This is a genomic window from Streptomyces sp. NPDC052721, assembly GCF_040678315.1.
GTDB lineage: Bacteria > Actinomycetota > Actinomycetes > Streptomycetales > Streptomycetaceae > Streptomyces.
The window spans coordinates 1-168,488 of record NZ_JBFATL010000013.1 but is presented as its reverse complement, the minus strand read 5'-3'; the positions used below and the strand labels follow the sequence as shown (position 1 = coordinate 168,488).

The window sequence follows — 168,488 nt, the reverse complement described above, 5'->3', positions numbered from 1 at the left end:
CCTCGTACTGGATGTACTTGGGTCGGGGCCCGGTGCGGCGAGAGTGCGTGCATGGCGTCGCGCGGCAGACGGGAGTTTGACGACAGGGCCTAGGGGCCCATCGTGTCCGCGAAGGCAACGGCCGGGGCCGCCACCCCCCACAGGAGAGGCCCCGGCCGTCGCGCGGACGGGCCGCGCGCGGCCCGTACTCTCTTCAGCGCCGTGGGTGCGGTTTGTGTCACACCCCGCCACACCGCGGGCACATCGCGACCCCGGCCCGACCTCACGCTGCGCACATCCGAACCCGGTCACGAGTTAGTTGCATCTTCTACAGACATGGACGAGCAGAGGTTTCACGCCGTAACGTGCCTTTCGCGCCGACCGAAGACAGGCGTAAAGGGAGTACGGTGCTGGGGGACGACGCGGAGCTGACCGCCGCGGTGCGTGCGGCACAGGACGGGGACGAGACCGCGTTCCGTACGGTGTACCGCGCGGTGCACCCGCGCCTGCTCGGATACGTGCGCACGCTGGTCGGCGACCTGGACGCAGAGGACGTCGCGTCCGAGGCCTGGCTGCAGATCGCCCGCGACCTGGACCGCTTCAGCGGTGACGCCGACCGGTTCCGCGGCTGGGCCGCCCGGATCGCCCGCAACCGCGCCCTGGACCACATACGCATGCGGGGCCGCCGCCCCGCCATAGGCGGCGACGAGACGGAGCTGACCGGCCGCGCCGCCGAGTCCGACACGGCCGGCGAGGCCATCGAGGCCCTGGCCACCGACAGCACCCTGTCCCTGATCGCCCGGCTCCCGCAGGACCAGGCCGAGGCGGTCGTCCTGCGCGTGGTCGTGGGCCTGGACGCCAAGACCGCCGCCGAGACCCTCGGCAAACGCGCGGGCGCCGTCCGTACCGCCGCGCACCGCGGTCTGAAGCGCCTCGCGGAGCTGATCGGCGACGATCCGGAATCGGCGGGCGGACTCGACGCGCTCCCGCCGCAGAGAGAACCGCGCCGCGGCGCGGTGACGTCCGCAACTGTGACGCATACACGTGCGCGGACGCAGAAGGACATGTGATGGCCGACGAGCAGTACAAGTGGCTGAACCGTGAGACGGCGGAACGCCTGCTGCGCGGTGAGTCACTGGAAGCCGTCGACCCCTCCGCCCGTGACCAGGCCGAACGTCTCTCCCGGACGCTCGGCGCGCTGTCCGCGGAGGCGGCTCCCGCCTCCGGTGAACTCCCCGGTGAGCAGGCCGCCCTGGCCGCGTTCCGCAAGGTCCGCGAGGCCGCCGAGGCGGAGCGCACCGCCGCGGCGCACGCCCCCGCCACCACCCGCACCCCGGCACGCGGCGCCGACGCCGGCCTGGTCCGCATCGGCGCCCAGGCCCGTACCGGAATCCGCACCCGGCGCCCGCGCTGGGCCCGCCCGGTGCGCCTGGCCCTCGCCGCCGCGGTGGCCGCGGGCACGCTCGGCGGGGTCGCCGTGGCCGCCGGCAGCGGAGTGCTGCCCACGCCGTTCGGCGACGAGCACCCCCGCCCTTCCACCTCGGTCTCCCCCGACACGACCACCGGACAGCCGCTCGGTTCACCCTCCGCACCGGGCGACGGGACGGGCACGGGCACGCCGGACGGCGGTACCCGAGGGCGCGGCGGCACCGATGACGAGGCCGCCGGGACGGGCGACGGCGCCGGCCGGCACGCCGTACCCGGCTCCAAAGCCCCCTCCGCGACGTCGGGCACCGGGTGGCTCGGTGCCACCGCGGCCTGTCGTGCGCTGCGGGACGGCAAGGACCTGGACGCCGGCCGCAAGCGCGCGCTGGAACACCTGGCGGGCGGCCCCGGCCGCGTGACCACGTACTGCAAGGTGCTGCTGGGGCCCGGCGACTCCGCCTCCGGAGGCACGGGCGGCGCGAAGAGCGGCGGCAGTGGCGAGAACACCGGCCAGGGCTCGGAGAACGGCAAGGGCGAGGGCGGCGGCGGCAAGGACGGCGGCGGCAAGGGCAAGGGCGACGACGGTCCCGCCGGCCCGGGCGGCGGGAAGGGTGGCGGCAAAGACGGTGGTAAGGGCGGCGGCAAGGGGGACGGCAAGGGCGGCGGCCGGCACGGCGGTGGCGCCGCCCCCGCTCCCTCGGCCTTCGCGCCCGCGCACCCCGGCGCACCCGGCAACGGCTCCACGACCCCGTCACCGACTCCGACGTACACCGCGCTCTGATCGACGTCACCCCGCCTGACCTGCGCTTTTGCAGGCATCGAAAATTTTTCGGCGGGAGGTGTGACGTTTCTGGAGCCTGTGACGCAGTAATGAGTGAGCCGACTGGTCATCGGCCGTCGCACGGAGCCGGGGTTCCCCCCGTACCCGCGGCTCGTGCACCTGGCGCGGGCGGGACACGTTCCCCCGGTCCCGCCCGCGCCCCGCAACGCACACGCTCAGCAGGGCGCCTCACCAGGACACGACGACCTTGTCGCCGATCCTCACCTGCGCGAAGAGCCGGGCGATCGCCGTCTCGTCCCGGACGTTGACGCATCCGTGCGAACCGCCCGCGTAGCCGCGCGCCGCGAAGTCGTACGAGTAGTGGACCGCCTGGCCACCGCTGAAGAACATCGCGTACGGCATCGGTGAGTCATAGAGGGTCGACACATGGTGCCGTGACTTCCAGTAGACGGTGAACACACCTTCGCGGGTCGGGGTGTACTGCGTGCCGAACCGCACCGCCATCGTGGACAGGGTCCGTCCGTCGACCATCCAGCGCAGGGTCCGGCTGGTCTTGCTGATGCACAGCACCCGCCCGGTCAGACAGCGCGGGTCCGGTGCGGCGGCCGGCTGACCGCCCCTCGGATACAGCTCCCACCTGCCCGGCGGACGCGTCATCGCCACCAGCCGCTGCCAGGTGACGGCGTCCGTCGCGCCGGTCCGGGGCAGCCCGCGCTTGCCCTGGAAGCCCTTGACGGCCTGCTCGGTCGGGCCGTCGTACGACCCGGTCGGCCCCACGGCCAGCCAGGCCACCTGGCGCAGCCGCGCCTGGAGTTCCCGCACGGCAGGCCCGTTGTCCCCGCGCGACCACAGCACCCGCGGCGCGGGCACGGTGGGCGTGGCGGCCGGCGTGGCGCTCGGCGTGGCCGTCGGCGGAGCGGCCGGTGCCGTCCGGACGGTGCCGGGCCCCGGGCTGCTCCGGGCGGTGCCGGCACCTGGACTGCCCGGCGGTTCCACACGCACCGGCAGGCCTCGTTTCCCATCGGCGCCCGCCGGCTGCACGGTGCACCCGCAGAGCGCGGCGAGCACGGCGGCCGAGGCGAGCAGAGCGGCAGATCTCCCCGGGATCCTCATGCCCGGGATGCTTCCCCGCGTGACCGCCGCCGAACTACGGGGCATGGTGAGGAGTACCCGTCCTACCGCGCGGAGGCAGCGATGGCACAGCAGTCGGCACGTCAGTCGGAGTCGGGCCTGCCGATCGAGCCGGTCTACGGGCCGGCCGACCTGACCGGCTGGGACCCGGCCCGGAAACTGGGCGAACCGGGCGCGTACCCGTTCACCCGCGGGGTCTACCCGACCATGTACACCGGCCGGCCCTGGACCATGCGCCAGTACGCGGGCTTCGGTACGGCGGCGGAGTCCAACGCCCGCTACCGGCAGCTGATCGCCCACGGCACCACCGGCCTGTCCGTCGCCTTCGACCTGCCCACCCAGATGGGCCACGATTCCGACGCGCCGCTCGCGCACGGCGAGGTCGGCAAGGTGGGCGTGGCGATCGACTCCATCGAGGACATGCGAGCGCTCTTCGACGGCATCCCGCTGGACCAGGTCTCGACGTCCATGACGATCAACGCGCCCGCCGCGCTGCTCCTGCTCCTGTACCAGCTGGTGGCGGAGGAACAGGGGGTGGCCGCGGACCGGCTGACGGGCACGATCCAGAACGACGTCCTGAAGGAGTACATCGCCCGGGGCACGTACATCTTCCCGCCGAAGCCGTCCCTGCGGCTGACCGCGGACATCTTCCGGTACTGCACCGCCGAGATCCCGAAGTGGAACACGATCTCGATCTCCGGCTACCACATGGCCGAGGCGGGCGCGTCCCCGGTGCAGGAGATCGCGTTCACCCTCGCGGACGGCATCGAGTACGTCCGTACGGCGGTGGCGGCGGGCATGGACGTGGACGACTTCGCCCCGCGCCTGTCGTTCTTCTTCGTGGCCCGTACGACGCTGCTGGAGGAGGTCGCCAAGTTCCGGGCGGCGCGCAGGATCTGGGCGCGGGTGATGAGGGAGGAGTTCGGGGCGCGCGATCCCAAGTCGCTGATGCTGCGCTTCCACACCCAGACGGCGGGCGTGCAGCTGACGGCCCAGCAGCCGGAGGTGAACCTGGTACGGGTCGCCGTCCAGGCCCTGGCGGCGGTCCTCGGCGGCACGCAGTCCCTGCACACCAACTCCTTCGACGAGGCCATCGCGCTGCCGACGGACAAGAGCGCGCGGCTGGCCCTGCGGACGCAGCAGGTGCTGGCGCACGAGACGGACGTACCGGCGACGGTGGACCCGTTCGCCGGTTCCTACGCGGTCGAGCGGATGACGGACGACGTGGAGGAGGCGGCCGTCGACCTGATGCGCAGGGTGGAGGACCTGGGCGGGGCGGTCGCCGCGATCGAGCGGGGTTTCCAGAAGGCCGAGATCGAGAAGAACGCGTACCGCATCGCGCGGGAGACCGACTCCGGTGAACGGGTGGTGGTCGGGGTCAACCGGTTCCGGCTGGACGAGGAGGAACCGTACGAGCCGTTGCGGGTGGACCCGGCGATCGAGACGCGCCAGGCCGAGCGCCTGGCCAGGCTGCGGGCGGAACGCGACCACGCCGCGGTGACCGCGGCACTGGACGCGCTGCGGAAGGCCGCGGAGGGCGAGGACAACGTCCTGTACCCGATGAAGGAGGCGCTGCGGGCGCGGGCGACGGTGGGGGAGGTCTGCGGGGCGCTCCGCGACGTCTGGGGGAGCCACGTACCGAGTGACACCTTCTGATCCCCCGGGCGCCCTTCTGGACGGGGAGGACCGAGTGTCGTACCCCCGTGCGACACTCCCTCCATGTTCGGCGTCATCGACCTCCCCACCTATCTCGCGGGCCTGCTCCTGATCGTGCTGCTGCCCGGCCCCAACTCCCTCTACGTCCTGTCCGTGGCCGCTCGCCGCGGTGTGCGGGCCGGTTACACGGCCGCCGCCGGTGTGTGGTGCGGCGATACCGTGCTGATGACGCTGTCCGCCGCCGGGGTCGCCTCGCTGCTCCAGGGGAACGCGCTGCTGTTCGGGATCGTGAAGTACGCCGGTGCCGGATATCTGAGCTGGCTGGCGATCGGGATGCTGCGGGCCGCCCGGCAGATGTGGCGGACCCGGCGGGAGCGGGCCGCCGAGGAGGCCCCGCGCGCCCAGGGCACGGACGAGCGGCCCTTCCGCCGCGCCCTCGTCGTCAGCCTCCTCAACCCCAAGGCGATCCTCTTCTTCATCGCCTTCTTCGTGCAGTTCGTCGACCCGGGCTACGCCTACCCGGCCCTCTCCTTCGTCGTTCTCGGCGCCTTCGCCCAGCTGGCCAGCGGGCTCTATCTCAGCGCCCTGATATTCGGCGGCACACGGCTGGCCGCGGCGTTCCGCCGGCGCAAGTGGCTGTCCGCTACCGCTACGTCGGCGGCGGGGGCGCTGTTCCTGGGGTTCGCGGTGAAGCTTTCGCTCGCCTGATCGCCTCGCCGGACCGGGCGGACATGGGTGCGTTCTTCGGGTGCGGGTTCGTGGGGGCTGGTCGCGCAGTTCCCCGCGCCCCTGGCGGTGTTGCGCCCAGGAGGCCGTCGTGTCCCACCGCAACGCCCCGCTGACGCCGGCCGGCGGGCTGCGTCCGGCCCGGCGTGGCGTAGAGGACGACCGGCAGTTCGAGGAGGGGCCGGCGCTGGCCGTCACCGGCATCGGGGCGCGGTACGGAATCAGCTGAGGGCGGTCGGGGCAGGCGTACGGGCCTTCTTCAGCGCCCGCTTCAGCCGGGGGCCGAACGGTTTCTCCACGAACCGGTGGATCAGCCACGCCAGCGTCAGCATGCCGAGCACGGTCACGGCGAGCGTCGGCCACGGCGGCAGCCCGAGCCCCCGGTGCAGCACCCGGATGACGAACCAGCCCAGGTGCTCGTGGACCAGATAGAACGGGTACGTCAGCGCCCCGGCCGTGACCAGCCAGCGCCAGGAGGCCCACCGCGTCCAGCCCACCGCCACCGCGGCCACGGCCGCGAAGGCGAGGGTGACGACGGCGATGATGACGTACGGGCTGCGGTGGAAGTCGCCCTGCGCGCCCGGGTGCCACAGGCCCTGGGTGGCGGTGCTCTGCCCCAGCAGCCAGGACACCGCGACGATGCCCCACAGCAGCAGGTCGCCGCCGAAGCGGTGGATCAGGTACAGGGCCAGTCCGCCGACGAAGAAGGGGGCGTACTCGGGCATGACCAGCTGGTCGGTGAGCGCGTCGCCGGAGGTGCGGCACACCACCGCCGCCAGGGTCCACACACAGCAGAAGAGCACCACCCGGCGGTAGGTGACACCCCGTAGGACGACGAACAGCGCGAACAGGGCGTAGAAGCGGACCTCCACCCAGAGTGTCCAGCACACGCCGAGGACGCGGGTGGCGCCCATCGGCTGTTGCAGCATCGTCAGGTTGACCAGGAACTCGTCCGGCCGGACCGGGTGGACGACCACGGGCAGGGCCACGGCCGCCGCGGTGACCAGCACCAGGGCGACCCAGTAGGCGGGGTAGAGGCGGGCGACCCGGGAGCGGAAGAAGTCACCGAGGGTGCGGCCCCAACTGCTCATGCAGATCACGAAACCGCTGATGACGAAGAAGAACTGCACGCCCAGACAGCCGTAGGCGGCCATCTGGGACAGGGTCGGGAAGACATGGGCCGGGCTCTGGTGCCAGGACGCGGAGACCGGGCCGCCGCGTCCGGCGTAGTGGTAGAGGCAGACCATCAGCGCGGCCAGCAGTCGCAGTCCGTCCAAGGCGTGCAGACGGCTCTGGCGTTCATGGGCCGTTCCGCGGGCCGGGGGAGCGGGTACGGCGGCGAGGACGGAGGAGGAAGCAGGCATGGTTCTCGGCACCCAACCCGACCGGCGTTAATCGTCTTCGTCTTTCCGGTGAAGATCTGCCTTCGGGAGCAATCGTTTCATCGGCCGTCGGCAACAAGGCCCTGGAAACGCGGCTACGACGACGAACCGCACCTCACCCTGCGGATCGGCGAGGGAAGCGCTCGGCGAGGAACGCGAGGCCGTCGCCGCCTGCGAGCGCTACCCGGAGCTGATCACCGAGGACGGATTGCGTGTCGCCGCCCGCGTCACCGGGCTGCGCCGGGCCGCCGAACGCGAACTGCTCGGCCTGCTGCGCCGCCGGTGCCCGCGCTCCGCCGACTTCGCCGCCGGGCCCGCCACCGCCGTCCGGGCCGAGGGCCCCTGTGGAAGGTCACCGAGGAGAACGCGGCCCGGATCCGCCGGATCCCCGGCCGACAGCAGACAGGGCGGGCCCGGTCCGGGCCCGCCCCGCCGCAAGGGCCGCTCAGCGCCGTACGGCCTGGCGCAGACTGCGCGCCTTGCGCGCCACCCGGCGGACCGTCGCGTTGCGCGGGAGGAACGACAGCTGGGACGGCACACCGCCCGGCAGGGCCAGCGAGGTCAGCCGCTTGCGCTTGAAGTAGCGCAGGGTCCGCTCGTTCAGGTTCTGCGCCAGCCAGCTCTCCGTCTCCGCGCGCAGCCTAGGCAGGATCTTCGGCTGCATCGCGAAGCCCACCGCGCGCACCAGCGCGCCCAGAGCCTCCACGTCCATGCCCGGCCGCTGCCCGGTGACGGCCGCCTCGTCGGTCAGCTCGGGCAGCAGCGCGTCGACGAGGGTGACCGGGACGCGGTTGCTGTTCTCGTACGGCGTCAGCCGCTCCAGCAGCAGGTCGGTGCCGACCCGGGCGACCGGGAGGCCGTACAGCGCGGACGCGGTGAGCAGGGCGGTGGAGAAGCAGCCGACGACCAGCGCGGGACGCATCCGCTGGTACAGCACCTCCGCGAGCACCGGAGTGTCCAGCACGGTCAGTTCCACCTTCAGCCGCTCCGCCTCCTGCTCCAGGGAGCGGGTGAAGCGGGCCGGGGCCGACGGGTGCGGCTTGAACACCACCGTGGTGTGGCCGAGCGCGGCCGCGCCCTTCAGCATCCGCACATGCAGGTTCTCCTCCTGCTCGGCGGTGAGGATGTCCAGCGCGGACAGGTACTGGCCGAGCAGCAGCGCGGGCTCCTGGACGTCCGGCAGCTCATCGCCGAGTGGCGCCAGTTCGGCGAGGACCTTGGTGAAGGCGGCCGTCGGCAGGACCTCGCCGGGCACCCCGAACTCGGTGAGCAGCAGCGGCGTCAGGCCCGGCACCAGGTCCAGGTGGAGGACCCGGTCCACGCGGGTGCCGACCAGCGGGTCGATCTTGTTGCGGGTGGGACCGTAGCTCATCAGGCCGTCGGCGTAGACGGTGACCGGGGCGCCGGTGAAGATCTGCGCGAGCGCCAGCGACGGGTTCACCTGGATCGACTCGACGGCCAGCTCGACGTCGTCGGTGCCGAGCCCCCACTCGTGGCGCAAGTACCGCTCCCACAGCGGCAGGTCGTCGCCGCGGGGCGCCCAGCCGCCGGGGTGGAACGGGAAGATCGCCTCGTTGTACGACACCACGTCGTCGAACCGGTCCCGCAGCCGCTCGAAGCCCGGCATCTCGTTCAGCGCCGGTGAGGTCTCGGGCGTGGCCGCGTTGTTGCAGACCAGCAGGATCCGCCGGTCGGCCGGGCGGAAGCAGCCGGAGTCCAGGGCGGCGGCGAGCGTGGCCGTGCCGTACAGCGTCGACGCCTGGAAGATCTGGGTGGTCACGCGGCGGCCCCCGCGGGGGCGGGACGGCGGCGCAGCCGGCGCAGCCGGGTGGCGCGCTGGAGGTCCATGGAGTCCAGCGCCTCGTCCAGCACGTCCTGTGGCATGCGCCGCAGGGCGGCGGCACTCAGGGATTTCAGTTTCTTCGCCACCGCCGGCTCGAACCTTTCGATGGATCCCAGGTGATGGGAAATGATCGCGCAATAGGTGCGGACGGCCTTCGGCAGCAGGACGTCGGCCTCCCGGTCTGCCGCCGTCTCCGCGATGACCTGGTCGAACGCCCGGATGAAGTCGAGCTGCCGCACATCGCCGATCTGCGTGAGCGACGAGGCGACGCCGCGCCGGTAGAACACGCCGAGCAGGCTCACCGCGGCGAAGGATTCCGCCTCCCGGTGCAGCTTCCAGATCCACGGCCGGTCCTCGGCCGTGCGCAGCCCGTCGGTGAAGTGCAGCAGCCCCTTGTCCACCAGCCGGCGGTGGTAGATGCCCGCCCACGCGTACGCGTAGTCCACCGAGGTGGACCGGTCGGCGGGCAGGATCGCCTCCCGCGGGCTGAGCACCGTGTTCCGCCGGCCCACCGGCACCCGGTGCACGCCGCGCGCCCGGGCGGTGCACTGCACATGGTCGGTGCGCAGGAAGTCGCAGCCCAGCTCCTCGACGGCGGCGAGCAGCTTCGGGTAGTAGCCGGGGGCGAGCCAGTCGTCGCCGTCCAGGAAGGTCAGGTACTCGCCGCGCGCCCGGTCGATCCCGGTGTTGCGCGCGGTCGCCAGCCCTCCGTTCTGCTCGTGCCGGACCAGGACCGCGCCCGGCAGCTCGCGCTCCGCACGCGCGAGAATCTCTGGTGTCCCGTCGCGGGAGCAGTCGTCGACGAGAATGAATTCGAAGTCCTCACGCGCATTCGACTTCAGACTCCTGAGCGTGTCTGGCGCGTATTGCTGCACGTTGTAGAACGGCACGATGACGGAGAGCTTGACCACGTCAGGGACGTTAGGGCGCGGCCCGTCATTCGTCTTGACGGTCTGTTTGATGCCGGGTGAACGGCACGTGGCGAAGCTGTGAACCGGGCTGTTCTGCGCGGCTGTCGCGGCCCGATTCGCCATTCGGCGATGTGCTGTTAACCGTTTGTTGCATTCGGGTTGGGCGGAACCTCGGAATCGCTTCCTAGCGTCTTCGGCGTGCCAGCAAGTGCAACGAAATCCCTGCGGGTCGCCGTCCTCGCGGACTCCGACACCCGGTGGAAGTGGGGCGCGCTCACCGCGCGGCGCCTGACTCCCGCGGCTGCCGAGGTCCGGCTCGACGGCTACCTCCTGCGGGGACGCGCCACCCCCACCGCCCGCCAGCTGAAGGAAGTCGGCGTCCAGGCCGACTCCCTGCGCGAGGTCACCGGCGTCGAGTTCCTGCGCGCGATGAGCGAGGACCCCGGCAACCGGTACGACGTCCTCGTGCTCGCCCTCGTCGGCGGCGGTGTGCAGGCGACGCTGCACGGACTGCGCGCCGCCTGGGGCTCCGGGAAGCGTCCCGTGGTCGTCACCGGCTATGTCGGCGTCGTCTACGAGAAGCTCACCGACGGGCTGCTGCTGCGGCACGGCGCGGACCTCGTCCTCGCCAACTCCCGCCACGACGCCGACCGGTTCCGGGCCGTGTACGAGGGCGTGGGCGCCGACGCCTCCTCGGTCACCGAGGTCGCACTGCCGTTCCTCGGCGGCGAGCCGTACACCGGCGAACACGAGCCGTACACCGTGGTGTTCGCCGCCCAGCCGTCCGTGCCGGACAACCGCCGGGACCGCGCCTACCTGCTGAACCGTCTCATCGAGCACGCCCGGAAGCACCCCGGGCGGGAGGTGCTGCTCAAGCTGCGCTCCCAGCCCGGCGAGCACACCACCCACATCGAGGAGCTGCCGTACCAGAAGCTGGCCCAGGGCCAGGACCTGCCGGCCAACTTCCGCCTGGTGTACGGGCACATGGGCGAGGTGCTGGACCGCACCGACCTGCTGGTCACGGTCAGCTCCACCGCCGCCCTGGAGGCCCTGCACCGCCGTATCCCGACGGCCGTCCTCACCGACCTCGGGGTCCGTGAGGCGCTCGGCAACCACCACTTCACCGGCTCCGGCTGCCTCGCCTCCTGGGACCAGCTCGACGCCGGGCACCGGCCGGTGCCCAACGAGGAGTGGGTGGCCCGGCAGGGCGTGGGCGCCGACGGGACCTACGCCACCGCGTTCGACAGCGCCCGCGAACGCATCGCCCAGCTGCTGGACCGGCCGGACGGGCTGCCGCCCCTCACGCCCTACTACACCCCCGAGACCGCCCCCGGCTATCTGCCCGGCATCCTCGCCCGCCACCACCTCGGCCCCGACGGCGTCCCGCTGCCCGGAGCGCCCGCCGCCGACAAGACGCCCGGCCCCGTCCGGCAGATCGTGCGCCGGGCCGCGCGCGGCGCCTACCGGCACGGCGTCCAGCGGGTCGCCCCCGTGATCCGGCGGATGGGCGAGCTGTGACCTCACCCCAAGGAGTAGACCCCATGTCCAACCCGGCAGCGGGCCCAGGCGCTTCGATCCGTCGGGTGCTCGCGGTGATCCCCGCGCGCGGCGGCTCCAAGGGCGTGCCCGCGAAGAACCTCGCCCCGGTGGGCGGTGTCCCGCTGGTGGCCCGCGCGGTGCGCGAGTGCCGGGCGAGCCGGCTGGTGACCGACGTCGTCGTCTCCACCGACGACCAGGCCATCGCCGCCGCCGCCCGGGAGGCCGGCGCCGAGGTCGTGCTGCGGCCCGCCGCCATCGCCGGGGACACCGCCACCTCCGAGGCCGCGGTCCTGCACGCCATGGACACCCACGAGACGCTGCACGGCGCCCCCGTCGACGTGGTCCTGCTCGTGCAGTGCACCAGCCCCTTCCTCGTCCGCGAGGACATCGACGGGGTCGCCGCCGCGGTCGCCGAGAACGGCGCCGACACCGCCGTCACCGTGGCCCCCTTCCACGGCTTCGTCTGGCGGGAGGCCGACGAGCCCACCGAGGGCGGTCGTGGGGTCAACCACGACAAGTCCTACCGCCCGCGCCGCCAGGACCGCCCCCAGGACTTCCTGGAGACCGGCGCCGCCTACGCGATGGACGCGGCCGGCTTCCGCGAGCACCACCACCGCTTCTTCGGCCACACCGAGCTGGTCCGCACCGACCCGGCCCGGGTGCTGGAGATCGACGACCCGCACGACCTGGCCCGCGCCCGCGCCCTCGCACCCCTCTTCGACGCGGACCGCCCCGGCGCGCTGCCGACCGCCGACGACGTGGACGCGGTCGTACTCGACTTCGACGGCACCCAGACCGACGACCGGGTGCTGATCGACTCCGACGGACGGGAGTTCGTCGCCGTGCACCGCGGCGACGGCCTCGGCATCGCGGCCCTCCGCAGGAGCGGCCTGAAGCTGCTGATCCTGTCCACGGAACAGAACCCGGTCGTCGCCGCCCGCGCACGGAAGCTGCGGATCCCCGTGCTGCACGGCATCGACCGGAAAGACCTCGCGCTGAAGCAGTGGTGCGAGGAGCAGGGCATCGCGCCGGAGCGCGTGCTCTACGTCGGCAACGACGTCAACGACCTGCCGTGCTTCGCCCTCGTGGGCTGGCCCGTGGCGGTCGCGAGCGCTCACGACGTCGTACGCGGCGCCGCACGCGCGGTCACCACCGTCCCCGGCGGTGACGGCGCGATCCGGGAGATCGCCAGCTGGATCCTCGGCCCCTCTCTCGATTCCCTCCCCAAGTAAGGACACCCCCTGATGAGCACCAACTCCCGTCTGCGCACCTTCGGTACGCGCGAGGTCGGCCCCGGCAAGCCCGTGTACATCTGCGGCGAGATCGGCATCAACCACAACGGTGAGCTGGAGAACGCCTTCAAGCTGATCGACGTGGCCGCCGAGGCCGGCTGCGACGCCGTGAAGTTCCAGAAGCGCACCCCCGAGATCTGCACCCCGCGCGACCAGTGGGACATCGAGCGCGACACCCCCTGGGGCCGGATGACCTACATCGACTACCGCCACCGGGTGGAGTTCGGCGAGGACGAGTACCGCCAGATCGACGCGTACTGCAAGGAGAAGGGGATCGCCTGGTTCGCCTCCCCGTGGGACACCGAGGCCGTCGCCTTCCTGGAGAAGTTCGACGTGCCCGCCCACAAGGTGGCCTCCGCCTCCCTGACGGACGACGAGCTGCTGCGCGCCCTGCGCGCCACGGGCCGCTCCGTCATCCTCTCGACGGGCATGTCCACCCCGCGCCAGATCCGCCACGCCGTGGAGGTCCTGGGCTCGGACAACATCCTCCTCTGCCACGCCACCTCCACCTACCCGGCCAAGGCCGAGGAGCTGAACCTCCGCGTGATCAACACGCTGGAGAAGGAGTACCCGAACGTCCCGATCGGCTACTCCGGCCACGAGACGGGCCTGCAGACCACGCTGGCGGCGGTCGCGCTGGGCGCAACCTTCGTCGAGCGCCACATCACCCTGGACCGCGCGATGTGGGGCTCCGACCAGGCCGCCTCGGTCGAGCCGCAGGGCCTCACGCGGCTCGTCCGGGACATCCGCACCATCGAGGCCTCCCTCGGCGACGGCGTCAAGAAGGTCTACGACTCCGAACTCGGCCCGATGAAGAAGCTGCGCCGCGTCACCGGCGTCGTCGCCGAGGCGGAGATCGCCGCGGCGGCGGGCGAGCCGGTCTCGGTGTGAATCCAGGTCACTTACGACGGGACGGTCGTACGCCGATGAGCCCCCGCGCCGGCCAGGCCGGCCACCCCGCCCGCACGCTCGCCTTCGTGGAGAGCCCGGTACAGCTGCTGAACGTACTGGAGTGGGCACACCTGCACGGCCTGCACGACACCGCGCCTTCCGGCCCGTCCGTGCCGTCGCCCCCGCCCGGCCGAGGCCCGGCCACCCCGCCGGCCGGGACCGGCCCGCAACGCCCCACGCAGCCGGGCTTCGGCGGCGCGGGGCCGGATGCACCGCGGGACTCTGGTGACGCCGGGCCGGACGCGCCGCCCGGCGGGGGCGGCTCGGGGTCGGGTGTGCTGTCCGGTCCTGGCGGCGCGGGGCCGGATGTGCCGTCCGGTCCTGGCGGCGCGGGGCCGGCCACGGCCTCTGTGTCGGCGCCGGCCCTGCCCACGCAGCCAGGGTCACCGCAGGTCGGCCCGGCGTACGCCGGCCCCGCGTACGCCGGGCCGGCGTCGGCTGCGCCCGCGCACACCGTGCCCGCGCAGGCCCGGCGGTTGCCGGCCGGGGCGGTGCCGGCCGGGGCGGTGGCGGGCGGTGCGGTGACGGGCGGTGCGGAGCTCACCGTCGTCGTGCTGTCCCCGACCGACCCCATGACCCGGGGCCAGCTGCGCCGCATGGCGGACCTGGCCCGGGACGAGGGGTACCGGGTGCGCTGGGAAGAGGCGCGGGGCGGCACGACCGCGCCCTTCCACACCATCGGCGGCCTGGCCGGTTCCCTGCGCCGGGCCGACCGGATCGTCATGGGAGACCCCTTCTCCCGCTACGTACAGCTGCTGCTGACCATCACCCGCGCCCGCGACCTCGTGGTCGTGGACGACGGCACGGCGACGATGGAGTTCGTCGCCCAGCTGGCCCGCGGTGAACGCCTGGTCCGCTGGCACCGCAAGGGCGGCCGGCCCGGCGCCCGAGACCTGCTCTTCGCACCGGTCTCCTCCTCCGCCCGGCGCCGCCTCACCCCGAGCGACCGCCGGCGCGTCGAGGTCTTCTCCTCCATGCCGGTGACCGAGGTCCCGGACGGCGTGACCGTGACCGCCAACGACTTCGCCTGGACCCGCGCCCGCTTCGGCCCGCCGCGCATCACGCAGAGCGCCGACCTGGTCGGCACCTCCCTGGTGGAGACCGGGGTCGTGGACGGCGACCGCTATCTGGAGGCCGTCCGGAACCTGGCCGAGGCCCACGGCGCCACCCGCTACTTCGCCCACCGCCGCGAGAGCGCCGGGAAACTGCGCCGTCTGGCCGCCGGGACGGGCCTGGAGATAGTCCGCCCGGACCTCCCGCTGGAACTGATCGCCCGCCGCGGCCCGATCGGCCGGACGGTCCTCAGCTTCCCCTCCACCGTCGTCCACACCCTGCCGCTGGCCCTGGCCGGCACGGGCGTGCGCGTGGCGGTCTGCGACATCGACCCGAGCTGGCTCACCGACACCGCCTCCCCCCGCGCCCAGGGCTTCCTCTCCGGCGTGACCGGCACGGCCCGGGACGTCCACCGGCTGGCGGCGGTGAGCCCGGCGTAGCCGTCCGCAGCGTCGGCACCGCAGTATGAGTACGCATACTCAGGCGCCCGGTCATCACATCTCGGTAGGCTCCTTCACCTCGTGCACGGGACCTGCATGAGACGGCGGAAGCCTGCTGGAATCGGGGAAACGGGGAGAACATCACGCATGGCGTGGGACGAGTGGGAGCGACTGAAGGCGGATGCCGCGGCCCGCGGCTCCACGGGGATGCAGCTGAACCACGTTCCGATGGATCCGGGCGGTAGCGGGACCGGTGATCTGAAGTCGGACAGGAAGGCCTGGACGAAGGCCGGCGCGGACACCAAGGGCCTGCAGGACGACATCGGCCAGGCCCTGGGCAAGCTGGACGACGGGCAGTCGGGGCTGGGGGACACGTCGGGCGTGCAGTCGGCGGCGGCGCAGCAGGAGCTGTACGCGTCCTGGAAGAAGTACGTCGGTGACGTGAAGGGCCGCTGCGGTGAACTGGGCGGACTGCTGGAGCGCTCCGGGCACGACCTCGCGATGTCGGACGCCGATGTGAAGGCCGAGCTGGACAAGATCAGCGCCAAGTACCACGACACCGAGGCCGTCGGCGGCCAGGCGAAGGGCCGGTGACGGGGGCTCATGGACATCGCGACGTTAAAGGCCCTGAAGCCCTCCGAGTACGAGGAGGCGGCCGACGGATACCGGGCCACGAGCGAGATGGCGAGCACCGCCAAGGACACGGTCGAGAACCAGATCTCCGCCGGTATCCGCAACCAGCTGAAGGGCGAGACGGCCGACGCGGCCCTGCGTGAGCTCAAGGAGCTGGGCGAGAACTTCCACTACGTCCAGACCGAGTGCGCCCTGGTCAGTACGGCGCTGAACGGGTTCGCGTACGACATGGCGGCGGCCAAGCGCAAGCTGGAGGCGGCCCTGGCGGATGCCGAGGCAGCCGGGTGCACGGTGGGCGCGGACGGCTCCGTCACCTTCCCGGCCGGCGGCACGGAGGTCGACGGCAAGGTGCCCGAGGGCGGCACCGTGTCGCCCTCGACCAGCTTGACGGATCCGACGGCCAACGCGATCGAGCAGCAGGCCATCCACCAGCACCCGAACCCGAACTTCGGCAAGGCCATCGGCTTCGCGAACCGCATCGGGGACGCGCTGAAGGAGGCCACGGACGCGGACGCCAAGTGGGCGCCGAAGCTGCGCGCGCTGAAGGCCGACGACGACCTGGTGGTGTCCGACCGGGACTGGTCCGACGCCAGGTCCGACCAGGACGGGGTGAACGAGGCCGGCAAGAAGTACCTCGACTCCCTGCCCCAGCCGCCCCAGGACGGCAGCCCGAAGGACAACGCGGCCTGGTGGAAGAACCTCAGCGACGAGGAGCGCGCGGCCTGGCTCTCCCTCCGCCCGGACGCCGTGGGCAAGCTCGACGGACTTCCCTCGACGGTCCGCGACGAGGCCAACCGCATCGTCCTGGACGAAACCCGGGCCCGCTACCAGCTGGAACTCAACTCCATCCCGAAGCCGCCGGTCAACGAGTGGACGTACATCGCCGGCTACGGCGGCTGGGCGTCCAAGGTCCACACCGACGAATGGATGGACTGGTACAAGCAGTACGGCGAGCGCTACGACCACCTCACCAAGTCGCTCAAGGGCATGCAGAGCATTCAGGACCGCTTCGACGCCACCGGCAAGGCCACTGACAAGGACCACAAGGGCCTGCCTGAGGCGTACCTGCTGGGGTTCAGCGCGGAGGGCAACGGGCGGGCGATCATCGCCAACGGCGACCCGGACACGGCCCGGCACCAGGCGGTCTACGTGCCGGGCACGACGTCCAACCTCAGCAACATCAGCGGCAACATCGACCGGATGACCGCCACCTGGCGTGTGGCCACCGACGAGGCCGACGGGCAGCCAGTCTCCACGATCACCTGGCTCGGCTACGACGCCCCGCAGGACATCGTGAAGGACTCGCCGTTCCGGCACTACGCGGACGACGGCGCGCCGGCCTTCAACCGCTTCCTCGACGGACTGGAGACCTCGCACACCGGTGAGGCCCCGCCACACCGCACCGTGATCGGACACTCGTACGGCACCACCCTCGTCGGCTCGGCCGCCGACCACGGCACGCTGAACGCGGACGACGTGGTCACCGCGGGCAGCCCCGGCGTCACGGTGCCCAAGGCGGAGCAGCTCGACGTGCCCAAGGGCCACGTCTGGAACGAGGAGGCCGACGGGGACGTTGTACCCGACATCGGCCGCTTCGGCCACGGCGGCACTGACTGGGACGGTCCCTGGACCGTGCCCAGTGACGAGCGGTTCGGGGCGAATCAGATGACCACGGACACCAAGGGTCACAGCGGGTACTGGGACGAGGGCTCCGACAGCCTGCTCAACCAGGCGCTGGTCGTCGCGGGGCACACGGAGGACGTGAAGCTGAAGGAACCGACTCCCACCTGGAAGTACACCCGTTAGGCAGAGCGAGGCCCGTCGATCTTGATGAAGCGTATGAGCGCAGTCGCGCTCCTCCTGTCCACCGCCCTCACCACTCTCACCGGATGCAGCATGAGCTCCAGCACGGAATCCGGCGACGTCCCGTCCGCCGGTACCAGCACGTCACGGGACGCCGCCGAGCGGATCCAGCAGGTGTCCAGCCAGCTGTACGACCTGATCAAAGTCAAGGGGAAGGCCTCCGACGGTGGCCCCGGCGTCCAGGAGTGCGCGGGCAAGGACCGGGACACGTACTTCCGGATCTTCCACAAGTGGAGCTTCTATCCCACGTTGCCGGCCGATCTCGACGCCGCGATGGAGCACCTCAAGGAAGGGCTGCCCCAGCACGGCTGGAAGATCGTCCAGTACGGCCCCGACACCAGCCAGAACAAGAACCTGATTCTGATCGCCGACAACGACGAGCAGAAGGCCGGCGTGCACATCACCCAGATGAAGAAGAGGAACCCGCCCAAGCTGAGCCTGATGGTGGTCTCCGGCTGCTACCAGGTCCCCGACGGCCAGGAGGTCGAGCACTTCTAGGCCCCGCCCCGCCCCGCCGCCCCCCGCCTCACCCCCGGCGCGCCAGCACGAACCCCCGCGCCCGGGTCTCCTCCCCGGCCGGCTCCCGGAGTACCGTCGCCACCAGTTCCAGACCGGCACCCGTCAGTGCCTCGGCGACCTGCTCCGGCGTGCGCCAGTAGTAGTCGAGGTCGATGTCGTGGCCGAACCGCTCGGCCAGGTGGAGCCGGCCGGGCTCGGGGCCGGACTGGAAGCCGAGCAGGGCGTGCCCGCCGGGGGCCAGGGTGCGGTGGAACTCCGCGAAGGCCGTCGGCAGCTCCTCGTCGGGCAAGTGGATGGTCGAGTACAGGGCGAGGACGCCGCCCAGCGTGGCGTCGGGCAGGTCCAGCGCGGTCATCGAACCGACGTGGAAGCGCAGGGCGGGGTACGCCTCGCGGGCCAGGGTCACCATCGCGGGGGAGAGGTCCACCCCGAACACCGGCACCCCCTGCTCGTGCAGCAGCGCGGTGATGTGCCCGGGCCCGCTGCCCAGGTCGGCGACGGGGGCGGAGCCGTTCGCCGTGACCAGCTCGGCGAAGGTCCTGATCAGGGCGCGGTCCAGCGGGTGGATCTCCCCGGGAGGGAAGCGGGCGCTGTAGTCCCTGGCGATCGTGTCGTAGGAGGTACGGGTCGTCCGGAGGAAGTCCGCGGTCGGGTCGCTCACGTCGGCGGACCCTACCGGGAGGGGGACCGCGGCGGGGTCCGGTTCGTGGACACGGCGCGCGTGACCCCCGCGAGGCGTGGTATCCGTGGAGGAGGAAACAGAGTTTCTACCCACCAGAGTTCACCGTCATGCGTCCGCCGGTCAGATTTTATTCCCCTAACGGGCTGAACTTTTGTTGATCGAGGGGTAGTTGACCAGCCGGGCGTCCTACCCTTCAGAGGGTGAAGCAATTGATGTCCCTAGAGTCCGAGGCCGGCCTCCCGGGGGATGTGCTCCCCGGCGTGCTGAGCGAGTCCCTGCACGCCGAACTCGTCGCCTTCCGTCGCGACCTGCACATGCACCCCGAGCTGGGCAACCAGGAGTTCCGTACGACCGCCGCGATCAAGGAGCGGCTGGAGCAGGCCGGGCTGAAGCCCCGCGTCCTGAGCACGGGAACGGGACTCGTCTGTGACATCGGTCTCGCGGAGGGCGAGCACCCGTCCGTCCCCCTGCTGGCCCTGCGCGCCGACATCGACGCCCTGCCCATCCCGGACACCAAGAGCGACTGCCCGTACCGGTCGACCGTGCCGGACCGGGCGCACGCGTGCGGTCACGACGTGCACACCACCGTCGTCCTCGGCACCGGACTGGTCCTCGCCGACCTGCACGCCAAGGGCCTGCTGCCCCGCCCGGTGCGGCTGCTCTTCCAGCCCGCCGAGGAGGTGCTGCCCGGCGGCGCCCTGGACGCCATCGAGGACGGCGCGCTGACCGGCGTGGGCCGCATCCTCGCGGTGCACTGCGACCCCAAGGTGGAGGCCGGGAAGGTCGGGCTGCGGCACGGGCCGATCACCAGCGCCTGCGACCGCCTGGAGATCGCGCTCGACGGCCCCGGCGGGCACACCGCCCGCCCCCACCTGACCACCGACCTGGTCACCGCCGCGGCCCGGGTCGCCGTGGACGTCCCCGCGCTGATCGCCCGCCGGCTCGACACCCGCGCCGGTCTCGCCCTCACCTGGGGCCGCATCGAGTCCGGCCACGCCCCGAACGTGATCCCGCAGCACGCGGAGCTGTCCGGGACCGTGCGCCTGCTGGACCTGGAGGCCTGGCGGCAGGCCCCCGACATCGTGCACGCGGCGATCGACGAGGTCGCCACGCTGCACCGGGCCAAGTCCGAGATCACCTATGTGCGCGGGGTGCCGCCGGTCGTCAACGACCGGGAGTCGACCGAGCTGCTGCGCCGGGCCATGGTCGCCCGGCGCGGCATGAAGTCCGTGGAGAGCACCGAGCAGAGCCTCGGCGGCGAGGACTTCTCCTGGTACCTGGAGCACGTCCCGGGCGCCATGGCCCGGCTCGGGGTGCGCCGGCCCGGTGAGCGCACGGTGCGCGATCTCCACCAGGGCGATTTCGACGCCGACGAGCATGCGATCACGGTGGGTGTGGAGATGTTCACCGCCGCCGCGTTCCTGGACGTCAACGGGTCGCAGAGCTGAGCGGACGGCCCCCTGTGAGCCCCTTCCCGGGGCTCCGGGGGCCGCTGTCCGGTCCGGCGCAACACGGATGCAAGCCAATCGTGCACTGTCCGCAACAGCTGTGTGAGAGGACCAAGACACCGAGTTCAGGCAGTGTTTGCCTCGAATCGATAACGGCTTCCCGAGAGGGTTTTTTGCGACATCTACGCGCGTTACGATGCCGCGAAGCCGACGCCGCCGGGGCGTCTCGGCTGGAGCACTGGCATGGTGCTCACATCAAGCGCCGCCAAGGCGCTCAGGTCAGGTGAAGGAGCCTTCCCGTGCGCCGGGTAGCCAAGCTTTCCGCTGCGTGTCTCGCGTCCGCAGCACTCGCACTGACTGCCACTGCCTGTGGCAGCACCTCCTCCGATAACGAGTCCGGCTCGTCCGCCTCGTCCGCCTCGGGCGGCGGCAAGGGCGTCAAGGTCGGTCTCGCCTTCGACGTCGGCGGCCGTGGCGACCGCTCGTTCAACGACTCCGCCGCGCGCGGTGTCGACAAGGCCGAGAAGGAGTTCGGCGGCGACGTCAAGGAGCTGACCGCGAAGACCTCGGACACCGAGGCCGACCGCGAGCAGCGCCTGTCCGACCTGGCCGACGCCGGCTACAACCCCGTCATCGGTGTCGGCTACGCCTACGCCGCCTCGATGACCAAGGTCGCCGCGAAGTATCCGAAGACCACCTTCGGCATCGTCGACTCGGTGGTGAACGGCAAGAACGTCGACAGCATCACCTTCACCGAGGAGCAGGGCTCCTACCTGGCCGGTGTCGCCGCCGCGCTGAAGACCAAGACGAAGCACGTCGGCTTCATCGGTGGTGTCGACGTCCCGCTGATCAAGAAGTTCGAGGCGGGTTACGTCCAGGGCGTCAAGGACACCAACCCGAAGATCAAGGTCGACACGCAGTACCTGTCCCACGGCTCGGACACCTCCGGCTTCGCCAGCCCCGACAAGGGCAAGGAGGCCGCGCAGGGCATGCTCGACAACGGCGCGGACGTCGTCTACACGGCGGCCGGCTCCTCCGGCAACGGCGCCATCGAGGCCGTGGCCGGCAAGAAGGGCGCCTGGGCCATCGGCGTGGACTCGGACCAGTACAGCATCCCGGGTCTGGCCAAGTACAAGAACTCGATCCTGACCTCGGTCGTCAAGAACGTCGACGTCGGTGTCTACGACCTGGTCAAGTCGGTCCACGACGGCAAGCCGCTGAACGGCACCAACACCTACTCGCTCGCCAAGGACGGCGTCTCGCTGGCCACCAGCGGTGGCTTCATCGACGACATCAAGGCCAAGCTGGACGCGGCGCAGAAGAAGATCGTCGACGGCTCGATCAAGGTCAAGACCACCCCGTGACCTGATGGGTCCCGTCGGACCCCGGCTCGGCGGGGGCTCCCTTCGCAGCCCCCGCCGAGCCATAACAATGTGTCAACTCTACGCGTGTAGCACGGAGTTGCCGCGCTAGCGTCGCCGACGCCTGCCCCCTCCCCGCAGCCCCTTTCCCCGAGGAGAGTGCGCCATCAACGCGTCCAGCCCTCCCGCTGCCGTCGAACTGCGCGGCATCACCAAGCGTTTCCCCGGCGTCGTCGCCAACCGCGACATCGACATCACGGTCCGCACGGGCACCGTCCACGCCCTGTGCGGTGAGAACGGCGCCGGCAAGTCCACCCTGATGAAGATCCTCTACGGCATGCAGCAGCCGGACGAGGGCACCATCACCGTGGGTGGCGAACAGGTCGTCTTCCACAACCCCGGCGACGCCATCGCCCGCGGCATCGGCATGGTGCACCAGCACTTCATGCTCGCCGACAACCTCACCGTCCTGGAGAACGTCGTCCTCGGCGCGGAGAAGCTGCACGGCATCGGGGGCAAGGCACGCGCCCGGATCAAGGAGATCTCCGACGCCTACGGACTGGGCGTCCGGCCCGACGCCCTGGTCGAGGAACTCGGCGTCGCCGACCGCCAGCGCGTGGAGATCCTCAAGGTCCTCTACCGCGGCGCCAAGACCCTCATCCTGGACGAACCGACCGCCGTCCTCGTGCCGCAGGAGGTCGACGCCCTCTTCGACAACCTGCGCGAACTCAAGGCCGAGGGCCTCACCGTCATCTTCATCTCGCACAAGCTGGGCGAGGTGCTCTCCGTCGCCGACGAGATCACCGTCATCCGGCGCGGCACCACCGTCGGCACCGTCGACCCGCGCGGCACCACCCCCAAGCAGCTCGCCGAGCTGATGGTCGGCAGCGAGCTGCCCACCCCGGAGACCCAGGAGTCCACGGTCACGGACGTCCCGATGCTCACGGTGGAGGGCCTGCACCTCGCGCAGACCGACCTCGACGGCATCGAGCGGATCATCCTGGACGAGATCTCCTTCACCATCCACAAGGGCGAGGTCCTCGGCATCGCCGGCGTGGAGGGCAACGGCCAGTCCGAACTGGTCGAGGCGATCATGGGCATGCGCCGGCCCGACGCCGGCGTCGTCACCCTCGACGGCACCGACATCTCCCACGCCCCGACCCGCGACCGCCGCGAGTCCGGCATCGGCTACATCCCCGAGGACCGCCACCGCCACGGCCTGCTGCTGGAAGCCCCGCTGTGGGAGAACCGCATCCTCGGGCACGTCACCGAGAGGCCCAACTCGCGCGGCGGACTGCTCGACCTCAAGGCCGCCCGCGCCGACACCCAGCGCATCGTCGAGGCCTACGACGTCCGCACTCCCGGCATCGACGTCACCGCCGCCTCCCTGTCCGGCGGCAACCAGCAGAAGCTGATCGTCGGCCGGGAGATGAGCCACCACCCCAAGCTGCTCATCGCCGCCCACCCCACCCGCGGTGTGGACGTCGGCGCGCAGGCCGCCATCTGGGACTACATCCGCGAGGCCCGCCGCGAGGGACTGGCCGTGCTGCTGATCTCCGCGGACCTGGACGAGCTGATCGGGCTCTCCGACACCCTGCGGGTGATGTACCGCGGCCGTCTGGTCGCCGACGCCGACCCCGCCACGATCACCCCCGAAGAGCTGGGCTCCGCCATGACGGGTGCGGCCACCGGCCACCTGGAGCACACAGAGGACGACGAGCGATGAACAAGCTGACCTCACGGATCGACAAGGAGCGGCTGCTCCTCGGCGTGGCCGCGCCCCTGCTGGCGGTCGTCGCCGCGCTCGTCGTCACCACCGTGGTGATCCTCGCGACCGGCAAGAACCCCGGCGACGCCTTCAGCGACATGGTGACCTACGGCTTCGCCAGCGACAGCCAGGTCTACATCCTGAACAAGGCGACGACGTACTACCTCGCGGGTGTCGCGGTGGCCATCGGCTTCCGCATGAACCTGTTCAACATCGGTGTCGACGGCCAGTACCGGCTCGCCGCGTTCATCGCCGCGGTCCTCGGCGGGGCGCTCACCGTGCCCGGCTGGCTCGCCGTCCCGCTGATCATCATCTGTGCCATGGCGACCGGCGCCCTGTGGGCGGCCATTGCCGGCGTCCTCAAGGTGACCCGGGGCGTCAGCGAGGTCATCTCGACCATCATGCTGAACTCCATCGCCACCGCGGTCATCGCCTACCTGCTCCAGCCCGGCAAGCTCGGCCAGCTGGACCAGGCCGGCACCCTCGTCTCCACCAAGCCGCTGCCGTCGTCCTCCTACTTCTTCAGCTTCGACACCGGCCCGGCCGGCGAGCTGTGGGGCTTCATCGTCGTCGCCGTGCTCGTCGGCGTCGCGTACTGGTTCGTGCTCGGCCGCACCCGGTTCGGCTTCGACCTGCGCACCGTCGGCCAGTCCGAGACCGCCGCCGCCGCGAGCGGCGTCGGGGTGAAGAAGATGGTCGCCACCAGCATGATCATCTCGGGTGCGGTGGCCGGCCTGATCGGCATGCCGACCCTGCTGAACGACAGCCACCAGTTCAGCAACGACTTCCCGGCCGGCATCGGCTTCACCGGCATCGCCATCGCCCTGCTCGGCCGCAACCACCCGGTCGGCATCGCGCTCGGCGCGCTGCTCTGGGGCTTCCTGGAGCGCACCACCAACCACCTGGAATTCCAGGGCTACGACAAGGAAATCCTCGGCGTCATCCAGGGCGTCATCGTGCTGTGCGTCGTCATCGCCTACGAGGTCGTACGCCGCTACGGCATGAAGCGCCAGCAGCAGCGCGTCGGCGCCGAACTCGCCGCCCAGGCCGCCGCCCCGACGAAGAAGCAGGAGGTGGCGTGATGACTGCCACGATGACCGACGCGCCGCCGCCGGCGGCTCCCAAGGCGGCGGACGCGCCGCAGCGCTCCGGCCGCTCCCTCGGCCTCGTCCTCATGATCGTCGCGGGTGCGCTGCTGCTCGTCGCCGCCGTCCGCGTGATCACCGGAGCCAACCAGCTCGACTCCGCGGGCCAGGTCGCCGCCGCCCTCGGCCTCGCCGTACCGATCGGACTCGCCGGACTCGCGGGCCTGTGGTCGGAGCGGGCCGGCGTGGTCAACATCGGCCTCGAAGGCATGATGATCCTCGGCACCTTCGGCGCCGGCTGGATCGGCTGGCAGACCAGCCCCTGGCTCGGCCTGGTGTGCGGCATCGCCTTCGGCGTCCTCGGCGGCCTGGTGCACGCCGTCGCCACCGTCACCTTCGGCGTCGACCACATCGTCTCCGGTGTCGCCGTCAACCTGCTCGCGCTCGGTGCCACCCAGTACCTGGCCAAGCTGTTCTTCGCCGACGGCAAGGCCGCAGAGGCGGGCGGCAACCCCAAGCAGTCCCCGCCCGCGGACACACTGCCCCACGTCACCGTCCCCGGCCTCTCGGACAGCCTCGCGTCGATCGAGAAGCACCACTGGTTCCTGGTCTCCGACCTCGCCGGCATCATCGGCGGCCTGATCACCAACCTGTCGGTGGTGACGATCATCGCCGTGCTGCTGTTCGTCGGCAGCTGGTGGCTGCTGTGGCGCACCCCGTTCGGGCTGCGGCTGCGCTCCTGCGGTGAGAACCCGGTCGCCGCCGAGTCCCTCGGCGTCAACGTCTACCAGTACAAGTACGCGGCCGTGGCCGTCTCCGGCGGCCTCGCCGGCCTCGGCGGCGCCTTCCTCGCGCTGGTCACCTCGCACACCTACCTGGAGGGCCAGACCGGCGGCCGCGGCTACATCGGTCTCGCCGCCATGATCTTCGGCAACTGGCGCCCCGGCGGCCTCGCCATGGGCGCCGGCCTGTTCGGCTACTCGGACGCGCTCCAGCTGCGCAACGGCGGCGTGACCGTCCACGCCCTGCTCCTGCTGCTGGTCGTCCTGCTCGCGCTGCTGGCCGGCTGGAAGCTCTACAAGAAGGCCCTGGTGCAGGGCGTGGTCAGCGCCGTCATGGCCGCGCTGGTCCTGGTCTGGTACCTGCTCACCGACGAGGTCCCCAGCGACTTCGTCGGTGCCACCCCGTACGTCGTCACGCTGCTGGTGCTGTCGCTGTCCGCGCAGCGCCTGCGGATGCCGAAGGCGGACGGCATGCGCTACCGGAAGGGCCAGGGCAAGTGACCGGGCGAGCCGCCGACTTCGACTGGGAGGCCCTGCGCGCCGAGGCACGGGAGGCCATGACCCACGCCTACGCCCCCTACTCCGGCTACCCGGTCGGCGTGGCCGCCCTGGTCGACGACGGCCGCACGGTCACCGGCTGCAACGTCGAGAACGCCTCCTACGGCCTCGGCCTGTGCGCCGAGTGCGGCCTCGTCTCCCAGCTCCAGCGCACGGGCGGCGGCCGGCTGACGCACTTCACCTGCGTCGACGGCACCGGCGCCCTGCTGGTCCCGTGCGGCCGGTGCCGCCAGCTGCTCTACGAGTTCGGCGGCCCGGACCTGTTGCTGGACACCCCGGCGGGCGTCCTCCCGCTCTCCGAGATGCTGCCCCAGGCCTTCGGCCCGGACCATCTCACCCCGTAATGCCGTACGGCCCCCCTGCCCCGCTCGCAGGGGGGCCGCGCACTTCGCACTTCCCGGAAGGAACCACACCCGCCATGGCCATGGACGCCATCTCCGTCATCCGCACCAAGCGGGACCGCGGTGAGCTGACCGACGAGCAGATCGACTGGGTCATCGACGCGTACACCCGGGGCGAGGTCGCCGACGAGCAGATGTCCGCGCTCGCCATGGCGATCCTGCTGAACGGCATGAACCGCCGTGAGATCGCCCGCTGGACCGCGGCCATGATCGCCTCCGGTGAGCGCATGGACTTCTCCTCGCTGTCCCGCCCGACGGCCGACAAGCACTCCACGGGCGGCGTCGGCGACAAGATCACCCTCCCGCTGGCCCCGCTCGTCGCCGCCTGCGGCGCGGCCGTCCCCCAGCTCTCCGGCCGGGGCCTCGGCCACACCGGCGGCACCCTGGACAAGCTGGAGTCGATCCCCGGCTGGCGCGCGCTGCTCTCCAACGAGGAGATGCTGAACGTCCTGGACACCACGGGCGCGGTGATCTGTGCGGCGGGCGACGGACTGGCCCCCGCCGACAAGAAGCTCTACGCCCTGCGCGACGTCACCGGCACGGTCGAGGCGATCCCCCTGATCGCCTCCTCGATCATGTCGAAGAAGATCGCCGAGGGCACCGGCTCCCTGGTCCTGGACGTGAAGGTGGGCACGGGCGCCTTCATGAAGACGATCGAGGACGCCCGCGAGCTGGCCTCCACGATGGTCGGCCTCGGCACCGACCACGGCGTGAAGACGGTCGCGCTCCTGACGGACATGTCCACCCCGCTCGGCCTCACGGCGGGCAACGCCCTGGAGGTCCGCGAGTCGGTCGAGGTCCTGGCCGGCGGCGGCCCCGCGGACGTCGTGGAACTGACCATCGCCCTGGCCCGCGAGATGCTCGACGCGGCCGGGGTGAAGGACGCCGACCCGGCGAAGGCCCTCGCCGACGGCTCGGCGATGGACGTCTGGCGCCGGATGATCGCGGCGCAGGGCGGCGACCCGGACGCCCCGCTGCCCACGGCGAAGGAGCAGCACGTCGTCAAGGCCCCGTCCTCCGGTGTCCTGACCCGTCTGGACGCGTACGACATCGGGGTCGGCGCCTGGCGGCTCGGCGCCGGCCGAGCCCGCAAGGAGGACCCGGTGCAGGCGGGCGCGGGCATCGAGCTGCACGCCAAGCCGGGCGACACGGTGACCAAGGGCCAGCCCCTGCTGACCCTGCACACCGACACCCCGGAGCGCTTCGACTACGCGCTCCAGGCGGTGGCGGGCTCCTACGACATCGCGGCCCCGGGCACGGCCTTCACGGCGTCGCCCGTGGTGCGGGAACGTATCGCCTGACCTGGGCTTTCCTCACTCGGGTGAACGGGATCGGTGGACCGCCGCCGGTCCCGTTCGGCATGCTGGGATCGGTGACGCACCGATAGGAGACCGCCGTGAGCGCACTCACCGTCAGCCAGGACCCCGACCAGAACTGGGACGACCTCGTCCGGTACTGGGAGGAGATGGAATGGCCGGAGGGCAGCAAGGTGGAGATCATCGAGGGGATCATCACCGTGTCACCTGCTCCCGCGTTTCGTCACAACGTGATCGCGGCCCGCATCCAGCGTCGCCTCTACTCCGTGATCCCCGAGGACTGGGAAATCTTCCAGACACTGGCCATCGCCGTGCCGTCACGGCTGGGCATGCTCATCCCTGACCTGGTGGTTGCGCCGGTGCCGGAGCATCCCGAGTCGGACTCCCACCTCCCCGCCGCCCTCGCCGAACTCGTCGTCGAGGTCACCTCCAAGTCCAACGCCGGCCACGATCGCGTCAGCAAGCCCGCCGCCTACGCCACCGCCGGTATCCCGTTGTACCTCCTGATCGACCGCTGGGCCCCCGGAGGCCCCACCGCGACGCTCTACGGCGAGCCGAAGGGCGACGTCTACCGGGTCCTCAAGGCGGTCAAGTTCGGCGATCTCATCGAGCTGCCGGAACCGTTCGGCCTCACCATCGACACCGGCGAGTTCCCCGTCGACTGACCCGGCGTCAGCCCAACACCGCCGCCACCCCCACCAGCACCGGCAGTCCGGCGCCGCCCGAGCACATAGCCCACCCCGATGACGACCGCGATCACCGCGAACCCGCTCAGCACCCCCGCCACAGGGCCAACCCTGCGGGGCGGACCGGAAACCGGTCAATGTGATCTCCGCCGGCCGGACCGGCACCGCAGCCCGCCACCGCCCCCGATGAGTTCCGTCCGCCCCGCCGGTCTACCGCACGTGGATGCCGAGACCCCCGCCGTGCTGGTGCTGCCCGGGCACGTGCGTCGGGACGATGTGCCGGGGCTGTGTGCCGATGTGCGGGCGCTGCTGGAGGCCGGCGGGACCGGGGTGGTCGTCTGTGACGTGGGCGGGCTCGGGCCGCCGGGACTGGCGGCCGTCGACCTGCTGGCCCGGCTGGAGCTGACCGCCCGCCGGGCCGGCGGGCGGATACGGCTGCGGGACCCCGACCCCGCGCTACACGCCCTTCTCGACCTCGTCGGACTCCGCTTCCAGGTGGAGGGGCAGGCCGAAGAGCGGGAACCAGCGCTGGGTGTCGAGGAAGCAGTGGAATCCGGTGATCCGGCCGTCTGAGATCTCCAGCACCTGCACCGCCCACGGAGTGAACCCGCCGTTCTCCGGGTCCGGCTTGTAGTGCGCGAAGCCCGGCAGGCCGTTGGCCTGGACCGGCAGCAGCCGGGAACCGGCGCAGGAGGCGCCCAGGGTGGTCATGAAGCCGGTGATGTCCGCGGTGCCGCGCAGCCACAGGTCGAACGGCGGCATCGTCATGACGGCGTCCTCGTGCAGCAGCGCCGTCAGCGCCGTCATGTCATAGCCCTCGAACGCCTTGACGTAACGCTCCAGCAGCTTCTGCTGCTCCTCGTCCAGCGGATCGGACACCGCCCCCTCGGCGCCCGTGTCCCCGCGCTCGGCGAGCGTGGCCCGCGCCCGCTGCAAGGCGCTGTTCACCGAGGCGACCGTGGTGTCCAGCAGCTCGGCCACCTCGCTCGCCTTCCAGGCCAGCACCTCCCGCAGGATCAGCACCGCCCGCTGCTTGGGCGGCAGCTGCTGCAGGGTCGCCATGAAGGCGAGCCGGACCGACTCCTTGGCGACCGCCGCCTCCGCCGGGTCCTCCACGGTCGGCAGCACGCGCGCGTCCGGCATCGGCTCCAGCCAGGTGTTGTCCGGGCGCGGGGAGAGCGCCGCCTGCGCGAGCGGGGTCGCCTCCGACAGGTCCATCGGCCGGGCCCGCTTGCTGCCCGCCGCCAGCATGTCCAGGCACACGTTCGTCGCGATCCGGTACAGCCACGAGCGCAGGCTGGAACGGCCCTCGAACTTGTCGTAGCTCCGCCAGGCCCGCACCAGGGTGTCCTGCACCGCGTCCTCGGCCTCGAAGGAAGAGCCGAGCATCCGGTAGCAGTACCCGGTCAGCTCGGTCCGGTGCTTCTCCAGTGCGACGTCCAGATCGGCCGTCGCCGTGCTGTTGCCCATCGTCCACCCACCCCTGTGGCCGTCCTGTAGCGCGCCTTCGCGCCCCAGCACTTGGGAAGCTACCGCAGCCCACTGACAATGGCCCCCGGAGTGGGGAAAAGCCCAGCTCAGAACGGTTGCTTGCGGAAGCCGAGCGGCGTGCGCCGGCTCAGTGCGCGCCCACCGGCTCCCGCCGGGCCGCCACCCGGGCCGCCCGCGAGCCGAGGACGGTGATCGTGACGACACCGAGGACCGCGAGGAGGCCGACGCCGACCGTGCCCGTCCAGCCGTTCGCGTGGAAGGCCAGCGCGCCGACCGTACTGCCGACGCTGGAGCCGACGTAGTACGCGGACTGGTACAGCGCCGACGCCTGGGCCCGGCCGTGCGTGGCCGTCTTGCTGACCGCGGAGGAAGCCACCGCGTGCCCGGCGAAGAAGCCCGCCGTGATCAGCACCAGGCCCGCCAGGACCAGCACCAGGGAGGCGGTCAGGGACAGCAGCAGTCCCGCCGCCGTCGTACCGCCCGCCAGATACAGGGCGCCCCGGCGGCCGAACCGGCCCACCAGCCGGCCCGCGGCCGACGCGGAGACCGTACCCACCAGGTAGACCAGGAAGATCGAACCCACGATGCCCTGCGGCAGCCCGAACGGCGCCGCCGTCAGCCGGTAGCCGATCACCGTGTAGACACCGCCGAACACCGTCATGAACAGCGCGCCGATCGCGTACAGGCGGCGCAGCAGCGGGTCGGAGAGGTGCCCGCGGACGGTGCCGAGCAGGACCCGCGGGCGCAGCGAACCCGCCGTGAAGTGCTTCGGGGCCGGCAACAGCAGCCGGAACGCGACCGCGCAGGCCACCGCGAGCGCGCCGATCACCCCGACCGACACCCGCCAGCCCCACTCCTGCGCGACCCAGCCGGTGATCACCCGGCCGCTCATGCCGCCCACGCTGTTGCCCGCCACGAACAGCCCGATCGCCGTGACCAGCGCCTTCGGCCGCACCTCCTCCGCCAGGTACGCCTGCGCCGAGGCCGGCAGCCCGGCCAGCGCCGCGCCCTGCACCGCCCGCAGCACCACCAGCGTGCCGAGCGAGGGCGCGAAGGGCACCAGCATGCCGACCGTGACGGCGACCGCGAGCGAGGCGGTCATCACCGTACGGCGCCCGAACCGCTCGGACAGCGCGCTCATCGGCAGGACGAACAGCGCCAGCCCGCCGGTCGCGGCGGCCACGGTCCAGCTCGCCTCGCTCGCCGCGACCCCGAACTCCCCGGAGATCAGCGGCAGCAGGGCCTGGGTGGAGTAGAGGAGGGCGAAGGTCGCGACTCCGGCGAGGAACAGGGCGAGGCTCATCCGGCGGTAGCCGGGGCCGCCCGGGGTCAGCCGGGAGTCGGAATCGGAGGTACGGACGGGCGGAACGGCGCCCACGCTGGTGGACGCCCCGGTACTGGCGGGAGACATGCCTCGACCGTAGGACGGCCCCTCTCATGCGTCCAATGCATGGAATCGTCATAATCGTTCCCATGGCGCATCAGCACAGCTCACAGGCGCGACTGTCACCGTCCAGTGACGCAGAAGACATGGCGCTGTTGCTCGCGCCCCGCCTCGCGTACTTCGCCGGCGTGGCCCGCACCGAGCACGTCACCCGGGCCGCGCAGGAGCTGAACGTCCCGCAGTCCACCCTGTCGCGGGCGATGGTCCGCCTGGAGCGGGACCTGGGCGTCGACCTCTTCGCCCGCCACGGCCGCACGGTCTCCCTGACCACCGCCGGCCGCACCTTCCTCGCCTCCGTCGAGCGTGCCCTCGCCGAGATCGAGCGCGCCGCCGAGGAGGTCCGGGCGGACGCCGACCCGGCCACCGGCAAGGTCGCCTTCGGCTTCCTGCACACCATGGGCGCCGAAACCGTACCCGGCCTGCTGCACGCCTTCCGCGCCGACCATCCGCGCGTGCGCTTCAGCCTCGTCCAGAACTACGGCGAGGCCATGCTGGAGGGACTGCGCGCCGGCGAGCTGGACCTCTGCCTCACCTCACCCGTCCCCGACGCCCCCGACCTGGTCGCCCGCCGCCTGGACGAGCAGAAACTCCGCCTGGTCGTCCCCGCGGACCACCGGCTGGCGGCCCGCCGGCGCATCCGCCTGGCAGAAGCGGCCGAGGAAACCTTCGTCACCCTGGAACCGGGCTACGGCCTGCGCCGCATCACGGACGACCTCTGCCGCGAGGCCGGCTTCAAGCCCCGCATCGCCTTCGAGGGCGAGGAGGCGGAGACGCTGCGGGGCCTGGTGGCGGCGGGCCTGGGTGTCGCCCTCCTGCCGCCGCCGACGGTCCCGCGCCCGGGCGTGGTGGAACTGACGGTCACGGCCCCGAGGGCGGTGAGGGAGATCGGCGTGGCCTGGCCTGCCGACCGCCCGGACACCCCGCCGGTGGCCGCGTTCAAGAAGTTCCTGCTCTCAAGGAGGGGCAACTTGCTGCCTGCCTAGGCCCTGTCGTCAAACTCCCGTCTGCCGCGCGACGCCATGCACGCACTCTCGCCGCACCGGGCCCCGACCCAAGTACATCCAGTACGAGGGCCGGGGCCCGGCACGCCGAGAGCACGCACCTGACGCCGCGTGGCCCGCCCTCCGGGCGGACGACGGGAGTTTGACGACAGGACCTAGCAGGGGCACTACCGCACCCGCACCCCGGTCACAGCCGAACCGCCCAGCCCTACCGCTTCAACGACTTGCCGAACCCCGCGGCCAGCGGCATCCTCAAGCCGATCGGCGGCGGCGCGGCCAACGCGTCCTCCACAGGGCGGGACAGGGAGTGCCCGAACAGCGCGCCCATCACGAAATCCACCGTCAGACACAGCACTTCGTCCCGGTACCCGTGCAACCCGTGTCCGTCGCAGTGCACTTCGAACCGGCACACGTCCCGGTTCGCCTTCTTCGCCCGCGCCGCGAACCGGAACGACAGCTCGGGATCGGTCCGTTCGTCGTTCGTGCCGTGGGCGATCAGTACCCGCCGCCCGACCAGCTGTTTCACCGGCTCGGCCGGCGCGGCGACGTCCTCCTCGGGCAGCCATGGGGCCAGCGCCACCACGGAGTCGACCGCCTCGTGCCCGCCGGCCCGGAGCGCCGCGCGTCCGCCCATGTCCACGCCGACCAGGCACACGGGAACGTCCCCGTACCGTCGTACGACCTCGTCGGCGGCCCACTCGGCATCCGCCGCCAGGTGGGCCTCGGTGCCGTTCCAGCCGCGGTAGCGGTACCGCACGGGATGGACGGCCAGCCCCTCGCTCCGGCCCGCGCGGGCGAGCGCGCGGCCCAGGGAGCGGACGAGGGTCATCGCCCGGACAGGGGACGGCCGGCGGACGGAGACCTCCTCCCCGCCGGGGAGCAGCAGCACCGCTCCGCTCACCGACGTCGGCTCCGCACCGACTGCCTTCCCCAGCCCGGCCGTTCGGACCGGCGTCGCTTGCTGTCCCATGACAGAACAGTGTCAGAAGGCGCGGTGTACGAAACCCGTACGGGCGGTCACCGTTGCGTATCGACGGAAAAGTGCCGACCGCTGTCGCGCGCACCGGGCGCTCTACGCGCGTAGGAGTTAGAGTGCGGCAATGACGAGCCAGACCGCACCGACCGGGAACGCCCCCACCGCGGACCAGATCCGCCGGGCGCCCAAGGTACTGCTGCACGATCATCTCGACGGCGGGCTCCGCCCGGGCACCGTCGTAGACCTCGCCCGGGAGACCGGGTACGCCGGCCTTCCCGAGACCGACCCGGACAAGCTGGGCATCTGGTTCCAGGAGGCCGCCGACTCCGGCTCGCTGGAACGGTACCTGGAGACCTTCCGGCACACCGTCGGCGTGCTCCAGACCAAGGAGGCCCTGGTCCGGGTCGCCCGGGAGTGCGCCGAGGACCTCGCCGAGGACGGGGTCGTCTATGCCGAGGTGCGGTACGCGCCCGAGCAGCACCTGGACCGGGGGCTGTCCCTGGAGGAGGTCGTCGAAGCCGTCAACGAGGGGTTCCGGCAGGGGGAGCGGCTCGCCCGGGAGAACGGCCACCGCATCCGGGTCGGCGCCCTGCTGACCGCGATGCGGCACGCCGCCCGCTCCCTGGAGATCGCCGAACTCGCCAACCGCTACCGGGACTCGGGCGTGGTCGGCTTCGACATCGCCGGTGCCGAGGCCGGCTACCCGCCCACCCGGCACCTGGACGCCTTCGAATACCTCAAGCGCGAGAACAATCATTTCACCATCCACGCCGGCGAGGCCTTCGGGCTGCCGTCCATCTGGCAGGCGCTCCAGTGGTGCGGCGCCGACCGGCTCGGACACGGAGTGCGGATCATCGACGACATCGAGGTCCGCCAGGACGGCTCGGTGAAGCTCGGCCGGCTCGCCTCCTACGTGCGGGACAAGCGGATCCCGTTGGAGCTGTGCCCCAGCTCCAACCTCCAGACCGGGGCCGCGCCCTCCTACGCCGAGCACCCCATCGGGCTGCTGCGCCGGCTGCACTTCCGGGCCACCGTGAACACCGACAACCGGCTGATGTCGCACACCAGCATGAGCCGGGAGTTCGAGCACCTCGTCGAGGCGTTCGGTTACACGCTCGACGATCTGCAGTGGTTCTCCGTCAATGCGATGAAATCGGCGTTCATTCCTTTCGACGAACGACTCGCGATGATCAATGACGTGATCAAGCCGGGATATGCCGAGCTGAAATCCGAATGGCTGTTCCGGCAGACCGTGTCCCGCAGCGGTTCCGGCGGTTCCGGCGGTCCTGAGGCGTAGCTGAAGCCCGTGGCCGGGCCCGGCTGCCGCCGCACCTCGGGCCCGCGCCCGGGCTCACCAGGCGGTGCGGGCCTTGTCCTCGGAGGGCAGCAGCAGCCACAGCGCTATGTAGAGCAGGAACTGCGGGCCCGGCAGCAGGCAGGACACCAGGAAGATCACCCGCATCGTCGTCGCGGAGGTGCCGAAGCGCCGGGCCAGTCCGGCGCAGACTCCGCCGATCACGCGGCCGTGGGTGGGGCGGGCAAGGGCGGTCATGTCGGCTCCTCCGTGGTCGTCGGCTCGCTCGCGAGCCGGTGGCGGGCCCCGGTGGCGGGACCCCTCAACTGCCTTCAACGGTACGGAGACGAAGGGGGCGAAGCATCACTCTAAGGGGCGATCCCGACCCTGGGAATCGTCGGGGTACGTCCCTGAGACAGCTCCTCCTGGACGGTGACCGCCGGCTCGGGCCCGCCGGTTTCCCACGCGTCCCGGCGTCGCAGCCAGGCGCGGGCCGCCGGTACGACGGCCAGGTGGGCCAGGACGACTCCCGCCGTGTTCAGCAGCAGCGAGTCGACGTCCACGACCCTGCCCGGCACGCCGGTCTGCAACAGGGCGATGCCGAGGGAGACGAGGGCGCCGGCCGCGGCCGTACGGATCAGGGAGGCGACCGGGGAGACGGTGAGCCTGCCGTGCGCCGTCGGCAGCAGCACGCCCAGCGGGGCGAGCAGCGCGAGTCCCTCGCCGAGGGGTCTGACCGCCTGGGGCCAGCCCAGCGCCAGGTCGGCCCGGATGCCGGCCAGTGGGCGCAGATTCGGGGGCATCACCCAGGGGACGTCCAGGGGGCGCAGCATCAGCCAGGCGACGAGGGCGAGATGCGCGACGAGGAGGACACCTCCCGTCACACGGATGCGGATCGCGGCGCTGCCGCCGATGGAGCCTTGACGCTGCACGACCCCCTAGACGCGGGGGTGGGGCCGATTGGTTCCGCCGTGGAAACGTTTTGGCTTGTGTGCCGTGCGCGGTGGCCGGCCGGGGGTGGGTCCGCTGGCGCAGCCCCGCTGCTCGGGCGCTGCCCGAAAGGGCGCGGGAACCGCGCGAGCGGCCACGACGGACCCGCGGTCGGGCGGCGGGCCGACGCCCCGCGGCGGGAATCCGCTGAGCCGCCCCGGCCGGGCGCAGCCGCTACGCGTCCGGAACCCCGCTGGACGGCGGCCGTGTGGTGCCCGGGTGGTCGCGGACCTCGTCCGTGCAGGCGTAGCGGCGGAGGGGGTCCGGGGCGGGGCCGGCCAGGATGACCGAGCCGTCGTCCTCCGTCGCCGCCGAGTCGGACAGGGTGCACACCAGCTGGGCCAGGGCGTAGGAGGTGAGCCGCGACGGGGCCGTGCTCAGCCGGAGCGTGTCCTCGGGGTCCTTCGGGCGGGGCCCGCTCACCCGGAGGCCGCCCGGCACGTGCGTCGTATAGCCCGCGGAGCGCTCCGGGGCGGACGGCGACGTGGCCAGCTGGTCCAGCAGCCCCTGCGCCACGATCACCCGCCGCCGGGCGTCCGGGGTGCCCTCCGGGACCCGCACGGTCCGGTCGACGGCCACCAGGGACGCCCCGCACAGCAGGAACACCTGCACCGGCACCCCGCGCGAGGACTGCGCGGACACATCGGGCCCGGCCAGGGAGCACGGCACCCGGGACGGCGCCGGCCCGAAGTCGGTCGGCACCTCCGTGGCCCGGATGCCGCAGCCGGTGAGCAGCGCGCCCAGGAGGGGCAGCGCCAGCAGGCGTCGTACGGTCATGACCCCTCCTTCCGTGATCTGTCCTGGCCGGTCTCGTCGTCCTTGGCGTCCTGGCCGTCCTCCTCGGTCAGCCGGGAGGCGTCCCGTGGCAGCCGGAGCGTGAACACCGCGCCGCCGTCCGGGGAGTTGGCCGCGGTGATCTCGCCGCCGTGGATGTGGGCGTTCTCCAGGGCGATGGACAGGCCGAGCCCGCTGCCCTCGGAGCGCGGCCGGGAGGCGCTCGCCTTGTAGAAGCGGTCGAAGACGTGCGGGAGGACGTCCTCCGGGATGCCGGGGCCGTGGTCGCGGACCCGGATCTCGACCGAGTCGTCCGCCTCCCGGACCGACACCCGCACCGGCGACCCGCCGTGCTTGAGCGCGTTGCCGATCAGGTTGGCGAGGATGACGTCCAGGCGGCGCGGGTCCAGCCGGGCGTGGATGCCGCGCTCGGCGTCCAGCTCGACCGCGTCCAGCCAGGCGCGGGCGTCGATGCACGCGGTGATCTGGTCGGCGATGTCGACGTCGTCCAGGACCAGCCGGGCGGTGCCCGCGTCGAAACGGGTGACCTCCATCAGGTTCTCGACGAGGTCGTTCAGCCGCCGGGTCTCGCTGACCACCAGCCGGACGGCGGGCTCGATCATCGGGTCCACGCTGCCGGTCTCCGCCTCCAGTTCCTCCTCCAGCACCTCCGTGACGGCGGTGATGGCGGTGAGCGGCGTCCGCAGCTCATGGCTCATGTCGGCCACGAAGCGCCGCGAGGCCTCGTCCCGGGCGGCCATCTCCGCGACCCGCTGCTCCAGCGCCTCGGCCGCGTTGTTGAACGTCCGGGACAGATCGGCGAGTTCGTCGGTGCCGGACACCCGCAGCCGGGTGTCCAGCCTGCCCTCGCCGAGCCGTCGCGCGGCCACGCCCAGCCGGTGCACCGGCTTCAGTACGGTCGTGGCGGCGGCCTGCGCGAGCAGCGCGGCGCCGATCAGCGCGAGCCCGGTGGCGATGCCCAGCGACCAGGCCAGCGAGTTGAGGTCCTTCGCCTCCGGCTCCAGGGACTTCGCCATGTAGCCGGTCGGACCGCCGCCGATCACGCGCGTGCCGGCCACCAGGTAGGGCGTGCCGTGGTCCACGACCCGCTGCCAGTACAGGTGGTACGGCTCCTTGTTGGAGTCGGTCACCTTCTGCCGCTCGGTCACGGCGGCCCGCAGCGACGGGGGCACGTCCTCCAGCGAGAAGCCGTTGATGCCGCCCGAGTTGCCGTACACGGTCTTGCCGTCGGCGTCCCGGGCGACCAGGAGCACGCTGAAGTGCTGGCTGCTGGCGGCCATCTGGCCGGCCGCGCGCTGCAACTGGTCCTGCGTCGGATGTTCCGGCAGCGCTCCCGCGCGGTTCTGCATCTCCTGCCGGAAGTCGCGCAGCACCGCGTCCTGGGCGCGGGTGAGCACGGCCTCCCGGTTGAGCCAGTAGGCGATGCCGGACGCCGACACGGCGGCGGTGAGCGCCACCAGTCCGAAGACGACGACCAGGCGCAGCCTGAGGCTGGTGAACCTGAGCCGCGACAGAGTTCCCTTGCGCCCCGCGGCCCAGCCGCGCAGCCCCCCTTGCGTATCGGTCACTGAGGGGCGTCCAGGCGGTAGCCGACACCACGGACGGTACGGATGAGCGTCGGTGACGACGGCACGTCCTCCACCTTCGCGCGCAGCCGCTGCACACACGCGTCGACCAGGCGCGAGTCACCGAGGTAGTCGTGTTCCCACACCAGCCGCAGCAGCTGCTGCCGGGACAGCGCCTGACCGGGCCGCCGGCTCAGCTCCAGCAGCAGCCGCAGCTCGGTCGGGGTCAGCTGGAGGTCCTCGCCGTTCTTCGTGACGGTCATCGCCGACCGGTCGATGACGAGGTTGCCGAAGGTCGCCGAGTCGCTGGACTCGCGCTCCCCCCGCCGCAGCACGGCCCGGATCCGGGCGTCCAGCACCCGCCCCTGCACCGGCTTGACGACATAGTCGTCGGCGCCGGACTCCAGTCCGACCACGACGTCGATGTCGTCGCTGCGCGCGGTCAGCAGGATGATCGGCAGCTGGTCCGTGCGCCGGATGCGCCGGCACACCTCGAACCCGTCGATGCCGGGCAGCATCACGTCCAGCACGACGAGGTCCGGCCGCTGCTCGCGCAGCAGCTTCAGACCGTCCTCGCCGCTGGCAGCGGTGGCCACCCGGTGTCCCTGGCGCGTCAGGGAGAGCTCCAGGGCCGTACGGATGGCGTCGTCGTCCTCGATCAGCAACAGGGAAGGCACGGGCTCATTCTGGCCCATGGAGGGGTCGCCGTACGACCTGCCGGGACCAGGCCATCCGTAACGCCACCACCTGTGCGCGGTGGGTGACCTGCCTGGGCGGGACCCCTGTGACAGGTCTGTGACAGTCGGCAGACATGGCCATGAAGTGACCCCGGCAGTCTTTTGGGCACGGGCAAGGCCGCCGGCCGGAACCAGCCCGGGCAGGACCGATTCACCGGAAGTCCACGACGGGGAGCGCGAGATGAACACGCTGCACAGCATGAGCACCAGCGCAGTGGTCACGCGTCTGCACGACGTGCACCGGGGATCAGAGAAGTCCGGTGCTGAGGGGGGTCCCTCCCGCGCGAGTGTGTTCGAGCGTGGGGGAGGGCGGGGGTGCGCTCGCGGCACCGGGCGTCAGCACACCGCGTACATGGCGGTGGTCGACACACGGGGGGAAGCTCACGGGGGAGCCGCGTACAGGGAGGACTCGGGGGAGCGTCGTTCGCTCACGGAGGCGGAGTTCACCGCCTACGTCCAGGAACGTCGCGCCTCCCTGTACGCCACCGCCTACCACCTGACCGGCGACCGCTTCGAAGCCGAGGACCTGCTGCAGAGCGCGCTGTTCTCGACGTACCGGGCGTGGGACCGGATCAGCGACAAGGCCGCGGTCGGCGGATACCTCCGCCGCACCATGACCAACCTGCACATCAGCGCCTGGCGGCGCCGCAAGCTCAACGAGTACCCGACCGAGGAACTGCCGGAGACGCCCGGTGAGACGGACGCGATGCGCGGCACCGAGCTGCGCGCGGTCCTGTGGCAGGCGCTCGCCCGGCTGCCCGAACTCCAGCGCACCATGCTGGTCCTGCGCTACTACGAGGGCCGCACGGACCCGGAGATCGCGGACATCCTCGGCATCAGTGTCGGCACGGTGAAGTCCAGCATCTGGCGCTCGCTGCGCCGGCTGCGCGAGGACGAGGTCCTCAGCTTCGGCCGTGACGAGGAGGACGCCTTCGGCGAACTGGTCGCCTGAGGTCCGGGGGGACAACGGGGGAAAGCGGGGGCCCACTGGGGGGTGGACCTTCGGGGGAACACGGGGGAAACGGGGGAGCGACGGGAACGGGGCTGGTGGGCCGGGGGGGCCTACCAGCCCCGTTCTCCGTCCGCACGGGGTTCGTACGAGCGTTACGCCGCCGTCCGCTGCCGTACCTGCCGGCCCGCCGCCGCTGCCGCGAGCCGGCCCAGCGCCTCGTCCCGGTCGCAGGGATGCGCGCCCAGCGACACCTGGCGGGCGACGATCGACCGCTCCGCGCGCATCAGCCGCCAGCCGCGGCGCAGCAGGAACGCGACCGACTTGCGGCCCTCCTTCAGATCGCGCACGAAGCGCCGCCGGAAGGTGGCGACCGGACCACGGGACAGGCACAGCGCGTCCGCGAGCAGGCCCAGTTCCCGGCAGCGTTCGACGATCTCCGCGGCGAAGATGCCCTCCGCGATGAACAGCGGGGTACGGCCGATGTCCAGCGTCTCCTCGCCGGTACGGGCGCTCAGCGCGATGTCGTACACCGGCACCGGCGTCGACCCCGTGGCGCACAGCCGGGCGATGGCCTCGACGGCGACGTCCGCGTCCCACGACTCCGGGTGGTCCCAGTCGATGTCCGAACTCCCCTCCACCAGGGGCAGAGTCGGATCGTCACCCTCCTTGTAGAAGTCGTCCAGGCGCAGCACGGGGAGCCCGGAACGGGCGGCGACGAGTGACTTGCCCGAGCCCGAGGGGCCGCACAGCAGCACGACACGGGCGGGGGACGGAGGATGAATGCTCACGGAACACCAGTTTGACGCATGCGGGGCGCCCTGCCGACCCCGCGGGTCGGCTTTCGAGCGTGAGTCTCGCCTCAACCACCCCCCACCGAGAGCGCCCCGAAAGGGGCGCGGGGAACCGCGCGACACGCCACCACGCACCCGCAGCCGGCCGGCGACCGCAGTTCCCCACCGGGGCCCCCGTCAGTAGGAAGACCCCGCCGCGCCCAGCGCCCCCGTCGGATGCCACACCGTCTTGGTCTCCAGGAAGGCCGTCATCCGCTCGGTCCCCGGCGTCTCGAAGTAATCCACAGCCTGTGGACGAAGCACCCGCTTCAGATTGCCGGCCGCCGCGATCTCCAGCTCCTTCGCCAGTTCCTCGTCCGCGCCCGCGAGGTCGATCGCGTTGACGTCCTGGTGCGCGGCCAGCGGCGCCGCGATCTCCGCCGTACGGCCGGACAGGACGTTGACGACACCGCCCGGGACGTCGGAGGTGGCCAGTACCTCGCCCAGGGACAGGGCCGGCAGCGGGGCCTTCTCGGAGGCGATCACGACCGCCGTGTTGCCGGTGGCGATCACCGGGGCCACGACCGACACCAGGCCGAGGAAGGACGACTCCTGCGGGGCCAGGACGGCGACCACGCCGGTCGGCTCCGGGGAGGAGAGGTTGAAGTACGGGCCCGCGACCGGGTTGGCGCCGCCGATCACCTGGGCGATCTTGTCGGTCCAGCCCGCGTACCAGACCCAGCGGTCGATCGTCGCGTCCACGACGGCCGCCGCCTTCGACTTCGACAGGCCCTCCGCGTCCGCGACCTCCCGGACGAACTGCTCCTTGCGGCCCTCCAGCATCTCCGCGACGCGGTAGAGGACCTGGCCGCGGTTGTAGGCGGTCGCGCCGGACCAGCCGCCGAACGCCTTGCGCGCGGCGACCACCGCGTCACGGGCGTCCTTGCGGGAGGACAGGGGAGCGTTGGCCAGCCAGTTGCCCTTCGAGTCCTGCACCTCGTACACCCGGCCGCTCTCGGAACGCGGGAACTTCCCGCCGACGTACAGCTTGTAGGTCTTGAACACACTGAGTCGGTCAGACATCGAGGTACGCCTCCAGGCCGTGGCGGCCGCCCTCGCGGCCGAAGCCCGACTCCTTGTAGCCGCCGAACGGCGAGGTCGGGTCGAACTTGTTGAACGTGTTGGACCAGACGACACCGGCGCGCAGCTTGTTCGCGACGGCCAGGATGCGTGAGCCCTTCTCGGTCCAGATGCCGGCCGAGAGGCCGTACTGGGTGTTGTTGGCCTTGGCGACGGCCTCGTCGGGCGTGCGGAAGGTGAGGACCGACAGCACCGGGCCGAAGATCTCGTCGCGGGCGATGGTGTGCGCCTGGGTGACGTTCGTGAACAGCGTCGGTGCGAACCAGTAGCCGGCGGAGGGGAGTTCGCAGGCCGGGGACCAGCGCTCGGCGCCCTCCGCCTCGCCCTGCTCGGCCAGTGCGGTGATCCGGGCCAGCTGCTCGGCGGAGTTGATCGCGCCGATGTCGGTGTTCTTGTCCAGCGGGTCGCCGAGGCGGAGTGTGGACAGGCGGCGCTTGAGGGAGTCCAGCAGCTCCTCCTGGACCGACTCCTGGACGAGGAGGCGGGAGCCCGCGCAGCAGACCTGGCCCTGGTTGAAGAAGATGCCGGTGACGATGCCCTCGACGGCCTGGTCGATCGGCGCGTCGTCGAAGACGATGTTGGCGCCCTTGCCGCCCAGTTCGAGGGTGAGCTTCTTGCGGGTGCCGGCGACCGTGCGGGCGATCTCCTTGCCGACGGCCGTGGAGCCGGTGAAGGCGACCTTGTTCACGTCGGGGTGCGCGACGAGCGCGGCGCCCGTGTCGCCGTAGCCCGGGAGGATGTTGACGACACCCTTGGGCAGGCCGGCCTGACGGCAGATGTCCGCGAAGAACAGGGCGGACAGCGGGGTCGTCTCGGCGGGTTTCAGGACGACCGTGTTGCCGGTCGCGAGAGCCGGGGCGATCTTCCACGCCAGCATCAGCAGCGGGAAGTTCCACGGGATGACCTGGCCCGCCACGCCCAGCGGCTTCGGGTCCGGGCCGAACCCGGCGTGGCCGAGCTTGTCGGCCCAGCCCGCGTAGTAGAAGAAGTGCGCGGCGACCAGCGGGAGGTCCGCGTCGCGGGTCTCCTTGATCGGCTTGCCGTTGTCCAGCGTCTCCAGGACCGCCAGCTCACGGCTGCGCTCCTGGATGATCCGGGCGATGCGGAACAGGTACTTGGCGCGCTCGGAGCCGGGCAGCGCGGACCACTTCTCGAACGCCTTGCGGGCGGCCTTGACGGCACGGTCGACGTCCTCGGAACCGGCCTGGGCGACCTCGGCGAGGACCTCCTCCGTCGACGGCGAGACCGTCTTGAAGACCTTGCCGTCGGCTGCCTCGGTGAACTCGCCGTCGATGAACAGGCCGTACGAGGCGGCGATGTCGACGACCGAGCGGGACTCGGGCGCGGGTGCGTACTCGAATGCGGATGCCATGGGGATCAGTCCACCGTCACGTAGTCGGGGCCGGAGTAGCGGCCGGTCGCCAGCTTCTGGCGCTGCATCAGCAGGTCGTTCAGGAGCGAGGAGGCGCCGAAGCGGAACCAGTGGTTGTCCAGCCAGTCCTCACCCACGGTCTCGTTGACCAGGACCAGGAACTTGATCGCGTCCTTGCTGGTGCGGATGCCGCCGGCCGGCTTCACGCCGACCTGGACGCCGGTCTGGGCCCGGAAGTCGCGGACCGCCTCCAGCATGAGGAGGGTGTTCGCGGGCGTGGCGTTGACGGCGACCTTGCCCGTCGACGTCTTGATGAAGTCGGCGCCGGCCAGCATGCCGAGCCAGGAGGCGCGGCGGATGTTGTCGTACGTCGACAGCTCGCCGGTCTCGAAGATGACCTTCAGGCGCGCGCTCGTCCCGCAGGCCTCCTTCACGGCGACGATCTCGTCGTACACCTTCAGGTACTTGCCGGCGAGGAACGCGCCCCGGTCGATGACCATGTCGATCTCGTCGGCGCCGGCGGCGACGGCGTCACGGACGTCGGCCAGCTTCACGTCGAGCGCGGCACGGCCGGCCGGGAAGGCGGTGGCCACCGAGGCGACCTTCACGCCCGAGCCGGCGACGGCCTCCTTGGCGACGGCCACCATGTCCGGGTAGACGCAGACCGCGGCCGTCGCCGGGGTCGTGCGGTCCGTGGGGTCGGGGTGGACCGCCTTGGCGCCGAGCGCCCGGACCTTGCCCGGGGTGTCCGCGCCTTCCAGCGTCGTCAGGTCGACCATCGAGATGGCGAGGTCGATGGCGTACGCCTTCGCGGTGGTCTTGATGGAACGGGTGCCGAGGGACGCGGCGCGCGCCTCCAGGCCGACCGCGTCGACGCCGGGCAGCCCGTGGAGGAAGCGGCGCAGCGTGCTGTCGGACGCGGTGACGTCGACGAGAGCGTGAGCTGTGGGTGCGGTAGTGGGCATGGTCACCAGACGAGCATATCTACGCGCGTAGCAGCTGTACACCCCCGCGCTCGTCCCCGAGGCCGAGATCACGGATGAGCGCCGGTTCACGGGCGCGTGCCCGCACCACGGACGGCGTCGTGCAGAATCGGGGCCATGACCACCCCGGACCACCCGTCACCCGCGTCACAGCCTCCGGTGCCCGCCGCCAAGGAACGCGTCTACCGCTCGCCCCTGGCGCTGGTGGGCGGCGCGCTGCTGCTCCTGGTCGTCCTCTGGCTGGGCTTCGACGCCCTGTTCAAGGGCCACGGCCGGACCCCGTGGCTGGCGCTGGCCGGGATGATCCTGATCGTGCCGCTGATCCTCGCCTTCACGCTCCGCCCGGCGGTGTTCGCGGGCGAGGACCGACTGCGCGTCCGCAACCCGTTCCGGGTGATCACCCTGCCCTGGGGTGAGATCGCCGGCCTGCGCTCCGGCTACTCCAACGAGGTCCTCGCCAAGTCCGGCGCCAAGTACCAGCTGTGGGCCGTCCCCGTCTCGCTGCGGGCCCGCAAGAAGGCGATCCGCCGGCAGCAGCGGGCGGCGGCGGACGCGGCCCGGGGCGGGGCGCGGGGCGGCGGGGGCGGGGCGCTCGTACCGAGCGGCTCCGGCCTCGGCGGGTTCAGCCTGGCCGGCCCGGACGCCGGGCCCACCCGGGCGCAGACCGACCAGATCATGGCCGACCTGGGGGACATGCTGGAGCGGCGCGGGGAGGCCGAGTCGGCGCAGGGCGAGATCACCGTCCGCTGGGCCTACGAGGTGGCCGCGCCCGCGGTCGCCGGAGCGGTGCTGCTGGCGATCCTCCTGGCCGTGGGCTGAGGGGACCAGCGGGGGCCGGGGACCGTCTGCGGTTGCTTCCGGGGACCAGGGCCAGGGCCGAAGCAGTTCGCGGCGCCGGGTCGGGTGCCTGCCAGGGAGTGACGGGGGCGGTCCGCAGCTGTGGCCGAGGGCGGGTCTCGGTGTTCTTCGTCCTCATGCTTCGGGTTGAGGGACGTACTCCCTGTGTGACCTGCCGGACCGGGTGGCTCGGCTCGTGCCACGGCGGCGCCCGGGCTGTTCACGGCCGGGAGCGGGACGCCGGGTGCGACCGTACCGGCAGCGGCCGGGCGTCGTGGTGGCCGGCAGCCGGGCCCCCAACCGTTCGCCGCTGTCGAGTGTCTGGAAAATCCATGAGCAAGTCCCCCGGACGGCCGCTGCCGCTGCCCGCCGCAGCCCTGCCCGCCGGCGCCCCCTCCTGGAGCGGTGATCACCCCCGCCGCTGGCTCGACGCGCTGCCGCCCCGCTGGGTGCCGTCGCCCTCCCGGACCGGGCACCTGATGACCGCGTCCGCCGCCGCAGCGGGGGTCACCGGGCTGCTGGCGCTGCCCGCCGGATGGCGCCCGTGGGCGGCGGCCCTGCTGGCGCTGCACGCGCTGTGGCTGTGCGCGCGCCCGGAGATCGTGCCGGTGTCGGCGCCCGTGCTGGCGGCGCTGCTGGTCGTGCTGCGGCCCGGGAAACTGTGGCCGGCCGCCGTGCTCCTCCTGGCGCCGGTCTGGGCGGTGGCCGTACTGCGGCTGGTGGCGCGGCGCCGGCAGCGGGAGCGGGCGCGGGACGCGGCCGGTGGGGTGACCGCGTCGCCGCCGGACGCGGACCGGCCCCTGCCGCGCGGCCGGTTCCTCATCGTCTGCGGCGGGGTGCTGCTCGCGCTCGGGCTCGGTGCCGTCGCCGTCCTTCCGGCCCACGGCCCGGACACCGGCGAGGCGGCGCGGGCGCTGCCGGCGCTCGCCTGGCTGGTGGCGGGCCAGGGGCTGACCGCGCTCGTCTCCGGGCTGCTGGGCCGGCGCCGGGCCGCCGCCCTGCGCGCGGCGGCGGCACCCGTGCTGCGGGTGCTCGTGCGGGAGGGCGCCGACGGCGACACCGAGGTCTTCGCCGCCGACGACACGGCTGGGGTGCGTCCCCTGTTCCGCGTCGCCGTCACGGAGGTCCAGGACGGCGCCCCCGACGACGAGGTGGACGAGGAGGAGCTGGAGGAGTTCCTGGAGCGCGTCGACCGGGAGGGGCCGGGGCCGCTGCGGGAGGCCGTGCTGTACGGCGTGCCCTGCGACGGCGCCGAGATCCTGCTGGTCACGGCCGCCGAGAAGGCGGACGCGCCGCCGGTGCCGGAACGGTCGTCGGGGCCCGTACGGCCGCTGTCCGAGGCGTCCGTACGGCGGCTGACGGCGGTGGACAAGCGCCGGCAGGCCCGGCAGACGGCGTACGCCGAGCTGCGCCGGTCGGCCGGGGAGGCGGTCCTGGGGGAGGCGGACGGCGCGGCCCCGGCGGGCATACGGCAGTGGCGGGCCGGGCTGCTGCACCGGCTGTGCGCGCTGGTGCTGGTGCTGTGGGGCAGCGGCCTCTTCTGGAGCGAGACCGGCGGGTGGCGTCACGCGCTCGGCGCCCTCGCCGGATTCGTCGGGGCGCTGTGCCTGCCCCACTGGCTCGCCTGGCGGATCACGGCCGACAGCGAGGGGCTGTGGTTCAACGGGCTGCGCGGCACCCGGCACATCCCGTGGGAGCAGATCAGGACCGTCGCCTGCACGGGCACCGAGCTGAAGGTGGACAGCCGGCGGGCCTCCTTCACCCCCTGGTCGGCGACCGCCCCCCGCTGGCCCTGGCTGGAGCGCCGGTTCGGGCTCCTGCACCCGCACGAGCGGACCGCGAGCGAGATCACCGCCCTGTGGCGCGACCCCTCGCTGCGCCCGTCCGTACCCGCCGACGCCGGCCGGCGGGGCCGGCCGCTGTGGCCCCTGGCGCTGGTGCTCGCGGCCGGCTGGACGGCGGCCCTGCTGTTCCTGTCGTGAGGACTGGTCGTGTCGTGAGGACTGGTCGTGTCGTGAGGACGGACAGCAGGGCCCACGGCCGTCAGATGCCGGCAGCCGCCGACAGGTCACGCTTGACGGCCGTCAGCAGCTCCGTCGCGCGGGCGCGGGCGGCCGGCAGGTCGGCGTGCGCCGCGACCGGTACGACGACCTCCAGGTAGCACTTCAGCTTCGGCTCGGTGCCACTGGGGCGGACGATGACCCGGGCGCCGCCGAGGGTGTAGCGCAGGCCGTCCGTGGGCGGCAGCTTCTCCGTGCCCCGGGTCAGGTCCTCGGCACGGGTGACGGGCAGGCCCGCCAGCTCGGTCGGCGGCTGCTCGCGCAGGCGGCGCATCGCGTCCGCGATGAGCGACAGGTCCTGGACGCGCACCGACAGCTGGTCGGTCGCGTGCAGGCCGTGCTCCACGGCGAGGTCGTCGAGCAGGTCGAGGAGGGTACGGCCCTCCTCCTTCAGCACGGACGCCAGCTCGGTGATCAGCAGCGCGGCGGTGATGCCGTCCTTGTCCCGCACGCCCTCCGGGTCCACGCAGTAGCCGAGGGCCTCCTCGTAGCCGTAGCGCAGGCCGTCGACGCGGGCGATCCACTTGAAGCCGGTCAGGGTCTCCTCGTACGGCAGCCCCGCCTTCCCGGCGATGCGGCCCAGCAGGGAGGAGGAGACGATCGACTCGGCGAAGGTGCCCTGCGCGCCACGGCGGACCAGATGGGCGGCGAGCAGGGCGCCGACCTCGTCGCCGCGCAGCATCCGCCAGTCGCCGCCGTCCTTCACGGCCACCGCGCAGCGGTCCGCGTCGGGGTCGTTGGCGATCACCAGGTCCGGGTCGGTGGCGCGGGCCCGCGCGAACGCCAGGTCCATCGCGCCCGGCTCCTCCGGGTTCGGGAAGGCGACCGTCGGGAAGTCCGGGTCCGGGTCGGCCTGCTCGGCGACCAGCACCGGCTCGGGGAAGCCGGCGCGGGCGAACGCGGCCAGCAGGACGTCCCGGCCGACGCCGTGCATCGCCGTGTAGACCGTGCGGGCGGTGCGGGGGGAGCCGGGGTCCAGTACGGCGTCCGTGCGGGCGAGGTAGGCGTCCAGGACCGACTCGTCCAGGGTCTCCCAGCCGCTCTCCGGACGGGGTACGTCGTGCAGGGAGGCGATCGCGTCGATCTCGGCGGCGATCTCCGCGTCGGTGGGCGGGACGATCTGGGAGCCGTCGCCGAGGTAGACCTTGTAGCCGTTGTCCCGGGGCGGGTTGTGGCTGGCGGTGACCTCCACGCCCGCGACCGCGCCCAGGTGCCTTATGGCGAAGGCCAGCACGGGGGTGGGCAGCGGGCGGGGGAGTACGGCCGCGCGCAGGCCGGCGCCGGTCATCACGGCGGCGGTGTCCCGGGCGAAGTCGGCGGACTTGTGGCGGGCGTCGTAGCCGATGACGACCAGTCCACCGCCGTGGCCGTTCTTCTTCAGGTACGCGGCGAGGCCGGCGGCGGCGCGGATGACGACGCTGCGGTTCATGCGCATCGGGCCGGCGCCCAGCTCGCCCCGCAGGCCGGCGGTGCCGAACTGGAGCGTGCCGGAGAAGCGGGCCGACAGCTCCTTGACGGCACCGGCGTCGATCAGCTCGGCCAGTTCGTCGCGGGTCTCCTGGTCCGGGTCCTCGGCGAGCCAGGCCTTGGCCCGGGCGATGAGATCGTCGTGCACCTTGGAATCAACCTCTCCTGTGTTTGCCTGGTCCAACCGGGGGCTCCGCCCCCGGACCCCCGTCCTTCGCCCACCCCCCACCCGACTCGGTCGGCCGGAAGGCGGACGAACGGCCTGCCGCCGACGCCCCCACCGGGGCCGACCGCGGCATGGAAGGGAGCTTGCCGCATCGCGCGCTGCCCGTGGCCGCGCACCGCGCAGGGCCGCCGGCAGTGCCGCGCCGCTGTGAACCGCTGGTGGCCGCTCGCAGTACCCCGCCCGCACCGGGTCGCCGGCAGCACGGCGAGCCGCCGGCAGCCGGGCGCGCACCCCTGAGAACCGAGCGCAGCACTGCCGCCGCTCACAGCCACGCCGCAGTACCGCCCGCCTCAAAGCTGCCCGCGGCACCGCTCCGGCTCGGAGCCGAGCGCAGCGCTCCCGCTCAGAACCGAGCGCAGCGCTCCGTTCGAACCCGAGCGCAGCGCCCCGCGCTGGCCGAAGCCGAGCCCGGCGCCTCGCCCGAAGCCGGCCGCGGCACCGCTCCCGTTCAGAGCCGAACCGGTACCCGCCCGAAGCCGCGCCCTGCCCGAAGTCGAGCCCGGGGCCCTGCCCGAAGCCGAGCCCGGCGCCCTGCCCGAAGCCGGGCGCGGCACCGCCCCTGCTCAGAGCCGAGCGCTCCGCCCCGCCCGAAGCGAGCCGGCGCCCTGCCCGAAGCCGAGCCCGGCGCCTCGCCCGAAGCCGGCCGCGGCACCGCTCCCGTTCAGAGCCGAACCGGTACCCCGGCCGAAGCCGGTCACGGCGCCGCTCCCGTTCAGAGCCGAGCGCTCCGCCCCGCCCGAAGCGAGCCGGCGCCTCGCCCGAAGCCGAGCCGGCGCCTCGCCCGAAGCCGAGCCCGGCACCCCGCCCAAAGCCAGCTGCCGTACCGCTCCCGCCCAGAACCGAGCCGGACACCCCGCTCCGCCCCAAACCAACCGCGACACAGCCCCCGCTCAAAGCCGAGCGCAGCGCCCCGCCCAGCCCAGCGTCCTTCTCAGATCCTGCCCAGTACCCGCGCCAGCAGTTCGCCCATGCGGGCTGCCGAGTCGCGGCCGGCCTGGAGGACCTCCTCGTGGTTGAGGGGTTCGCCGGTCATGCCCGCGGCCAGGTTGGTGACCAGGGAGATGCCGAGCACCTCGGCGCCGGCCTCGCGGGCGGCGATGGCCTCAAGGACCGTGGACATGCCGACCAGGTCCGCGCCGATGACGCGGGCCATGCGGATCTCGGCCGGGGTCTCGTAGTGCGGGCCGGGGAACTGGGCGTAGACGCCCTCCTCCAGCGTGGGGTCGATCTCCTTGCACAGGGCGCGCAGGCGCGGCGAGTACAGGTCCGTCAGGTCGACGAAGTTCGCGCCGACGATCGGGGACGTCGCCGTCAGGTTGATGTGGTCGCTGATCAGCACCGGCTGGCCGGGCCGCATGCCCTCGCGCAGACCGCCGCAGCCGTTGGTCAGCACGATGGTCTTGCAGCCCGCCGCGACGGCCGTACGGACGCCGTGCGCCACCGCGGCCACGCCACGGCCCTCGTAGTAGTGGGTGCGGCCCAGGAAGACCAGGGCGCGCTTGTCACCGAAGGAGTACGAGCGGATCTTGCCGCCGTGGCCCTCGACGGCCGGCGGCGGGAAGCCGGGCAGCTCGGTGACCTGGAACTCGGCGTCGGGTGCCCCCAGGGCGTCGACGGCCGGAGCCCAGCCGGAGCCCATCACGAGGGCGACGTCGTGGGTCTCGGCGCCCGTGAGGGCGCGCAGGCGCGCGGCGGCGGCGTCGGCGGCGGCGTAGGGGTCGCCCTGGATGTCGTCCGGAAGAAGAAATGCGTTCACGCCGATGAGGGTAACCGGTCTTCGCCTACGCGCGTAGATGACAGAGCCAACGGGTTTGCCTTCGTTGTCTTGCCGTTTTCCACAAACGGCCGGAAAAACAGGAGGAAACGCGGCGCGGAGGATCAGCAGGGGCGCTTGCGGAGTTCCATCACATAGTCGTGCGGAGCCCCCGCCGACTCCGCCGCGTCGGCGATCTCGCCCAGGTAGCGCGCCGACGGCAGCCCGCCCTCGTACGCGTTGAGGACGTACGCCCAGGCCGGCTCCTCACCGTCCAGGGTGTGCACGCGCACGCGTACCCGGCGGTAGATGTCGAGGCCCACGCCCTCCCACCGGTCGAGCGACTCCTCGTCCATGGGTGCGATGTCGTACAGGCCGACGAAGACCTGGGCCAGCGGGTCCTCGACGATCGTCGCCAGCGCGCCCTCCCAGCCCAGCTGCTCGCCGCCGAAGGTCAGCCGCCAGCTGTTCAGCCAGCCGGTGGCGCGCAGCGGGGAGTGCGGGGCGCGGCGGGACATGAGGCGCGCGTCGAGGTTGCCGGCGTACGCGGCATAGAGCGACATGGGGAGAGGGTACGGCAGACGCACCGCGCGCCCCGGGTGTCCCGTTAGCGACCCGGTGGCGCCCCCCGGGCAGTGGCACCTTGAAGCGTGCGGGACAATGGAGTACGTGACTCGGATCGTGATCATCGGTGGCGGACCCGGCGGATACGAAGCGGCGCTGGTGGCCGCTCAGCTCGGCGCGGAGGTGACCGTCGTCGACTGCGACGGTCTGGGCGGAGCGTCGGTGCTGACCGACTGCGTGCCGTCGAAGACCCTTATCGCTACGGCCGAGGTCATGACGACCTTCGATTCGTCGTACGAAGAGCTCGGCATCATCGTCGCCGACGACACCCCGCCGCTGGAGCAGGCGGCCCGGGTGGTCGGCGTGGACCTCGGGAAGGTCAACCGCCGGGTGAAGCGGCTGGCCCTCGCCCAGTCCCACGACATCACCGCCTCGGTCACCCGTGCCGGCGCCCGGGTCATGCGCGGACGCGGCCGGCTGGAGGGCATGCAGGCCCTGGACGGGTCCCGGAAGGTCGTCGTCACCGCCGCCGACGGCACCGAGGAGACCCTCACCGCCGACGCCGTCCTCATCGCCACCGGCGGTCATCCGCGTGAGCTGCCCGACGCCCGGCCCGACGGCGAGCGCATCCTCAACTGGACCCAGGTCTACGACCTCACCGAGCTGCCGGAAGAGCTGATCGTGGTCGGGTCGGGTGTGACCGGTGCCGAGTTCGCCGGCGCGTACCAGGCCCTGGGCTCGAAGGTCACGCTGGTGTCGTCCCGCGACCGTGTGCTGCCGGGTGAGGACCCGGACGCGGCCGTCGTCCTGGAGGACGTCTTCCGGCGCCGTGGCATGAACGTCATGGCCCGTTCCCGCGCGCAGTCCGCCAAGCGCGTCGGCGACCGGGTCGAGGTGACGCTGGCCGACGGCCGGGTCATCAGCGGCACCCACTGCCTGATGGCCGTCGGTGCCATCCCGAACAGCGCGGGCCTCGGTCTGGAGGAGGCCGGCGTCAAGCTGCGCGAGTCGGGTCACATCTGGACGGACAAGGTGTCCCGGACGACCGCTCCCGGCGTCTACGCGGCCGGTGACGTGACCGGAGTCTTCGCTCTCGCGTCCGTCGCCGCCATGCAGGGACGTATCGCCATGTACCACTTCCTGGGCGACGCGGTGGCCCCGCTGAACCTGAAGACGGTGTCGTCCAACGTCTTCACCGACCCCGAGATCGCCACCGTCGGCTACACCCAGGCGGACGTGGACGCGGGGAAGATCGACGCGAGGGTCGTCAAGCTCCCGCTGCTGCGCAACCCGCGCGCCAAGATGCAGGGCATCCGGGACGGCTTCGTGAAGATCTTCTGCCGGCCGGGTACCGGGATCGTCGTCGGCGGTGTGGTGGTGGCGCCCCGCGCCTCGGAACTGATCCACCCCATCTCGATCGCCGTCGACAACAATCTGACGGTCGAACAGATCGCGAACGCGTTCACGGTGTACCCCTCCCTTTCGGGGTCGATCGCTGAGGTCGCCCGGCAGCTGCACACCCGCAAGGCGAGCGCGGAGGCCTGACGGCCCGGCGGACTTCCCCCTGGTCACAGGGAGTTGTGGCGTGTGCGGTCGGCATAGTCGGGTCGGGCGGGTTCTATACCACTTCCCGCCCTGCCATGCGAACAACTTCTGTTATTCGGCGCAAACTGCTGAAAGCAGACGGTCGCTGGGGTTACTGTCAGTTTCGTGTTCGCTGCTGAACGTCGCCAATTGATCCTTGAAATGGTGCGAGCGAACGGTGCCGTGTCGCTCCGTGAGCTCGCCCGCGTCGTCCAGACCTCCGAAGTGACCGTACGGCGGGACGTGCGGGCACTGGAGGCAGAAGGACTCCTCGACCGCCGGCACGGCGGTGCGGTACTGCCGGGCGGGTTCACGCGAGAATCCGGCTTTCCGCAGAAATCCCACCTCGCGACCGCCGAGAAGACGGCCATCGCCGACCTCGCCGCGAGCCTCGTCGAAGAAGGCGAGGCGATCGTGGTCGGGGCCGGTACGACCACGCAGGAGCTGGCCCGCCGGCTCGCGCGCGTGCCGGGCCTGACGGTCGTCACCAACTCCCTCTTGGTGGCCCAGGCGCTGGCCCACGCCAACCGGGTGGAGGTCGTGATGACCGGAGGCACCCTGCGCGGCTCCAACTACGCCCTCGTCGGCTCCGGTGCGGAACAGTCCCTCCAGGGCCTGCGCGTGTCGAAGGCCTTCCTCTCCGGAAGCGGTCTGACGGCCGAGCGCGGCCTGTCCACGTCCAACATGCTCTCGGCATCCGTCGACCGGGCCCTCGTCCAGGCCGCCGCGGAGGTCGTGGTCCTCGCCGACCACACCAAGCTCGGCACGGACACCATGTTCCAGACCGTGCCGACGGACCTCATCACCCGGCTGGTCACCGACGAGCCCCCGTCCCACGACGACCGCGCCGCCACGGAGTTGCAGGCGCTCGCGGACCAGGGCGTGCAGATCGCCGTGGCCGGGGCGAGTGGAAGCCCGGGGGGTGAACAGGTCCCGGCAACCCGCCGCGCCCCACTGCCGGGGCCGCGCAGGGGGCACGTGGCGCTTCGCTCGGGGGCGGGGCTGGGGGAGTCCGCGGGGGCCGAGCGGGGGCGCGTCGCCGATCTGCGCAGGCGCTGAGGCGCTGGATGCCGTGCGGGGGCGGATCGTCGGGCGGCTGCGGGCCCGGGGTGGCCGTTCGCGCCCCACGTGGCGCTTCGCTCGGGGGCGGGGCTGGGGGAGTCCGCGGGGGCCGAGCGGGGGCGCGTCGCCGATCTGCGGAGGCGCTGAGGCGCTGGATGTGGTGCGGGCCCGGGGTGGCCGTTCGCGCCCCACGGGGCTGGGGGAGTCCGCGGGGGCCGAGCGGGGGCGCGTCGCCGATCTGCGCAGGCGCTGAGGCGTTGGATGCGGTGCGGGGGCGGGTCGTCGGGCGGCTGCGGGCCCGGGGTGGCCGTTCGCGCCCCACGTGGCGCTTCGCTCGGGGGCGGGGCTGGGGGAGTCCGCGGGGGCGCGTCGCCGATCTGCGCAGGCGCTGAGGCGCTGGATGCGGTGCGGGGGCGGGTGGGCGGGCGGCTGCGGGTCCGCGATGGCCGTGCGCCCGCGTGGCGGCCAGGCCCGCTGTCCCCCGGCCGGCCGGGCAGGAGGCGGTAGGGGGCGAAGGCTGTGACGGCTGCCGGAGGGGGTATCGGCGGCGGGACATCCGGGTCACCGTTGCCACAGGGTGCGCCCCTGCTCCCAGCCCGCCCGGCAGGGCCAGGCCGAGTGCCTCGGCGAGCGTCTCGCGGCCGAGGCCAACCAGGGCGCGCACCCGCGGCCCGCTCTCCGGCGGCGGCCACGGCCGCGTGGTACCAGCCCGGGACCAGGACGAGCAGTACGACGCCCGTGACGACCGGCACCGGGCGATCGCCTCGTCCGGAGCTGGGTGTGATGACGGGGAAGGCGAAGCCCACGCGACCGGCTCCGGGCGGAAAAGGGGTCGGCCCCCGGTGGGTACCGGGGGCCGACTCAGTCTGCTGCGGCCGGACTTCAGTCCTTGATCTCGCAGATCGCCGCGCCCGACGTGATGGACGCGCCGACCTCGGCGGTCAGGCCCTTGATGGTGCCCGCCTTGTGGGCGTTCAGGGGCTGTTCCATCTTCATGGCCTCCAGGACGACGACCAGGTCGCCCTCCTTGACCTCCTGGCCCTCCTCGACGGCGATCTTCACGATCGTGCCCTGCATCGGCGAGGCGAGGGTGTCGCCGGAGGCGACCGGGCCGGACTTCTTCGCCGCGCGGCGCTTCGGCTTGGCGCCGGCCGCGAGGCCCGTGCGGGCCAGGCTCATGCCCAGCGACGAGGGCAGCGAGACCTCGAGGCGCTTGCCGCCGACCTCGACGACGACCGTCTCGCGGCCCAGCTCCTCCTCCGCCTCGGTGTCGGCGGGCGCGGCGAACGGCTTGATGTCGTTGACGAACTCGGTCTCGATCCAGCGCGTGTGGACCGTGAAGGGCTCCGTGGAGCCGGTCAGCTCGGGAGCGAACGCCGGGTCCCGCACCACCGCGCGGTGGAAGGGGATCGCCGTCGCCATGCCCTCGACCTGGAACTCGTCCAGCGCGCGGGCGGCCCGCTCCAGGGCCTCCTTGCGGGTACGGCCGGTCACGACCAGCTTGGCGAGCAGCGAGTCCCAGGCCGGGCCGATGACCGAGCCGGACTCCACGCCCGCGTCCAGGCGGACGCCGGGGCCGGACGGCGGGTCGAACCGGGTGACCGTACCGGGGGCCGGGAGGAAGTTGCGGCCCGGGTCCTCGCCGTTGATGCGGAACTCGAACGAGTGACCGCGCAGCACCGGGTCGTCGTAACCCAGCTCCTCGCCGTCGGCGATGCGGAACATCTCGCGGACCAGGTCGATGCCCGCGACCTCCTCGGTCACCGGGTGCTCCACCTGGAGGCGGGTGTTCACCTCCAGGAAGGAGATCGTCCCGTCCTGGCCGACCAGGAACTCGCAGGTGCCGGCGCCCTCGTAGCCGGCCTCCTTCAGGATGGCCTTCGACGCGCGGTACAGCTCGGCGACCTGCTCTTCGGACAGGAACGGCGCCGGAGCCTCCTCGACCAGCTTCTGGTGGCGGCGCTGGAGGGAGCAGTCACGGGTGGAGACGACGACCACGTTGCCGTGCTTGTCGGCCAGGCACTGGGTCTCCACGTGGCGCGGACGGTCCAGGTAGCGCTCGACGAAGCACTCGCCGCGGCCGAAGGCGGCGACCGCCTCGCGCACCGCGGACTCGTACAGCTCGGGGACCTCTTCGAGGGTGCGGGCCACCTTCAGACCGCGGCCACCGCCACCGAAGGCGGCCTTGATGGCGATCGGCAGGCCGTGCTCCCGGGCGAAGGCCACGACCTCCTCGGCACCGCTCACCGGATCGGGCGTACCGGCGACCAGCGGGGCGCCGGCGCGCTGGGCGATGTGCCGGGCGGCGACCTTGTCACCCAGGTCGCGGATCGCCTGCGGCGGCGGGCCGATCCAGATCAGGCCGGCGTCCAGGACGGCCTGCGCGAACTCGGCGTTCTCCGACAGGAAGCCGTACCCCGGATGGACGGCGTCCGCGCCGGACTCACGCGCCGCGTTCAAGATCTTGTCGATGACCAGGTAGCTGGTGGCCGGGGTGTCACCGCCCAGAGCGAACGCCTCATCCGCGGCGCGGACATGCAGAGCGTCCCGGTCCGGGTCGGCGTAGACGGCCACGCTCGCGATCCCGGCGTCCCGGCAGGCCCGGGCCACGCGGACAGCGATTTCGCCACGGTTGGCGATGAGCACCTTGCGCACGATTGAGGCTCCCTCCTTGAAACAAGCCGAGTTTAGGGACTGCCGACACGGCACTTCGACCCGTCCCCCGTGGTGAGCTTGCCCACACGGAGCGTGATACGAGGCCCGCTCGACCCGCGAAAGCCCATGTCGCACCTCGGTACGCAGGACTCCTGCGGAAAACCCTAGCCCTGCCATGTGGCCAAGGTCTCTGTGAGAGCGTGCTGCGGCCCACTCGGATTCTTTGTCGAGTCCCTACGAATGGCCCAATGATTCTTTGCTGCCGCCCGAACCCTTGTCCCTGGGTTTACCCGTTAGTAGCGTTCGCGCTGTCTCGAACGAACCCGAGGTAACAGGCTGTCGGTGTGAGAGTGGGTGGGGCCCGGTGGTGCGCAGACCGGTGGCAGGGGTCGTGGCGGTCGTCCTCCTGGCGGAGGCAGTCTTCATCGCCGCGCTGAACTGGTTCCTCGGAGTGGTCGTCGACCGGCAGGACATGTCACTGGCCGGCCTCGACCCGGACGTCATGTCGATGTCCTCGAAGATCGGCGGAGTCGTCTTCGGCCTCTACTTCGCGCTGTGCGCGCTGGTGGCCGTACTGGTCGCGATACGCGACCGCGCCCCGGCGGGTCTCGGCCGCGTCCTGCTGATCAGCGCGGCCGTGGTGCACGGCCTGCTCGGCGCCTTCGCCTGGGGCCTGGTCGGCTGGACGGCGTTCCTGTTCATGGTGGTCGTACTCGGGCTGATCGTGCTGCTCCTGATGACGTACGACCGTGCGGGCGGCCCGGAGAGCGCGGCACCCGGCGGCGCGCCGGGAGAGGGCGCCGGTCCCACCGCGCGGGCGGAGCCGGGCGCCGCCCCCGCCGGGGCGGGCGCGCCGGTGAGCCGTACGGACGAGCCGCAGGACGGGGACGACGAGCCACAGGACTCCGTCCCCGCCCGGATCACCGCTCCGGTACCCACAACTCCGTGATACCCACGCCCAGTTCGGCGAGGAGCTTGCGGACCAGGGGCAGGCTGATGCCGATCACATTGCCGTGGTCGCCGTCGATGCCCTCGATGAACGGCGCCGAACGGCCGTCCAGGGTGAACGCGCCGGCGACGTGCAGCGGCTCCCCCGAGGCCACGTAGGCGGCGATCTCCTCGTCGCTGGGCTCGCCGAACCGGACGACGGTGGAGGCGGTCGCCGACACGTACCGCTTGGCCTCCGTGTCCCACACGCAGTGCCCCGTCTGGAGCACTCCGGCCCGCCCGCGCATGGTCTTCCAGCGGGCGGTGGCCTCCTCGGCGTCGGCCGGCTTGCCGAGCGCCTGCCCGTCCAGCTCCAGCACCGAGTCGCAGCCGATCACCAGGGCGCCCTGCACCTCCGGCTTCGCCGCCACGACGCTCGCCTTGGCCTCGGCGAGGGCGAGTGCCAGCTCCGCCGGGGTCGGCGCGGTGACGGCGTCCTCGTCGACGCCGCTCACGATCACCTCGGGGGCGAGTCCGGCCTGCCGGAGCAGGGCCAGCCGGGCGGGGGACTGGGAGGCGAGCACGAGTCGCCTGCGGCGTTTGGCAGTCATGCGGTCAGGTTAGTCAGGGTGCGCCGTCCGGCTCACCTCAGACCGTTGACGATCATGAACAGCACCATGGCCAGGGCCACGAGGAGACCGAGCCGCCGGAGCATGTTCTGCGCGTCGCGCAGTTCCTTCGGCGGTTCGTTCTCGGGGTCTGACCACAGCATTCCACCAGCGTGGGGCTTTGGCCGGGGAGGGCGCCTGAGTACCGGTACTCATTCGGAGCCCCGTGCTGTGCCGCTGTGCGCGGTTCCCCGCGCCCCTTCACGGAATCGTCCCTAGCCCGGCCAGTACGTGCGGGTCCAGGACGTCGGGCCGGGGCGGGGGACACGGTGGGCCGCGATCCTCGACGGGTCGGACCACGCGTCCCTCGGGGACTTTGCGCCGGACGGCGTCGCCGCTGCCGCCGCGGCGCGGGCGCGGACCACCGCCAGAGCGGCGGCCAGCTCCTCCGGGGTCGGGTTGCCTCGTACGACCTTGATGTTCATGACTGCTCCCAGGGGCAGCAGGGCTTGGCGGGGGACCTAGAGGGGGATGTTGCCGTGCTTCTTCGGAGGCAGGGATTCCCGCTTGGTGCGCAGCTGACGCAGCCCGCGGACGATGTGCGCGCGGGTGTCGGACGGCATGATCACCGCGTCGACGTAGCCGCGCTCGGCCGCGACGTAGGGGTTGAGGAGGGTGTCCTCGTACTCCTGGATCAGCCGGGCGCGCACCACCTCGACGTCCTCCCCGCTCGCCTCCGCCTCCGCGATCGTGCGGCGGTGCAGGATGTTGACCGCGCCCTGGGCGCCCATGACGGCGATCTGGGCGGTGGGCCAGGCCAGGTTGAGGTCGGCGCCCAGGTGCTTGGAGCCCATGACGTCGTAGGCGCCGCCGAAGGCCTTGCGGGTGATCACGGTGATCAGCGGGACGGTGGCCTCGGCGTAGGCGTAGATCAGCTTGGCGCCGCGCCGGATGATGCCGTCGTGCTCCTGGTCGACGCCCGGCAGGAAGCCCGGCACGTCCACGAAGGTCAGGACCGGGATGTTGAACGCGTCGCAGGTCCGTACGAAACGGGCCGCCTTCTCGCTCGCCGTGATGTCGAGGCAGCCGGCGAACTGCATCGGCTGGTTGGCGACGACACCGACCGGGTGGCCCTCGACCCGCCCGAACCCGGTGAGGATGTTCGGCGCGAACAGCGCCTGCGTCTCGAAGAACTCGGCGTCGTCCAGGACGTGCTCGATCACCGTGTGCATGTCGTACGGCTGGTTGGCGCTGTCCGGTACGACGGTGTCCAGCTCGCGGTCCTCGTCGCTGAGGGAGAGGTCCGCCTCCTCCGGGAAGGCCGGGGGCTCGGAGAGGTTGTTGGACGGCAGGTACGACAGCAGCTGCTTGACGTACTCGATGGCGTCCTTCTCGTCGCCGGCCATGTGGTGGGCCACACCGGAGGCGGTGTTGTGGGTGCGGGCGCCGCCCAGTTCCTCGAAGCCGACGTCCTCGCCGGTGACGGTCTTGATGACGTCCGGGCCGGTGATGAACATGTGCGAGGTCTGGTCGACCATGACCGTGAAGTCGGTGATGGCCGGGGAGTAGACCGCGCCGCCCGCGCAGGGCCCGACGACGAGCGAGATCTGCGGGATGACACCGCTGGCGTGGGTGTTGCGCCGGAAGATCTCGCCGTACGCCCCCAGGGAGGCGACACCCTCCTGGATGCGGGCGCCGCCGGAGTCGTTGATCCCGATGACCGGGCAGCCGGTCTTCAGGGCGAAGTCCATGACCTTGACGATCTTCTGGCCGTAGACCTCGCCGAGGGCGCCGCCGAAGACGGTGAAGTCCTGCGAGAAGACCGCGACCGGGCGGCCGTCGACCGTGCCGTAGCCGGTGACGACGCCGTCCCCGTACGGGCGGTTCTTCTCCAGCCCGAAGTTGGTCGACCGGTGCCGGGCGAACTCGTCCAGCTCGACGAACGACCCCTCGTCGAGCAGCAGTTCGATCCGCTCACGCGCCGTCAGCTTGCCCTTGGCGTGCTGCTTCTCGACGGCGCGCTCCGAGCCGGCGTGCGTCGCCTCGTGGATACGGCGCTGGAGATCCGCGAGCTTCCCCGCGGTCGTGTGGATGTCGGTCTCTTGGATCTCGTGACGCTCTTCCGGCTCGGACATCGGGATGCGGCTCCCTGCCTGCTCAAAAGGGGGGACGGTTACTCATCCGTAGAGTAGTGGCGGGCCCACGGATCAGCAGTGCGTCGTTTACCACACCTAGGGTGGCTTGCATGACGCCGCAGAATCCATCAGACGACAGCCGCTGGTCCGACCTGGACCGTCCGCCCCTGAACGCCGCGGCGCTGCGCCGCGGGCTGGTCAGGGAGAAGGGCCTGTACTGCGACATCGAGGTGGTGCAGCAGACCGGTTCCACCAACTCCGACCTGGCCGCCCTGGCCGCCGCCGGGGACGCCGACGAGGGCGCGGTCCTGGTCGCCGAGGAGCAGACGGCGGGCCGCGGCCGGCTGGACCGCCACTGGACGGCTCCGCCGCGGTCCGGCCTGTTCTTCTCCGTCCTGCTCAAGCCCACCGACGTGCCGGTGGCCCGCTGGGGGTGGCTGCCGCTGCTGACGGGCGTGGCGGTGGCGACCGGGCTGTCCCGGGCGGCGGGCGTCGACACGGCGCTCAAGTGGCCGAACGACCTGCTGGTGACCGTGGGCGGGGAGGAACGCAAGGCCGGGGGCATCCTCGCCGAGCGGGCCGGCGACGACGGCGTCGTCATCGGCGTCGGCATCAACGTCACGCTCAGGGCGGACGAGCTGCCGGTCCCGCAGGCGGGCTCCCTGGCCCTCGCCGGGGCGCTGGGCACGGACCGGGATCCGCTGCTGCGGGCGGTGCTGCGGTCGCTGGAGGACTGGTACGGGCGCTGGCGGGCAGCGGGGGGCGATCCCTCGGCGTGCGGACTCCAGGAGACCTACACCGCGGGCTGCGCGACCCTCGGGCGCGTGGTGCGGGCGGAACTGCCGGGCGACCGCTCGGTGGTGGGGGAGGCCGTGGCGCTGGACGGCGACGGGCGGCTGATCATCGCCACGGACAAGGGCGTGCAGGAGCCGGTGGGGGCCGGGGACATCGTCCACCTGCGGTTGGCGTGAGGCGCCCTCTGCCGGGGTCGGCCGGGGGTGGGTGTCGCTTGCCGGCGCTGGGAGGGTGCCGCGGCGGACCCGCGGCCGGGTACGGCGGATATGCCCCCGGACCTGCGCCGATCCGTCGCCTCGGCAGCGACGCCGGCCCGGGTTGCCCGGTGCCGGGAAGTGACCCGTCGGCCCCACCCGACGGAGTGAGCTGGCGCACACCTGCCGTAGAGTTGAGGCCGGTCGATACCTGACCGCGGCAGATCGGAAGGGCAGCAGGCGTGACCGTCGACGACACGGGCTCCGGCGCTGGCGGGGACGGCCGGGTGGACCCCCACGCCCCCGACACCGGCGATGACCCGCTGGCCCTGCGTCTGGAACAGCTCATCCTGGGCGCCGAGCGCCGCTACACCCCGTTCCAGGCCGCCCGCAGCGCAGGCGTCTCCATGGAGCTGGCGTCCCGGTTCTGGCGGGCGATGGGCTTCGCGGACATCGGCCAGGCCAAGGCCCTCACCGAGGCCGACGTCCTGGCCCTGCGCCGCCTCGCCGGCCTGGTGGAGGCGGGACTGCTGAGCGAGGCCATGGCGGTGCAGGTGGCCCGGTCCACCGGGCAGACCACCGCCCGGTTGGCCGAATGGCAGATCGACTCCTTCCTGGAGGGCCTGACCGAGCCCCCCGAGCCGGGGATGACCCGCACCGAGGTGACGTACCCGATCGTCGAGCTGCTCCTGCCCGAGCTGGAGGAGTTCCTCGTGTACGTCTGGCGGCGCCAGCTCGCCGCGTCGGCCGGCCGGGTCGTCCAGACCGCCGACGACGAGGAGATGGTCGACCGGCGGCTCGCCGTCGGCTTCGCCGACCTCGTCGGCTTCACCCGGCTCACCCGTCGCATGGAGGAGGAGGAGCTGGGCGAGCTGGTCGAGGCGTTCGAGACGACCGCCGCCGACCTGGTGGCGGCGCGTGGCGGCCGGCTCATCAAGACCCTCGGCGACGAGGTGCTGTACGCGGCGGACGACGCCGGTGTGGCCGCGGACATCGCGCTGCGGCTGGTGGAGACGCTGGCCAACGACGAGACGATGCCCGAGCTGCGGGTCGGCATGGCGTTCGGCACGGTGACCACCCGCATGGGCGATGTGTTCGGTACGACGGTGAACCTGGCCTCCCGGCTGACCTCGATAGCGCCGCGCGACGCCGTCCTCGTGGACAGCGCGTTCGCCGAGGAACTGATCCGCACCGGCGAGGCGCCCGCCTCGGAGGCGGAGGCGGCGGAGGCCGCTGCGGCGGCCGAGAAGGAGGGCGAGGACCCGCCGACGTACCGCTTCGCGCTCCAGCCGATGTGGCAGCGTCCGGTACGCGGGCTCGGCGTGGTCGAGCCGTGGCTGCTCACGCGCCGCGACGGCCAGTCGTAGCCGCCGGCCGCTGGGCCCTGTGGTGTGGATCAGGCCGGCTGCGAGGTGCGGTGCCTCCGAGCCGAGCCGAGGCAGCTGCGAGGCGGAGGAGGGCGCCGACGCGATGGGGGTCCCCCGCGTGAGCGCCAGCCGAGCATGGGGGAGCCGGCAACCGACGACAACGCGGCAGATGTGCGTGCCAGGCCCCGCGACGCCGGGATGATCCGAACGACAGGGCCTAGCCGTCCCGGTCGCCGAGTACGTCCACGCACAGCCCGATCACCGGGACGCACACCCCGCCCGGGCGGGGTTCCGCCGGGCTGCGGCTCGGGGTGGGAGTCGGGGTCGGTGTCGGGGTCGCCGGGGTTGGGCGCGGGGCGGACGCCATCGGCGCGGGCGGCCGGGGTGTCCCGCTCGGCGGGCCCGGGGTCCGGCCCGGCAGGGCGGTCGGTACGGCGGTGTCGCCGGGCGCTGTCGTGGCCGTGCCCGGGTCCGGTGCCGTGCGGACCGGGGAGCCGCTGGGCGTCGGCGCGGGGCTCCTGCCGCCCATGGCGGAGGTCGCCGAGGGCAGTGCGGTGGGGGCGGCGGCGAAGGTGGCCGCGGTGTCGGCGGAGCGCTCCGCGGGCCCGCCGCCCGGGTCGAGCCGGGGCTCGGCCTGCGCCGTGCCGGGGGCGCCGACTCCCGAGTCCGGGGCGGCCCGGACCAGGCTGAGCACGCCCGCGGCCACGGCGAGGCCGCCCGCGGCGAGCAGCACCTTGCGCGGCCGGGGCTTGCGATGCCGGCCGCGCCGTACTCCCGGCGTACCCTCCGGCGCGGGTTGCTGCTCCGCGCCGGAGTGTGCAGGTATCGGTGTCATGGGTCCCGCACGCTATGCGTTCGTGTGGGCGGTGTGCGCGGAGAAGGCCGGGATGTCACTCGAACGGGTGTAGCCCCCTGGACTTCACGGGAGGGGGCACGGCTGCGATGATCGGGCCGACGGCAGTTAACCCGCGTTAACCGGAGGGTGTCATGAGCGAGGAGCGGTTCGGGGAGTTCGTGCTGGTGCGGCGGCACGGACACGTCGCGGAGCTGGTGCTGGACCGGCCCAAGGCGATGAACGCGGTCTCCACGGAGATGGCCCGCTCCCTCACGGGCGCGTGCGCCGCGCTCGCCGCCGACCGGGACGCCCGGGTGGTCGTCCTGACCTCGTCGCACGAACGGGCGTTCTGCGTGGGGGCGGACCTGAAGGAGCGGAACTCCTTCACGGACGCCGACCTGGTACGGCAGCGGCCGGTGGCGCGCGCGGCGTACACCGGGGTGCTGGAGCTGCCGATGCCGACGATCGCGGCGGTGCACGGCTTCGCGCTGGGCGGCGGTTTCGAGCTGGCGCTGTCCTGCGACCTGATCGTGGCGGACCGTACGGCCGTGGTGGGGCTGCCGGAGGTGTCCGTGGGCGTGATCCCGGGCGGCGGCGGCACCCAGCTGCTGCCCCGGCGGGTCGGTGCGGCGCGCGCGGCCGAGCTGATCTTCTCGGCGCGGCGGGTGGAGGCGGCGGAGGCGGCCGAACTGGGGCTGGTGGACCGGCTGGTGGAGCCCGGCCGGGACCGCGAGGAGGCGCTGGCGCTGGGCGAGCGGATCGCCGGGAACTCGCCGGTGGGCTTGCGGGCGGCGAAGCGGGCGCTGCGGTTGGGGCACGGGCTGGATCTGCGGGCCGGGCTGGAGGTGGAGGACGCGGCATGGCGCTCGGTGGCCTTCTCGGGCGACCGGGCGGAGGGGGTCGCGGCGTTCAACGAGAAGCGCGAGCCGCAGTGGCCGGGGGAGTGAGGCACCCCGTGCTGCGGCTGGGCGCTGCCCCGCAGGCCGCGGTGGCGGTCAGCGCCCCGAAGGGGCGCGGGGAACTGCGCGACCGGCCACAGCGCACCCGCACCCGGCAGCGGTCCGCCGTCCCGAGTCAGTAGCCGCACGCGACCGGCCACGGCGTACCCGCACGCGGCAGCGGTCCGTACGCGACCGGCCACGGCGTACCCGCACGCGGCAGCGGCCCGCCGTCCCGAGTCAGTAGCCGCACGCGACCGGCGACGGCGTACCCGCACGCGGCAGCGGTCCGCACGCGACCGGCCTCAGCGCACCCGCACCCGGCAGCGGTCCGTCGTCCCGAGTCAGTAGCCGCACGCGACCGGCGACGGCGTAGCACGCGGCAGCGGTCCGCACGCGACCGGCCACGGCGTAGCACGCGGCAGCGGTCCGCACGCGACCAGCCACAGCGCCCCCGCACCCGGCAGCGGTCCGCGGTCCCGGGTCGGTGGCCGCGTGTGGCCGGTCACCGCGCACCCGCAGCCGGCGAAGCACCGGAGTCCGCCACCTGATCGCCGCACCCATGCCCCCAAACCGCTCATTCCTCCCTAACCTGGAGTAATGGGTGAGGACAAGCGGCTGGCCGCAGTCGTGGCGCTGGCGCAGGGCATGGCGGCGGCGCACACCCCGCGGGAGTCCTGGCAGGCCGCCGCCCTCGGCGCCTGCCGCGCGCTGGACGGCAGCTTCGCCGCGCTGTCGGTGTGGGAACGCGAACTCGGCCGGCTCCGGGTACTCGTGAACGTGGGCGACCGCGCCGCGGACGAAGAGGAGTTCCCGGAGGCCGAGACCTACCCGGTGCACCAGTTCCCGGAGATCACCGAGTTCCTGCACGAGCGGTGGGCCGGCGGCGGCGGCCCCAACGCCTGGGTGGAGACGGCGGAGGGCACGGCGAAGGGCACCCCCGGGTACTTCCACCAGCGTGTCGCCGCCCTGCGCCGCCGCGGTCGCGGCTGCTGCGTGGTCGCCCCCGTCGTCCTGCACGGCCGGGCCTGGGGCGAGCTGTATGTGGCGCGGGCGGTCGGCGAGCCCCTCTTCGCGCGGGCCGACGCCGACTTCGCGACGGTCCTCGCCGCCGTCGTCGCCGCGGGCATCGCGCAGACCGAGCGGTTGGAGGAGGCCCGCCGGCTCGCCTACACCGACGCCCTCACCGGCCTGGCCAACCGCCGTGCCGTGGACGTACGCCTGGAGGAGGCCGTGGAGCGGCACCGCGCGGAGGGCGTGGTCGTCAGCCTGGTCGTCTGCGACCTCAACGGGCTCAAGCGGGTCAACGACACCCTCGGGCACGCCGTCGGCGACCGCCTCCTCGAACGCTTCGGCTCGGTGCTGTCGCTGTGCGGCGCGATGGTGCCGGGGGCGCTGGCCGCACGCCTCGGCGGGGACGAGTTCTGTCTGCTCGCGGTCGGGCCGCCCGGCGACGACGTGGTGAAGGCCGCCGACGAACTGTGCCGGCGGGCGGGGGAGCTGGAGCTGGGGGAGGGCGTCGCCTGCGGGGTCGCCTCGACCGAGGACGCGATCGGTGAGGTGCGGGACGCCCGCCGGCTGTTCCGGCTCGCGGACGCCGCCCAGTACCGGGCGAAGGCGCTGTGCCTGGACCGGCCGGTGGTGGCCGGGCGGGAGGGGCCGGACGATCCGGTCGTGCGGCTGGCCGACGCGCCGCCGCCCTCGCGGGCCGAGCGGCGCCGGTTCCGCGGGCGCCGGCCGTGAGGCGAAGCCCACACCGTGCGGTAAGGGTCGCTCCCGGTCCCCACTAGTGACACCAGGGCATTCAATGCGTACGCTCCTGAATATGGATATGCACACTGTGGTGGTGGGGACGTCCGGGGTCACGGCGTCCGACGTTCTCGCCGTGGCGCGCGGCGGTGCCCGCATCGAGCTGTCGGCGGAGGCGGTGGCGGCCCTCGCGGCGGCCCGGGAGATCGTGGACGCGCTCGCGGCCAAGCCCGACCCGGTCTACGGCGTCTCCACCGGCTTCGGCGCCCTGGCGACCCGGCACATCAGCCAGGAACTCCGCGCCCAGCTGCAGCGCAACATCGTCCGCTCGCACGCCGCCGGCATGGGCCCCCGGGTGGAGCGCGAGGTCGTACGGGCCCTGATGTTCCTGCGTCTGAAGACCGTCTGCTCCGGGCACACCGGTGTGCGGCCCGAAGTCGCGCAGACCATGGCCGACGTGCTGAACGCCGGGATCACCCCGGTCGTGCACGAGTACGGCTCCCTCGGCTGCTCCGGCGACCTGGCCCCGCTGTCCCACTGCGCCCTCACCCTCATGGGAGAAGGGGAGGCGGAGGGCCCCGACGGCACCGTCCGGCCCGCAGGCGAACTGCTCGCCGAGCACGGGATCGCCCCCGTCGAGCTGCGCGAGAAGGAGGGCCTCGCCCTCCTCAACGGCACCGACGGCATGCTCGGCATGCTGATCATGGCCCTCGCCGACCTCGACACCCTCTACAAGTCCGCCGACGTCACCGCCGCCCTCACCCTGGAGGCGCTGCTCGGCACGGACAAGGTGCTGGCCCCCGAGCTGCACGCCATCCGGCCCCATCCGGGTCAGGGCGCCTCGGCCGCCAACATGCTCGCCGTGCTCAAGGGCTCGCAGCTCACCGGGCACCACCAGGACGACGCACCGCGCGTCCAGGACGCCTACTCGGTGCGCTGCGCCCCGCAGGTCGCCGGCGCCGGCCGCGACACGCTCGCGCACGCCCGCCTGGTCGCCGAGCGGGAGCTGGCCTCCGCCGTCGACAACCCGGTCGTGCTGCCCGACGGCCGCGTGGAGTCCAACGGCAACTTCCACGGCGCTCCCGTGGCCTACGTGCTGGACTTCCTCGCCATCGCCGCCGCCGACCTCGGCTCCATCGCCGAGCGCCGCACCGACCGGCTGCTGGACAAGAACCGCAGCCACGGCCTGCCGCCGTTCCTCGCCGACGACGCCGGCGTGGACTCCGGCCTGATGATCGCCCAGTACACGCAGGCCGCGCTGGTCAGCGAGCTGAAGCGGCTCGCCGTACCGGCCTCCGCGGACTCCATCCCGTCCTCCGCCATGCAGGAGGACCACGTCTCCATGGGCTGGTCGGCCGCGCGCAAGCTGCGCACCGCCGTGGACAACCTCACCCGGGTCATCGCCGTCGAGCTGTACGCGGCCACCCGCGCCATCGAGCTGCGCGAGGGCCTCACCCCGGCGCCCGCCTCGCAGGCGGTCATCGAGGCCGTCCGGGCCGCGGGCGTGCAGGGTCCGGGTCCGGACCGGTTCCTGGCGCCCGACCTGGCCGCCGCCGACGCGTTCGTGCGCGGCGGTGACCTCGTGGCGGCCGTGGAGAAGGTCACCGGTCCGCTCCGGTGAACGCGCGGGGGCCCCGGCAGTTGCCGGGGCCCCGAACACTACGGCGGAAACGTCACTTCAGCTTGGCGGCCTGCGCCTTCACGACCGGAGCGGAGACCGTGTAGGCCTTCTTGCTCATCATCGCCCCGATGTTGATCGTGGTGTACGTGGCGAGGGTGTTCCCGTGCCGCACGACCTCGGCGTGCAGCGGCAGGGCGCCGTCCTTGCCCGCGTCGTTGGTCGCGGTGAAGGCCACCGACGCGTCACCCGTGCCGGAGGACTTCTCCTCGGCGACCTTGGTGAACTTGCCCTTCTCGCCGTCCTGCTCGCCGGAGAAGCCGCCCGCGCAGGCCTTGACCGCGTCGGAGACCGACTTCAGGGCCTGTTCGGCGCCGTCGCCGTCGTACGAGGCCAGGGTGACCACGGTGACGTCCAGGTCCATGGACTTGTTGATCGCGTCCTCGAACTTGCCGTCGGCCAGGTCGTCCAGGGACGTGGCGTCGTCCGTGGGGTCCTTCTTGTCCTCCGTGGCCATACGGCTGGTGTTCGCCGCCGGCTCACCGGGCGCGATGCCGGTGAACGCCTGGAGCACCGGCCGGCACTTGGCGTCGTCGGACGTGACCTTGCCGCGGTCGGGGATGCCGCCCTCGACGGGGCCCACCTCGTACCCGGGCACCTCGCCCTTGGCGATGATCAGCTTCTTCAGTTCGGCGGCGCTCAGCGCCTTCGCGGCCGGCTTCGCCGCGTCCGGGCCCTTGGCGTCCCCGGATTCCTTCGACCCCCCGTCGCCACAGCCCGTGACGAGGGCGAGCGACAGCGCGCTCACAGCCGCGGTGGCGCACAGCCGCACGCCCGATGATCTCTTCATGAGCGAACTATGGGCGGGCTGTCAAAGTTTCGTCAAGGACGATTAAAAGCCCAGGCGCTCCCGGCGCACCGAATACACGACGAATCCGGCACCCACGGCGAGGAAGAGGCTGCCGCCGACGACGTACGGCGTGGTGTCGAAGCTTCCCGTGTCGGCCAGTTCGGTCTCCGCCGCCGCCCGGTCCGCGCCCTCGGCGGTCGCCACCGTCACCGCTCTGGCCTGCGTGACCTGCGTCGGCGCGGACGTCCGCGCCGTCTGTCGCGCCGGGGCGTCCTGCGAGGCGTTCGCGGACGGGACGAACCACAGGGCACACAGCAGGGTGCCCGCGGCGGTGGCGGTCAGCAGCGGACGGCGAGCGGATGACACGGAATATCGATCCCCTTGTGACGCTGGCGAATTGGCCGTGTGGGGCGATGTTAGTGAAAGGCGCGGGTCACAGGAAAGTCACGGGAGGTTTCGGCCGTACGCTCCCGGCATGAGCGCAGAAGAGACATCACGTTTTGTGCGGCTTCGCGTGGAGCTGGTGCTGGAAGTACAGGACGACGACGAGGTGGCCAAGGCCGCGCTGCGCCGGATCGCCCAGGATCCGGAGCTGCCGGAGGGCGAGCGGGCCCAGGCCGAGGCCGCTGTGACGGAAGACACCGCGGAGGCCCTGGCGTATCTCGTGGATCCCTTCGACCTGGTCAGCGAGGTGCCCGGAGTGGAGCTCCAGCAGGCGTCCTGGTCCAGCGAGCGGGTCGACTACGACCCCGATTCGCCCGACTGGGACCTGGACGAGGATGATGGGGCGGACGACGAGGAAGAGGACGGCATCGGCTGAGCGTCGCGGGGCACCCAGGGCCCCGGACGGCAACCGCCGTCCGGGGTTTCGTCGTCCCAGGGGACGCACGGACCGACTCCCGCACCGACACCGCCGCGGACGCGACCGCGTTCAGCGGACGTGGGATGCCCCACAGGCCCATGGGCTGGGGAACGGGAGGAACCGGCCGTAGCGTTGAAGGTTCTTGGCGGGGACTCTCGGGGTTATCGCGACTCGGCAACGATGGAGAAGTTTGTGATGACGGACAGTAAGCGGCGCAGGCGCCTGACGGCCGCGTCCGCTCTGCTCGGTGGTGTGCTGGTGCTGACGGCGTGTTCCGGCAGCGACGCCGACGCCTCCTCCGGCGGCAATGACACCTCGCAGGCCAAGGTCGACGAGGCGGCGGCCAAGAAGTCGTCGGAGGCGCAGATCACGATCACGCCCAAGGACGGCTCCAACAACGCGTCGATCAACAACTCCGCGGCCGTCACCGTCCGCAAGGGCACGCTCACGACCGTCACGATGACCAGCCAGGACGGCAAGACCGTCGCCGGCCAGCTGTCCGCCGACAAGACGAGCTGGAAGCCCAGCGTCCAGCTGCAGCGCTCCACCACCTACAAGCTCGCCGCGGAGGCCAAGGACTCCGAGGGCCGCATAGCCCACGAGAACGCGTCCTTCACCACGGTCTCCCCGGCCAACAGCTTCATCGGCACCTTCACCCCGGACAACGGCGCCACGGTCGGCGTCGGCATGCCGGTGTCGATCAACTTCGACAAGGCGATCACCAACAAGGCGGCCGTGCAGAAGGGCATCACGGTCAGCTCCAGCAGCGGCCAGGAGGTCGCCTGCCACTGGTTCAACGCCAACCGCATGGACTGCCGGCCGGAGGAGTACTGGAAGGAAGGCTCCACCGTCACCCTGAAGCTCGCGCTCGACGGCGTCCAGGGCGCCGACGGCGTCTACGGCGTCCAGCAGAAGACGGTCACCTTCCACATCGGCCGCAACCAGGTCTCGTACGTCGACGCGCAGACCAAGCAGATGAAGATCACGCAGGACGGCAAGGTCGTCAAGACCATACCGATCTCCGCCGGATCGCCCGACAACAAGACGTACGAGGGCCAGATGGTGATCTCCGAGAAGTTCAAGGAGACCCGGATGAACGGCGCGACGGTCGGCTTCACCGACGACGACGGCAAGGGCGAGTACGACATCAAGGACGTGCCGCACGCCATGCGCCTGACCACCTCCGGCACCTTCATCCACGGCAACTACTGGGGCGCCCCCTCGGTGTTCGGCAACGTGAACACCAGCCACGGCTGTGTGGGCCTCCAGGACAAGAAGGGTGCCAACGACCCGAGCACGCCGGCGGCCTGGTTCTACAACCACACGCTGATCGGTGACGTCGTGGTCGTCCAGAACACCGGCGACAAGACCGTCTCGCCGGACAACGGCCTCAACGGCTGGAACATGGACTGGGCGCAGTGGAAGGCCGGCTCGGCCGTCTGACGCCCCCTCACCCGCTTCGCCGGTGCCGCCCCCAGGGGCGGCACCGGTATTTTCATGGGCGCTCACCCAGGGGTACCGAGGGCAGGTCGCAGCCTTCTCATCCTTCTCGGAAGGCTCCGCGCCTGGCCGCACTGCGCAAGGGGAAGATCAGCCTGCACGAGAACGCGGCCACCTGACGGCGCATAACACAGGCGGGCCGCAGCGGACTTCGCGGTTGTGTAACGGTGTCCCGGCCGCCGCGTAACAGTTTCCGGGCACGCTTTCTCACCGTCCTCTCATCTATTGAGCCCACTGATCATCCCCCTGCATACTGCGTGATCCGGGGGGTTGACGTGCATGCGTGCGAGTCCACCCCCGACCGGGTGAATCGGGAATTCGCCCGGTACTTCATCTCCAGGGGGAGAACTTGCGCAGACAAGTGAAAAGAGCGGCTGCGGCCACCGTGGCAACGGCCGCAGCGGTCGCCCTCGCAGCGGGTATGACCAGCCCGGCGTCGGCGAAGCCCGGACGCGCCTCGGTAGCTGCCACCGCCGCCTCCAAGGGCGCCGTCAAGCACCACGTCACCCTGATCACCGGTGACCGCGTCGCCCTCGACGCCAAGGGCCGCATCGTCGGCCTGCAGCGGGCCCAGGGGCGCGAGCACATACCCTTCCAGGTCCGCAAGGCCGCCGGACACACGCTGGTCATCCCCGCCGACGCGGCCCACCTGGTCGCCTCCGGCACGCTGGACCAGCGCCTGTTCGACATCACCGAGCTGAACAAGGCCGCCACCCGCAAGGCCCAGAAGAACGGCCTGAAGGTCATCGTCGGCTACCGCGGCTCCGCGACCGCCGCCAAGGCCGACGTCCGCGACGCGGGCACCCTGCGCCGCAGCCTGAAGGCGCTCAACGCCGACGCCGTGCAGACCCCGGTCAAGGACACCGCCGACCTGTGGGACGCCGTCACCAACGGCGACAGGACGGCCTCCGGCATCGCGCACGTCTGGCTCGACGGCGTCCGCAAGGCCGCCCTCGACAAGTCCGTGCCGCAGATCGGCGCCCCCACCGCGTGGGCCGCCGGCTACACCGGCAAGGGCGTGAAGGTCGCCGTCCTGGACACCGGCGTGGACACCACCCACCCGGACCTCAAGGACCAGGTGATCGAGTCCAAGAACTTCACCCCCGCCGCCGACGCCACCGACCACTTCGGGCACGGCACGCACGTCGCCTCCATCGTGGCCGGCACCGGCGCCAAGTCGGGCGGCAAGTACAAGGGTGTGGCCCCGGACGCCAAGCTCCTCAACGGCAAGGTCCTGGACGACAACGGCTCCGGTGACGACTCCGGCATCCTCGCCGGCATGGAGTGGGCGGCCTCCCAGGGCGCCGACGTCATCAACCTGAGCCTCGGCGGCTACGACACTCCCGAGGTCGACCCGCTCGAAGCCGAGGTCAACAAGCTCTCCGCCGAGAAGGGCGTCCTGTTCGCGATCGCCGCGGGCAACGAGGGCCCCCAGTCGATCGGTTCGCCGGGCAGCGCGGACGCCGCGCTCACCGTCGGCGCCGTCGACGACAAGGACAAGCTCGCCGGCTTCTCCTCCACCGGCCCGCGCGCCGGCGACGGAGCCATCAAGCCGGACGTCACCGCGCCGGGCGTGGACATCACCGCCGCAGCGGCCAAGGGCAGCGTCATCGACCAGGAGGTCGGCGAGAAGCCCGAGGGCTACCTGACCATCTCGGGCACCTCGATGGCCACCCCGCACGTCGCGGGCGCCGCCGCCATCCTGAAGCAGGAGCACCCCGACTGGGGCTACGCCGAGCTGAAGGGCGCCCTGACCGGCTCCACCAAGGGCGGCGCGTACACCCCGTTCCAGCAGGGATCGGGCCGCATCCAGGTCGACAAGGCCATCAAGCAGTCGATCGTCGCCGACCCGGTGTCGGTGAGCTTCGGTGTGCAGCAGTGGCCGCACACCGACGACAAGCCGGTCACCAAGAAGCTGACGTACCGCAACCTCGGCGACGAGGACGTCACGCTCACCCTGAGCAGCACCGCCACCAACCCCAAGGGCGCGGCGGCCCCGTCCGGCTTCTTCAAGCTCGGCGCGACGACGGTGACGGTCCCGGCGCACGGCACGGCCTCGGCCGACTTCACCGTCGACACCAGGCTGGGCGGCACCGTCGACGGCGCCTACTCGGCGTACGTCACGGCGACGGGCGGCGGCCAGACCGTCCGCACGGCCGCCGCGGTGCAGCGCGAGGTGGAGTCGTACGACCTCACCCTGAAGTTCATCGGCCGTGACGGCAAGCCGGCCCCGTACTACAGCGCCGACGTCAGCGGCGTGGCGGGCCTGGCCAACGGCGTCTGGCTGAACCCGTACGACAAGTCCGGCACGGTGAAGGTGCGCGCGCCCAAGGGCACGTACATCCTCAACACCTCCCTCTACGGCGACCCGCAGGACGCGTCCAAGGGCATCGACTGGATCGCGCAGCCGAAGCTGACCGTCGACAAGAAGCAGACGATCACCATCGACGCGCGCAAGGCCAAGCCGGTGGACATCACCGTCCCGGCCTCCGGCGCGAAGTCCGAGTTCGCCTCGCCGGAGTACGACGTCACCATCGGCAACGGCCAGTACGGCTACGGCTGGTTCCTGGACTCGTACAAGAACTTCCGCACCGCCCACCTGGGCCCGCAGCTGCCCGCCGGAACGCTGTGGCAGCAGTGGGACGGCCACTGGAGCAAGGGCGCGACCGAGGAGTACGACGTCACCTCCGGCGGTGCCGTCAAGCAGCTCGCCACCGGCTACACCAAGCACTACAAGGCGAGCGAACTCGCCACGGTGAAGGCCCGGCTGGGCGCTGCGGCGAGCGGCAAGAAGGGCTCGATCAACGCGGTGGGCTGGCTGCCCGGCAGCACCGGCGCCTCCTCCATCAGCATCCCGCAGAAGCTGCCCGGCACCCGCACCCTGCACCTGTCCGCCACGGGCGGCGTGCGGTGGCAGCTGGAGTTCGAGCAGGACGGCGGGGTCGACCAGGACGGCTTCCCGGTCCCCGAGGCGGGCTACGACCTCGGCCAGTTCACCTTCAAGGGCGGCCAGACCTACACCAAGACGGTCAACACCGCCGTCTTCGGCCCGCACGTCAGCAAGGACTTCGGCCTGTTCCGCGACGGCAACGAGATCTTCGGTGTGCTGCCGCTGTTCGCCGACTCCGCCAAGCACCCCGGGTCCTCGCAGTTCACCTCGGTGAACACCACGCTGTACCGCAACGGCACCAAGGTCGGTTCGAACACCGACCCGCTGTTCGGTGAGAAGACCTTCAAGGTGCCGGCCGGTGACGCGGCGTACAAGCTGACCACCTCGGTCAAGCGGTCCGCGAAGGTGTCGGAGGCCTCGACGCGCATCGACGCGGCCTGGACCTTCCGCTCCAAGAAGCCGGCGGACTTCGCCCAGCTGCCCGCCTCCGCGCTGCACTTCGGCGCCACGACCGGCCTGGACAGCCGGGTCACGGCCGGCAAGACGGTCACCTTCCCGGTCACCGTGGAGGGCGCCGCCGCCGGCGGCAACCTGAAGTCCCTCGCCGTCTACGTCTCCTACGACGGCAAGAACTTCAAGAAGGTCACCGTCAAGAACGGCAAGATCACCGTCAAGAACCCGGCGAAGAACAAGGCGATCTCGTTCCGCGCCAAGATCACCGACAAGAAGGGCAACACGTCGGCGATCACCCTCTACAACGCGTACTTCGGCAAGTAGGCCGTCGTGACGTGAGCCGTAGCGCTCTCTGACGAGGGGTGCACCGGAGGAAAGCCTCCGGTGCACCCCTCACCGCGTTGCCGCGCGGGTCGCGTCGGCGCCCCAGCTGGCCAGGAGACGGAGGGAGTCCGCGGAGGAGGAGTCCGGGTCGGCGTGATAGGTGACCAGGGACTGCTCCGAGCCGTCCGTCAGGCGGAAGCTCTCGAAGTTCAGGGCCAGCTCGCCCACCAGCGGGTGGTGCAGGTGCTTGACGCCGTGGCTCTTCTCCTTGACGTCGTGCGTGGCCCACAGCCGGCGGAACTCCTCGCTCTTGACGGACAGTTCACCCACCAGGGCCGACAGACGCGCGTCGTCCGGATCGCACCCCGCGTCCATCCGCAGCGCGCACACGATGTCGATCGCCTTCTGCTCCCAGTCGACGAACAGCTCCCGGTAGTCGGGGCGCAGGAAGACCAGCCGCGCCCAGTTGCGCTCACCGGGCGGCAGCTCCCCCCAGTCGCCGAAGAGGGCCGCCGCCATCCGGTTCCAGGCGAGGATCTCCGCGCGCCGGCCCACGATGTACGCCGGTACCCCCTCCATGGCGTCCAGCAGCTGCCGCAGCACCGCCCGCACCTGCTGCTGCCGTGCCGCCGGCTTCTTCTTGTGCGCCTTCGGCTTGGCCAGGTGGGTCAGGTGCGCGTGCTCGGCGTCCGTCAGCCGCAGCGCCCGGGCGATCGAGTCCAGCACCTCGGCCGAGACGTTCCGGCCGTTGCCCTGTTCGAGGCGGGTGTAGTACGCCACCGACACCCCGGCCAGCTGCGCCAGCTCCTCGCGGCGCAGCCCCGGCACCCGGCGGTGCCGTCCGAAGTCGGCCAGCCCCACGTCCTCGGGCTTCAGCCGGGCCCGCCGGCTGCGCAGGAACTCGCTCAGCTCCGCCCGCCGGTCCAGGGGCCGGCCGGTGGCCACGCCTGCGTCCGGCTGCTCGTCCCTGCTGTCCATACGTCCAGTATTCCTGGTCGTAGGCGCAGGAACCTGACCCCGTCGGTGGTAGGAACGGCGGTCGTACGCAAAAGCGTGGTCTGGGTGGGGGGCGCCTCGCGCGGGAGGCTGGACACCGTGCCCGGCAGGAAGGCAGCCGGGCGCGAGACCCCCCGCTAGGAGATCCTCCGCATGACCACTGTTGCCGCATACGCCGCGCCCGCCGCGAAGGCCCCGCTGGAGCGGACGACCATCGAGCGACGCGCGGTCGGCGAGTACGACGTCCTGATCGACATCAAGTTCGCCGGTATCTGCCACTCCGACATCCACCAGGCCCGCGAGGGCTGGGGCGAGGCGATCTTCCCGATGGTCCCCGGCCACGAGATCGCGGGTGTCGTCGCCGAGGTCGGCCCCGGCGTGACCAGGTTCCAGGCCGGCGACCGGGTCGGGGTCGGCTGCATGGTCGACTCCTGCCGCGCGTGCGAGAACTGCCTGCGCGGCGAGGAGCAGTACTGCCTCAACGGCATGGTCGGCACCTACAACGCCGTCGGCAAGGACGGCGAGCCCACCTACGGCGGCTACTCCGAGAAGATCGTCGTCGACGAGAACTACGTCGTCCGCATCCCCGACGGGCTGTCCCTGGACGTCGCCGCGCCGCTGCTGTGCGCGGGCATCACCACGTACTCCCCGCTGCGCCACTGGAACGCGGGCCCCGGCAAGAAGGTCGCGGTCGTCGGCCTCGGCGGACTCGGCCACATGGCCGTCAAGATCGCGCACGCCATGGGTGCCGAGGTGACGGTCCTGTCCCAGTCCCTGCGCAAGAAGGACGACGGCCTCAAGCTGGGCGCCGACCACTACCACGCCACCAGCGACCCGAAGACCTTCGAGGAACTGGCCGGCACCTTCGACCTGATCGTCTCGACCGTGTCCGCGCCGATGGACTTCGGGGCCCTGCTGTCGCTGCTGAAGGTGGACGGCGCCCTGGTGAACGTGGGCGCCCCCGAAGAGCCCGTCTCGCTCAACCTGTTCTCGGTGATCGGCGGCCGCAAGACCCTCGCCGGCTCCATGATCGGCGGCATCCGCGAGACGCAGGAGATGCTGGACTTCTGCGCCGAGCACGGCATCGGCGCCGAGATCGAGCTGATCAGCGCCGCCGAGGTCAACGAGGCGTACGAGCGCGTACTGGCGAGCGACGTCCGCTACCGCTTCGTGATCGACACGGCCACGATCTGACTCCGTCGGCGGGGGCGGGGCTGTTGGCGGGGTTGCCGGCCGGGGCCGGGCCGTTGGCAGGGGTGGGGTGGGGTTGCGGCTCGGCAGTCGCCATCCGGCCGTCGGCCGGGTCGGGGCGCGGCTTGGCAGCGACAGCAGACCGTGGCTCGGCAGCGGCGGTGGGCCGTGGTTCGGCAGCGGCGGTGGGCCGTGGTTCGGCAGCCACGGCAGACCGTGGTTGGCAGCGACAGCAGACCGTGGCTCGGCAGCCACGGCAGCCACGGCAGCCACGGCAGCCACGGCAGCCACGGCAGCCACGGCAGCCACGGTCCGCCGACCAGCGCCGTGAGCGCGCCGGCCGGCACCTCCGGCGGTGGCAGCCGGGCGCGCGTCGCGAGGTCGACGGCCACGAGCACCACCGCACCCGTCGGCGCTGAGCACAGCAAGGGCCGGGTGCGGGGCGCGAGGTGCGGCGAGGTGCGGGTGAGACGGTGGGCGAGCTGGGGCGCGGTCAGCGCGACGAAAGCGACCGCGAGGGTCGACGCCGAGCACGGTCAGCCCGAGCCGCACCCGGTCCACATGGACCCCGGGCCCGGCCACGGTCTCGTCCCGAACACCGGCGCCCCGGCGACCCGCCCCCCACACCCACCCCGGCACTCAGCCGGCCGGCAGCACCGCCGACGGCACCGCCTGCGCACACCCCCGGCCGTTCAGGCTTCCGGTGAGCCGCGCCTGACCTGGAGACACGGCTGCACGACGGCCGACAGGGCCACGCCGACGCCGCCCCGGCCCCCGCGTCACTCGACCCCGAAGCCCTCCCCGGTGCCGTAGGCCCGTACGACCACGCCCCCGTCCGGCGCGGGCCGCACCACATGGGCCCGCCCGGCGCCCGTCACCCGTGCCTCGCCGTCTCCCACCATGAGCAGCGTGTTCTCGTCCACGGCGACCCCGTACGGCGCGTCCCCCCGCGCGACCGCCGACACCAGGCGCGCCAGCGTGCCCCACTGGGCCGCGTGCACGTCCACCGCGAACGGCACCAGGCCGAGCCCCGCCCGTACCTCGACCTCCGCCAGATCCTCCCCGGTCTCCTCCGGGCACACCGGAACCCCGTCCAGCAGCCACCCGCCGACCACGGCCCGCCGCGCGGCCACGGCGGCACCTGCGGAGAAGCCGGCGTACGGCATCCCGCGCGCGGCCAGCAGCGCCGGCAGCCGCTCAAGGCAGTCCGCGAGCGCGTCCTGGTACGCGGGCGTGAGCCCACCGCACACCAGCAGCCCGTCGATCCCGTCCAGCACGGCCTCCGGCTCGAACCGGCCGCCGAGCGGCACGAGCAACGGCACCGGCGTGCACGGCGGCCCGGCCTTCCGCAGTGCCGCCGTGTACCGCTCGAACTGCGCGGCCCCGTCGCCCTCGTCGAGGATCAGACACCCCACCCGGCGCTCGCCGCCCAGTTCCCGCAGGAACGGCTCGTACGCCTCAGCGTGGTCCCAGCCCCCACCGATGAGAAAAACCCGACTGCCCATGCCCTCCCCTTCGCTCCATGTCGATCGCTCTCGGCATGAGGAGCGAATCTACGGGGCGGACCGGCGGCCGTCGCCCGAATTAGCCGCCGGCGTCGCGTACGCGACCTCAATCTTCCGTGTCGGCGTCCCTTCGGTAGCAGTCCGGCGAGGCGGAGGACGCGAATTGGGGCAGATCGTTACGGAAGAAGCGGTGGCTGTCGGGGTTGGTCCTGACCGACGATGAAGGGGGCGGGATCGCTGCTCCAGGTGTTGTTCACTGTGTCTGTAGCAGGGTCGTACCTCCATGCAACGCTCTGCCTCCAATAGAAGGCCGGCTTCTTCGAAGAGGAGATGGAGCCGGTAGGGGTGAGCTGCAAAAGCGCGTCACGGATCACTTCGACTTTCTCGCTCTTCAGCCGGGTGGACACTGTTGGCTGTACATAGAGCCGCACGCCATGGCCCACCTTTTCCAGGCGAATCAAGTGAGGAAGGGTCACGTCCACGGTCGGTGACCGCCGTAGCTCGAAGAAGTTGTACAGCGAAACAGCCAGGGCGACGACAGCGGCAGCCGTGGCAGACCATTTGTGCACGGCCTCGAAGCGTCGCCGCCTATGAGATCTGACCGGCCTCCTCGTGGCGTCTTCCATCCCCCCACTCTGCCGGGAAGACGCGACCCTCCGTCCGCCGCACAACTCCGTATGGCGAGCGAAAAGACGCCCGCTCACGGACACTCCTCCCGCGACCGCAGCCGGGCCGCCGGCTCGGGACCGCCGACGCAGCGAGACGGGCCAGGTCGCTTCAAGCGTGGCGGACAGCAATGCCCGACGGCAAACGTGATGTGCCGTCGGGCAAGTGGCGACCGCTCGTCGCGAACCCTGCGCGCGCGTGGGCTCGGCAGCCCACCCGCGATGTCAGCCCTGGGCCTTGGCGACCCCGATCGGGCAGGACACGCCGGTGCCGCCCAGGCCGCAGTAGCCTGCGGGGTTCTTGTCGAGGTACTGCTGGTGGTACGCCTCGGCCGGGTAGAAGGGGCGGCCCTGCGCCGGGAGGATCTCCGTGGTGATCGTGCCGTAGCCGGAGGAGGTCAGGACCTTCTGGTAGGCCTCGCGGGAGGCCTGTGCCGTGGCCGCCTGCTCCGGGGTGTGGGTGTAGATCGCCGAGCGGTACTGGGTGCCCACGTCATTGCCCTGACGGAAGCCCTGCGTCGGGTCGTGGGACTCCCAGAAGGTCTTGAGGAGACGGTCGTACGAGATCTGGCGCGGGTCGTAGACCACGCGGACCGCCTCCGTGTGACCGGTCAGGCCCGAGCAGACCTCCTCGTACGTCGGGTTCTCGGTGTAGCCGCCCTGGTAGCCGACCAGGGTCGTGTACACGCCCGCCGGGAGCTGCCAGAACTTGCGCTCCGCGCCCCAGAAACAGCCCAGGCCGAAGTCGGCGACCTCCAGGCCCTCCGGGTACGGGCCGAGCAGCGGGGTGCCGAGAACGGTGTGCCGGTCGGGGACCTGGTAGGCGAGTGCGGGGCGGCCCTTGAGTGCCTGCTCGGGGGTGGGCAGCTGGGGCGTGCGGCCGAAGAGCATGGGGTCTCCCTGTCGGTCTGGGGTGGGGGCCGGCGGCCTGGCCGGCCGGCAGCCCGTACAACGTCCGGGAGACCCGCCGCATTCCGGTCAGGCAGGCGCCGCCGCGGCCTCCTGCACCGCCCGCACCACGGTGTTGCGGACCTGGCAGTAGTACCCGGCCATGTCACCCCGGTAGCGCCACGGCAGCGCGTTCACATGGCCGTCCACCAGCTTGAACTGCTCCAGCGCCGCCTCGTTGCGGTCCTGGAGGTGCAGGTAGAACGCCAGCAGGTGCCGCAGCTCCGGCAGCCGCGGGTGGGACGGGTCCGCCGCCGCGGCGTCCCGGAGCGCCGCCTCGACCCGGGCCAGCATCTCCGGCGTGTTGTCGGCCGCGGTGTCCTCCGAGTCGTCGTGCTCGAAGTGCGCGATGAGCGGCAGCGCCGTCAGCAGGCTGCCCAGCGGCGCGTCCGTGGCCGCCCGCTCGGCGAACTCGAAGGCCAGCCGCTGCGAGCCGCGCCACTTGGCGCACCAGTACTGGAGCGCCGAGAAGTGGGCCTCGTAGTGGTGCGGGGCACGGGCGGTGACCTCCGCCCACAGCTTGTCCATCTCGGCGTTCGGATAGCCGAGGCCCAGCGCCACCCATATCTCCGCGATGTACGGCGTCGGGTCGTCCGGGTTCAGCGCCGCAGCCCGGGCGATCTCGTCACGGGCGGAGACCAGCGTGCGGTGGAAGCCCTCGGCCTGCTCGCGGGTCGTGTACTGGGCCGTCTTCGCGCCGCGCAGCTTCCAGGCGAGGATCACCGTGCTGCGTGCCCGGACGACGGCCGCGTCCGGATCGTCACGCCGCTCGGCCTCCCACGCCAGCAGCCACGCGTCCTCCTCGGCAGCGCGGTCCGCCAGCAGGTACGTGAGCGCCGACCGGCGGTCCCAGTCCGGGCCGATCGCCGCGAGCAGGTCGGCGGCCGGCCGCCAGTCACCGCCGCGCACCGCGGTGAGCGCGGCGGTCCACTCCGCCGGCAGGGGCGCGGCGAGGTCGGTGTTCTGCCGCTCTGCGGGCAGCAGCCCGAGCTTCTCCGCGGCCTGCGCGGCTTCCGCGGCCTCGGTCGCCTCCGCGTCGTCGTCGGGGCTCGGGTGGAACAGCTCTCTCAGGAACACCCAGGCCAGCCACAGCACGAAGATCAGCGTGGGCACGGCCAGGATGCCCAGGATCCAGAAGAGGACGGTCATCGGGGGTCGGTCCGTTCGTTTCGGGGACAGCGGCGGGTTCGGGACAGCGGCGGGCTGGCGCAGCAGGGGGAGGGAAAGAGGTACGGCAGTGGGTGGGGCGGCGCGAGCCTGCCGGAGAGGCGGCAGGCCCACGGCCCGTCAGGCGTTCTGGGTCGCCGGCGGCAGCAGCGCCCGCAGCTGTGTGGTGTCGGGGTGGTCGGCGAGTGCCGCCTCGACGGCCGCCTCCAGTGCCGCCTCCGGGCCGTCGTCCTGTGTCTCCGAGCCCCAGCCGGGCAGCCGCACCGTCGCCGGGCGGGACCAGGAGAACTCCCAGTGCAGCAGCGAACGGGAGCTGAACTCGGCCAGCACCATGGTGCGCAGCGAGCGGCGCAGCACGGGCCGTACGAACTCGCGGAACGCCCGCCCCTTCGCGGCAGCCGCCTCCTGCGACAGCGGCAGCTGCTCGGCCAGCCGCCACAGCCGGCCGTCGTCGATGACGTCCAGCAGCACGGACAGCGTCGCCGGCTGCCCGGTGTACTGGGCCAGCGCCCGGTGCAGCGGGGTCTGCGCCGCCGACAGGCCCGTGGCCATCGAGGTGTCCAGCAGCTCCTCCCAGCCGGCCGCGCGCGGGTAGCGGAGCAGCTCGTCGGCGAGGACGGCGTCCTCCAGGGCTGCCAGGGTGCGCGCCGGGTCGGTCAGCAGGGCCAGCGCCGCCCCCTTGGCTTCGTCGGCGCGGCCGTCGGCGGGCAGTGCCTCGATCCGGCGCACCCGCTCGGCGATCGGCGGGTGCGAGTCGTACGGCCCGGCCGGCTCCTCCGGCAGCTTTGAGCGGAGCCCCGCCAGCTCCAGTTCACGGGCCGTCAGCAGCCGGCCGAAGCCGCCGAAGAACTCGCCGCGCGGCGGCAGCAGCCGGGCCTGCAGACCGAGGGTGGCGTAGGACTCCAGGTAGAAGTCGTGGGAGGTGGACAGGACCGGGATCTCGCGCAGCGCCGACGCGGTCGCGTCACGTCCGGCGATCCGGGCGGGGGTCAGGTCGGCGGCGAACTCCTGGCCGCGCGCGGTGGAGAGGGAGGCACGCAGGTAGAGCTTGCCGTACGCGGTGTAGATCTTCGCCATCGTCCGGTACGTCGCTCCGACGCCGGTCGTGTCGACTTGCTTGGCCTTCTTGCCCTTGGCGACCCGCTTGGCGGACGCCCGCTCCTGCCGGGCCCGGTCGGCGGCCACCTTGTCGTCGGCCTTCTCGTGGAACTGGCCGATGACCCGGCCGATCTGCACGCGCCCGCGCACGACCAGCGCGGAGAGCCGGGTGTCCCCGCCGGTGAAGTGCCCGAACTCATGGGCGAGTACGGATCGCAGCTGAGCCTCGGTCAGGCCGGTCAGCAGCGGGACGCCGAGGTAGAGCCGGCGCGGGCCGGGGAGCAGGCCGAGCAGCCGCGGATGCTCGCTGACGGCCGCGTTGACCTCGCCGGTGAGCAGGATCCGGTCGGGCGCGCGGGTGCCGGCCGCCGCGGCCAGCTCCCGGACCAGCGCCCACAGGCGGGGCTCGTCGGCATCGGTGACGGGGATGCCGGGGCCGTCCTCGCCCTTCGGGGTGCGCAGCATGACCATGCCGCGGACGACGGGGATGGCCAGCAGCACCGTGACGAAGCCGACCTTCGCCGTGAGCGGGCCGTGTCCCCAGCTGAACACGAGGACGTCGATGCCGATCAGCGCGGCGAGCAGAACGAGGCTCAGCAGATAGAAGCCGAGCAGCAGGACGAGGGCGCGCAGCGCGCGCAGAGTTGCGCCCATCGGGCAGATCCCCCCACAGGACCTCAGAAAAGGGACATGGCGGAGCGCCGGACCGGCGGCGGGCCGGTCGGTCGCGGGTGGTGCTTGGTGGTGCCGGCGGTGGTGCTTCGTGGTGCGGGTGGTGCGCTGTGGGGGGATGCCGGAGTATGCCCTACCGCAGGTCAGAAGGGCAATGCGGGTGGTGTGGAAGGGAACGGCGTGGTGGTCCCGGGCAAGCGGGGTCGGTGGGCCGGATCAGCCGGGGAGGCTGGCCGGGTTGCCGCCGTTGGCCTCGTAACCGGCCACCGCCAGCGCGCGGTGCAGGGCGAACTCGGCGGCCGGGTCGGTGAACAGGGTCCACGGCAGCGCGCCGACGTGACCGTCGATGTGTATCAGCTGCTGCATGGCCTCCGCCCAGCGCTCGGCGCGGACCAGGAAGAAGAGCAGCAGATGCCGGACGTGCGGCAGCGTCGGGTCGTCGGGGTCGGCCGCGTGCACCGCGTGCAGCGCGCCGTGGATCGCCTTGGTGACGACCTCGCTCTGGTAGAAGCTCGCGACCAGGTTCACCTCCGGCAGGTGCTCGAACACGGCGAACAGCGGCAGCGCGGCGAGCAGCGAACCCTCCGGAGCGCGGGCCGCGGCGGCCTCCGCGAAGGAGTACGCCTGCTCGCGCGAGCCGTGCCACTTCTCGCACCAGTAGTGCAGCGCGGCCAGATGCGCGCCCATGTGATGCGGGGCGCGGTCGAGGATCTTCAGCCACAGCTGGTCGAACTCGGCCTGGGAATAGGCCAGTCCGCGCGCGATGGACAGCTCTGCGACGTAGGGCACGGGGTCACCGGGAGCCAGCAGGGCCGCCTGCGCACAGGCCTCCCGCGCCTCCTCCATGATGATCCGGAAGTCGTCCGTGCCCGGCGTCGACGTCCGCCAGGCCTGCTGCACCAGGAACTCCGCGTGGACGGCGGCGCCTCCCGCGTCCTTGGGCTGCTCGGCCCGCCACACCCGCAACCACTGGCCGCCCGGCGTCTCGTGCACCCCGCCGGGCCGCTGCTGCAGCTCCAGCGCGGCGGCACCGGCGAAGGCCTGCACCCGCTGCCAGCGCCGCTCGCCCTCGGACTCGGTGCCGGCCAGCAGCTGCGCGGCGGCCCGGTAGTCCTGGGTGCGCTGCACCAGCTCCAGGACCTGGAGCAGGTCCTCGTCGGGGCCGGGCAGGCGCACGTCCAGCTCCTCCTGGGGCACGAAGCCGTAGGCCGCGGGGTCGGCGGCGTCCGGGTGCCCCGGGGGAACCTGCTCGATCACCCCGCGCCTGCGCCGTATGACCGGGAACAGCACGAAGCTCAGCAGGAGCAGCGCCATGAGCAGCCAGAGAATCGACATGCCTCAAGCGAACCAGACGCCGCCGACAATTGGCGAACCCCGCCGCCAGGCTGTGGACAACTCCGGACGGGGGCATGACAGCGGGACGGTCCGGAGCGTGACAGCGACATTGCGCGGCACGGCCAGACCTCATGGCGGGCGTCAGGATCCCGCCGGGCGCATTACGCTCGGTGCACATGAGCGACAGGCACATCAGTCAGCACTTCGAGACCCTCGCGATCCACGCGGGCAACACCGCGGATCCCCTCACCGGCGCGGTCGTCCCGCCGATCTACCAGGTCTCGACCTACAAGCAGGACGGCGTCGGCGGGCTCCGCGGCGGCTACGAGTACAGCCGTAGCGCCAACCCGACCCGGACCGCCCTGGAGGAGAACCTCGCCGCGCTGGAGGGCGGCCGGCGCGGCCTCGCCTTCGCGTCCGGCCTGGCGGCCGAGGACACCCTGCTGCGTACGCTCCTCACCCCCGGCGACCACGTGGTGATCCCGAACGACGCCTATGGCGGCACCTTCCGGCTCTTCGCCAAGGTCGCCACCCGCTGGGGGGTGGAGTGGTCGGTCGCCGACACCAGCGACCCGGCGGCCGTGCGGGCCGCGATCACCCCGAAGACCAAGGCCGTCTGGGTGGAGACCCCCTCCAACCCGCTGCTCGGCATCACCGACATCGCCGCCGTCGCCCAGGTCGCCCACGACGCGGGCGCGAAGCTCGTCGTCGACAACACCTTCGCCACGCCCTATCTCCAGCAGCCGCTGTCGCTCGGCGCCGATGTCGTCGTGCACTCCCTGACCAAGTACATGGGCGGTCACTCCGACGTGGTCGGCGGCGCGCTGATCGTCTCCGACCCGGCGCTCGGCGAGGAGCTGGCCTACCACCAGAACGCGATGGGCGCCGTCGCCGGCCCCTTCGACTCCTGGCTGGTGCTGCGCGGCACCAAGACCCTCGCGGTGCGCATGGACCGGCACAGCGAGAACGCCACGAAGATCGCCGACATGCTGTCCCGGCACGCGCGTGTGACGAGCGTGCTGTACCCGGGGCTGCCCGAGCACCCCGGCCACGAGGTCGCCGCCAAGCAGATGAAGGCGTTCGGCGGCATGGTGTCGTTCCGGGTCGAGGGCGGCGAGCAGGCCGCGGTCGACGTGTGCAACCGTGCCCAGGTGTTCACCCTCGGCGAGTCCCTCGGCGGGGTGGAGTCCCTCATCGAGCACCCCGGCCGGATGACGCACGCCTCCGCGGCCGGCTCCGCGCTGGAGGTCCCGGCCGACCTGGTGCGCCTGTCGGTCGGCATCGAGAACGTCGACGATCTGCTGGAGGACCTGCGGCAGGCCCTCGGCAAGTAGCGGGGATCACCAGCCGGTGAGCGGTGGGGTCGTCTGCGAGGGCGGCTCCACCCAGGGGTGGGCGTCGGCCGCCCACACGGCGAACGCGACGGCCGCGACGCAGGCCAGCAGCCACAGCACCCGGCGGACGAGCCGCCGCTGCCGCAGCAGACGTTCCCCACGCCGCACCGCGTCCCCGTACAGCTCCGGCGGCACCGGGGCCCCGCCCTGCCCCATGATCCGCCGCACAGCGGCCTCCCGCTCACCCCGTTTCACCACGACCTCCCACGGCCGGACCGGCGCTTTCGCACGAAGGAGCCGCCCTGGTGGCGGTCGTGCGAGGGGACGCGCCGTACGAGGTCGTCGGCGCGGCTCATGACGGTGCCACCTCGGTGTCCGCCGTGCGGGGGGGCGGCCGTGCGGGCGGGGTGCAGTACGTCGGCCGTCGCGCGGTCGCAGAGGGTGTGGACGCGTTCCGTGGGCAGGCCGAGCAGGGCCGCCGTCTGCTCCTCGGCCACACCCTCGTAGAACCGCAGGACGAGGACCAGTCGCTCCTGCGGCCCGAGTGCGGCGAGCGGACTGCGCGGATCCGGCCGGGCACGGCCGAAGACGCCGTACCGGTGCCAGGTGGTGCGCGCGAAGCGGGTGGCGAGGTACTGGCGGGCGCAGTCGTACGGATCCTCGCCGCGCAGCCGGTCCCAGCGGGCGTAGGTGTGGGCGAGCGCGAGCGTCAGCAGGCGCCGCGCGCGCGGGTTGGCGTCCGGCGCCTCCGCGGTGAGCAGCATGGCGGCGTGCAGCAGGCGCCCGGCCGCGCCCGCGACGAACGCCTCGAACTCCCGGGCCCGGCGGGCATCACGGGCCACGTGCCGATCACCCACCGCGCCTCCCCCCGTCGGGGTCCCGCTCCGTACCCGGCCCACGCGCCTCGCACCGCCGGCTCCCCGTCCGGAGCGAGCCGCGTGCGCCGGCCCACGAGGGGTCCCTCTCGGGAGCCTGCCTTACGCGCCTTGCCCTCGGCGGGTCCCGGCTGGTGCCCGTCTTGCGTGTCCGCCTTCGACGGGCTCCTGTGCGGAGCCTGTTTACGTGTCTTACGTGCCTTGCCCTCGGCGGGCCCCGGCTGGAGCCGGTCTTGCGTGTCCGCCTCCGGCGAACCCCCATGCGGAGCCTGTCTCACCTCTGCCCCGACGGGCGTCCGCCCGGAGCCCACCGGCGAACCCTCTCCGGACCCGGTCTTGCGCGCCTGCCCCGGCGAACCCCTCTTCGGACCCGGTCTCATATCAGGCCAGTGGCGGGGCCGGGGTCAATACCCCGGCGCCTCTGCTGTGCGGCGGTGCGCGGTCAGGAGGCCGGGGGCTGCTCCGCCGCCGGAACCCCCTGCACCGTCATCCGGGCGGAGAGCGCGTGATTGAAGCGGGTGAGGAGCGTGCAGAACTGCTCGCGCTCCTCCGGCGCCCAGTCGTGTGTCAGCTCGGCCATGAGCTGACGCCGGGACGACCGCACCTCCTCCAGCCGCGCGGCGCCGCGCGGCGACAACTGGAGCACCACCGCGCGCCCGTCCTCCGGGTGCGAGGTGCGCTTGACCAGCCCGGTGTCGACGAGGGGCGCCACCTGCCGGGTGACCGTGGAGGAGTCGATGCCCATGCTCGCGGCGAGCGCCTTGACGCCCATCGGGCCTTCTTTGTCGAGCCGGTTGAGCAGCAGGTACGCGGCGCGGTCCATGGAGTTGCGCACCTGGCCGACGCCGCCGAGCCGCGTCTGTTCGGCACGGCGGGCGAACACCGCCACCTCGTGCTGGAGGGTGTCGAGAAGACCGGTGTCACCGACGGTCGTCATGTCCATCGACATTTCAGGTGTTGTGGGCATGGCCGGAGGCTCGCTTCATGAAGGGCTGCTGGGTTGGGGGACAGGGTACGCGGCCCGGCGCCGAGCCGTACCAGCGCTGCACAAACCGGTCTCGCTGCTTGGTCACACCCGCCGTACGCGAACGTGAACTGCGATCCTGGAGTCATGAGCTATCGCACGGCTGACTCCTTGCGCTCCGTGACCCTCGATGATGTGCGCGGCGCCCAGAAGATGCTCTCCGGGGTGGCCCGGGTGACCGCCATGGAGGGCAGCCGGCACCTGTCCCAGCTGGTCGGCGCGCCCGTGCACCTGAAGTGCGAGAACCTGCAGCGGACCGGCTCGTTCAAGCTGCGCGGCGCCTACGTGCGGATCGCCGGGCTGCTGCCGGAGGAGCGGGCGGCCGGTGTGGTGGCCGCGAGCGCCGGCAACCACGCGCAGGGCGTGGCGCTGGCCTCCTCGCTGCTCGGTGTGCACGCGACCGTGTTCATGCCGAAGGGCGCGCCGCTGCCGAAGATCAGCGCGACCCGGGAGTACGGCGCCGAGGTGCGCCTGCACGGCCAGGTGGTCGACGAGACGCTGGCCGCCGCTCAGGAGTACGCCGCCGGGACCGGCGCGGTGTTCATCCACCCCTTCGACCACCCGGACGTGATCGCCGGCCAGGGCACGGTCGGGCTGGAGATCCTGGAGCAGTGCCCGGAGGTCCGCACGATCGTCGTCGGCATGGGTGGCGGCGGGCTCGCGGCGGGTATCGCGGTGGGGGTGAAGGCGCTGCGGCCGGACGTGCGGATCGTCGGCGTGCAGGCGGAGGGGGCCGCCTGTTACCCGCCCTCGCTGGCCGCCGGGCGCCCGATGTCGTTGCTGAACCCGGCGACGATGGCCGACGGCATCAAGGTGGGGCGGCCCGGCGTGGTGCCGTTCGGGATCGTCGGTGAGCTGGTCGACGAGGTGCGCACGGTGAGCGAGGACCAGTTGTCGGCGGCGCTGCTGCTGTGCCTGGAGCGGGCCAAGCTGGTCGTGGAGCCGGCCGGGGCGAGCCCGGTGGCGGCGCTGCTGGCCGCGCCGGACGCCTTCGAGGGCCCGGTCGTCGCGGTGCTCTCCGGCGGCAACGTCGACCCGGTGCTGATGCAGCGCGTGCTGCGCCACGGCATGGCCGCGCAGGGCCGCTACCTGGCCGTCCGGCTGCGGCTGACGGACCGGCCGGGCGCGCTCGCGACGCTGCTCGGGGTGCTGTCGACGGTCGACGCCAACGTCCTCGACGTGAGTCACGTCCGCACCGACCCCCGGCTCGGTCTCACGGAGGCCGAGGTGGAGCTGCACCTGGAGACGAAGGGCCCGGTGCACTGCGCCGAGGTCGGCCGGGCCCTGCGGGACGCCGGCTACACCGTCATGCCCTGACCCGCAGCGGCCGACCACGGCCCCCACCTGTTCGAGTGAAGTCTCTTGAGGGACGCGATACATCGCGTTATGGTGTGTAGTGTGGTCGCCGGCCCGCCTGTCCACGTACGCCGGCACCCGCGCACACCGGAATCGGCATCCGCGAAAACCGCGGGCGCGGCCGGGCGAACAAACCTAGCCTTTGCGAAGAATCCGTCCCTGAAATCCCCGACGACGTGGAGACACATATGCCAGGTGCCATCTATGCCGAAGGTCTGGTGAAGACCTTCGGCGACGTAAGGGCACTGGACGGCGTCGACCTCGATGTGCCCGAGGGCACGGTCCTCGGCCTCCTCGGGCCGAACGGCGCCGGCAAGACGACGGCCGTCCGCTGCCTGACGACCCTGCTGCGGCCCGACAGCGGCAGGGCGGTGGTCGCCGGCGTGGACGTGCTGCGGCACCCCGACGCCGTGCGCCGCTCGATCGGCCTGTCCGGCCAGTTCGCGGCGGTCGACGAGTACCTGACCGGCCGGGAGAACCTGCAGATGGTCGGGCAGCTGTACCAGATGCGGGCGAAGGCGGCCAAGGCGCGCGCGTCGGAGCTGCTGGAGCAGTTCCATCTCGCCGACGCCGCCGACCGGCCCGCCAAGACCTACTCCGGAGGCATGCGCCGCCGGCTGGACCTCGCCGCGGCCCTCGTGGTCTCGCCCCCGGTGATGTTCATGGACGAACCGACGACGGGCCTCGACCCGCGCAACCGCCAGCAGCTGTGGGAGGTCATCAAGCAGCTCGTCTCCGGTGGTACGACGCTGCTGCTGACCACGCAGTATCTGGAAGAGGCCGACCACCTGGCCCACGACATCGCGGTCGTCGACCACGGCCGGGTCATCGCCAAGGGCACCTCCGACCAGCTCAAGGCCCGCACCGGCGGCGAGCGCGTCGAGGTCGTGGTGCACGAGCGGGAGGAGATAGCCGTTGCCGCGGAGGTCCTGCGCGGCTTCGGCAAGGGCGAGACCACGGTCGAGGAGCACACCCGCAAGCTCACGGTGCCCGTCACCGGCGGCGCCAAGCTGCTCGCCGAGGTCATCCGCGAGCTGGACTCGCGAGGGATCGAGATGGACGACGTCGGGCTGCGCCGCCCCACCCTCGACGACGTCTTCCTGTCCCTGACCGGACACGCGGCGGAGAGCGCCGACCAGGACGAGCGGAACGGCAAGGAGGCCGTGAAATGAGTGCCGTCACCGAGACCGCGCCCGTCGCGGCGCCCGGCAACCCCGTGGGCAGATCCGTCCGCGACTCACTGGTCATAGCCCGCCGGAACCTGATCCGCATGGGCCGGATTCCCGAGATGCTGATCTTCGGGCTGATCCAGCCCATCATGTTCGTGGTGCTGTTCACCTACGTGTTCGGCGGCTCGATCCAGGTCGGCTCGTCCAGCTCCACCCAGGCCTATCGCGAGTTCCTGATGGCCGGCATCTTCGCCCAGACGGTCACGTTCGCCACGGCGGGCGCCGGCGCGGGCATCGCCGACGACATGCACAAGGGCCTCATCGACCGGTTCCGCTCCCTGCCCATGGCACGCGGCGCGGTCCTGACCGGGCGCACCCTCGCCGACCTGGTCCAGACGGCGCTGACGCTGCTCGTCCTCGCGGTCGTCGCCGTACTGGTCGGCTGGCGCACGCACGAGAACTTCGGCAAGGTGCTCGCCGGATTCGGCCTGTTCCTGCTGCTCGGATACGCGTTCTCGTGGATCGGCGCGCTCATCGGCCTGTCCGTGCGCACTCCGGAGGCGGCGACCTCGGGCGGTCTCATCTGGCTGTTTCCGCTGACGTTCATCTCGAACGCGTTCGTGGACGCGAACCAGATGCCGGCCTTCCTGCGCCACATAGCGGAGTGGAACCCGTTCAGCGCCACCGTGCAGGCCTGCCGCGAGCTGTTCGGCAACCTTCCCCCGGGCTTCCGGACACCCGACGCCTGGCCCATGCAGCACCCGGTCCTGGCCTCGCTGATCTGGTCGGTCGTGATCATCCTGGTCTTCCGCACCCTCGCGGTGCGCAAGTACCGCTCCGCGACCGGCTGACAGCACCACCGCGGCGGACCCGGGTCCGCGCGACGGCCCGGGGCGTGACAAGGCCCCCGGCGGCCCTCAGGGCGCCGGGGGCCGGAAGCCGGCCAGGAGGCGGGATCAGCCCGTGTACGGCTCGGCCTTCAGGATCCGGACCGAGGCCTTCTTGCCGTTCGGCAGCTCGTACTCCGCGTCCTCGCCGACCTTGTGGCCGATGACGCCCGCGCCGAGCGGGGACTGCGGCGAGTAGGTCTCGATGTCGGCGCTCGCGTACTCGCGCGAGGCGAGCAGGAACGTCAGCGTGTCGTCCTCGTCACCGTCGAAGGCGATCGTGACGACCATGCCGGGCGCGACGGCACCGTCCGCGGCCGGCGGCTCGCCGACCTTGGCGTTCTCGAGGAGCTGGGTCAGCTGGCGCACACGCAGCTCCTGCTTGCCCTGCTCCTCCTTGGCCGCGTGGTACCCGCCGTTCTCACGCAGGTCGCCCTCCTCGCGCGCAGCCGCGATCTTGGCGGCGATCTCCGTGCGCGCAGGACCAGTAAGGTACTCAAGCTCGTCCTTGAGCTTGTTGTACGCCTCCTGGGTCAGCCAGGTGACGTTCTCGCTGGTCTGGGTCACAGGGTGCTCCTCGTCGGTACTGGGAATACAAAGCATCGCCCTACCCAGAAGAATGTTCCCTCATGGATGGGCGAAACCACGAGCCTAACAATTCAACGCCGGAAGGGGGAGGACATAAGCCATCAGAATCACATCAACGCAGGTCAGCGCCTACGCATTCCGGGTGAACCGGGCAGTGCCCGCGCGTGTCCGCCGGGTGTCAGCCGGCGTGACAGCCCAGCAGCTCGGCCGTCGTCCCCTGGGCCGTCGTACGCAGCGTGACGACCTTGTCGATCCGTGTGGACGACCCGGAGAAGCGGAAGTCGGCCCGGCCCACCTCGGCGCCGTCGGCCGACTGCGAGCGCAGGGTGCAGTAGCCGGACGCGCCGGCGTCCTTGCGGACCTCCAGGTGCACCTGGACCGCGTCGTCGGACGCCTTGAAGGTGATGACCTCGGCGCTGATCTCGTTCCCGGCGACGTAGTGGTAGAAGAAGAAGCCGACCAGTGCGAGCAGGACCGCGCCCAGCACCGAGCCGGCGATCTTGAGCTTGCGGTCGGCGCGCTGATCCGAGGAACGGCCGTAGCGGCCCTCGGGCAGCCGCGTGCTCGCGGTACTCATGATCGTCCTCTCCGCGGAATTATTCGCCCCCCGATTCGGTCACTATAGAAGCCGCCCGCCCGCCACCCGACCGCCACCCCTCAACGACGTTCGGGACGGCACCTGTTTCATCGCACCCGGAGCCACGGGGGCGCCGACTTACCGAGGATTGAGTCTTGACTGACCAGTTGCGACTGATGGCCGTTCACGCGCACCCCGACGACGAGTCGAGCAAGGGCGCGGCCACCATGGCGAAGTACGTGTCCGAGGGGGTGGACGTGCTGGTGGTGACCTGCACCGGCGGAGAGCGCGGGTCCATCCTCAATCCCAAGCTGCAGGGCGACACCTACATCGAGGAGCACATCCACGAGGTCCGCCGCAAGGAGATGGACGAGGCCCGGGAGATCCTCGGCGTCAAGCAGGAGTGGCTCGGCTTCGTCGACTCCGGGCTGCCGGAGGGCGACCCGCTGCCGCCGCTGCCCGAGGGCTGCTTCGCCCTGGAGGACGTCGACAAGGCGGCCGGTGAGCTGGTGAAGCAGATCCGCTCCTTCCGCCCGCAGGTGATCACCACCTACGACGAGAACGGCGGCTACCCGCACCCCGACCACATCATGACGCACAAGATCTCCATGGTGGCGTTCGAGGGCGCGGCGGACACCGAGAAGTACCCCGAGGACGAGTTCGGTCCCGCCTACCAGCCGCTGAAGCTCTACTACAACCAGGGCTTCAACCGTCCCCGCACCGAGGCGCTGCACCAGGCCATGCTCGACCGCGGCCTGGAGTCGCCGTACGGGGAGTGGCTCAAGCGGTGGAACGAGATGGAGCGCACCGAGCGCACCCTGACCACGCACATCCCGTGCGCGGACTTCTTCGAGATCCGCGACAAGGCGCTGATCGCCCACGCCACGCAGATCGACCCGGACGGCGGCTGGTTCAAGGTGCCGCTGGAGCTCCAGAAGGAGGTCTGGCCGACGGAGGAGTACGAGCTGGCGAAGTCTCTCGTCGATACCTCCCTCCCCGAGGACGACCTCTTCGCGGGCATCCGGGACAATGCCTGACATGAGCGCAAGCGTGAGCCTGGCAGTGACGCATCTCGCCCCCCTCGCCAAGGAGGTGGACGAGAACAAGGTCACCCCCGGCGTCCTCGGCTTCATCGTCTTCGCGGTGATGGCCGTGGCGGTGTGGGGCCTGATGAAGTCGATGAACAAGCACATGCAGAAGGTCGACTTCAAGGAGTCCCCGGACGCCGACGCGGACAGCGCCCGGGAACAGGCCGACTCCGCGGCCCAGCAGCGCTGACCCGCCGGGTCAGCGTCCCGCCGGTACCGCCACCCCCATCACCTCCCGGGCGTGGCGGTCCGGAGTCATGCGCAGCCGCCAGGCCTGCCAGCCGGCCTCCAGCTGGACGCCCCGCTCCAGCAGCAGGGTGTACGCCGAGGCGTAGTCCTCCAGCTTCTCGTCCCGCAGCGGATGCGTGGCGCGGGCCAGCTGGGCCAGCTCCTCCAGGGCGACGGCCGTGCCCACCTCCACCCCGCCCGGCGCCGCGTACGGCAGCAGGGTGCAGCGCAGGAAGCGGGCCCAGTCCTCGCCGCGCCGGTCGCCGTAGGACGTGAACAGGGTGAGCGCCTCGTCGCACAGCGCCAGCGCCTGCTGCGTCCGCGCGTTGCCCGCGTCCACCACCGCCAGCTCCAGGCAGGTCCAGGCCTCGCCGTGGGCGACGCCGATCCGCTGGAAGTCCGCGCGCGCGTCCACCAGGAGCTGACGGGCGAAACCGGAGTTGCGCAGCGAGCCGGTCTGCGCGGCCCGCTGGTCCCTGGTCGCCCGTGCCGAATGGTGCCGGGCGCAGGCCAGGCCGTACACGTCCCGTATCCGGGAGAACATCGTCCGGGACCGCTCCAGCTCGCGCACCGCCTGGTCCAGCTCGCCGGTCTCCTCCAGCGCCTGCCCCAGGTAGTACAGCGTCCACGCCTCGCCGCGCGCGTCCTCGTTCTCCCGGTGCCGGGGCACCGCCTGGCGCAGCCCCTCCACGGCCGCGGAGGCGTCACCGGCCACCAGCCGGGCCCGGGCCAGCTGGGTCAGCGCCCACGCCTCCCCACGGGCGTCCCGCGTCCTGCCGTACCGCTCCAGGGCCGCCCGCAGCTCCGTCTCCGCGCGCGGTACGTCCCCCAGCCGCAGCGCCAGCTGGCCCAGCTGGAAGTGCGCCCAGGCCTCGCCGTGCACCGAACCGCCCTCGCGGTGCAGGACCAGGGAGCGGGTGAGCAGGTCCAGCGCCTGAGCCAGCCGGGCCCGGTCCCGCTGGACGGCCGCCAGCGCGTGCATCGTCCACGCCCGGTCCGTCGCCAGCTCCGGCGCCGCCTGCAGGTCCAGGGCCTCCTGGAGCTTGGCCGCCGCCTCGGTGAGATTGCCCTGGTGGTGCAGCGTGATCCCGAGCGAGGTCAGCGCGCGGGCCGCTCCCGCGTCATGGTGGGCCTCCCGGTACAGGTCCACGACCGAGGTCAGTGTGGTCCGCGCCTTGTCCAGCTCGCCCAGCTGCCGGGCCGCGATGCCGGTACGCCACTGCACCGAGCGCACCAGCAGCCCCTGGTCCACCGACTGCGCCAGCTCACTGATCTCACCGAGCCGGTACAGGTCGCCGCGCAACAGGCAGTAGTCGCACAGCGCGCCCAGCAGGTTCAGCACGGCCGCCTGGTTCACACCCTCCGCGTGCCGCAGGGCCGCCGTGATGAAGCTGGACTCGTCGTCCAGCCAGCGCAGGGCCTCGTCGAGCGAGGGGAAGCCGTGCGAGCCGAACTGGTTCGACCGCGTCGACATGTTCCCGTCGACCAGGCGCAGCACCGAGTCGGCCAGCTCCGCGTAGTTCACGATCAGCCGCTCCTGCGCCGCCGCCCGCTCGGCCGGGTCCTCCTCGTCCAGCAGCCGGGCGTGCGCGAAGGCCCGCACCAGGTCGTGCAGCCGGTAGCGGCTGCCGCGCACATGGTCGATCAGGCCCGCCCGGGCCAGCGCCACCAGATGCCGGCCGGCCTCCGCCTCGTCGGTGGCCAGCAGCGAGGCCGCCGCCGCCGCGCCCAGCGAGGCCCGGCCCGCCAGGGCGAGCCTGCGCAGCAGCCGGCGGGTGGACTCCGGCTGGTCGGTGTAGCGCAGCCACAGCGCCCGCTCCACCGGCTCCACCGGGCCGTACGCGCCCAGGTCCGCGGCCAGCTGCCGGGGTGAGCGCGGGCCCAGCGCCGAGCCCGCGGTCCGCAGCGCCAGCGGCAGCCCGCCGCACAGCTCGCGGACCCGGTCGGCGGAGTCGGCGTCGTACGGCCCCGACGCGTCCTCCGCCGCCGCGCTCAGCAGCTCCTCGGCGCCCGCCGCGTCCAGCGCCCGCACCGGCAGCTCGTGCACCCAGGCCCCCAGCTCCGCGGGCAGGTCGAGGGGCGTACGGCTGGTCACCAGCACCAGGCTGTCGGACCGCTCCGGCACCAGGGCGCGCACCTGCTCCGGGTCCGAGGCGTCGTCCAGCACGATCGTCACCGGCAGTCCGGTCAGATACCGGTGGTACAGCTCGGCGAGCCGCTTGACCTGCTGGTCGGGGGAGGACCTCTCCCGGAACAGCAGCTGCTCCCGGGGCGCGCCGAGCCGGTTGAGCAGGTGCAGCAGGGCGTCCCTGGTGGACAGCGGCGCCTCCTCCCGGCTGTCGCCGCGCAGGTCCACCACCACCGCGCCCCGGAAGTGGTCCCGCAGTTCGTGTGCCGCGCGCACCGCGAGCGTGGTCCGGCCGGAGCCGGGCTCGCCGTGCAGCACCACCAGCGTCGGCCGGGTCTCGGTGGCCGCACGGGCCGCCTGCGCCCACTGTCTGATCCGCCCCAGCTCCGCCCGGCGTCCCGCGAACGGACCGTCCGCGTCCGGGAGCTGCCCGAAGGACTGCTCCAGCACCGAGCGCCTGCGGGCCGCCGCGCTCTTGTCCGCGCCGCGCAGCGCCGGGCCGCCGCCCTTCTTCTTGGCGCCGGTGGAGGCGCTGAGCACCCGCTGCTGGTCCAGGAACGGGCGGATGCCCCGCACCTCCAGCGCGGTCAGCCACTGCAACCGCAGCTGCTCCGGGCCGCCGGGCTGACCGGCCGCGCCCGCGCGGTGGTGGGCGGCGGGCAGATGCGCACCGGCCACCTTCACCACCGTCGCCGCGGCGCCCACCGTGGCCGCGGTGACGCCCGCGCCGAGGGCCGTGCCGGTACCGGTGCCGAGGGTCAGATCGGCCACGGCGGCGGCGACGGCGGCGACCGCCGCGACGAGCAGGGCCGTTCCGGCGCCTTCCCGTGCGTACCGCTGGCCGAAGGTCAGCCGGCCGGCCTCCGCCTCGTCCAGTGCGCGCGTGTACGCCTCGTACTCCTCGCCGGCCGCTCCCGCCATCGCGTCCAGCGCGCCGCGCGCCCGCGACAGCAGCACCTGGCCGTCGATCCGCCCGCCCGAACGCCGTACCTCCTCCTCCACGGCCCGCACCAGCAGCCGCTCGGCCTCCGCCCGATGACCGTCCCGCATGTCCCGTCCCCCTCCGGCGGCAACTCCGTTGCCTACGAGTGTCCTTCGGGGACGGTGGGATGGCGAGGGGGTCGCGATCAGCGGGGGTGGTGAGGGTTTCGTGCCGACTGCCACCGGACGTGAAGAGCCGCCGCTGTGGCTGTCGTGATCCCGCATCGACGGCACGGGTGAGCCGGCCCGGCTCGTCGGACGACAAGAGGGTGGTGACGGCCGGCGCATGCGCGCGAGAGTGGAGCGCTGACGACCGCCGAGGGCCGCACCGTCCACCCCGAGGTCATCACCGCGCCGCTCGCCGGTCCGGCGCAATCCTCCCTGCCCGGGGCGCCCGCGGGCGACGCGGTGCTACAGCTCACTGGGGCATGAATTCCTTCGACTCGCAAATCCGTCGGAGGCATAAAACTACTCAGTCCGCAAATCCGGCAGAGGCATATAGCTCGTTCGGCCGCAATCGTTTTGGCGAGAAACTCCGAGCTTGACGGCGTTGTGGAGTTTGTTTACATTCCAGTCGGTCAAGTTCCCGCCGATCGGCATCCGAAGGTGCAATGAATGATCCCGCCGTGCGTGCGGTCGAATCGGAGCAGGATTATGTGTCCTCCTTGTACGAGTTGCTCACCGAGCGGCTTTCCGAGGTGCGAGCAAATCGAGCGAGCGTGCTGAAGGCCCCGGCGGACAGCGCCGGTGAGGCATACGAGAGAGAAACCGCCGCCGAACGTCTGACCAAGGAAATCGGCCGGCTGGAGGGCGCCGAAAAGGGGCTGGTCTTCGGGCGCATCGACTGGACGGACGGCACGGCCCTGCGCATCGGGCGGATCGGACTGCACAGGGAGGAGGATGACCTGCCTGCGCTCGTGGACTGGCGCGCGAACGCGGCGCGGCCTTTCTACGAGGCGACACCGGTCCACCCGATGGACCTGCGGCGGCGCCGGCACCTGCGCCTCGACGAGCGCACGGTCGTCTCGGTGAGCGACGAACTGCTGGACGGGACCGCCCCGACCGACGAGGACGTCGTGGGGGACGGCCCGTTGACCGAGGCCCTGTCGGCACGGCGCACGGGCAGGATGCATTCGGCCGTCGCGACGCTGCAGACCGAGCAGGACGAGATCGTCCGCTCCGCCCACCGTGGGGTGACCGTGGTGCAGGGCGGGCCCGGCACCGGCAAGACGGTGGTCGCCCTGCACCGGGCGGCCTATGTCCTGTACGCGTTCCCGCGCGCCGCGGAGGAGGGTGTCCTGGTGGTGGGCCCGAACGCCCGGTTCCTCGACTACATCTCCCAGGTCCTTCCCTCGCTCGGAGAGAACGACGTCGCTCTGGCGACCTGCCGGGAACTGGCCGCAGTGTCCACGGACACGGTGGACCCGTTCGACACGGCGCGCCTCAAGGGCGGCTCCGGCCTCGCCGACGCCTTGGCCGGCCTGCTGCGCGTCCACCAAGCCCCCGCCGGTGACTTCACCGTGCGGGTCGGACAGGAACTGGTTCACCTCCCCGGCGAGGAAGTCGCCGCGGCACGCGAAGCCGCCGTGGCAGCCGCACCGGGGCACAACCCCGCGCGCCAGGTGTTCAAAGAGCTCTTGGTCGACGCCGTCACCGACGCGATGCGACGAGACATGGGCGACCTCCTGGAGCAGATCGACGCCGATGCCGAAAGGATGACGGGCATCGACCTCGACCGGTTCACGGGAGCCGCCCAGCGCCGTGCCGAAGGTGCGGCCGACTCAGGTCCGGTCCACGAGCTGGACCTGGACGCCATCCGAGCCGATCTCCTCGACGACGCCGGCGTCGACCGAGCGGTCGAGGGGTTGTGGCCGCGGCTGGTACCCGGTGACCTCGTGAAGGCACTCCTGACGAACGCCGACGCTCTCGCCGAGCGCCTGCCCCACCTGACCGCGCAGGAGCGGTCCCTTCTGCTGCGCGGTCCGCACGACCCGTGGACCGATGCCGATCTGCCGTTGCTGGACGAGGCGGCGAGCCTGGTCGACGGGCCGCCCGAGCGGACGTACGGGCACGTCGTCGTCGACGAGGCGCAGGAACTGACCGCCATGCAGTGGCGGATGATCGTCCGCCGCTGCCCGGCAAAGGCGATGACACTGGTGGGTGACTTCGCCCAGGCAGGCCCGGTCGCGACAGCACGCGACTGGAAGGAAGCACTGAGCCCCCACGTCGGACCGCGGTTCACACTGCACAACCTGACCGTCAGCTACCGCACGACGCAGGAGATTCTGGAGAGCGCCCGGGACCTGCTCACGCGGATCGCTCCGGACCAGAAGCCCACACGGTCACTGCGAAGCGGTGAGAGCCCCCGCACCGTGACCACACCTCCGGACGGGTTGGTCACCGCCGTCGTTCAGGAGCTGCGCGCCCAGAGCACCGCGCACCCGGGCGAGCTTCTGGGAGTGATCTGCGCGGACACCAGGGTGAGCGAGCTGACGGCCCAGGGCATCGCTCACCACGCAGGCATCGTCCCGGCGTCCGAAGCACGCGGCCTGGAATTCGACGGAGTCGTCGTCGTGAACCCCGAGGAAATCATCACGAACCGCCCCGGTGGGGAAAGGGACTTGTACGTAGCCCTGACCCGGGCCACCAAGCGCCTCTGCACCATCACCGTCCAGCCCGCCTGACGGCTCGGTGCCCGCGTCGTCGCCACGGGCGCACCCGGCACGGGATGGAGCAGAGCAGCTGCTCGGACCAGTCCGCGCACTCCTCCGCCGGGGCGGGGCACGCACCTTCCTGGTCACGTGCCGTATGCATCTCATTACTCCCGGGTCTGGCCCTCGATTGCAGGGCCGGACGCTCCGGATCGTGCGACGATGCCGGTATGAATCGACTGGCCGACTCCCAGTCGCCTTATCTGCTCCAGCACGCCACCAATCCAGTGGACTGGTGGCCATGGGGAGAGGAGGCGATGACAGAAGCGAAGCGGCGGGACGTGCCCATCCTCTTGAGCGTGGGCTACGCGTCCTGTCACTTACGTCTTCTGTTGGTTCACTGGTGCCATGTGATGGCCCACGAGTCCTTCGAGGACCAGACCACCGCCGACTACCTCAACGAGCACTTCGTCAGCGTCAAGGTCGACCGCGAGGAGCGGCCGGACGTGGACGCCGTCTACATGGAGGCCGTCCAGGCGGCCACCGGGCACGGCGGCTGGCCCATGACCGTGTTCCTCACCCCGGACGCGCAGCCGTTCTACTTCGGCACCTACTTCCCGCCCGCACCCCGGCACGGCATGCCCTCCTTCCGTCAGGTGCTGGAGGGCGTCCAGCAGGCGTGGACCACCCGCCGGGACGAGGTCGCCGACGTCGCCGGGAAGATCGTCCGCGATCTTTCCCAGCGGGAGATCGTGCGGCAGGCCGCCGAGGCGCCCGGCGAGCAGGAACTCGCTCAGGCCCTGCTGGGGCTCACCCGCGAGTACGACCCGCAGCGCGGCGGCTTCGGCGGCGCGCCGAAGTTCCCGCCGTCCATGGTGCTGGAGTTCCTGCTCCGCCATCACGCGCGGACCGGCGCCGAGGGCGCGCTCCAGATGGCCCGGGACACGTGTGAGCGGATGGCCAGGGGCGGCATCTACGACCAGCTCGGCGGCGGGTTCGCCCGGTACTCCGTGGACCGCGACTGGGTCGTGCCGCACTTCGAGAAGATGCTGTACGACAACGCCCTGCTCTGCCGGGTGTACACCCACCTGTGGCGGGCCACCGGCTCGGATCTCGCCCGGCGGGTCGCGCTGGACACCGCCCAGTTCCTGCTCCGCGACCTGCGCACCACCGAGGGCGGATTCGCCTCGGCCCTCGACGCCGACAGCGACGACGGCAGCGGGCGGCACGTGGAGGGGGCGTACTACGTCTGGCGGCCGGCGCAGCTGCGCGAGGCCCTCGGTGACGACGCCGACCTCGCCGCCCAGTACTTCGGCGTGACCGATGAGGGCACCTTCGAGCACGGCCAGTCCGTCCTGCAACTGCCGCAGACGGAAGGCGTGTTCGACGCCGAGAAGATCGCCTCCGTCAAGGACCGGCTCCTCGCCGCACGTGCGCGGCGCCCCGCGCCCGGCCGGGACGACAAGGTCGTCGCCGCCTGGAACGGACTCGCCATCGCCGCGCTAGCCGAGACCGGCGCCTGCTTCGACCGGCCGGACCTCACCGAGGCCGCCGTCGCCGCCGCCGACCTGCTGGTCCGCGTCCACCTGGACGAACACGGCCGGCTCGCCCGCACCAGCAAGGATGGCCGGGTCGGCCCCAACGCGGGTGTGCTGGAGGACTACGCCGACGTCGCCGAGGGCTTCCTCGCGCTCGCCTCCGTGACCGGTGAGGGCGTCTGGCTCGACTTCGCCGGACTGCTGCTCGACCATGTCCTCGCCCGCTTCACCGACACCGAGACCGGCGCCCTGTACGACACCGCGTCCGACGCCGAGCAGCTCATCCGCCGGCCCCAGGACCCCACAGACAACGCCGCACCCTCCGGCTGGACCGCCGCGGCCGGCGCGCTGCTGAGCTACGCCGCCCACACCGGCTCCGAGCCGCACCGGGCCGCGGCGGAGCGGGCGTTGGGGGTCGTGAAGACGCTCGGGCCGCGCGTGCCCCGGTTCATCGGATGGGGGCTGGCGGTCGCCGAGGCGCTGCTCGACGGGCCGCGCGAGGTGGCGGTCGTCGGACCGGCCCCGGACGACGAGCGGACAGCGGCCCTGCACCGTACGGCGCTGCTGAGCACCGCCCCGGGTGCCGTCGTCGCCTGCGGCACCCCGGACAGCGACGAGTTCCCGCTGCTCGCCGGCCGCATCCTCGTCGACGGCGCGCCCACCGCGTACGTCTGCCGCGGCTTCGTCTGCGACCTGCCGGTGACGGACCCGGACGCGTTGCGAGCGAAGCTGACGCCTTCCTGAGAAACTCGGCCACCGGCCCAGGGCCCGGCACCGGCTCCACTGGGTCCGGCGGGGCGCGGTGCGGCCGTCGGTGCGGGCTGGCGGCGCCTGTCAGCCAACGGGTCTGGCGTCGGCTTTACGAGGTGCGGTGGGGCGCGGTGCGGGCTGGCGGCGCCTGTCAGCCAGCGGGTCCGGCACCGGCTCCACGAGGTCCGGCGGGACGCGGTGTAGCCAGTGTGCAGACGAAAACCGTCGGCAGGAGGAGCCCGAGCCCCCACCCCGCTGCCACGCGGACGTCGTCCCGCACTCGGGCGCCGGTCGTCCGTGCCGTGTTCATGCCCCCAGCCAACCCCGCCGGCCGGTCCCCGCGGATCGGCCGGCGTACTCAACCGCTCTGGGTACGCATGCTCAGCGCCCGCTCCACGACCGCCTCCAGCTGGTCGTGGTGCGCGCCCTTCCAGTACGCGCGGCCGCAGGCCGTGCACTGGGCGAAGACGTCGTACGAGCGTCGGGTGCCGTGCTTGAGCTGGTCGGCGACCTCGTCCTTGGTGGCCTCCTTCAGCAGGCCGTTGCAGGCGGTGCAGCGGGTCCAGGGGCGCAGGTCGGGGGCGAAGCGGTCGAGGACGTCCTGGAGCTGGTCCTCGGGGCGGGTGCTGTAGACGAACGCGCCCGCCCACAGTTCCCGGCGGCGCAGCAGGCCCCGGTCGCGGCTGAGCATGACCCGCTTCTCGGCCGCCGAGCGGGCGGCGAGCGCCGGGTCGCCGATGTCCGTCGACTCGTACGCCGTGTCCACGCCGAGCAGCCGCAGCCGGCGGGCCAGCGTGCCGAGGTGGACGTCGAGGAGGAAGCGGAGGGGCGCGCCGGGCACCCGCTGGGGGCGCTCCACCGGCCGGATGACCAGCCGTTCGGCCGGCTGCGGGATGTGCGAGGGCGGGACCTCGCGGCCGTCGACGACCAGCGCGCCGACCTCGGTCAGTGGCACCCCGAGGGACTCGACGACGTGGCCGAGGGTCGAGACGCCGTCGCTGACGAGCGTCCGGTGCGGTTTCCGCTGGACGAACACGGCCAGTTCGGGGGCGAGCTCGACGTGGATCTCGGGACCGTTCACCCGGTCAGGATGCCACGGGCGCGGACCGGGGGCCTCAGGGTTTTCCGGCGGGGAGGCCGTGCTCCAGGACGTCCAGGGCCCGGTCCGTCATGACGCGCAGGTCGTCCTGGAAGCCGTTCTCCGCCCAGGACATGTTGACCTCCATCAGGCCGCCGACGAGGGCCATCGCGTAGACGCGCACTTCGAGGCTGTCCGCGGCCAGCCCGGAGCGTTCGGCGAGGGCCGTGCGGAGCAGGCGTCCGGTCTCCGACATGCTCTCGACCATCCGGGAACGGACGGCGGGGACCTGGACCGCGAGGTGCGCCCGCACCCGCACCACGTCGGGGTCCTCCGCCATCATCGCGTCGATGGCCTTGTGCATCACGTGCCGTACCGAGTCCATCCACGACTCTTCCGCGGGCCGGGCGCGCAACTCCTCCAGCATCAGCGGGTCGTACTCGTCGGTGAGGACGATGTCCTCCTTGGTCGGGAAGTAGCGGAAGACGGTCGACGGTGACACCTCGGCCCGGTCGGCGATCTGGTCGATCGTCGTGGCGTCGTAGCCCTGCTCCTCGATCAGCGCGTACGTCGCGGCGCGGATCGCCTCGCGGGTCTTGATCTTCTTGCGTTCACGCAGGCCCAGCTGGGGGCGGTCGGCGGGGGAGAGCGGGGAACGTGCGGGCGTCATGCCGGTCATTGTCCGGCATCGGCCGTGGTGGGGGCCACGGCCGGGGACTCCTCCCGCGCCGTCCGCCGAGGCCGCGAGACGCGCGGAGCCGGTCCTGACGCCGATCAGCTGGACGGCCACCACGGAGTCCCCGGCGCGACCAGGGCTCCGAGTGCCCACCAGCGGCGGGGCGGCAGAGGTGGTGGCCACCATTGAATGAGAGTGATTCTCAAAAGCGTCGACGTGTCAATAAGCAAGGGCCGCGGCTCGGCAGCCGTGGCCCTTGAGGCAGCGGAGGGCGGACTACGCGTGCTGGTACGCCACCAGCGAGATCCCGACGTAGTGGACGACGAACGCGGCGAGGGTGAAGGAGTGGAAGACCTCGTGGAAACCGAACCAGCGCGGTGACGGGTTCGGGCGCTTGATGCCGTAGATCACGCCGCCGGCGCTGTAGAGCAGGCCGCCGACGACCACCAGGACCAGGACCGCGACGCCGCCCGTGCGCAGGAAGTCGGGCAGGAAGAAGACGGCCGCCCAGCCCATCGCGATGTAGCAGGGCGTGTAGAGCCAGCGCGGGGCGCCGACCCAGAAGACCCGGAAGACGATGCCGGCCGCCGCGGCGGCCCAGATGCTCCACAGCAGCCACCGGCCCTTGGTGCCGGGCAGGAGCAGCAGGGTCAGCGGGGTGTAGGTGCCGGCGATGATCAGGAAGATGTTGGCGTGGTCGAGGCGGCGCAGCACTCCGTCCATGCGGGGGCTCCAGTTGCCCCGGTGGTAGAGCGCGCTGACGCCGAACAGGAGGCAGGCCGTCAGGGCGTAGATGCCGCAGGCGACGCGGCCTCTGGTCGAGTCGGCGAGGGCGGTGAGCACGAGGCCCGCGATGAGTACGGCCGGAAACATGCCGAGGTGCAGCCAGCCGCGGAGCCTGGGCTTGACCGGATGCGGCAGGGAGAGCGCCACGGGGCCACGGCCGGCGGCCGGCGTGTCCGTGGGCGCGTCGGAGGCGGACGCAGTCATGGCCGCATGGTACCGACGCTGCCGTACGTCGCTCATCAATGAACGTTCAATCAAGTCATCCGGCAAAAAGTCCTTCAGTTGAACTCAACGTGGACGCAAAGAGTCGTGGTAACCGTGGGATTCCTCACGCCGCTCACTTGTGATGCCCTCTGGACAGATGGGCACTAGACTCGGATGATCAAATGAGTGCGGTCGGCACCGGATGAGCAGGCTACGAAGCATCCGGGTCGCGGCCCCCACGGGGCGAGAACACAAAAATCCCTCACTTAGGAGCAATCGTGGCGCGCGACATCGCGGCTCCCACCGTCGTCCCCACCCACCACCAGGAACTGATCTCGTGGGTCAACGAGATCGCCGAACTGACGCAGCCGGACAGCGTGGTCTGGTGTGACGGCTCCGAGGCCGAGTACGAGCGACTGTGCGAGGAACTGGTCGCCAAGGGAACGTTCAGGAAACTCGACCCGGTCAAGCGCCCGCACTCCTACTACGCCGCCTCCGACCCGTCCGACGTCGCGCGCGTCGAGGACCGGACCTTCATCTGCTCGGAGAAGGAGGAGGACGCGGGCCCGACCAACCACTGGAAGGCCCCCGCCGAGATGCGGGAGATCTTCACCGGTGACAAGGGCCTGTTCCGGGGCTCCATGCGGGGCCGCACGATGTACGTCGTGCCCTTCTGCATGGGCCCGCTCGGCTCCCCGCTGTCCGCGCTGGGCGTGGAGATCACCGACTCCGCCTACGTCGCCGTCTCGATGCGCACGATGACGCGCATGGGGCAGGCCGTCCTGGACGAGCTGGGCGACGAGGGCTTCTTCGTCAAGGCCGTCCACACGCTCGGCGCCCCGCTGGAGCCCGGCCAGGAGGACGTCCCCTGGCCCTGCAACCAGACCAAGTACATCTCGCACTTCCCCGAGTCGCGCGAGATCTGGTCCTACGGCTCCGGCTACGGCGGCAACGCCCTGCTCGGCAAGAAGTGCTACGCCCTGCGCATCGCCTCCGTCATGGCCCGCGACGAGGGCTGGCTGGCCGAGCACATGCTGATCCTCAAGCTCACCCCGCCGCAGGGCGAGTCCAAGTACGTCGCCGCCGCCTTCCCCTCCGCCTGCGGCAAGACGAACCTCGCCATGCTGGAGCCCACCATCTCCGGCTGGACGGTGGAGACGATCGGCGACGACATCGCCTGGATGCGGTTCGGCGAGGACGGCCGGCTCTACGCGATCAACCCCGAAGCCGGCTTCTTCGGCGTCGCGCCCGGCACCGGCGAGCACACCAACGCCAACGCGATGAAGACCCTCTGGGGCAACGCGGTCTTCACCAACGTCGCGCTCACCGACGACGGCGACGTGTGGTGGGAGGGCATGACCGAGGAGCCCCCGGCCCACCTGACCGACTGGAAGGGCAACGACTGGACGCCGGAGTCAGGGACCCCGGCCGCCCACCCCAACGCCCGCTTCACCGTGCCGGCCTCGCAGTGCCCGATCATCGCGCCCGAGTGGGAGGACCCGAAGGGCGTGCCGATCTCGGCGATCCTCTTCGGCGGGCGCCGCGCGACGGCGGTGCCGCTGGTGACGGAGTCCTTCGACTGGAACCACGGCGTGTTCCTCGGCGCCAACGTGGCCTCCGAGAAGACCGCCGCCGCCGAGGGCAAGGTCGGCGAGCTGCGCCGCGACCCGTTCGCCATGCTGCCGTTCTGCGGCTACAACATGGGCGACTACATGGCCCACTGGGTCGACGTCGCCAAGGACAAGGACCAGTCCAAGCTGCCGAAGATCTACTACGTCAACTGGTTCCGGAAGAACGACGAGGGCAAGTTCGTCTGGCCGGGCTTCGGCGAGAACTCCCGGGTCCTGAAGTGGATCGTGGAGCGGCTGGAGGGCAAGGCCGAGGGCGTCGAGACCCCGATCGGCATCCTGCCGACGAAGGGCGCCCTGGACACCGACGGCCTCGAACTCTCCGCATCCGACCTGGAGTTCCTGCTCACGGTCGACAAGGAGGTCTGGCGCGAGGAGGCCGCGCTGATCCCCGGGCACCTCGACACCTTCGGCGACCACACCCCGAAGGAGCTGTGGGACCAGTACCGGGCGCTGGTGGAGCGCCTGGGCTGAACAGCCCACCGATGACTCCGCGGCCGGTCGCCGTGCCCTGACCAGCGATCGTCACGACCGGCCGCGGTGAACGACCCACCGGGCCCCGCACAACGGCGTGCGGGGCCCGGTCGCGCACGCCCCCTTGCCCACGCGATCTTCACAGCTGTTTCATGGCCTCTACAGGCGTCTCACCGACACCGGTGAGGTGCTCGATTCAGCCTGTGGGGGGCACAGTTGAATACAGCACACCGCTCCAGACGGCTCACGGCCACACTGCTCACCGCCGTACTCGCCGGGACCGGACTGACCGTCGCCGCCGCGCCCGCGGCCCACGCGGCGGCCTCCGACGCCGTGGCCAAGCTGCCGATCTCGTCGTACTCCGGCCTGGCCGTCGACTCCGTGCACCAGCGCGTCTACATCGCCGACCAGCGCGACGGCCAGGCCGCCGGAACGGTGCTGGTCTACGACTTCGAGGGCCAGAAGGTCGCGTCACTCGCGCACACCAGCTCGGTCTCCGGCGTCGCGCTCAGCGAGGACTCGTCGACGCTGTACGTGGGCGAGAGCGGACGCGTCGTCACGTACGACACGGGCACGCTCCAGCAGAACGGCGCGCACAGCGCCGCCTACGACACCTGCGGACGCCAACTCGCCTACGCGGGCGGCACGGTGTGGAGCACCGACGCCTACGTCTTCCAGAGCTATCTGTGCGCCACGGCGACGACGTCCCTGGACATGCTCACGGACGGCGCGGTCTCCCGGACCGGCTGGAACGACGTCGGCCGGCTCCAGCTGGCCCCGGGAGCCCGCGCGCGGAACCGTCTCCTCATGGGGCAGCCCAAGGAGAGCGGTGCCGCGAACCCCTTCCTCGCCTCGTTCGACGTCAGCGGCGCCGCCCCGGTGCGGGACGCCTCCCGCCGGTTCGCGGACGGCGACGGCAAGGGCGCCCTCGACCTGGAGGACATGGCGGCGAGCCCGGACGGCACCAAGGTCGCCGTGGCCGACGCCACCGCAGGCACCCGGCTGCTGAACGCCGGCGACCTGTCGGACGCGCCCGGCCAGTACCAGGCCCTGCCCGCCGGCGCGACCTCCACCGCGGTCGCCTTCAGCGGCGACGGCACGTACATCGCCCGAGGTGCCCAGGCCGGCGGCAGCACGCCCGACCTGCTGGTGCAGAGCGCCGACCCGGCCGACGGCACGCCGCCGCTGGAGTTCGCCTTCGAGGGCAGCCTCGACGGCAACGGGGTCACGCCGCGGGGCCTCGCCTGGTCCGAGGACGGCTCCCGGCTCTTCGCGGTCACCCGGGGCGGCACCGGCCAGGAGTACTGGCTGCACGTCATCCAGCCCCCGGCCGTCCAGTACGACACCCGCTTCGCCGGCGACCTCGCCCACAGCCCCTCCGGTGCCGTCGCGGGTGAGCCGCTGTCGGTGCGCGGCCGGCTGGAGTGGGACGGGCCCGCGCCCGCCGAGCCGCTGAAGGTGACCGCCGTACGGGAGGACGCGAACGGTAGGCACCAGCTGGGCACCGCCACCGTCCGGGACGACGGCACCTTCACCGTCCTGGACGAGCCCGGCCTGGTCGGCGAGGCCACGTACACCGTGTCGTTCCTGGGCGACCTGACCCACCGCCCCGCCACCGACGTCACCCACACGGTGACGGTCGGCAAGGCGCCCAGCTCGCTCACGCTGACCGGTCCGGACGAGGCCACGATGAGCGAGGGCGTCCACCTCACCGGCACGTTCACCGCACAGGGCAAGGCCCTGCCCGAGCGGGCCACGCTCACCGTGCGGCGCACGGACCGGCTCGGCACCGGCGCCCTGTCGTCGGTGACCGTCGCCGCCGACGGCATCTTCACCGTCGACGACCTGCCGCGCACCCGGCGCGAGGTGACCTACACCGTCAGCTGGCCGGGCGACGACCTGCACACGGGTGCCACGGCGTCGGCCACGGTGTACGTCAGGCGCTGAGTTCGCCGCCCCCGTCCCGCCCCGGTCCCCCGGATACCGGGTGCGGGACAGCCGACGGCGCGGTTCGTTCCCGTACGGGTCCGGCAGCCCGTCGGCGACCGAGCGGCTGCCGGGGGAGGGCCGTTCGCGGCGCCGGACGCAGCCTCGGGCACGGTAGGGCGGCGGGGCGGTGCCGGGAAACGCCGGTCACCCTTTCTCCGCCGCGACGCTGCTCAACCCCCACACATCTGACCGGCGCCCGGCCACGAGGGACCGGCGTCCGGCAGAAGAGAAGGCACCGCACCCCGCACCCCGGTCCGAGCCGAGCGCAGTGTGTGGCGCCCGGTCCGCGCGTCGCTGCGGGTGCGCGCGGACCGGGGCCGATCGGGGGACCCCCGCGGGGGTCAGGCGGTGCTGAGTTCCTTCGGGTCGGCGGACAGCGCGGCGGCGTGCGCGTCCATCCGCTCGGCCGAGAGGATGGCCACCGCCGTGTCGGCGCGGGAGGCGGCGACCACGAGCGCGCGCCCGGCGAGGGCGTGCGCGCGCCGGTGCAGGGCGACGGGGTCACCGGCCGCGGCCGGCGCCGCCCGCAGCGGCGTACGTCCTCCCCGCAGCCGGGCCACCTGCGCCGCGAGGCGCTCCGCGGCCGTGTCCAGGTCGGCGGACGGGGTCAGCGCGCGCAACTCGTCGGTGACCGCGAGCAGTGCGGCGAGGTGCCCTGCGAGCTGGATGTCCAGCTCCTCCTCGCGGGACCGATGGGGGAAGTCCGAGGCGGTGCCGGCCATCGTGCTGTGGACCGACTTGGTGCGGATCGGCTCGTACATGGGGATGGCCTCCTGTGCTCTGACAGGAAGCCATCTTAGCTTGGATTTCGTCTAAAGTTGAGTCGGGTCACGGAGTGAAGCGCGTCGACTACAGCTGGCTGTATCCGTCCAGGAAGTTCCCGATGCGGGTCACCGCGTCCCGCAGATCCCCCACCGTCGGCAGGGTCACCACCCGGAAGTGATCCGGCTCGGGCCAGTTGAAGCCCGTCCCCTGGACGACCATGATCTTCTCCCTGCGGAGCAGGTCCAGGACCATCCGCCGGTCGTCCTTGATCTTGAAGACGTCGGGGTCCAGCCGGGGGAACAGGTACAGCGCGCCCTTCGGCCGTACGCAGCTCACCCCCGGGATCCGCGTCAGCAGCTCGTACGCGGTGTCCATCTGCTCCTTCAGCCGGCCGCCCGGCAGCACCAGGTCGTTGATCGACTGGCGTCCGCTGAGCGCGGCGACCACCCCGTGCTGCCCCGGCATGTTGGCGCACAGCCGCATGTTCGCCAGGATCGTCAGGCCCTCGATGTAGGAGTCGGCGTGGGCGCGCGGGCCGGAGATCGACATCCAGCCGACGCGGTAGCCGGCCACCCGGTAGGCCTTCGACATGCCGTTGAAGGTGAGGGTGAGCAGGTCGGGGGCGACCTTCGCGGTCGGGGTGTGCGTGGCACCGTCGTAGAGGATCTTGTCGTAGATCTCGTCGGAGCAGACGAGCAGATTGTGCCGGCGGGCGATGTCCGTCAGACCCCGCAGCATCGCCTCGTCGTAGACCGCGCCCGTGGGGTTGTTCGGGTTGATGATGACGATCGCCTTGGTGCGGTCGGTGACCTTGCGCTCGACGTCGGCGAGGTCCGGCATCCAGTCGGACTGCTCGTCGCAGCGGTAGTGCACCGCCGTACCGCCGGAGAGGGACACGGCCGCCGTCCACAGCGGATAGTCCGGGGCCGGTACGAGCACCTCGTCGCCGTCGTCCAGCAGGCCCTGCATCGCCATCACGATCAGCTCGGAGACGCCGTTGCCGATGAAGACGTGCTCGACGTCGGTCTCGATGCCGAGGGTCTGGTTGTGCATCACGACCGCGCGGCGGGCGGCGAGCAGGCCCTTGGCGTCGCCGTAGCCGTGCGCGGTGGAGACGTTGCGGAGGATGTCCTCCAGGATCTCCGGGGGGCACTCGAAACCGAAGGCCGCGGGGTTGCCGGTATTCAGCTTGAGGATGCGGTGGCCCGCCGCCTCAAGCCGCATGGCCTCCTCGAGAACCGGGCCCCGGATCTCGTAACAGACGTTGGCGAGCTTGGTCGACTGGATCACCTGCATGTGCGTGAGCTTACGGCCCGGTAACGCCTCATGGCTCGTGTTTTCCGCCACGTGAGACACGGAGATTTGCCCGGATATCACCGTCGGCTGTCTCAGGAGCCTCTTGCGTCCCTACAATTCGCTGGCATGTCCACGGAACGGGAGTACGAGGCGGGGGCGGACGGCATGAACGGAGCGGGCGGCGCGCCCGAGATCCAGCCGAACGTGTACCACCCGCAGCCGGCTCCGGCCCCCGCGTACGAGCAGTACGCCGACCCCGCCGCCGCGCACGGCTGGCAGAACGCCTACGACGCGACCCGCGAACTGCCCGCCCTCCACGAGGCCCACGAGGCTTACGAGACCCACGGCGCCTATGAGGCTCCAGGGACCCTTGCGGCGCCCGAGGCCGCAGAGCGGACAGGGGCCGCGCTTCCGGCCGCGCCCTCCACGGCCGTCGGGACGCCCGGTGAGGGCCGGGCCGGGCGGCGGCGGGCCGCTCGGCGCGGGGGCGGCCGGCGCCGGGTGGCGGTCGTCGCCGGGGTACTCGGCGTGGCCGGTGCCGTGGCCGCGTTCGCCGCGCTGGGCGGCTCGGGCTCCCCGGCCGGCGCGCCTCCCGAGGACGGCAGGAGCGCGAGCGTCGACTCCGCTCCCGTGAGCCCGCGCGGGAACACCGGCGCGCCGAGCGTGAGCGCCCCGGAGGCCGGCGACCCCGCGCCGTCGCGCCCGGCCACCCCCTCGGACACCGGCGCCGGGGGAGACGCGAACGGCGGGACCGCCGACGGCCCGTCCGTCACGACCACGCCCTCGGCGCCGGGCGTGTCGCCGTCCGGCGCGCCGACGCCGATCTCGACGGCGACGGCGACGACGACGGTGTCGGCCGGCACGCCGACGGCGTCACCGTCCGGTACCTCCGGCAGGGGCAACGGTCACGGCCACGGCACCACCAAACGCCCGCGCTGAGCGCCGAGTTGTCCCGTGCTGTGCCACGGCGGCCCCGGCGCCGCCCGTCCGCACAGGGAAACCCCTATGACCTGACACGGTGTCTTGTCCCCGCCCCTCTCCGACATTGAGAATGCGCATGACAACCGAGTGGGCGACCGGAAGAAACTCCGGTCGCCCCAGTCGTAAGAGGGGACCCCCACGTGAACAAGCCTCTCCTTGCCGCGCTCTCCTCCCTGGCCATCGCCGGGCTGGGCGCGACCCCGGCGGTCGCCGCGCCCCACCCGGCCGCCCGGACCACCGCCCCGCACTCCGCCGCCCCGCACTCCGCCAAGGCCGCCGCGGTCACGGTCGACTTCGCCGGCACCGTGTCGCTCAGCAACTGCTCCGGCTCCGTCATCCGCTTCCCGGGCTCCGCCGACACCGACCCGGCCCTCGTGCTGACGAACGGTCACTGCCTGGAGACCGGCTTCCCGGACCCCGGCGAGGTCATCACCGGCCAGTCCTCCAGCCGTACTTTCGGCCTGCTGAACTCCGCCGGCACCAAGGTCGCCACCCTCCGCGCCAACCAGGTCGTCTACTCGACCATGACGGACACGGACGTCACGATCTACCGCACCACCACCACCTACGCGGCGATCAGGAACTCGTACGGCATCAGCCCGCTCACCGTGCAGGACACGCACCCGGTCGCCGGCACCGCCATCAAGGTGGTCTCCGGCTACTGGAAGCGCGTCTACAGCTGCAGCATCGACGGGTTCGTGTACCGGCTGAAGGAGGGCGACTGGACCTGGAAGGACTCGGTCCGCTACACCTCCGCCTGCAACACCATCGGCGGCACCTCCGGCTCCCCGGTCATCGACACCGCCACCGGCAAGGTCGTCGCCGTCAACAACACCGGCAACGAGGACGGCCAGCGGTGCACGGTGAACAACCCGTGCGAGGTCGACGCGAACGGCACCGTCACCGTCCGCCAGGGCATCAACTACGCCGAGGAGACCTACAACATCCCGGCCTGCTTCACCACCGGCAACAAGCTCGACCTGAGCGCCGCCGGCTGCACCCTGCCCAAGCCGTAAGCACGGATCACAGCGGCGTACGGCGGACGGACCGTCCCGCAAGGACGTCCGTCCGCCTGCCGTCCTCGATGACGAACCGGCCGTCGACCAGCACGTACGGAATCCCGGCCGGCAGCCTGCGGGGCTCGGCGAAGCCGGCGCCGGGCGCGACCGTCTCCGGGTCGAACAGGACCAGGTCGGCCCGGTAGCCCTCGCGCACCAGCCCGCGGTCCGGCAGCCGCAGCCGCGCCGCGGGCCGGGAGGTGAGGTGGGCGACGCACTCCTCCAGCGTCAGCACCCCCAACTCCCGCACGTAGTGGCCGAGATAGCGCGGGAAGGTGCCGTACGCGCGCGGGTGCGGCTTGCTGCCCCGCAGGATGCCGTCGGAGCCGCCGGTGTGCGCGCGGTGCCGCATGATCGCGCGGACGTTCTCCTCGTGGCCGACGTGCTGGAGGATGGTCGTCCCGAGCCGGTCCTGGACCAGCAGCCGGCGCGCCGTGGCCCAGGGGGTCTCGCCGCGCGGCTCCGCCGCCTCCCGGACCGTGCGGCCCACGAACTGCGCCAGGCCCGGATCGGTCACCCCGGAGACCTCGATCGTCTCCCACTCCACCGGCACGCCGTGGCAGCCGTCCGATCCGGTGACCTCCAGGTCGTACCGGATCCGCTCGGCCGTCGCCGGGTCGGTCAGCCGGGCCAGGATCTCCTCCGGGCCGCCCTCGCTCGCCCAGCTCGGCAGCAGCGCGGCCAGGGTGGTGCAGCCGGGGGTGTAGGGATAGGTGTCCAGCGTGATGTCCGCGCCCGCCTCCAGGGCCCGGTCGAGCAGGGCGAGCAGCTCCGGTGCCCGGCCCTTGTTCACGCCGAAGTTCATCGTCGCGTGCGCGAGGTGCAGCGGGCAGCCCGCCTCCCGGGTCAGCTCGACCATCTCGGCGTAGGCCTCCAGGGCGCCGGCGCCGTAGGAGCGGTGGTGCGGGCAGTAGTAGCCGCCGTAGGACGCCACCACGCGGCACAGCTCGGTCAGTTCGGCGTCCCCGGCGTACATCCCGGGTGTGTACGTCAGCCCCGAGGACAGCCCGACCGCGCCCTGTTCCAGCCCCTCGGCCACCAACCGCCGCATCCGGTCCAGCTCTTCGGGCGTGGCTTCGCGGTCCTCCCAGCCGACGACGAGCGCCCGGACCGTGCCCTGCGGGATCAGATAGGCCGCGTTCACGGCGATCCCCTGATCCAGCCGGTCGAGATACTCGCCGACGCTCCGCCAGTCGAAGTCGATGTCCTCGCCGTACCCGTTCCAGCCGGTGATCGCCCGGCGCACCTCCTGAAGCGTGCGGTCGTCCACCGGGGCGTACGACAGCCCGTCCTGCCCGAGGACCTCCAGCGTGACCCCCTGCGCGGCCTTCGCGCTGTGGTCGGGGTCGCGCAGCAGGGCCAGGTCGGAGTGCGCGTGCATGTCGATGAAGCCGGGGGAGAGGACCAGGCCCTCCGCGTCGATCTCCCGCATGGCGCGCGGGCGCTGGCAGCCCGCCGCGGCGGCCTCCTTGACGATCGAGACGATCCGGCCGGCGTCGATCACGACATCGGCGCGGTACGCGTCCGCCCCGCTGCCGTCGACGACGTCGGCGTCCCGGATGACCAGGTCCTCCACGCGGGCCTCCTAGAAGAACGTACGGATGTAGTCGACGACCGTGCCGTCCGCCTCGGCCACCGGGATCAGCTGCCACTTGTCGAAGGACGTGCACGGGTGGGACAGGCCGAAGCCGATCCAGTCACCGACCTCCAGGTCCGCCTCCGGGTCCGTGCTCAGCCAGGCGTGCTGGTCGGAGAGTCCGGTCACGGTGATGCCGGTGGCCGGGCGCTCCTCGCCGTTCCGGCGTACCACCTGGGCGGCGGGCAGGTCCAGGTCGTAGGCCGCGTCGCGCTTGCCCGCGTCGGCGAAGGCCTGCTCGGGCGTCGGCCGGGAGACGACCTGCGCCCACAGCCGGAAGGCGGGCTCCAGGGCGCCCTCCTCGGGCACCCGGCCGAACGGGGTGAGCCTGCGGTAGTGCCCGTCGTCGTGCGAGACGTACGCGCCCGAGCGCAGCAACTTCAGCACGGGCCTGGACAGTCCGGGAATCGTGGCGAAGACGTCGGCGACCGCGTCGAACCAGGCGCTGCCGCCCGCGCTCACCACGATCTCCCCGGCCTCGTCGAACCGCCCGCTCTTGTCGAGGCCGGCGGCCAGCGCCACCAGCCGCCGCAGATACGCCCGCACGCGCTCCGGATCGGCCCGCGGTACCTCGCCCTCGTACCCCGCCACGCCGACCAGGCGCAGGGTCGGTACGGCGGCGACGGCGGCGGCGACGGCCGCGCACTCCGCCTCCGTGCGCACGCCGGTCCGGGCCCCCTCGCCCGCGCCCAGCTCGATCACGACGTCCACCGGGCGGGCGGTGCCCGCGAGGGCCGCGTCCATCAGCTCCACCCCGCGCACGGAGTCGACGTAACAGACGAACCGGAACTCGGGGTCGGCGGCCAGCTCGCCGGCGATCCAGCGCAGGGCGGGGGCGTCCACCAGCTCGTTGGCGAGGAAGACCCGCTGGACGCCGAACGCGCGGGCCACCCGCACCTGGTGGGGCACCGCGAGCGTGATGCCCCAGGCGCCGTGCTCGATCTGGCGGTGGAAGAGCTGCGGGGCCATGGAGGTCTTGCCGTGCGGGGCGAACGCGAGACCGTGCCGGGCGGTGTACGTCTCCATCAGCGCGAGGTTGTGCTCCAGGCGCTCGGCGGACAGCGCGAGGACGGGGGTGGTGAAGCCGTCGCCGTCCCGGAAGAGGTTGCGGCGCTGGGCGGCCAGTTCGGCGACGGTCAGGCCGTCGGCGTCCGGGGGGAGGCCCTTGAAGCGGTGGTCGACAGGTTCCTCGGCAAGGCGGGTGAGCGCTTCGGTGCCCATGAAGCCCCTCTCGGGCGTTGCATATCTTGCAACAGCCATTGCGTGTAGTGCTTACAGGTGTCTAGCATCTCGCCGAACACCGGGTCAACGGATCCGCCGGCCTGGCATCGACAGGAGTCATCATCAACGACGCTGCTTACGCCTCGACCGTTGCGCACCCGCGGAATGTCATGGACGTGGACGTGGTGGCGCTCGGCGAGTCCATGGTCACCTTCCTGCCCAGCCGCCCCGGCCGCCTCGCCGACGTCCCCTCCTTCGACCGGGCCATCGGCGGCGCCGAGTCCAACGTCGCCTGCGCCCTGGCCGCGTTCGGGCACACGGCACGCTGGGTCAGCCGCGTCGGCGCGGACGGCTTCGGCGACCACCTGCTGGAGCGGATCGCCGGGTACGGCGTCGACGTCACCGCCGTACACCGGGACCCGGGCCGGCCCACGGGCGTGTACTTCCGCACCGCCGGGGACCGGGGAACGGGCGCGCACGAGGTGGCGTACTACCGGGCGGGCTCGGCGGCGTCGGCGATGTCCGTGACCAGCGTGGACCTCGCGGCGGCCCGCGCCGCCCGGGTCCTGCACCTGACCGGCATCACGGCCGCGCTGTCGGACGAGTGCCGGTCCCTCCTCCACGAACTGACGGCCCCCGTCCCGGGACGCCCCCTGGTGTCCTTCGACGTGAACTACCGGCCCGGACTGTGGGGCGACGGCGAGGGCGCCCAGCTCCTGCTGGACCTGGCGCGGCGCGCGGACATCGTGTTCGTCGGCGCCGACGAGGCCCGCGACGCATGGGGGCTGCACGGCGGACGCTCCATCGTCCAGGCACTGCCCCAGCCCGACATCGTCGTCGTCAAACAAGGCAAGGGAGGAGCGACCGCCTTCCACCAGGACACCGACGGCACGGGGGACGCCGACGGCACCGCGACACACGTCCGCGCTCCGCAGGTGGACGTCGTCGCCCACGTCGGCGCGGGAGACGCCTTCGCCGCCGGTTTCCTCTCGGCGACCCTGCGCGGGCTCCCCGTCAAGGACCGGCTCAGACACGGTCACCTCTTCGCCGCCGCCGCCCTCACCACCCCCGGCGACCTCGCCGCACCCCCCGCCCGCGGCCACGCCGACCGCCTCGCCGCCCTGGACGACGACGCATGGGGGAGACTTCGACTCGGCCCCGGCTGGACGCAAGCCGAGCAGGCCGAGGAGGAGGCGAACATCCCATGAGTCAGACCGTCGACCGCGCGTTGAGCATCCTGCCGCTGCTCGCCGAGGGCCCCGCCGACCTCGGCCAGGTCGCCGACCGCCTCGGCGTGCACAAATCCACGGCCCTCCGCCTCCTGCGCACCCTGCACGAACACGGCCTGGTCTACCGCCAGTCCGACCAGCGCTACCGCCTCGGCGCCCGCCTCTTCGCCCTCGCCCAGGAGGCGATGGAGAACCTCGACATCCGCGAGATCGCCCACCCCCACCTCGTACGGCTCAACGAACAGTGCGGCCACACCGTCCACCTCGCCGTCTACGAGGAGAACGAGGTGCTGTACATCGACAAGGTCGAGAGCCGCTACCCGGTCCGCATGTACTCCCGGATCGGCAAGCCCGTCGCCATCACCGTCGCCGCCGTGGCCAAGCTGCTCCTCGCCGACCTGCCCGAACCCGAGCGCCGCGCCCTCGCCGAGCAGCTCGACTACCCCCTGTACACGGCCCGTTCGACCCCCCACGCCGAGGCCTTCCTGAAGGAGCTGGCCACGGTGCGCGAACAGGGCTGGGCCACCGACCTCGGTGGCCACGAGGAGTCCATCAACTGCGTCGCCGCCCCCATCCGCGGCGCCGACGGCCGGGTGGTCGCCGCCATGTCGGTGTCCGCGCCGAACGTGGTCGTCACCGCCGAGGAACTCCTCACCCTGCTCCCGCTGGTGCGCCGTACGGCGGACGCGATCAGCGGCGAGTACTCCGGACGCACCCCAGTGAAGGACCGCACCGCATGACCGACAAGATCGCCCTCACCCCGAAGACCCACACCACCCCGCCCGCGAAGTTCTCGCACGGCGTACGCAAGGGCAACATCCTCCAGGTCGCCGGCCAGGTCGGCTTCCTGCCCGCCGAGGAGGGCAAGCCCCCGACGCCCGCCGGCCCCTCCCTGCGCGAGCAGACCCTCCAGACCCTCGCCAACGTCAAGGCCATCCTGGAGGAGGGCGGCGCCGGCTGGGACGACGTGATGATGATCCGCGTCTACCTCACCGACGTCGGCCACTTCGCCGAGATGAACGAGATCTACAACGCCTACTTCGAGGAGCAGGGCCTCACCCAGCCGCCCGCCGCCCGCACGACGGTCTACGTCGGCCTGCCGGCCGGCCTCCTCATCGAGATCGACGCACTCGCCGTTCTGGGCTGACCTCCCCTCACCCCCCGTATCTCCCGCACGTCCCGTACGGCACGGCACCTCATGGGGCGCCGTGCCACGCTCCCCCCTGCCCGAAAGCAGTATGCATTTACGTAGAGGACCCCCGTATGTCCTATCCGCTCGCCGCCCCTGCTCCCGCTCCCGCCGCACCACCCCACACCGGAGGTCTGCTCCTCCTCGTCGACGGCACGGCCGGACTGCTCACGGTCGCCGCCGTGGGCATCGCCCTGCTCCTCTTCCTGATCATCAAGGTCAGGCTCCAGCCGTTCGTCGCCCTGCTCGCCGTCTCCATAGCCGTCGGCCTGCTGGCCGGCCTGTCGGTCACCGAACTCTTCGGCACGGTCCAGCGCTCGGACGCGGTGTCCACCATCGAGTCCGGCATGGGCGGCATCCTCGGCCACGTCGCGGTCATCATCGGCCTCGGCACCATGCTCGGCGCCGTCCTGGAGGTCAGCGGCGGCGCTGAGGTACTCGCCTCGCGTCTGCTCGCCCTGTTCGGCGAGCGCCGAGCCCCCCTCGCGATGGGCCTGACCGGCCTGATCTTCGGCATCCCGGTCTTCTTCGACGTCGGCATCTTCGTCCTGGCGCCGATCGTCTACGCCGCGGCGAAGCGCAGCGGCAGGTCCATCCTCCTGTACTGCCTGCCCCTGCTGGCCGGCCTGTCGATGACCCACGCCTTCCTGCCCCCGCACCCGGGCCCGGTGGCCGCCGCCGGACTGCTCCACGTGGACCTCGGCTGGGTCATCCTCATGGGCGTCGTGTGCGGCGTCCCCGCCGTGCTGGCCGCCTGGGCGTTCTCCGCGTGGGTCGGCCGCCGCGTCTTCGTCGCCGTACCGCAGGACATGGTGGAGGCGGCGGCGGAGGCGAAGCAGGCCGTCCTCCAGGAGCAGCGCGCCTCGGGTGTCGAGCCGCGCGAGGAGCCGGTGCCACTGGGCACGGTCCTCGCCATCATCGGTACGCCGCTGATCCTGATCCTCGCCGCCACCTTCTCCTCGATCGCCCTCGACCCGTCCACCGGCCGCTCGGTCGTCGAGTTCTTCGGCCATCCCTTCGTCGCCCTGACGATCGCCCTCTTCCTCGCTTACTACCTGCTCGGCATCCGCCGCGGCTGGTCCCGCAAGTCCCTGGAGACCGTGTCGACGGCGTCCCTGAAGCCGATCGGCAACATCCTGCTGGTCGTCGGCGCGGGCGGCGTCTTCGGCGCCGTACTGAAGGCGAGCGGGGTGGCGCAGGCGCTGTCGGACACGTTCCACGACGTGGGCCTGCCCGTGATCGTCCTGTCCTACCTGATCTCGGTGGTCCTGCGGGTCGCCCAGGGCTCGGCGACGGTCGCGATCGTGACGACGGCGGGGATCGTGGCGCCCCTGCTGTCCGAGGGCCACCACTCCCAGGCCTTCACCGCCCTCGTCATCATGGCCATCTCGGCGGGCTCCATCTTCGCCTCGCACGTCAACGACGGCGGATTCTGGATGGTGGCCAAGTACTTCGGCATCAGCGAACGGGACACGCTGCGGACCTGGACGGTTCTGGAGTCGGTGCTGTCACTGGCGGGGTTCGCGGTGGCGGCGGTGGTCAGCGTGTTCGTGAGCTGACTGGTTCCGGCACAGGGAAGTCGTCCATACTGCCGCCGTGGAGCAGCGCATAGGATCGAGCAGCAAGCCGACCGAGGCCGCAGAGCCGGTGCGGGCCGAGCCGTTGAAGGCCGAGCCCGTGATGGGCGCCGGTTTCGACCCGGCCTTCGTCCCGGGGATCACGGGTCCGACGCCGACGGACGGGGTGACGAAGTCGCCGGAGCCGAAGGGGGCGGAGGAGCCGCCGTCTTCCGAACGGGCGTCCTCCGAACCGCGGTCCCCGGAACCGGAGTCCTCCGAACCGGCGTCGCCCGAACGGGTGGACGCCGATGAGGCGGACGCCGAGGACAAGGCCGACGGGCCGGTCTTCGAGGCGTCCGACCGCCGGGCGAGGATAGTGGCCGACCGCAAGGGCGTCCGCCTCAGCCTGGACGAGGAGGCCTGCGAGTTCCGCTGGGACGAGATCGCGGCGGTGGAGACGGAGTCCCCGCGCTTCGGCAAGCGCTACACGATCACCGTGCACACCCCTGACCGCCGCTGGTACCCGATCGAGATCGAGGCGGCGGCCAGGGCGCGCTTCAAGGAGTGGGACGAGCAGCTGGACGCGGTGCTCGACGCCTACTTCGAGGAGGCGTGACCCCTAACCGCAGTACTGGGCGGCCTTGCCGATCGACCGGTACATGCAGTCGGCGTTCTCCAGCAGCTGCAACACGGCGTCCTTGTTCCGTGAGGTCTCCCGCTCGATGACTTCGTCGGGCGGGTAGAACCCGCCTCCGGAACCGGACGCCGGATACATCTCGAAGGTGTAGTCGAAGATCTTGTGCACGCCCCAGAGATAGTCGTCGATGGACCCGTCGGTGATGTACAGATCGCTGGACTGCTCCGCCGTGTACCCGTTGCTGGCGGCCATCTTCTGCCCCACGGCCTTGAACGCGGCGGCGTCGTCCGCGGTCATGCCGGTGGCGGTGTCCGCGTAGGTGTACCCGAACGGCCACAGCACCAGCTCGCTGTAGGTGTGGAAGTCGATGCCGGCCTTGATCTGCTGCTTGCCGCCGACGACCCGGCCGCGCACGAAGTCGGAGACGACCTTCACCTCGGGCGCGGACTCGGCGGCGGACCCGCGGTAGGTCTCGGACGACGTCGACCCTGACGAGCCGCCGCAGCAGCCCCACTTGTAGTTCCAGTTCCGGTTGAGGTCCGTACCGACGTACGAGGAACCGAAGTTGGGCTGCCGGTTCTTCCGCCACGAACGGTACGACCCACTGGCGATGTCGTACTCGCCCCCGTCCGGATTCAGATCAGGGATGATCCAGATCTCCCGGCTGTTGACGACGTTGGTGACCCTAGAGTCCGACCCGTACCCCGCCCCGAGTTCGCGCAGCAGGTAGAGCGCCATCTCCACGGTCAGATGCTCCCGCGCGTGCTGATGCGCGGTGAACAGCACCTCGGGCTCGTTCTCGTCGGTGCCGACATTGTCACTGACCTTGACGGCGACGATGTCCCGGCCCTGGTAAGACTTCCCGATCACCCGCTTGCTCATGATGCCCGGATAGGCGGCGAGCCGCTGGTCGATCTCGGCGTTCATCTCGGCGTAGTTGTGGTACTTCGAGTCCGCGCTGGGAAAGTCGTAGAGCCGCGCTCCGGATCGTTGCGGCGCCGCGGCCAACGGCTCCACGTCGTAACCGAGTTGCCGAAGCTTCCGGATCTGCTCGGCCCGCCCGGACACGACGACGGTCTCTTCGTCGGCCTCGTCGACGGTGACACCGGCCGCCTGAATGGCCGTACGCGTCACGGGGGTCGTGCTCTGGTGAATCTCGTACTGCCCGATGCCGTCGTCGGCCGGTCCGGCCCTGCGCACGCTGTCGGCGGTGGCATGGTCGACGCCGGCCGAGACCGGTGCGGCGAGGGCGAGGGCCAGCAGCGCACCGAGAACGGCGGTACGTCTGCCGCCACGCGCGCCGGAGCCGCGGATGCGAAGTCGCATGAACTCTCCTTGTGGGGTGGAGGTGGGGTGTTCCCGTGCGACGTGCTGTGCGGGTTGGCGCTCATGGTGAGGGGTTGGCATGATCAGGTCAAGCATGGGTGGGTGGAACGACCGGAAACGGCAGGGCGGATGCCGACGCGCCGCTCAGTCCGCGGAGGGGTGGTCCTTCAGGGCTTCCACGAAGGCGGAGAAGGCGCGGGCCGGGAAGGTGAGGGTGGCTCGGGTGGGGACTTTGGAGTCGCGGATGGATATGCGGGTGCCGAGGTGGGCGACTTCGACGCAGGCATCCCCCTGGCCGCCTCCGGAGAAGGACGACTTCTGCCACGAGGTGGGGGTGGGCACCGGTCCTCACAGCTCCTTCGTCAACTGGTGGATGAGGTCACGCGACCGCTCAGGGGGCAGTGCCTGAGCCCTCACCCTACGGAACAGCCTTCGAAAGTGTTCCAGCTGTGGCGGCCAACGGCCGGTGACGGTGGGGATCGGCGGCGACAGGAGTGATGGGCGGATTCGGGCCAGGGGGCGTAGGGAGAGGTGGAGGCAGGGGCCGTCCAGAGACCTCGCTGCATGGCTCAGATCCGCCCATCACTGCCGTCGAGGATGGGCCCCCGGCGCCGCTGGTGCCGTCGATTCACTTGGCACGGGCTGGTAGTACGTGCCCGTCGCCAGGCCCGTCCATGTCCTCAGCCGCCGCGTCCCCCGCGTCGACGTCCACGGCCACCTCTTCCGGCACGATCCCGCGAACCGGAGGAAAGACCATCCCGTCCTCCCCGTCCGCACAGTCCAGGGCCACCCCGCACGGCACCCCGACCGGCGGGACCGCCGCGTCCAGCCGACGCGCCCCCAGCCACCGCCGGTACGCCCACTCCCGGTCGCCCTCACCCCGCGCGACCGCGAAACGCGCCGACAGTCCGGCCGCCCCGCCTCACACAAGACAGCGCCCGGACCGAAAGGCCCGGGCGCTGGGTGTGTTCGGTGGATCACGTCACGGCAGTGCGTGCACGTGGGGTCCGACCGTGTTCGACCACGCGTTGCCCGACGTGGCGTCCCAGTTCGTGGACCAGGTCATCGCGCCGCGCAGGGCGGGGTAGGTCTTGGACGGCTTGAAGGTGCCGCAGTTCGTGGCCGCCGTCAGGCAGTCCAGGGCGTTGTCGACCACCGTCGGGGAGACGTAGCCGCTGCCCGCCGCGCGGGTGGAGGCGGGGACGCCGAGGCCGACCTGGGACGGGGAGAGGCCGCCCTCCAGCTGGATGCAGGCGAGGGCCGTCAGGAAGTCGACCGTGCCCTGGCTGTAGACCTTGCCGTCGCAGCCCAGCATGGAACCGCTGTTGTAGTACTGCGTGTTGACGACCGTCAGGATGTCCTTGATGTTGAGGGCGGTCTGGAAGTACGTGTTCGACGTGGACTGCATGTCGATCGTCTGGGGGGCCATCGTGATGATCAGGGAGGAGCCCGCCTTCGACGACAGCGAGCGCAGCGCCTGCGTCATGTACGTCGCGTTCAGGCCGTTCTCCAGGTCGATGTCGACGCCGTCGAAGCCGTACGTCTGCATCAGCGAGTAGACCGAGTTGGCGAAGTTCGTGGCCGAGGCGGCGTCGTTGACCGCCACCGAGCCCTTCTCGCCGCCGACCGAGATGATGACCTTCTTGCCGGCCGCCTGCTTGGCCTTGATGTCGGCCTTGAACTGGTCGACGGTGTAGCCGCCCAGGCCGGCGGAGTCCAGGGTGAAGGAGACGGCTCCCGGGGTCGACGTCGCGTCGGCGAAGGCCACCGCGATGATGTCGTAGGACGACGGGACGTCGGAGAGTTTCTGGACCGTGGCGCCGTTGTTGAAGTTCTGCCAGTAGCCGGTGACCGCGTGCTTGGGGAGCGAGCCGCCGCCTCCGCCGCCCGTGCCGGAGGTCGTCGTGCCCGTCACGGTGGCCGACTTGGCCGACTCGCCGGCCGCGTTGGTCGCTGTGACCTGGAAGGAGTACGACGTGGATGCCGTGAGGCCGGTCACCGTCGCCGACGTGCCGGTCACGGCCGTGACCTTGGTGCCGTTGCGGTAGACGTTGTAGCCCGTCGCGCCCGACACCGCCGACCAGGACAGGGAGACCGAGGAGGACGTCGTACCGGTGACCGAGAGGCCCGCCGGAGCCGCCGGGACCGTCGGGGCCGGGTCGCCGCCTCCGCCGCCGTCGGGGCCGTAGACCGAGATGTCGTCGGCGTAGTAGGCCGCCTGGCCGTACCAGCCGTGGGTGTAGACGGTGACCGAGGTCGTGGACGCGCCCGTGGTGAACGTCGTCGACAACTGCTTCCAGGACGTCGAGTCGGGGGTCCACGTCGAGACGTCCGTCGTGCCGGTGCCCGTCACGCCGAGGTAGGAGTAGCCGCCCTGGACCCACGCGCTCAGCGTGTACGTCGCGTTGGGCTTGACCGTGACCGTCTGGGTGCACTGGGCGTTGTCCTGGCCGGCCGGGGTCGCCTTGAGGGCCGCGGTGCCGCCGTGCACCGGGGACGTGACCGTCGTGCCGCTGCCGGCCGTACACGTCCAGTTGGCCAGGCCCGACTCGAAGCCCGCGTTCTTCACGTTGTTGACGTCCGCGGCGGACGCCGGGCCGGCCGTGGCGAGGCCCGCGACCGAGAGGGCCAGGGCGGTGGCGGCGGACCATGTCGCGAGCCGCCGTCCGCGGGGTCTGGGTGTGCCTGGTGCGCGGTCCACTGGAGCCTCCGTGGGGAGTGGGCGGGGAGGAGGGAGAGGGGCGGTGGCCACCGCTTGCGCCCTTAAGTTGGTCCAGACCAATCCGGGTGTCAAGAGGTCCAGACCAAAACCGTCTCCGATCGGTGGCTCAACCTGTCCAGGTTTGGCGGGACTTGCTCCGGGAGAGTTCCACACCGGCTTCACAAACGCTGTTCTCCGGTCATACGCCCGTGGATACAGTGCTCAGGTAGTCACGCAGTGAAGTCGTCCTGGCGCATTGGGGTTACACCGGTGGGCCGGCGGGTGTGAAGAGCGGGGAGCTGCGCGTGCCAACTGCCATTGCCGTGACCAGTGCCGACATGGCGCTGCCGGAGCAGGACGAGCGGACCATGCCCGCCGTCGTGCTGACCGGCCTCGACCGCAAGCCGCTGGACCAGGCCCTCACCGAACTCCACACCCTCACCGAGCAGTACGGCTATGTCGTCGTCGTCTGCTCACAGGCCACCCCGGAGCCGGTCGTACGGCGGCTCCACACCCTGCGCTCGCTGCTGGAGAGCGACCGCATCGCCCTGTTCCGGCCGGAGTTACCGCCGCTCGGCATCGCCGTCCTGGCCCGGCAGCTGCGCCAGCTCGCCTCCTGCGACCTGAGCCCGGGCGTGCTCGCCTCCGCCGGACGGCTGCTCACCCACTACATCCACGCCGGCGCCGTCCTCGGCTCCGTCGCCAGGCTGGACCGGGTCCCGGTCGGGCTCAAGGCGCACGCCAGGTCCTGGATGCCGGGCAGTCAGTTCGCCGTCCTCGCCCATCCCGAGCCCCAGCTCGTCAAGGTCGCCCCCGGAGCCACGCTCAAAGGGCCCGAGTTCAGCACCTGGATGCTGGTCGCGAAGGGGCAGCTGCAGAGCGACTGGGCCGCCGGGCTCGGCACGCGGTGGGGCGTGCACGGGCTGCGCGAGACCCCGCTGCCCGCCGAGTCCCCGGTGTGGTGGGGGACCGGCCGCATGGTCGAGTTCTGCGGCTACCTCGCCGACCTGTCCGTCCTCTACCAACTGGTCACCTCCGTACGGCGGACCAGCTGTCACTGGTGCGGCCTCGACGTCATCGGCGACCGCTGCGTCTTCTGCTCCGCCACCGCGCCCGTGTACGAGCCACCCCGCGCCCTGGAACAGCGAACGCCCGCCTGACCTGCGCGAACCTGACCCGTCCCGCTCGACCGATTCCCCCAATGAGGTTGCACGGTTCATGAACTTCCGTCAGCGCCGCGGCGTGATACTCCTGATCCTGTCGGTCCTGTGCGCGCTGGGCGCGTTCGCCGGCGTGCTCTCCGTCATCCACGACGCGAACTCCAAGGTCGGGCCCGAGGTCGCCGCCTACCGGGTCAGGTCCGAGGTGAGGCCGTACACCGCCCTGGACACGGGCCAGTTCGAGAAGATCGAGATGCCGAAGCGGTGGCTGTCCGGCAACGCCGTCACCGACCTCCGGCAGATCCGCGGCAAGATCGCCGTGACCACCCTGCACGCCGGCTCGCTGCTCCAGACCGACATGATCGTGGACCGGCCCGCCCTCCAGTCCGGCCAGCAGGAGGTCGCCATCATGATCGACGCGGCGACCGGCGTCGCGGGGAAGATCACCCCGGGGTCGCGGGTCAACGTCTACGCCACCTTCGAGGGAAAGAAGGAGGGCGACCCGGACCAGTCGAAGATCATCGTGACCAACGCCCGCGTCATCGACGTCGGCCGGATCACCGCCCTAGAACCCGACCGCGACAAGAACCAGCAGGCCACCGAGGCCGTCCCCATCACCTTCGCGCTGTCCACCATCGACGCCCAGCGCGTCACCTACGCCGAGTCCTTCGCCCAGCGCGTCCGGCTCGCGCTCGTGGCCCCCGGCAGCGAGACCAGCGTCCCGGACAAGGACCGCACCTACGAACTCGCGACGGACAAGTGAGAGGCGGCCATGCCCACCAGGATCCTCCCGGCCGGTGCGGACCCGGACGCCGTCCGCTCCCTCACCACCCTGCTCAGCCAGCTCCCCGACGCCGAGCCACAGCCCCCGGTGACCGACTCGACCCAGCTGGTCGACGGCCTCGCCCGGCTCGCCGCCGAGTCGGTCGACGAACTGCCCGAGGTCGTGGTCGTCCACGAACGGATCGGACCGGTCCCGGCCCTGGAACTGATCCGCGAGGTCGCCCTGCGCTTCCCGGCCGTCGGCGTCATCCTCGTCACCACCGACGCGAGCCCCGGCCTGTTCGCCGCCGCCATGGACTCCGGTGCCCGCGGCCTGGTCCCGCTCCCGCTGTCGTACGAGGAACTGGCCAACCGCGTCCAGGCCGTCGCCCAGTGGTCGACCGGGGTACGCCGGCACCTCGGGCACGGCGCCGAGGTGCTCGCCGGGGCCGGCGGCACCGTCGTCACGGTCAGCGGCGCCAAGGGAGGCGTGGGCGCGACACTGACCGCCATCCAGCTGGCCCTCGCGGCCCAGGCCTCCGGCCGCGCCACCGCCCTGGTCGACCTCGACCTCCAGACCGGCGACATCGCCTCCTACCTGGACATCCAGTTCCGCCGGTCGGTGGCCGACCTGGCCGCCATCACCGACATCTCGCCCCGTGTCCTCGCCGAGGCCGTCTTCCGCCACGACACCGGGCTCGCCCTGCTCCTCGCGCCCGGCGAGGGCGAACGCGGCGAGGAGGTCACCGACCGCGCCACCCGCCAGCTCGTCAGCGCCCTGCGCTCGCGCTACGAGGTCGTCGTCATCGACTGCGGCGCCCAGCTCAGCGGCGCCGGAGCGGCGGCCGTCGAGATGGCCGACACCGCGCTGCTGGTCACCACCCCGGACGTCATCGCCGTACGCGCCGCCAAACGCACCGTGCGGATGTGGGACCGGCTGCAGATCCGCAAGGCCGAGGAGACGACCGCGGTCGTCAACCGGCACACGCGCAGTACGGAGATCCAGCCCGCGCTCGTGCAGCGCATCACCGGCACGGCGCTGGCGCGTACGGCCGTACCCGCCAACTTCAAGGAACTGCAGGGGGTGGTGGACGCCGGGCGGGTCCACGAACTCGACGCCAGGAGCACGGTGAAGCAGGCGCTGTGGGGGCTCGCCGCGGAGCTCGGGCTGGTGAAGGCCGCGGAGGCAGCCTCCCACCGCGGGAGCGGGCGCGGTCCCGTGAGCCTGCGGCGGCGGAAGGAGTGAGCCCCTGATGAGAAGGCCGGACGGGGACCGGGGGCAGGTGAGCATCGAGTTCCTGGGCATGACCCCGCTGATCGTTCTGACGCTGGTGCTGATGTGGCAGGCCGTGCTTGTGGGATACACCTTCACGCTCGCCGGGAACGCTGCGGACGAGGCGGTGCGGGCAGGGACGGCCGCGCCACGGGGAGGCGCGCGTCAGGCCGCGTGCGCGCAGGCGGGGCTGAAGCACCTGCCGGGAGCGTGGAAGGGGGACGCGTCGGTGCAGTGCAGTCCGTCCGGCTATGTCACGGCCGATGTCACCCTCGAGGTCCCGGTCCTCTTCCCGGGCGTCATCTCCTTCCCCGCCACCGTGCACGGCCACGCCGGAGCCGTCGAGGAGGTGAAGGACTGAGATGCCGTACCGCCGCCGACGACGTGACAGCGGCCAAGTGGCCATCGAGTACCTGGGGTTCGTGCCGATCCTGCTGCTCGTCGGGCTGGCCGGGTTCCAGATCGGCGCCGTCGCCTACGCCGCCGAGCAGGCCGGTACGGCGGCCCGGGCGGGGGCGCGGGCCGCTTCCTTGCACCAGAACGTGGGACAGGCGTGCGCCGACGCGGTCAGCGGTGGGCTCTCCGTGCAGTGCGGAGAGACCGGGGAAGGGGACGACTCGGTCACCGTCACCGCGACCGTCCACATCCCCACCATCGTCTGGGACCTCGGCTCCGCCACCAAGTCCGCCACCATGCCGCTCGACCACTGACCGAGGAGAAGCGACCCCATGAGTCTGCGGGCACGCATCAGCACCCCGGAGGAGCACGGCAGCCGGGGCGAGGACGGGCAGCTGGTCGCCGCCTACCGGGCCAAGCTGCTGGAGGAGATCGACCTCGCGGAGATGAGTTCGCTGGCCGCCGCCGAACGCCGCGCGCGGCTGGAGCGGGTGCTCGGGCACATCATCAGCCGCGAGGGCCCGGTGCTGTCGACGGTCGAGCGGTCCCAGCTGATCCGCCGGGTCGTGGACGAGGCGCTCGGCCTCGGCATCCTGGAGCCGCTGCTGGAGGACGCGTCGATCACGGAGATCATGGTCAACGGCCCGGACGCGATCTTCGTGGAGCGCGGCGGCCGGGTCGAGCAACTCCCCCTGCGGTTCGTCTCCGCCGACCAACTGATGCAGACCATCGAGCGGATCGTCTCCACGGTGAACCGGAGGGTCGACGAGTCGAACCCGATGGTGGACGCCCGCCTGCCCTCCGGCGAGCGGGTCAACGTCATCATCCCGCCGCTCTCCCTGACCGGCCCCATCCTCACCATCCGCCGCTTCCCGCGCTCCTTCACCCTCCAGGAGCTGATCGGCTTCGGCTCGCTGGACGAGCACATGGTGTACCTGCTGGCGGGCCTGGTGCAGGCGAAGTTCAACATCATCGTCTCCGGCGCGACCGGCACCGGCAAGACCACCCTGCTCAACGCCCTGTCCGGGCTGATCCCGTCGCACGAGCGCATCATCACCATCGAGGACTCCGCCGAACTCCAGCTCCAGCAGACCCATGTGGTCCGCCTGGAGTCCCGCCCGCCCAACGTGGAGGGCAAGGGGCAGATCACCATCCGGGACCTGGTGCGCAACTCCCTCCGGATGCGCCCCGACCGGATCGTGGTCGGCGAGGTCCGCGGCGGCGAATCCCTCGACATGCTCCAGGCGATGTCCACGGGTCACGACGGCTCGCTGGCGACCGTGCACGCGAACAGCGCCGAGGACGCGCTGACGCGGTTGCAGACCCTGGCCTCCATGTCCGACGTCGAGGTGCCCTTCGTCGCCCTGCACGACCAGATCAACAGCGCGGTCGACGTCATCGTCCAGCTCACCCGGTTCGCCGACGGCGCCCGCCGGATCACCGAGATCGCCCTCCTCGACAGTCACGGCGGGGAGCCGTACCGGCTGGCGACCGTGGCCCGCTTCGACGCCCGGCCCATGACCCCGGACGGCCGCGTGTACGGCGCCTTCCGGTACTTCCCACTGCCCCGCCGTACCGCCGACCGTCTCCACATGGCGAGCCAGCCCGTCCCGCAGGCCTTCGGCGTCGCCCGCTCCGCCGACCAGCTCGCCACCCGAGAAGCCAGGTAGGACCCAGGACCATGGAACTGCACACCCTCGTCCAGCTCACCACCGGCGTGACGCTGCTGACCTGCGTCCTGGCGGTGGTCGGCGTACAGGCCTACGCCTCCGGCCGGGCCCGGCGCGCCGCCCTCGTGGACCGCCTCGCGCACACCGGCCCCCCACCCGCGACCGGCCGCGGACGCCGCTTCCGCGACCTGGACCGGCGGCTGCGCCGCACCCGCCTCGGCCGCTGGCTGGAGCGACGCCTGGCGGCGACCGGCCTGGACGTCACGCCCGGGGAGTTCTTCGCCGCCATGCTCGCGACGGTGGCCGCGCTCTGGCTGACCGGCCAGGCCGCCCTGGCCCCGTTCTTCGGCCCGATCGCGGGCCTGCTGGGCATCTGGGCGGCGGTCCAGTTCCTCAACTGGCAGCGACAGAAGCGCATCGAACGCTTCATCAGCCAACTCCCGGAACTGGCCCGCATCCTGGCCAACGCCACCCAGGCCGGCCTCGCCCTGCGCACCGCGATCGGCATGGCGGCGGAGGAACTGGAGGCCCCGGCCGGCGAGGAACTGGCCAAGGTCGCCGACCAACTGGCCATCGGCCACTCCCTGGACGACGCCCTCGGCGAGCTGGCCGACCGCCTCCCCTCCCGCGAACTGGTCGTCCTGGTCACCACGCTGGTCCTGTCGAACCGGGCGGGCGGCCAGGTGGTCTCCGCGCTGCGCAACCTGACCGAGACCCTGGAGGAGCGCAAGGAGACCCGGCGCGAGATCCGCACCCAGCTCTCCCAGGTGACCATGACGTCGTACGCCGTGCCCGTCCTCGGGATCGGCGCGTTGTTCCTGATGAACGGCGTCAAGGACGGCGCCCTCGACCGCATGACCGGCTCACCGGTCGGCCAGGCGTGCGTGATCATCGCGTTCGCCATGTACGCCGTCGGCTTCGTCCTCATCCGCCGCATGAGCCGGATCGACGTCTGAGGGAGGTGACCCGATGGCATACCTGCTCGCCCTGCTGATGGCCCTCGGCGTCTGCGGCGTCTTCGCCGGCATCCGCATGTACCGCGCGGACGCCAGACTCCCCGGCGACCTCGCCGTCGCCCTGGAGGTCGGCGCCACCCGCACCGGCGCGGTCGGCTCGGTCATCGACCGCATGGGCATGCGCTACGCCCCGGCCGTGCTGCGCCTCATGGGCCCGCGCCTGGTGGCCAGGTACCGCCGGAAGATCGACCTCGCGGGCAACCCCGGCGGCCTCACCATCGACCGCTACGCGGCCCGCCGCGCGGTCTACGGCGCCCTCGGCGGCGTGGGGTTCCTGGTGTTCCTGCTGCGCGGCCAGTGGTTCGTGGCCGTCCTGCTGCTCCTGTTCGGCGCGTTCTGGACCGAGGTCGGCCTCTGGTCGGCGATCCGGGTCCGCAAGGACGTCATCGAACGCACCCTGCCGGACTTCCTGGACGTCCTCGCGGTGGTGGTCAGCGCGGGGCTCGGCTTCCGGCAGGCCCTCGACCGGGTCGCCTCCCGCTACGAGGGCCCCTGGGCCGACGAACTGCGCATCACCCTGCGCCAGATGGACCTCGGCATGAGCCGCCGCGAGGCCTTCTCGGAGCTGCGGCGGCGCAACGACTCCGAGCAGGTGGCCATGTTCGTCACGGCGTTGCAGCAGGGGGAGGAGCTGGGCGCGCCCATCGTGGACACGCTGGTCTCCCTGGCCAAGGACATGCGCCGCACCGACGCCCAGAACGCCCGCCGCAAGGCCGCCCGGGCGGTACCGAAGGCCACGCTGATGATCACCACGTTCATGGTCCCGGCGACGATGCTCCTGCTGGGCGCGGGCCTGCTCCTCGGCTCCGGCGTGGACTTCGGCTCGCTCACGGGGGAGTGAGGACGGGCGTGACGGTGACGGGCTCGACAGTGCTGAGGGGGCGCACAGGCCGGGGCGTGCACGCGGGGGTGACGCGGGCCGGGGCGTGGCTGCGGGGGGCCGGACGGAAGCGGAATTCGGGGGCGGGCGATGCTGAGACGGAGGTCTCACCGCACCCGGCGGCAGCGGCGACCGTGACGGTGGCGCCCCCGGCCGAGCCCTCCGAGAAACTCCAGATCCGCGCCCTCCAGGCCATGTGCCGCCAGGTCTTCGGCTTCCGCCTGGCGATGATCGTCCTGTCGGCCCCCGCCGCCCTCCTCAACGCGGCCCCCGGCCTGGGCGCCCGCCTGGTCGGCGCCGCCGTGGTCGTCACCTTCATGGTGTCCTACGTCCTCTTCCGCGACTGGGAACGCTTCGGCCCCCTCCTCCTGCGCCACCCCAGCCTCCTGGCCGCCGACACCCTCTTCGGCTCCTTCCTCCTCATCTCGGCCGGCCCCGACACCACCCTCGCCTACGTCAGCGTCTGCACCCCGCTCCTGGCCGGCCTGGTCTACAGCTGGCGCGGCGCGGCCTGCTTCGCCTCGCTCCAGTCCCTGATCCTGCTGCTGGTCCACGCGACCCTGAAGGCCGGCCGGCACGCGCCCGTCGCCGAAGCCCTGCTCCTGCCAGGCCTGTGCGTCATCGCCGGTGCCATGGGCTCGACCCTGCGCAACCTGATGCTCCGCTTCGGCGCCGCCACCCAGGCCCTGACGACGGTCCAGGCCCGCCTCGCGGCGGCGGAGGCGGTGAGCGCCGAACGCGCCCGGCTCGCCCGCGAGATGCACGACTCCGTGGCCAAGACCCTGTACGGCGTGGCCCTGGCGGCGGACGGCCTGGCGGCCACGGCGTCGGCCGCGACCCCCGACCCGGCCCGCGTCAGGCAACAGGCCGAACTGGTGTCCCGCTCGGCACGCAGGGCGGCGGCGGAGTCCCGGGAACTGCTGACGGACCTGCGCCGGGACCAGCCTGACGCGCCGGACCGGACCCCGCTCTGGCAGGAACTCGGACACCTGGCGGTGGACTTCACGAGGCGCACGGGCCTGAGGGTCACGTGCCGCTGGGCAGGAGAGGAGAGGGACGGCGAGGCGAGCGAGGAGACCGGTCTCCCTTCGCTGCCGGCCCCCCTGGCCCGCCACGTCCTCTCCATCGCCGCGGAAGCACTGGAGAACGCCCACCGGCACGCGTCCGCGACCCGCGTGGACATACGGGCCGCGGTCGACGGCCACCTGCTCCGCCTCACGATCCACGACGACGGCAGCGGCCTCCCGCCCGGCACCACACTCGAAGAACTGCGCGGCTCAGGCCACTTCGGCCTGCTCGGCATGGTCGAACGGGCAGCGCACGCCGGCGCCCGGATCCGCATCGGAAGGGGCACCCACGAACGCGGCACGGAGGTCCGCCTGGAGGTCCCGTTGCCGACAGCGCCAAGACCCGCCCCCGTGTCCCGAGACGTGTGAGAGGAGGCACATGAACCCCCGACGACAACCACAGCCGTTCCCACCGCCGGCACCGGTGCCCCCGCCGCTGAGGCTGCTGGTCGCCGACGACAACCCCGTCGTCCGCGCCGGTCTGACAGCCCTGCTCTCGGCCCACCCGGACACCACGGTGGTGGCGGAGGCGACGGACGGACGGGAGGCGTACGAGGCGGCGGTCCGGCACCGGCCGGACGTCATCCTCCTCGACGTCCGCATGCCCGGAGTCGACGGAATCTCGGCGTTGCCCCACCTGGTGGGGCTGGCCCCCGTCATGATGCTCACCTACAGCCACGAGACGGAGACCGTGCGGGAGGCGCTGCGGCTGGGAGCGGGGGGTTATCTGGTGCACGGCGAGTTCACGACGGAGCAGTTGGTGACGGCGGTGCGGGATGTACGGGAGGGGCGCCCGCATGTGACGCCGGGGGCGGCGAGAGCGTTGCTGGCGGAGCTGAGAGGGGATGCACCTGCACACGAAACTCCGCAACTCACCGCCGTTTCGCCAGATTTAGCCCCCAAAACTCTTTCGCACCTGCAACCGCCTGTGGGACAGTCGTTCCGGTCACGGTTCCGGCTGAGCAGCAGGGAGGCGGAGATCATGGACCTCATCGCGTCCGGCATGACCAACCAGCAGATCGCCGCCGCCTGCTTCATCAGCGAGAAGACGGTCAAGAACCACATCAACCGCATCTTCGCCAAGCTCCACAGCACGACGAGATCCCAGGCGACGGCGAAGTGGCTGGGGGTGGCTTGACATGACCCGACGGGGAAGAACCCCGAACCCCGAATGGGCCTGGGGTTGGGCCCTGGGGCCCTGGGGCGGCATGACTGTTCTGCCCTACGCTTCGCGGATCCGAGGCGAAGCTGGAGGGGAAAACCGTGAGCAAATGGTTCAACACCACCGTCGTGTATCTGCAGTCCCGTGCGGCCCGGGACGACCGAGGCCAGACCGCGGTGGAGTACCTCGGCATCATCGCCGTGGTCGTGGCGATCGTGTTGGCGATCACGGGTACGAGCATCGGTCAATCGATCTACGACGCGATCACCCAGAAGATCGCCGAGGTCACTGGCGGCTGATTCCTCCACACCGCGACGCAGGGCAGGCCTTCCCCATCTACATCACGGTGGTGGCAGGCCTGCTCTTTCTTGCGTTCGCGTATCTGGCGGTCGGTCAGGCTGCGGTCAACCGGGGCGGCGCCCAGACGGCTGCTGACGCCGCAGCGCTCGCGGCGGCCCAGAACGTTCGCGACCAACTCACGGAACAGTGGCTGAAGGTGCTGCTGGACCCGAAGAAGTGGCGGCAAATTTTCGAGGGCGAGACCGAGGTCGGCGACCCATGCTGGCGGGCCGGGCAACTCGCGGCACAGAACGATGCTCAGTTGAATTCCTGCCTTTCACCCGAGTTGCTGAAGTACCGCGTCGATGTGAAGACCAACAAGTCCGTCGGCCGCTCCGTCGTACCCGGAACAGAGGATGTCAAGTCGACTGCTTCCGCAACCGCCGTCATCGAGCCGCTCTGCACCTTCGAGCTCTCCGGCGAGGGGGACGAAGACGGTGCGCTGCCTCAACTCACCTGCAAGGACAAGGACTGGAAGCTGGACCCGGACGAGCCGGCGGAGCTTCCGAAGCCCGAAGACCTCTTCGACGTGCACCTGGGCTGACTGACAAGCTGACGATGAGTGACGAAGGAAGCGGAGCCATGAGCATTCGGTTCACTGCGAAGACCCGCAGGGGGATGGTCGCATTCTCCGTCGCGGTCGGTCTGGCTGTCGGGGTGGCCGGCTGCGGTGGAAGCGGTGATGACAACAAGAAGCCGGACAGTTCGACGTCCGCCTCCAAAGTAGGCAAATCCGAGCCGAGTACTCAGGAGGGGCAGTCCGAAGAGCCGCTTGCAGAGCTGAAAGGCTCGGACGGTCTCACTCTCCAGGTCACCTCAGCCGAACGTGACTCGGGTGGCTTCGTCACCGTCAACGGCACGTTGAAGAACGACGGGGCCAAGAGCATCGTCATCCCGTCCGCCCTGAGCGGCAACGAAACCGAGATTCTGAGGAATGGCAGGTCCCTGGGCGGTGCCACGCTCATCGATCCGCAAGGCAAGAAGCGGTACTACGTGCTGCGGGACACCGAGGGCCGTCCGCTGACGACCACTGGCTTCTCGACACTCAAGTCCGGTGCCACCCTGGCCGTCTTCATGCAGTTCCCAGCACCCCCAGCAAACACAACCGAGGTCGACTTCCAGCTGCCCACTTTCGCCTCCGCCCCCATCAAGATCTCCGGGTGAGGCCCAAGTGACCGCATCCCGTCTCACCCTCACAATCGCCGCTCTCTTCCTTGTGGTGAATCTGCCCGCCACCCCCGCGATCGCCGACGACACCGGCCCCAGTGAACCCCCCGGTACCGAACCCTCCGCCGCCGCCCCGGTGAAGGTGGACCCCACGGATCCGGATCTGAAGCTTCCGGAGGGGGCCACGCTTGCCGAGGCCAAGGTGTTGGACATCAAGTCGGTCGTGGAGGACCAGAGCGGGGACGAACGGCGCGAGGACACCAACGCCGACGTGACGTTCGCCCTCCAGGCCGAGGTGCTGTTCGACAAGGACAGCGCGAAGCTCGGCGCGGAGGCGAAGGCCCGTATCGCCGGCATCGCCGAGGAGATCAGGAAGCAGAACGCGACGCAGGTCCGCGTCTTCGGCTTCACCGACAACCTCGGCTCCTCCGCCCACGGCGACACCCTCTCCAAACAGCGCGCCAACGCCGTACAGGCCGTACTGGACCAGGACCTGAACACCCCGTCCATCACCTTCGACGTCCGCGGCTACGGCGAGCAGTACCCGATCGCCGACAACTCCACGGAGGCCGGCCGGAAGAAGAACCGCCGGGTCGAGGTGTCCTTTCCCCGTACCCAGCGGTGAGGCGTCACCCGGCTAGTACCCCGGGTCCACCTCCGCCTCCACCTCCACCTCCACCCGTGCTCCCGGCCGCAGCCCCCACTCCGCCATCGCCCCCGCCTCCGCCTCCAGCACGTGCCGTGCCCGCGGGCGCGGCAGGCCCAGGCGGCCGGGGCGCATCGTGCGGACGGCGATGACGGTCAGTCGCCGGTCCAGATAGGCGACGTCGATCGGGATCCGCATCCCGAACGTGTGCACCCCACTGGCCGGCGACAGCAGCAGCGCCCCGTCGACGGCGTCCCGGCCCAGGAGTCCCTTCGTCCGTGCCCGGTAGGAGGTCGCGATCTCCAGGGGTACGGAGGCGGCGGCCTGTGCCCCGCCGGAGGCGGCGGCGGAACCCGCGCCCGCTCGCACGAAAAGCCGTCCCCGCCCGTCCCGCCAGCGCCGCCCCATGCCCCGACCTCCCGCGCCACAGCCACATGTGTCGTCAACTCGCCCGGAAACGTAAACGCGTTGTTCTTTCCCGTCCTCCCCACTAGGAAGGGCTCCATGACAGGACTCGGTGTCGTTTTCCGCCCCCAGCTTCCTCCCGAGCGGCTCCGGGCCCTCGCCCGGCTCGCGGATGACGCGGGGCTCGAAGAACTGTGGCTGTGGGAGGACTGCTTCCTGGAGGGCGGGGTGTCCACGGCCGCCGCCGCGCTCGCCTGGACCGAGCGGGTGCGGGTCGGTATCGGACTGCTGCCCGTGCCGCTCAGGAACGTGGCCGTCACCGCCATGGAGGCCGCCTCGCTGGAGCGTATGTTCCCCGGCCGGGCGATCCTGACCGTGGGGCACGGGGTGCAGGACTGGATGGGCCAGGTCGGCGCCCGGGCCGCCTCCCCGCTGGGCCTTCTCGGTGAACATCTCGACGCCCTGCGCGCCCTGCTGCGCGGGGAACGGCTCAGCGTGCGCGGGCGGTACGTCCAGTTGGACGACGTGGCCCTCGACTGGCCCCCGCAGCGCCCGGTCGACGTCCTCGCGGGCGCCACGGGACCCCGTACGCTCCGGCTCTCCGGCGAGAAGGCCGACGGCACCCTGCTCACCGCCGCCACCTCGCCGGACGGCGTACGGCGGGCCCGCAAGCTCGTGGAGGAGGGGCGGCGGGCGGCCGGACGTGACGGTTCGCACCGGGTCGTGGTCTATCTGCTGGCCGCCACGGGCGCCGGCGCCGAGGCACGGCTGCGCGCCGAACTCGCCGCCGAGGGCCTGGAGGCGGACGCGGACGTGGGTGTCGCCGGGGACGCGGACGCGGTCGCCGAGGCGGTACGGCGGCTGGCCGAGGCCGGTGCGGACACCGTCGTCCTGCAGCCGACGGCGGACGAGCCCGACCCCGAGGGCTTCGTGCGGTTCGCCGCGCGGGAGGTCCGGCCGCTGGTGCCCTGAGCCGGACGCGCGGGACGGGGAGTTGCCGCAGGTCAGGGGCGTTGTCAGTGGCGGGTGTCACACTCGCATGCAGGACCGATCTTCACGAGGTGGACATGACCGGTGGCCGCGGGACCGTTACGCCCGACTCGAATTCCTCCGTGCGTCTGCGGGCCGTCACGGACCGGGACCTGGAGGCCTTGTTCGCCTACGAGCACGACCCTGAAGCCGTCCGGCGGTCGCGGTTCACCCCCCGGCCGCGGGACGCCTTCTTCCGGCACTGGCGGGAGCGGGTGCTCGGCGACCCCGACTGCCTGGTGCGGACGGTCGCCGTCGGTGGTGAGGCCGCCGGGAGCGTCGTGTCCTGGACGCAGGAGGGGCGGCGGTTCGTCGGCTACTGGCTCGGGCGGCCGTACTGGGGCCGCGGCGTCGGCACGCAGGCGCTCGGCCGGTTCCTGGAGCTGGAGCCGGTGCGTCCGCTGTACGCGGACCCCTTCGCCGGCAACACCGCCTCCGTGCGGCTCCTGGAGAGACACGGCTTCGAGCGGACCGGCACGGTCCGCCACGGGACGGACGAGCACGTCATGCTGGTTCTCGCGGCGCCGTCCGGGGAGAGCTGAGAGCCGTCCCGGCCAGGAGCGGAAAAAGAGCAGGAACCGCCGAGGCCCTGCTGGGATGATGGCCGGATGACTCCGCAGCGTTCCTTCGAAGACCTCGTGGCCGAGGGTGCCGCCGTGCCGACCGAGGGGTGGGACTTCTCGTGGTTCGAGGGCCGGGCCACCGAGGAGCGGCCGTCGTGGGGGTATGCCCGGTCGGCGGGGGAGCGGCTGGCCGGCGCCGAGGCCGTGCTGGACATCCAGACCGGCGGCGGGGAGGTGCTGGACTTCGCCCTGAGCCGGGCGGAGCCCGCCGCGCCGGTGCTGGCCGCGGCCACCGAGGGCTGGCCGCCGAACGTGGCGAAGGCCACCGCCCTGCTGCGGCCCCGGGGTGTCGTGGTGGTCGCCGCTGCGGACGACGCGCCGCTGCCGTTCGCCGACGGGGCGTTCGACCTGGTGCTCAGCCGGCACCCGGTGCGGCCGTACTGGGCGGAGATCGCCCGGGTGCTGCGGCCCGGGGGCACCTACTTCGCCCAGCACGTGGGGCCGGGCAGCGCCTTCGAGCTGGTCGAGTACTTCCTCGGGCCGCAGTCGGAGCAGGTGCGTGGCGGCCGTGCCCCCGAGCGCGAGCGGGCCGACGCCGAGGCGGCGGGCCTGGAGGTGGCCGGGCTGCGGGCGGAGCGGCTGCGGATGGAGTTCCACGACATCGCGGCCGTCGTCCACTTCCTGCGCAAGGTGGTGTGGATGGTCCCGGGCTTCACGGTCGGGGCGTACGAGCCGCAGCTGCGTGCCCTGCACGAACGGATCGAGAAGGAGGGGCCGTTCGTCGCGTACAGCGCCCGGCATCTCTTCGACGTACGGAAGCCGGATCGCTGACCGGAGTTCGACCGTGGTTCGACCGGAGTTCGCCTGGGGTTTCCACATTGTTATCGAGCGTGGTTCACATCGGTCTCGCCGGTCACGTAAGTTCAGACCAAGGTTATTCGCGTCAGCAAAGCTGCGCGGGCGGTACCGCGCAGTGGAGGGGGCTGCGCGATGCCGTGGAGCCGTGGGTCCTGCGCCTGATGGCGTAGCGGAGGCGTCAAGTCCACCCTTCGCTGACGGCGTCGCCCGTTGGAGGGACCCGGGGCAACTCGCCGATGAGCCCCCAAGATGGCCTAATCCTTGCGAATCCATTCCTATCCGACCGGATTTCCCTGGAATTCCGCTGTGAACCGGCCATGAAGCCCCCATGAATCACGCATTCCGCGCCCACCGGGGCGTCGCCGGGCGATTCCGGAGAGTAGTTGTGGCCCGCCGATGCACCCACCATCCCTTACGAAGGGTTATGGTGGAAACCCCCCCTCGGGCCGGTCCGTCTCCCCCCCACGGACCGGCCCGTTTTTCGTCCTGTTCCGGGAATCCGGTCCGGGAACCTCCCGGCCCCGGTCCGCCGTCCCCACCGAAGGGGCGGGCCATGACCAACCCCCGAGCAGCGGTAGGCTCAACGGCTCCGGCACCCCATCCCCCGCGCCCAACCCCCGGAGGGTCACGTGAACCTGCGCGACAAGCTGCGCGGCCTGCTCGTCAGGCTCTACGCACGCCGGGTGGAAGGCCACCTGGACCACGCTCAGGTGCCCAAGCACATCGGCGTCATCATGGACGGCAACCGCCGCTGGGCGAAGGCGTCCGGCTCCAGCACCGTCCACGGGCACCGGGCCGGTGCCGAGAAGATCGAGGAGTTCCTCGGCTGGTGCAGCGAGACCGACGTCGAGGTCGTCACCCTGTGGCTGCTGTCCACCGACAACTTCGACCGGCCGCAGGAGGAGCTCGTCCCCCTGCTCGGCATCATCGAGGACGTCGTCCGCACGCTCGCCGCCGACGGCCGCTGGCGGGTGCACCACGTCGGCACGACGGACCTGCTGCCCGGCCAGATGCAGACGGCCCTGAAGGAGGCCGAGGAGGCCACCGCCCACATCGACGGGATACTCGTCAACGTGGCCATCGGCTACGGCGGCCGGCAGGAGATCGCCGACGCCGTGCGCTCCATGCTGCTCGACGCGCAGGACAAGGGCGTGTCGATGGAGGACCTCGCCGAGTCCGTGGACATCGACATGATCGGCCGTCACCTGTACACCGGCGACCAGCCCGACCCCGACCTGGTGATCCGCACCAGCGGGGAACAGCGGTTGTCCGGATTCATGCTCTGGCAGACCGCTCATTCGGAGTACTACTTCTGCGAGGTCTTCTGGCCGGCCTTCCGGAAGGTCGACTTCCTGCGCGCCCTGCGCGACTACGCCGCACGTCACCGCCGGTACGGCGGCTGACCCGCCGGCCCCGCCCCGTCACCGCCCGGTGACGGGGCGTTGTCGTGTACCCCGATTGGCGGGGATGTAACAAGGAGTTCACCGGCGCGCTGGTGGCCGCATTTGCATGGCCGCGCATCATCGAGGGCATAAGCCAAGCAGGTCGACGCCCGAACCACGGGCGTCGGATCTCAGCGGGCGGCACGGGGTCGCCCGCCCGGGAGGCCCTTTGCACCAGCCCGACCGTGCGGTCACCGCACGGAAGCAGCCGCGGAGGGCCGGTTCACGGCCCGCCGTGCGCGGGGGCCGGACACCGGTCCAGCATCACTTCGTCGCTCCCCGACCTCATCCGAGGGGGTACGTCCTTCCGTGGTGACCAGCACAAAGCGCCACAAGCCCGACCGGCGCACGTATGTTCTCGACACCAGCGTCCTGCTGGCCGACCCGAACGCCCTGGCCCGCTTCGACGAGCACGAGGTCGTGCTCCCCATCGTGGTGGTCACGGAGCTGGAGGCCAAGCGGCACCATCCGGAACTCGGCTACTTCGCCCGCCAGGCGCTGCGCCTGCTGGACGACTACCGGGTGAAGCACGGTCGCCTCGACGCCCCCATCCCGATCGGGGAACTGGGCGGGACGGTCCGGGTCGAGCTCAACCACTCGGATCCCAGCGTGCTGCCCACCGGCTACCGCCTGGGGGACAACGACTCGCGCATCCTCGCGGTGGCCCGCAATCTGCAGGCCGAGGGGTTCGACGTCACCGTCGTGTCGAAGGACCTGCCGCTCAGGATCAAGGCGTCCTCGGTCGGCCTTCTCGCCGAGGAGTACCGGGCCGAACTGGCCATCACGGAGAACTCCGGCTGGACCGGGATGACCGAACTCACCCTGCCGGGCGAGCAGGTGGACATCCTCTTCGAGGAAGGGCACGTGTACGTCCCGGAGGCGGCCGACCTGCCCGTGCACACCGGTCTGACCATCCAGTCCGAGCGCGGCAAGGCGCTCGGCCGGGTCACCGCCGAGGGCAACGTCCGGCTGGTGCGCGGCGACCGGGAGGCGTTCGGTATCAAGGGCCGCAGCGCCGAGCAGCGCATCGCGCTCGACCTGCTGCTCGACCCGGACGTCGGCATCGTCTCGATGGGCGGCCGGGCCGGCACCGGCAAGTCGGCGCTGGCGCTGTGCGCGGGCCTGGAGGCGGTCCTGGAGCGCCGCCAGCACCAGAAGGTGATGGTCTTCCGGCCGTTGTACGCGGTCGGCGGGCAGGAGCTGGGCTATCTGCCGGGCACCGAGGCGGAGAAGATGAGCCCGTGGGCGCAGGCCGTCTTCGACACCCTGTCGGCGGTCACCAGCCGGGAGGTCATCGAGGAGGTCACCGCGCGCGGGATGCTGGAGGTGCTTCCGCTGACCCACATCCGCGGGCGCTCGCTGCACGACGCGTTCGTGATCGTGGACGAGGCGCAGTCCCTGGAGAAGAACGTACTGCTGACCGTCCTGTCCCGGATCGGCGCCAATTCGCGGGTCGTTCTCACGCACGACGTGGCACAGCGGGACAATCTGCGCGTAGGCCGCTACGACGGGGTGGTCGCCGTGGTGGAGAAGCTGAAGGGACACCCACTCTTCGCGCATGTCACGCTGACGCGTTCCGAGCGGTCCCAGATTGCGGCGCTTGTGACCGAAATGCTGGAGGACGGACACATCTGACGCATCTGACCAGCGACTGACGGCTGTTGGCGCCGTCCGGCAAAGGCCACGAGCCTAGCCGGGCGGCGCCTTCGCGCGTGGAGCTTTCCTGAAATCCCTAGGGCCAAACAGGATGTGAGCTTTCACACGCAACACAGAATTGCCACGCGGCGTCCGGTTACGGCAGAGTCTCGTTCCTGTCAGGCCCCGCATACGACACAGTTGTACCCCCAGCGGTACGGCACCACCTGAGCACCACCAACTCCATAGAGTCCGTCGTATGCCGCCCGAGCACCACGCGGCGCTCCCTTCGGGGGAGTTGCCCACCGGGCCCGCGCCTCCCGTGACCCCGCAGTTGGGAGGCCAGTGTCAGGGGCACGATTGCGTCCGCCAGGGTCACCGAAGCGGGCGATGCTGGAAGGAAACCGTGTGAGCCGGATTTCGGTCCGGGGATTCGCAGTGGCATCCGCCACCGCGGTCACCGCTGTCGGAAGCGTCGTCGGCGTTGCCTCGGGCAGCACCGCGCAGACCAACGACGCCGAGGCGACGGCAGCCGACACCACGCTCCTCGCCGACATACCCGCCGGTCAGCAGGCGCAGGTGCAGACCGCGTCCCTGACGCAGCAGGCCGACGCGCAGGCCATCGCCGCGGACGTGAGCGCCAAGAAGGACGCCGAGGAAGCGGCCCGCAAGGCCGCCGCCGAGACCGCGATCGCCAAGAAGGAGCTCGCCGAGAAGGCGGCCAAGGAGGCGAAGGAGCGCGCCGAGGCCAAGGCCGCGGCCAGCCGTGGGACCGACGTCCGCGACTCCTCCAGCTTCCCGGTGCAGGGCAGCTACAGCGTGGCGCAGATCCAGGCGATGGCCCGTCAGATGGTGGGCGGCGGCCAGTTCCAGTGCTTCAGCAACATCGTGGACCACGAGTCCAGCTGGAACTACCGCGCGGTGAACGCCTCCTCCGGTGCCTACGGCCTCTTCCAGGCCCTGCCCGGCTCCAAGATGGCTTCGGCCGGCGCCGACTGGCAGACCAACCCGGCCACCCAGATCAAGTGGGGCCTCAACTACATGAACAGCCGGTACGGCAGCCCGTGCCAGGCCTGGTCGTTCTGGCAGGCCAACCACTGGTACTAGGCGCTCTGCCGGCACCGCGCCTCATCGCCGGTGCCCCCTCAACCCCGCGCAGCCCCTCCCCGTCCTTAGGGGAGGGGCTTTCGCCCTGTACGGTCGTATCGGAACGACTCCAGGGGGGAGTGGTGGCGAGCACCCGGGGACGCGGGGAAAGAGGACGGATCATGTCGCGAGTGCCAGGCTGGCTCGGCCGGCTGGGGGCCGGTCTCACCGAGATGAGCGAGCGCCTGGACGAGCGTCGCGCCGAGGTGGAGAAGGAGCACGGCGAGGCCGCCGAGCGCGCCGCCTCCGTCGATTCGGGGCCGGCCGACGCGCCTGCCGCCACGGCTGTGCCCGCCCGCCGGCCCGCAGGGCCGTCCGGTCACCGCCCCGACCCGGCCCAGGCCGTGCCCTGGGGTGTCCGGGTCGCCGCCGAGGCGGGCTGGCGGCTGCTGGTGCTGGCCGGCACGGTCTGGGTGCTGATGCGGGTCATCACCGCCATCCAACTGGTGGTGTTCGCCTTCGTCATCGCCCTGCTGGTCACCGCGCTGCTCCAGCCGACGGTCGCCCGGCTCACCCGGCGCGGGGTGCCGCGCGGCCCGGCCACCGCGCTCACCGCCATCAGCGGCTTCGTCGTCATCGGCCTGATGGGCTGGTTCGTGACCTGGCAGGTCATGGAGAACATCGACACGCTCTCCAACCAGATCCAGAGCGGCATCGACGACCTGCGCAACTGGCTGCTGAAGAGCCCCTTCCACGTCACCGACAAGCAGATCAACCAGATCGCCAAGAACCTCCGCGAGGCGATCGGCGCCAACGCCGACCAGATAACGTCCGCCGGTCTGGAGGGTGTCCAGGTCATCGTGGAGGCCCTCACCGGCATCCTGCTGGTGTTCTTCTCGACGCTGTTCCTGCTCTACGACGGCAAGCGCATCTGGGAGTGGTTCCTGAAGCTGGTGCCCGCCGCCGCCCGGCCGGGCGTGGCCGGCGCCGGGCCGCGCGCCTGGCGCACCCTGACGGCCTACGTCCGGGGCACGGTCCTGGTCGCCCTCATCGACGCCATCTTCATCGGCATCGGCATCTACTTCCTGGACGTGCCGATGGCCGTCCCGCTGGCCGTGTTCATCTTCCTGTTCTCGTTCATCCCGCTGGTCGGCGCGGTCGCCTCCGGCGCCCTCGCGGTGATCGTGGCGCTGGTCACCCAGGGCGTCTTCACCGCCGTCATGACCCTCGTCGTCGTCCTCGCGGTCCAGCAGATCGAGGGACACGTCCTGCAGCCGTTCATCCTCGGCCGCGCGGTCCGGGTCCACCCGCTGGCGGTCGTCCTGACCGTGGCCGCCGGCGGCATGGTGGCCGGCATCGGCGGCGCGGTGGTGGCCGTACCGCTGGTGGCGGTGACGAACACGGTGGTGGGGTACCTGCGGCAGTATTCGCAGGATGTCCAGCGGCACACCTCTGCCGAGCCCGCGGGCGAGGCCGAGGCCCGGAACGCGCAGTCGGCCGAGACTCGGAACGCGGAGGAGACCGAGGCCCGGAACGCGGAGGAGGCCGAGGCCCGGAACGCGGAGGACCCCGCCCACCAGGGGTGAGCGGGGTCCTCGACGTACGGCTTACTGAGCCAGCACGGCCTCGGCGTCGAGGGTGACGCCCACGGCCTGGACCACGGAGGCGATCTTGAACGCCTCCTGGACGGTCTCGCGCTCCACGCCGGCCTTGCGCAGCACCTGTTCGTGCGAGTCCAGGCACATGCCACAGCCGTTGATCGCGGAGACCGCGAACGACCACAGCTCGAAGTCGACCTTCTCCACGCCCGGGTTGCCGATGACGTTCATCCGCAGGCCCGCGCGCAGGGTGCCGTACTCGTGGTCGGACAGCAGGTGCCGGGTGCGGTAGAAGACGTTGTTCATCGCCATGACGGCGGCGGCCGACTTGGCGGCCTGGTACGCCTCCGGCGAGAGGTTCGCCTTCGCCTCCGGCTCCAGCTCACGCAGCACGATCGGGGAACGGGAGGCGATGGCGGTCGCCAGCACCGTGCCCCACAGCTGCTGGGCCGGCAGCTCCGAGTTGCCGATGACCGAGCCCAGGTTGAGCTTCAGGTCCTTGGCGTAGTCCGGGATACGGGACTTCAGGGAGTCGAGCGACACGGGTCACTCACCAGCCAGCAGCGCGACCGGGTCCAGGGTCTGCTCGCCCTTGGTCCAGTTGCAGGGGCACAGCTCGTCGGTCTGCAGGGCGTCCAGGACCCGCAGGACCTCCTTGGGGTTACGGCCCACGGAACCGGCGGTGACCATCGTGAACTGGATCTCGTGGTTCGGGTCCACGACGAAGACGGCACGCTGGGCGTAGCCGTCCTCGCCCTCGATGCCGAGGTCGCGCATCAGCTCGTGCTTGGGGTCCGCCATCATCGGGAACGGCAGGTCGGTCAGGTCCGGGTGGTCCTTGCGCCAGGCGTGGTGGACGAACTCGGAGTCACCCGAGAAGCCGAGGATCTGGGCGTCGCGGTCGGCGAACTCGTCGTTCAGCTTCCCGAACGCGGCGATCTCGGTCGGGCACACGAACGTGAAGTCCTTGGGCCAGGCGAAGACCACGAGCCACTTGCCCTCGTAGGACTTGTGGTGGATCTGCTCGAACTCCTTGCCCTTCTCCAGCGAGACGCAGGCGGTCAGTTCGAACTCGGGGAACTTGTCACCGACAGTGAGCACACGCTCTCCTTGCAGCGAAGAAACTTCCCTTTTGGGGTGTTTCCCATGGGTTGGACGTTGTCGATGTTGGCACAGGGTGCATTGATTAGTGAAATAGCTACACTCGGTCGTGTTGATCGGAGGTAGCTATCAGTGACCGTGAGTAACGGCAAACGCAGACAGCCGAGCCTGGCGCAGCTGCGGGCGTTCGCCGCCGTGGCCGAGCATCTGCACTTCCGGGACGCTGCGGCGGCCATCGGGATGAGCCAGCCCGCCCTCTCGGGCGCGGTCTCGGCCCTGGAGGAGACCCTCGGCGTGACCCTCCTGGAGCGTACGACCCGCAAGGTGCTGCTCTCGCCCGCGGGGAAGCGGCTGGCCGTGCGGGCCAAGGCGGTGCTGGACGCGGTGGGCGCGCTCCTGGAGGAGGCCGAGGCGGTCCGGGCGCCCTTCACGGGAGTGCTCCGCCTCGGCGTGATCCCCACGGTCGCGCCCTATCTGCTGCCGACCGTGCTGCGGCTCGTCCACGACCGCTACCCGCACCTCGACCTCCAGGTGCACGAGGAGCAGACCGCCAACCTGGTCGACGGCCTGAACTCCGGGCGGCTCGACCTGCTGTTGCTGGCCGTGCCGCTCGGCGTCCCCGGAGTCGTCGAACTCCCCCTCTTCGACGAGGACTTCGTGCTCGTCACCCCGCTCGACCACTGGCTCGGCGGACGGGAGGGCATCCCCCGTGAGGCACTGAAGGAGCTGAACCTGCTCCTTCTGGACGAGGGTCACTGCCTGCGCGACCAGGCGCTGGACATCTGCCGGGAGGCCGGCCGCGAGGACGCGCCGGTCACCACCACGGCCGCCGGCCTGTCCACGCTGGTCCAGCTGGTGGCCGGCGGCCTCGGCTGCACGCTGCTCCCGCGCACGGCGCTGAAGCTGGAGACCACCCGCAGCAGTCAGCTGCTGACCGGGTACTTCGCCGAGCCGGCCCCGAGCCGCCGGGTCGCGTTCGCGATGCGCGCGGGCGCGGCGCGCTCCGCGGAGTACGAGGAGTTGGCGGGGGCGTTGCGGGAGGCGTTGCGGGCGTTGCCCGTAAGGGTGCTGGGGGCGTGAGCGCCCCGTAGGGCGCGGGGAACCGCGCGACCGGCCACGACGGTGTCGCAGCCGGTCGACGGCGGACTCACTCCGTGCGCAGCCCCTCCGGCCGCATCATCCGTACCAGCGGCGGCAGACTGAGCACCGTGACCGCGAGGACCACCGCCGCACCGGCGCCGGTCATGGACAGGACGCTCGCCCAGTCGACGGAGACCGGGGACGCCGCCATCTTCAGCAGGACCGCGCCGAGGGTCAGACCCACCGCCGAGGCCAGCAGCAGACCGAGCGTGATCGGTACGGCCGTCTGCCACAGCACCGACAGGCCGAGCGTGCGGCGCCGGGTGCCGAAGGCGACCAGCGACGACAGCAGCTTGCGCCGCTCGCGCAACTGCTCGAGCTGGGAGACCAGCAGGCTCGCCCCGATCAGCGCCAGGACACAGACAGCGCCGATGAACAGTCCGGTGCGCAGCGAGGCGTACTTGTTGGACTGGGCGGTCGCCGCCCACCGCCAGGCACTGGCGAGGCGGTCCACCCGTGCGGCCGTGTTCCGCACGTACTCGTCCGCGTGCGGCACCGACAGGTCGAGGCGGACGTAGACCTGGTGGTACAGCGTCGACCCGGCCCCGGCGGGCAGCGCGGCCGGGGTCAGCAGCAGGCCGGTGACGTCGGACCGGAGCGCGTCCTTGCGGGCGGTCACCTGTCGCGCACCGGCCGGCACGGTCCAGGGGATCTCCCGGCCGCGGTCGCTGCCCGTGTAGGTGGCGTCGATGAAGCCGTGCCGGCCGGGCCGCATGAGGGCCCGCACGGCGGCGTCGTCGTCCGCGCCGGGGAGGACGAAGACGTCACCGTCCCGGCAGGACGGCAGCTGGGCCAGTTCGCGCAGCGCGGCACAGTCGCCGACGGTGAGGCTCGCCGTGGTGCCGGGGTCGCGACGCTTGTCACCGAGCCCGCCGGACGAGAGGGCCACCGACGCCCGCACCCCCTTGGTGTGGGCCAACTCGTGGGCGGCCAGCGGCAGCCGGGACCGGTCCGACAGGTCGACCTCCATCGAGGCCCGGTTCGGATCGCGGCCGGTGTTCTGGGTGTACTCGCTCTCCACGCCCGCGAACAGCATCTGCAACGCGATCGCCCCGGCCACCGCAACCGCGATGCCGTTGACCATGCGGGCGGCCGTACCGCTGCTCAACTGCAGTCGGCGTACGGCCAGTTGCCAGGAGACCGCGCCCGGGCCGAGCCGGGTGACGAACGCCTCCACCAGCCAGGGCAGCAGCGCGGTGACGCCGACCAGGAGGAGCAGCACGCCGCCGGTGACGAGGTACTGGTTGAAGTCGCCGTGGGAGCGGCCGTTGCCGATCATCGGGTACAGCATCGCGAGGCCCGCGAGCGGCAGCAGCAGCCGCCACCACAGGCGCCGCCGGGCCTGCTTGGCCGTACGCACCACGCCGAGCGGTTCCACGACCACCCCGCGCATCGCCAGCAGCGTCACCAGCACGGCGGCCGCCGGGACCGCCACCGCGACCAGCGCGACCAGCGCGGGGGAGGGGTCGAGGTAGCTCGGGAAGAAGCTTTCCCCCATGACCTCCACCGAGCCCGCCGCCTGCCGTCCGATCAGGAAGAACACCGTGCCGACGGCCAGTCCGAGCAGCGACCCGGCCAGCGCTTCGCCCGCCGCGATCCGGCGGGTCATCCGGCTGTCGGAGCCCACCAGCCGCAGCGCGGCCAGCCTGCGGTCGCGTCGCTCGCCGCCGAACCGTACGGCCGCGGCGATGAAGACGGCGACCGGTGTCAGCAGGGCGACGAACACGACCAGTGTCATGAGGATGAGCACCGGGTCGGCCCGCTCGGTCGTCGGGTGCGGATCGCCGAAGGCGGTCAGCCGCACCACCCGTGAACTGTTCTGGGTCGGCTTCAGACCGTCGGCACCCGCGTAGTAGGCCAGCTCGTGCGAGCCGATGAGCCCGGCCTCGCCGATCGTGCCGGTGATCCGGTACGGCAGCCGCTCCCGCAGGAGCTTCCCCCCGTCCGAGGAGAGCAGTTCCTTCAGCGCGGGTGAGGCCACCATCTCACCGTTCGCCGGGAAGCGGTCGACGCCGGGCGGCAGCGGCGCCCGGGCGCCCTCGGGCTCCAGCAGCCGGCCCCGGATGTCCTTGGAGTGCCATTCGGTGTCGCTGTTGCCGACCAGCACGGTGTTCTCGCCCTTGCGCGGCATGGCCGCGCCGTAGGTGACGTGGTCCTGGCGGGCCTGTTCGCGCTGGTGCCGTGCCGTCAGCACGTTCGGCAGCGCCGTGGTCAGCAGCAGCAGGGCCACGCCCAGGCCGACGCCGACCGCCGTCAGCAGCATCCGGACCCAGCCCTCGCGCCCGCCGGTCAAGGCGAACCGGGCCCCCATGCCCAGGTCTCTGCACCACTGCCGGACGTTCATATGGCGCGCTCCATGTCGCGGGACCTGCCGTCGCGTACGACGATCTCGCGGTCGGAGTAGGCGGCCACCCGGGCCTCGTGCGTGACCAGGACCACGGCGGCGTTGGTGGAGCGGGCCGCGTCGGTCAGCAGTTCCATCACGCGTTCGCCGTTGAGGGAGTCGAGCGCGCCGGTCGGCTCGTCGGCGAACAGCACGCGGGGTCCGGTGACCAGGGCCCGCGCCACCGCGACCCGCTGTCCCTGGCCGCCGGAGACCTCGCCGGGCCGCTTGGCCTTGAGGTCGTCCACCTCCAGGCGTTCCATCCAGGTCAGCGCGGCCCGTTCGGCCTCCTTGCGGGACGTGCCGTTGAGGCGCAGCGGCAGCGCCACGTTCTCCACGCACGTCAGCTCCGGGACGAGCTGCCCGAACTGGAAGACGAAGCCGAACTCGCTGCGCCGCAGGGCGCTGCGCCCGGCGTCGCTCATGCCGGCCAGTTCCCGGCCGTCGTAGGTGATGGAGCCGGAGTCGGGCGGCACGATGCCGGCCAGGCAGTGCAGCAGCGTGGACTTGCCGGAGCCGGAGGGGCCCATGACGGCGACGACCTCGCCGGGGTGGATGGAGAACGCGGCGCCGTCGAGCGCGACCGTGGGGCCGTAGGACTTGCGCAGGTTCTCGGCGGCGAGCAGGGTGCCGGGCGGGGGAGTCACTTGGCCACCACCTCCGCACGGAGCTTGTCGAGGCGCGCGGCGGTCAGTTCCAGCCAGCGCAGGTCGGCCTCCAGATGGAACAGGGCGTGGTCGCAGATCAACTGGTCCGCGAGGTCGCCCTTGCGCTTGCGGTCGGTCAGGATCCGCATGCTGCGCAGGTGTTCGGCCCGCTGGGTGTCGAGGATGTCGGTCGCGTCGCGGTGGGTGAGGAGGGCGAGGACGACCTTGGTGTAGAGGGTCGACTGGAGGTACTCCTCCGGCTTCTCCGGAGTGGCGAGCCAGCGCTCGACGTCGGTGATGCCGGCGTCGGTGATGGCGTACCGCTTGCGCTCGGGGCCGCCGCCGGCCTCGATCCCGTCGACTTCGACGAGGCCGTGCTTCAGCAGCCGGGACATCGTGGAGTAGACCTGGCCGTAGTGCAGCGGCCGGTCGTGACCGAACTTCTCGTCGAAGGCCCGCTTGAGGTCGTAGCCGTGGCGCGGGCCGGACTCCAGGAGCCCTAGAAGGGTGTGACCGATGGACATGACAGCACTGTACATGCGGTGTATACGCGGGATGTATACACGCCGTGCAGGGATCGTGGCGGCGGGTACGGCCCCGCAGGTGGGGGCCGATTGTCACGGTTCCGACACAGGCGGCCGGCCCCGCCGCGGCAGCGGTCCGGTGTCCTTCGGCAGCCGCCCCGCCTCCGCGAGGGCGCGCCGCAGCAGGAACTCGATCTGCGCGTTCGCCGACCGCAGCTCGTCCCCGGCCCACCGCGCCAGCGCCTCGTACACCAGCGGGTCCAGCCGCAGCAGCACCTGCTTGCGCTGCTGCGGCCGGCGCTTCGGCGGCTGCGAAGGGTCCGTCACCGGGTCCGTCACTGGTAGAGCGTTCCGGTGTTGAGGACCGGCTGCGGGGCCCGGTCACCGCACAGCACCACCATCAGGTTCGACACCATCGCCGCCTTCCGCTCCTCGTCCAGTTCCACGATGTCCGCGTCCGCGATCCGGGCCAGCGCCGCCTCGACCATTCCCACCGCGCCGTCCACGATCTGCCGTCGGGCCGCGACGACCGCCCCCGCCTGCTGCCGCTGGAGCATCGCCGAGGCGATCTCGGGAGCGTACGCGAGATGCGTGAAGCGGGACTCGATGATCCGCACCCCGGCCGCCTCCACCCGCGCCTGCAGCTCGACGGCCAGTTTCTCGGTGATCTCCTCGGCGTTGCCGCGCAGCGACAGGCCGTCCTCGTCATGGGCGTCGTACGGGTACTCGATGGCGATGTGCCGCACGGCCGTCTCGGTCTGCGTGGCGACGAACTCGGTGAAGTCGTCCACCTCGAAGGTGGCCTGCGCGGTGTCCTGGACCTTCCACACCACGACCGCGGCCAGCTCGATCGGGTTGCCGTAGGCGTCGTTGACCTTCAGCACGGCGGTCTCGTGGTTGCGCACCCGGGTGGAGATCCGGGTCCGGGAGGTGAAGGGGTTCACCCAGCGCAGGCCGTCCTGCCGGATCGTGCCCCGGTAGCGCCCGAAGAGCTGGACGACCCGGGCCTCGCCCGGCGCGACCGTGTTCAGGCCGCGCATCCCGATGACGGACGCCAGCAGGACGACGGCACCGGCGACGATCAGCATGCCCTCGGCCCCGTCGGAGGGGGCCGCCCCGGAGGCCCCGAACAGCGCGACCGCGGCACCGAGCCCGATCAGGCCGAGCAGCAGGGCGAGTCCGCCGCCGATGCTGTGGGCGGTGAACTCCCGCACGCGGGGCGCGGGCATCTCGGGGACGTCGGCGGTGGCGGCCGGCTCGGATATGGACATAGGGGACCCCCGGTTCGCGTCGTGCCTAGCTTTGTTCTAGCTAAGTGATATCACTTTACGCCGTCGAGCAACCCTGGACCAGTGAGAGCCGTCGGTTCCGATGGGGCGGGTGCTGATTGTCACGTCCGTAAAAGAACGGATCGGACGCCCTTTGTCATATAGAGGGGTGTTAGCTTTCGGAGCTGACCCCGAGACGGAAGCGAGCGTAGGGACCCATGGGACGAGCGGAAGAGAGACGAGCGCGACAGCGCGGCGGCCACCGCGCGGCGCCCAAGCGCCGCCGCTCCGCGCCCATGCCCTCGGCCGGCACCGCGCCCGGCGCCTCCGGTGGCGGCCCCGCGTCCGGCAAGCCCGCCAAGAGCCTCATACGCCGGATCTTCGGCTGGAAGAAGATCCTCGGGACCTTCTTCGGCGTGTGCCTGCTCGGCATCCTGGGCTTCATCGGCCTGTACCTGTACGTGGACATCCCCGAGGGCAACGCCGCGGCCCAGCAGCAGAGCAACGTCTACAAGTTCAGTGACGGGACGATCCTGGCCCGCAAGGGCGAGGTCAACCGCGAGATCGTCGACCTGTCCAAGGTGCCCCGCAAGGTCCAGCTGACCTTCGTCGCCGCCGAGAACAAGAGCTTCTACCACGACTCCGGCGTCGACCTGCGGGGGACCGCCCGCGGCCTGATCAACACGCTGTCCGGCAAGGGCAAGCAGGGCGGCTCCACGATCACCCAGCAGTACGTCAAGAACTACTACCTGAACCAGGACCAGACCGTCACGCGCAAGCTGAAGGAACTGGTCATCTCGCTCAAGGTGGACCGCGAGAAGTCCAAGGACGACATCCTCGCCGGCTACATCAACACCAGCTACTACGGCCGCAACGCCTACGGCATCCAGGCCGCCGCCCAGGCCTACTACCACGTCGACGCCGAGGACCTCGACGTCGCGCAGGGCGCCTACCTCGCCGCACTGCTCCAGGCGCCGAGCCAGTACGACTGGGCCGTCGCGACCAAGACCGGCAAGCGGCTGGTCACACAGCGCTGGAACTACGTCCTGGACAACATGGTCGAGGAGGGCTGGCTCTCCAAGACCGAGCGCAACGCCCTGCACTTCCCCTACCCGAAGGAGCCCAAGGGCGCCCCGGGCCTCGGCGGGCAGAAGGGCTACCTGGTCGAACTCGCCAACCAGCAGCTGGAGCAGCAGCTCATGGCGCAGGAGGGCCTGACCCAGTCCCAGGCGGAGAACGCCGTCGTCGACAAGGGCTGGACCATCACCCTCAACATCGACCGGAAGAAGCAGGCCGCGCTGGAGAAGGCCGTCAAGACCCAGCTGACCGGCAAGCTCGACCCGAAGAAGCGCAAGGTCGACGGCGCCATGCAGGCCGGCGCCGTCTCCGTCGACCCCAAGACGGGCAGGATCGTCGCGCTCTACGGCGGCCAGGACTACTACAAGCACTACTACGACAACGCGACCCGCCGGGACTACCAGCCGGCGTCCACGTTCAAGCCGGTCATCCTCGCCGCCGCCCTGGAACAGAACGCCACCACCCAGGACGGCAAGCCGATCACCGCGAGCACCGTCTACGACGGCACCAGCCGCCGCCAGGTCGTGGACCACGGCACCGAGGTCGGCTTCGCCCCGCCGAACGAGGACGACGTCGACTACGACAAGATCACCGTGCAGCAGGCCATGAACAAGTCCGTCAACTCCGTCTTCGCACAGATGGGCGTGGACGTCGGCATGGACAAGGTCATGAGCACGGCGGGCAAGCTCGGCATGAACACCAAGGGCATGCAGGCCGTGCCCGCCCAGACCCTCGGCTCCATGGGCGCCAGCCCCCTGGAGATGGCCGGGATCTACGCCACCTTCGCCAACCACGGCTACAAGGTGACCCCGACGGTGATCAAGTCGGCGGAGAACAAGGGCCGGACGGTCGACATGCCGGACCCGGTCGGCGGCTCCGTGATCAGCCGTACGGCCGCCGACACGGTCACCTCGGTGCTCACCGGCGTGGTCGACGACGGTACGGCCAAGCAGTCCGTGGCGAACAACCCGCTGCGCGACGGCCAGCAGGTGGCGGGCAAGACCGGTACCTCCGACGAGAACAAGTCGGCCTGGTTCACCGGCTACACCCCCGACCTGGTCACCTCCGTCGGCCTGTTCGGCGAGGACCCGAAGACCAAGGCCCACGTCTCCATGAAGGGCGCGACCGGCCTGCTGCCACCGCCCGGCCGGATCAACGGCGGCGGCTACCCGGCGCAGATCTGGGCCACGTACACCTTCGGCGTCACCGACAAGGCCTCGTTCGACCTGAACACCACGCAGGGCGCGGCCGTCGAACCGACCGAGACGCCGACGGTGACGCACACCCCGACCCAGACGCCGTCGCGGACGCCGACCAGCGCGCCGCCGACGTCCCAGTCGCCGACCGAGACGCCCTCGCAGACGCCGACCCAGACCCCCAGCCAGACGCCCACCCAGACCCCGAGCCAGACCCCGACGAGCCGTCCGCCGACGACTTCGATCAGCCCGGAGAACCCGCTCGACCCGGAGAACGTTCCGTAGCCCCACGTCAGGACGCGACGGCGAAGGGCGCCCGGTGCACACCGGGCGCCCTTACGCACGTCACGGGGTTCAGCCGCGGTTCAGCTCGAACCACACCACCTTGCCGGTGCTCAGCCGGGTCGCACCCCAGCGCCGGGCCAGCTTGTTGACCAGGTACAGACCCCGCCCGCCCTCGTCCGTCGCCCGCGCCTGCCTGAGGCGCGGCAGCTGCGGCACGTCGTCGCCGACCTCGCAACGCAGCACGTCCGTACGCAGCAGCCGCAGCGTCACCGGCCGCGACGCGTACCGCACGGCGTTCGTCACGACCTCGCTGACCAGCAGCTCCACCGAGTCCGTCAGGTCCTCCAGGTCCCAGCGGGCGAGCGCGCGCCGGGCCAGCCGGCGGGCCTGGCCCGGGGCGGAGTCCTCCGGCTCCAGCGTCCAGTAGGCGACATCGCTCGGCGCGATCCCGTCGAAACGGGCGGCGAGCAGCGCGATGTCGTCGTCCCGGTCGCCCGGGCCGAGCATGTCCAGCACCTCGTCGCACAGCGCTTCCAGCGGCGGCGGATGGTCCGGGCCCGTCAGCCGCGCGGTCGCGGCCAGCTTCTCCCGCAGCTGCTCTATACCGGTCCACACGTCCCGCAGCCGCGACTCCACCAGGCCGTCGGTGTACAGCAGCAGGGTCCCTCCGGCGGGCGCCTCCAGCTCCACCGCCTCGAAGTCGACCCCGCCGACCCCGATCGGCGCGCCCGACGGCACCCGCAGCACCTCGGCGTGGCCTCCCAGGTGCAGCAGCACGGGCGGCGGATGGCCCGCGTTGGCGATCGTGATGCGGTGCGTCACCGGGTCGTAGACCGCGTACAGACAGGTCGCCATGCGGTCGGTGCCCAGGCGCTGCGCCTGCTCGTCCAGGTGGTGCAGCACCTCCTGCGGCGGCAGGTCGAGCCCGGCCAGCGTCTGCGCGGTGGTGCGCAGCTGGCCCATGATCGCCGCCGAGGTCATCGAGTGACCCATCACATCGCCGACGACCAGCGCCACCCGGCTGCCGGGCAGCGGGATCGCGTCGTACCAGTCGCCGCCGACCCGCGCGGTCTCCGCCGCCGGCAGATAGCGGGAGGCCAGCCGGACGCCGGTCGGCCGGGGCAGGGTCTCGGGCAGCATGGTGCGCTGCAACTCGTCGGCGATGTACGCCTCGCGGCCGTACAGCACCGCCTTGTCGATGCCGAGCGCGCTGTGCGTGGCCAGCTGCGCGGCCACCAGCAGATCGTCCGCCTCGAACGCGATCCGGTCCGGGCGGCGCAGGAACAGGGCGGCGCCGATCACCCGGCGCCGGCCGCGCAGCGGCGCGAGGATCGCGTGCCGCTCGCCCGGTACGACCGCCTCACCGCCCTCGCCGAGCAGCTCCGGCAGCGCGTCCCGGGCGGCGGGCGCGTCGGCGAACACCGGGCGCACCCCGCGCAGCACCTCGTTCAGCGCGCCGCCCGGCCGCACCTCGCACAGCTCGCTGGTGAGCGCCGACAGGTCCGACAGCACGGACGGGTCCGGCTCCGGCTCGAACGCCGGCGGCAGCAGCACCCCGTCGGTGTCCCGTTCCTGAGGTATCCGGTCGGTGCGGCGCAGCCGCAGCACCACCGGACCGCTGGGCCGTTCGTCGCCCACCGGCAGCGGCTCGCGCAGATAGACCAGGATCGCGTCGGAGAACGTCGGTACGGTGGCCCGGCACAGCCCCATGACGATCTCGTCGAGGTCGAGCCCGCGGGCGATCCGCCGGGTGGCCGCGCCCACGAACCTGAGCCGGTCCCCGTCGCGCCGCATGGGCATCGGCCGCCCCGGCGGCAGACCCTGCCCGGTACGGCGCTCCTTACCTCCCGGCGACCGCTCCGGGGCGGCGCCGGGCTGCGCCGGGATGGCCTCCGGCGCGGGGCGCGGGCGGTGGGCGTCGGGTTCGGTGCCGGCGGGCTGGGCGTGCTCGGGGCCGTTGACTGAGGGCTCCTTCCCCTGGCCGACTGCGGGCTCCTTCCCCTTGCCACAGGGTGTGGCGGTGCCCGGTCCGGACGGTGTGCCGTCGGCCCGGGCCTGTACGGGTAAAGCCGGATTGCCGAGCTGCGTCGGAGGCTTCTGGGACTGCTGCTGGGTACGCAGGAGCGCCCCGCGGGCCTCCGCGGGGTCGACGCCCGGCTGGGGGCGTTCGAAGGAGGTGGGCTGCTCCGTCACGCGTGTCGCATCCATCCGTCCGGGGCTGTGCGCCGGGTGCGCCGGGCGCGCAGTTGGTCCCGCCGACATCCCGATACCCGCAATACGTGCCCCAGGAACGGAATTCCCGCCGGGTCGCGGACGGTCGCTGTGCCGGTGGCGAGAACCGCGCGGCCGGCGGCCCGGTCGCCGCGTGCCTTCGTGGTGGTGCCCTGGTACCCCTCGCTCACGTCCTGCCGCCCCTCGGTGACGATCGGTCAAGCCCGGCGCATGCCCCGGAAGTTGCTCTTCTAAGCCCTTGCGGAGGACGATCCTACGTTTCTTGCCTGGGGGCGCATCAAGGGTCTCATGAGGATACGCGCGCGGGTGTGCGGTCCCAGTCCTCGGGGAGAGAAGGTACCGTCCACGACGGGTCCGGGCGCCAGTGCGGCCAGCCGTCCGTGAACGGCGGCCCCCACGAGCGGATCACCTCCACCGCATCCCGGCCGGCCGCCCGCACCCGCTCGGCGGTCGCCGCGTCCATCAGGCCGTCCCGCTGGGCCTGCGCGAACTCGTCCTCGTCGCGCCAGTGCCAACTCCGGTCCGGATGCACGGAGATGTCCAGAAAGTGGTCCTCGGAGTCCACCCCGCCCGCCCAGCGGGCCAGCGGCTGCTCCAGGTTCACGTACCAGTTCTTGAACCGCCAGCCCGGATCCCAGAACAGCCACACCGACCAGGGCCGGCCGGGCTGGGCCAGCTTCAGCACGCCCGTGCCGAACCAGCGGTCCCGCTGGACCGTGCGCGGCTTGGTGTACCGGGACTCCAGCGGCTCCAGGTGCACGGGCGTGCCGTCGGCCAGGACCGGCTTCACACACTCGGTGCCGGGGGCCAGCCACACCGCCAGCAGCTCCGCGTCGTCGCGTACGACGGTGACGGGCCGGGCGATGTGGAACTGCTCGCCGCCGTTGGCCCGGTAGCGCCACAGGATGTGCGTCCCCGGGGTCCAGTAGGCCGCCGGTCCCGCCGCCACTCGTGTCATCGCTCCGTCGTCCGTCATGCACAGATATTAGGTGGCACGGGCATACGACGCTGCGGCGCGGGTCACGGCTGTCCCCGGGTGGCCGGAATGGTTCGCTCCCGGTTACGGGCGCGTCATCCGCAGGACGTCCAGCGCCTCGTCCAGCTGTTCCAGTGTCAGGTCGCCGCGCTCCACGTACCCGCTCTCCAGGACGACTTGGCGGATCGTCTTGCGCTCGGCGAGGGACTTCTTGGCGACCTTCGCGGCCTCCTCGTACCCGATGTACTTGTTCAGCGGGGTCACCACCGACGGGGACGACTCGGCGTACTCACGGGCGCGTTCGCGGTCGGCGGTGATGCCGTCGACGGTCCGGTCGGCCAGCAGCCGCGAGACGTTGGCGAGCAGCCGGACCGACTCCAGGACGTTCTTGGCGATGACCGGGAGCATGACGTTCAGTTCGAAGTTCCCGGCGGCGCCCGCGGTGGCGATGGTGGCGTCGTTCCCGACGACCTGCGCGGCGACCATCAGCACGGCCTCCGGGACCACCGGGTTGACCTTGCCCGGCATGATCGAGGAGCCGGGCTGGAGGTCGGGCAGCCGGATCTCGGCGAGACCGGTGCGCGGCCCGGAGGACATCCAGCGCAGATCGTTGGCGATCTTCGTCAGGCCGACCGCGATGGTCCGCAGCTGCCCGCTGGTCTCCACGATGCCGTCCCGGGCGCCCTGTGCCTCGAAGTGGTCGCGGGCCTCGGTCAGCGGCAGCCCGGTGACCCGGGCGACCTCCTCGATGACGGCGGCGGAGAACCCGGACGGGGTGTTGATGCCGGTGCCGACGGCCGTGCCGCCCAGCGGGAGCTCGGCGAGGCGCGGAAGGGAGGCCCTGAGCCGCTCGACGCCGTACCGCACCTGGGCCGCGTACCCGCCGAACTCCTGCCCGAGCGTCACCGGCGTGGCGTCCATCAGGTGCGTCCGCCCCGACTTCACCACGTCCGCGAACTCGCCGGACTTGCGCTCCAGCGAGGCGGCGAGGTGCTCCAGGGCAGGGATCAGGTCATGGGTGACGGCCGCGGTGGCCGCGATGTGGATGGACGACGGGAAGACGTCGTTGGACGACTGCGAGGCGTTCACGTGGTCGTTGGGATGCACGTCCCGGCCGAGCCGCTCGGTCGCCAGCGTCGCGATGACCTCGTTGGTGTTCATGTTGGACGAGGTCCCCGAGCCCGTCTGGAACACGTCCACCGGGAAGTGCTCGTCCCACTCGCCCGCGGCGACCTCCCCGGCCGCGTCCTGGATCGCCTCGGCGACCTCCTTGTCCAGCACGCCCAGCTCGGCGTTCACCTTCGCCGCCGCCGCCTTGATCCGGGCCAGCGCCTCGATGTGCGCCCGCTCGATGCGCTGTCCGGAGACCGGGAAGTTCTCCACGGCACGCTGCGTCTGCGCCCGCCACTTGGCGTGGGCCGGGACCCGGACCTCGCCCATGGAGTCATGTTCGATGCGGTATTCGCTCATGCCCGGTACAGCGGTCGCGGGGACCGGAATGTTCCGGGAATTGGGCCGGGTGGGTGGCCGGGTCGCTGATCCTGCGTCACGGCCCGCTCCGGCCCCCGTGGTCCGTCGCCCCTCCAGGCCCGGGACCGGTCCCGGGAGCGACGGCGGGAGTGGGTCGGGCGAGGCCGGGGCCCCGCACCGTGATGCCCGTGAACGCCGGCCGGGGGGCCGGATCGGTGAAGAAGTCGTTCCGTTCGTTCGTCCGGCGGCCGGGTGTCAGGGGGCGGGAGCCCCCGGCGGGGTCGAAAGGGGCGGAGCCCCTGGGGGCGTGGACGGGAAGGGGCGGCGGGGGCGACATCCGTCCCCGCCGCCACCTGCGCAACTACGCCAGGCCAGGGCCGCGCACGGGGATCGACGTGAACGTCGGCTGGGGGGCCGGATCGGTGAAGAAGTCGTTCCCCTTGTCGTCCACCACGATGAACGCCGGGAAGTCCTCGACCTCGATCTTCCAGACCGCCTCCATGCCCAGCTCCTCGTACTCCAGGACCTCCACCTTCTTGATGCAGTCCTGGGCGAGCCGGGCGGCCGGGCCGCCGATGGAGCCGAGGTAGAAGCCGCCGTGGGCGGCACACGCGTCGGTGACCTGCTTGCTGCGGTTGCCCTTGGCGAGCATCACCTTGGAGCCGCCCGCCGCCTGGAACTGCTCCACGTAGGAATCCATGCGGCCGGCCGTGGTCGGGCCGAAGGAACCGGAGGCGTAGCCCTCGGGCGTCTTCGCCGGACCGGCGTAGTACACCGGGTGGTCCTTCAGGTACTGCGGCATCTCCTCGCCCGCGTCCAGCCGCTCCTTGATCTTGGCGTGCGCGATGTCCCGGGCCACGACCAGCGGGCCGGTCAGCGACAGCCGCGTCTTGACCGGGTACTTGGTCAGCTCGGCGAGGATCGTGTCCATCGGCTGGTTGAGGTCGATCTTGACGACGTCGCCCTCTTCCAGGTGCTCGTCCGTGGTGTCCGGCAGGAAGCGCGCCGGGTCGGTCTCCAGCCGCTCCAGGAAGACGCCCTCGGCGGTGATCTTCGCGACCGCCTGGCGGTCGGCGGAGCAGGAGACGGCGATGGCGACCGGGCAGGACGCACCGTGCCGGGGCAGACGGACCACGCGGACGTCGTGGCAGAAGTACTTGCCGCCGAACTGCGCGCCGATGCCGATCTTCTGGGTCAGCTCGAAGACCTTCTCCTCCAGCTCCTTGTCCCGGAAGCCGTGGCCGAGCGGCGAGCCCTCGGCCGGCAAGTTGTCCAGGTAGTGCGCGGAGGCGTACTTGGCGGTCTTCAGGGCGTACTCGGCGCTGGTGCCGCCGACGACGATCGCCAGGTGGTACGGCGGGCAGGCGGCCGTACCGAGCGAGCGGATCTTCTCCTCCAGGAACTTCATCATGGAGGCCTCGTTCAGGACGGCCTTCGTCTCCTGGTACAGGAAGGACTTGTTGGCGCTGCCGCCGCCCTTCGCCATGAACAGGAACTTGTAGGCGCCGCCGTCGGTGGCGTACAGCTCGATCTGGGCCGGCAGGTTGGAGCCGGTGTTCTTCTCCTCCCACATGGTGAGCGGAGCCATCTGCGAGTAGCGCAGGTTCAGCTTGGTGTAGGCGTCGTAGATGCCGTGGGACAGGTGCTTCTCGTCCTCGCCGGCCGTGAGCACGTTCTGCCCGCGCTTGCCCATGACGATCGCCGTGCCGGTGTCCTGGCACATGGGCAGCACGCCGGCCGCCGCGATGTTGGCGTTCTTCAGCAGGTCGAGCGCGACGAACTTGTCGTTGCCCGACGCCTCCGGGTCGTCGATGATCCGGCGCAGTTGGGCGAGGTGGGCCGGGCGGAGGTAGTGCTGGATGTCGTGGATGGCCTCCTCGGCCAGCTTGCGCAGCGCCTCCGGCTCCACCTTGAGGAACGTCCGCCCGTCCGGTCCCTCGACCGTGGAGACGCCCTCTGAGGTCACCAGCCGGTACGGGGTGGTGTCCTCGCCCTGGGGGAGCAGATCGGTGTACGCGAACTCAGGCATCTCAGCCCATTCCTCACTGTGACGGACGGCCGCCCGCCGACGCTGGCGAGCCTCCCCAGCGTAGAACCTGCCCTCGGCGGCGAACCTGTGAGGTAAGGCTCAATCAGGGGTGTCGCGATCTATCGTGTTTGGGTACGCTGCCTTCGTGGACCTTCAGAAGCAGACCGCACCCACACCCGCCGCCGAACTGCGCGCCTCCGACGCCGACCGCGACCGGGTCGCCGACATCCTCCGCGAGGCCCTGGCCGAGGGCCGGCTGACCGCCGAGGAACACGCCGAGCGCGTGGACGGGGTGCTGCACGCCAAGACGGTGGGTGAGCTGGAGGTATTCATCCGGGACCTGCCCGCCGCCCACCAGCGCCCCACCGCACCCGGCTACACGCCGGTGCCGCCCCGGCCCACCCCGGGCGCGATCCCGGTGGAGGCCGACGCGAACGTGGTGGCGGTGTTCAGCAGCGCCGTGCGCCGGGGCCGCTGGCGGGCCGGACGCCGGCTGCACGCGTACGCCGTCTTCGGCAGCGTCGAGATCGACCTCAGCGAGGCGATCTTCGAGTACCAGCAGGTGGTCATCAAGGCGGTCTCCGTCTTCGGCGACGTCCAGATCCGCGTCCCGGAGAACATCTCGCTGCGCGGCACCGGCGGCGGTGTGCTCGGCAACTTCGAGGTGAGCCCGCTGGACTCGGTCGACTCCGACGCGCCCGTGGTCTACGTCGACGGCTGGGCCGTCCTCGGCAACGTGGAGGCGCGGCCCAAGCGGGGCAAGAGCGTGGCGGACATCCTGGAACGCGTCCAGGACAAGGTGGACCGCAAGCTGCGCAAACACCTGGGGGACTGACGCCGGGGGGTGTGAACGACGCGCCGTTCGCCTGCGGACGGGAACGCTGTGCATAGGCGCACGCACAGCGGGTAGGCCTTGCTGCATCGTCTCTCGCTCGCGAAGCCGTCGTCAGGAGTAGACCGTGCTGCAACCGCCGCATTCGTCCCTGCAGGTCGCTGCCGTTCCGGCCCAGCGGGTGCCAGCGCGCGACAGGGGCCAAGACGCTCCCTGGCACACCGAGGCGGTGTGCCGGCGCGACGAGGCCGGCCTGTTCTTCGCCCCGTCGAAGGAACCGACCGCCGCCCGGCTGTCCCGCGAAGAGGCGGCCAAACGCGTCTGCTCCCGCTGCCCGGTCATGGTCGAGTGCCGCGAACACGCCCTCCTCCAGCCCGAGCCCTACGGCGTCTGGGGCGGCCTCACGGCAGCCGAACGCCGAGTGGTCCTGGCGAGGCGCCGCCGCAGGGACCTGGAACTGAAGAAGGCGGCGAGGGCATCGGCGAACCGTATGGCGGGCTGAAACACGTGGACGAGGAGCGCCCTCTCCGCACCGAGGGCGCTTCCCTGCCGGGGGCGCGGGGCACTGCGCGAGCAACCGTCGACGACCCGCGGCCGCCGACGCTCCACGCGCCCCCTCCGAGCAGGCGGCCTTACTTGGCCCGGTCGAAGTCGATCGCGCTGTAGGCCCGCAGCTTGCTCAGCCGGTGCTCGGAGAAGATCCTCCGCACCGTCCCCGACTTCGACCGCATCACGATCGACTCGGTCAGCGCGGTCTCCGACCGGTACCGGACCCCCCGCAGCAGCTCCCCGTCGGTGATCCCGGTGGCGACGAAGAACACGTTCTCCCCGGACACCAGGTCGTCCGTCGTGAGCACCCGGTCCAGATCGTGCCCGGCGTCGATCGCCCGCTGCCGCTCCTCGTCGTCCTTCGGCCACAGCTTGCCCTGGATGGTCCCGCCCAGACACTTCACGGCACAGGCCGAGATGATGCCCTCCGGGGTGCCGCCGATGCCGAGCAGCAGGTCGACGCCGGTGCCCTCACGCAGCGCGTACACCGAGCCGGCCACGTCACCGTCGGAGATCAGCTTGATGCGCGCGCCGGCGTCCCGGACCTCGCGGATCAGATCCTCGTGCCGCGGCCGGTCCAGGATGACGACGGTCACGTCCTCCGGCGAGGACCGCTTGGCCTTGGCGATGCGCCGGATGTTCACCTCCACGGGCGCGTTGATGTCGACGAAGTCCGCCGCCTCGGGGCCGGTGACCAGCTTGTCCATGTAGAACACGGCGGACGGGTCGAACATCGCGCCGCGTTCGGCGGCGGCGAGGACGGCGATCGCGTTCGGCATGCCCTTGGCCGTCAGCGTGGTGCCGTCGATCGGGTCGACGGCGATGTCGACCTCGGGACCGGTGCCGTCGCCCACGTGCTCCCCGTTGAAGAGCATCGGGGCCTCGTCCTTCTCGCCCTCGCCGATGACGACCACGCCGTTCATCGACACGGTGGAGACGAGGGTCCGCATGGCGCGCACCGCGGCACCGTCGGCGCCGTTCTTGTCGCCGCGCCCGACCCAGCGGCCCGCGGCCATCGCGGCGGCTTCGGTCACCCGGACGAGTTCCAGGGCGAGGTTGCGGTCGGGAGCCTCGGAGGGGACGTCCAGCTCGGACGGCAGGTGGTGGTTTTCGGTCATCGGAGCGCACCTTTCTGATACGACGACGGCCGGATGAGGGTCTTGGACCCGACTCTATCGTTAGGCAGACAAAATGAGCAGGGGACCCCACGGATGAGCGCTTGGGGCACCTGCGACGATAGGGGGCGTGGCAGGTTCGAACGGTAAGCAGAAGACGGCCCGGGACATGATTCTCTCCCTGGCCCTGATCGGCATCGCGGGACTGGTCGTCTACTTCATCGCCATCCCGCACGACGATCACGTTCCCGACCTCAAGCGGGTCGACTACCGGGTCGAACTGGTCACGGCCCGCCGGGCGGCGAGCTACCCGGTGGCCGCGCCGGAGGGCCTGCCGAGTACCTGGAAGGCGACCTCCGTACGCTTCCAGGGCGAGAAGTCCGACCGCTGGCACCTCGGCTTCCGGACCCCGGACGGCCAGTACGTGCAGATCGAGCAGGCCACGGAGAAGCCCGCCGACTTCATCGACCAGGCCAGCCAGGGCGCGTCGGCGACCAAGCGGACCGAGGAGATCGGCGGCCGTACCTGGACCCGCTACACCGGCGGCCGGTACGACGCCCTGGTGCTCCGGGACACGCCCGGTTCCACGACGGTGGTGGCCGGCACCGGCTCCTTCGAGGAGCTGAGGACGATGGCGGCGGCGCTGAAGATGGAGTGACCCGTCCGCTCTCCCCGTGTACGGCACATACGAAGAGGCCCCCGGCGGTGCCGGGGGCCTCTTCGTCGTGCTCGCGTGGCTCAGACGGTCGTGACGACGTCCTCGTAGGCCAGGCGCGGGGAGCGCGGGTACCAGGCGTCCGGGCCCGGCTTGCCGATGTTGACGATGATCAGCGGGGTGTGGTCGTCGTCCAGGAACTCCTTGCGGACGCCCTCGGGGTCGAAGCCGGTCATCGGGCCGGCGGCGAGGCCGGCGGCGCGGACGCCGATGATGAAGTAGGCGGCCTGGAGCGCGGCGTTCAGCGTGGCGGAGCCCTCGCGGGCCGCGCGCTCGGCGAAGAAGACGTCCTTGGCCTGCGGGAAGGCCGGGAACAGGGCCGGCAGCTCCTCGTGGAACTCGTTGTCCGCGGAGAGGATCGCGACCAGCGGGGCGGTGGCGGTCTTGGCCTGGTTGCCCTCGGCCATGTGCTTCACCAGGCGCTCGCGGGCCTCGGCCGAGCGGACCAGGGTGACGCGCAGCGGGGTCTGGTTGAAGGCGGTGGGGCCGTACTTGACCAGGTCGTAGATCGCCTGCACCTGCTCCTCGGTCACCGGCTCGTCGGTGAAGGTGTTCGCGGTGCGGGCCTCGCGGAACAGCAGGTCCTGGGCGGCGGGGTCAAGAACGAGAGACATGGGTGACTTCCTCAGGGGCGCGTCCGGCCCGCGGTGCCGGACCGGCTGACGTCACCGACCCTACGACAGGCGAGGTTTAAGCTTCAACTACATCTGGGGAGCGGTGACCCGCCTCACAACCCGCCGCCGGCTCCCTACTCGCCGCCGTCCTCCGCTTCCCCTTCCTCCTCCTCGGCCAGCGCCGCGTCCAGCCGGGCCCGGGCCCCCTCCAGCCAGCGCCGGCACACCTTGGCCAGCTCCTCGCCGCGCTCCCACAGCGCCAGGGACTCCTCCAGCGACGTACCGCCCGCCTCCAGCCGCCGTACGACCTCGATCAGCTCGTCGCGCGCCTGCTCGTACGACAGCGCCTCGTCCACCTTGCTCGTCATTCGCTCACCTTCACTGTGAATTCACCCTCGGCGACGCGGGCGCGCAGCGCCTCGCCCGCCGTCACCTCGGCGGGATCGCGCACCACATGCCCGTCCGCCCGTTGCAGCACCGCGTAACCGCGCTGGAGCGTCGCCGCGGGGGAGAGGGCCACCACGCGCGCGTGCGTGTGCGTCAGCTCCGACTCCGCGCGGTCCAGCAGATGCCCCAGGGTCCGCCGGCCCCGGTCGAGGAGCGCGGCCACATGGTCGGCGCGCTCGTCGATCATCCGGTGCGGATCCTCTATCGAGGGCCGCGCCAGCGCATGCGCCAGCCCCCGCTCCTCCCGCTCCAGATACGCGTTCATGCAGCGCCGCGCGCGGTCCCGCAGCATCCGCACCCGCTCCAGCTCCTCGCCGACGTCCGGCACGACCTTCTTCGCCGCGTCGGTCGGCGTGGAGGCCCGCAGGTCGGCGACGTGGTCCAGCAGCGGATTGTCCGGCTCGTGCCCGATCGCGGACACCACGGGCGTACGGCACTCGGCCACGGCCCGCACCAGCTGCTCGTCGGAGAAGGGCAGCAGGTCCTCCACGCTGCCGCCGCCGCGCGCGACGATGATCACGTCCACCTCGTCGATCGCGTCCAGCTCCTTCACCGCCTGCACGACCTGCGGGACCGCGTGCACACCCTGCACGGGGACGTTGCGCACCTCGAACCGGACGGCGGGCCAGCGGTGCCGGGCGTTCTCCAGCACGTCCCGCTCCGCGGCGGAGGCCCGGCCGCACACCAGCCCGATCAGCTGCGGCAGGAACGGCAGCGGCTTCTTCCGCTCCGGCGCGAACAGGCCCTCGGCCGCGAGCGCCTTCTTCAGCTGCTCCAGCCGGGCCAGCAGCTCACCGACGCCGACGGGCCTTATCTCGGCGGCGCGCAGGGACAGCTGGCCGCGGGGCGCGTACCACTCCGGCTTCGCCAGGACGACGACACGGGCGCCCTCGCCGACGACGTCCGCGACCGCGTCGAAGACCTGGCGGTAGCAAGTGACGCTCACGGAGATGTCGTACGACGGGTCGCGGAGCGTGAGGAACACGACGCCGGCGCCGGGGCGGCGGGACAGCTGCGTGATCTGCCCCTCGACCCACACCGCGCCGAGCCGGTCGATCCAGCCGCCGATCAGCCGGGAGACCTCGCCCACGGGGAGCGGGGTCTCGGGAGACGTGTTCACAGCCATGGCGTCGAGCGTAGTGGTCGCCACCGACAGTCCGGCTACGCGCCGTAGGGCCGCGGACCGTTTCCGTCCGCGACTCCGGCACGGCTGATCGCGCGGTTCCCCGCGCCCCTTCGGCGCGCTGCCGCACCCGCGCCGGTCAGCTCGTCACCGGCTCCCGCCGCCCCCGCTGACCCACCAGCACCAGCAAGCCGATCGCCAGCCACACCACACCCACCAGCTGCGCCACCCCCGCCGCCTCCGCGATGACCGCCACGGTGATCGCCGCCCCCACCACCGGCGCCACGACATACCGCCACCAGTTCCGCTCCCCCCGCCGCACCACGAAATACCCCACCACGCTCGCGTGCAGCAGGGTGAACGCGGACAGGGCCCCGATGTCGACCACCGACACCAGCTTGTCCAGGCCGTCGTCCCGCCGAGCCGCCCACCCGGCCGCGACCAGCGTGATCACCGCCGCGCACAGCAGGGCCACCCGGGGCACGCCGGCGTCCGTGCGGGACAGGGCCCGCGGCAGCCGCCGGTCGCGGCCCATCGCGAACAGCAGCCGCCCGGCCGCCGCCTGCCCGGCCAGCGCCGCGAACGCCGCCCCGATCGCCTTGCTCGCGGCCACCAGATCGTGCAGCCACGTCCCGACGGCGGAGTCCACCGCGTCGTAGAACGCCGAACCCTGTGCCCCGGGATCCCGTGCGAGCCGCGCGGACGTCGTCGGCTCCAGCAGCGCGACCAGGTACGTCTGCGCCACGAACAGCACCCCGGCCAGCGCCAGGCAGAACAGCAGCGCCCGCGCCACCTTCGCCGAGCCCCCGGTGACCTCCTCGGCGAACGTGGCGATGGCGTCGAAGCCCAGGTAGGACAGGACCGCCACGGACACCGCGCCGATCACCGCCGACAGCGCGAACGCGCCCTGCGTGCCGTCCCCGGACAGCGGTGACAGCACCCCCCGCTGCGCCCCGTCCCGCGCGAGCACCACGACCGCCGACACCACGAACACCAGCAGGACCACGATCTCCAGGGCCAGCACGAGGAAGCCCACGCGCGCGGCGGCCCGTACGCCCCACAGGTTGAGAAGCGTGGTGACGACCACGGCCAGCGCCGTCCACACCCACCGGGACACCTCGGGGACCAGCGCGTTCATCGCGATGCCGGAGAAGAGGTAGGCCACCGCCGGGATGAGCACGTAGTCGAGCATCGCCATCCAGCCCGCGATGAACCCGGCCCCTTTCCCGAGCCCCGCGCGCGCGTAGGCGAACACCGACCCGGCCTGCGGCACGACCCGCACCATCTGCGCGTAGCTGAACGCGGTGAACGCCATGGCGACCGTGGCCACCACGTACACCAGCGCCACCGCGCCGTGCGACTTCGCGTCGAGCGTGCCGAACACCCCGACCGGTGCCATCGGCGCGATGAACAGCAGCCCGTAGACCACGAGGTCCCGGAAGCCGAGGCTGCGGCGCAGCCGCTTGTGCGCGCCGGTCGTGGAAGCTGTCGTTCCGGTGTCGGACATACGCACAAGTCTTCCCCGCGCGGCCACGGGCACGCGATCTCGGGGCCCCGAACGCGGCCTTACGATGGGACGCATGACCGCTTCCTCTGGCCGCCGTGTCCTGCTCGCCGCCCCCCGGGGCTACTGCGCCGGCGTGGACCGCGCCGTGATCGCCGTCGAGAAGGCCCTGGAACAGTACGGGGCCCCGATCTACGTCCGGCACGAGATCGTCCACAACAAGTACGTCGTGCAGACCCTGGAGAAGAAGGGCGCGATCTTCGTCGAGCGCACGGAGGAGGTGCCGCCCGGCAACATCGTCATGTTCTCCGCGCACGGCGTCGCCCCCGTCGTGCACGAGGAGGCCCGCCAGGGCCGGCTCGCCACCATCGACGCCACCTGCCCCCTGGTGACCAAGGTCCACAAGGAAGCCGTCCGGTACGCCAAGGAGGACTACGACATCCTCCTGATCGGCCACGAGGGGCACGAGGAGGTCATCGGCACCTCCGGCGAGGCCCCCGACCACATCCAGCTGGTCGACGGCCCCACGGACGTCGACAAGGTCGAGGTCCGCGACCCGTCCAAGGTGGTCTGGCTCTCCCAGACCACCCTCTCCGTGGACGAGACCATGGAGACCGTCGACGCCCTGAAGACGAAGTTCCCCGGGCTCGTCTCCCCGCCCAGCGACGACATCTGCTACGCCACGCAGAACCGGCAGCTCGCCGTGAAGCAGATGGGCGCCGAGGCCGAGCTGGTCATCGTCGTCGGCTCGCGCAACTCCTCCAACTCCAAGCGGCTGGTCGAGGTCGCCAAGCTCGCCGGCGCCCGCGAGGCCCACCTGGTGGACTTCGCCGACGAGATCGACGAGGCCTGGCTTGACGGCGTGACGACCGTGGGCGTCACCTCCGGCGCCTCCGTGCCGGACGTGCTGGTCGAGCAGGTCCTCCAGTGGCTCGCCGAGCGGGGCTACGGCGACGTGGAGACCGTCAAGGCCGCCGAGGAGTCGATCACCTTCTCGCTGCCCAAGGAACTCCGCCGCGACCTGCGCGAGGAGGCGGCGGCCCTGGTCGCCGAGCGCGGCGGAAGCGGCACCTCCGAAGCGTGACCGTCAGTGGTCCGTCGTAACGTGGTGCCATGCAGATCTTCGGCGTGGACATCGGCGGATCCGGCATCAAGGGCGCTCCAGTGGATCTGGACCGGGGCGACCTGGCCCAGGAGCGCTGCAAGGTGCTCACCCCGCACCCGGCGACGCCCGACGGCGTGGCGGACGGGGTCAGACAGGTGGTGGACCACTTCGGGTGGACGGGCCCGGTCGGCCTGACCTTCCCCGGCGTGGTCACCGGCGGCGCCACGGTCCGTACGGCGGCGAACGTCGACAAGAGCTGGATCGACACGGACGCGCGCGCGTTGTTCAGCGGCCGGCTCGGCGGCCTGCCGGTGACCGTGGTCAACGACGCGGACGCGGCGGGCGTCGCCGAGATGGAGTTCGGCGCCGGACGCGGCCGCAAGGGCACGGTCATCCTGCTCACCTTCGGCACGGGCATCGGCAGCGCCGTCTTCGTGGACGGCGCCCTGCTCCCCAACACCGAACTGGGCCACCTGGAGCTGGACGGCCACGACGCGGAGAAACGCGCCTCCAGCAAGGTCAAGGATGACCACGACCTCAGCTGGGAGCAGTGGGCGCACCGCGTCCAGAAGTACCTGGCCCACGTGGAGATGCTGTTCTCGCCGGAGCTGTTCATCATCGGCGGCGGGGTCAGCCGCAAGGCGAACAAGTTCCTGCACCTCATCGAGGGCGTCAAGGCCGAGATCGTCCCCGCCCAGCTGCAGAACAACGCGGGGATCGTGGGCGCGGCGATGAGAGCGGCCCAGCGCGCCTAGGTGTGCTGTCCGGGGAGGTTGGTGACGCGGCTGGCTGGTGTTTGGCCGCCGATGCCGGTGTGGGGTCGGTGGTAGTTGTACCAGTCCAG

151 protein-coding genes and 3 pseudogenes are annotated in these 168,488 nt (G+C 71.7%); 83 read left to right on the top strand and 71 right to left on the bottom strand.

Features of this window, described 5'->3' with window-relative positions; translation table 11 throughout:
• The first annotated feature begins 386 nt into the window (after positions 1-386).
• Positions 387-1,049: an RNA polymerase sigma factor gene (locus AB0L21_RS15835; protein WP_365698971.1), complete on the top strand. Its 663-nt coding sequence runs from the start codon at positions 387-389 to the stop codon at positions 1,047-1,049.
• Positions 1,049-2,185, top strand: coding sequence for a hypothetical protein (locus AB0L21_RS15830; RefSeq protein WP_365784489.1), 1,137 nt, complete (start codon positions 1,049-1,051; stop codon positions 2,183-2,185). The genes AB0L21_RS15835 and AB0L21_RS15830 overlap by 1 nt, the downstream gene beginning before the upstream one ends.
• 228 nt (positions 2,186-2,413) lie before the next feature.
• On the opposite strand, the gene AB0L21_RS15825 is transcribed toward AB0L21_RS15830, so the two are convergent.
• On the bottom strand, positions 2,414-3,298 hold the full coding sequence (locus AB0L21_RS15825) for a L,D-transpeptidase family protein (RefSeq protein WP_365698974.1): 885 nt from the start codon (positions 3,296-3,298) through the stop codon (positions 2,414-2,416).
• An 81-nt stretch (positions 3,299-3,379) separates the two neighbouring features.
• Between AB0L21_RS15825 and AB0L21_RS15820 the strand changes: the two genes are divergently transcribed.
• From AB0L21_RS15820 to AB0L21_RS15810, 3 genes are all read left to right on the top strand, one after another.
• Complete coding sequence (locus AB0L21_RS15820) at positions 3,380-4,972, top strand: methylmalonyl-CoA mutase family protein (protein ID WP_365784487.1); 1,593 nt, start codon at positions 3,380-3,382, stop codon at positions 4,970-4,972.
• A 63-nt stretch (positions 4,973-5,035) separates the two neighbouring features.
• Positions 5,036-5,680, top strand: a complete 645-nt coding sequence (gene leuE, locus AB0L21_RS15815) for a leucine efflux protein LeuE (RefSeq protein WP_365784485.1) — start codon at positions 5,036-5,038, stop codon at positions 5,678-5,680.
• Positions 5,681-5,789: 109 nt separating this feature from the next.
• Positions 5,790-5,927 carry a hypothetical protein gene (locus AB0L21_RS15810; RefSeq protein WP_365784483.1) on the top strand — a complete coding sequence of 46 codons (138 nt, stop codon included), beginning with the start codon at positions 5,790-5,792 and terminating at the stop codon, positions 5,925-5,927.
• On the opposite strand, the gene AB0L21_RS15805 is transcribed toward AB0L21_RS15810, so the two are convergent.
• The 3 genes from AB0L21_RS15805 to AB0L21_RS15795 all read right to left on the bottom strand — a co-directional run bounded on the left by AB0L21_RS15805 (position 5,920) and on the right by AB0L21_RS15795 (position 9,834).
• On the bottom strand, positions 5,920-7,062 hold the full coding sequence (locus tag AB0L21_RS15805) for an acyltransferase (RefSeq protein ID WP_365784481.1): 1,143 nt from the start codon (positions 7,060-7,062) through the stop codon (positions 5,920-5,922). The two genes, AB0L21_RS15810 and AB0L21_RS15805, sit on opposite strands and share 8 nt — an antisense overlap.
• 463 nt (positions 7,063-7,525) lie before the next feature.
• Entirely contained in the window at positions 7,526-8,860 is a 1,335-nt protein-coding gene (locus tag AB0L21_RS15800; protein WP_365784479.1) for a polysialyltransferase family glycosyltransferase, read from the bottom strand.
• On the bottom strand, positions 8,857-9,834 hold the full coding sequence (locus AB0L21_RS15795; RefSeq protein ID WP_365698979.1) for a glycosyltransferase family 2 protein: 978 nt from the start codon (positions 9,832-9,834) through the stop codon (positions 8,857-8,859). Before AB0L21_RS15795 ends, AB0L21_RS15800 begins: the two co-directional genes overlap by 4 nt.
• 198 nt (positions 9,835-10,032) lie before the next feature.
• Between AB0L21_RS15795 and AB0L21_RS15790 the strand changes: the two genes are divergently transcribed.
• The 7 genes from AB0L21_RS15790 to AB0L21_RS15760 all read left to right on the top strand — a co-directional run bounded on the left by AB0L21_RS15790 (position 10,033) and on the right by AB0L21_RS15760 (position 18,103).
• Positions 10,033-11,352, top strand: a complete 1,320-nt coding sequence (locus AB0L21_RS15790; RefSeq protein ID WP_365698980.1) for a DUF6716 putative glycosyltransferase — start codon at positions 10,033-10,035, stop codon at positions 11,350-11,352.
• A 23-nt stretch (positions 11,353-11,375) separates the two neighbouring features.
• Positions 11,376-12,605, top strand: coding sequence for an N-acylneuraminate cytidylyltransferase (locus AB0L21_RS15785; protein WP_365784477.1), 1,230 nt, complete (start codon positions 11,376-11,378; stop codon positions 12,603-12,605).
• Positions 12,606-12,617: 12 nt separating this feature from the next.
• Entirely contained in the window at positions 12,618-13,556 is a 939-nt protein-coding gene (locus AB0L21_RS15780; RefSeq protein WP_365784475.1) for an N-acetylneuraminate synthase family protein, read from the top strand.
• A 632-nt stretch (positions 13,557-14,188) separates the two neighbouring features.
• Positions 14,189-15,109, top strand: coding sequence for a hypothetical protein (locus tag AB0L21_RS15775; protein ID WP_365784501.1), 921 nt, complete (start codon positions 14,189-14,191; stop codon positions 15,107-15,109).
• Positions 15,110-15,256: 147 nt separating this feature from the next.
• Positions 15,257-15,703 (top strand): hypothetical protein, encoded by a 447-nt coding sequence (locus AB0L21_RS15770; RefSeq protein ID WP_365784474.1) that lies wholly within the window; start codon positions 15,257-15,259, stop codon positions 15,701-15,703.
• A gap of 9 nt (positions 15,704-15,712) precedes the next feature.
• A complete protein-coding gene (locus AB0L21_RS15765; protein ID WP_365784472.1) occupies positions 15,713-17,548 on the top strand; it encodes an alpha/beta hydrolase in 1,836 nt (611 codons plus the stop codon).
• 33 nt (positions 17,549-17,581) lie between these two features.
• On the top strand, positions 17,582-18,103 hold the full coding sequence (locus tag AB0L21_RS15760) for a hypothetical protein (RefSeq protein ID WP_365784470.1): 522 nt from the start codon (positions 17,582-17,584) through the stop codon (positions 18,101-18,103).
• A 28-nt stretch (positions 18,104-18,131) separates the two neighbouring features.
• On the opposite strand, the gene AB0L21_RS15755 is transcribed toward AB0L21_RS15760, so the two are convergent.
• Positions 18,132-18,785, bottom strand: coding sequence for a class I SAM-dependent methyltransferase (locus AB0L21_RS15755; RefSeq protein WP_365784468.1), 654 nt, complete (start codon positions 18,783-18,785; stop codon positions 18,132-18,134).
• Between the two features lie 233 nt (positions 18,786-19,018).
• On the opposite strand from AB0L21_RS15755, the gene AB0L21_RS15750 reads away from it, so the two are divergent.
• From AB0L21_RS15750 to AB0L21_RS15710, 9 genes are all read left to right on the top strand, one after another.
• Positions 19,019-20,254: a M20 family metallopeptidase gene (locus tag AB0L21_RS15750; protein ID WP_365698988.1), complete on the top strand. Its 1,236-nt coding sequence runs from the start codon at positions 19,019-19,021 to the stop codon at positions 20,252-20,254.
• Between the two features lie 299 nt (positions 20,255-20,553).
• The gene (locus AB0L21_RS15745; protein WP_365698989.1) at positions 20,554-21,618 is read left to right on the top strand and encodes a BMP family ABC transporter substrate-binding protein; all 1,065 of its coding nucleotides are present in this window, start codon (positions 20,554-20,556) and stop codon (positions 21,616-21,618) included.
• A gap of 163 nt (positions 21,619-21,781) precedes the next feature.
• Entirely contained in the window at positions 21,782-23,341 is a 1,560-nt protein-coding gene (locus tag AB0L21_RS15740) for an ABC transporter ATP-binding protein (protein ID WP_365784499.1), read from the top strand.
• A complete protein-coding gene (locus AB0L21_RS15735) occupies positions 23,338-24,465 on the top strand; it encodes an ABC transporter permease (RefSeq protein WP_365698990.1) in 1,128 nt (375 codons plus the stop codon). The genes AB0L21_RS15740 and AB0L21_RS15735 overlap by 4 nt, the downstream gene beginning before the upstream one ends.
• Entirely contained in the window at positions 24,465-25,751 is a 1,287-nt protein-coding gene (locus AB0L21_RS15730) for an ABC transporter permease (protein WP_365698991.1), read from the top strand. The genes AB0L21_RS15735 and AB0L21_RS15730 overlap by 1 nt, the downstream gene beginning before the upstream one ends.
• The gene (locus tag AB0L21_RS15725; RefSeq protein ID WP_365698992.1) at positions 25,748-26,152 is read left to right on the top strand and encodes a cytidine deaminase; all 405 of its coding nucleotides are present in this window, start codon (positions 25,748-25,750) and stop codon (positions 26,150-26,152) included. The genes AB0L21_RS15730 and AB0L21_RS15725 overlap by 4 nt, the downstream gene beginning before the upstream one ends.
• An 80-nt stretch (positions 26,153-26,232) precedes the next feature.
• Positions 26,233-27,510, top strand: coding sequence for a thymidine phosphorylase (locus AB0L21_RS15720; protein ID WP_365784497.1), 1,278 nt, complete (start codon positions 26,233-26,235; stop codon positions 27,508-27,510).
• 95 nt (positions 27,511-27,605) lie between these two features.
• Positions 27,606-28,190, top strand: a complete 585-nt coding sequence (locus tag AB0L21_RS15715; protein WP_365784465.1) for a Uma2 family endonuclease — start codon at positions 27,606-27,608, stop codon at positions 28,188-28,190.
• 207 nt (positions 28,191-28,397) lie between these two features.
• A complete protein-coding gene (locus AB0L21_RS15710; protein ID WP_365784463.1) occupies positions 28,398-28,784 on the top strand; it encodes an STAS domain-containing protein in 387 nt (128 codons plus the stop codon).
• Here the strand turns inward: AB0L21_RS15710 and AB0L21_RS15705 are convergent.
• Together AB0L21_RS15705 and AB0L21_RS15700 are read right to left on the bottom strand one after the other, a co-directional pair.
• On the bottom strand, positions 28,668-29,681 hold the full coding sequence (locus tag AB0L21_RS15705; RefSeq protein ID WP_365698995.1) for a sigma-70 family RNA polymerase sigma factor: 1,014 nt from the start codon (positions 29,679-29,681) through the stop codon (positions 28,668-28,670). The genes AB0L21_RS15710 and AB0L21_RS15705 overlap by 117 nt on opposite strands.
• Before the next feature lie 148 nt (positions 29,682-29,829).
• Entirely contained in the window at positions 29,830-31,113 is a 1,284-nt protein-coding gene (locus tag AB0L21_RS15700; protein ID WP_365784461.1) for an MFS transporter, read from the bottom strand.
• A gap of 62 nt (positions 31,114-31,175) precedes the next feature.
• On the opposite strand from AB0L21_RS15700, the gene AB0L21_RS15695 reads away from it, so the two are divergent.
• The gene (locus AB0L21_RS15695) at positions 31,176-32,129 is read left to right on the top strand and encodes a LysR substrate-binding domain-containing protein (RefSeq protein WP_365698997.1); all 954 of its coding nucleotides are present in this window, start codon (positions 31,176-31,178) and stop codon (positions 32,127-32,129) included.
• A 226-nt stretch (positions 32,130-32,355) separates the two neighbouring features.
• Here the strand turns inward: AB0L21_RS15695 and AB0L21_RS15690 are convergent, their stop codons facing one another.
• Positions 32,356-33,117, bottom strand: a complete 762-nt coding sequence (locus tag AB0L21_RS15690) for an alpha/beta hydrolase (protein WP_365701675.1) — start codon at positions 33,115-33,117, stop codon at positions 32,356-32,358.
• Between the two features lie 130 nt (positions 33,118-33,247).
• Between AB0L21_RS15690 and AB0L21_RS15685 the strand changes: the two genes are divergently transcribed.
• Positions 33,248-34,420, top strand: coding sequence for an adenosine deaminase (locus AB0L21_RS15685; RefSeq protein ID WP_365784459.1), 1,173 nt, complete (start codon positions 33,248-33,250; stop codon positions 34,418-34,420).
• 54 nt (positions 34,421-34,474) lie between these two features.
• On the opposite strand, the gene AB0L21_RS15680 is transcribed toward AB0L21_RS15685, so the two are convergent.
• The 5 genes from AB0L21_RS15680 to afsQ1 all read right to left on the bottom strand — a co-directional run bounded on the left by AB0L21_RS15680 (position 34,475) and on the right by afsQ1 (position 38,444).
• Positions 34,475-34,675: a PspC domain-containing protein gene (locus tag AB0L21_RS15680; RefSeq protein WP_189817805.1), complete on the bottom strand. Its 201-nt coding sequence runs from the start codon at positions 34,673-34,675 to the stop codon at positions 34,475-34,477.
• Between the two features lie 110 nt (positions 34,676-34,785).
• Positions 34,786-35,349, bottom strand: coding sequence for a VanZ family protein (locus AB0L21_RS15675; RefSeq protein ID WP_365701670.1), 564 nt, complete (start codon positions 35,347-35,349; stop codon positions 34,786-34,788).
• Positions 35,350-35,581: 232 nt separating this feature from the next.
• Complete coding sequence (locus AB0L21_RS15670) at positions 35,582-36,184, bottom strand: hypothetical protein (RefSeq protein WP_365701668.1); 603 nt, start codon at positions 36,182-36,184, stop codon at positions 35,582-35,584.
• A complete protein-coding gene (locus AB0L21_RS15665) occupies positions 36,181-37,770 on the bottom strand; it encodes a HAMP domain-containing sensor histidine kinase (protein WP_365701666.1) in 1,590 nt (529 codons plus the stop codon). The genes AB0L21_RS15670 and AB0L21_RS15665 overlap by 4 nt, the downstream gene beginning before the upstream one ends.
• Positions 37,767-38,444: a two-component system response regulator AfsQ1 gene (afsQ1, locus tag AB0L21_RS15660; RefSeq protein ID WP_015493330.1), complete on the bottom strand. Its 678-nt coding sequence runs from the start codon at positions 38,442-38,444 to the stop codon at positions 37,767-37,769. Before afsQ1 ends, AB0L21_RS15665 begins: the two co-directional genes overlap by 4 nt.
• A gap of 241 nt (positions 38,445-38,685) precedes the next feature.
• Between afsQ1 and AB0L21_RS15655 the strand changes: the two genes are divergently transcribed.
• A complete protein-coding gene (locus AB0L21_RS15655; protein WP_365784457.1) occupies positions 38,686-39,456 on the top strand; it encodes a SigE family RNA polymerase sigma factor in 771 nt (256 codons plus the stop codon).
• A 152-nt stretch (positions 39,457-39,608) separates the two neighbouring features.
• Here AB0L21_RS15655 and AB0L21_RS15650 read toward each other — a convergent pair whose 3' ends face one another.
• The 4 genes from AB0L21_RS15650 to deoC all read right to left on the bottom strand — a co-directional run bounded on the left by AB0L21_RS15650 (position 39,609) and on the right by deoC (position 43,703).
• On the bottom strand, positions 39,609-40,244 hold the full coding sequence (locus AB0L21_RS15650; protein WP_365784455.1) for a uridine kinase: 636 nt from the start codon (positions 40,242-40,244) through the stop codon (positions 39,609-39,611).
• A gap of 180 nt (positions 40,245-40,424) precedes the next feature.
• Complete coding sequence (locus tag AB0L21_RS15645; protein ID WP_365701660.1) at positions 40,425-41,309, bottom strand: aldehyde dehydrogenase family protein; 885 nt, start codon at positions 41,307-41,309, stop codon at positions 40,425-40,427.
• A complete protein-coding gene (locus AB0L21_RS15640; RefSeq protein ID WP_365701658.1) occupies positions 41,302-42,738 on the bottom strand; it encodes an aldehyde dehydrogenase family protein in 1,437 nt (478 codons plus the stop codon). Before AB0L21_RS15640 ends, AB0L21_RS15645 begins: the two co-directional genes overlap by 8 nt.
• A 5-nt stretch (positions 42,739-42,743) precedes the next feature.
• A complete protein-coding gene (gene deoC, locus AB0L21_RS15635) occupies positions 42,744-43,703 on the bottom strand; it encodes a deoxyribose-phosphate aldolase (RefSeq protein ID WP_365701689.1) in 960 nt (319 codons plus the stop codon).
• Between the two features lie 135 nt (positions 43,704-43,838).
• Here deoC and AB0L21_RS15630 point away from each other — a divergent pair, with 135 nt between their 5' ends.
• Together AB0L21_RS15630 and AB0L21_RS15625 are read left to right on the top strand one after the other, a co-directional pair.
• Positions 43,839-44,540: a PH domain-containing protein gene (locus tag AB0L21_RS15630; protein ID WP_365701656.1), complete on the top strand. Its 702-nt coding sequence runs from the start codon at positions 43,839-43,841 to the stop codon at positions 44,538-44,540.
• A 350-nt stretch (positions 44,541-44,890) separates the two neighbouring features.
• The gene (locus tag AB0L21_RS15625) at positions 44,891-46,540 is read left to right on the top strand and encodes a hypothetical protein (protein WP_365784452.1); all 1,650 of its coding nucleotides are present in this window, start codon (positions 44,891-44,893) and stop codon (positions 46,538-46,540) included.
• A 61-nt stretch (positions 46,541-46,601) separates the two neighbouring features.
• On the opposite strand, the gene AB0L21_RS15620 is transcribed toward AB0L21_RS15625, so the two are convergent.
• From AB0L21_RS15620 to AB0L21_RS15610, 3 genes are all read right to left on the bottom strand, one after another.
• Entirely contained in the window at positions 46,602-48,233 is a 1,632-nt protein-coding gene (locus AB0L21_RS15620; RefSeq protein WP_365784450.1) for a phospho-sugar mutase, read from the bottom strand.
• Positions 48,234-49,242: 1,009 nt separating this feature from the next.
• Positions 49,243-50,067 carry a purine-nucleoside phosphorylase gene (locus tag AB0L21_RS15615; protein WP_365701649.1) on the bottom strand — a complete coding sequence of 275 codons (825 nt, stop codon included), beginning with the start codon at positions 50,065-50,067 and terminating at the stop codon, positions 49,243-49,245.
• Positions 50,068-50,189: 122 nt separating this feature from the next.
• Positions 50,190-50,627 (bottom strand): gamma-glutamylcyclotransferase, encoded by a 438-nt coding sequence (locus tag AB0L21_RS15610; protein WP_365784449.1) that lies wholly within the window; start codon positions 50,625-50,627, stop codon positions 50,190-50,192.
• Between the two features lie 97 nt (positions 50,628-50,724).
• Here AB0L21_RS15610 and AB0L21_RS15605 point away from each other — a divergent pair, with 97 nt between their 5' ends.
• Both AB0L21_RS15605 and AB0L21_RS15600 read left to right on the top strand, forming a co-directional pair.
• The gene (locus AB0L21_RS15605) at positions 50,725-52,173 is read left to right on the top strand and encodes an NAD(P)H-quinone dehydrogenase (RefSeq protein WP_365701644.1); all 1,449 of its coding nucleotides are present in this window, start codon (positions 50,725-50,727) and stop codon (positions 52,171-52,173) included.
• Positions 52,174-52,338: 165 nt separating this feature from the next.
• On the top strand, positions 52,339-53,271 hold the full coding sequence (locus AB0L21_RS15600) for a DeoR/GlpR family DNA-binding transcription regulator (RefSeq protein ID WP_365701642.1): 933 nt from the start codon (positions 52,339-52,341) through the stop codon (positions 53,269-53,271).
• Positions 53,272-54,156: 885 nt separating this feature from the next.
• On the opposite strand, the gene AB0L21_RS15595 is transcribed toward AB0L21_RS15600, so the two are convergent.
• Complete coding sequence (locus AB0L21_RS15595) at positions 54,157-55,929, bottom strand: biotin carboxylase N-terminal domain-containing protein (RefSeq protein ID WP_365701640.1); 1,773 nt, start codon at positions 55,927-55,929, stop codon at positions 54,157-54,159.
• A gap of 364 nt (positions 55,930-56,293) precedes the next feature.
• On the opposite strand from AB0L21_RS15595, the gene AB0L21_RS15590 reads away from it, so the two are divergent.
• Positions 56,294-56,878, top strand: a complete 585-nt coding sequence (locus tag AB0L21_RS15590) for a hypothetical protein (RefSeq protein WP_365701638.1) — start codon at positions 56,294-56,296, stop codon at positions 56,876-56,878.
• Here AB0L21_RS15590 and AB0L21_RS15585 read toward each other — a convergent pair.
• The 4 genes from AB0L21_RS15585 to AB0L21_RS15570 all read right to left on the bottom strand — a co-directional run bounded on the left by AB0L21_RS15585 (position 56,850) and on the right by AB0L21_RS15570 (position 59,599).
• Positions 56,850-57,467, bottom strand: coding sequence for a nucleoside triphosphate pyrophosphatase (locus tag AB0L21_RS15585; RefSeq protein ID WP_365701636.1), 618 nt, complete (start codon positions 57,465-57,467; stop codon positions 56,850-56,852). The genes AB0L21_RS15590 and AB0L21_RS15585 overlap by 29 nt on opposite strands.
• Before the next feature lie 32 nt (positions 57,468-57,499).
• The gene (locus AB0L21_RS15580) at positions 57,500-57,628 is read right to left on the bottom strand and encodes a hypothetical protein (RefSeq protein ID WP_365701633.1); all 129 of its coding nucleotides are present in this window, start codon (positions 57,626-57,628) and stop codon (positions 57,500-57,502) included.
• A gap of 111 nt (positions 57,629-57,739) precedes the next feature.
• Positions 57,740-57,949 carry an acyl-CoA carboxylase epsilon subunit gene (locus tag AB0L21_RS15575; protein ID WP_365784447.1) on the bottom strand — a complete coding sequence of 70 codons (210 nt, stop codon included), beginning with the start codon at positions 57,947-57,949 and terminating at the stop codon, positions 57,740-57,742.
• 36 nt (positions 57,950-57,985) lie between these two features.
• On the bottom strand, positions 57,986-59,599 hold the full coding sequence (locus tag AB0L21_RS15570; RefSeq protein WP_365701629.1) for an acyl-CoA carboxylase subunit beta: 1,614 nt from the start codon (positions 59,597-59,599) through the stop codon (positions 57,986-57,988).
• Positions 59,600-59,709: 110 nt separating this feature from the next.
• On the opposite strand from AB0L21_RS15570, the gene AB0L21_RS15565 reads away from it, so the two are divergent.
• Positions 59,710-60,570, top strand: a complete 861-nt coding sequence (locus AB0L21_RS15565; protein ID WP_365701627.1) for a biotin--[acetyl-CoA-carboxylase] ligase — start codon at positions 59,710-59,712, stop codon at positions 60,568-60,570.
• A gap of 260 nt (positions 60,571-60,830) precedes the next feature.
• Positions 60,831-61,955 carry an adenylate/guanylate cyclase domain-containing protein gene (locus AB0L21_RS15560; RefSeq protein WP_365701624.1) on the top strand — a complete coding sequence of 375 codons (1,125 nt, stop codon included), beginning with the start codon at positions 60,831-60,833 and terminating at the stop codon, positions 61,953-61,955.
• A gap of 217 nt (positions 61,956-62,172) precedes the next feature.
• Here AB0L21_RS15560 and AB0L21_RS15555 read toward each other — a convergent pair whose 3' ends face one another.
• Positions 62,173-62,790: a hypothetical protein gene (locus tag AB0L21_RS15555; protein ID WP_365784445.1), complete on the bottom strand. Its 618-nt coding sequence runs from the start codon at positions 62,788-62,790 to the stop codon at positions 62,173-62,175.
• Positions 62,791-62,942: 152 nt separating this feature from the next.
• On the opposite strand from AB0L21_RS15555, the gene AB0L21_RS15550 reads away from it, so the two are divergent.
• From AB0L21_RS15550 to hutH, 3 genes are all read left to right on the top strand, one after another.
• Positions 62,943-63,737 (top strand): enoyl-CoA hydratase-related protein, encoded by a 795-nt coding sequence (locus AB0L21_RS15550; RefSeq protein ID WP_365784443.1) that lies wholly within the window; start codon positions 62,943-62,945, stop codon positions 63,735-63,737.
• A gap of 591 nt (positions 63,738-64,328) precedes the next feature.
• Positions 64,329-65,471, top strand: coding sequence for a GGDEF domain-containing protein (locus AB0L21_RS15545; protein WP_365701618.1), 1,143 nt, complete (start codon positions 64,329-64,331; stop codon positions 65,469-65,471).
• Between the two features lie 88 nt (positions 65,472-65,559).
• Complete coding sequence (gene hutH / locus AB0L21_RS15540; protein ID WP_365701687.1) at positions 65,560-67,098, top strand: histidine ammonia-lyase; 1,539 nt, start codon at positions 65,560-65,562, stop codon at positions 67,096-67,098.
• 52 nt (positions 67,099-67,150) lie between these two features.
• Here the strand turns inward: hutH and AB0L21_RS15535 are convergent, their stop codons facing one another.
• Together AB0L21_RS15535 and AB0L21_RS15530 are read right to left on the bottom strand one after the other, a co-directional pair.
• A complete protein-coding gene (locus AB0L21_RS15535; protein WP_365784441.1) occupies positions 67,151-67,945 on the bottom strand; it encodes a hypothetical protein in 795 nt (264 codons plus the stop codon).
• Between the two features lie 42 nt (positions 67,946-67,987).
• Positions 67,988-68,311 (bottom strand): LAETG motif-containing sortase-dependent surface protein, encoded by a 324-nt coding sequence (locus AB0L21_RS15530; protein ID WP_365784439.1) that lies wholly within the window; start codon positions 68,309-68,311, stop codon positions 67,988-67,990.
• Positions 68,312-68,420: 109 nt separating this feature from the next.
• Here AB0L21_RS15530 and AB0L21_RS15525 point away from each other — a divergent pair, with 109 nt between their 5' ends.
• The 3 genes from AB0L21_RS15525 to AB0L21_RS15515 all read left to right on the top strand — a co-directional run bounded on the left by AB0L21_RS15525 (position 68,421) and on the right by AB0L21_RS15515 (position 73,974).
• Positions 68,421-68,765: a hypothetical protein gene (locus AB0L21_RS15525; RefSeq protein WP_365701612.1), complete on the top strand. Its 345-nt coding sequence runs from the start codon at positions 68,421-68,423 to the stop codon at positions 68,763-68,765.
• 237 nt (positions 68,766-69,002) lie between these two features.
• A complete protein-coding gene (locus tag AB0L21_RS15520; protein ID WP_365701610.1) occupies positions 69,003-70,250 on the top strand; it encodes an Ig-like domain-containing protein in 1,248 nt (415 codons plus the stop codon).
• Between the two features lie 418 nt (positions 70,251-70,668).
• Positions 70,669-73,974 (top strand): S8 family serine peptidase, encoded by a 3,306-nt coding sequence (locus tag AB0L21_RS15515; RefSeq protein ID WP_365701685.1) that lies wholly within the window; start codon positions 70,669-70,671, stop codon positions 73,972-73,974.
• A gap of 69 nt (positions 73,975-74,043) precedes the next feature.
• Here the strand turns inward: AB0L21_RS15515 and AB0L21_RS15510 are convergent, their stop codons facing one another.
• Positions 74,044-74,952, bottom strand: coding sequence for a helix-turn-helix transcriptional regulator (locus AB0L21_RS15510; protein ID WP_365784437.1), 909 nt, complete (start codon positions 74,950-74,952; stop codon positions 74,044-74,046).
• A gap of 171 nt (positions 74,953-75,123) precedes the next feature.
• On the opposite strand from AB0L21_RS15510, the gene AB0L21_RS15505 reads away from it, so the two are divergent.
• Positions 75,124-76,164, top strand: coding sequence for an NAD(P)-dependent alcohol dehydrogenase (locus AB0L21_RS15505; protein ID WP_365701606.1), 1,041 nt, complete (start codon positions 75,124-75,126; stop codon positions 76,162-76,164).
• Here AB0L21_RS15505 and AB0L21_RS15500 read toward each other — a convergent pair.
• From AB0L21_RS15500 to AB0L21_RS15470, 7 genes are all read right to left on the bottom strand, one after another.
• Positions 76,131-76,658 carry an iron chelate uptake ABC transporter family permease subunit gene (locus AB0L21_RS15500; protein ID WP_365784495.1) on the bottom strand — a complete coding sequence of 176 codons (528 nt, stop codon included), beginning with the start codon at positions 76,656-76,658 and terminating at the stop codon, positions 76,131-76,133. The genes AB0L21_RS15505 and AB0L21_RS15500 overlap by 34 nt on opposite strands.
• Before the next feature lie 282 nt (positions 76,659-76,940).
• Entirely contained in the window at positions 76,941-77,666 is a 726-nt protein-coding gene (locus AB0L21_RS15495; RefSeq protein WP_365784435.1) for a hypothetical protein, read from the bottom strand.
• Positions 77,667-77,842: 176 nt separating this feature from the next.
• Positions 77,843-78,292: a hypothetical protein gene (locus AB0L21_RS15490; RefSeq protein WP_365784433.1), complete on the bottom strand. Its 450-nt coding sequence runs from the start codon at positions 78,290-78,292 to the stop codon at positions 77,843-77,845.
• A 264-nt stretch (positions 78,293-78,556) separates the two neighbouring features.
• Positions 78,557-79,222 (bottom strand): peptide-methionine (S)-S-oxide reductase MsrA, encoded by a 666-nt coding sequence (gene msrA / locus AB0L21_RS15485; protein ID WP_365784431.1) that lies wholly within the window; start codon positions 79,220-79,222, stop codon positions 78,557-78,559.
• A gap of 87 nt (positions 79,223-79,309) precedes the next feature.
• Complete coding sequence (locus AB0L21_RS15480) at positions 79,310-80,428, bottom strand: hypothetical protein (protein WP_365784429.1); 1,119 nt, start codon at positions 80,426-80,428, stop codon at positions 79,310-79,312.
• Positions 80,429-80,566: 138 nt separating this feature from the next.
• Positions 80,567-82,198, bottom strand: a complete 1,632-nt coding sequence (locus tag AB0L21_RS15475) for a M48 family metalloprotease (RefSeq protein ID WP_365784427.1) — start codon at positions 82,196-82,198, stop codon at positions 80,567-80,569.
• Positions 82,199-82,432: 234 nt separating this feature from the next.
• Complete coding sequence (locus AB0L21_RS15470; protein WP_365784425.1) at positions 82,433-83,551, bottom strand: hypothetical protein; 1,119 nt, start codon at positions 83,549-83,551, stop codon at positions 82,433-82,435.
• 176 nt (positions 83,552-83,727) lie between these two features.
• Between AB0L21_RS15470 and AB0L21_RS15465 the strand changes: the two genes are divergently transcribed.
• The gene (locus AB0L21_RS15465; RefSeq protein WP_365701594.1) at positions 83,728-84,885 is read left to right on the top strand and encodes a cystathionine gamma-synthase; all 1,158 of its coding nucleotides are present in this window, start codon (positions 83,728-83,730) and stop codon (positions 84,883-84,885) included.
• Between the two features lie 6 nt (positions 84,886-84,891).
• Here the strand turns inward: AB0L21_RS15465 and AB0L21_RS15460 are convergent, their stop codons facing one another.
• From AB0L21_RS15460 to AB0L21_RS15450, 3 genes and pseudogenes are all read right to left on the bottom strand, one after another.
• The gene (locus AB0L21_RS15460) at positions 84,892-85,140 is read right to left on the bottom strand and encodes a hypothetical protein (RefSeq protein WP_365784424.1); all 249 of its coding nucleotides are present in this window, start codon (positions 85,138-85,140) and stop codon (positions 84,892-84,894) included.
• 97 nt (positions 85,141-85,237) lie between these two features.
• Positions 85,238-85,742, bottom strand: a pseudogene (locus AB0L21_RS15455) (sigma factor-like helix-turn-helix DNA-binding protein).
• Positions 85,743-86,202: 460 nt separating this feature from the next.
• Positions 86,203-86,709, bottom strand: coding sequence for a MarR family transcriptional regulator (locus AB0L21_RS15450; RefSeq protein WP_225826950.1), 507 nt, complete (start codon positions 86,707-86,709; stop codon positions 86,203-86,205).
• A 162-nt stretch (positions 86,710-86,871) separates the two neighbouring features.
• Here AB0L21_RS15450 and ilvA point away from each other — a divergent pair, with 162 nt between their 5' ends.
• The 3 genes from ilvA to AB0L21_RS15435 all read left to right on the top strand — a co-directional run bounded on the left by ilvA (position 86,872) and on the right by AB0L21_RS15435 (position 90,160).
• Entirely contained in the window at positions 86,872-88,101 is a 1,230-nt protein-coding gene (gene ilvA / locus AB0L21_RS15445) for a threonine ammonia-lyase (protein ID WP_365701588.1), read from the top strand.
• Positions 88,102-88,328: 227 nt separating this feature from the next.
• The gene (locus AB0L21_RS15440) at positions 88,329-89,312 is read left to right on the top strand and encodes an ATP-binding cassette domain-containing protein (RefSeq protein ID WP_365701586.1); all 984 of its coding nucleotides are present in this window, start codon (positions 88,329-88,331) and stop codon (positions 89,310-89,312) included.
• Complete coding sequence (locus AB0L21_RS15435; protein ID WP_365701584.1) at positions 89,309-90,160, top strand: ABC transporter permease; 852 nt, start codon at positions 89,309-89,311, stop codon at positions 90,158-90,160. Before AB0L21_RS15440 ends, AB0L21_RS15435 begins: the two co-directional genes overlap by 4 nt.
• Positions 90,161-90,265: 105 nt before the next feature.
• Here AB0L21_RS15435 and greA read toward each other — a convergent pair whose 3' ends face one another.
• Both greA and AB0L21_RS15425 read right to left on the bottom strand, forming a co-directional pair.
• Positions 90,266-90,763: a transcription elongation factor GreA gene (gene greA, locus AB0L21_RS15430; RefSeq protein WP_030989689.1), complete on the bottom strand. Its 498-nt coding sequence runs from the start codon at positions 90,761-90,763 to the stop codon at positions 90,266-90,268.
• 199 nt (positions 90,764-90,962) lie between these two features.
• Positions 90,963-91,361, bottom strand: coding sequence for a DUF4307 domain-containing protein (locus AB0L21_RS15425; RefSeq protein WP_365784422.1), 399 nt, complete (start codon positions 91,359-91,361; stop codon positions 90,963-90,965).
• Positions 91,362-91,516: 155 nt separating this feature from the next.
• Here AB0L21_RS15425 and mca point away from each other — a divergent pair, with 155 nt between their 5' ends.
• Both mca and AB0L21_RS15415 read left to right on the top strand, forming a co-directional pair.
• Complete coding sequence (gene mca, locus AB0L21_RS15420; protein ID WP_078611806.1) at positions 91,517-92,398, top strand: mycothiol conjugate amidase Mca; 882 nt, start codon at positions 91,517-91,519, stop codon at positions 92,396-92,398.
• Positions 92,391-92,639, top strand: coding sequence for a hypothetical protein (locus AB0L21_RS15415; RefSeq protein ID WP_365784420.1), 249 nt, complete (start codon positions 92,391-92,393; stop codon positions 92,637-92,639). The genes mca and AB0L21_RS15415 overlap by 8 nt, the downstream gene beginning before the upstream one ends.
• A gap of 9 nt (positions 92,640-92,648) precedes the next feature.
• On the opposite strand, the gene AB0L21_RS15410 is transcribed toward AB0L21_RS15415, so the two are convergent.
• Positions 92,649-95,855, bottom strand: coding sequence for a tetratricopeptide repeat protein (locus AB0L21_RS15410; RefSeq protein WP_365784418.1), 3,207 nt, complete (start codon positions 95,853-95,855; stop codon positions 92,649-92,651).
• Positions 95,856-96,442: 587 nt separating this feature from the next.
• Between AB0L21_RS15410 and AB0L21_RS15405 the strand changes: the two genes are divergently transcribed.
• Positions 96,443-98,470, top strand: coding sequence for an ATP-dependent DNA helicase (locus AB0L21_RS15405; RefSeq protein ID WP_365784493.1), 2,028 nt, complete (start codon positions 96,443-96,445; stop codon positions 98,468-98,470).
• Between the two features lie 197 nt (positions 98,471-98,667).
• Entirely contained in the window at positions 98,668-100,719 is a 2,052-nt protein-coding gene (locus tag AB0L21_RS15400; RefSeq protein WP_365701576.1) for a thioredoxin domain-containing protein, read from the top strand.
• A gap of 364 nt (positions 100,720-101,083) precedes the next feature.
• Here AB0L21_RS15400 and AB0L21_RS15395 read toward each other — a convergent pair whose 3' ends face one another.
• The 3 genes from AB0L21_RS15395 to AB0L21_RS15385 form a co-directional block, all read right to left on the bottom strand.
• Positions 101,084-101,806 (bottom strand): Mut7-C RNAse domain-containing protein, encoded by a 723-nt coding sequence (locus tag AB0L21_RS15395; RefSeq protein WP_365784416.1) that lies wholly within the window; start codon positions 101,804-101,806, stop codon positions 101,084-101,086.
• 34 nt (positions 101,807-101,840) lie between these two features.
• Positions 101,841-102,473 (bottom strand): TetR family transcriptional regulator, encoded by a 633-nt coding sequence (locus tag AB0L21_RS15390; protein ID WP_365701572.1) that lies wholly within the window; start codon positions 102,471-102,473, stop codon positions 101,841-101,843.
• A 282-nt stretch (positions 102,474-102,755) separates the two neighbouring features.
• On the bottom strand, positions 102,756-103,469 hold the full coding sequence (locus AB0L21_RS15385) for a hemolysin III family protein (protein ID WP_365701569.1): 714 nt from the start codon (positions 103,467-103,469) through the stop codon (positions 102,756-102,758).
• 278 nt (positions 103,470-103,747) lie between these two features.
• On the opposite strand from AB0L21_RS15385, the gene AB0L21_RS15380 reads away from it, so the two are divergent.
• Together AB0L21_RS15380 and AB0L21_RS15375 are read left to right on the top strand one after the other, a co-directional pair.
• Complete coding sequence (locus AB0L21_RS15380) at positions 103,748-105,571, top strand: phosphoenolpyruvate carboxykinase (GTP) (RefSeq protein ID WP_365784414.1); 1,824 nt, start codon at positions 103,748-103,750, stop codon at positions 105,569-105,571.
• 216 nt (positions 105,572-105,787) lie between these two features.
• Positions 105,788-107,518, top strand: a complete 1,731-nt coding sequence (locus AB0L21_RS15375; protein WP_365784412.1) for an Ig-like domain repeat protein — start codon at positions 105,788-105,790, stop codon at positions 107,516-107,518.
• A gap of 383 nt (positions 107,519-107,901) precedes the next feature.
• Here AB0L21_RS15375 and AB0L21_RS15370 read toward each other — a convergent pair whose 3' ends face one another.
• On the bottom strand, positions 107,902-108,321 hold the full coding sequence (locus AB0L21_RS15370) for a hypothetical protein (RefSeq protein ID WP_365701563.1): 420 nt from the start codon (positions 108,319-108,321) through the stop codon (positions 107,902-107,904).
• Between the two features lie 88 nt (positions 108,322-108,409).
• On the bottom strand, positions 108,410-109,621 hold the full coding sequence (locus AB0L21_RS15365; protein ID WP_365701561.1) for a pyridoxal phosphate-dependent aminotransferase: 1,212 nt from the start codon (positions 109,619-109,621) through the stop codon (positions 108,410-108,412).
• Positions 109,622-109,747: 126 nt separating this feature from the next.
• On the opposite strand from AB0L21_RS15365, the gene AB0L21_RS15360 reads away from it, so the two are divergent.
• Together AB0L21_RS15360 and AB0L21_RS15355 are read left to right on the top strand one after the other, a co-directional pair.
• Positions 109,748-110,560 carry a hypothetical protein gene (locus AB0L21_RS15360; RefSeq protein WP_365784410.1) on the top strand — a complete coding sequence of 271 codons (813 nt, stop codon included), beginning with the start codon at positions 109,748-109,750 and terminating at the stop codon, positions 110,558-110,560.
• 182 nt (positions 110,561-110,742) lie between these two features.
• Positions 110,743-111,618 (top strand): serine protease, encoded by an 876-nt coding sequence (locus AB0L21_RS15355; RefSeq protein ID WP_365701557.1) that lies wholly within the window; start codon positions 110,743-110,745, stop codon positions 111,616-111,618.
• Between the two features lie 7 nt (positions 111,619-111,625).
• Here AB0L21_RS15355 and AB0L21_RS15350 read toward each other — a convergent pair whose 3' ends face one another.
• On the bottom strand, positions 111,626-113,236 hold the full coding sequence (locus AB0L21_RS15350; protein WP_365784408.1) for a D-aminoacylase: 1,611 nt from the start codon (positions 113,234-113,236) through the stop codon (positions 111,626-111,628).
• Positions 113,237-113,245: 9 nt separating this feature from the next.
• Entirely contained in the window at positions 113,246-114,517 is a 1,272-nt protein-coding gene (locus tag AB0L21_RS15345; protein ID WP_365784406.1) for an amino acid deaminase, read from the bottom strand.
• Positions 114,518-114,687: 170 nt separating this feature from the next.
• Between AB0L21_RS15345 and AB0L21_RS15340 the strand changes: the two genes are divergently transcribed.
• From AB0L21_RS15340 to AB0L21_RS15320, 5 genes are all read left to right on the top strand, one after another.
• Positions 114,688-115,725 carry a sugar kinase gene (locus AB0L21_RS15340; protein WP_365701551.1) on the top strand — a complete coding sequence of 346 codons (1,038 nt, stop codon included), beginning with the start codon at positions 114,688-114,690 and terminating at the stop codon, positions 115,723-115,725.
• Positions 115,722-116,486 (top strand): IclR family transcriptional regulator, encoded by a 765-nt coding sequence (locus tag AB0L21_RS15335; RefSeq protein ID WP_365701549.1) that lies wholly within the window; start codon positions 115,722-115,724, stop codon positions 116,484-116,486. The genes AB0L21_RS15340 and AB0L21_RS15335 overlap by 4 nt, the downstream gene beginning before the upstream one ends.
• Positions 116,483-116,893: a RidA family protein gene (locus AB0L21_RS15330; RefSeq protein WP_014674656.1), complete on the top strand. Its 411-nt coding sequence runs from the start codon at positions 116,483-116,485 to the stop codon at positions 116,891-116,893. The genes AB0L21_RS15335 and AB0L21_RS15330 overlap by 4 nt, the downstream gene beginning before the upstream one ends.
• A 116-nt stretch (positions 116,894-117,009) precedes the next feature.
• Positions 117,010-118,494, top strand: coding sequence for a gluconate:H+ symporter (locus AB0L21_RS15325; RefSeq protein ID WP_365701546.1), 1,485 nt, complete (start codon positions 117,010-117,012; stop codon positions 118,492-118,494).
• Between the two features lie 37 nt (positions 118,495-118,531).
• Positions 118,532-119,110: a hypothetical protein gene (locus tag AB0L21_RS15320; protein WP_365784404.1), complete on the top strand. Its 579-nt coding sequence runs from the start codon at positions 118,532-118,534 to the stop codon at positions 119,108-119,110.
• A gap of 3 nt (positions 119,111-119,113) precedes the next feature.
• Here the strand turns inward: AB0L21_RS15320 and AB0L21_RS15315 are convergent, their stop codons facing one another.
• The 5 genes and pseudogenes from AB0L21_RS15315 to AB0L21_RS15295 all read right to left on the bottom strand — a co-directional run bounded on the left by AB0L21_RS15315 (position 119,114) and on the right by AB0L21_RS15295 (position 123,158).
• Entirely contained in the window at positions 119,114-120,457 is a 1,344-nt protein-coding gene (locus AB0L21_RS15315) for a M14 family metallopeptidase (RefSeq protein WP_365784402.1), read from the bottom strand.
• 144 nt (positions 120,458-120,601) lie between these two features.
• Positions 120,602-120,799: a DUF397 domain-containing protein gene (locus AB0L21_RS15310; RefSeq protein WP_365784400.1), complete on the bottom strand. Its 198-nt coding sequence runs from the start codon at positions 120,797-120,799 to the stop codon at positions 120,602-120,604.
• 6 nt (positions 120,800-120,805) lie between these two features.
• Positions 120,806-120,907, bottom strand: a pseudogene (locus tag AB0L21_RS15305) (transcriptional regulator); the annotation flags it as partial.
• Positions 120,908-121,085: 178 nt separating this feature from the next.
• Positions 121,086-121,358 (bottom strand): annotated as a pseudogene (locus tag AB0L21_RS15300) (hypothetical protein); the annotation flags it as partial.
• Positions 121,359-121,439: 81 nt separating this feature from the next.
• Positions 121,440-123,158, bottom strand: a complete 1,719-nt coding sequence (locus tag AB0L21_RS15295) for a glycoside hydrolase family 18 protein (RefSeq protein WP_365701540.1) — start codon at positions 123,156-123,158, stop codon at positions 121,440-121,442.
• 338 nt (positions 123,159-123,496) lie between these two features.
• On the opposite strand from AB0L21_RS15295, the gene AB0L21_RS15290 reads away from it, so the two are divergent.
• From AB0L21_RS15290 to AB0L21_RS15225, 14 genes are all read left to right on the top strand, one after another.
• Complete coding sequence (locus AB0L21_RS15290; protein WP_365701681.1) at positions 123,497-124,318, top strand: hypothetical protein; 822 nt, start codon at positions 123,497-123,499, stop codon at positions 124,316-124,318.
• Between the two features lie 58 nt (positions 124,319-124,376).
• Entirely contained in the window at positions 124,377-125,081 is a 705-nt protein-coding gene (gene cpaB / locus AB0L21_RS15285) for a Flp pilus assembly protein CpaB (RefSeq protein ID WP_365784398.1), read from the top strand.
• A 9-nt stretch (positions 125,082-125,090) separates the two neighbouring features.
• On the top strand, positions 125,091-126,326 hold the full coding sequence (locus AB0L21_RS15280) for an AAA family ATPase (RefSeq protein WP_365784396.1): 1,236 nt from the start codon (positions 125,091-125,093) through the stop codon (positions 126,324-126,326).
• Positions 126,327-126,333: 7 nt separating this feature from the next.
• A complete protein-coding gene (locus AB0L21_RS15275) occupies positions 126,334-126,714 on the top strand; it encodes a TadE family protein (RefSeq protein WP_365701535.1) in 381 nt (126 codons plus the stop codon).
• A 1-nt stretch (position 126,715) separates the two neighbouring features.
• Positions 126,716-127,063 carry a TadE/TadG family type IV pilus assembly protein gene (locus AB0L21_RS15270; protein ID WP_365701533.1) on the top strand — a complete coding sequence of 116 codons (348 nt, stop codon included), beginning with the start codon at positions 126,716-126,718 and terminating at the stop codon, positions 127,061-127,063.
• Positions 127,064-127,081: 18 nt separating this feature from the next.
• Positions 127,082-128,419: a CpaF family protein gene (locus AB0L21_RS15265; RefSeq protein WP_365784394.1), complete on the top strand. Its 1,338-nt coding sequence runs from the start codon at positions 127,082-127,084 to the stop codon at positions 128,417-128,419.
• Between the two features lie 11 nt (positions 128,420-128,430).
• Entirely contained in the window at positions 128,431-129,375 is a 945-nt protein-coding gene (locus tag AB0L21_RS15260; protein WP_365784392.1) for a type II secretion system F family protein, read from the top strand.
• Positions 129,376-129,388: 13 nt separating this feature from the next.
• Complete coding sequence (locus AB0L21_RS15255) at positions 129,389-130,276, top strand: DUF5936 domain-containing protein (protein WP_365701527.1); 888 nt, start codon at positions 129,389-129,391, stop codon at positions 130,274-130,276.
• Positions 130,277-130,509: 233 nt separating this feature from the next.
• Positions 130,510-131,751 (top strand): histidine kinase, encoded by a 1,242-nt coding sequence (locus AB0L21_RS15250; protein WP_365784491.1) that lies wholly within the window; start codon positions 130,510-130,512, stop codon positions 131,749-131,751.
• Positions 131,752-131,761: 10 nt separating this feature from the next.
• Complete coding sequence (locus AB0L21_RS15245) at positions 131,762-132,520, top strand: response regulator transcription factor (protein ID WP_365784390.1); 759 nt, start codon at positions 131,762-131,764, stop codon at positions 132,518-132,520.
• Between the two features lie 125 nt (positions 132,521-132,645).
• On the top strand, positions 132,646-132,843 hold the full coding sequence (locus AB0L21_RS15240) for a hypothetical protein (protein WP_365784388.1): 198 nt from the start codon (positions 132,646-132,648) through the stop codon (positions 132,841-132,843).
• A 50-nt stretch (positions 132,844-132,893) separates the two neighbouring features.
• Positions 132,894-133,427 carry a pilus assembly protein TadG-related protein gene (locus AB0L21_RS15235; protein ID WP_365784386.1) on the top strand — a complete coding sequence of 178 codons (534 nt, stop codon included), beginning with the start codon at positions 132,894-132,896 and terminating at the stop codon, positions 133,425-133,427.
• Between the two features lie 38 nt (positions 133,428-133,465).
• Positions 133,466-134,047 (top strand): hypothetical protein, encoded by a 582-nt coding sequence (locus AB0L21_RS15230; RefSeq protein ID WP_365784384.1) that lies wholly within the window; start codon positions 133,466-133,468, stop codon positions 134,045-134,047.
• 7 nt (positions 134,048-134,054) lie between these two features.
• Positions 134,055-134,675 carry an OmpA family protein gene (locus AB0L21_RS15225; RefSeq protein ID WP_365701521.1) on the top strand — a complete coding sequence of 207 codons (621 nt, stop codon included), beginning with the start codon at positions 134,055-134,057 and terminating at the stop codon, positions 134,673-134,675.
• 12 nt (positions 134,676-134,687) lie between these two features.
• Here AB0L21_RS15225 and AB0L21_RS15220 read toward each other — a convergent pair whose 3' ends face one another.
• Positions 134,688-135,104 carry a DUF192 domain-containing protein gene (locus AB0L21_RS15220; protein ID WP_365784382.1) on the bottom strand — a complete coding sequence of 139 codons (417 nt, stop codon included), beginning with the start codon at positions 135,102-135,104 and terminating at the stop codon, positions 134,688-134,690.
• A 60-nt stretch (positions 135,105-135,164) separates the two neighbouring features.
• Here AB0L21_RS15220 and AB0L21_RS15215 point away from each other — a divergent pair, with 60 nt between their 5' ends.
• The 7 genes from AB0L21_RS15215 (at position 135,165) to AB0L21_RS15185 (ending at position 143,300) form a co-directional block, all read left to right on the top strand.
• Complete coding sequence (locus AB0L21_RS15215) at positions 135,165-136,073, top strand: LLM class flavin-dependent oxidoreductase (RefSeq protein ID WP_365784380.1); 909 nt, start codon at positions 135,165-135,167, stop codon at positions 136,071-136,073.
• A gap of 95 nt (positions 136,074-136,168) precedes the next feature.
• Entirely contained in the window at positions 136,169-136,672 is a 504-nt protein-coding gene (locus AB0L21_RS15210; RefSeq protein WP_365701515.1) for a GNAT family protein, read from the top strand.
• 66 nt (positions 136,673-136,738) lie between these two features.
• The gene (locus AB0L21_RS15205) at positions 136,739-137,524 is read left to right on the top strand and encodes a methyltransferase domain-containing protein (protein ID WP_365784378.1); all 786 of its coding nucleotides are present in this window, start codon (positions 136,739-136,741) and stop codon (positions 137,522-137,524) included.
• Between the two features lie 656 nt (positions 137,525-138,180).
• Entirely contained in the window at positions 138,181-138,954 is a 774-nt protein-coding gene (locus tag AB0L21_RS15200) for an isoprenyl transferase (RefSeq protein ID WP_365701511.1), read from the top strand.
• Between the two features lie 348 nt (positions 138,955-139,302).
• The gene (locus AB0L21_RS15195) at positions 139,303-140,628 is read left to right on the top strand and encodes a PhoH family protein (RefSeq protein ID WP_171153235.1); all 1,326 of its coding nucleotides are present in this window, start codon (positions 139,303-139,305) and stop codon (positions 140,626-140,628) included.
• 390 nt (positions 140,629-141,018) lie between these two features.
• Positions 141,019-141,735 carry a transglycosylase SLT domain-containing protein gene (locus AB0L21_RS15190; RefSeq protein WP_365701509.1) on the top strand — a complete coding sequence of 239 codons (717 nt, stop codon included), beginning with the start codon at positions 141,019-141,021 and terminating at the stop codon, positions 141,733-141,735.
• A gap of 161 nt (positions 141,736-141,896) precedes the next feature.
• Complete coding sequence (locus AB0L21_RS15185; RefSeq protein WP_365784376.1) at positions 141,897-143,300, top strand: AI-2E family transporter; 1,404 nt, start codon at positions 141,897-141,899, stop codon at positions 143,298-143,300.
• A 21-nt stretch (positions 143,301-143,321) separates the two neighbouring features.
• On the opposite strand, the gene AB0L21_RS15180 is transcribed toward AB0L21_RS15185, so the two are convergent.
• Positions 143,322-143,855: an alkyl hydroperoxide reductase gene (locus tag AB0L21_RS15180; protein WP_365784374.1), complete on the bottom strand. Its 534-nt coding sequence runs from the start codon at positions 143,853-143,855 to the stop codon at positions 143,322-143,324.
• A gap of 3 nt (positions 143,856-143,858) precedes the next feature.
• On the bottom strand, positions 143,859-144,413 hold the full coding sequence (locus tag AB0L21_RS15175; RefSeq protein WP_103815807.1) for a peroxiredoxin: 555 nt from the start codon (positions 144,411-144,413) through the stop codon (positions 143,859-143,861).
• 132 nt (positions 144,414-144,545) lie between these two features.
• Between AB0L21_RS15175 and AB0L21_RS15170 the strand changes: the two genes are divergently transcribed.
• Positions 144,546-145,493: a LysR substrate-binding domain-containing protein gene (locus tag AB0L21_RS15170; protein ID WP_365784372.1), complete on the top strand. Its 948-nt coding sequence runs from the start codon at positions 144,546-144,548 to the stop codon at positions 145,491-145,493.
• 67 nt (positions 145,494-145,560) lie between these two features.
• Here AB0L21_RS15170 and AB0L21_RS15165 read toward each other — a convergent pair whose 3' ends face one another.
• The 5 genes from AB0L21_RS15165 to AB0L21_RS15145 all read right to left on the bottom strand — a co-directional run bounded on the left by AB0L21_RS15165 (position 145,561) and on the right by AB0L21_RS15145 (position 150,378).
• Complete coding sequence (locus AB0L21_RS15165; RefSeq protein ID WP_365701501.1) at positions 145,561-147,897, bottom strand: FtsX-like permease family protein; 2,337 nt, start codon at positions 147,895-147,897, stop codon at positions 145,561-145,563.
• On the bottom strand, positions 147,894-148,583 hold the full coding sequence (locus tag AB0L21_RS15160; protein ID WP_365701499.1) for an ABC transporter ATP-binding protein: 690 nt from the start codon (positions 148,581-148,583) through the stop codon (positions 147,894-147,896). The genes AB0L21_RS15165 and AB0L21_RS15160 overlap by 4 nt, the downstream gene beginning before the upstream one ends.
• Positions 148,580-149,107, bottom strand: a complete 528-nt coding sequence (locus AB0L21_RS15155) for a PadR family transcriptional regulator (RefSeq protein WP_365701497.1) — start codon at positions 149,105-149,107, stop codon at positions 148,580-148,582. Before AB0L21_RS15155 ends, AB0L21_RS15160 begins: the two co-directional genes overlap by 4 nt.
• A gap of 93 nt (positions 149,108-149,200) precedes the next feature.
• Positions 149,201-149,434 (bottom strand): hypothetical protein, encoded by a 234-nt coding sequence (locus tag AB0L21_RS15150; protein WP_365701495.1) that lies wholly within the window; start codon positions 149,432-149,434, stop codon positions 149,201-149,203.
• Between the two features lie 8 nt (positions 149,435-149,442).
• Positions 149,443-150,378 (bottom strand): SPFH domain-containing protein, encoded by a 936-nt coding sequence (locus tag AB0L21_RS15145; RefSeq protein ID WP_365701493.1) that lies wholly within the window; start codon positions 150,376-150,378, stop codon positions 149,443-149,445.
• A 215-nt stretch (positions 150,379-150,593) separates the two neighbouring features.
• Here AB0L21_RS15145 and AB0L21_RS15140 point away from each other — a divergent pair, with 215 nt between their 5' ends.
• The gene (locus tag AB0L21_RS15140; protein WP_365701491.1) at positions 150,594-152,933 is read left to right on the top strand and encodes a transglycosylase domain-containing protein; all 2,340 of its coding nucleotides are present in this window, start codon (positions 150,594-150,596) and stop codon (positions 152,931-152,933) included.
• Positions 152,934-153,002: 69 nt separating this feature from the next.
• On the opposite strand, the gene AB0L21_RS15135 is transcribed toward AB0L21_RS15140, so the two are convergent.
• The 4 genes from AB0L21_RS15135 to AB0L21_RS15120 all read right to left on the bottom strand — a co-directional run bounded on the left by AB0L21_RS15135 (position 153,003) and on the right by AB0L21_RS15120 (position 159,640).
• On the bottom strand, positions 153,003-155,126 hold the full coding sequence (locus tag AB0L21_RS15135; protein ID WP_365784370.1) for a SpoIIE family protein phosphatase: 2,124 nt from the start codon (positions 155,124-155,126) through the stop codon (positions 153,003-153,005).
• Positions 155,127-155,451: 325 nt separating this feature from the next.
• Complete coding sequence (locus AB0L21_RS15130) at positions 155,452-156,141, bottom strand: DUF402 domain-containing protein (protein ID WP_365701486.1); 690 nt, start codon at positions 156,139-156,141, stop codon at positions 155,452-155,454.
• Between the two features lie 84 nt (positions 156,142-156,225).
• Positions 156,226-157,611, bottom strand: coding sequence for a class II fumarate hydratase (locus AB0L21_RS15125; RefSeq protein WP_365784368.1), 1,386 nt, complete (start codon positions 157,609-157,611; stop codon positions 156,226-156,228).
• 361 nt (positions 157,612-157,972) lie between these two features.
• The gene (locus AB0L21_RS15120) at positions 157,973-159,640 is read right to left on the bottom strand and encodes a fumarate hydratase (RefSeq protein WP_365784366.1); all 1,668 of its coding nucleotides are present in this window, start codon (positions 159,638-159,640) and stop codon (positions 157,973-157,975) included.
• 145 nt (positions 159,641-159,785) lie between these two features.
• On the opposite strand from AB0L21_RS15120, the gene AB0L21_RS15115 reads away from it, so the two are divergent.
• The gene (locus AB0L21_RS15115; RefSeq protein WP_365784364.1) at positions 159,786-160,475 is read left to right on the top strand and encodes a DUF1707 domain-containing protein; all 690 of its coding nucleotides are present in this window, start codon (positions 159,786-159,788) and stop codon (positions 160,473-160,475) included.
• A 124-nt stretch (positions 160,476-160,599) separates the two neighbouring features.
• Entirely contained in the window at positions 160,600-160,974 is a 375-nt protein-coding gene (locus AB0L21_RS15110) for a WhiB family transcriptional regulator (protein ID WP_365784362.1), read from the top strand.
• Positions 160,975-161,104: 130 nt separating this feature from the next.
• On the opposite strand, the gene glpX is transcribed toward AB0L21_RS15110, so the two are convergent.
• Positions 161,105-162,139 (bottom strand): class II fructose-bisphosphatase, encoded by a 1,035-nt coding sequence (gene glpX, locus AB0L21_RS15105; protein WP_365701476.1) that lies wholly within the window; start codon positions 162,137-162,139, stop codon positions 161,105-161,107.
• A 127-nt stretch (positions 162,140-162,266) separates the two neighbouring features.
• On the opposite strand from glpX, the gene AB0L21_RS15100 reads away from it, so the two are divergent.
• The gene (locus AB0L21_RS15100) at positions 162,267-162,794 is read left to right on the top strand and encodes a DUF4245 domain-containing protein (protein WP_365784360.1); all 528 of its coding nucleotides are present in this window, start codon (positions 162,267-162,269) and stop codon (positions 162,792-162,794) included.
• Positions 162,795-162,874: 80 nt separating this feature from the next.
• Here AB0L21_RS15100 and AB0L21_RS15095 read toward each other — a convergent pair whose 3' ends face one another.
• The 4 genes from AB0L21_RS15095 to AB0L21_RS15080 all read right to left on the bottom strand — a co-directional run bounded on the left by AB0L21_RS15095 (position 162,875) and on the right by AB0L21_RS15080 (position 166,542).
• Entirely contained in the window at positions 162,875-163,465 is a 591-nt protein-coding gene (locus AB0L21_RS15095; protein WP_365701472.1) for a malonic semialdehyde reductase, read from the bottom strand.
• Positions 163,466-163,599: 134 nt separating this feature from the next.
• Complete coding sequence (locus AB0L21_RS15090) at positions 163,600-163,833, bottom strand: exodeoxyribonuclease VII small subunit (protein WP_365701469.1); 234 nt, start codon at positions 163,831-163,833, stop codon at positions 163,600-163,602.
• Positions 163,830-165,038 (bottom strand): exodeoxyribonuclease VII large subunit, encoded by a 1,209-nt coding sequence (xseA, locus tag AB0L21_RS15085; RefSeq protein WP_365701467.1) that lies wholly within the window; start codon positions 165,036-165,038, stop codon positions 163,830-163,832. Before xseA ends, AB0L21_RS15090 begins: the two co-directional genes overlap by 4 nt.
• Before the next feature lie 136 nt (positions 165,039-165,174).
• Entirely contained in the window at positions 165,175-166,542 is a 1,368-nt protein-coding gene (locus AB0L21_RS15080; RefSeq protein ID WP_365784358.1) for an APC family permease, read from the bottom strand.
• 64 nt (positions 166,543-166,606) lie between these two features.
• Here AB0L21_RS15080 and AB0L21_RS15075 point away from each other — a divergent pair, with 64 nt between their 5' ends.
• Together AB0L21_RS15075 and ppgK are read left to right on the top strand one after the other, a co-directional pair.
• Complete coding sequence (locus AB0L21_RS15075) at positions 166,607-167,623, top strand: 4-hydroxy-3-methylbut-2-enyl diphosphate reductase (RefSeq protein ID WP_365784356.1); 1,017 nt, start codon at positions 166,607-166,609, stop codon at positions 167,621-167,623.
• A 29-nt stretch (positions 167,624-167,652) separates the two neighbouring features.
• Positions 167,653-168,399 carry a polyphosphate--glucose phosphotransferase gene (ppgK, locus tag AB0L21_RS15070; RefSeq protein ID WP_365784354.1) on the top strand — a complete coding sequence of 249 codons (747 nt, stop codon included), beginning with the start codon at positions 167,653-167,655 and terminating at the stop codon, positions 168,397-168,399.
• Positions 168,400-168,488 lie beyond the last annotated feature (89 nt).

What these genes read in the sequence shown, in the direction of transcription:
- AB0L21_RS15570 (WP_365701629.1), bottom strand. Translation starts at nt 59,599, where the DNA reads ATGTCCGAGCCGGAAGAGCGTCACGAGATCCAAGAGACCGACATCCAC.
- AB0L21_RS15250 (WP_365784491.1), top strand. Translation starts at nt 130,510, where the DNA reads ATGTGCCGCCAGGTCTTCGGCTTCCGCCTGGCGATGATCGTCCTGTCG.
- AB0L21_RS15730 (WP_365698991.1), top strand. Translation starts at nt 24,465, where the DNA reads ATGACTGCCACGATGACCGACGCGCCGCCGCCGGCGGCTCCCAAGGCG.
- AB0L21_RS15435 (WP_365701584.1), top strand. Translation starts at nt 89,309, where the DNA reads ATGAGTGCCGTCACCGAGACCGCGCCCGTCGCGGCGCCCGGCAACCCC.
- AB0L21_RS15680 (WP_189817805.1), bottom strand. Translation starts at nt 34,675, where the DNA reads ATGACCGCCCTTGCCCGCCCCACCCACGGCCGCGTGATCGGCGGAGTC.
- AB0L21_RS15410 (WP_365784418.1), bottom strand. Translation starts at nt 95,855, where the DNA reads ATGCGGGACGGTCATCGGGCGGAGGCCGAGCGGCTGCTGGTGCGGGCC.
- AB0L21_RS15825 (WP_365698974.1), bottom strand. Translation starts at nt 3,298, where the DNA reads ATGAGGATCCCGGGGAGATCTGCCGCTCTGCTCGCCTCGGCCGCCGTG.
- AB0L21_RS15185 (WP_365784376.1), top strand. Translation starts at nt 141,897, where the DNA reads ATGTCGCGAGTGCCAGGCTGGCTCGGCCGGCTGGGGGCCGGTCTCACC.
- AB0L21_RS15625 (WP_365784452.1), top strand. Translation starts at nt 44,891, where the DNA reads ATGAGCAAGTCCCCCGGACGGCCGCTGCCGCTGCCCGCCGCAGCCCTG.
- AB0L21_RS15190 (WP_365701509.1), top strand. Translation starts at nt 141,019, where the DNA reads ATGCTGGAAGGAAACCGTGTGAGCCGGATTTCGGTCCGGGGATTCGCA.
- AB0L21_RS15780 (WP_365784475.1), top strand. Translation starts at nt 12,618, where the DNA reads ATGAGCACCAACTCCCGTCTGCGCACCTTCGGTACGCGCGAGGTCGGC.
- AB0L21_RS15365 (WP_365701561.1), bottom strand. Translation starts at nt 109,621, where the DNA reads ATGCAGGTGATCCAGTCGACCAAGCTCGCCAACGTCTGTTACGAGATC.
- AB0L21_RS15585 (WP_365701636.1), bottom strand. Translation starts at nt 57,467, where the DNA reads ATGACTGCCAAACGCCGCAGGCGACTCGTGCTCGCCTCCCAGTCCCCC.
- AB0L21_RS15580 (WP_365701633.1), bottom strand. Translation starts at nt 57,628, where the DNA reads ATGCTGTGGTCAGACCCCGAGAACGAACCGCCGAAGGAACTGCGCGAC.
- AB0L21_RS15095 (WP_365701472.1), bottom strand. Translation starts at nt 163,465, where the DNA reads ATGTCTCTCGTTCTTGACCCCGCCGCCCAGGACCTGCTGTTCCGCGAG.
- AB0L21_RS15565 (WP_365701627.1), top strand. Translation starts at nt 59,710, where the DNA reads ATGACGCCGCAGAATCCATCAGACGACAGCCGCTGGTCCGACCTGGAC.
- AB0L21_RS15155 (WP_365701497.1), bottom strand. Translation starts at nt 149,107, where the DNA reads ATGTCCATCGGTCACACCCTTCTAGGGCTCCTGGAGTCCGGCCCGCGC.
- AB0L21_RS15090 (WP_365701469.1), bottom strand. Translation starts at nt 163,833, where the DNA reads ATGACGAGCAAGGTGGACGAGGCGCTGTCGTACGAGCAGGCGCGCGAC.
- AB0L21_RS15510 (WP_365784437.1), bottom strand. Translation starts at nt 74,952, where the DNA reads ATGGACAGCAGGGACGAGCAGCCGGACGCAGGCGTGGCCACCGGCCGG.
- AB0L21_RS15655 (WP_365784457.1), top strand. Translation starts at nt 38,686, where the DNA reads ATGAACACGCTGCACAGCATGAGCACCAGCGCAGTGGTCACGCGTCTG.
- AB0L21_RS15470 (WP_365784425.1), bottom strand. Translation starts at nt 83,551, where the DNA reads ATGTCGATTCTCTGGCTGCTCATGGCGCTGCTCCTGCTGAGCTTCGTG.
- AB0L21_RS15270 (WP_365701533.1), top strand. Translation starts at nt 126,716, where the DNA reads ATGCCGTACCGCCGCCGACGACGTGACAGCGGCCAAGTGGCCATCGAG.
- AB0L21_RS15775 (WP_365784501.1), top strand. Translation starts at nt 14,189, where the DNA reads ATGACCCGGGGCCAGCTGCGCCGCATGGCGGACCTGGCCCGGGACGAG.
- AB0L21_RS15280 (WP_365784396.1), top strand. Translation starts at nt 125,091, where the DNA reads ATGCCCACCAGGATCCTCCCGGCCGGTGCGGACCCGGACGCCGTCCGC.
- AB0L21_RS15720 (WP_365784497.1), top strand. Translation starts at nt 26,233, where the DNA reads ATGGACGCCATCTCCGTCATCCGCACCAAGCGGGACCGCGGTGAGCTG.
- AB0L21_RS15760 (WP_365784470.1), top strand. Translation starts at nt 17,582, where the DNA reads ATGAGCGCAGTCGCGCTCCTCCTGTCCACCGCCCTCACCACTCTCACC.
- AB0L21_RS15205 (WP_365784378.1), top strand. Translation starts at nt 136,739, where the DNA reads ATGACTCCGCAGCGTTCCTTCGAAGACCTCGTGGCCGAGGGTGCCGCC.
- AB0L21_RS15605 (WP_365701644.1), top strand. Translation starts at nt 50,725, where the DNA reads ATGGAGTACGTGACTCGGATCGTGATCATCGGTGGCGGACCCGGCGGA.
- AB0L21_RS15140 (WP_365701491.1), top strand. Translation starts at nt 150,594, where the DNA reads ATGGGACGAGCGGAAGAGAGACGAGCGCGACAGCGCGGCGGCCACCGC.
- AB0L21_RS15735 (WP_365698990.1), top strand. Translation starts at nt 23,338, where the DNA reads ATGAACAAGCTGACCTCACGGATCGACAAGGAGCGGCTGCTCCTCGGC.
- ilvA (WP_365701588.1), top strand. Translation starts at nt 86,872, where the DNA reads ATGAGCTATCGCACGGCTGACTCCTTGCGCTCCGTGACCCTCGATGAT.
- xseA (WP_365701467.1), bottom strand. Translation starts at nt 165,038, where the DNA reads ATGGCTGTGAACACGTCTCCCGAGACCCCGCTCCCCGTGGGCGAGGTC.
- AB0L21_RS15345 (WP_365784406.1), bottom strand. Translation starts at nt 114,517, where the DNA reads ATGGGCACCGAAGCGCTCACCCGCCTTGCCGAGGAACCTGTCGACCAC.
- AB0L21_RS15165 (WP_365701501.1), bottom strand. Translation starts at nt 147,897, where the DNA reads ATGAACGTCCGGCAGTGGTGCAGAGACCTGGGCATGGGGGCCCGGTTC.
- AB0L21_RS15770 (WP_365784474.1), top strand. Translation starts at nt 15,257, where the DNA reads ATGGCGTGGGACGAGTGGGAGCGACTGAAGGCGGATGCCGCGGCCCGC.
- deoC (WP_365701689.1), bottom strand. Translation starts at nt 43,703, where the DNA reads ATGCCCACTACCGCACCCACAGCTCACGCTCTCGTCGACGTCACCGCG.
- AB0L21_RS15700 (WP_365784461.1), bottom strand. Translation starts at nt 31,113, where the DNA reads ATGTCTCCCGCCAGTACCGGGGCGTCCACCAGCGTGGGCGCCGTTCCG.
- AB0L21_RS15480 (WP_365784429.1), bottom strand. Translation starts at nt 80,428, where the DNA reads ATGACCGTCCTCTTCTGGATCCTGGGCATCCTGGCCGTGCCCACGCTG.
- AB0L21_RS15230 (WP_365784384.1), top strand. Translation starts at nt 133,466, where the DNA reads ATGAGCATTCGGTTCACTGCGAAGACCCGCAGGGGGATGGTCGCATTC.
- AB0L21_RS15610 (WP_365784449.1), bottom strand. Translation starts at nt 50,627, where the DNA reads ATGTCGCTCTATGCCGCGTACGCCGGCAACCTCGACGCGCGCCTCATG.
- glpX (WP_365701476.1), bottom strand. Translation starts at nt 162,139, where the DNA reads ATGACCGAAAACCACCACCTGCCGTCCGAGCTGGACGTCCCCTCCGAG.
- AB0L21_RS15245 (WP_365784390.1), top strand. Translation starts at nt 131,762, where the DNA reads ATGAACCCCCGACGACAACCACAGCCGTTCCCACCGCCGGCACCGGTG.
- AB0L21_RS15145 (WP_365701493.1), bottom strand. Translation starts at nt 150,378, where the DNA reads ATGTCCATATCCGAGCCGGCCGCCACCGCCGACGTCCCCGAGATGCCC.
- AB0L21_RS15785 (WP_365784477.1), top strand. Translation starts at nt 11,376, where the DNA reads ATGTCCAACCCGGCAGCGGGCCCAGGCGCTTCGATCCGTCGGGTGCTC.
- AB0L21_RS15695 (WP_365698997.1), top strand. Translation starts at nt 31,176, where the DNA reads ATGGCGCATCAGCACAGCTCACAGGCGCGACTGTCACCGTCCAGTGAC.
- AB0L21_RS15210 (WP_365701515.1), top strand. Translation starts at nt 136,169, where the DNA reads ATGACCGGTGGCCGCGGGACCGTTACGCCCGACTCGAATTCCTCCGTG.
- AB0L21_RS15330 (WP_014674656.1), top strand. Translation starts at nt 116,483, where the DNA reads ATGACCGACAAGATCGCCCTCACCCCGAAGACCCACACCACCCCGCCC.
- AB0L21_RS15255 (WP_365701527.1), top strand. Translation starts at nt 129,389, where the DNA reads ATGGCATACCTGCTCGCCCTGCTGATGGCCCTCGGCGTCTGCGGCGTC.
- AB0L21_RS15120 (WP_365784366.1), bottom strand. Translation starts at nt 159,640, where the DNA reads ATGCCTGAGTTCGCGTACACCGATCTGCTCCCCCAGGGCGAGGACACC.
- AB0L21_RS15425 (WP_365784422.1), bottom strand. Translation starts at nt 91,361, where the DNA reads ATGAGTACCGCGAGCACGCGGCTGCCCGAGGGCCGCTACGGCCGTTCC.
- leuE (WP_365784485.1), top strand. Translation starts at nt 5,036, where the DNA reads ATGTTCGGCGTCATCGACCTCCCCACCTATCTCGCGGGCCTGCTCCTG.
- AB0L21_RS15830 (WP_365784489.1), top strand. Translation starts at nt 1,049, where the DNA reads ATGGCCGACGAGCAGTACAAGTGGCTGAACCGTGAGACGGCGGAACGC.
- AB0L21_RS15525 (WP_365701612.1), top strand. Translation starts at nt 68,421, where the DNA reads ATGAGCGCAGAAGAGACATCACGTTTTGTGCGGCTTCGCGTGGAGCTG.
- AB0L21_RS15450 (WP_225826950.1), bottom strand. Translation starts at nt 86,709, where the DNA reads ATGTCGATGGACATGACGACCGTCGGTGACACCGGTCTTCTCGACACC.
- AB0L21_RS15820 (WP_365784487.1), top strand. Translation starts at nt 3,380, where the DNA reads ATGGCACAGCAGTCGGCACGTCAGTCGGAGTCGGGCCTGCCGATCGAG.
- AB0L21_RS15220 (WP_365784382.1), bottom strand. Translation starts at nt 135,104, where the DNA reads ATGGGGCGGCGCTGGCGGGACGGGCGGGGACGGCTTTTCGTGCGAGCG.
- ppgK (WP_365784354.1), top strand. Translation starts at nt 167,653, where the DNA reads ATGCAGATCTTCGGCGTGGACATCGGCGGATCCGGCATCAAGGGCGCT.
- AB0L21_RS15260 (WP_365784392.1), top strand. Translation starts at nt 128,431, where the DNA reads ATGGAACTGCACACCCTCGTCCAGCTCACCACCGGCGTGACGCTGCTG.
- AB0L21_RS15495 (WP_365784435.1), bottom strand. Translation starts at nt 77,666, where the DNA reads ATGGGCAGTCGGGTTTTTCTCATCGGTGGGGGCTGGGACCACGCTGAG.
- AB0L21_RS15385 (WP_365701569.1), bottom strand. Translation starts at nt 103,469, where the DNA reads ATGACTGCGTCCGCCTCCGACGCGCCCACGGACACGCCGGCCGCCGGC.
- AB0L21_RS15545 (WP_365701618.1), top strand. Translation starts at nt 64,329, where the DNA reads ATGGGTGAGGACAAGCGGCTGGCCGCAGTCGTGGCGCTGGCGCAGGGC.
- AB0L21_RS15690 (WP_365701675.1), bottom strand. Translation starts at nt 33,117, where the DNA reads ATGGGACAGCAAGCGACGCCGGTCCGAACGGCCGGGCTGGGGAAGGCA.
- AB0L21_RS15080 (WP_365784358.1), bottom strand. Translation starts at nt 166,542, where the DNA reads ATGTCCGACACCGGAACGACAGCTTCCACGACCGGCGCGCACAAGCGG.
- AB0L21_RS15465 (WP_365701594.1), top strand. Translation starts at nt 83,728, where the DNA reads ATGAGCGACAGGCACATCAGTCAGCACTTCGAGACCCTCGCGATCCAC.
- AB0L21_RS15630 (WP_365701656.1), top strand. Translation starts at nt 43,839, where the DNA reads ATGACCACCCCGGACCACCCGTCACCCGCGTCACAGCCTCCGGTGCCC.
- AB0L21_RS15400 (WP_365701576.1), top strand. Translation starts at nt 98,668, where the DNA reads ATGAATCGACTGGCCGACTCCCAGTCGCCTTATCTGCTCCAGCACGCC.
- AB0L21_RS15325 (WP_365701546.1), top strand. Translation starts at nt 117,010, where the DNA reads ATGTCCTATCCGCTCGCCGCCCCTGCTCCCGCTCCCGCCGCACCACCC.
- AB0L21_RS15710 (WP_365784463.1), top strand. Translation starts at nt 28,398, where the DNA reads ATGAGTTCCGTCCGCCCCGCCGGTCTACCGCACGTGGATGCCGAGACC.
- AB0L21_RS15440 (WP_365701586.1), top strand. Translation starts at nt 88,329, where the DNA reads ATGCCAGGTGCCATCTATGCCGAAGGTCTGGTGAAGACCTTCGGCGAC.
- AB0L21_RS15265 (WP_365784394.1), top strand. Translation starts at nt 127,082, where the DNA reads ATGAGTCTGCGGGCACGCATCAGCACCCCGGAGGAGCACGGCAGCCGG.
- AB0L21_RS15670 (WP_365701668.1), bottom strand. Translation starts at nt 36,184, where the DNA reads ATGACCGTACGACGCCTGCTGGCGCTGCCCCTCCTGGGCGCGCTGCTC.
- AB0L21_RS15550 (WP_365784443.1), top strand. Translation starts at nt 62,943, where the DNA reads ATGAGCGAGGAGCGGTTCGGGGAGTTCGTGCTGGTGCGGCGGCACGGA.
- AB0L21_RS15130 (WP_365701486.1), bottom strand. Translation starts at nt 156,141, where the DNA reads ATGACGGACGACGGAGCGATGACACGAGTGGCGGCGGGACCGGCGGCC.
- AB0L21_RS15520 (WP_365701610.1), top strand. Translation starts at nt 69,003, where the DNA reads ATGACGGACAGTAAGCGGCGCAGGCGCCTGACGGCCGCGTCCGCTCTG.
- AB0L21_RS15290 (WP_365701681.1), top strand. Translation starts at nt 123,497, where the DNA reads ATGGCGCTGCCGGAGCAGGACGAGCGGACCATGCCCGCCGTCGTGCTG.
- AB0L21_RS15415 (WP_365784420.1), top strand. Translation starts at nt 92,391, where the DNA reads ATGCCTGACATGAGCGCAAGCGTGAGCCTGGCAGTGACGCATCTCGCC.
- AB0L21_RS15750 (WP_365698988.1), top strand. Translation starts at nt 19,019, where the DNA reads ATGTCCCTAGAGTCCGAGGCCGGCCTCCCGGGGGATGTGCTCCCCGGC.
- AB0L21_RS15765 (WP_365784472.1), top strand. Translation starts at nt 15,713, where the DNA reads ATGGACATCGCGACGTTAAAGGCCCTGAAGCCCTCCGAGTACGAGGAG.
- AB0L21_RS15360 (WP_365784410.1), top strand. Translation starts at nt 109,748, where the DNA reads ATGTCCACGGAACGGGAGTACGAGGCGGGGGCGGACGGCATGAACGGA.
- AB0L21_RS15475 (WP_365784427.1), bottom strand. Translation starts at nt 82,198, where the DNA reads ATGGGCGCAACTCTGCGCGCGCTGCGCGCCCTCGTCCTGCTGCTCGGC.
- AB0L21_RS15370 (WP_365701563.1), bottom strand. Translation starts at nt 108,321, where the DNA reads ATGTACGAGCCGATCCGCACCAAGTCGGTCCACAGCACGATGGCCGGC.
- msrA (WP_365784431.1), bottom strand. Translation starts at nt 79,222, where the DNA reads ATGCTCTTCGGCCGCACGCCCCAGCTGCCCACCCCCGAGCAGGCACTC.
- AB0L21_RS15490 (WP_365784433.1), bottom strand. Translation starts at nt 78,292, where the DNA reads ATGGAAGACGCCACGAGGAGGCCGGTCAGATCTCATAGGCGGCGACGC.
- AB0L21_RS15075 (WP_365784356.1), top strand. Translation starts at nt 166,607, where the DNA reads ATGGGACGCATGACCGCTTCCTCTGGCCGCCGTGTCCTGCTCGCCGCC.
- AB0L21_RS15275 (WP_365701535.1), top strand. Translation starts at nt 126,334, where the DNA reads ATGAGAAGGCCGGACGGGGACCGGGGGCAGGTGAGCATCGAGTTCCTG.
- AB0L21_RS15340 (WP_365701551.1), top strand. Translation starts at nt 114,688, where the DNA reads ATGGACGTGGACGTGGTGGCGCTCGGCGAGTCCATGGTCACCTTCCTG.
- AB0L21_RS15645 (WP_365701660.1), bottom strand. Translation starts at nt 41,309, where the DNA reads ATGTCTGACCGACTCAGTGTGTTCAAGACCTACAAGCTGTACGTCGGC.
- AB0L21_RS15705 (WP_365698995.1), bottom strand. Translation starts at nt 29,681, where the DNA reads ATGGGCAACAGCACGGCGACGGCCGATCTGGACGTCGCACTGGAGAAG.
- AB0L21_RS15125 (WP_365784368.1), bottom strand. Translation starts at nt 157,611, where the DNA reads ATGAGCGAATACCGCATCGAACATGACTCCATGGGCGAGGTCCGGGTC.
- AB0L21_RS15535 (WP_365784441.1), bottom strand. Translation starts at nt 67,945, where the DNA reads ATGAAGAGATCATCGGGCGTGCGGCTGTGCGCCACCGCGGCTGTGAGC.
- AB0L21_RS15555 (WP_365784445.1), bottom strand. Translation starts at nt 62,790, where the DNA reads ATGACACCGATACCTGCACACTCCGGCGCGGAGCAGCAACCCGCGCCG.
- AB0L21_RS15390 (WP_365701572.1), bottom strand. Translation starts at nt 102,473, where the DNA reads ATGACGCCCGCACGTTCCCCGCTCTCCCCCGCCGACCGCCCCCAGCTG.
- AB0L21_RS15685 (WP_365784459.1), top strand. Translation starts at nt 33,248, where the DNA reads ATGACGAGCCAGACCGCACCGACCGGGAACGCCCCCACCGCGGACCAG.
- cpaB (WP_365784398.1), top strand. Translation starts at nt 124,377, where the DNA reads ATGAACTTCCGTCAGCGCCGCGGCGTGATACTCCTGATCCTGTCGGTC.
- AB0L21_RS15640 (WP_365701658.1), bottom strand. Translation starts at nt 42,738, where the DNA reads ATGGCATCCGCATTCGAGTACGCACCCGCGCCCGAGTCCCGCTCGGTC.
- hutH (WP_365701687.1), top strand. Translation starts at nt 65,560, where the DNA reads ATGCACACTGTGGTGGTGGGGACGTCCGGGGTCACGGCGTCCGACGTT.
- AB0L21_RS15575 (WP_365784447.1), bottom strand. Translation starts at nt 57,949, where the DNA reads ATGAACATCAAGGTCGTACGAGGCAACCCGACCCCGGAGGAGCTGGCC.
- AB0L21_RS15315 (WP_365784402.1), bottom strand. Translation starts at nt 120,457, where the DNA reads ATGCGACTTCGCATCCGCGGCTCCGGCGCGCGTGGCGGCAGACGTACC.
- AB0L21_RS15335 (WP_365701549.1), top strand. Translation starts at nt 115,722, where the DNA reads ATGAGTCAGACCGTCGACCGCGCGTTGAGCATCCTGCCGCTGCTCGCC.
- AB0L21_RS15505 (WP_365701606.1), top strand. Translation starts at nt 75,124, where the DNA reads ATGACCACTGTTGCCGCATACGCCGCGCCCGCCGCGAAGGCCCCGCTG.
- AB0L21_RS15805 (WP_365784481.1), bottom strand. Translation starts at nt 7,062, where the DNA reads ATGCCTGCTTCCTCCTCCGTCCTCGCCGCCGTACCCGCTCCCCCGGCC.